Annotated in this window: 215 protein-coding genes, 3 tRNA genes and 3 pseudogenes (2 of these 221 running past the window's edge); 133 read left to right on the top strand and 88 right to left on the bottom strand. The window is 67.3% G+C overall.

Annotation, left to right across the window (positions count from 1 at the left end):
* Positions 1 to 1187: the 3' portion of an EAL domain-containing protein gene (locus PV762_RS00940; protein ID WP_421033157.1), read on the top strand. 1963 nt of this gene lie to the left of the window's left edge; 1187 of the gene's 3150 nt are visible here — the last part of the coding sequence; its start codon lies beyond the left edge, outside the window; its stop codon occupies positions 1185 to 1187.
* Positions 1188 to 1211: 24 nt separating this feature from the next.
* On the opposite strand, the gene PV762_RS00945 is transcribed toward PV762_RS00940, so the two are convergent.
* From PV762_RS00945 to PV762_RS00975, 7 genes are all read right to left on the bottom strand, one after another.
* Positions 1212 to 3311, bottom strand: coding sequence for a M3 family metallopeptidase (locus PV762_RS00945; protein ID WP_421033158.1), 2100 nt, complete (start codon positions 3309 to 3311; stop codon positions 1212 to 1214).
* Positions 3312 to 3450: 139 nt separating this feature from the next.
* Entirely contained in the window at positions 3451 to 5541 is a 2091-nt protein-coding gene (locus PV762_RS00950) for a methyl-accepting chemotaxis protein (RefSeq protein ID WP_421033159.1), read from the bottom strand.
* Between the two features lie 165 nt (positions 5542 to 5706).
* The gene (locus PV762_RS00955) at positions 5707 to 6252 is read right to left on the bottom strand and encodes a chemotaxis protein CheW (protein ID WP_421033160.1); all 546 of its coding nucleotides are present in this window, start codon (positions 6250 to 6252) and stop codon (positions 5707 to 5709) included.
* 21 nt (positions 6253 to 6273) lie between these two features.
* Positions 6274 to 8202: a methyl-accepting chemotaxis protein gene (locus PV762_RS00960; RefSeq protein WP_421033161.1), complete on the bottom strand. Its 1929-nt coding sequence runs from the start codon at positions 8200 to 8202 to the stop codon at positions 6274 to 6276.
* A gap of 71 nt (positions 8203 to 8273) precedes the next feature.
* Positions 8274 to 10415 (bottom strand): chemotaxis protein CheA, encoded by a 2142-nt coding sequence (locus PV762_RS00965; RefSeq protein WP_421033162.1) that lies wholly within the window; start codon positions 10413 to 10415, stop codon positions 8274 to 8276.
* 19 nt (positions 10416 to 10434) lie between these two features.
* Positions 10435 to 10797, bottom strand: coding sequence for a response regulator (locus PV762_RS00970; RefSeq protein ID WP_067068294.1), 363 nt, complete (start codon positions 10795 to 10797; stop codon positions 10435 to 10437).
* 121 nt (positions 10798 to 10918) lie between these two features.
* Positions 10919 to 11377, bottom strand: a complete 459-nt coding sequence (locus PV762_RS00975; RefSeq protein ID WP_421033163.1) for a hypothetical protein — start codon at positions 11375 to 11377, stop codon at positions 10919 to 10921.
* Positions 11378 to 11660: 283 nt separating this feature from the next.
* On the opposite strand from PV762_RS00975, the gene PV762_RS00980 reads away from it, so the two are divergent.
* From PV762_RS00980 to PV762_RS01005, 6 genes are all read left to right on the top strand, one after another.
* Positions 11661 to 12821 (top strand): histidine kinase, encoded by a 1161-nt coding sequence (locus PV762_RS00980; protein ID WP_421033164.1) that lies wholly within the window; start codon positions 11661 to 11663, stop codon positions 12819 to 12821.
* Entirely contained in the window at positions 12818 to 13465 is a 648-nt protein-coding gene (locus tag PV762_RS00985; RefSeq protein ID WP_088403375.1) for a response regulator, read from the top strand. The genes PV762_RS00980 and PV762_RS00985 overlap by 4 nt, the downstream gene beginning before the upstream one ends.
* Before the next feature lie 150 nt (positions 13466 to 13615).
* Entirely contained in the window at positions 13616 to 14833 is a 1218-nt protein-coding gene (locus PV762_RS00990) for an efflux RND transporter periplasmic adaptor subunit (RefSeq protein WP_421033165.1), read from the top strand.
* A 64-nt stretch (positions 14834 to 14897) separates the two neighbouring features.
* Positions 14898 to 15593 (top strand): ABC transporter ATP-binding protein, encoded by a 696-nt coding sequence (locus PV762_RS00995; protein WP_421033166.1) that lies wholly within the window; start codon positions 14898 to 14900, stop codon positions 15591 to 15593.
* 40 nt (positions 15594 to 15633) lie between these two features.
* Positions 15634 to 16803, top strand: coding sequence for an ABC transporter permease (locus PV762_RS01000; protein WP_421033167.1), 1170 nt, complete (start codon positions 15634 to 15636; stop codon positions 16801 to 16803).
* A gap of 2 nt (positions 16804 to 16805) precedes the next feature.
* Positions 16806 to 18122, top strand: coding sequence for an ABC transporter permease (locus PV762_RS01005; RefSeq protein WP_421033168.1), 1317 nt, complete (start codon positions 16806 to 16808; stop codon positions 18120 to 18122).
* 55 nt (positions 18123 to 18177) lie between these two features.
* On the opposite strand, the gene fliR is transcribed toward PV762_RS01005, so the two are convergent.
* Genes fliR through fliF form a run of 12 tightly spaced genes read right to left on the bottom strand, consistent with a single transcriptional unit; the run spans position 18178 to position 29659 of the window.
* Positions 18178 to 18942, bottom strand: a complete 765-nt coding sequence (fliR, locus tag PV762_RS01010; RefSeq protein ID WP_421033169.1) for a flagellar biosynthetic protein FliR — start codon at positions 18940 to 18942, stop codon at positions 18178 to 18180.
* A gap of 22 nt (positions 18943 to 18964) precedes the next feature.
* Positions 18965 to 19234, bottom strand: a complete 270-nt coding sequence (gene fliQ / locus PV762_RS01015) for a flagellar biosynthesis protein FliQ (protein ID WP_088403381.1) — start codon at positions 19232 to 19234, stop codon at positions 18965 to 18967.
* Positions 19235 to 19276: 42 nt separating this feature from the next.
* A complete protein-coding gene (fliP, locus tag PV762_RS01020) occupies positions 19277 to 20089 on the bottom strand; it encodes a flagellar type III secretion system pore protein FliP (protein WP_421033170.1) in 813 nt (270 codons plus the stop codon).
* 13 nt (positions 20090 to 20102) lie between these two features.
* Complete coding sequence (locus PV762_RS01025) at positions 20103 to 20468, bottom strand: FliO/MopB family protein (RefSeq protein ID WP_421033171.1); 366 nt, start codon at positions 20466 to 20468, stop codon at positions 20103 to 20105.
* Positions 20469 to 20528: 60 nt separating this feature from the next.
* Positions 20529 to 20969 (bottom strand): flagellar motor switch protein FliN, encoded by a 441-nt coding sequence (gene fliN / locus PV762_RS01030; RefSeq protein WP_421033172.1) that lies wholly within the window; start codon positions 20967 to 20969, stop codon positions 20529 to 20531.
* Complete coding sequence (gene fliM, locus PV762_RS01035) at positions 20962 to 21963, bottom strand: flagellar motor switch protein FliM (RefSeq protein ID WP_421033173.1); 1002 nt, start codon at positions 21961 to 21963, stop codon at positions 20962 to 20964. Before fliM ends, fliN begins: the two co-directional genes overlap by 8 nt.
* Before the next feature lie 25 nt (positions 21964 to 21988).
* Positions 21989 to 24010, bottom strand: coding sequence for a flagellar basal body-associated FliL family protein (locus PV762_RS01040; RefSeq protein WP_421033174.1), 2022 nt, complete (start codon positions 24008 to 24010; stop codon positions 21989 to 21991).
* A 33-nt stretch (positions 24011 to 24043) separates the two neighbouring features.
* Positions 24044 to 24514: a flagellar export protein FliJ gene (gene fliJ, locus PV762_RS01045; protein ID WP_421033175.1), complete on the bottom strand. Its 471-nt coding sequence runs from the start codon at positions 24512 to 24514 to the stop codon at positions 24044 to 24046.
* A gap of 34 nt (positions 24515 to 24548) precedes the next feature.
* On the bottom strand, positions 24549 to 25973 hold the full coding sequence (fliI, locus tag PV762_RS01050) for a flagellar protein export ATPase FliI (protein WP_421033176.1): 1425 nt from the start codon (positions 25971 to 25973) through the stop codon (positions 24549 to 24551).
* Positions 25970 to 26833: a FliH/SctL family protein gene (locus tag PV762_RS01055; RefSeq protein WP_421033177.1), complete on the bottom strand. Its 864-nt coding sequence runs from the start codon at positions 26831 to 26833 to the stop codon at positions 25970 to 25972. The genes fliI and PV762_RS01055 overlap by 4 nt, the downstream gene beginning before the upstream one ends.
* 39 nt (positions 26834 to 26872) lie before the next feature.
* Positions 26873 to 27868: a flagellar motor switch protein FliG gene (gene fliG / locus PV762_RS01060; RefSeq protein WP_088403390.1), complete on the bottom strand. Its 996-nt coding sequence runs from the start codon at positions 27866 to 27868 to the stop codon at positions 26873 to 26875.
* 57 nt (positions 27869 to 27925) lie between these two features.
* Complete coding sequence (gene fliF, locus PV762_RS01065; protein ID WP_421033178.1) at positions 27926 to 29659, bottom strand: flagellar basal-body MS-ring/collar protein FliF; 1734 nt, start codon at positions 29657 to 29659, stop codon at positions 27926 to 27928.
* Positions 29660 to 29822: 163 nt separating this feature from the next.
* Here fliF and fliE point away from each other — a divergent pair, with 163 nt between their 5' ends.
* Positions 29823 to 30143 (top strand): flagellar hook-basal body complex protein FliE, encoded by a 321-nt coding sequence (gene fliE, locus PV762_RS01070; protein ID WP_231993099.1) that lies wholly within the window; start codon positions 29823 to 29825, stop codon positions 30141 to 30143.
* A gap of 63 nt (positions 30144 to 30206) precedes the next feature.
* Here fliE and PV762_RS01075 read toward each other — a convergent pair whose 3' ends face one another.
* From PV762_RS01075 to PV762_RS01105, 7 genes are all read right to left on the bottom strand, one after another.
* A complete protein-coding gene (locus tag PV762_RS01075; protein ID WP_421033179.1) occupies positions 30207 to 30953 on the bottom strand; it encodes a flagellar brake protein in 747 nt (248 codons plus the stop codon).
* Between the two features lie 169 nt (positions 30954 to 31122).
* Entirely contained in the window at positions 31123 to 31422 is a 300-nt protein-coding gene (locus PV762_RS01080) for a flagellar protein FliT (RefSeq protein ID WP_067282807.1), read from the bottom strand.
* A gap of 108 nt (positions 31423 to 31530) precedes the next feature.
* Positions 31531 to 31965 carry a flagellar export chaperone FliS gene (gene fliS, locus PV762_RS01085; protein ID WP_421033180.1) on the bottom strand — a complete coding sequence of 145 codons (435 nt, stop codon included), beginning with the start codon at positions 31963 to 31965 and terminating at the stop codon, positions 31531 to 31533.
* 212 nt (positions 31966 to 32177) lie between these two features.
* Complete coding sequence (fliD, locus tag PV762_RS01090) at positions 32178 to 33653, bottom strand: flagellar filament capping protein FliD (RefSeq protein WP_421033181.1); 1476 nt, start codon at positions 33651 to 33653, stop codon at positions 32178 to 32180.
* A 164-nt stretch (positions 33654 to 33817) separates the two neighbouring features.
* The gene (locus PV762_RS01095) at positions 33818 to 34687 is read right to left on the bottom strand and encodes a flagellin (RefSeq protein ID WP_421033182.1); all 870 of its coding nucleotides are present in this window, start codon (positions 34685 to 34687) and stop codon (positions 33818 to 33820) included.
* Between the two features lie 325 nt (positions 34688 to 35012).
* Positions 35013 to 35855: a flagellin gene (locus PV762_RS01100; RefSeq protein ID WP_421033183.1), complete on the bottom strand. Its 843-nt coding sequence runs from the start codon at positions 35853 to 35855 to the stop codon at positions 35013 to 35015.
* Between the two features lie 511 nt (positions 35856 to 36366).
* The gene (locus PV762_RS01105; protein ID WP_421033184.1) at positions 36367 to 37206 is read right to left on the bottom strand and encodes a flagellin; all 840 of its coding nucleotides are present in this window, start codon (positions 37204 to 37206) and stop codon (positions 36367 to 36369) included.
* Between the two features lie 655 nt (positions 37207 to 37861).
* Here PV762_RS01105 and PV762_RS01110 point away from each other — a divergent pair.
* The 22 genes from PV762_RS01110 to PV762_RS01215 all read left to right on the top strand — a co-directional run bounded on the left by PV762_RS01110 (position 37862) and on the right by PV762_RS01215 (position 58657).
* Positions 37862 to 38353, top strand: coding sequence for a tetratricopeptide repeat protein (locus PV762_RS01110; RefSeq protein ID WP_421033185.1), 492 nt, complete (start codon positions 37862 to 37864; stop codon positions 38351 to 38353).
* A 249-nt stretch (positions 38354 to 38602) separates the two neighbouring features.
* Positions 38603 to 38929 carry a flagellar transcriptional regulator FlhD gene (flhD, locus tag PV762_RS01115; RefSeq protein ID WP_421033186.1) on the top strand — a complete coding sequence of 109 codons (327 nt, stop codon included), beginning with the start codon at positions 38603 to 38605 and terminating at the stop codon, positions 38927 to 38929.
* Positions 38930 to 39004: 75 nt separating this feature from the next.
* A complete protein-coding gene (gene flhC / locus PV762_RS01120) occupies positions 39005 to 39541 on the top strand; it encodes a flagellar transcriptional regulator FlhC (protein WP_088403400.1) in 537 nt (178 codons plus the stop codon).
* A 28-nt stretch (positions 39542 to 39569) separates the two neighbouring features.
* Positions 39570 to 40613, top strand: a complete 1044-nt coding sequence (locus tag PV762_RS01125; RefSeq protein ID WP_421033187.1) for a glycosyltransferase — start codon at positions 39570 to 39572, stop codon at positions 40611 to 40613.
* 189 nt (positions 40614 to 40802) lie between these two features.
* Positions 40803 to 41126, top strand: a complete 324-nt coding sequence (flhD, locus tag PV762_RS01130; protein WP_421033188.1) for a flagellar transcriptional regulator FlhD — start codon at positions 40803 to 40805, stop codon at positions 41124 to 41126.
* Positions 41127 to 41193: 67 nt separating this feature from the next.
* Positions 41194 to 41730 (top strand): flagellar transcriptional regulator FlhC, encoded by a 537-nt coding sequence (gene flhC, locus PV762_RS01135; protein WP_067276156.1) that lies wholly within the window; start codon positions 41194 to 41196, stop codon positions 41728 to 41730.
* Between the two features lie 10 nt (positions 41731 to 41740).
* Positions 41741 to 42499, top strand: a complete 759-nt coding sequence (locus tag PV762_RS01140; RefSeq protein ID WP_421033189.1) for a class I SAM-dependent methyltransferase — start codon at positions 41741 to 41743, stop codon at positions 42497 to 42499.
* A gap of 12 nt (positions 42500 to 42511) precedes the next feature.
* The gene (gene motA, locus PV762_RS01145; protein WP_088403404.1) at positions 42512 to 43369 is read left to right on the top strand and encodes a flagellar motor stator protein MotA; all 858 of its coding nucleotides are present in this window, start codon (positions 42512 to 42514) and stop codon (positions 43367 to 43369) included.
* Between the two features lie 15 nt (positions 43370 to 43384).
* Positions 43385 to 44332, top strand: coding sequence for a flagellar motor protein MotB (gene motB, locus PV762_RS01150; protein ID WP_421033190.1), 948 nt, complete (start codon positions 43385 to 43387; stop codon positions 44330 to 44332).
* 45 nt (positions 44333 to 44377) lie between these two features.
* The gene (gene cheY / locus PV762_RS01155; protein ID WP_067276146.1) at positions 44378 to 44770 is read left to right on the top strand and encodes a chemotaxis response regulator CheY; all 393 of its coding nucleotides are present in this window, start codon (positions 44378 to 44380) and stop codon (positions 44768 to 44770) included.
* 16 nt (positions 44771 to 44786) lie between these two features.
* Positions 44787 to 45425, top strand: coding sequence for a protein phosphatase CheZ (locus tag PV762_RS01160; protein ID WP_421033191.1), 639 nt, complete (start codon positions 44787 to 44789; stop codon positions 45423 to 45425).
* A gap of 929 nt (positions 45426 to 46354) precedes the next feature.
* On the top strand, positions 46355 to 47551 hold the full coding sequence (locus PV762_RS01165) for an EscU/YscU/HrcU family type III secretion system export apparatus switch protein (RefSeq protein WP_421033192.1): 1197 nt from the start codon (positions 46355 to 46357) through the stop codon (positions 47549 to 47551).
* A gap of 152 nt (positions 47552 to 47703) precedes the next feature.
* Positions 47704 to 49803: a flagellar biosynthesis protein FlhA gene (gene flhA / locus PV762_RS01170; RefSeq protein ID WP_421033193.1), complete on the top strand. Its 2100-nt coding sequence runs from the start codon at positions 47704 to 47706 to the stop codon at positions 49801 to 49803.
* The gene (gene flhF / locus PV762_RS01175) at positions 49800 to 51497 is read left to right on the top strand and encodes a flagellar biosynthesis protein FlhF (RefSeq protein WP_421033194.1); all 1698 of its coding nucleotides are present in this window, start codon (positions 49800 to 49802) and stop codon (positions 51495 to 51497) included. The genes flhA and flhF overlap by 4 nt, the downstream gene beginning before the upstream one ends.
* Before the next feature lie 330 nt (positions 51498 to 51827).
* Positions 51828 to 52649: a MinD/ParA family ATP-binding protein gene (locus PV762_RS01180; RefSeq protein WP_088403409.1), complete on the top strand. Its 822-nt coding sequence runs from the start codon at positions 51828 to 51830 to the stop codon at positions 52647 to 52649.
* A 21-nt stretch (positions 52650 to 52670) separates the two neighbouring features.
* A complete protein-coding gene (locus PV762_RS01185) occupies positions 52671 to 53384 on the top strand; it encodes an RNA polymerase sigma factor FliA (protein WP_421033195.1) in 714 nt (237 codons plus the stop codon).
* 273 nt (positions 53385 to 53657) lie between these two features.
* Entirely contained in the window at positions 53658 to 54818 is a 1161-nt protein-coding gene (locus PV762_RS01190; RefSeq protein WP_421033196.1) for a methyl-accepting chemotaxis protein, read from the top strand.
* 34 nt (positions 54819 to 54852) lie between these two features.
* A complete protein-coding gene (locus tag PV762_RS01195) occupies positions 54853 to 55986 on the top strand; it encodes an HPP family protein (RefSeq protein ID WP_421033197.1) in 1134 nt (377 codons plus the stop codon).
* Positions 55987 to 56287: 301 nt separating this feature from the next.
* Positions 56288 to 56773 carry a hypothetical protein gene (locus PV762_RS01200; RefSeq protein ID WP_421033198.1) on the top strand — a complete coding sequence of 162 codons (486 nt, stop codon included), beginning with the start codon at positions 56288 to 56290 and terminating at the stop codon, positions 56771 to 56773.
* Positions 56774 to 56915: 142 nt separating this feature from the next.
* The gene (locus PV762_RS01205) at positions 56916 to 57182 is read left to right on the top strand and encodes a hypothetical protein (protein WP_421033199.1); all 267 of its coding nucleotides are present in this window, start codon (positions 56916 to 56918) and stop codon (positions 57180 to 57182) included.
* A 20-nt stretch (positions 57183 to 57202) separates the two neighbouring features.
* Positions 57203 to 57427 (top strand): hypothetical protein, encoded by a 225-nt coding sequence (locus tag PV762_RS01210; protein ID WP_421033200.1) that lies wholly within the window; start codon positions 57203 to 57205, stop codon positions 57425 to 57427.
* A gap of 162 nt (positions 57428 to 57589) precedes the next feature.
* Positions 57590 to 58657 (top strand): hypothetical protein, encoded by a 1068-nt coding sequence (locus PV762_RS01215; RefSeq protein WP_421033201.1) that lies wholly within the window; start codon positions 57590 to 57592, stop codon positions 58655 to 58657.
* A 10-nt stretch (positions 58658 to 58667) separates the two neighbouring features.
* Here the strand turns inward: PV762_RS01215 and PV762_RS01220 are convergent, their stop codons facing one another.
* Positions 58668 to 59042, bottom strand: a complete 375-nt coding sequence (locus PV762_RS01220; protein WP_421033202.1) for a hypothetical protein — start codon at positions 59040 to 59042, stop codon at positions 58668 to 58670.
* 308 nt (positions 59043 to 59350) lie between these two features.
* Here PV762_RS01220 and PV762_RS01225 point away from each other — a divergent pair, with 308 nt between their 5' ends.
* Positions 59351 to 59557, top strand: coding sequence for a hypothetical protein (locus PV762_RS01225; protein WP_421033203.1), 207 nt, complete (start codon positions 59351 to 59353; stop codon positions 59555 to 59557).
* A 79-nt stretch (positions 59558 to 59636) separates the two neighbouring features.
* Positions 59637 to 60164, top strand: a complete 528-nt coding sequence (locus PV762_RS01230) for a GNAT family N-acetyltransferase (protein ID WP_421033204.1) — start codon at positions 59637 to 59639, stop codon at positions 60162 to 60164.
* A gap of 120 nt (positions 60165 to 60284) precedes the next feature.
* Here PV762_RS01230 and PV762_RS01235 read toward each other — a convergent pair whose 3' ends face one another.
* The 3 genes from PV762_RS01235 to PV762_RS01245 all read right to left on the bottom strand — a co-directional run bounded on the left by PV762_RS01235 (position 60285) and on the right by PV762_RS01245 (position 61300).
* Complete coding sequence (locus tag PV762_RS01235; RefSeq protein WP_421033205.1) at positions 60285 to 60548, bottom strand: hypothetical protein; 264 nt, start codon at positions 60546 to 60548, stop codon at positions 60285 to 60287.
* 34 nt (positions 60549 to 60582) lie between these two features.
* Positions 60583 to 61014: a type II toxin-antitoxin system VapC family toxin gene (locus tag PV762_RS01240; RefSeq protein WP_421033206.1), complete on the bottom strand. Its 432-nt coding sequence runs from the start codon at positions 61012 to 61014 to the stop codon at positions 60583 to 60585.
* Positions 61015 to 61084: 70 nt separating this feature from the next.
* On the bottom strand, positions 61085 to 61300 hold the full coding sequence (locus PV762_RS01245) for a hypothetical protein (protein ID WP_421033207.1): 216 nt from the start codon (positions 61298 to 61300) through the stop codon (positions 61085 to 61087).
* A gap of 246 nt (positions 61301 to 61546) precedes the next feature.
* On the opposite strand from PV762_RS01245, the gene PV762_RS01250 reads away from it, so the two are divergent.
* The 3 genes from PV762_RS01250 to PV762_RS01260 all read left to right on the top strand — a co-directional run bounded on the left by PV762_RS01250 (position 61547) and on the right by PV762_RS01260 (position 63146).
* On the top strand, positions 61547 to 62287 hold the full coding sequence (locus PV762_RS01250) for an NIPSNAP family protein (RefSeq protein WP_421033208.1): 741 nt from the start codon (positions 61547 to 61549) through the stop codon (positions 62285 to 62287).
* A 75-nt stretch (positions 62288 to 62362) separates the two neighbouring features.
* Positions 62363 to 62587 (top strand): hypothetical protein, encoded by a 225-nt coding sequence (locus PV762_RS01255; RefSeq protein ID WP_421033209.1) that lies wholly within the window; start codon positions 62363 to 62365, stop codon positions 62585 to 62587.
* Between the two features lie 7 nt (positions 62588 to 62594).
* Positions 62595 to 63146, top strand: a complete 552-nt coding sequence (locus tag PV762_RS01260; protein ID WP_421033210.1) for a 2'-5' RNA ligase family protein — start codon at positions 62595 to 62597, stop codon at positions 63144 to 63146.
* Between the two features lie 62 nt (positions 63147 to 63208).
* On the opposite strand, the gene PV762_RS01265 is transcribed toward PV762_RS01260, so the two are convergent.
* On the bottom strand, positions 63209 to 64351 hold the full coding sequence (locus tag PV762_RS01265) for a DUF72 domain-containing protein (RefSeq protein ID WP_421033211.1): 1143 nt from the start codon (positions 64349 to 64351) through the stop codon (positions 63209 to 63211).
* 49 nt (positions 64352 to 64400) lie between these two features.
* On the opposite strand from PV762_RS01265, the pseudogene tadA reads away from it, so the two are divergent.
* The 13 genes and pseudogenes from tadA to PV762_RS01330 form a co-directional block, all read left to right on the top strand.
* Positions 64401 to 64934: pseudogene (tadA, locus tag PV762_RS01270) on the top strand (tRNA adenosine(34) deaminase TadA); the annotation flags it as partial.
* A 182-nt stretch (positions 64935 to 65116) separates the two neighbouring features.
* Positions 65117 to 66127 (top strand): LD-carboxypeptidase, encoded by a 1011-nt coding sequence (locus tag PV762_RS01275; RefSeq protein ID WP_421033212.1) that lies wholly within the window; start codon positions 65117 to 65119, stop codon positions 66125 to 66127.
* Positions 66128 to 66381: 254 nt separating this feature from the next.
* Positions 66382 to 68658, top strand: coding sequence for an ABC transporter substrate-binding protein (locus tag PV762_RS01280; RefSeq protein ID WP_421033406.1), 2277 nt, complete (start codon positions 66382 to 66384; stop codon positions 68656 to 68658).
* Complete coding sequence (locus tag PV762_RS01285; protein ID WP_421033213.1) at positions 68658 to 69641, top strand: ABC transporter permease; 984 nt, start codon at positions 68658 to 68660, stop codon at positions 69639 to 69641. Before PV762_RS01280 ends, PV762_RS01285 begins: the two co-directional genes overlap by 1 nt.
* 45 nt (positions 69642 to 69686) lie before the next feature.
* Positions 69687 to 71129, top strand: coding sequence for an ABC transporter permease (locus PV762_RS01290; protein ID WP_421033214.1), 1443 nt, complete (start codon positions 69687 to 69689; stop codon positions 71127 to 71129).
* A 13-nt stretch (positions 71130 to 71142) separates the two neighbouring features.
* Complete coding sequence (locus PV762_RS01295; protein ID WP_421033215.1) at positions 71143 to 73068, top strand: ABC transporter ATP-binding protein; 1926 nt, start codon at positions 71143 to 71145, stop codon at positions 73066 to 73068.
* Positions 73069 to 73648: 580 nt separating this feature from the next.
* Complete coding sequence (locus tag PV762_RS01300) at positions 73649 to 76366, top strand: TonB-dependent receptor (RefSeq protein WP_421033216.1); 2718 nt, start codon at positions 73649 to 73651, stop codon at positions 76364 to 76366.
* 111 nt (positions 76367 to 76477) lie between these two features.
* Entirely contained in the window at positions 76478 to 77200 is a 723-nt protein-coding gene (locus tag PV762_RS01305) for a 2OG-Fe(II) oxygenase (protein WP_421033217.1), read from the top strand.
* Between the two features lie 578 nt (positions 77201 to 77778).
* Positions 77779 to 78417 carry a hypothetical protein gene (locus tag PV762_RS01310; RefSeq protein ID WP_421033218.1) on the top strand — a complete coding sequence of 213 codons (639 nt, stop codon included), beginning with the start codon at positions 77779 to 77781 and terminating at the stop codon, positions 78415 to 78417.
* A 101-nt stretch (positions 78418 to 78518) separates the two neighbouring features.
* Positions 78519 to 79370: a MotA/TolQ/ExbB proton channel family protein gene (locus tag PV762_RS01315; protein WP_421033219.1), complete on the top strand. Its 852-nt coding sequence runs from the start codon at positions 78519 to 78521 to the stop codon at positions 79368 to 79370.
* A gap of 28 nt (positions 79371 to 79398) precedes the next feature.
* The gene (locus PV762_RS01320) at positions 79399 to 79827 is read left to right on the top strand and encodes an ExbD/TolR family protein (RefSeq protein WP_421033220.1); all 429 of its coding nucleotides are present in this window, start codon (positions 79399 to 79401) and stop codon (positions 79825 to 79827) included.
* Positions 79828 to 79839: 12 nt separating this feature from the next.
* Positions 79840 to 80271, top strand: a complete 432-nt coding sequence (locus PV762_RS01325; RefSeq protein ID WP_421033221.1) for an ExbD/TolR family protein — start codon at positions 79840 to 79842, stop codon at positions 80269 to 80271.
* A gap of 84 nt (positions 80272 to 80355) precedes the next feature.
* Positions 80356 to 81606: a hypothetical protein gene (locus tag PV762_RS01330; protein WP_421033222.1), complete on the top strand. Its 1251-nt coding sequence runs from the start codon at positions 80356 to 80358 to the stop codon at positions 81604 to 81606.
* An 88-nt stretch (positions 81607 to 81694) separates the two neighbouring features.
* On the opposite strand, the gene PV762_RS01335 is transcribed toward PV762_RS01330, so the two are convergent.
* The 7 genes from PV762_RS01335 to PV762_RS01365 form a co-directional block, all read right to left on the bottom strand.
* Positions 81695 to 82453: a 3-hydroxyacyl-CoA dehydrogenase gene (locus tag PV762_RS01335; protein ID WP_088405199.1), complete on the bottom strand. Its 759-nt coding sequence runs from the start codon at positions 82451 to 82453 to the stop codon at positions 81695 to 81697.
* A gap of 104 nt (positions 82454 to 82557) precedes the next feature.
* Complete coding sequence (gene adk / locus PV762_RS01340) at positions 82558 to 83211, bottom strand: adenylate kinase (RefSeq protein WP_421033223.1); 654 nt, start codon at positions 83209 to 83211, stop codon at positions 82558 to 82560.
* A gap of 146 nt (positions 83212 to 83357) precedes the next feature.
* On the bottom strand, positions 83358 to 84116 hold the full coding sequence (gene kdsB, locus PV762_RS01345; protein ID WP_421033224.1) for a 3-deoxy-manno-octulosonate cytidylyltransferase: 759 nt from the start codon (positions 84114 to 84116) through the stop codon (positions 83358 to 83360).
* Entirely contained in the window at positions 84113 to 84316 is a 204-nt protein-coding gene (locus tag PV762_RS01350) for a Trm112 family protein (RefSeq protein ID WP_421033225.1), read from the bottom strand. Before PV762_RS01350 ends, kdsB begins: the two co-directional genes overlap by 4 nt.
* Positions 84297 to 85355, bottom strand: coding sequence for a tetraacyldisaccharide 4'-kinase (gene lpxK / locus PV762_RS01355; protein ID WP_421033226.1), 1059 nt, complete (start codon positions 85353 to 85355; stop codon positions 84297 to 84299). Before lpxK ends, PV762_RS01350 begins: the two co-directional genes overlap by 20 nt.
* Before the next feature lie 61 nt (positions 85356 to 85416).
* Positions 85417 to 85830 carry an ExbD/TolR family protein gene (locus PV762_RS01360; protein ID WP_421033227.1) on the bottom strand — a complete coding sequence of 138 codons (414 nt, stop codon included), beginning with the start codon at positions 85828 to 85830 and terminating at the stop codon, positions 85417 to 85419.
* Positions 85827 to 86510: a MotA/TolQ/ExbB proton channel family protein gene (locus PV762_RS01365; RefSeq protein ID WP_421033228.1), complete on the bottom strand. Its 684-nt coding sequence runs from the start codon at positions 86508 to 86510 to the stop codon at positions 85827 to 85829. The genes PV762_RS01360 and PV762_RS01365 overlap by 4 nt, the downstream gene beginning before the upstream one ends.
* A 328-nt stretch (positions 86511 to 86838) precedes the next feature.
* Between PV762_RS01365 and xseA the strand changes: the two genes are divergently transcribed.
* The gene (gene xseA / locus PV762_RS01370; RefSeq protein ID WP_421033229.1) at positions 86839 to 88203 is read left to right on the top strand and encodes an exodeoxyribonuclease VII large subunit; all 1365 of its coding nucleotides are present in this window, start codon (positions 86839 to 86841) and stop codon (positions 88201 to 88203) included.
* A gap of 116 nt (positions 88204 to 88319) precedes the next feature.
* Entirely contained in the window at positions 88320 to 88904 is a 585-nt protein-coding gene (locus tag PV762_RS01375) for a superoxide dismutase (RefSeq protein WP_088405207.1), read from the top strand.
* 96 nt (positions 88905 to 89000) lie between these two features.
* Here PV762_RS01375 and PV762_RS01380 read toward each other — a convergent pair whose 3' ends face one another.
* Positions 89001 to 89477: a DUF192 domain-containing protein gene (locus tag PV762_RS01380; RefSeq protein ID WP_421033230.1), complete on the bottom strand. Its 477-nt coding sequence runs from the start codon at positions 89475 to 89477 to the stop codon at positions 89001 to 89003.
* A gap of 35 nt (positions 89478 to 89512) precedes the next feature.
* Between PV762_RS01380 and PV762_RS01385 the strand changes: the two genes are divergently transcribed.
* The 8 genes from PV762_RS01385 to PV762_RS01420 all read left to right on the top strand — a co-directional run bounded on the left by PV762_RS01385 (position 89513) and on the right by PV762_RS01420 (position 97129).
* Positions 89513 to 91768, top strand: coding sequence for a heavy metal translocating P-type ATPase (locus PV762_RS01385; RefSeq protein ID WP_421033231.1), 2256 nt, complete (start codon positions 89513 to 89515; stop codon positions 91766 to 91768).
* 32 nt (positions 91769 to 91800) lie between these two features.
* On the top strand, positions 91801 to 91947 hold the full coding sequence (gene ccoS / locus PV762_RS01390; RefSeq protein ID WP_067269376.1) for a cbb3-type cytochrome oxidase assembly protein CcoS: 147 nt from the start codon (positions 91801 to 91803) through the stop codon (positions 91945 to 91947).
* 76 nt (positions 91948 to 92023) lie between these two features.
* Positions 92024 to 93568 carry a cytochrome-c oxidase, cbb3-type subunit I gene (gene ccoN / locus PV762_RS01395; protein ID WP_421033232.1) on the top strand — a complete coding sequence of 515 codons (1545 nt, stop codon included), beginning with the start codon at positions 92024 to 92026 and terminating at the stop codon, positions 93566 to 93568.
* Between the two features lie 21 nt (positions 93569 to 93589).
* Positions 93590 to 94216, top strand: a complete 627-nt coding sequence (gene ccoO / locus PV762_RS01400) for a cytochrome-c oxidase, cbb3-type subunit II (RefSeq protein WP_421033233.1) — start codon at positions 93590 to 93592, stop codon at positions 94214 to 94216.
* A 36-nt stretch (positions 94217 to 94252) separates the two neighbouring features.
* Positions 94253 to 94426, top strand: coding sequence for a cbb3-type cytochrome oxidase subunit 3 (locus PV762_RS01405; RefSeq protein ID WP_421033234.1), 174 nt, complete (start codon positions 94253 to 94255; stop codon positions 94424 to 94426).
* Positions 94419 to 95321: a cytochrome-c oxidase, cbb3-type subunit III gene (gene ccoP / locus PV762_RS01410; protein ID WP_421033236.1), complete on the top strand. Its 903-nt coding sequence runs from the start codon at positions 94419 to 94421 to the stop codon at positions 95319 to 95321. Before PV762_RS01405 ends, ccoP begins: the two co-directional genes overlap by 8 nt.
* On the top strand, positions 95308 to 96780 hold the full coding sequence (ccoG, locus tag PV762_RS01415; RefSeq protein WP_421033237.1) for a cytochrome c oxidase accessory protein CcoG: 1473 nt from the start codon (positions 95308 to 95310) through the stop codon (positions 96778 to 96780). Before ccoP ends, ccoG begins: the two co-directional genes overlap by 14 nt.
* A gap of 49 nt (positions 96781 to 96829) precedes the next feature.
* Entirely contained in the window at positions 96830 to 97129 is a 300-nt protein-coding gene (locus PV762_RS01420) for a hypothetical protein (protein WP_421033238.1), read from the top strand.
* A 26-nt stretch (positions 97130 to 97155) separates the two neighbouring features.
* Here PV762_RS01420 and PV762_RS01425 read toward each other — a convergent pair whose 3' ends face one another.
* A complete protein-coding gene (locus tag PV762_RS01425; protein WP_421033239.1) occupies positions 97156 to 97881 on the bottom strand; it encodes a cyclic nucleotide-binding domain-containing protein in 726 nt (241 codons plus the stop codon).
* Positions 97882 to 98114: 233 nt separating this feature from the next.
* Between PV762_RS01425 and hemN the strand changes: the two genes are divergently transcribed.
* From hemN to PV762_RS01445, 4 genes and pseudogenes are all read left to right on the top strand, one after another.
* On the top strand, positions 98115 to 99554 hold the full coding sequence (hemN, locus tag PV762_RS01430; RefSeq protein WP_421033240.1) for an oxygen-independent coproporphyrinogen III oxidase: 1440 nt from the start codon (positions 98115 to 98117) through the stop codon (positions 99552 to 99554).
* A 13-nt stretch (positions 99555 to 99567) separates the two neighbouring features.
* Positions 99568 to 100293 carry a sulfite exporter TauE/SafE family protein gene (locus PV762_RS01435; RefSeq protein WP_421033241.1) on the top strand — a complete coding sequence of 242 codons (726 nt, stop codon included), beginning with the start codon at positions 99568 to 99570 and terminating at the stop codon, positions 100291 to 100293.
* Positions 100294 to 100423: 130 nt separating this feature from the next.
* On the top strand, positions 100424 to 101677 hold the full coding sequence (gene icd / locus PV762_RS01440) for an NADP-dependent isocitrate dehydrogenase (protein WP_421033242.1): 1254 nt from the start codon (positions 100424 to 100426) through the stop codon (positions 101675 to 101677).
* Positions 101678 to 101825: 148 nt separating this feature from the next.
* A pseudogene (locus PV762_RS01445) lies at positions 101826 to 102269 on the top strand (capsid portal protein); the annotation flags it as partial.
* Between the two features lie 71 nt (positions 102270 to 102340).
* Here PV762_RS01445 and PV762_RS01450 read toward each other — a convergent pair.
* Together PV762_RS01450 and PV762_RS01455 are read right to left on the bottom strand one after the other, a co-directional pair.
* Positions 102341 to 103213: a hypothetical protein gene (locus tag PV762_RS01450; RefSeq protein WP_421033243.1), complete on the bottom strand. Its 873-nt coding sequence runs from the start codon at positions 103211 to 103213 to the stop codon at positions 102341 to 102343.
* A gap of 27 nt (positions 103214 to 103240) precedes the next feature.
* On the bottom strand, positions 103241 to 103846 hold the full coding sequence (locus PV762_RS01455) for a hypothetical protein (protein ID WP_421033244.1): 606 nt from the start codon (positions 103844 to 103846) through the stop codon (positions 103241 to 103243).
* 754 nt (positions 103847 to 104600) lie between these two features.
* Here PV762_RS01455 and PV762_RS01460 point away from each other — a divergent pair.
* Both PV762_RS01460 and PV762_RS01465 read left to right on the top strand, forming a co-directional pair.
* The gene (locus tag PV762_RS01460; RefSeq protein ID WP_421033245.1) at positions 104601 to 104996 is read left to right on the top strand and encodes an SOS response-associated peptidase family protein; all 396 of its coding nucleotides are present in this window, start codon (positions 104601 to 104603) and stop codon (positions 104994 to 104996) included.
* A gap of 18 nt (positions 104997 to 105014) precedes the next feature.
* Positions 105015 to 105404, top strand: a complete 390-nt coding sequence (locus tag PV762_RS01465; protein ID WP_421033246.1) for a hypothetical protein — start codon at positions 105015 to 105017, stop codon at positions 105402 to 105404.
* Between the two features lie 75 nt (positions 105405 to 105479).
* On the opposite strand, the gene PV762_RS01470 is transcribed toward PV762_RS01465, so the two are convergent.
* Positions 105480 to 106211: a PEP-CTERM sorting domain-containing protein gene (locus PV762_RS01470; protein ID WP_421033247.1), complete on the bottom strand. Its 732-nt coding sequence runs from the start codon at positions 106209 to 106211 to the stop codon at positions 105480 to 105482.
* A gap of 484 nt (positions 106212 to 106695) precedes the next feature.
* Between PV762_RS01470 and PV762_RS01475 the strand changes: the two genes are divergently transcribed.
* Positions 106696 to 107322 (top strand): HEAT repeat domain-containing protein, encoded by a 627-nt coding sequence (locus PV762_RS01475; protein WP_421033248.1) that lies wholly within the window; start codon positions 106696 to 106698, stop codon positions 107320 to 107322.
* Between the two features lie 366 nt (positions 107323 to 107688).
* Here PV762_RS01475 and PV762_RS01480 read toward each other — a convergent pair whose 3' ends face one another.
* A complete protein-coding gene (locus PV762_RS01480; RefSeq protein ID WP_421033249.1) occupies positions 107689 to 108621 on the bottom strand; it encodes a hypothetical protein in 933 nt (310 codons plus the stop codon).
* Positions 108622 to 108873: 252 nt separating this feature from the next.
* Between PV762_RS01480 and PV762_RS01485 the strand changes: the two genes are divergently transcribed.
* From PV762_RS01485 to PV762_RS01495, 3 genes are all read left to right on the top strand, one after another.
* Positions 108874 to 109860, top strand: coding sequence for a hypothetical protein (locus PV762_RS01485; protein WP_421033250.1), 987 nt, complete (start codon positions 108874 to 108876; stop codon positions 109858 to 109860).
* Positions 109861 to 110055: 195 nt separating this feature from the next.
* Positions 110056 to 110454 carry a hypothetical protein gene (locus tag PV762_RS01490; RefSeq protein ID WP_421033251.1) on the top strand — a complete coding sequence of 133 codons (399 nt, stop codon included), beginning with the start codon at positions 110056 to 110058 and terminating at the stop codon, positions 110452 to 110454.
* Positions 110455 to 110485: 31 nt separating this feature from the next.
* Positions 110486 to 111355 carry an OmpA family protein gene (locus PV762_RS01495; RefSeq protein ID WP_421033252.1) on the top strand — a complete coding sequence of 290 codons (870 nt, stop codon included), beginning with the start codon at positions 110486 to 110488 and terminating at the stop codon, positions 111353 to 111355.
* A 176-nt stretch (positions 111356 to 111531) separates the two neighbouring features.
* Here the strand turns inward: PV762_RS01495 and PV762_RS01500 are convergent, their stop codons facing one another.
* Positions 111532 to 111840, bottom strand: coding sequence for a cold-shock protein (locus tag PV762_RS01500; RefSeq protein WP_421033253.1), 309 nt, complete (start codon positions 111838 to 111840; stop codon positions 111532 to 111534).
* 165 nt (positions 111841 to 112005) lie between these two features.
* On the opposite strand from PV762_RS01500, the gene clpS reads away from it, so the two are divergent.
* The 3 genes from clpS to PV762_RS01515 all read left to right on the top strand — a co-directional run bounded on the left by clpS (position 112006) and on the right by PV762_RS01515 (position 115925).
* The gene (gene clpS, locus PV762_RS01505) at positions 112006 to 112374 is read left to right on the top strand and encodes an ATP-dependent Clp protease adapter ClpS (protein WP_088405224.1); all 369 of its coding nucleotides are present in this window, start codon (positions 112006 to 112008) and stop codon (positions 112372 to 112374) included.
* The gene (clpA, locus tag PV762_RS01510; RefSeq protein WP_421033254.1) at positions 112371 to 114695 is read left to right on the top strand and encodes an ATP-dependent Clp protease ATP-binding subunit ClpA; all 2325 of its coding nucleotides are present in this window, start codon (positions 112371 to 112373) and stop codon (positions 114693 to 114695) included. The genes clpS and clpA overlap by 4 nt, the downstream gene beginning before the upstream one ends.
* 198 nt (positions 114696 to 114893) lie before the next feature.
* Positions 114894 to 115925 carry a hypothetical protein gene (locus tag PV762_RS01515; RefSeq protein ID WP_421033255.1) on the top strand — a complete coding sequence of 344 codons (1032 nt, stop codon included), beginning with the start codon at positions 114894 to 114896 and terminating at the stop codon, positions 115923 to 115925.
* Between the two features lie 334 nt (positions 115926 to 116259).
* Here PV762_RS01515 and PV762_RS01520 read toward each other — a convergent pair whose 3' ends face one another.
* From PV762_RS01520 to PV762_RS01540, 5 genes are all read right to left on the bottom strand, one after another.
* Positions 116260 to 117054 carry a zinc-dependent peptidase gene (locus tag PV762_RS01520; protein WP_421033256.1) on the bottom strand — a complete coding sequence of 265 codons (795 nt, stop codon included), beginning with the start codon at positions 117052 to 117054 and terminating at the stop codon, positions 116260 to 116262.
* A complete protein-coding gene (locus PV762_RS01525) occupies positions 117051 to 117839 on the bottom strand; it encodes a UDP-2,3-diacylglucosamine diphosphatase (RefSeq protein WP_421033257.1) in 789 nt (262 codons plus the stop codon). Before PV762_RS01525 ends, PV762_RS01520 begins: the two co-directional genes overlap by 4 nt.
* A 38-nt stretch (positions 117840 to 117877) precedes the next feature.
* Complete coding sequence (locus tag PV762_RS01530) at positions 117878 to 118372, bottom strand: peptidylprolyl isomerase (protein WP_421033407.1); 495 nt, start codon at positions 118370 to 118372, stop codon at positions 117878 to 117880.
* A 21-nt stretch (positions 118373 to 118393) separates the two neighbouring features.
* Positions 118394 to 118969, bottom strand: coding sequence for a peptidylprolyl isomerase (locus PV762_RS01535; RefSeq protein WP_421033258.1), 576 nt, complete (start codon positions 118967 to 118969; stop codon positions 118394 to 118396).
* Between the two features lie 92 nt (positions 118970 to 119061).
* On the bottom strand, positions 119062 to 119595 hold the full coding sequence (locus tag PV762_RS01540; protein ID WP_421033259.1) for a tetratricopeptide repeat protein: 534 nt from the start codon (positions 119593 to 119595) through the stop codon (positions 119062 to 119064).
* Between the two features lie 155 nt (positions 119596 to 119750).
* On the opposite strand from PV762_RS01540, the gene cysS reads away from it, so the two are divergent.
* The 9 genes from cysS (at position 119751) to PV762_RS01585 (ending at position 127229) form a co-directional block, all read left to right on the top strand.
* Positions 119751 to 121148, top strand: coding sequence for a cysteine--tRNA ligase (gene cysS / locus PV762_RS01545; protein ID WP_421033260.1), 1398 nt, complete (start codon positions 119751 to 119753; stop codon positions 121146 to 121148).
* Complete coding sequence (locus tag PV762_RS01550; protein ID WP_421033261.1) at positions 121148 to 121801, top strand: DNA-3-methyladenine glycosylase family protein; 654 nt, start codon at positions 121148 to 121150, stop codon at positions 121799 to 121801. Before cysS ends, PV762_RS01550 begins: the two co-directional genes overlap by 1 nt.
* Positions 121802 to 121803: 2 nt before the next feature.
* Entirely contained in the window at positions 121804 to 122775 is a 972-nt protein-coding gene (locus PV762_RS01555) for an acetyl-CoA carboxylase carboxyltransferase subunit alpha (RefSeq protein WP_421033262.1), read from the top strand.
* Between the two features lie 64 nt (positions 122776 to 122839).
* Positions 122840 to 124243: a tRNA lysidine(34) synthetase TilS gene (gene tilS / locus PV762_RS01560; RefSeq protein WP_421033263.1), complete on the top strand. Its 1404-nt coding sequence runs from the start codon at positions 122840 to 122842 to the stop codon at positions 124241 to 124243.
* Between the two features lie 38 nt (positions 124244 to 124281).
* Complete coding sequence (locus tag PV762_RS01565) at positions 124282 to 125553, top strand: aspartate kinase (protein ID WP_067269429.1); 1272 nt, start codon at positions 124282 to 124284, stop codon at positions 125551 to 125553.
* Between the two features lie 121 nt (positions 125554 to 125674).
* Positions 125675 to 125767, top strand: a tRNA-Ser gene (locus tag PV762_RS01570).
* A gap of 133 nt (positions 125768 to 125900) precedes the next feature.
* Positions 125901 to 126542 (top strand): FMN-binding negative transcriptional regulator, encoded by a 642-nt coding sequence (locus tag PV762_RS01575; protein WP_421033264.1) that lies wholly within the window; start codon positions 125901 to 125903, stop codon positions 126540 to 126542.
* Positions 126543 to 126694: 152 nt separating this feature from the next.
* Positions 126695 to 126961: a hypothetical protein gene (locus tag PV762_RS01580; protein WP_421033265.1), complete on the top strand. Its 267-nt coding sequence runs from the start codon at positions 126695 to 126697 to the stop codon at positions 126959 to 126961.
* The gene (locus tag PV762_RS01585) at positions 126954 to 127229 is read left to right on the top strand and encodes a hypothetical protein (protein WP_421033266.1); all 276 of its coding nucleotides are present in this window, start codon (positions 126954 to 126956) and stop codon (positions 127227 to 127229) included. The genes PV762_RS01580 and PV762_RS01585 overlap by 8 nt, the downstream gene beginning before the upstream one ends.
* A 107-nt stretch (positions 127230 to 127336) precedes the next feature.
* Here the strand turns inward: PV762_RS01585 and PV762_RS01590 are convergent, their stop codons facing one another.
* Positions 127337 to 129019, bottom strand: a complete 1683-nt coding sequence (locus PV762_RS01590) for a 4Fe-4S dicluster domain-containing protein (protein ID WP_421033408.1) — start codon at positions 129017 to 129019, stop codon at positions 127337 to 127339.
* 276 nt (positions 129020 to 129295) lie between these two features.
* Here PV762_RS01590 and PV762_RS01595 point away from each other — a divergent pair, with 276 nt between their 5' ends.
* The 3 genes from PV762_RS01595 (at position 129296) to PV762_RS01605 (ending at position 131294) form a co-directional block, all read left to right on the top strand.
* Positions 129296 to 129697: an OsmC family protein gene (locus tag PV762_RS01595; RefSeq protein ID WP_421033267.1), complete on the top strand. Its 402-nt coding sequence runs from the start codon at positions 129296 to 129298 to the stop codon at positions 129695 to 129697.
* A gap of 144 nt (positions 129698 to 129841) precedes the next feature.
* Positions 129842 to 130624, top strand: coding sequence for an SDR family oxidoreductase (locus PV762_RS01600; RefSeq protein WP_421033268.1), 783 nt, complete (start codon positions 129842 to 129844; stop codon positions 130622 to 130624).
* A 16-nt stretch (positions 130625 to 130640) separates the two neighbouring features.
* A complete protein-coding gene (locus tag PV762_RS01605) occupies positions 130641 to 131294 on the top strand; it encodes a YceH family protein (RefSeq protein WP_421033269.1) in 654 nt (217 codons plus the stop codon).
* A gap of 143 nt (positions 131295 to 131437) precedes the next feature.
* Here the strand turns inward: PV762_RS01605 and PV762_RS01610 are convergent, their stop codons facing one another.
* From PV762_RS01610 to PV762_RS01645, 8 genes are all read right to left on the bottom strand, one after another.
* On the bottom strand, positions 131438 to 132262 hold the full coding sequence (locus PV762_RS01610) for an enoyl-CoA hydratase/isomerase family protein (protein WP_421033270.1): 825 nt from the start codon (positions 132260 to 132262) through the stop codon (positions 131438 to 131440).
* Complete coding sequence (locus tag PV762_RS01615) at positions 132259 to 133515, bottom strand: CaiB/BaiF CoA transferase family protein (RefSeq protein ID WP_421033271.1); 1257 nt, start codon at positions 133513 to 133515, stop codon at positions 132259 to 132261. Before PV762_RS01615 ends, PV762_RS01610 begins: the two co-directional genes overlap by 4 nt.
* 11 nt (positions 133516 to 133526) lie before the next feature.
* Entirely contained in the window at positions 133527 to 134507 is a 981-nt protein-coding gene (locus PV762_RS01620) for a Bug family tripartite tricarboxylate transporter substrate binding protein (protein ID WP_421033272.1), read from the bottom strand.
* A 62-nt stretch (positions 134508 to 134569) separates the two neighbouring features.
* Positions 134570 to 135550: a LysR family transcriptional regulator gene (locus tag PV762_RS01625; protein ID WP_421033273.1), complete on the bottom strand. Its 981-nt coding sequence runs from the start codon at positions 135548 to 135550 to the stop codon at positions 134570 to 134572.
* 7 nt (positions 135551 to 135557) lie between these two features.
* Positions 135558 to 137870 carry a xanthine dehydrogenase family protein molybdopterin-binding subunit gene (locus PV762_RS01630; protein ID WP_421033274.1) on the bottom strand — a complete coding sequence of 771 codons (2313 nt, stop codon included), beginning with the start codon at positions 137868 to 137870 and terminating at the stop codon, positions 135558 to 135560.
* Positions 137867 to 138853 (bottom strand): FAD binding domain-containing protein, encoded by a 987-nt coding sequence (locus PV762_RS01635; RefSeq protein ID WP_421033275.1) that lies wholly within the window; start codon positions 138851 to 138853, stop codon positions 137867 to 137869. The genes PV762_RS01630 and PV762_RS01635 overlap by 4 nt, the downstream gene beginning before the upstream one ends.
* Positions 138850 to 139404, bottom strand: a complete 555-nt coding sequence (locus PV762_RS01640; protein WP_421033276.1) for a 2Fe-2S iron-sulfur cluster-binding protein — start codon at positions 139402 to 139404, stop codon at positions 138850 to 138852. Before PV762_RS01640 ends, PV762_RS01635 begins: the two co-directional genes overlap by 4 nt.
* Positions 139405 to 139507: 103 nt before the next feature.
* Entirely contained in the window at positions 139508 to 140923 is a 1416-nt protein-coding gene (locus PV762_RS01645) for a M20/M25/M40 family metallo-hydrolase (protein ID WP_421033277.1), read from the bottom strand.
* Positions 140924 to 141140: 217 nt separating this feature from the next.
* Between PV762_RS01645 and PV762_RS01650 the strand changes: the two genes are divergently transcribed.
* From PV762_RS01650 to PV762_RS01670, 5 genes are all read left to right on the top strand, one after another.
* The gene (locus tag PV762_RS01650; RefSeq protein WP_421033278.1) at positions 141141 to 142799 is read left to right on the top strand and encodes a cellulase family glycosylhydrolase; all 1659 of its coding nucleotides are present in this window, start codon (positions 141141 to 141143) and stop codon (positions 142797 to 142799) included.
* 242 nt (positions 142800 to 143041) lie between these two features.
* Entirely contained in the window at positions 143042 to 143884 is an 843-nt protein-coding gene (locus PV762_RS01655) for a hypothetical protein (protein ID WP_421033279.1), read from the top strand.
* Positions 143885 to 143989: 105 nt separating this feature from the next.
* The gene (locus PV762_RS01660) at positions 143990 to 144943 is read left to right on the top strand and encodes a hypothetical protein (RefSeq protein WP_421033280.1); all 954 of its coding nucleotides are present in this window, start codon (positions 143990 to 143992) and stop codon (positions 144941 to 144943) included.
* Between the two features lie 56 nt (positions 144944 to 144999).
* Positions 145000 to 146169: an epoxide hydrolase family protein gene (locus PV762_RS01665; RefSeq protein WP_421033281.1), complete on the top strand. Its 1170-nt coding sequence runs from the start codon at positions 145000 to 145002 to the stop codon at positions 146167 to 146169.
* Positions 146170 to 146174: 5 nt separating this feature from the next.
* On the top strand, positions 146175 to 146588 hold the full coding sequence (locus PV762_RS01670) for an acyl-CoA thioesterase (RefSeq protein WP_421033282.1): 414 nt from the start codon (positions 146175 to 146177) through the stop codon (positions 146586 to 146588).
* Here the strand turns inward: PV762_RS01670 and PV762_RS01675 are convergent.
* On the bottom strand, positions 146563 to 147993 hold the full coding sequence (locus PV762_RS01675) for a hypothetical protein (RefSeq protein ID WP_421033283.1): 1431 nt from the start codon (positions 147991 to 147993) through the stop codon (positions 146563 to 146565). The genes PV762_RS01670 and PV762_RS01675 overlap by 26 nt on opposite strands.
* Positions 147994 to 148108: 115 nt before the next feature.
* Here PV762_RS01675 and PV762_RS01680 point away from each other — a divergent pair, with 115 nt between their 5' ends.
* Complete coding sequence (locus PV762_RS01680; RefSeq protein ID WP_421033284.1) at positions 148109 to 148645, top strand: pyridoxamine 5'-phosphate oxidase family protein; 537 nt, start codon at positions 148109 to 148111, stop codon at positions 148643 to 148645.
* On the opposite strand, the gene xth is transcribed toward PV762_RS01680, so the two are convergent.
* From xth to PV762_RS01695, 3 genes are all read right to left on the bottom strand, one after another.
* Positions 148642 to 149418 carry an exodeoxyribonuclease III gene (xth, locus tag PV762_RS01685; protein ID WP_421033285.1) on the bottom strand — a complete coding sequence of 259 codons (777 nt, stop codon included), beginning with the start codon at positions 149416 to 149418 and terminating at the stop codon, positions 148642 to 148644. The genes PV762_RS01680 and xth overlap by 4 nt on opposite strands.
* 49 nt (positions 149419 to 149467) lie before the next feature.
* A complete protein-coding gene (locus PV762_RS01690; RefSeq protein WP_421033287.1) occupies positions 149468 to 150094 on the bottom strand; it encodes a Dps family protein in 627 nt (208 codons plus the stop codon).
* Positions 150095 to 150175: 81 nt separating this feature from the next.
* Positions 150176 to 150835: a TetR/AcrR family transcriptional regulator gene (locus PV762_RS01695; protein WP_421033288.1), complete on the bottom strand. Its 660-nt coding sequence runs from the start codon at positions 150833 to 150835 to the stop codon at positions 150176 to 150178.
* 341 nt (positions 150836 to 151176) lie between these two features.
* Between PV762_RS01695 and PV762_RS01700 the strand changes: the two genes are divergently transcribed.
* The 3 genes and pseudogenes from PV762_RS01700 to PV762_RS01710 all read left to right on the top strand — a co-directional run.
* Entirely contained in the window at positions 151177 to 154518 is a 3342-nt protein-coding gene (locus PV762_RS01700; RefSeq protein WP_421033289.1) for a di-heme oxidoredictase family protein, read from the top strand.
* Between the two features lie 48 nt (positions 154519 to 154566).
* Positions 154567 to 155211: a hypothetical protein gene (locus tag PV762_RS01705; RefSeq protein WP_421033290.1), complete on the top strand. Its 645-nt coding sequence runs from the start codon at positions 154567 to 154569 to the stop codon at positions 155209 to 155211.
* A 317-nt stretch (positions 155212 to 155528) separates the two neighbouring features.
* A pseudogene (locus PV762_RS01710) lies at positions 155529 to 155639 on the top strand (IS5/IS1182 family transposase); the annotation flags it as partial.
* Positions 155640 to 155925: 286 nt separating this feature from the next.
* On the opposite strand, the gene PV762_RS01715 reads toward PV762_RS01710, so the two are convergent.
* Positions 155926 to 157077: a diguanylate cyclase domain-containing protein gene (locus PV762_RS01715; RefSeq protein ID WP_421033291.1), complete on the bottom strand. Its 1152-nt coding sequence runs from the start codon at positions 157075 to 157077 to the stop codon at positions 155926 to 155928.
* Positions 157078 to 157274: 197 nt separating this feature from the next.
* Between PV762_RS01715 and PV762_RS01720 the strand changes: the two genes are divergently transcribed.
* The 9 genes from PV762_RS01720 (at position 157275) to PV762_RS01760 (ending at position 165027) form a co-directional block, all read left to right on the top strand.
* On the top strand, positions 157275 to 157592 hold the full coding sequence (locus PV762_RS01720; protein WP_421033292.1) for a c-type cytochrome: 318 nt from the start codon (positions 157275 to 157277) through the stop codon (positions 157590 to 157592).
* Positions 157589 to 158062, top strand: a complete 474-nt coding sequence (locus PV762_RS01725; protein WP_421033293.1) for a (2Fe-2S)-binding protein — start codon at positions 157589 to 157591, stop codon at positions 158060 to 158062. The genes PV762_RS01720 and PV762_RS01725 overlap by 4 nt, the downstream gene beginning before the upstream one ends.
* Positions 158059 to 160293, top strand: coding sequence for a molybdopterin cofactor-binding domain-containing protein (locus PV762_RS01730; protein ID WP_421033294.1), 2235 nt, complete (start codon positions 158059 to 158061; stop codon positions 160291 to 160293). The genes PV762_RS01725 and PV762_RS01730 overlap by 4 nt, the downstream gene beginning before the upstream one ends.
* A 103-nt stretch (positions 160294 to 160396) precedes the next feature.
* A complete protein-coding gene (locus PV762_RS01735; RefSeq protein WP_421033295.1) occupies positions 160397 to 160981 on the top strand; it encodes a TetR/AcrR family transcriptional regulator in 585 nt (194 codons plus the stop codon).
* 93 nt (positions 160982 to 161074) lie between these two features.
* Positions 161075 to 161824, top strand: coding sequence for an SDR family NAD(P)-dependent oxidoreductase (locus tag PV762_RS01740; protein WP_421033296.1), 750 nt, complete (start codon positions 161075 to 161077; stop codon positions 161822 to 161824).
* A gap of 92 nt (positions 161825 to 161916) precedes the next feature.
* Complete coding sequence (locus PV762_RS01745) at positions 161917 to 162057, top strand: hypothetical protein (protein WP_421033297.1); 141 nt, start codon at positions 161917 to 161919, stop codon at positions 162055 to 162057.
* Positions 162058 to 162139: 82 nt separating this feature from the next.
* Positions 162140 to 163237 (top strand): threonine aldolase family protein, encoded by a 1098-nt coding sequence (locus PV762_RS01750; protein ID WP_421033298.1) that lies wholly within the window; start codon positions 162140 to 162142, stop codon positions 163235 to 163237.
* A 61-nt stretch (positions 163238 to 163298) separates the two neighbouring features.
* Positions 163299 to 163541, top strand: coding sequence for a hypothetical protein (locus PV762_RS01755; RefSeq protein WP_421033299.1), 243 nt, complete (start codon positions 163299 to 163301; stop codon positions 163539 to 163541).
* A 178-nt stretch (positions 163542 to 163719) separates the two neighbouring features.
* On the top strand, positions 163720 to 165027 hold the full coding sequence (locus PV762_RS01760; protein ID WP_421033300.1) for a cyanophycinase: 1308 nt from the start codon (positions 163720 to 163722) through the stop codon (positions 165025 to 165027).
* A 127-nt stretch (positions 165028 to 165154) separates the two neighbouring features.
* On the opposite strand, the gene PV762_RS01765 is transcribed toward PV762_RS01760, so the two are convergent.
* The 4 genes from PV762_RS01765 to PV762_RS01780 form a co-directional block, all read right to left on the bottom strand.
* On the bottom strand, positions 165155 to 167131 hold the full coding sequence (locus PV762_RS01765) for a B12-binding domain-containing radical SAM protein (protein ID WP_421033301.1): 1977 nt from the start codon (positions 167129 to 167131) through the stop codon (positions 165155 to 165157).
* 115 nt (positions 167132 to 167246) lie between these two features.
* On the bottom strand, positions 167247 to 167612 hold the full coding sequence (locus tag PV762_RS01770) for an HU family DNA-binding protein (RefSeq protein ID WP_421033302.1): 366 nt from the start codon (positions 167610 to 167612) through the stop codon (positions 167247 to 167249).
* Between the two features lie 190 nt (positions 167613 to 167802).
* Positions 167803 to 168357 carry a LuxR C-terminal-related transcriptional regulator gene (locus PV762_RS01775; protein ID WP_421033303.1) on the bottom strand — a complete coding sequence of 185 codons (555 nt, stop codon included), beginning with the start codon at positions 168355 to 168357 and terminating at the stop codon, positions 167803 to 167805.
* A 23-nt stretch (positions 168358 to 168380) separates the two neighbouring features.
* Entirely contained in the window at positions 168381 to 168818 is a 438-nt protein-coding gene (locus PV762_RS01780; RefSeq protein ID WP_421033304.1) for a PaaI family thioesterase, read from the bottom strand.
* Positions 168819 to 168941: 123 nt separating this feature from the next.
* On the opposite strand from PV762_RS01780, the gene PV762_RS01785 reads away from it, so the two are divergent.
* The 7 genes from PV762_RS01785 (at position 168942) to PV762_RS01815 (ending at position 178173) form a co-directional block, all read left to right on the top strand.
* Positions 168942 to 169643 (top strand): CoA transferase subunit A, encoded by a 702-nt coding sequence (locus PV762_RS01785; protein WP_421033305.1) that lies wholly within the window; start codon positions 168942 to 168944, stop codon positions 169641 to 169643.
* A 10-nt stretch (positions 169644 to 169653) separates the two neighbouring features.
* Entirely contained in the window at positions 169654 to 170292 is a 639-nt protein-coding gene (locus PV762_RS01790; protein ID WP_421033306.1) for a CoA transferase subunit B, read from the top strand.
* Positions 170293 to 170649: 357 nt separating this feature from the next.
* Positions 170650 to 172380, top strand: a complete 1731-nt coding sequence (locus tag PV762_RS01795; RefSeq protein ID WP_421033307.1) for a DUF1800 domain-containing protein — start codon at positions 170650 to 170652, stop codon at positions 172378 to 172380.
* 20 nt (positions 172381 to 172400) lie between these two features.
* The gene (locus PV762_RS01800; protein WP_421033308.1) at positions 172401 to 173795 is read left to right on the top strand and encodes a DUF1501 domain-containing protein; all 1395 of its coding nucleotides are present in this window, start codon (positions 172401 to 172403) and stop codon (positions 173793 to 173795) included.
* A gap of 241 nt (positions 173796 to 174036) precedes the next feature.
* On the top strand, positions 174037 to 175824 hold the full coding sequence (locus tag PV762_RS01805) for a DUF1800 domain-containing protein (RefSeq protein ID WP_421033309.1): 1788 nt from the start codon (positions 174037 to 174039) through the stop codon (positions 175822 to 175824).
* Between the two features lie 43 nt (positions 175825 to 175867).
* Positions 175868 to 177256: a DUF1501 domain-containing protein gene (locus PV762_RS01810; RefSeq protein ID WP_421033310.1), complete on the top strand. Its 1389-nt coding sequence runs from the start codon at positions 175868 to 175870 to the stop codon at positions 177254 to 177256.
* A gap of 293 nt (positions 177257 to 177549) precedes the next feature.
* Positions 177550 to 178173, top strand: coding sequence for a helix-turn-helix transcriptional regulator (locus tag PV762_RS01815; RefSeq protein ID WP_421033311.1), 624 nt, complete (start codon positions 177550 to 177552; stop codon positions 178171 to 178173).
* Positions 178174 to 178177: 4 nt separating this feature from the next.
* On the opposite strand, the gene PV762_RS01820 is transcribed toward PV762_RS01815, so the two are convergent.
* Positions 178178 to 179767 (bottom strand): alkaline phosphatase D family protein, encoded by a 1590-nt coding sequence (locus PV762_RS01820; RefSeq protein WP_421033312.1) that lies wholly within the window; start codon positions 179765 to 179767, stop codon positions 178178 to 178180.
* A 186-nt stretch (positions 179768 to 179953) separates the two neighbouring features.
* Here PV762_RS01820 and PV762_RS01825 point away from each other — a divergent pair, with 186 nt between their 5' ends.
* The gene (locus tag PV762_RS01825; RefSeq protein WP_421033313.1) at positions 179954 to 180202 is read left to right on the top strand and encodes a helix-turn-helix domain-containing protein; all 249 of its coding nucleotides are present in this window, start codon (positions 179954 to 179956) and stop codon (positions 180200 to 180202) included.
* 233 nt (positions 180203 to 180435) lie between these two features.
* On the opposite strand, the gene PV762_RS01830 is transcribed toward PV762_RS01825, so the two are convergent.
* The 3 genes from PV762_RS01830 to PV762_RS01840 are packed head-to-tail and all read right to left on the bottom strand — an operon-like array spanning position 180436 to position 181839.
* Positions 180436 to 180825 carry a VOC family protein gene (locus PV762_RS01830; RefSeq protein ID WP_421033314.1) on the bottom strand — a complete coding sequence of 130 codons (390 nt, stop codon included), beginning with the start codon at positions 180823 to 180825 and terminating at the stop codon, positions 180436 to 180438.
* 49 nt (positions 180826 to 180874) lie between these two features.
* Positions 180875 to 181372 (bottom strand): disulfide bond formation protein B, encoded by a 498-nt coding sequence (locus tag PV762_RS01835; protein WP_421033315.1) that lies wholly within the window; start codon positions 181370 to 181372, stop codon positions 180875 to 180877.
* Positions 181372 to 181839, bottom strand: coding sequence for a RidA family protein (locus tag PV762_RS01840; RefSeq protein ID WP_421033316.1), 468 nt, complete (start codon positions 181837 to 181839; stop codon positions 181372 to 181374). The genes PV762_RS01835 and PV762_RS01840 overlap by 1 nt, the downstream gene beginning before the upstream one ends.
* Positions 181840 to 181920: 81 nt before the next feature.
* On the opposite strand from PV762_RS01840, the gene PV762_RS01845 reads away from it, so the two are divergent.
* Together PV762_RS01845 and PV762_RS01850 are read left to right on the top strand one after the other, a co-directional pair.
* A complete protein-coding gene (locus tag PV762_RS01845) occupies positions 181921 to 184338 on the top strand; it encodes a DNA internalization-related competence protein ComEC/Rec2 (protein ID WP_421033409.1) in 2418 nt (805 codons plus the stop codon).
* 107 nt (positions 184339 to 184445) lie between these two features.
* Positions 184446 to 185990, top strand: coding sequence for a methyl-accepting chemotaxis protein (locus PV762_RS01850; protein ID WP_421033317.1), 1545 nt, complete (start codon positions 184446 to 184448; stop codon positions 185988 to 185990).
* 20 nt (positions 185991 to 186010) lie between these two features.
* Here PV762_RS01850 and PV762_RS01855 read toward each other — a convergent pair whose 3' ends face one another.
* From PV762_RS01855 to PV762_RS01865, 3 genes are all read right to left on the bottom strand, one after another.
* Positions 186011 to 186892 carry a hypothetical protein gene (locus tag PV762_RS01855; RefSeq protein ID WP_421033318.1) on the bottom strand — a complete coding sequence of 294 codons (882 nt, stop codon included), beginning with the start codon at positions 186890 to 186892 and terminating at the stop codon, positions 186011 to 186013.
* Positions 186889 to 187581, bottom strand: coding sequence for a DNA adenine methylase (locus tag PV762_RS01860; protein WP_421033319.1), 693 nt, complete (start codon positions 187579 to 187581; stop codon positions 186889 to 186891). Before PV762_RS01860 ends, PV762_RS01855 begins: the two co-directional genes overlap by 4 nt.
* A gap of 187 nt (positions 187582 to 187768) precedes the next feature.
* Positions 187769 to 188032, bottom strand: coding sequence for a hypothetical protein (locus PV762_RS01865; protein ID WP_421033320.1), 264 nt, complete (start codon positions 188030 to 188032; stop codon positions 187769 to 187771).
* Between the two features lie 204 nt (positions 188033 to 188236).
* Between PV762_RS01865 and PV762_RS01870 the strand changes: the two genes are divergently transcribed.
* Positions 188237 to 190396, top strand: coding sequence for a S46 family peptidase (locus tag PV762_RS01870; protein WP_421033321.1), 2160 nt, complete (start codon positions 188237 to 188239; stop codon positions 190394 to 190396).
* A 164-nt stretch (positions 190397 to 190560) separates the two neighbouring features.
* On the opposite strand, the gene PV762_RS01875 is transcribed toward PV762_RS01870, so the two are convergent.
* Together PV762_RS01875 and PV762_RS01880 are read right to left on the bottom strand one after the other, a co-directional pair.
* A complete protein-coding gene (locus tag PV762_RS01875) occupies positions 190561 to 191712 on the bottom strand; it encodes an alpha-hydroxy acid oxidase (protein WP_421033322.1) in 1152 nt (383 codons plus the stop codon).
* Positions 191713 to 191842: 130 nt separating this feature from the next.
* The gene (locus tag PV762_RS01880) at positions 191843 to 192751 is read right to left on the bottom strand and encodes a LysR family transcriptional regulator (protein ID WP_421033323.1); all 909 of its coding nucleotides are present in this window, start codon (positions 192749 to 192751) and stop codon (positions 191843 to 191845) included.
* Positions 192752 to 192852: 101 nt separating this feature from the next.
* Here PV762_RS01880 and PV762_RS01885 point away from each other — a divergent pair, with 101 nt between their 5' ends.
* Positions 192853 to 193299, top strand: coding sequence for a YbaN family protein (locus tag PV762_RS01885; protein ID WP_421033324.1), 447 nt, complete (start codon positions 192853 to 192855; stop codon positions 193297 to 193299).
* Positions 193300 to 193646: 347 nt separating this feature from the next.
* Here the strand turns inward: PV762_RS01885 and dinB are convergent, their stop codons facing one another.
* From dinB to argH, 3 genes are read right to left on the bottom strand one after another with little or no spacing between them, the layout of a single operon-like run.
* Positions 193647 to 194894, bottom strand: coding sequence for a DNA polymerase IV (gene dinB, locus PV762_RS01890; RefSeq protein ID WP_421033325.1), 1248 nt, complete (start codon positions 194892 to 194894; stop codon positions 193647 to 193649).
* 55 nt (positions 194895 to 194949) lie between these two features.
* A complete protein-coding gene (locus PV762_RS01895; protein WP_421033326.1) occupies positions 194950 to 195462 on the bottom strand; it encodes a hemerythrin domain-containing protein in 513 nt (170 codons plus the stop codon).
* A 2-nt stretch (positions 195463 to 195464) separates the two neighbouring features.
* The gene (gene argH / locus PV762_RS01900) at positions 195465 to 196943 is read right to left on the bottom strand and encodes an argininosuccinate lyase (protein ID WP_421033327.1); all 1479 of its coding nucleotides are present in this window, start codon (positions 196941 to 196943) and stop codon (positions 195465 to 195467) included.
* A gap of 244 nt (positions 196944 to 197187) precedes the next feature.
* Here argH and PV762_RS01905 point away from each other — a divergent pair, with 244 nt between their 5' ends.
* Together PV762_RS01905 and PV762_RS01910 are read left to right on the top strand one after the other, a co-directional pair.
* On the top strand, positions 197188 to 198288 hold the full coding sequence (locus tag PV762_RS01905; RefSeq protein ID WP_421033328.1) for a sensor histidine kinase: 1101 nt from the start codon (positions 197188 to 197190) through the stop codon (positions 198286 to 198288).
* Between the two features lie 25 nt (positions 198289 to 198313).
* Positions 198314 to 199141, top strand: a complete 828-nt coding sequence (locus tag PV762_RS01910) for a LytR/AlgR family response regulator transcription factor (protein ID WP_421033329.1) — start codon at positions 198314 to 198316, stop codon at positions 199139 to 199141.
* Between the two features lie 97 nt (positions 199142 to 199238).
* On the opposite strand, the gene ppc is transcribed toward PV762_RS01910, so the two are convergent.
* Entirely contained in the window at positions 199239 to 201983 is a 2745-nt protein-coding gene (ppc, locus tag PV762_RS01915; protein WP_421033410.1) for a phosphoenolpyruvate carboxylase, read from the bottom strand.
* Positions 201984 to 202348: 365 nt separating this feature from the next.
* Here ppc and hemC point away from each other — a divergent pair, with 365 nt between their 5' ends.
* The 6 genes from hemC (at position 202349) to PV762_RS01945 (ending at position 206939) form a co-directional block, all read left to right on the top strand.
* On the top strand, positions 202349 to 203278 hold the full coding sequence (hemC, locus tag PV762_RS01920) for a hydroxymethylbilane synthase (protein ID WP_421033330.1): 930 nt from the start codon (positions 202349 to 202351) through the stop codon (positions 203276 to 203278).
* Positions 203278 to 204132: a uroporphyrinogen-III synthase gene (locus PV762_RS01925; protein WP_421033331.1), complete on the top strand. Its 855-nt coding sequence runs from the start codon at positions 203278 to 203280 to the stop codon at positions 204130 to 204132. The genes hemC and PV762_RS01925 overlap by 1 nt, the downstream gene beginning before the upstream one ends.
* Positions 204129 to 205343, top strand: coding sequence for a uroporphyrinogen-III C-methyltransferase (locus PV762_RS01930; RefSeq protein ID WP_421033332.1), 1215 nt, complete (start codon positions 204129 to 204131; stop codon positions 205341 to 205343). Before PV762_RS01925 ends, PV762_RS01930 begins: the two co-directional genes overlap by 4 nt.
* A 10-nt stretch (positions 205344 to 205353) precedes the next feature.
* The gene (locus PV762_RS01935; RefSeq protein ID WP_421033333.1) at positions 205354 to 206601 is read left to right on the top strand and encodes a heme biosynthesis HemY N-terminal domain-containing protein; all 1248 of its coding nucleotides are present in this window, start codon (positions 205354 to 205356) and stop codon (positions 206599 to 206601) included.
* A gap of 73 nt (positions 206602 to 206674) precedes the next feature.
* Positions 206675 to 206751: transfer RNA gene (locus PV762_RS01940), tRNA-Arg, on the top strand.
* A 111-nt stretch (positions 206752 to 206862) separates the two neighbouring features.
* A tRNA-Arg gene (locus tag PV762_RS01945) sits at positions 206863 to 206939 on the top strand.
* 146 nt (positions 206940 to 207085) lie between these two features.
* Here PV762_RS01945 and PV762_RS01950 read toward each other — a convergent pair.
* The gene (locus tag PV762_RS01950; RefSeq protein ID WP_421033334.1) at positions 207086 to 208183 is read right to left on the bottom strand and encodes a CaiB/BaiF CoA transferase family protein; all 1098 of its coding nucleotides are present in this window, start codon (positions 208181 to 208183) and stop codon (positions 207086 to 207088) included.
* Between the two features lie 166 nt (positions 208184 to 208349).
* On the opposite strand from PV762_RS01950, the gene PV762_RS01955 reads away from it, so the two are divergent.
* Together PV762_RS01955 and greB are read left to right on the top strand one after the other, a co-directional pair.
* Positions 208350 to 209048: a DUF4114 domain-containing protein gene (locus tag PV762_RS01955; RefSeq protein ID WP_421033335.1), complete on the top strand. Its 699-nt coding sequence runs from the start codon at positions 208350 to 208352 to the stop codon at positions 209046 to 209048.
* Between the two features lie 111 nt (positions 209049 to 209159).
* Positions 209160 to 209729, top strand: a complete 570-nt coding sequence (gene greB, locus PV762_RS01960) for a transcription elongation factor GreB (RefSeq protein ID WP_421033336.1) — start codon at positions 209160 to 209162, stop codon at positions 209727 to 209729.
* On the opposite strand, the gene PV762_RS01965 is transcribed toward greB, so the two are convergent.
* Positions 209730 to 211994, bottom strand: a complete 2265-nt coding sequence (locus PV762_RS01965) for a RelA/SpoT family protein (RefSeq protein WP_421033337.1) — start codon at positions 211992 to 211994, stop codon at positions 209730 to 209732.
* Between the two features lie 245 nt (positions 211995 to 212239).
* Between PV762_RS01965 and PV762_RS01970 the strand changes: the two genes are divergently transcribed.
* The 4 genes from PV762_RS01970 (at position 212240) to PV762_RS01985 (ending at position 215403) form a co-directional block, all read left to right on the top strand.
* Entirely contained in the window at positions 212240 to 212815 is a 576-nt protein-coding gene (locus PV762_RS01970) for a hypothetical protein (RefSeq protein WP_421033338.1), read from the top strand.
* A gap of 141 nt (positions 212816 to 212956) precedes the next feature.
* Positions 212957 to 213211 (top strand): hypothetical protein, encoded by a 255-nt coding sequence (locus PV762_RS01975; protein WP_088405312.1) that lies wholly within the window; start codon positions 212957 to 212959, stop codon positions 213209 to 213211.
* A gap of 265 nt (positions 213212 to 213476) precedes the next feature.
* The gene (locus PV762_RS01980; protein WP_421033339.1) at positions 213477 to 214568 is read left to right on the top strand and encodes a sensor histidine kinase; all 1092 of its coding nucleotides are present in this window, start codon (positions 213477 to 213479) and stop codon (positions 214566 to 214568) included.
* A gap of 1 nt (position 214569) precedes the next feature.
* Positions 214570 to 215403, top strand: a complete 834-nt coding sequence (locus tag PV762_RS01985; RefSeq protein WP_421033340.1) for a LytR/AlgR family response regulator transcription factor — start codon at positions 214570 to 214572, stop codon at positions 215401 to 215403.
* Positions 215404 to 215428: 25 nt separating this feature from the next.
* Here the strand turns inward: PV762_RS01985 and PV762_RS01990 are convergent, their stop codons facing one another.
* The 5 genes from PV762_RS01990 to kynB form a co-directional block, all read right to left on the bottom strand.
* On the bottom strand, positions 215429 to 215713 hold the full coding sequence (locus PV762_RS01990; RefSeq protein WP_421033341.1) for a hypothetical protein: 285 nt from the start codon (positions 215711 to 215713) through the stop codon (positions 215429 to 215431).
* Positions 215714 to 215843: 130 nt separating this feature from the next.
* Positions 215844 to 217661 (bottom strand): aminopeptidase P family protein, encoded by a 1818-nt coding sequence (locus PV762_RS01995; RefSeq protein WP_421033342.1) that lies wholly within the window; start codon positions 217659 to 217661, stop codon positions 215844 to 215846.
* A gap of 86 nt (positions 217662 to 217747) precedes the next feature.
* On the bottom strand, positions 217748 to 218635 hold the full coding sequence (gene kynA / locus PV762_RS02000; protein WP_421033343.1) for a tryptophan 2,3-dioxygenase: 888 nt from the start codon (positions 218633 to 218635) through the stop codon (positions 217748 to 217750).
* An 8-nt stretch (positions 218636 to 218643) separates the two neighbouring features.
* Positions 218644 to 219951, bottom strand: coding sequence for a kynureninase (gene kynU, locus PV762_RS02005; protein WP_421033344.1), 1308 nt, complete (start codon positions 219949 to 219951; stop codon positions 218644 to 218646).
* Between the two features lie 41 nt (positions 219952 to 219992).
* Complete coding sequence (gene kynB, locus PV762_RS02010) at positions 219993 to 220640, bottom strand: arylformamidase (protein ID WP_421033345.1); 648 nt, start codon at positions 220638 to 220640, stop codon at positions 219993 to 219995.
* Between the two features lie 250 nt (positions 220641 to 220890).
* Between kynB and PV762_RS02015 the strand changes: the two genes are divergently transcribed.
* The 6 genes from PV762_RS02015 to PV762_RS02040 all read left to right on the top strand — a co-directional run.
* A complete protein-coding gene (locus PV762_RS02015) occupies positions 220891 to 223239 on the top strand; it encodes a bifunctional salicylyl-CoA 5-hydroxylase/oxidoreductase (protein ID WP_421033346.1) in 2349 nt (782 codons plus the stop codon).
* A gap of 42 nt (positions 223240 to 223281) precedes the next feature.
* Positions 223282 to 224070 carry an SDR family NAD(P)-dependent oxidoreductase gene (locus tag PV762_RS02020; protein ID WP_421033347.1) on the top strand — a complete coding sequence of 263 codons (789 nt, stop codon included), beginning with the start codon at positions 223282 to 223284 and terminating at the stop codon, positions 224068 to 224070.
* 83 nt (positions 224071 to 224153) lie between these two features.
* Entirely contained in the window at positions 224154 to 224612 is a 459-nt protein-coding gene (locus PV762_RS02025; RefSeq protein ID WP_331615586.1) for a MarR family transcriptional regulator, read from the top strand.
* A gap of 22 nt (positions 224613 to 224634) precedes the next feature.
* The gene (locus tag PV762_RS02030) at positions 224635 to 225474 is read left to right on the top strand and encodes an enoyl-CoA hydratase family protein (protein ID WP_421033348.1); all 840 of its coding nucleotides are present in this window, start codon (positions 224635 to 224637) and stop codon (positions 225472 to 225474) included.
* A gap of 7 nt (positions 225475 to 225481) precedes the next feature.
* Entirely contained in the window at positions 225482 to 226654 is a 1173-nt protein-coding gene (locus PV762_RS02035) for an acyl-CoA dehydrogenase family protein (protein WP_421033349.1), read from the top strand.
* A 21-nt stretch (positions 226655 to 226675) separates the two neighbouring features.
* Positions 226676 to 227295 carry the 5' end (the start) of an AMP-binding protein gene (locus PV762_RS02040; RefSeq protein WP_421033350.1) on the top strand. The gene runs 1090 nt beyond the window's last position, so the window shows 620 of its 1710 coding nt (coding positions 1-620); the start codon lies at positions 226676 to 226678; its stop codon lies off the right edge, out of view.

The following is a 227295-nucleotide window of genomic DNA, read 5'->3' on the forward strand; positions in this document are numbered from 1 at the left end:
GCCTGCTGGCCGGCGACGCCGTGCTGGTCGAGAGCGCGCGGCGCCTGGCCGGCGGCACGGGCCGCACGGCGCGCGCCGGACGCGTCGTCGCGCGCCTGGGCGCGGATCAGTTCGGCGTGCTCTTCGAGGCGCGCATCGAGGCCGGCGCGCTCGTCGACCGGGTGCCGGAATGGGCGCTGGCGCGCATCGAGGAACCGTTCCTGTTCGACACCGTCGATGCCGGTCAGGGCACCGGCGCGCATCGACTCACCGCCTGCGCCGGCTGGGCGTACACGGGGCAGGGCAACTTCAGCCCGGACGACCTGATGGCCGCCGCGGAAAGCGCGCTGGCCCGCGCCAGGGCCGCCGGCACCGGTCATGCCCGCCTGTTCGATCCGGCGCAGCAACTGGTCGAGCAATCGCGGCGCTGGGTGAAGGAAAACATCGCGCGCGGACTGGAGGCGGGGGAATTCCAGCTCCACTACCAGCCCTTGGTGAAGCTGTCGGACCGGGCGCTGCTCGGCTTCGAGGCGCTGATCCGCTGGCAACATCCGACGCGCGGCACGGTGATGCCCGGCGACTTCATTCCGGCGGCGGAGGAGAGCGGACAGATCGTCGAGATCGGCCGCTGGACGCTGATCGAGGCCGCGCTGCAGCTGCGCCGCTGGCGCGAGATCGGCTTCCACGGCGAGATCGCCGTCAACGTGTCGGGCGTGCAGCTGGAGCGCGACGACCAGCTCCTCAACGACGCCCGCGAGTCGCTCAAGGCGCTGGGCGACGTGCCGCCGTCGCAGCTCAGGCTCGAGGTCACGGAGAGCATGGCGATGGCCAATCCGCAGCGCAGCGCCGCGATCCTGCAGGAGCTCGCGCGCATGGGCTTCAAGCTGTCGATCGACGACTTCGGGACCGGGTATTCGTCGCTCGCCTACCTGCACCGCTTCCCGTTCGACACGCTGAAGATCGACCGCAGTTTCGTGACGCGGCTGGGGGCCGGTCGAGAATCGCGGGAGATCGTGCGCACCATCGTCGGCCTGGCCGACGCCCTCGGCAAGCAGACCTTGGCCGAGGGCGTGGAGGAGGCGACGCAGGCGAGCTTGCTGGAGGATCTCGGCGTTCAGGCGGCGCAGGGCTGGCTGTTCGCCAAGGCGCTGCCAGCCGAGGAGGCGAAGCGGCTCATCCAGACAGTGCCGTGGAAGAAGCCGCTTTGAGGCTACGGGTTGGGGCCGTGGACCTCAGGCCATGCCCTGGTGTCTCAACAGCGCGTCGATCTGCGGCTCGCGGCCGCGGAATGCCTTGAAGTTGTCCATCGCGTCGCGCACGCTGCCCATCGACAGGATCTCCTCGAGGTAGCGCCGGCCCGTCGCCGGGTTGAACACGCCTTCTTCCTCGAACGCGCTCCAGCAGTCGGCCGACAGCACCTCCGCCCACTTGTAGCTGTAGTAGCCCGCCGCATACCCGCCGGCGAAGATGTGCGAGAAGCTGTGCTGGAAACGGTTGAACGCCGGTGGCGGCAGCACGGCGACTTCAGCGCGCACCTCGTCCAGCAACTCCTGCACGCGCGTCTCGGAGCCCGGCTCCGCATGCAGCCGCATGTCGAAGAGCGAGAACTCGATCTGGCGCAGCGTCTGCAGGCCCGCCTGGAAATTCTTCGCCGCCAGCATCTTGTCGAACAGCGCGCGCGGCAGCGGTTCGCCGGTGTCCACATGCGCCGAGAGCTGCTGGATGACTTCCCACTCCCAGCAGAAGTTCTCCATGAACTGGCTGGGCAGTTCGACCGCGTCCCACTCGACCCCGGAGATACCCGACACGCCCAGTTCCGCCACCCGTGTCAGCAGGTGGTGCAGGCCGTGACCGCATTCGTGGAACAGCGTCGTCACGTCGTCGTGCGTCAGCAGCGCGGGCTTGCCTTCCGCGCCTTGCGGGAAGTTGCACACCAGGTGGGCGACGGGGATCTGCTCGGTGCCCGTCCCCGCGAGGTCCGGCCGCGCCCAGCGGCTGCGGACCTCGTCCATCCAGGCGCCCGGCCGCTTGCCGTTGCGCGCGTAGAGGTCGAGGTACACCTGCCCGATCAGGCGTCCATCGCGACGCAGTTCGCAGAACTGCACCGAGTCGTGCCACACCGAGGCCTCCGCCGGCACCAGTTGCACGCCGAACAGCCGGTCGACGATGCGGAACAGACCGTCCAGCACGCGCGGCAGGGTCAGGTATTGCCGCACTTCCTGATCGGAGAACGCGTAGCGCGCCTCCTTCAGCTTCTCGGAAACGAAGGGGAGGTCCCAGGCCTGCAGGTCGTCCATGCGCAGGCCCGCCGTGGCGAAGTCGCGCAGCTCGTCGAGGTCGCGCTGCGCATAGGGCCGGGCACGGCCCGCGAGGTCGCGCAGGAACGCCAGCACCTGGGCGGGCGATGTGGCCATCTTGGGCACCAGCGAGGCTTCGGCGAAGCTGGCGAAGCCCAGCAGCCGCGCTTCTTCCTGGCGCAGCATCAGCAATTCCTGCATCAGCGGGCCGTTGTCGTGGTCCGGCTTGTCACCCAGCTCGCTGGCGCGCGTCACGTAGGCGCGATAGAGCCGTTCGCGCAGCGCGCGGTCCTCGGCGTACTGCATCACCGGCATGTAGACGGGGAAGTGCAGGGTGAGCTTGTGGGTGTCGGGATCGGTGTTGCCGTCCTTCTCCGCCGCGGCGCGCGCGTTGGCGATCACGTCCGGCGGTACGCCCTTCAGCTCGGACGACTTCGCCAGGTAGCTCCAACCGTCCGTCGCGTCCATCACGTGTTCGGAGAAGGCCTGGCCGAGTTCGGCGCTGCGCTCCTGGATCTTCGCGAATCGTTCCTTGGCCTCGCCCTGCAGCTCGGCGCCGGACAGCACGAAGTCGCGGATCGCGTGCTTCAGCAATTGAGCGCGTTCCGGCGCCAGCCCGGGCTGGTCGGCGATCGCCTTGTACTTGGCGTAGAGCGCCTCGTTGGCGCCGAGCGCGGTGTAGAACTCGGTGACCGCGGGGAGCATCGCGTTGTAGGCCTCGCGCAGCGCCGGCGTGTTGGCGACCGCGTTCAGATGGCCCACGGCGCCCCAGGCGGTGCCCAGGCGCTCCGAGGCGACGTTGAGCGTGCGGGACAGGAAGTCGTAGTCGGCGGGCGCGTCGGACGCGGTCACCTGATCCAGTGCTCTCTGGGCCTCGGCCAGGAGTTCGGCGACGGCGGGCTGGATGTGCGACGGGTCGATCGCGGCGAAGTCCGGCAGCGACGCGGTGGAAAGCAGCGGGTTCGCGGTGGGAGACGCGGCGCCCGGCGTGGTGCCCGGCGTGGTGCCGGATGCGGCGGCGGTGGAATCGGTCATGCAGGCCTCGTGAGTCTGACGAAATGCCGGAACAGTGTCTCAGCCTTTCGCGCGCGTTTGCGCGGGAGGTTTCTATCGTGGGGGCGATGCCCGGGCTATCAAGCCGGGACTGTCCCGCGCGACACCTGCATTCTCTGCCTCAGAAGGTCTCCCAGTCGCCGTCGTCGGCCGCCGGCGCGGGGCGGGGCGGCGGCGGGGCGGACGGCGGCGAAGCCTTCGCGACAGGAACGGGCGCCGCTGACGGAGCCTTGGGAGAGGGCGGCGCGGGCGGCGCGGGCGGCGACTTGCGCGCGGCGGTTGACGCGTGTGTCGACCCGGCGGAGGACTGCGGGGTCTTGGCCCGGCTCGGCGTCGCGGTGGACGCCGCTGCCGTCGGTCGGGCCGACGACGCAGGCTTCGCGCTGCGGGCGACCGTCGGCATCCCTTCCGCGCCAAGGCGGAAGACCGACACGATCTCGGTCAGGCGGTGCGCCTGGTCCTTGAGGCTCTCCGCCGCGGCGGCGGATTCCTCGACCAGCGCCGCGTTCTGCTGCGTCATCCGGTCCAGTTGCACGACGGCGTCGTTGACCTGCGCGATGCCGCTGCTCTGTTCCGTCGACGCCGCGGTGATCTCGCCGATGATGTCGGTCACCCGCTGCACGCTGCCGACGATGTCGTTCATCGACTCGCCCGCCGCCTGCACCAGCCGCGATCCGGCCTCGACGCTCGTCACGCTCGCGCCGATCAGCGTCTTGATCTCCTTGGCCGCCTCGGCGCTGCGCTGCGCCAGCGAGCGGACCTCGCTCGCGACCACCGCAAAGCCCCGGCCCTGCTCGCCGGCCCGTGCGGCTTCGACCGCGGCGTTCAGGGCGAGGATGTTGGTCTGGAACGCGATGCCGTCGATCGTGCCGATGATGTCGTTGATCTTGCGGGAACTGGCGCTGATCTCGTCCATCGTCGACACCACCTGACCGACGACCTGACCGCCGCGCGCCGCCGCGCTGGAGGCGCTCGAGGCGAGCTGGTTGGCCGTCTGCGCCGCGTCGGCGGTCTGGCGCACCGTCGCGGTCAGCTCCTCCATCGACGACGCGGCCTGCTGCAGGTTGGACGCCGTCTCCTCGGTGCGCTGCGACAGGTCCTGAGAGCCGATCGCGATCTCGCTGGAGGCGGTCGTGATGGAGTTGCTCGCCGACCGCACGTCCAGCAGGATGCGCTGGATCTTCTCGGCGAACAGGTTGAACGAGGAGGCGATGCGGCCGACCTCGTCGCGGCCGCCGGCGGGCAGGCGCTGCGTCAGGTCGCCGTCGCCGGCGCTGATGTCGTCGAGCGCGGCGCGCACGCGGTCCACGCCGCGCAGCATCGCGCTGATCGTGCCCGTCATCGCGAGCGCCGCGACCGCCATCATGATCAGCGCCGTGATCACCGCCGTGCGCAGCAGCGCGCTGAGCGAGGCCAGCGCCTCGTCCCTCTTCGCGGCGACGAAGAGCTGCCAGTCGGTGTCGGCGATCGGCGTGCCGCTGACCAGGAAGATGTCGCCGCCGACGTTCGCCTCCACCCAGCCGGCAGCCGGATCGAGCGCCGTGGCCAGCGCCTGCGGCGTCAACTGGTCGGAGACGGCCGTGGCGTCCTTCAGCGCCAGCTTGGGGTCGGGGTGCGCGACGATCTTGCCGTCCCTGGACATCAGGAACGCGAAGCCGCCCGGCGTGGGCTTGATCGACTGGACGGTCGCGACGACGTCGTCCAGGAACACGTCCGTGGCGATCACGGCCTTGGTGGCGCCGCCGGTCTTGTCCGCCGCCGCGAAGGTGACCACCAGCCGACCCTTGGAGGCGTCCATGTAGGGCGCGGTCAGCACGGTGCCGGAGGCGGACGCCGCGCCGGTGTACCAGGGGCGTCCGGTGGGGTCGTAGTCGGCCGGCAGGTTCTGCGGCGTGTTGAAGACGATCTTCTTGTCGGCGAAGCCGACGTAGGCGGCTTCCAGCCGCCCGGATTTCGCCGCCTGCTGCAGCAGCGGCACCGGATCGGCCGACGCGACGGCCGGCTGCAGGGACGCGACGATGTCGCGCTGCGAGCGGACCCACTGGCGGATCGCGTCGGCCCTGGCCGCGGCCAGTTCGTCGAGGGATTGGGAGACCTGCTGGCGGGTATGGCCCCGCACGGTCACGTAGTTGGCGACGGTGATCGCCAGCAGCGTCAGGGTGACGATGCCGACGCCCAACGCAATCAGGCGGGTCTTGATCGAGTCGAACATGAACGGGCTCCTTGGCTGATGCCGTCTGCCTGTCTGCCGACGCCGGGCATTCCGCTCTCTGGCGCCGCCTCCACGATCCGCTCTCTCTGTTTCTCATTCGCGCGCCGCCACGGCGCGCACCGACCGGAAAAAACGCCCGGACTGGCCGGGCGTTCTGTCGTTCGGTCAGGCGACCGTCATCGCATCCATCAGTCCCATGTCCGCGCTGGACATGAGGCCTTCGATGTCGATCAGGATCAGCATGCGCTCGGCGACGGCGCCGATGCCCATGATGAAGCTGGTGTTCACGGTGCTGGCGCTGAGTTCCGGCGCCGGACGGATCACGTCGCGGTTCAGTTCCAGCACGTCGGACACCGAGTCCACCACCGCGCCGACGACGCGGTTCTTGACGTTCAGCACGATCACGACGGTGAAGCTGTTGTATTCAGCCGTGGCGCAGCCCAGCTTCAGGCGCAGGTCGACGATCGGCACGATCACGCCGCGCAGGTTCACGACGCCCTTGATGAAGTCGGGCGCGTTGGCGATGCGGGTCGGCTGCTCGTAGGAACGGATCTCCTGGACCTTCAGGATGTCGATGCCGTATTCCTCCTGACCCAGGCGGAAGGTCAGGTACTCGCCGCTGGCGGGCGCGGCATTCGCGGCGCCGTGCGGGACCAGCGCGCCGGAGTTCGCTTGCACGACTTGCGTGCCGGTTTGTTGGACGATTTCCATGTGTTGACCTCGTGCGGCTGATTAGAAGGTTTCCCAGTCGCCGTCGTCGGCGGTGGTCGCCGGTGCTGCCGGCTTGGGAGTGAGCGGTGCGGGCGCGGCCTTGGGCGAGGCCGCGGGCTTGACGACGGCCGGCTTGGCCGCCGTCGTGGTGGTGGTGGTGGACTTGGCGGCCGTCGTGGCCGCTGGCTTCGCCGGCGTGGCCTTGAACGCTGCCTTGGCGGCGGCGGGCTTGACCGGCGCGGCCTTGCTCTCGAACTTGGCGGCAGGCTTCACCGGCGCCATCGTCGTCGTGGTGCTGTGCGCCGCCGACGTCGACGAAGCCGCGGGCTTCGTCACGCCGTCGGACTTGGCCGTGAATGCGGTCGCAGACAGTGCCGGCGCATGGCCCGACACGCGGAAGCGGTCGACCACGCCGCCCAGGCGCTCGGCCTGGTCCTTCAGGCTTTCGGCGGCGGCGGCGGATTGCTCCACCAGCGCGGCGTTCTGCTGCGTCATCTGGTCCAGGTTGCTGACGCCCTGGTTGACCTGGCTGATGCCGTCGCTCTGCTCGCTGGACGCGGCGGTGATCTCGCCGATGATGTCCGTCACGCGCTGCACGCTGGAGACGATGTCGCTCATCGTGCTGCCGGCTTCCTGCACGAGGCGCGAGCCGGTCTCGACGCGTTCGACGCTGGCGCCGATCAGGGTCTTGATCTCGCGGGCGGCTTCGGCGCTGCGCTGCGCCAGCGAGCGGACCTCGCCGGCCACGACCGCGAAACCGCGGCCCTGTTCGCCGGCGCGCGCCGCTTCCACGGCGGCATTCAGCGCCAGGATGTTGGTCTGGAAGGCGATGCCGTCGATGGTGCCGATGATGTCGCTGATGCGCTTGGAGCTGGCGTTGATCTCATCCATCGTCGAGACGACCTGGCTCACCACTTCGCCGCCCTTGGCCGCCGCGCCTGAGGCGGAGGAGGCCAGTTGGTTGGCGGTGCGCGCCGAGTCGGCGGTCTGCTTGACGGTGCCGGTCAGCTGGACCAGGGAGGACGCGGCTTCCTGCAGGTTGGAGGCGGTCTGTTCGGTGCGGCTGGACAGGTCCTGGTTGCCGGTGGCGATCTCGACCGAGGCGGTGCGGATCGAATCGGCGGCCGTGCGCAGCTGGCCGACCATGGACTGCAGCGCTTCCTGCATGTGGTGCAGCGAGCGCATCAGCTTGGACGCCTCGTCGATGCCTTCGACCGGTTTCATCGTGCGCGACAGGTCGCCTTCGGCGATCGCGGCGGCCAGGGCCTCGGCGTCGGCCAGCGGCGCGCAGATGGTCTGCATGTTCAGCAGCGTCAGCGGCACCACGACGATCGCGGCGAACACCAGCACCAGTCCGAAGGTCCACAACACGCCGCCCTGGGTGCTTTCCATGCCCTGGCGCATCGCTTCGGACTGCGCTTCAAGGCGGGTCGCCAGTTCATCGAGCTGCTTCTCCGCCTCGACCACCTGGTCCTTGGCCGGCTGCAGCAGGCGGTCGGCGACCGCGGCATGGTCGTACGCGCCGGCTTCCAGCTGCGTCACCACGTTCGAGGACTTTGCGGCGTAGGCTTCCAGCGCGGTCTGCAGCTTCTTGATCGCATCCTGGTCGTCGGCGCCGCTGAGCTTGGCGAGTTCCGTCAACTGCTCCGAAGCCTTCTTGCGGGCGGCATCCCACTTCGCGTGGCGGTCCTTGACCACCTCGGGCTTTTCGTAGTTGATGATCATGTCCTTCTCATGGACACGGAGCTTGCCCATCGTGCCCGTGAGATCGCCGAGCAGATTGCCGCGCGCGGTCGATTTCTCCAGGAACTCCTGCGTCAGGCCGCGCATCGACTGCATGCCGAACAGGCCGACGCTGCCGACCACCATCAGCAGCGCCAGGACGATGCCGATCGCGCCGATCATGCGGGTCCGGATGCTGAATTGACGCATCAACGCGCTGAAATTCATGTCTACCTCTTATGCGTTGGGCGCCGGCCTGCCGGCCGACGTCCGCCCTGATTCAAAAACGTCCGGAGATCTCAATGACGCGAGCGGCGCACCAGGCTGCCCACGTCCAGGATCAGCGCCACGCGGCCATCGCCCATGATGGTCGCGCCCGAGACGTCCGTCACCTTGCGGTAGTTCGCCTCCAGGTTCTTGACCACGACCTGCTGCTGGCCGAGCAATTCGTCCACCAGCATCGCGACGCGGCCGCCTTCGGCCTCGACGACGACCATGATCGAGCTGACATGCTCGAAATCGAAGCGGGGCACGTTGAAGACCTGCTCCAGCTCGACCACCGGCATGTATTCGTCGCGCACCTCGACCACTCGGCCGGAGCCGCCGACGGTCTTGATGGTGTCGGACTGGACCTGGAAGGACTCGACCACCGACGACAGCGGGAGGATGTACACCTCTTCGCCGACGCCCACGCTCATGCCGTCCATGATGGCCAGCGTCAGCGGCAGGCGGACCGAGACCTTCATCCCGTAGCCTTCGGCGGAATCGATCTCCACCGTGCCGCCCAGCGAGGTGATGTTCTTCTTCACCACGTCCATGCCGACACCGCGGCCGGAGACGTCGGTCACCTGATCCGCGGTCGAGAAGCCCGGCGCGAAGATCAGGCCCCAGACTTCCTGGTCGGTCATCGTGTCCGGCGCGTCGATGCCCTTTTCGCGGGCCTTCTTGATCAGCTTGTCGCGGTTCAGGCCGCGGCCGTCGTCGCGCACCTCGATGACGATGGAGCCGCCCTGGTGGGACGCGACCAGCGTGATCGTGCCCTGCTCGGGCTTGCCTTTGGCGACGCGGTCGGCGGGGGACTCGATGCCGTGGTCGCAGCTGTTGCGCACCAGATGGGTCAGCGGGTCGGTGATCTTCTCGACCAGGCCCTTGTCCAGTTCGGTGGCCTCACCCTGGGTGACCAGCTCGACCTTCTTGCCGAGCTTGGCCGCCAGGTCACGCAGCATGCGCGGGAAGCGGTTGAACACGACCGACATCGGAATCATGCGGATCGACATGACCGATTCCTGCAGGTCGCGCGTGTTGCGTTCCAGGTCGGCCAGACCGGAGGCCAGTTGCTGGTACAGGCCCGGGTCCAGGTTGCGGCTGTTCTGCGCCAGCATGGCCTGCGTGATGACGAGCTCGCCGACCAGGTTGATCAGCTGGTCGACCTTCTCGACGGACACGCGCAGCGTGGACTGGTCCGGGCTCGCGCCGCCGGCGCGCGGGGCGACCTCGGTGCGCGCGGGCGCGGCCGGCTTGGCGGCGGGCACCGGCACGCTGACCTTGGGTGCCTCGGCCTTGACTTCGGCGGCGGTCGCCTCGGGAATGCCGGGGGCGTCGTCGAAGAATCCGTAGCCAGGATCCTCGTCCTTCTTGGTTTCGGCCGGGGCGCCGGGGGCGCCCTCGTGGAAGCCGAAACCTTCGCTCAGCGGCAGCAGCTTGACCTGCTCGCGGGAGACGTGGAAGGTGAACAGGTCCAGCAGATCGTTGTCGGTGCTGCTCGTCAGCACCTTGAAGCGGCGCATGCCGTCGGCGGAGATGCCGCCGTCCAGCGGCTCGATCGTGCCGAGGTCGGTGATCTCCTTGAACAGCTCGACGAGGTTGTCGGCTTGCGCGGCGTCGCTCAGCGGACCGACCAGCAGTTCGAGCTGACGCACGGTCGACTTGAGCGGGGCGGCGGCGGGAGCGGCCGCCTTCGGCGCCGGTGCCGGCGTCGGGGCGGCGGCCGGTGCCGGGGCGCGGACGCCGTCCAGCGTGCCGCCGTCCACCAGCGTGCGGATGCTGCTCAGCAGCGCGGAGGTGTCCACCGCATCGGCGCCCGAGCCCTGATGTCGGGCCAGTTGCGCCTTCAGCGCGTCGCCGGACTGCAGCAGCACGTCCACCATCGGCGAGGTCGGCGCCAGTTCATGGCGACGCAGCTTGTCCAGCAGCGTCTCCATCTGGTGCGTCAGTTCCGCCACGTCGTTGAAGCCGAACGTCGCCGCGCCGCCCTTGATCGAGTGGGCGCAACGGAAGATGGCGTTCATCTGCTCGTCGTCCGGATTCTCGATGTCCAGGTTCAGCAGCAGCTGTTCCATGTTGTCGAGGTTCTCGCCGGCTTCCTCGAAGAAGACCTGGTAGAACTGGCTCAGGTCGATGCCTGCGCCCAGGTTGGCGCCTTCGGAGGTCATATCTCCCATGAATCTCTCCAGCTAGCCTTCAGCGGATCACCTTGCCGATCACTTCGATCAGCTTGGCGGGGTCGAACGGCTTCACCAGCCATCCGGTGGCGCCTGCCGCGCGGCCCGCCTGCTTCATCTGATCGCTGGACTCGGTGGTCAGGATCAGGATCGGCGTCGTCTTGAACTTGGGGTTGTCGCGCAGCTTCTTCGTCAGGCTGATCCCGTCCATCCGGGGCATGTTCTGGTCGGTCAGCACCAGATCGAAATCGCGTTGCGACGACTTCTCCCAGGCGTCTTGTCCGTCCACCGCCTCCACGACGTTGAAACCCGCATTCTTGAGGGTGAACGAGACCATCTGGCGCATGGAGGCCGAATCGTCTACGGCGAGGATCGAGGGCATTTTGAGTTCTCCGGATGACAAGCGGTTTTCGGGTGGACCTGAAGATTCTTGAGGACCTTGAGGGCGGTCTGGTGACGGTGCCCAGTGATTTCGTGACCTAACGGACGGATCGGATGAACATTCAGAAGAGTTCGACCGAACCGGCGTCCATCTCGTCCTGCGTGACGGGATTGGGACGCAACGGGGCCGTTTCGACGACGGCCAGGCCGTCCTCGTCGTCCCCGAAGGTGTCCCGGGCAAGCTGGTCCGAGCAGTTGCGCAGGCGCTGGCTGGTATGCGCGATCAACTGCGTGGACATGTCCTGGAACTGCAGCGCGGTGATCGCGCCGGCGAGATGCAGCATCAACTGCTGCAGCGCGTCCTGGTCCTTGGCTTCCGGCAGGCGTTCGCGCATCTGGTCCACCAGACTGGATGCGCCGAAGAAATGCGTCGACAACGCCTCGCACGCGTCGTCGAGCAGGCGCTGCAGGCGCTCGAGATCGTTGTTGACCGTCATCAGATGGTCCTGCAGCTCGGCAGCGGCGAGCAGCGGCATCAGTCCTGCGCCTTCCGGCTCGACCGACGTCTCATCGATTTGCATCTTGGCTCCACTTAGGGGTGTCCTGGTGCGTCTTCATGTCTGCCCAACTCAAACATGCGCCCGGACTTGTCGGCTGGCAAGAATCTTCGGCGTTTGCCACGGATCTGTCGACGGGACTAACCGTGCAAAGTCATCCCAATAGCTCAGATCGGTTGGTCATCGACGTGACCGTGACAAATCTCGATAAGGGTAAACCCAAGACTCTACGGTTTCCAGATGAATAAAACGTGGGGGTTCCCTGCATAGATGAGGGATGCGCGACAAACTTGGCATACTCCCGGCCATGCCGACTCTCCCCCTGGCCGAGCGCTCTCTGCGCCTGCTTCATATCGAGGATTCCGACCTGGATCACCAACTGATCCTGGCCCAATTGCAACGGGCCGGATTGCGATTCGAGATCACGCGGCTGGACACGCTGCCCGATATCGAGGCAGCCCTCGACCGGGCCTGGGACGCGGTGATTTCCGATTACAACCTGCCGGGGTTTTCGGGCCTGGTCGTGCTGGACATGATCAAGCAGCGGCAACTGGCGCTGCCGTTCGTGCTGGTATCGGGTGAGATCGGCGAGGACACGGCGGTGGCTGCCATGCGAACCGGCGCCTCGGACTACCTGCTGAAGAACAACCTGACGCGGCTCGCGCCGGCGCTGCTGCATGCGATCGAGTCCTGCGAGTCGCAACTCGCGCGGCAGGAGGCCGACCGCGAACTGCTCAAGTCCAAGCAGCAGCTGCACGAGCTGGCGGGACATCTGCAGACCAGCGTCGAGATGGAGCGGGCGGCCATCGCCCGCGAGATCCATGACGACGTGGGCGGCTCGCTGACCGCGCTGAAGTTCGACCTCGCCTGGATCGCGCGTCACAGCAAGGATGAGGACGTGCAGCAGCGCGTGCAGTCGGCGCTGGAGACGGTGACCAGCGCCATCGAATCGAGCCAGCGCATCATGCACAACCTGCGTCCGGCGATCCTGGAACAGGGATTGCTCGCAGCGGTGCAATGGCTGGCCGCGCGTTTCGAACGCCGTACCGGCATCGCGACCGCGGTGCGGCACGTCGGCGAACAGTTCCAGCTGCCGGCGGGTGTCCCGCTGGTGGCCTACCGCTGCGCGCAGGAGGCGCTGACCAATGTGTCCAAACATGCCGGGGCGACCAAGGTCGACGTGGAGTTGAGCATGGAGGGCGGCGTGCTGACGCTGGAGATCAAGGACAACGGCCACGGCGTCGCGCCGGGCGACCTGAGCAAGGCGCGCAGCTTCGGCATCCGCGGCCTGCGCGAGCGCGCGGCCACGGTGGGCGGCTGGGTCGACCTGAGCAGCGGCCTGCAGGGCACGGCACTGATCCTGTCGGTGCCGCTGCGCGGCGTCATCGGCGACTTCGAGTTCGACGACGACGGGGAGCCGATCCCGGCCGGCGGCGGACATGATCCCTCCTCGTGGGGCGCCCTATGATCAAAGTCATCCTCTGCGACGACCACGCGCTGATCCGTCGCGGGATCCGTGACACGCTCTCCGACGCGCCCGACATCGAGGTCGTCGGCGAGGCGGGCGACTACGGCGAGCTGCGCAGCCTGATGCGCACGCTGCCGGTCGACAAGCAGTGCGACGTGCTGGTGCTGGACATCAACATGCCGGGCCGCAGCGGCCTGGACGTACTGCATGTCCTCAAGGACGAGGGCACCACGACGCGGGTGCTGATCGTGTCGATGTATCCGGAGGACCAGTACGCGATCCGCGCGCTGCGCGCCGGGGCCTTCGGTTACGTGAACAAGGGCGGAGATCCGCAACTGCTGGTGCAGGCGGTGCGCACGGTGGCGCAGGGGCGCAAGTACGTGACGCCCGAGATCGCCCAGATGCTGGTCGAGAGCCTGACCGCGCCGGCGCCGGAGCAGGCGCACCAGAAGCTGTCCGACCGGGAATTGCAGACCTTGGTGATGATCGCGTCGGGCAAGCGCCTGTCGGACATCGCCGAGGAATTGATGCTCAGCCCGAAGACGGTGAGCGTCTACCGCGCGCGGGTGCTGGAGAAGCTGGCGTTGTCCAACAACTCTGAACTGACCGTTTACGCCATCCGCAACGGACTGGTCGAGAGCTGAGTCGAAATCCTCCGTTCCCGTTCGTCGTCGTCCGGGGACGTTCACGCCAGCCAGCCGCCATTCATCGCAAGTCTTGATTGACGAGCAGGGCGCGCCTCGGAGAATGCGCCCCGTACTGACACACAGGGGGCTGTCATCGATACCGCACTGTTGAAAGAGCTGCGCATCCAGGGGAACGAGCGCGAGGACCATGGCGGCGGACCGCCGCGGTGGGTCTGGGGATTGCTGGCGGCGCTGGTGGTGCTGGCGCTGCTGGCGGCGGGCGGATGGTGGTGGTGGCGCCAGTCGCAGGTGCCCGAGGTCGAGACCGCCTCGGCGCAGGCGCGCGGCGGCGCGGGCGGCAATGCCGTGCTGCAGGCCACCGGCTACGTGACGGCGCGTCGCGCCGCGACGGTGTCCACACAGATCACCGGCACGCTGACCGAGGTGCTGTTCGAGGAAGGCGACAAGATCCGGAAGGGCCAGGTGCTGGCCCGGCTCGAGGACCACGCCCTGCGCGCGGCGCTGGACATGGCCCGGGCGAACGTCAAGAGCGCGCAGGCCAACATCGAGGCGACGCGCGCGCAGTGGTTGCAGGCGCAGTCCGACCTCAAGCGGCAGGACGAACTGTCGCTCAGCGGCATGACGACCAAGCAATCCGCCGAGCAGGCCCGCACCGCGGTCAGCGCCTACGCGGCGCAACTGGAAGCGCGCCGACGCGAAGCCGATGCCGCGACCGCACAGGCGACGCAGGCGCAGGTCAATTTCGATTACACGGTCGTCAAGGCGCCGTTCGCGGGCGTGATCACCGCCAAGGCGGCGCAGGTCGGCGAGATCGTGTCCCCCTTGTCCGCCGGCGGCGGTTTCACGCGGACCGGCGTCGGCACCATCGTCGACATGGACTCGCTGGAAGTGGACGTCGACGTCAACGAGGCCTATATCGGGCAGGTCAAGGCCGACATGCCGGCCCAGGCGGTGCTGGATGCCTATCCCGACTGGCGCATCCCGGCGCATGTGATCGCGGTCGTCCCCTCGGCCGACCGCGGCAAGGCGACCGTGAAAGTGCGGGTCGCGCTCGAACAGAAGGATCAACGCGTCGTGCCCGACATGGGCGTGCGCGTGTCCTTCCTCGCCGCGAAAGACAGCGCGCAGACCGCGCCGCCGCCGGGCGTGCTGGTGCCGAAGTCGGCCGTCGTGCCGCGCGACGGCGCCGAGGTCGTGTTCGTCGTGAACGGCCAGACGGTGGCCCAGCGCAAGGTGCGCCAGGGCACGCCCGTCGGCGAACAGGCGGTGGTGCTCGACGGCGTGAAAGCCGGCGACACCGTCGTCCTCAATCCGCCCGACGCCCTGCGCGACGGCGGCGAGATCAAGCCGGCGGCTGGCAAGTGAAGCCGCTGGCGCGGGGACGGTCTGTCCCCGCTGGAAGTCCAGGAAACCGAATCGAGGAGTCACCGTGAGCAATCTGATCGAGATCCGTGACCTGTCCAAGGTCTACACCCGCGGCAAGCAGAAGGTGGAGGTGCTGCATCACATCGACCTCGACGTGCGCGAGGGCGAATTCCTGGCGCTGATGGGGCCGTCGGGCTCCGGCAAGACGACGCTGCTGAACCTGATCGGCGGACTGGACCAGCCCAGCGGCGGCAGCATCGCCATCGGCGGCGAGCGCATCGACCAACTCAGCTCCGCGGCGCTGGCGAAGTGGCGCGCGGCCCGGGTCGGCTTCGTGTTCCAGTTCTACAACCTGATGCCGACGCTCTCGGCGCAGCGCAACGTGGAACTGCCGCTGCTGCTGACCAAGCTGTCCTCGGCGGAGCGCCGCAAGCGTGCCGCGATCGCGCTGCAGCTGGTGGGGCTGTCGGACCGCGCCAGCCACAAGCCGACGGAACTCTCCGGCGGCCAGCAGCAGCGCGTGTCGATCGCGCGGGCGATCGTCTCCGACCCGACGCTGCTGGTTTGCGACGAACCCACCGGCGACCTGGACCGTCAATCGGCCGAGGACGTGCTGGCGCTGCTGCAGGCGCTCAATCGCGACCATGGCAAGACCATCGTGATGGTCACGCACGATCCGAAGGCCGCCGAGCGCGCCCGCCAGACGCTGCACCTGGACAAGGGCACGCTGGTCGAGCAGACCGTCTCCGCGACCGCCTGACGCCGCGGCGTCCGGGTCAAGTCCCAAGAAAGGGCTCGCCATGAAATACCTTCACCTCGTCTGGGCGGCGCTGTTCCGGCGCAAGCTCCGGACGGTGCTGACGCTGGTGTCCATCATCACCGCGTTCCTGCTGTTCGGGCTGCTGGACGCGGTCCGCACCTCCTTCGACCAGGCCGGCCAGTCGGCGAACGGCGCGTCGCGGCTGCAGACCGGCTCGCGGCTGTCGTTCATCCAGACGCTCCCGATGGCGCTGACGCAGCGCATCCAGGCCGTGGACGGCGCCAAGACCGTGACCTACGCGAACTGGTTCGGCGGCGCTTACCAGGATCCGCACAACCAGGTCGTGAGCTTCGCGGTCGCGCCCAACTACCTGGACGCCTATCCCGAAATGGTCGTGAGCGCGCAGGCGCGCCAGGCCTTCGCCTCGACGCGCATCGGCGTGCTGGTCGGCGAGCGCCTGGCCAAGCGCTTCAACTGGAAGGTCGGGGACAAGATCCCGCTGCAGTCGACCATCTTCCCCGATCGCAACGGCAGCAAGAACTGGCAGTTCGAGATCGTGGGCCTGATCGGGTCTGCGGACAAGAAGGCCGGCGGCTGGTACGACCAGCTGTTCCTGCTGAACTGGAAGTACTTCGACGACACGACGCCCTACAACCAGGGCCAGGTCGGTTGGTATGTGACGCGCGTGGCCGACGCCAACCAGGCGGACCGCGTGGCCAAGGCGATCGACGCGATCTCCGCCAACTCCGACCATGAAACCCGCACGCAGACCGAGCAGGCGGCGATGGCCTCCTGGATGAAGCAGATCGCGGACATCGGGCTGATCGTCAGCTCGATCATGGGCGCGGTGTTCTTCACGCTGCTCCTGCTGTCGGGCAACACCATGATGCAGGCGGTGCGCGAGCGCACCAGCGAGATCGCCGTGCTGAAGACGATCGGGTTCTCCGGGCACAGCGTGCTGGCGATGGTGCTGGCGGAATCGGTGCTGCTGCTGCTGATCGGGGGCGTGATCGGCCTCGGTCTGGCGAGCGTGATCGGCCCTGTCGTCAGCGCGGGCAGCGGCGGCGCGCTGAACCTGCCGGCGGCCGGGCTGCGCAGCTGGACGATGGGCGTCGGTTTCATGGTGCTGTTCGGCGTGATCGTCGGCGCGCTGCCGGCGCTGAACGCGATGCGGCTCAACATCACCGATGCGCTGGCGGGGAGGGCGTGATCATGAAGTTCCTGAAGAACCTGGGATTGATCGTGCTGCTGGCGCTCGTGCTGGCGGGCTGGGTGTTGCTGCCGTGGTTCGGCGCGGTCGGGGTGGCCGTCCTGCTGGCGCTGTGGATGCTGTTGACGCGGCGCGGCGCGCAGGCGCGTTCCGTGACCAGCGTCGGCGTGAGCACGTTGTCGCAGCGGATCGGCTCGTCGGCCGTGATCGTCGTGGGCATCGCGGGCGTCGTCGGCGTGCTGGTGGCGTTGCTCGCGATGGCCGAGGGCTACGCCGAGACGCTGCGCAAGTCTGGCAGCGAGGACACGGCCATCGTCCTGCGCGGTGGCTCGGCCGCGGAAGTGGCCTCCGTGATGACCCGCGACGACATCGTGCAGATCGCGCAGGCGCCCGGCGTGGCGAAGAGCGCCAAGGGCGAACCGCTGGCCTCGGCGGAGACGGTGGTCGCGGCCAATCTCCCCGTGAAGGGCACCAAGAGCGATGAAGAGGGCAGCGTCCAGGTCCGCGGCGTCGGCGACGAGGCCTTCGCGGTACGGCCGCAGGTCAAGATCGTCGCGGGCCGGAAGTTCCAGCCGGGACTGAAGGAAATGATCGTGGGCCAAGGCGCCGCCCGTCAGTTCGAAGGCCTGGAGCCCGGCAAGCAGATCCGCCTGGGCAGCCAGATGTGGACCGTGACAGGGGTGTTCGCGTCCGGCGATTCGATGGACTCGGAGCTGTGGGCTGATGCGCCCGTCGTCGCCGAGACCTACCGCCGTGGTGCGAGCCGCAATTCGGTGACGGTGAAGCTGACCGATGCGAACGCTTTCAAGGAGTTCAAGGCGGCCCTCGACGGCAATCCGCAGCTGAAGGTGGACACCTCGACGACGCTGGCATTCTTCTCGAAGCAGTCGGAGCAGATGACGAAGATCCTGCGCATCATCGGCATCGTGGTCGGCACCATCATGGCGATCGGCGCCATCTTCGGCGCGCTCAACACCATGTTCGCGGCGGTGGCGACGCGGGCGCGCGAGATCGCGACCTTGCGGGCGATCGGTTTTCCGGGACTGCCGGTGGTGGTGGCGGTGATGCTGGAAACGATGCTGCTGGCCGCGCTCGGGGGCGTCATCGGCGGCGCGGTCGCCTATCTGCTGTTCAACGGCCACGCGGCATCGACGATGAGCGCGGGCGCCGTGGGCAAGCTGAGCTTCGAGTTGCGCGTCTCGGGACAACTGCTGTGGGAGGGCCTGAAGTGGGCCTTGGCCATCGGCTTCATCGGGGGCCTGTTCCCCGCGGTGCGAGCGGCCAGCCTGCCGGTCACGACCGCGCTGCGCGAGCTCTGACAAGGAAACGCCGGCCCCGCGCTGGGAAGCGTCGGCCGGCGTGAAGCCGCCGATCTCAGTTGAATGCCGCCAGCATCCGCTCCAGCGCGATCATGAACGGCTGATGCATCAACGGCAGCGTCGCGACCAGGCCGACCAGCCCGATGCTGACGGTCAGCGGGAAACCGACCGAGAACACGTTCAGCTGCGGCGCCACGCGCGAGATGATGCCGAGCACGAGGTTGACGAACATCAGCATCGTGATCAGCGGCAGCGCAATCCACAGCCCCATGCGGAAGATCTCCGCGCCCCAGACCTGCGGCTGCGCGATGCGCAGGAAACGGAAGGGCTCCTCGCCCACCGGGAAGGCCTGGAAGCTCTCGACCAGCGAGTTGATCAGCATCAGGTGCCCGTTGATCGCGACAAACAGGAACGCCACCATCGAGCCCAGGAAGCGCGAGGTCGACGTGCCTTGGGAGCCGGTCGACGGATCGAAGAAGCCGGCGAAGTTCAGGCCCATCTGCAGGCCGATCAACTCGCCGGCGAATTCGAGCGCGGCGAACACGACCCGGACCGCGAAGCCCATGGCCAGCCCGATCAGCAACTGCTGTCCCGTCACGGCCAGCAGTTGCGGCAGCGAGTCGAGCGGGATCACCGGCATGGCCGGCAGCGAGGGCTGGGCCGCGACCGCGATGAACAGCGCCAGTCCGATGCGCACGCGCGCCGGCACCTGTCGCTGGCTGAAGACCGGCATCCCGGCGAACAACGCCAGCGTGCGGATGAACGGCCACAGGATCGGGCTGATCCAGGCGAGCAACTGCGCTTCGCTGAAGGAGATCATCGGGAATGAGGTGGCACCTGCCTCAGCCCAGCGCCTGCGGAATGCTCTGCAGCGTGCGCTGGATGTATTCGACCAGCGTGGTGATCATCCAGGGGCCGGCAACCGCGAGCACCAGCACCGCGGCGACGATCTTGGGCACGAACGACAGCGTCGATTCGTTGATCTGCGTCGCCGCCTGGAACACCGACACCAGCACGCCGACCGCCAGCACCGTCAGCAGGATGGGGGCCGCGACCATCAGCAGTACATACAGGCCTTGCTGGCCGACCGAGAAGACTTGTTGTGCGTCCATGGCTTGTCCTTGCTATCGCCTTGCAGGTTGCGTCGAGCGCCGCTACTGCGCGAACGACGCCGCCAGCGAGCCCAGCAGCAGGTTCCAGCCGTCCGCCAGCACGAACAGCATCAGCTTGAACGGGAGCGACACCAGCACCGGCGACAGCATCATCATGCCCAGGCTCATCAGCACGCTGGACACGATCATGTCGATGACCAGGAACGGGATGAAGATGAGGAACGCGATCTGGAACGCGGACTTCAACTCGCTCGTCACGAAGGCCGGCACCAGCACGCGGAAGGGCACGTTTTCCGGCGCGACGTTGGGTTCCAGCTTGGCCAGTCTGGCGAACAGCGCGACGTCCGATTGACGCGTCTGCTTCAGCATGAAGGCGCGCATCGGCACCTGTGCGCGGTCGAGTGCGACCTCGAAACCGATCTGCCCGGCCTGGTAGGGCTGGTAGGCCTCGGCGTAGACGCGGTCGAGCGTCGGGCTCATCACGAAGAAGGTCAGGAACAGCGACAGGCCGACGATCACCTGGTTCGGCGGTGCCGCCTGCGTGCCCAGCGCCTGGCGCAGCAGCGACAGCACGATCACGATCCGGGTGAAGCCGGTCATCATCAGCAGCACGGCCGGCAGGAAGCCCAGCGCGGTGAAGAACAGCAGCGTCTGGATCGGCACCGAATAGCTGTTGCCGCCCGCGCCCTGGCCGATGATCAGCGGCACGCTGGCGGGCGCGCCGCCTTGCTGCGCCCAGGCCGCTGCACCGAAGCCGCCGAGCGCGAGGACGCCGGCGATGCCGAGCGTTCGCCGCGACAGCCGCCGACGGAGCGGTTCGGGCGAGGCTGACGCGTGGGAGGTCGAAGCGGTCATGCGCCGTTCCCGATCAGGCCGAGGTACTGGAACCGGGGCCATCGGCGTGCCTGCCGCCCAGGCTGCGCTTGAGCAGCGAGGAGAACGACGGTTGCGCCGCCTGCAGCGCCGCGCCGGCGTCGGCCTGCGGCGGCATGACATGCAGCGTGCGGATCTGCTGGCCGGTGATGCCGAGCACCAGCCATTGGCGGTCCTCGTCCTGACCGACTTCGACGATCACGATGCGCTGGCTGGGCGCGATCACCAGCTGCGCGACGGTGCGCAGCTGTCCACCCATCGCGCTCCCGCCCAGCGGCGTGCGCTTGAGGAGCCACAACACGACCGGGATCAAGGCCAGGATGGCCAGGAACCAGAGGAGGGGGACGAGGCTGTTGTTCATGGCGACGAATTATGCGTCCCTGAAACGCATCAGCCCCACCGGAGTGGGGCTGAGGAGGGGTCAGGCCTTGCTGAGACGCCGCATCCGTTCGGACGGGGTCACGATGTCGGTGAGGCGGATGCCGAACTTGTCGTTCACGACCACGACCTCGCCCTGGGCGATCAGGTAGCCGTTGACCAGCACGTCCATCGGCTCGCCGGCCAGCGCGTCGAGCTCGACGACCGAGCCCTGCGCCAGCTGCAGGATGTTCTTGATCGGAATGCGGGTGCGGCCGAGTTCAACCGTGAGCTGGACGGGGATGTCCAGGATCATGTTGATGTCGCTGCCGGGCAGGTTGCCCGGCGTCGGCGAGAAGTTGGTGAAGGCCGCCGGCGCGACCTGTTCCGCCACCTGCTGCACTTCGGCCGCGACCTCGCTGCCGCCGCCGCCGGCTTCCGCCAGCGCCGCCGCCCATTCGGCGGCCATCGCGTCCTGTTCGTCCATCGGGGTGTTGTCAGCCATTGCGGGCTCCCAGCCAGCCGGCATCCGGGCCGGTCAGCATCTTGTCAATCTTGATCGAATACTTGCCGTTCGAGGTGCCGTAATGGCAGTCGAACACCGGCACGCCGTCCACCTTGGCCTGGATGATCTGCTCCAGGTCCAGCTCGATGAAGTCGCCCGGCTTGAAGGCCAGCAGCTGTTCCACCGTCGCGGGAGCCTTGGCCAGTTCCGCCACCAGTTCGACTTCAGCCGACTGGATCTGGTGCTTGAGCAGGTTGACCCAGCGACGGTCGGGTTCGCTCGAGTCGCCCTGCGTGGTGCTGTACAGCACGTCGCGGATGGGCTCCAGCGTCGAATACGGAATGCAGAAGTACACCGTGCCGCTGGTCTCGCCGATTTCCAGCGTGAACGACGTGGACACGATGATCTCGCTCGGCGTGGCGATGTTGGCGAACTGGGGTTGCATCTCCGAACGCTGGTATTCCAGCTCCAGCGGATAGATGCCCTTCCACGCCTTGGTGTATTCCTGGATGATCACTTCGACCAGGCGCAGGATCACGCGCTGCTCGGTGGCGGAGAAGTCCCGGCCTTCGATCCGCGTGTGGAACTTGCCGATGCCGCCGAACAGCGAGTCGATCACCGCGAACACCAGCGTCGGGTCGCAGACGATCAGTCCGCTGCCGCGCAGCGGCTTCACCGACACGATGTTGAAGTTGGTCGGCACCACGATCTCGCGCAGGAAGGCGCTGTACTTCTGCACCTTGATGCCGCCGATGGCGACTTCCGGGCTCTTGCGGATGAAGTTGAACAGCCCGATGCGGATGTTGCGCGCGAAGCGTTCGTTGATGATTTCCATCGTGGGCATGCGCCCACGGACGATCCGTTCCTGGCTGGCGAGGTTGTACTCGCGGATGCCGCCGGTCTGGACCTCTTCGGCCTCAAGCTTCTGGCTCTCGCCGGTGATGCCCTGCAGCAGGGCATCGACTTCGTCTTGCGACAGGATCTGCTGATTCATCGCGCGCTCCTTGCTGTGCGGCTCGTCACTGCACGATGAAGGTGGAGAACAGGACCTGGGTCACCGGGCTCTCGACCGCGCGCTTCTTCTTCTTTTTCTTCTTGGGCGCGGCCTCTTCGTCCTCGTCCTCGTCGTCGAGCTCGATGCCCATCGGGCGCACGGCCTCGCGACGGATTTCCTTCGCCAGCTTTTCCTTGCCTTCAGGGCTCAGGAGCTCCGCCGACGTCTTGTGCGACAGCACCAGCAGCACGTTGTTGCGGATCGCCGGCATGTAGGCCTTGAGCTGATCGGCGAACTTCGGGTCGTTCACTTCCAGCGTGAGGCCGATCTGCGCGAAGCGGTCGACCTCCTTGTCGGCCAGGTTCACGGTGAACGGGTCCAGCGGGACGAACGTGGGCGGCGTGCCGGGCTTGGCGTGGGCGGCGGCGGCGGGCTTTTCCTCGACGGCGCCTTCCTCGTCCTCGGCATGCGACTTCTTCTTCATCATCAGCAACGCGGCGACGCCCACCAGCACCACCACCAGGACGATGGCGACGATGATGATCAGCTTCTTCTTGCCGCCGCCCTTGACGGCGGCGTCGTTGCCTGCGGCGGCTGTGGCCATGGGCGCGGCGCGACGCTCCGACCGGCCGGCGGCGATCGCCCCGTCGTCGTCCGAGCCCTGACCGCGGGCACCCCGACGGCCGTTGCCGTTGGACGTGCCGTCGGCGGAACCGTCGCCACGATTCTGGCCGCTGGACTGCGACTGGGCGAACACCCCGCCGCCGCTCAGGGTCAAGCCCTGCGCCTGCAGCGCGGCCGCCAGATCCGGCAGGCTGCGCTCCAGCACCTCGCGGGTCGCGGCGTGCTGGGCGTGGAAGTTCACCTGCGCCTGCTGGCCGTCAAGCTGGATGTTGATCGCCACCGGCCCCATCTCGGTCGGATTGAGCTGGAGCTGCGCCTCGTGGATGCCGTCCTGGATCAGCAGGCTGACGCTGGCGGACAGTTCCGGCGCGAAGTCGGCGCTGTCCAGCGGCTGGCTGAGCGGGACGCTCGGGGCCTGGGTCGCGCTCGTGGCGTCGGCGCCGGAGGCCGCGGCAGTCGATCCGGTCTGCTGCGCCGCGGCGAGCAGCGCTTCGAAACTCGGCTGCGGGCCCTTGGCGGCGTCGCCCATGGAGATCTCGTGCGCGCCGCTGGAGGCGGCCTGCAGCGCGTCGGTCTGGGTGGCCTTGTCGGCGCCTTCGACCGCGCCGGCGGTGCCGGAGGCGGCCTGGCTCAGTTCACGCTGGAGCTGCTGGCGCTCCCGCAGGACGTCGCCAGCGGTCGCCTGCTTGCCGTGGGCATGGGCGCCGCCGGGCAGGGCGTCGGTCCCTGCCACGTCGCCCTCCGCCGTGCCGCCGTGCGGTTGAGTTTTGGTCTCGGCGGGCGCGTCGCCGCGCAACATCGCCAGGATCTGCTCGGCAGCGGTCGCACCGCTGTCTTTCGCTTCCTTGGCGGTCTTCTTGTCTTTGCCTTCGTCGTCCTTGGCCACGACGCGCTCGGCGTCCTTGCTGCTGGCGGCGTCGGCCCGGGCAGTGTCCGACGGATCGGTGGCATCGGCGGCATCAGCCACGTCCTTGGCGTCGCCGGCAGAGGCCGGTTCCGACCTGGTGGCGCGGGTCGGGGTCTTGGCGTCCTCGGCCTTGTTCGCGCTGTTGCGCGCGGCGGCATTGCGCGCGGCGAGCTTGTTCTCGTCCTTCGCGGCGCTGTTTTCAGGCGCGCGCGCGGGCGGCGACGCGGGCTTCGGCGGCTGCGCCGATTCCTGGCGCTGCGCCTGCTGCTGGGCTTCCAACTGCCGGGACTGCTGCTGCGACTGCATCTGCTGGTTCGCCAGCTGCTGCGATTGCAGTTTCGCCATGGCCGTCTTGGCCGATTGCGCCGACTGGTCCTGCAGCTGCTGATTGCTCTGGCTCAGCAGTCGGGAAAAGTCCGTGGCCGCGCCATCCTTGCGGCCGGCGTAGGCGGGGTTGTTCGCGCCGAGCCCGCCGAGGGCGCCCGGCATCGGGGTCGTGTTCTGGATCTGCGTCATGGCGAGGGAGGTTCCGGGTGGACCGGGCCGCGATCAGGCGACCAGCCGGGACATCGGGTTGCCGCCGCGCGAGGCGGCGCGGGCGGCCTGTTCATCGGTGGCGCGCTGTTCCTGGCGCATCTGGCTGCGCAACGTTTCGGCGCGGCGGCGTTCGATCAGCTTGCGCACCGAGGCGACGCGCAGTTCGCGTTCGCGCACCAGGTCGCGGGCGGCGGACAGGCGCTGGTCGGCGTAGTCGGCGATGCCGCCTTGCTGACCGATCGCCTGATCCAGGCGCTGGCCGAAGTTCTGATAGCAGCCCAGCAGCTGCACGGTCGTCCGTTGGGCGAATTCCTGCGACCAGCGGGTGCGGTAGTCCGTGCGGTACTGCGACAACTGGTCATGCTGATTGCGCGCCGCGTTCGCACGCGACTGCGCGTCCTGCAGATGACGCAGCGCTTCATCGCGCTCGGCCTCCGCGCGTTCGAGAAGAACGTTCAGGGCCTGCAGATTGGAACTACTCATGTCGATGACCTCGCTTTACGGATGTCGGCAGCTATCACGCAAAGTTAAGTGTGGCGGTCAACTGATGAAGGCAATCGTTCAAAGAAGCGGGGGAATGCATGTCTTGTTGGAGCAACCGGTCCATGTCGCCGTGCAGGCGTACCGCCATGTCCAACTCGGGATCGTGGCCGGGCTGATAGGCGCCCAGCTGGATCAGGTCGCGCGCCTTGTTGTACTTCGCGAGCAGCTGACGGAAGCGGCGCGCCAGTTCGACGTGGCGCTTGTCGGCGACGCTCGTCATGACGCGCGAGATGGACCGTTCGACGTCGATGGCAGGGTAGTGCCCACTCTCCGCCAGTTCGCGGCTGAGCACGATGTGGCCGTCCAGGATGCCTCGGGCGGCATCCGCGATCGGATCTTGCTGGTCGTCGCCTTCGGACAGCACGGTATAGAAGGCGGTGATCGAGCCCTCGCCGGCCAGACCGTTGCCGCTGCGCTCCACCAGTTGCGGAAGCTTCGCGAAACAGGAAGGCGGATAGCCTTTGGTCGCCGGCGGTTCGCCGATTGCGAGGGCGATCTCGCGCTGCGCCATCGCGTAGCGGGTGAGCGAATCCATCAGCAGCAGCACGTGCTGGCCGCGGTCGCGGAAATGCTCGGCGATCGCGGTGGCGTAGGTGGCGCCCTGCATGCGCAGCAGCGGCGGCGCGTCGGCCGGCGCGGCGACGACGACGCTGCGGCGCAGGCCTTCCTCGCCGAGGATGTCCTCGATGAATTCCTTCACTTCGCGGCCGCGTTCGCCGATCAGGCCGACGACGATGACGTCCGCCTGGGTGTAGCGGGCCATCATGCCCAGCAGCACCGACTTGCCGACGCCAGTGCCGGCGAACAGGCCCAGGCGTTGGCCGCGGCCGACGGTCAGCAGCGAATTGATGGCGCGAACGCCGGTGTCCAGCGGGCGGCGGACCGGGTCGCGGTCCATGGCGTTGATCGGGCGGCGGACCATGGGTTCGTCGCGGATGTCGGCCAGCGGTCCGCGGCGATCGATCGGATGGCCTTGCGGATCGACCACGCGACCCAGCAGGCCGTCGCCCATCGGCAGATGCAGGCCGCGGTCTTCGTCGCGGCGCCAGGGGTGGCGCTCCTCGCCCAGCGCGGGGCCGTGCAGCGCGGCGGGGCGCGGCAGCACCATCGCGCCGCTGGCCAGGCCCTGGATCTCATCGGTCGGCATCAGGTAGGCGCGGTCGCCGGAGAAACCGACGACCTCCGCCGTGACCGGCCGCTGCCCGCGACGGGGCGACGCGGCAGTGGAGGGCATGTGGATCTCGCAGACCGACCCGACCGGCACCTTCACGCCGGTGGCTTCCAGCACCAGGCCGGCGACGCGCACCAGCTTGCCCTGAGGCTCGATCGGCGGCGCGTTGCCGGCGAAGGCCTGCAGGTCGTCGAAGTACTGGCGCCAGCGGTCGGTGCGCGCGCTCATGAGTCGCGGTCCTCAGGATGACCCTGATTGGCGCCGTGCGGCAGGCCGCCGTACTGGCTGGGCGTGGGGTCGGTGCGGAAGTCCAGGCGCGAATCCCGCGCCACATCGGACGCGCTGCGCCGGTCCTCCCAGACGGAACTCTGTCCGAGCGCGCCGACGGCCGATTGCCAGCGAGCCGGCAGCGAGGCGTCGACGCTGCAGATGTCGGCGTCGACCTTGACGCCGCCGCGGGCGATCGAGGGATCCGGAATGACCTGGGCCTCGCGGGCGCGCAGTTCCTGGCCGGCGCCGTCCAGCACCAGCGGGAGGTCGTCGGGGTGCACGCGTACGCGCACGTGACGGGCGTTGATCAGCAGCGCCTCGACGGCGTCGTGCGCCACCCTGGAGACGAGTTCGGGCGCAGTCTCCAGCTCATTGCGGACGACCTGGCGGGCCAGTTCGACGGCGGTGCGGGCCAGCGCCTCGGCCATGTCCTGCTCCATCGCGGAGAGATCCTGATCGAAGCTCGCGACCAACTGGCCCACCTGGGCGCTGATCTGCTTGGCAAAGCTCTGCTTGAAGGCATCCAGCGCGGCCATGCCGTCGCGGTAGCCGTCCTGGTAGCCGGCCTGCCGGGCCTGGTGCACCAGTTCTTCGATGCTGGGGCCGGGCGGGGGCGGCGGGGGCGGCGGTTCGACCGGGGCAGGCGCGGTGACGGCAGGGCGGCGCGGCGCGGCGCCGCCGTCGAGCGCGCCAGGATTCCACGCGGCGAAGCCTGACAGCTCCTCGCGCGGAATGATGCGGCCATAGGTGCTGCCGCGCTGCTGATCGCCGTCGGCGCGCGGCGGGGGCGGAACTTGGCGGGGAGGGCGGGTGACCATCGTTGCGGGTGTCCGTCGGCGGAAAGGTCGACCAGCGTATTACAGGAACTGGTCGTCGCCGCCGCCGGCGAGCACGATCTGGCCTTCGTCGACGAGGCGACGGACGACCTTGAGGATTTCCTTCTGCTCGGCCTCGACCTCGGACAGGCGGACCGGGCCGCGCGAATCCAGGTCCTCGCGCAGCGTCTCGGCCGCGCGGGAGGACATGTTGCGGAAGATTTTCTCGCGCAGCTCCGGACCCGCCCCCTTGAGCGCGACGATGAGCGATTCCGACTGCACTTCCTTGAGGATGGCCTGGATGCCGCGGTCGTCGATCTTGTCCACGTCGTCGAACGTGAACATGTTGTCCATGATCTTCTGTGCCAGGTCGGAGTCGGCCTCACGGATGTAGTCCAGCACCGACGCCTCGACGCTGGTACCCATCATGTTGATGATCTCGGCCGCCGTCTTGACGCCGCCGAGGTTGGATTTCTTCATGCGCTCGCCGCCGGCCAGGATCTGGCCCATGACCTCGTTGAGGTCCTTCAGTGCCATCGGCTGGATGCCGTCCAGCGTGGCGATGCGGATCAGCACCTCATTGCGCTGGCGCTCGGTGAAGACGCGCAGCACCGAACTGCTCTGGTCGAAGTCCAGGTGCGACAGGATGGCGGCGACGATCTGCGGGTGTTCGTTGCGCAGCAGTTCCGCGACCGAGCCCGGGTCCATCCACTTCAGCGATTCGATCGAGGACACGTCCGAGCCCTGCAGGATCCGGTCCAGCAGCAGATTGGCCTTGTCCTCGCCCAGCGCCTTGCGCAGCACCGAGCGGACGTACTCGTCGGTGTCGCTGACCAGGGTGCTCTGGGTCTCGGCGACCAGGTCGAACTTGTCCAGCACGCGCTCGACGCGCTCGCGCGGCACGACCTTCATCTTGGCGATGGTCTCGCCGAGCTTCTGCACTTCCTTGGGCGCGAGGTGCTTGAACACCTCGGAGGCTTCCTCCTCGCCCAGCGACATCAGCAGGATGGCTGCGTCTTCTACGCCTTTGTCGTCCATGGTGGTGTCTCGCGTGTCTCGCTATCGGTCCGGGTGCTCGTGCCTGATCGGCGGGGCTCAGCGGCGGCCGCCGGCGGGAGCGGCCGTTTCCAGCTCCTCGCCGTTGACCCAGGCGCGCATGATGTTGGCCACGGCGATCGGGTTCTCCTTGGCCAGCAGGCGGGCGCGTTCCAGCTTGTCGTTGGAGATCGGCGCTTCCAGGGCCGGCAGGCCGCCGGGACCGCGCGGGCCGCCGAGCGCCAGCTGTTCGTCCTCGACCACGCTGAGGGCATTGCTGCTGGCAGTGTCGTCCTTCTGTTCGGCCGGCGGCGGGAAAGCCGCCTTGAGAGCAGGGCGAACCAGCCCGAACACGGCGATCAGCGCGACCAGCACCAGGGCGGCGGGCACGGCGAAGTCGCGGGCGACGTCGCGCAGCCACGGTTGCTGCCACAGCGGCACGTCGGCGTTCTCGATCTTGTCCGACACGAACGGGGTGCTGATGACCTTGATCGAATCGCCGCGTTCCTGCGAGAAGCCCAGCGCTTCCTTGACCAGCGAGTCCAGCTTCTGGAGCTCGTTCTCGGACAGCGGCTGGCTGGAGGTCTTGCCGTTCTTGTCGGTGACGGTCTTCTGGTTGACCACGACGGCGGCGTTCAGGCGACGGATCTGGCCGATCGCGTTGCGCGTGACGCGCACGGTGCGGTCGAGTTCGAACTGTGTGTCGTTGTTGCGGCGCAGGTTCTGCGTGCCGCCGGATTGGCCGGCCGGCTGCAGCTGCTGGGCCTGGCCGTTGATCGGCGCGGCAGCCTGCGGCGGGACCTGGTTGGTGGTTGCGCCGGGAACGCCGGTGGGCACGCCGGCGCTGCCGCCGGATTGCTCCTCGGAGGTGAGGCGGCGCACGCTGCTCTGCGTGTTCGGGCCCTGGTTGGGCTTGTATTCCTCGGCGGTGGATTCGACCTGGTTGAAGTCGACGTCGGCAGTGACCGTCGAGCGCAGGTTGTCGCGGCCGACCACCGGCTCCAGCAGTTCCGCCACCCGCTTGTTCAGATTGGCTTCGATCTGCTGCTTGTACTGCAGCTGCTGACTGTCCAGACCGATGGCGTTGCCGTCCGGGTTCTGGGAGAGCAGGGCGCCGGTGCTGTCAAGCACGCTGACGGCCTTGGGGTTCAGTTCCGGCACCGACGAGGACACCAGATGCACGATGCCGGCGATCTGCGCGCGGTCCAGCGTGCGACCGCCGCGCAGCGTCAGCATGACGGAGGCGCTGGGCTTCTGCTGTTCGCGGAAGAAGCCGTTCTGCTGCGGCATGGCCAGGTGGACGCGCGCGTCGGCGACGTCAGCCATGGCAGTGATGGTGCGGGTGAGCTCGCCTTCGAGCGCGCGCTGGAAGTTCAGCCGCTCGTTGAAGGCGGTCTGGCCGATGGACTGCTTGTCCATCAGCTCGAAACCGACGACGCCGCCCTTGGGCAGGCCGGCCGACGCCAGCTTCATGCGCAGGTCGTAGACCTGGTTGGCGGGCACCATGATGACGCCGCCCGGGTCGTTGCGGTAGGGGACGTTCATCTGCGACAGCTGCGCGATGACGGCGCCGCCGTCCTTGTCGGACAGGCCGGAGAACAGCGGGCGGTAGTCCGGCTTGGCGGTCATCATAGACATCGCCACGATGACCGCCAGCAGCGCGGCCACGCCGCCGCCCAGCATCATCTTGCTCTTCGCAGGCATGGCCGCGAGGCGTGCGGGCAGGCCGGCCGGTTTGGCGGTCTGTTGCACCTCGGGGAGTCCGGCGGCGGGGCTGCTCAGGGCGTTGTCCATGGGATGTGCGTGTACGGCTGGTGTCGAACGGAGTGCCCAGGCGGACGCCTCGACACAGGACTGGATTATTTCGACGCACGCCCTCAAGAATGGTGGGAACAGGCCGAAGAAGGCCCCCCAGTTCGGAGCTATGGGCACCACGGGGATCCGTACGATGCGTTCCGTGGACCTGAAACTCAAACCCTTCGACTTCGCCAACGCGGTGGCACGCGCCGGGCTGACCCCCCAAGGTCAGCCGGTGGCCAAGGCCGCGTCAGGCGGTGCGAGCTTCGCGGATGCGATGAGCTCGGCGTTGAAGTCCGTGAGCACGCAGCAGAACGAAGCCTCTCGTTTGCAGCGGGAGGTTCAGCTGGACAACCCCACCGTCAGCCTCGAAGAAACCATGGTCGCCATGCAAAAGGCGCAGATCGGTTTCCAGGCGACGCTGCAGGTGCGCAACCGGCTCGTCTCCGCCTATTCGGAAATCATGAACATGCAGGTGTGAGATCGAATCACAGACGAAAAAGCCGCCTCTCGGGCGGCTTTGTTCATTCTGCGATACGTGGTCTCAGAGGCTTCGCCGCATCAACCGTTCCCGCTTCTGCGCCTGGTCGATGAAGATCTGCAGCGCGCGGGCCGCCGTGGGCGCCAGCGAGACGAACGCGCAGCCGGCATGGTGCGGCGCGCCTTGATCGCTGCCCGACATGTGCTGGATCCTCAGCAGCGTGGTGAAGCTGACTTCGCGTTCCAGTTCCAGCGTGCCGCTGATCTCCGCACCCGCTTGCGGGACCGGGACCACGTTCGCCGGCCATTGCAGCGCGACGCCGCCGGCGCTCACGTTCATGACGCGCAGACGCGGCAGGTCCGGATCGGACAGCTTCAGCGCCGGGTAGAGCTGCCCGGCCGACGCCACCCGGTAGGCCTGACGGCGCTGGAAGCGGTACAGGCGCAGCGGGACCGGCGAGCGCAGCACCTCCGCGCCGTCGCCGCGGATGGCCACGAGGCCGGACACGTCGAACTGCAGCTTGATCTTGTCCAGGAAGGCGGTCGCCACGAGTTCGTCGCTGGCCAGCACCGGCGCGAGCGTGTCGCCGAGCTGCGGAGCTTCCATCGTCAGCATCCCATGCGGCGTGTCCAGGGCGCGCAGCACCGTGTGGATCGCTTCGCCGTCCGGCGTCGAGAGCTGGATGCGCGCCTGCGACTGCAGCAGTTCGCGCAGCCAGTTCATGATCTCGCCGGGCGCGTCCATCCGGAAATCGGTGTCCGCGGCGTCGGGGGGACTCGGGGATAGCTTCAGGTCGCGCAAGGCCAGCATCCGGCAGCATTCGTTGGGAAAATTCTCTCGCATCCCCAAGGCAAACGCCGCGCCAACCCCATCCGTTCAAGGGGCCGGTCGCGGCGCTGTCGTGAACCCGGAAGCGGGTCGCGTGACCGATGTCGCGAATCCGCGGGGCGGTCGGACGAGGGATGGATCAGTGCGCTGATCAGTGGACCGTCTTTGACTTGCCCTTCATCAGCTGGTCCAGGTCTTCCAGCCACGGCTCGGCCAGGTGGCGGATCTCCGCGTCGTTGACCAGGATGCGCTGCATGATGCGCGTTTTCAGCTGCGCTTCGTCAGGGCCGAGGTTCTGGCTGGAAGCCGCATGCTTGAGCTGCGAGATCAGCAGCACGCAGGCGCCTTCGAGCTTCACCACTTCGTCCCAGTTGCCCGAACGGGCGGCGCTCAGCATGTCGGCGCTGGCTTGTTCGATGGCTTCGTAGTAGCTCAACAGTTGGGTGCTCATGAGGCGATCCGGGGTCGGGGCGGCGTGGGCGGCGGAGGTCTGGGGCTTGGCGGTGTACTTGGACATGGAACTTCTCAAGTCGTCAGGCTGAAGGGTGGCGTCCGGGGCTCAGGCCGCGGCGCGTTGGTCGGCGGTGGCCGGGGCGATGCTGGCCCAGGCTTCCTTGATCGGCTGCAGCAGCTTCACGCATTCCTCGATCGCCGCGTCGTCGCTGCGCAGGTTGGCGTAGGTCAGCCGGGTGCAGATGTAGGCATACAGGTCGCGCAGGTCCAGGGCCAGCTCGCCCGATTCCAGGTTGAGGGCCGCCTTCAGGCCTTCGTCCAGGATACGGACCGCGCGGCTCAGGGTGCGGTTCTTCACTTCGACATTGGCGGCGCGGATCGCGCCGATGGCTTGCGTCATCGAATCGAACGCGCCGTCCAGCAGCAGGCTCACCAGACGATGCGGCGAGGCCGTCATCACGTCCGTTTCCACGCCCACACGGTTGTACATGCTGCTGGCGCGTTGACCGTGGGAGGCGAAGGGAGAGGAGTTGCCGTACATGATGTGTTGCTGCGGAGTGCTGAAGTGCTTGAATCAGTTTTCGGCCCCCGCTGGCTCAACTTGAGCCTCCCCCGTGTCGAATTTGTCTCGAAATTCTGCTCGTGTGAAGAAAAAGGAAAGCCTCCGTGAGGAGGCTTGTCGGTGCTCTTTTCGAAGCGCCGGAGAAGGGCGGTGGCGACGATCTTGTTCCGATCGCGACCGCGGTCGCGGCGTCAACTGCTGCTGCTGATCATGCTGGTGATCTTGCTGACGTAACTCTGCAGGTCGTTGAGCTTGGCCATCTGCGTGTCCAGCGCCGTGTACTGCGCGCGCAGGCGCTTCTCGTAGGCGGCGGAACGGTCGTTGAGCTCGTCGGTGCGTTTGCCGTTGGCGGTCACGCGCGATTGCAGGCCGGTGGTCCGGGTCGTGATCGAGCCGTCGAAACCGGTGACCTGGTCGGCAAAGCCACGCCAGCGTGTGGCGAGGCCGTTGTTGTTCGCATCGTTCGTGTCGACGCCCATGAACAGGTTCTTCAAGTCGCTCATGTTGCCGAGTGCGCTGGTCAACTTGGTGTCGGTGACCTTCATCGTGCCGTCGGCGGCGACGTCGATGCCGATGTCCGATAGCCGTCCGAACTGGCCGCCCAGCGTGCTGCCGGACGCCGTGATGTTGCGCAGCTGGCTTTGCAGGCCCACGGCGGTGCTGTCGCCCTGGAGCGCGCCGGCGGTTTTGTTGGCTTCGTCGTACTTGGTGTCGTTGCGCATCAAGGTCATGAGGCTGTTGTACGACGTGACGAAGTCGTTGATGACCTTCTTGACGCTGTCCTTGTCCTGGCCGACGGTGATGGTCGACTGGATGGGAGTGTTCTTCGTGGGGTCGTCGGGATTCGCGGGATCCTTGGTGCCACCCTTGAGCAGGTTGATGGTCAGGCCGTCGACGGCGCCTTCAATGTTGTTGGAGGCGGAACTGATCGCCAGGCCGTTGACCGTGAGGTTGGCGTTCATGGCCGCCGTGTTCTGGGTCATCGACCTGATCGAGGACGTCGGGTCGTAGGCGAGCGCGGACAGGCCGCTCGCATCTGACCCATTGCCGTCGTCATCGGCGGTGGTGATGCGAAAGCCGTTGGCCTCGCCAGTGTCCTTGGAGCGGATCACCAGGCGCTGCCCGTTGGCGTCGGTCACGACCGAGGCGAGCACGCCCGCGCCGGAGCCGTTGATCTTGTCGCGGATGCTGGACAGCGTGTCGGTGGCCGAGATGGAGACGCTCACCGGCGTCGCGCCGTTCTTGCCGGTGAAAGTCGAGTTGTTCGAGCTCCACTGGCCCAGTTCGATGGTCATCGAGCCCGAACCGACGGTCGCGTTGGTCGCGAAGGCGTTGCTCGACAGCGATTGCGGCGAGGCCAGATTGGTCACGCTGAGCGCGTACGAGCCCGCGCCCGAACCGGCGCCCGCGATCACCGTGGCCATCGAGGTGTCGGACGACATGGCGGTGAGCGCCGCCCAGGTCGACGGGTTGGCCAGTTTGGCGGCTGCGTCGCGCATTGCGCTGAAGGCGCTCTTGATCTTCCCGTACTCGGAGATCTGCGTCTTGATCGTGTCGGTGCGCTTCTGGAGATCGACGATCGGCTGCTGCTCGAGCGAGACCAGCTTCGTGACGATGCTCTCGACGTCCAGGCCGCTGCCCAGACCGGCGGAAGTGATGGATGCCATCGTTCTTGCTCCCTGTGACCCTGATCACTGTGGCCCGGCTCCCCTCGCGGAAGTCCCAAGCGCAACAGGGCCCCGCGTGTGTCGCGTGAGGCCCTGTCCTGCTTATCGGCGCCCTTGGCACCGACTTTAGGACGGTGACCCGGGGGATTGATTGCGTTTTTCTATCAGCCCTTGAGCAGCGACAGCACCTGCTGCGGCAGTTGGTTCGCCTGGGCGACCATCGCGTTGCCGGCCTGCTGCAGGATCTGCGCGCGGCTCAGGTTGGACGTTTCGACCGCGAAGTCGGCGTCCATGATCCGGCTGCGGGCGGCGGTCTGGTTCTCGTACGCCACCTGCAGGTTGGAGATCACGGCGTCGAAGCGGTTCTGCGTGGCGCCGAGCGTCGCGCGGTTGCTGTTGACCGTATCCAGCGCGGCGTCGATGTTGGCAACGACGGTCGCAATCGCGCCGGCGTCTGCCGTGCGGTCGATGACCGCGCGATCTGTGCCGTTGGCATCGGTACCGGCCACGCTCGTGATGGACGGGTCGCGACTCATATTCGGCGTGGTCACCGAAATTTCATCGTTGGACGTCGTGTTCGGCCCGACTTGGAAGACCTGGGGCAGGTCGGCATCGGCACCGAGAATGTACTTGCCGTTGAAGGTCGTTCCCGCGGTGACGCGCTGGATTTCCTTGGCGAGTTCACCGAATTCCTTGTCCAGCGAATCCTTGTCGCTGTCCGCGTTGGTCGCGTTACGCGCCTGGATGGCGAGTTCGCGCATCCGCTGCAGCGAATCGGCGACCTTGCCCAGCGCGCCTTCGGCGGTCTGCGACAGCGAAATGCCGTCGTTGGCATTGCGCATCGCCACCGTCATGCCGCGCGCTTGCGAGTTCATGCGTTCGGCGATCGCGAGGCCGGCGGCGTCGTCCTTCGCGGAGTTCACCCGCAGGCCCGACGACAGGCGCTGCATCGAAGTCGCCAGCGACGACTGCGACGAGTTCAGATTGCGTTGCGCGTTCAGCGAGGCAATATTGGTGTTGATGGTCTGTGGCATTGATGCACTCCTGCGGAGATCCTGTCCTGGCTGCGATCCCGGTTAGGTGGGTCGGTTCCCGACCGCACCTGCGGATCCTCGCTGCGCCATCGCAGTCATTGTTTGGATCTGCCGGTTGGACCGGTGGTCGAGCGGTACTGCCTGCTCGATGGTTCCCATTGTGCGAAACGTGCTCCAACGCCGATTGGCTGATTAACGGGCGGAAAACCGGCCTTTAAACACCAATAAAAGAAGGCCCCGCATCGGTCCCCTGGGGGGCGATGCGGAGCCTTTGGAGGCCCGGCGCGAAGGCCGGTGCTTGAGGAGTCAACCGTTGGAAGAGGGATCAGCTGCGCAACAGCGAGAGCACCTGCTGCGGGAGTTGGTTGGCCTGCGCCACCATCGTGTTGCCGGCCTGCTGCAGGATCTGCGCGCGGCTCAGGTTGGCGGTTTCCGCGGCGAAATCGGCATCCATGATGCGGCTGCGGGCGGCGGTCTGGTTCTCCACCGAGACCGACAGGTTGGAGATGATCGCGTCGAAGCGGTTCTGCGAAGCGCCCAGGATGGCGCGCTGGCCGCTGACCGTGGTGATGGCCGCGTCGATGTTGTCGATGACGGTCTTGAGCGAGTCGGGCGTCGAGGCGTTGTCGATCGTGCCACCGGTGACGGCGGTGATCGTCGCGTCGTTGGTCATGTTGTTGGTGATCACGTCGACCGAGTCGTTGGCGCTGGTGTTGGCGCCGATCTGGAAGGTCTGCGTGCCGGCGTCGTCGCCCAGGATGGACTTGCCGTTGAAGGTGGTGCCGCCGATGACGCGACCGATTTCCTGGCCCAGCTGCGCGTATTCCTTGCCGATCGAGTCGAGGTCGGACGTCGTGTTCGTCGCGTTGCGGGCCTGGACCGCCAGTTCACGCATGCGTTGCAGCGAATCACCCACCTTGGACAACGCGCCTTCAGCCGTCTGCGCCAGGGAGATGCCGTCGTTGGCGTTGCGCATCGCGACGTTCATGCCGCGGACTTGGGCATTCATGCGCTCGGCGATCGCCAGGCCGGCGGCATCATCCTTGGCCGAGTTGACGCGCAGTCCGGAGGACAGGCGCTGCATCGACACCGACAGCGATGACTGCGAGGACGAGAGGTTGCGCTGAGCGTTGAGCGATTGCAGGTTGGTGTTGATGATCTGAGCCATGATTCATTCCTTCAAGTTTCAAAGACCTTTTGGCGGTCTCGGCGGACGGTTGAATAATCGTCCGACTGAGCCGGACCACGTGGTCCTTGCTGTTGAATTGCGGACCCGTTGATGCAGTTATCGGGCCGCGCAGGAATGGACTTGAGGCCTTCTTGGAAAGAAAGCTTGTAACGCCCCATGGCGGGCGTGAAGTAGTGGCGGGGAGCCACTTTGGGCGAGCACTTGCTGCGCCCCTGCGGAGGCCTTACCAGCCCTTTTCGCGCTGCTTCTGTAGGCGGCTTGGAGGCAATGAAAGACGCAAGCCTTCGTCAGGCCAAGCGCGGGCTCTCCACGGGGCATGGGGCCTCGCGTCCGCGAACCCCAAGCCCCATTCCGACCCCACCCTCGCTCGTTGACTTCTCTTTCACCACCACTCGGGCGTGATGGGGAAAGAGAAGGGGACCACGTCCCCTTCGAGGATCCTGGCAACCGCGGACGTCGGGACGTCGACGGTTGCCTCTTCCTTCTTCTATTAGCGCAGCAGGGCCAGCACTTGCTGGGGAGCCTGGTTGGCCTGGGCGATCATCGCGTTGCCGGCCTGTTGCAGGATCTGCGCACGGCTCAGGTTGGCAGTTTCCGAGGCGAAGTCGGCGTCCATGATCCGGCTGCGGGCAGCGGTCTGGTTCTCGACGGAGATCTGCAGGTTCGACACGATGGCGTCGAAGCGGTTCTGCGAGGCACCCAGCTTGGAACGCTCGGTCGACACCGAGGTGATCGCCTTGTCGATGTTGTCGATGATGGTCTTCAGGTCGTCGGTCGACGAGCCGTTGGTGATCGCACCACCCGTGACGTCAGTGATCGCGGCTTGGCCGGTCATGTCGGTCGTGACCACGTCGACGGAGTCGTTGGTCGTGGTGTTGGCACCGATCTGGAAGGTCTGCGTGCCTGCGTCGCCGGCCAGGATGGCGCGGCCGTTGAAGGTCGTGCCGCCGAGGACGCGGGTGATTTCCGAGCCCAGCTGGCTGTATTCCTGACCGATCGAGTCCAGGTCGGACGTCGTGTTGGTCGCGTTGCGGGCCTGCACCGCCAGTTCACGCATACGCTGCAGCGAGTCGCCCACCTTGGACAGCGCGCCTTCAGCCGTCTGCGACAGCGAGATGCCGTCGTTGGCATTGCGCTGAGCAACGTTCATGCCTCGGACTTGCGAGTTCATGCGGTCGGCGATGGCCAGGCCGGCGGCGTCGTCCTTGGCGGAGTTCACGCGCAGACCCGAGGACAGGCGCTGCATCGAGATCGCCAGCGACGATTGGCTGGTGGAGGTGTTGCGCTGAGCGTTTTGCGACAGCAGGTTGGTGTTGATGATCTGGGCCATGATTGCTCCTAACAGCTATACGTAAATACCGGCAAAAGCGCCGAACCACACATGAGCGCCTGAGTCCTCCGATCCTCCAGCCCGCCGTGAGGCGAACCGGCCGAGGATCTCGGATGCTCCTGCTGAACCGCCCGGGCCATTTCCCGGTTCGGTCCCAGTCCGACGCTAGTCAACCGTTGCCGTCCCACCCCTCATCGGAAGCCAAGAACGTCAGGCCTTCTAACCGGACCACGTGCCGCCTGTCTGCTTCGACCTGCTAGCAAGACTGCTTGTCTTTGCTGGCTTGTCGCTGCGTTCAGCAGCCCCGTTGAGTTGGTTATCGGGACCCTCGACATAGAACTTGAGGGCAATTTGTCAAGACTTGTGATCTGTCGATAAGCGGGTCTTGCAACGCGTTGTTTGTCGTTTGACTTCGACCCGGACCGGTGCCCAGGTGTCGGTCTGGCGACGGACATGGGGGTATCTACGGCCTGAACGCGGCGGGATTGAGGGGGAATGCCGGCGCTTTTCGTGTGCTCGATCACGGGGGGCTCACCCTAAAGTGCTTCCTGGCGATGCTGACACGCGGGATCGCCTCATCCGCCACCTTCGCCGGGACCGGTCTCGGCCTGAGACCGGACTCGATCGACGAGTCCCAACGACCATGGAGAGGTCTATGCCACTGCAAGCGCAAACCGAGGCACGGTCCGCCGTGTCGATGATCGATGCGTCGATCGAGCAACAAATTCACGGCACGATCCGTCCGGGATCCAGCGAGGCCCGCCTCCTGCTGGCCCAGGCGCGCAACGCCGCCTATGCGCAGGCCGCGCAGGGTCGCATCGGCGACGGCGTTGCGCTGCTCTACAACGCGCTGGAAATGGCGCCGATGAGCGTCGACCTGCTGTCCGATGTCGGCGCGCTGCTGCTGGCCGCGGGCCAACTGAGCGATGCGGCGCTGTATGCGCACCGCGCGGTCGAGCTGTCGCCGCAACACGCGCCGTCCCTCTACACCCTGGGCTTCGCGCTGTCGGGTCTGGGCGAGGTGAAGGCCGCGATCGAAGTGTTGACCACCCTCAATCAAGGCCAGGCTCTTGAGATGCTGCGTCGCGATTCGCCGGAATTGATGGCGATCGTTGACTCCGAATTGCTACGCCTGCAAGCTGCCTGATCGACCGGCGATCCGCCGGCCGCGAGACAGCCTGACAGGCTGTCTCCCTGAAAAACCGCCGCCGAGCCCGCAACCACGGGCCTCGATCGGCGGTTTTCTCATTGGAGCCTGTCAGCGTGTAGGAATCAGGCTGACAAGGCGGTCGTCCCGCTCCCTAGCCTGTATCTGGTGTCCACCTGATGTTGCGTGAACGAGTGTTTCTTCAGAATTCATTCCATCGCAGCAACGCAACCCACCAGGAGCCACCAGATGAACAGCGACCAGATCCTTGCCGAGATCCGCGAAGCCAACCTGTCGTACGTGATGCTGGCTCAAAGCCTGATCCGTGCCGACCGCGAACAAGCGCTGTATCGCCTGGGCATCTCGGAAGAGACCGCGACGCTGCTGAATACGCTGAGCCCGGCTCAGATGATGAAGATGGCTTCCGGCAACACGCTGCTGTGCCGCTTCCGCATGGACGACGACCTGGTGTGGGGCCTGCTGACTTCGCACGGCAAGCCGGCTGCGAATGACAGCGTGTCGCGCCTGCATGCTTCCATCCTGATGGCCGGCCGCCACCAGGAAGCCGCGGCCTGATCCAGCAGATCCAGGCAACTGCCCCAGGCAGAGAAATTGCCGCCCGAGAACATCCGAAAACAACCGGAGCACCCCATGCGCACCAAGTCCATCCTGACCGAAGCCAAGCAGATCGATCGCGCGGTGACGCTGATCAAGCTGGGCGCGCGCCTGCAAGTGCTGGAATCGGAAACCGACCTGAGCTACGAGCGTTTGCTGCGCCTGTACAAGGAAGTCTCGGGCAAGAGCCCCAGCAAGGGCCAACTGCCGTTCTCGACGGACTGGTTCATGACCTGGCAGCCCAACATCCATGCCAGCCTGTTCCTCAATATCCACGAGTACCTGAACAAGGTCGCCGAGATGGACGAGATCGACGTCGTCATCAAGGCTTACCAGCTGTACCAGGAACAGACGGCGGCCCAGAACCTGGAGCAACTGCTGTCGGTGACCCGCGCGTGGCGCCTGGTGAAGTTCGTGGACAACGGGATGCTGACGATGACCAAGTGCAGCAAGTGCGGCGGCCACTTCGTGACCCACCCGCACGAGGTCGCCAAGCACTACGTCTGCGGCCTGTGCAACCCGCCGGCGCGCGCCGGCAAGGGCAAGGCCGCCGGCGGCATCCAGATGCACTGAGCGCATCGCTCCCGGACACGCCTGTCGAATGCTCACACGCTGGCGCAGCTGTCTGGTCGTCATCGCCCGCAATGAGGCGGCGACGATCACCCGGTTGTTGACCAGCGTTCGTCCTTTCGTGGACGACATGCTGGTGATGGACACCGGTTCTGCCGACGACACCGTCCATCTGTCAGAAGCCGCGGGCGCCCGGATCGCCCACTTTCCCTGGATCGATGATTTCGCCGCCGCGCGCAATGCCGCGCTCGACGCCGCCAGCGCCGACTGGCACGTCGTGCTCGACGCCGACGAATGGCTGATCGGGGAGGGCGGTGGTGGGGCGGCGCTTGCAGCGCTGCGCACCACCTCTCCCGAGTTCGTGGGCACCATCGCGCTCCAAGACCACTTCGACGGCGGCACTGCGCAATCGCGCCTCAGCCGAGTGCTGCCAGGACACGTCCGTTATGCCGGGCGCATTCACGAACAGCCTGTCCACGACCTGCCCCTCCGGGCGCTGGATGTCCAGGTCGGCCACGACGGATACCAGCCGGAGCGGCTTCACGTGAAGCAGGGGCGCAACGAGCGATTGCTGCGGGCCGCCATCGATGACGATCCTGCCAATCCGTATCTATGGTACCAGCTCGGTAAGGATTTCTCGGTCTATGAGCGCTTCGCGGATGCCGAAGCAGCGTTCGCGAATGCCTCCGATCGCTTGACCTCGTTGCCCCTGACGCCCGCATGGTGGAACGACCTCGTCGCGAGACGACTCTTCGGGTTCAAGTCGCTCAAGCGCCATGCCGACGGCATGGTCTTCGCAGAAACGCAATTGCAAAGATGTGCGGAGTCGCCGGACTTCTTCTTTGCGCTGGGCGATCTCCTGTTGGATTGGGCGGCGGATGAGCCGCAGCAAGCGGACGCCTTGATTCCGATGATCGAGGACGCCTGGCGTCGTTGCCTGGAAATCGGCGAGCGACCGGAGCAACCGGGCGCCGTCGAGGGGCGCGGGAGCCATCTGGCCGCCCACAACCTGGCGCTGGTGCTGGGCGCCACCGGGCGTCACGAGGAGGCGAGGGCCCTGCGCGAGGCGCGGTGATCCCTCAAAAAGCAGCGCCGGGATGGCGCTGATCTGGCATCTTGTAGGAATTAGGCTGACAAGCGCGTCGGCGCGCTCCCTAACCTGGAGATGGAAGCGACCTGATGTTGCTTGCGTGTCGGCATCTCTACAGTTCGTCTCACGCTGAAACGAAACGACATCAGCACCCAACACCCCAGGAGCCGAACGATGAACGCCGACCAAATCCTCGCCGAGATCCGCGAAGCCAACCTGTCGTACCTGATGCTGGCCCAGAGCCTGATCCGTGCCGACCGCGAGCAGGCGTTGTATCGTCTGGGCATCTCTGAAGACACCGCGACGCTGCTGACCACGCTGAGCGCCGCCCAGATGCTGAAGATCGCCTCTGGCAACACGCTGCTGTGCCGCTTCCGCATGGACGACGATCTGGTGTGGGGCCTGCTGACCTCGCACGGCAAGCCGGCCGCCAACGACAGCGTGTCGCGCCTGCATGCCTCCATCCTGATGGCCGGCCGCCATCAGGAAGCCGCCTGAGTCTTATCGACGCCACTCGCGTCGACTGAAGCTGAATCGACGCTCAACTGAAGCCGGAGACACCGACATGCGCACCAAGTCCATCCTGACCGAAGCCAAGCAGATCGATCGCGCCGTGACGCTGATCCACCTGGGCGCCCGTCTGCAGGTGCTGGAGTCGGAAACGGACCTGAGCTACGAGCGTCTGCTGCGCCTCTACAAGGAAGTCTCGGGCAAGAGCCCCAGCAAGGGGCAGCTGCCGTTCTCGACGGACTGGTTCATGACCTGGCAGCCCAACATCCATGCCAGCCTGTTCCTCAACATCCACGAGTACCTGAACAAGGTCGCCGAGATGGACGAGATCGATGTCGTCATCAAGGCCTACCAGCTGTACCAGGAACAGACCGCGGCCCAGAACCTGGAGCAACTGCTGTCGGTGACCCGCGCGTGGCGCCTGGTGAAGTTCGTGGACAACGGGATGCTGACGATGACCAAGTGCAGCAAGTGCGGCGGCCACTTCGTGACCCACCCGCACGAGGTCGCCAAGCACTACGTCTGCGGCCTGTGCAACCCTCCGGCCCGCGCCGGCAAGGGCAAGGCAGCCGGCGGCATCCAGATGCATTGAGGGCGCCGTCATGGCCGCCCGACTACCTCATACCGCTTCGGGGGACGCCCCCTCCGCGCTGCGCTGGCCGACCCTGGCACTGCTCAGCTGGGGTGCCTGTTTCGCCGTCTGGCGCCTATTCGGCCCCGACTGGCCCGCAGCGATCGTAGCTTCCGGGCTGGGGTTGATCCTGGCCGGGCTCCACCGCCAGACCTGGCGCCGCATGATCGTGGCCGCCGGATTCCCGATGGCCTTGCTGTTCACCGGCACCGACCTGCCGGCCTGGATCTGGCTGATTCCGCTGGCCGTGCTGGTGCTGGCCTATCCCCGCCGCGGATGGAGCGACGCCCCGCTGTTCCCGACTCCCCACGAGGCGCTGCGCGAGCTCCCCGAGCGCGTGAGGCTGCACGACGGCGCCCGCGTACTCGACGCCGGCTGCGGTCTAGGCGACGGATTGGTGGCCCTTCGCCGCGCTTATCCGGGCGTGCGGTTCGCGGGCATTGAATACAGTGGCTTCCTGTGGCTGCTGGCCCGCCTGCGTTGCCCCTGGGCCGACATCGCCCGCGGCGACCTGTGGGCCCAGTCGTGGCGCGAGACGGACCTGGTCTACCTGTTCCAGCGGCCCGAATCGATGCCGCGCGCGTTGGACAAGGCGCGCAGCGAGATGAGACCGGGCAGCTGGCTGGTCAGTCTGGACTTTCCGCTGCCGGGAGAACCCGTCTTCGCGCAGTTGGACACCGGCACCCGGCATCAGCTGTATGTCTACCGGGTGCGCGAACTCAAGGCCTGAGGAACCCATTTCATGTTTGTCATCATCGGTTGGCTGCTGGCCCTGGCCTGCATCTTCGGCGTGTTCATCGCGCACGGAGGCAACATCAGCGTGGTGCTGCACGCGCTGCCGTTCGAGATGACCACCATCTTCGGCGCGGCGATCGGCGGCATGCTCGCCACGAACCCGCCCAAGGTCATGAAGGCCACCATGAAGGGCCTGGGCGACTGCTTCAAGGGCAGCAAGTACACCAAGGCCCGCTACATGGAGCTGCTGGCGCTGCTGTACGACATCCTGCAGAAGGCCCGCAAGGAAGGCCTGATGTCCATCGAAAAGGACGTCGAGGATCCGCACAGCTCGCCGCTGTTCCAGAAATACCCGACGGTGGGCAACGACCACCATGTCACCGAGTTCATCACCGACTACCTGCGGATGATGGTGTCCGGCAACCTGAACGCGCACGAGATCGAGTCCCTGATGGACGCCGAGATCGACACCCACCACCACGAGGCCTTCCTCGCCGTGATCGCGCTGCAGCGACTGGCGGGCGGCCTGCCGGCCTTCGGCATCGTGGCTGCGGTGCTGGGCGTGGTGAACACCATGGGCTCGGTCGGTCAGCCGCCGGCGGTGCTGGGCGGGATGATCGGCTCGGCGCTGGTCGGCACGTTCCTGGGCATTCTGCTGGCCTACGCTTTCGCCGAGCCGCTGGCCGGCGCGCTCGAAGCCAAGGTCGACGAGGCCGGCAAGGAACTCCAGTGCATCAAGACCACGTTGCTGGCCTCGATGCAGGGCTACGCGCCGCAGGTGGCGATCGAATTCGGACGCAAGGTGCTGTACTCGACGGAACGCCCGACCTTCGCCGAGCTCGAAGGCCACGTGAAGAAGAAGTGAACGGAGTGAATCACCATGGCCGGTGACGCCAAGAAACTCCAGCCCATCATCATCAAGCGCGTCAAGAAGGGCGGCCATGCCGCCCACGGCGGCGCGTGGAAGATCGCGTACGCCGACTTCGTGACGGCGATGATGGCGTTCTTCCTGCTGATGTGGCTGCTCGGCTCGACGACCGAGGGCGACAAGAAGGGCATCGCGGACTATTTCGCCTCGCCGCTGAAGGTGGCGATGTTCGGCGGATCGGGTTCGGGCGACGCGTCGCACATCATCAAGGGCGGCGGTCAGGACCTGACGCGCCAGACCGGCCAGGTCAAGGCCGGCGACGTTCAATCCCCTCGCAAAACCATCAATCTGAAGGCGCTCAAGGAAGAGCAGCGCCGCGCGGAGCGCGTCCGCCTGCAGCAATTGAAGGACAAGGTCGAAAAAATCATTGCGGACAACCCCAAAATTGCCGCATTAGGTGGACAAATCCGACTCGATATGACACGCGAGGGCTTGCGTATCCAAATCGTGGACGAGAATAATCGTCCGATGTTTGATAGCGGCAGCGCGATGGTGAAGCCGTATATGCGCGAGTTGCTGCAGGAACTCGGCAACGTGTTGTCGGAAGTGCCCAACCGGCTGACGCTGGAAGGTCATACGGACGCACAGCCGTTTTCTGCGGGAGAGCGCGGATACAGCAACTGGGAACTGTCGGCGGACCGAGCCAATGCCTCGCGGCGCGAGCTGGTGGCGGGCGGTTTGCCGGATGCCCGGGTCCTTCGCGTGCAGGGGTTGGCGTCGAGCAAACTGCTCGACACGAAAGACCCCAAAGCCCAAGTCAATCGCCGCATCAGCATCATCGTGATGAATCGCGATGCCGAAGATGCGGTGCTGAAGAACCTGCCCGACGAGGACGAGGAAACTTCAGATCCTGCGGCCAGCGCGCCGCAGGTCTCAAGTGCCGCGTCCGCGAGCCGATAACGTTCCGAATCGAACAACGCCTTCCAGTCCCCTCAGAGGAACGCCATGAGCACTGACATGAAATTCTTGATCGTCGACGACTTCTCGACCATGCGCCGGATCGTGCGCGGTCTGTTGAAGGAGATCGGCTACAACAACGCCGAAGAGGCGGAAGACGGCGTCGAGGCATTGAGCATGCTGAAACAGGCGAAATACGATTTCGTCGTCAGCGACATCAACATGCCCAACATGAACGGCTTCGAGCTGCTCAAGGCGATCAAGGAAGACGCCACGCTGAAGCACCTGCCGGTGCTGATGGTGACGGCGGAAGCCCGCAAGGAAGACATCGTCCTGGCCGCGCAAAGCGGTGCGGCGGGCTACATCGTGAAGCCATTCACGAAGGCCACGCTGGAGGAAAAGGTCCTGAAGATCATGCAGAAGCTGGCCGCTGCGGCCTGACGCTGGGAGTCCCACCATGCAGATGGAAGAGCTGGCCAAACTGACCTCGCAATCCAACGAGCCGCTGACGGTCTCGCCCGAGGTGTTCCAACAGATCGGCACGATCACCCGCGTGCTGCACGACACGATGCAGCAACTGGGCGTGATGCCCAAGCTGCAGGTTGCGACCGACGGACTGCCGGACGCGCGCAGCCGCCTGACCTACATCGCCAACAAGACCGCCGATGCCGCCAACAAGGTGCTGAACTCGGTTGACCAGGCCAAGGCCGAGCACGCCAAGATCACCGAGGCCGCCAATGCGATGGCCCAGGCGATCACCGCGGACCCGGTTCGCGCGGTGGCGTCGGGCGCGGTGTTGAACTTCGTCAAGGAGGTCGAGTCTTCGACCACGAAGATCGACACGCACCTGACCGACATCATGCTGTCGCAGGACTTCCATGACCTGACCGGTCAGGTGGTTGCCAAGGTCGTGACGCTGGCCAACGATCTGGAAGATTCGCTGGTGAAGCTGCTTGTTTCGGTGGTCCCGCCGGAACAGCGCGAAAAGGTCGATCCGAGCATCCTGCAAGGTCCGGTCGTGAACCCGGAAGGCCGCGCCGACGTCGTGGCCAACCAGTCCGAAGTGGACGACCTGCTGGCCTCGCTGGGCTTCTGATCTCCCGGAGCCGGCCTAGCCGCATCGAAACCCGCGCCCTGGCGCGGGTTTTTTCATTTGGCGTTGTCTAGCGCCTCCGCCCCTCTTGTTGCAAGCGGCGCAACACGGGTGGGATGTGGGAGGTCTGGCACCGGGCCATCGCGGCCAGCGACGTCGAATCCAGGGTCCTATCCAGAAGGTGCAAACGGCGCGCGTAGGAGGCCCCTGAATCCTGAAGCGTTCTTGGGCAAACGGCCATGAGCGCGCGCAGGGGGACCGCATGGCGCCGCGCCCAGTTGGCTGCACGGCAATGCGTCAGAGGGGACGCGGCAGCTATGGCGGCGATTTCATCCGCTTGCAGATGGGGCTGATGGAGCGCCGCACGACGGAGTAAGGCCAGGACGTGTGGAGGCGTCTTAGTTGATGCGAAAAGTGTTGCTGCGCGCCGCACATCGGGGCGCCGGCCGGAGGAAGCAGCGGGTCGCGGCGCGTCGCACAGGATCTTGCCGCTCTGTGTCATTGCGTCGGCCCAGGCAGGGAGAGGCCCCAATGGATTGCCTCGCAGATCCACGCGGCGCCATGACCGATTGGACGGAAGGGGTGGGATTTCCGTCAGGCCCAAGTGAGAAAGGTTCAATTGATCGCTGTGCGAATTCAGGATGAGTGACACAGCCAAGGCGCGCTGCTCGTACTGGGCTCCCGGCGCGGCGCCCCACGCTTCGAGCTTGCGGCGCGAAGGGTCGTCTTCCGCAGGATCTCCATAGATTGCGCTCTGGGGGCCCCAGGCAGTGGGCACGGCGACCGGATTCATCGGCAGACTCCTCAAGGAAAAGGGTCTCAGTGGCAGGTATGCGACTGGAAGTCGCCGGTTTTCTCCTCCTTATCCGGCCAAGGCGAAACCCTCTCCGGCCGAACAATGGCGGGGCCACGGCATAGGGCCGTGACCCCACATGGCCGATTCAGACGCACAAGACCGCAACTTACCCGCCTCGCAGAAAAAGATCGAAAGGTCTCGCAAGGAAGGGCAAGTACCGCGCTCCCGTGACCTGCCGCATTTCGCGGTGATGGCCACGGGCGGCGCGTTGTTCGCGACGTCTACGCCGTACGCGGTGGACACCCTGCAGCGCATGCTGGAAGGCGCGCTGCGTTTCGATGCCGAACAGCTGCGCACCGCCGGCATGATGACCGAGCGCCTGTCGACGCTGACCTGGCAGGGGTTCATGCTGGGCCTGCCGGCGCTGATCATCCTGGCGATGGCCGCGATCGCAGCGCACATCGCCTCGGGCGGATGGAACTTCACGATGAAGCCGCTGGCGCCGAAGTTCTCCAACCTCAACCCGATCACCGGCATCGGCAAGCTGTTCCAGATGCAGAACCTCACCACGGCGCTGAAGGCCGTGGCGCTGTCGCTGGTACTGGGCATCGTCGGCGCGATGGCGCTGAAGGATCGCATGGCCGGCTTCATCGGGATCATGTCCGTGCCGCTGCCGTCGGCGCTGGCCTTCGCGGGCAAGCAGCTGATGGGCGGGCTGATGATGCTGGGGTTGTGCCTGGCGCTGTTCGCCGCCATCGACGTGCCGCTGCAGCGCTTCCAGTACCTCAAGCGGCTGAAGATGTCCCGCGAGGAAGCCAAGAACGAGATGAAGGAAGCCGAGGGCAACCTCGAGATGAAGCACAAGATGCGCGCCAAGGGCCGGGAGCTGGTCAAGCGTCGCATGCTGCAGGCGGTGCCCAAGGCCGACCTGGTCGTGATGAACCCGACCCACTATGCGGTCGCGATCGTCTACGACGAAACCAAGTTCGGCGCGCCGCGCGTGGTGGCGAAGGGCCTGGACCTGCTGGCGTTCAAGATCCGCGACATCGCCAAGGACAACAAGGTGCCCGTGCTGCAGGCGCCGGCGCTGGCCCGGGCCCTGTACGCCCACGCCGAGCTGGACCGTGAGATCCCCGGCGCGCTGTTCGGCGCCGTGGCGCAGGTGCTGGCGTACGTGTACCAGCTGAAGGCTGCGCTGAAGGGGCAGGGCGCCTCGCCGCAGGCCGTGCCGAACCCGCCGGTGCCGGACGAACTCGACCCGCACAAGAAGCCGGGCTGGAAGCCGCCGGAAGACGAACTGGACGACCAGTTCCCCGAAGGCAACCCCGCCTGATCGCCGGCTGGCCACGGCCCGATTTCGGGGGAGATTCCCCCCTTTATCCAGCTAAAGGAAACGAGACTCCCGCCGAACAATGGCGGGGCTCGACGGCAGTGTCGGGCGAGTGATCTTCCCCTCCGGCATCCAACAGGTTGAAGGCAGCACCGATGAACGAGCTGATGGCCCGTTTGCAGAACCTCCTCGGACCCCGCGCCGCCATCGTGCAGGCGCTCGGGGCGCCGATCGCCATCATGATCATCCTGTCGATGATGGTGCTGCCGCTGCCGGCCTTCGCCCTCGACCTGTTCTTCACCTTCAACATCGCCATGTCCATCATGGTGATGCTGGTGGCCTCGCAGATGGTGCGGCCGCTGGACTTCGCCGCCTTCCCGACCGTCCTGCTGATCACGACGCTGCTGCGCCTGTCGCTGAACGTCGCCTCCACCCGCGTGGTGCTGCTGGAAGGCCACACCGGCGCCGGCGCCGCGGGCAAGGTCATCGAGTCCTTCGGCCACTTCCTGATCGGCGGCAACTTCGCCGTCGGCCTGATCGTGTTCGCGATCCTGGTGGTCATCAACTTCATCGTGGTCACCAAGGGTGCCGAGCGGATCGCCGAAGTCGGCGCGCGTTTCACCCTGGACGCCATGCCCGGCAAGCAGATGGCGATCGACGCCGACCTGTCCGCCGGCCTGATCGACGAGAAGGAAGCCAAGCGCCGCCGTGCCGAACTGGGCGACGAAGCGGACTTCTTCGGCTCCATGGACGGTGCCTCGAAGTTCGTGCGCGGCGACGCGATCGCCGGCATCCTGATCCTTTTCATCAACATCATCGGCGGCTTCGTCATCGGCGTGGTCCAGCACGGGTTGTCCGCCGGCCAGGCCGCCGACAGCTACATCCTGCTGGCCGTCGGCGACGCGCTGGTGGCGCAGATCCCGGCGCTGCTGATCTCCGTCTCCTCCGCCCTGGTCGTGTCGCGCGTCGGCAAGGACAAGGACGTCGGCCAGATGATCGGCTCGCAGGTGTTCGGCTCGACCAAGGCCGTCGCCATCACCGCGGGTGTGGTCTTCATCCTGGGCCTGATCCCGGGCATGCCGCACCTGGTCTTCCTGATCATCGCCGGCGCCCTGGGCTACCTGGCGTACTGGCTGCGCACCAAGGAGCAGGCCAAGCAGGCCGCCGAATCCAAGAAGCCGGCCGCCGCCGTGCCGGGCGCGCCGAATCCGGACGCCGAAGCCTCCTGGGACGACGTCGTCGCCGTGGACACGCTGGGATTGGAAGTCGGCTACCGCCTGATCACGCTGGTCGACAAGTCGCGCGAAGGCGACCTGCTGAGCCGCATCAAGGGCGTACGCCGCAAGTTTGCGCAGGACATCGGTTTCCTGCCCCCGTCGGTGCACATCCGGGACAACCTGGAGCTGCGCCCCAGCCAGTACCGCGTGACGCTGCGCGGCGCGGTGATCGGGGAAGCGGAGGCCTACCCGGGCATGTGGCTCGCCATCAACCCCGGTCACGCCACGCAGAAGCTGATCGGGACGCCCACCACGGACCCTGCCTTCGGACTTCCGGCGGTCTGGGTCGAAGAGCGGCAACGGGATATGGCGCAAATGGCGGGCTTTACCGTCGTTGATTGCGCGACCGTGGTGGCCACTCATCTTTCACACTTGCTGCAAGTTCACGCGGCCCGGTTGTTGGGTCGAGTGGAAACCCAGCAGCTGGTGGATCACCTCACCAAGCAAGCGCCCCAACTCATCGAAGACGTGATTCCCAAGATGGTCAATGTCGCCGCCCTGCAACGAGTCCTCCAGTTCCTGCTGGAAGAGGGCGTGCACATCCGCGACATGCGTTCCATCGTGGAAAGCCTGGCCGAAAACGCCACGCAGACGACCGATCCCGCCGAGCTGGCCCGTCGCATCCGCATCCACATCGCTCCGGCGATCGTGCAGCAGATCTACGGTCCGGCCAAGGAGCTCGACGTCATCGCCCTCGATCCCGAGCTGGAACGTCTGGTCTCGCAGGCCCTGCACTCGCCTCACGGCGCGGCGCTGGATCCCGGTGTGGCCGACACGCTTGCAAGAAGTGCCGCGCAAACGGCGCAATCCCAAGAGGATCGCGGTTTGCCCGCCTGCCTGCTGGTGCCCGACCTGATTCGCGCTCCCCTGGCCCGACTGCTCAAGCGCGCTGCGCCGCGGCTGAAGGTGCTGGGACACAGCGAGATTCCTGAAACGCACACGATCCGCATCGGCTCCATCATCGGAGGCACGGCATGAACGTCAAACGCTTTACCGCCCGCAATTCCCGCGAAGCCATGGCCCTGGTCCGCCAGGCCTTCGGCGACGAAGCGGTCGTGCTCTCGAACAAGCCCTGCCCCGAAGGGGTGGAGGTGCTGGCGATGGCGCCGGAAGGCATGTCGCAGATCGAGCGCGTCGCCGCCTCGACGCCGCGTGCCGCCGGCGCTGCTGCGCCGCGCGCCGCCGCGCCGCGCCAGTCGGCTGCCCAGCCGCAGCGGGAAGAAGTGCAACCGCGTCAGGCGCTCAAGCAGCGTCTGGCCGCGTCGCCGGCCCCGCAGCGCGCCGAACCCGGTTTCGGCGGCTCGGTGGGCGAAGACGTGAACGCGATGGCGATGAGCACGCTGTCCTTCCAGGACTACGTCCGGGAACGCATGCTCAAGCGCCGCTCGGCCGAGATGAACGGCCTGCCCGATCCGATGATGGACGAGCCGGCGCCGGCCTTCTCGCCATCGCAGATGAATGAATCGGTCGCCTCGATGGCCGCGCAGCGCGATCAGCGCGCGCGTTCGGCGATGCAGACCCTGGGCGCCCGTCGTGTCGACGAGCGTGCCTACGAACCCGCGCCGGCGCCCGCGCCGCGCGTCGTGCCGCCGGTGCTGCGCGACGAGATCCGTGTGCAGCAGCAGGCCATGCAGGACCTGGGCGGCATCGGCCACGGCTTCGGCGGGATGGGCAACCATCCGCTGAACGACATGCCGTCGTCCTCGCGTCGCGAGCAGGAGATGATGACCGAGCTGCGCGCGATGAAGGGCATGATCGAAGAGCGCTTCGGCGCGCTGGCCTTCATGGAGAAGCTGCAGCGCCAGCCGGCGCAGGCTCGCCTGACGCAGAAGCTGCTGGATTCCGGTTTCTCGCCGGCCCTGGTGCGCAAGCTGGTCGAAGGCCTGCCGGCGCAGACGACCGAGGAAGCCGATTCGCAGGCGTGGGCCGCGAACGTGCTGTCGCGCAACGTGCAGACCGCCGAGCAGCAGCCGGCCCTGGAAGATCAGGGCGGCGTGTTCGCGATGATCGGCTCGACCGGCGTCGGCAAGACGACGACGACGGCCAAGATCGCCGCGGCCTTCGCGACCAAGTACGGCGCGAGCCAGCTGGGCCTGATCACGCTGGACGCCTACCGGATCGGCGCTCACGAGCAGCTGCGCGCCTACGGCCGCATCCTCGGCGTGCCGGTGCACACGGCGCATGACCGCGCGTCGCTGGAAGACCTGCTGGACCTGCTGTCGTCCAAGAAGATGGTGCTGATCGACACGGCCGGCACGGCCCAGCGCGACAGCCGGACCGCCGAGCTGCTGGACATGCTGGCGCACAAGAGCATCAAGCGCATCCTGGTCGTCAACGCCGCCCAGCAGGGCGAGACGATCGAGGACGTGGTCGGCGCATGGCGCGGCGCGGAAGCGCAGGGCGTCATCCTGTCGAAGCTGGACGAAGCGGTGAAGCTGGCCCCGGCGCTGGACACCGTGATCCGCCACAAGCTGCGCGTGCTGGGCGTCACCAACGGCCAGCGCGTGCCGGAAGACTGGCATCGCCTGTCGTCGCAGGCGCTGGTGCAGCGCGCGCTGCGCAGCCACGGCCAGTCGGCCTGGCGCGTGGACGCCTCCGACGTCAACCTGATCTTCACCGCCGGCACCATGGCGGGCGGCGCGGGCGCCGCATCGCCGATGGGGATGAATTGATCAAGGGCTGACCGCTCGGTCGGAGGGGGCTTCCCGGGGAGGGGAGTTGCCAAAGGCGGGCACAAGTTCTAGAAAGGGGGAAGGGTTCGGGCTCTTCCCCCTTTTTCCATTGGGTTTCCATCGGAGCGGGGGCAGGTCCGACGTCGTTGTGTGAGAGGTCCACGAGGTGAGGGTGACGGGAGAGAAAAGCGGGGTGTTTCCCCCTTTCAATTCCCGGTCAAAGGGTGGCCCCGGGAGGGAAACTTCCGGTAACGGCTCCAGCATTGGCCGGTTCCTCTCGAGAGGGACAGGGCGCTGGGGCGGAACACGCAAGAGACACAGAGCAGCCCAATGCGCGACTTCAGCAATGCTCCCAAGGACCAGGCCGACGGCCTGCGCCGTCTGTTCGCCACGGCGCGCGTGCGCGTGGTGCCGGTGGTGAGCAACCCGCACGTCGTAGGCAGCGGCGCGCTGCTGGAAGGCATGTGCGCGGCTTTCGGGGAACTCGGCCTGCACACGCTGGTCGTGGACGCGGGCGAGCAGGCTTCGGCGGCGTCGGAACTGGCGGCGGTGGACCTCGCGGCCTGTGTGGAACCGCTGTCGGCGAAGGTCTCCTTCCTGGCCGCGCGCGGACTGCCGATGCGCTACGTCAATGCCAACGGCTCGGCCGCCCAATTTTTGGAAGCAGTGACCGACGCCGCGCCGTACGCGGACGTCGTGCTGCTGCACGCCAGCGCCGCGGAACTGAGCCGCGTGCTGGTCTCGCGCGAAGTGCGTCCGGTGCTGCTGGCCGACACCGACGTGCAGAGCGTGACCTACGCCTACGCCGGCATGAAGTGGCTGACGCAGCGCGCTGGCCTGATGGTCTACAGCCTGCTGCTGGCCTGCAACCCGCAGCTGCGCCTGGCGGAGCGGATCGCGCAGCAGCTGTCGAGCTGCGGCGACGGTTTCCTCGGCGCGGTGCTGCGCGAGTGGGCTTGTTTGGATCCCCGCCAGCCGGTGACGGCGCCGCTGACGCACGAGATGCGTCACATGGCGCGCGAACTGCTGCTGGCTTCGGTGCCCGGAGCGGCGCTCGACAGCGCTGCTGACGCCATGCCGCTGCGTCCGCGACCGATGTGGCAGCCCAAGGCTGGCCGCGCCCCGCAAGGCGTGACCCTCGCTGCGCATTGACGCCGGATTGGAGACGAGACGATGTACACCGCCAAGGGTCAACTCGACAACAACTCGCTGATCCGCCAGTACAGCCCGCTGGTGCGCCGACTGGCGCATCAGATGATCGCGAAACTGCCGGCCAACGTCGAACTGGACGACCTGATCCAGGTCGGCCTGATCGGCCTGACGGACGCGCTGTCGCGCTTCGACACGGCGCAGGGCGTGCAGTTCGAGACGTTCGCGACGCAGCGCATCCGCGGCGCGATGCTCGATGAGCTGCGCGGCAACGACTGGATGAGCCGCGGCAACCGCCGCCAGCAGCGCTCGATCGAGAGCGCGGTGCACAAGCTGGAGCAGAAGCTCGGCCGGGCGCCGCAGGAGTCGGAGATTGCCGCCGAGATGGGCATTCCGCTGACGGAGTACCAGGAGATGCTGGGCAAGGTGCGCGGGACGCAACTCGTCTATCTGGAGGACATCTCCGGAGGCGAGGACAACGACGACTACCTGGACCGCCACGTGGGTGACAACTCGGCGGACCCGATGTCGATGCTGGGCGACCACCGCATGCGCGAGGCGCTGGTGGAGGCGATCAAGAACCTGCCGGAGCGCGAGGCGTATGTCATGTCCATGTACTACGAACATGACATGAACCTGAAAGAGATCGCCGCGGTGCTGAAGGTGACCGAATCGCGGGTGTGCCAGCTGCACAGTCAAGCGATTGCCCGATTGCGCGTGAAGCTGCGCGACTGGTAAAAGTAGCCGCATAGCGGCCGCAGTCCTTGTGGTCAAGAACCATGGGGGGAGCGTCCGATGTGGGACTCATTGCGCAGGCGCGCCGGGGAGGCGGCGCCTGACGCGTCGGCTGGCGGAACCGAGGTCGGTTTGCGTGAGCCGGCGATGCACAACAACACGAGCCAGGTCGTCCGGGAGCTCTCGGGCGGCGTCTCGAAGCTGGGCCGCGACGCGGCCGAAGTCCGCGGGTTGCTGGAGGACACGCAGAAGGTCGTGACCTCGCAGGCGCAGGCGATGCAGGCGCTGGGCTCCGAGCTGGAGCAGGTCCGGCATGCGCAGGACGGCATCAACCAATCGACGAACCAGACGCGCGAGGCGGTGGAGCGCGCGCGCACGGCGCTGTCCGGCGTGGGCGAAGAAGTCGGCGGCATCGTGTCGACGCTGCGGCAGGTGTCCGACGCGGCCTCCGAGATCACGAAGATCGCGTTGCAGACGCGGCTGGTGGCGTTCAACGCGTCGGTGGAGGCCAAGCGCGCCGGCGAGGCGGGGCGCGGTTTCGGCGTGGTGGCGGATGCGGTGAAGGACTTGGCGGCGCAGGTGGAAGCGTCGTCGAAGGCCATCATGGGCACGGTGGGGACGCTGGATGCGCGGATCGAGACCTTCAGCCGGGAGCTGAGGGCGGACGGCTCGGGAGGAGCCGGTCAGAGCAAGATCCTGCAGGCGTTCGCGGATGTGGAGGTCGATGTCGACCTCATCGCGAAATCGGCGCAGGAAAGCCAGGCGACGACGCAGCAGTTGGCGGAGCGCTCGGGAGAGCTCGGGGTGGAGATCCAGCAGGCGATGCGCAAGCTGGAATCGGCGTTCGCGTGCAGCGACCGTTTCCTGCGGCTGTCGGAGCAGATGATCGAGCAGATCGCGTCGAGCGGCGTCGAGGTCGAGGACTCGCCGTACATCCAGGCGGTGCAGGGGGCGGCGGCGGAGATTGCCGGCCTGCTCGAACGCGCGGTGAAGGAGAAGCGGATCGATGTGTCGTCGCTCTTCGACGAGCATTACCAGCCGATCGCTGGGACCGACCCGCAGCAGTTCACGACGAGATTCACGCAGATCGCGGATCAGCTGTTCCCGGAGGTCCAGGAGCGGGTGCTGAAGTTCTCGGACAAGGTGGTGTTCTGCATCGCGGTGGACCGCAACGGGTACGTGGCGACGCATAACAAGCGGTACTGCCAGCCCCAGCGCGCGGGGGATGTGGCTTGGAACACAGCCAACAGCCGCTACCGGCGGATCTTCAACGACCGGACAGGGCTGGCGTCAGCCCGGAATCAACGACCGTTCCTCCTGCAAACCTACCGCCGGGATATGGGCGGCGGGAACTTCGTGCTGCTCAAGGAGGCTTCGGCACCCGTCACCGTTGCTGGGAGGCATTGGGGTGGGGTGAGGTTGGCGTTCGGCTTTTGAGGCGCTAGCGATACTAAAAAATTTGGGAGAGTAAATGTTTCTGACTACGACAGAGCGAACTCAGCGAATGGCGGCAATCAAAGAGGGTCTAGATCAGCAGAAGCCGATTGATCCGATTTCCGTCAGAGAGCTGCTTGCATGGTTCAATGCCGAGCGTCGAGGAACTCAAGTTGTGTACTGGGTTCGAGATTTATTGAGAACGCACGAGGTTGAGACTGTTCCCGATTTTGAGTCGGTCCCTCTAGATACTCCAGTAAGTTTCATCCTGTCAAAGTCCGCAAACGACGATGAGGAAGAGATTGAGGAGTTGGAAGAGGAAGAGGAGGAAGAGCAGGACAACATAGCGGAAGGAGAGGTTGTTGCTGAAAGCGCCGTTTCGCGCCGCTTAGTTGTCGGGGCACTAGCGGAACCTGCCTTCAGAATTGGCAGACTCTTGGCGGCGAATACTGTGCCGCTATACGTTGCGCCTGACTGCACTCTGCAAGAGGCGGTGACGTTGATGCTGCGGCATGACTTCTCTCAACTGCCGGTGATGTCGTCTGAGCGCGATGTGAAAGGTGTGGTCAGTTGGAAAAGTATCGGCCCTACGTTGGCATTGAGCGCAGAGGCTCCTGCGGGAACGGTGCGTGAGCATATGAAACCTCACCTCGAGGTGGATGCCGACGCCTCATTATTCTCAGTCATCCCAACCATTATTGAAAATTCTTATGTGTTGGTTCGTGGCTTGGATCGAAAGATCCAGGGGATAGTGACATCGACGGATCTAAGTCTTCAATTCAAACAACTATCCGAACCTTTTCTCCTGCTTGGAGAGATTGAAAATCATATCCGTAAACTCATCGATGGCCGCTTTGATGCAGATGAGTTGGGATCTGTAAAGGATAATGCTGATACGGAACGAATCATCGCAAATGTCGCAGACCTGACCTTTGGTGAGTATGTTGCGCTGCTGGGTAAGGCGGAGTTTTGGGGCAAACTAAGAATATCGATTGATCGCAAAGTATTCGTTAAGGAACTGGATCTTATTCGGTTGATTAGAAATCGCGTCATGCATTTTGATGCGGACGGGATTTCTCCATACGATTATCAGTCGTTGTATAAATTTGTTCAATTTATACATGAGGTGCGACGTCTTCAAATTCGTGCTGATCGGAAGGCTGCGACTTAGTTCGCCCTGAACAAGTCACGTCACTACTGGAGTCGGTAGTGACGATGCTCGAATTCACAGATTTGTGTGATTGAAAGATTTGTGGGTCGGAACCAAAATGTGCCTTCGATGTCCTAAACATCACTCGCTTAGAAATAGAAATTCGAGCCCCTTGGGCTCGTTTCGCTTGATCTTTGGGCGAGATGGGTTGCTCCGCGAGGACGACCACACGCTGAAAATGCGTGTTTAGGCATCTCGCCCACCCTCCGCATTCAACAGGTCAGGTGGTCGTCCCTCAACTGTCATTTAGTTAAGGACTTCCATGCCCTCCAATCGCCTCATCCAATCCGTCGCCAACAGCAACTTCCAGCTCTCGGAATTCCTCGCCCTCGAACACATCGAGTTGGACCCCAATCCCGGCGAGCGCGCGGTCCCGTTCCTCGACCGCCATCCCCTCGCGCTCAACTCCGACCGCACGCTGGAGCAGCTCAGCGTCGCCGCCGGCAACCCCTATCACTACGGGGTCGGCGCAGACGGCGGCTTCTACAAGCATGCGCTCGTGCTCGACCAGGACATCACCGTCCGCGCAGCCATCGCGAATCTGCGCAACCGCCTCGCGCACGCGACCTCGTTCTTCCAGGAAGTCGACTTCTCCGCGAGCACGAGCCGCACGAGCCGCACGAACTGCAACCCCCGCGATATCGCCATCGAGCTCCTCCACGAGGTCTCCTGCTACTTCACGGTCATCGAGATCGCAGCCGTCGAAGAACACGGCCGGCAGATGCAGAACACCCTCCCGACGGGCTGACCGTGTCGAATTTCAGACCGACCCCTAATCCCCAGACCCCAAAAGATAACGAGTGCCCGCGCGAAAGCGTGTGGCACTCGTTTTGTTTTGGGGGGACGACGCCGCGAGCTACGCTGCGTCAACGGCTCACACGAGGCAGGCCATGAAAAGTGTCCGCGTTAAAGCGATCGGCGTTCCGTATCGCCAGGGTTGGATTGAGGTAGCTCAGGTCCATCCGGGCTTCATCAACATCGAGACCTGGGACGTGCACCCCGATGTCGACATCTCTGCCGTTTCCCTCGATGGCATCGCTGATCGGAACGTGACGGCGAACACCGAGATTGAATTGAACGTCGAGGAGGCGAAGAAGCTCGCCGATGCGCTTCTCAAGGCGATTGCAGACGCTTCGGGTCAAGCCAACCAGACTTGAGCGTACCGAAAGGAAGCCGCGTGATCACCATCCCAAACGCTTTTGCGCCCATGCTATTGCAAGCCGTGCGCGACGCAGTCCTGTATCACGAGGGGCTGCTCCGCAGCGAGACTATTCGCCCGCACGACCGAGCCGACTATGAGGAATACCACGTCCACCTCACGCAGTTCCTTGCCTACCTCAAGGAACAATATTTGGATGTCGAGAAGGAAGCAGGCGTGCCGTTGAGCGATCTGCACGTGTAAAGCGTCGCCACGCAATCCGTCAATGAAAACGAGTGCCCACGCGGGAGCGTGTGGCACTCGTCTTGTGTTTGGGTGTTGTGGCCCCGCATCGGACGGGTTCTCGTGACGCAGTGAAACCAGTCGACAACTGCCGGGGGGAAATTGTTGCCCTATGCTCTTCGTATGAAAGCCAAGTTCCTTATGGTGTGTGGTCTTGCCTTGCTCATCTGCGGATGCGCCGGGAATGGACCTAAGGTCAGCCTAGCTGAGGCTCAAGCGCAGCACGATGCAATGTCCAAGGTCTGCTACGAATCCGCAGGTGAGGTGATATCAAGACAGGCCCCAAACGTCAGTGCTCTGTACTTCTCTCCGCGCTCCAGTGTCATGGGCGCGTGGGAATTCGAACTTTTCTATGGCGTCGGTGAGCCAAGGAAGTGGGGGACGATCGACGTGCAGTCCGACCGCTCTCCAAGCAGGGAAGATCGCGTCCCGGGTGCATATCAAGTTCGCTATACACATGTTCCGGTCCATCGGACGATAGGGAAAACGGTACTCACGTTCAATGGGGTGCTGCAAGAGGTGGTGGATCTCTCCAGCAACGAAGTCATTGCGAGCCGTAGAAACTACATTTGGGGAACGGACTTCAATCGAAGTTCCTTCTGCCTGGGAGCCAATTGGTACGATGGAAATTATGGTTTTCTCGAGCGCGTACTGGGGCCGAGATACGTCGAGCGCCCCCGATCTCCCCCTCCCGAACGCTACATCAAGGCGGTGATCCGCTCAGTGAGCGAAGTGGATCAGACACTTCCGTCCCTATCAACGGAGAGAGTCCTTCCGCCTGGGGCTAAGTACGACTACAACAACCGTACCGTCACGCTGCCCGACGGAAAATTCGGCATGCCTTCGTATTGGAATAGTGGGCCGATTGAATACGCGGGCACGTTGGTGAGCCCCGACTATTACGTCTTTGTCATGCTGCCGGAAGGTCGAGCGCAAAATTGGCCACTCCGCAAAGTGCTGCTGTCTTTCCGAAATAAGCAAGGTGCGGCGTTGAAGAATGTATATGTTCAGTTGCCGCTGGGCGTTGATTGGAGTGGCGGGTGGGGAATACTCCCTGGTGAAATATCCATTGAGGGAGATAAAATTGAGTTCGCACTCTACGGAATGAAGGTTCGAGGAAAGGAATACTATGATCGGCAGAATCCGGGGCGATATCGTCGAAAATACATCGTGAGCGCATCAATGGACTGAAAGCATGGCCTCATCCTGAGGCAAGCACGGGAATCCCCGCCATATTGCTGTCTAGCTCCAGCTTCTTTGCCGTGATCGAGATCGCAGCTGTCGGGGACCACATCCGCCACCTGAAGAACTCGATGGGGGCGAGCTGCCAGTGGCGGGCTTCAGAAAGCACCTCATCTCCAGACCACCAAAGGAAAACGAGTGCCCACGCGGGCGTGTGGCACTCGTGCTTTTTTTGGCTGTGCGCGAGATGGTGCGCTGGCAGCCCTTCAAAGTGCGGCGGTTGCTTACGTCGTGTGGCATGCGTTGCAGCAGTAATAGCAGCCATTGATTCGATCGTTTGGCCGCTGCCCTTTTTCCGCGGCAACAGCCCCTGAGCAATAAGTGTGTTCGCCAAGGGCGATCCGGTTATGCGGCAGTGGCATGTGCGTGCAACCGGCTGACAAGTTGTGAACCTCGTAGTCCCCGTTCGGTTGCACGTTCTTGTTGATGATGAATTGAGCCATGTTCATTCCTCCTTGATAGTCGTTTGATCCTTGGTGGCTGGCATCTAGCGTGGCAGCCGCGTAAACGCTATCAATACCTTCGCGTTCCAGCTTCCTCAAGGCGTCCGATGACTGGCAATTCCGTTTCGGCTAACCGGAAGCGCCTAGGCGACCTCTATGCGGAATCATTTCAAAGGCTGCGCACCGTACGATCAACGTCATGTCTCGAAGCATTCATCGCACGACGAAATCCGTCTTCCATCTCAAGTCCAGGGCTGAGGTGGAAGCGCTGTGTGATTCGCGGGCGCCGGATCCGGACGTGGCCGAGCTCTTGAAGAAGTGGGCGTTCAAGCGGGCGTCGATCCGGAACCGGAAAGTCGCTGCCGCTGCTGCCTCAGAGCCGGTGGATCCCGAAGGCAACGCCTGACCCCCGCTCGCTTCGACCTGATCCTGCGCGTCGGCAGCCATGTCGCGACGACGCCCGATTCCCATCTCCACGCGCCCTCATGACGCCTCCCTCGAACACCCTGACCCGCGTCACGCCCGCCGACGCGACCTTGCTGGATAACCTCTGGCAGTTCTACGAGCTCGAATCCTCGTTCTGGTCGGGAGAGGACATCGATGCCAACGGGCGCTTCAGCTCGCTCTCCGGCTTCCTTGGCCGGCTGGGGGATCCCGACGCCTTCGACTGGGCCTACCTCATTCGCCAGCAGGGCGAGGTCGCCGGCCTTCTCCTCGTCGGTCACCAGAATCTGCGCGATGGCACGATCCAGCGAACGATCCTCGAGTTCGGCGATCTCTACGTGCTGCCGAAGTACCGCCATCAGGGCATCGCCACCGAGGTCATCCGGCAGACGATCCTCGCCTCGGACCATCCGTGGCTGGTCTGCGTCTTTCGCGACGACCAGCGCGCCTTGGACTTCTGGCATCGCGCCTTCCAGCGCCTGCCGTTCTCCACAGTCCGCCAGGTCGTACCGCCCGATGTGCCCGAGTTCATCGAGTTCGTGGTCAACGACGTGGCTCAGCCGGTCTAGACCTGACCCCATCCCCTGCGTCCGCGGCGCCCGCCTGCGGACGTCGAATGAACAACGAGGGCCCACGTGGGAGCGCTGAGAGTGGACAGTGACCCGACGGGCCCCTGTCCACTTTTTGGGTTATTCGATGCGCGGATGCGAACCTGACGCTACTCGTGGGTTGCAATGCCGACAGTACTCGGCGATGTCTTGGTCGCCGAATGGGTGCAGACCCGGCGGCAGGCCGAATACCTCGTTGACGGTGATAAGGCGGCGGAGCAGCAAGCCGTGATCGCATTCGACCCAGATGAGCGGCTGACCGCTGTGCCAGCCCAATCGCTCCAGATGTTCGGCAGGGATCTGGATCTGGTTGATGGAAGAGATGGTGGGGATCTGCGCAAACACTGAGTCTCCTTGATTCGACGATGGCCGATGTCGATCACATGAGGCTGGAGGACGAGTGCGCTGCCATCGGCACGCGGCCTCGGATATACCCGGCTCGCGGTTCGCTGACGCTCGCTCTTGGTGGAGTCGTCTTTCGATGGACGACAACATGTGGCAACCCTTCGAAATGAGCGTCGCAGGTCAGCACATCCACACCAAGTTTCCGCGCCGTGGCGTAGATAAGTCGGTCCGCCGTTGGCAGGCGCCTGTCGAGGCGTAGCGCCGCCGCAGCCAAGGTCGTTTCACGCGTGAGCTGCGCGAACCTGCAGTTCTCCGTGAATGCGATGACCCGCTCGCGCTCAGATTGACCTAGTTCTCGATGCGCCCACGCTGCCAGTTCGTACTGCACCAGGGCTGGGACCAAGCAGCAGTCAGGGACCGGGAAGTCGGCATGGAGCGTTTTCCGAGTTCCGTCTTGCTCAACCATTCAATCCAGGCGGAGGTGTCTACTACCCTCAGGTTCTTGTGCATGTAGATCGCTCCCAGGTGGGTATGGCTTAGAGGAATTGAGCCACGTCGGGGTCGAAATCCGTGTTGGCGCCGAAGGCGATGCCATGGGCTTCCTCGACCGGAACGGGCGGACAGATGAAGACGCCGGTCTCGCGGCAGACGACCATGAGGGACTGACCGGGCTTCCAGTCATAGCGCTGACGAAGCTCTTCCGGCAGATGAATGTGGCTCTCGGGGGACATCGTGATGACAGGTGCGGGCATGGCGTTTCCAGTGCGTTCAGCGAAACAACAAGCCGTCGATTCTTCGCCTCAGGTTCTTCAACAGCCACGGCCTCGAACGGTATGCGGCGCGCTGGAAATGCCTGAGATCGGTATGACGTCCACTGACATGTGCGGTTGAAGTTCGACCCATTCGTGGTGTCCGCGACAGACCCTGTCCTGACACGCGATGTCAGCGGCTCTGTCCAGAATCGTCGGACTGCTTCGACACCCTCACGGAGACCTCCGATGGCCGACGACCACCCCGTCTACGAACTGCGCCAGTACAAGATCGTCAAGGGCGAGCGCGACCGCTTCATGCGCTTGTTCGACGCGGCCTTCGTCGATTCGCAGGAGGCCGTCGGCATGCGGCTGTACGGGCAGTTCGCCGATCTCGACGATCCGGACCGTTTCGTCTGGATCCGCGGCTTCGACGACATGGCTGGGCGTGAACGCACGCTCAACGAGTTCTATTTCGGCCCCGTGTGGCAGGCCCACCGCGATGAGGCGAATCCGCTGCTCGTCGACAACGACAACGTGCTGCTGTTGAGGAGCCCGAGCGGGCGCACGCCTCCTGCGCGCATCGACGCGGCGCGCGCGTCGGGCCTCTTCGACCGCGGCGCCGCGCCAGGCCTGGTAGTCCTGCACCTCTGCACGCTGTGGAAGGATCCGGCCGATCCGGAGGACGGCTTCGCCCGCTTCTTCGAGCACAAGGTCGCGCCCGTCATCGAGGCGGCCGGCCTGCCGGTGATCGGCAGCTTCGTGCCGGAGCGCTCGCCCAACAACTTTCCGCGCCTGCCGGTGCGCGAGGGCGAAAAGGTCTTCGTCTGGATGACCCGCGCCGCGGACGCCGATGACTGGGCGATCCGCTGGAGCGCCTGCCGGCATTCGCCCGCCTGGCGCGCGATCGAGCCGCGCTGGCGCGACGCGCAGGAACGCTCGCCGCAGATCCTGCGGCTGCGACCGGGTGTCGCCTCGGTCCCGCGCTGAGACGCCGGACGCGGGCGGCGCGGTCCAGGGTGGCTATGCTTCGCGCCATCCCCGCTTCCTTTCCGGAGTCCTCGCATGCGCAGCGCCCTGTCCATCCTCTTCCTCGTCGTGGTGCTCACCATCGTGATGCTGACCGCGAAGAAGCAGATGCAGGCCATGAAGCCGCCGGCCTCGGCGAAGCCGGGAACGTCCGCATCCTCATCCGCGTCCTCGTCGGGACTGCCTCAGCCGGAAGCCGTCGGCCGCCAGGTCGAAGGGCTCATGAAGCAGGGCGAGCGGAGCGCCTCCGACGCGGAGTGATCGCGCCTTGACCGGCCACGCGCTCTTCTTCTGCCTGCGGCCCGATGCGGCCACGGCGCAAAGGCTGGGCGCGGTCTCCGATGAACTCGTGCACAGGCTCGGCCTGCGCACGAAGGCGTCGCGGGTGGAGCGCCTCCATGTGACGCTGCATCACCTCGGCTGGTACGACGATCAGAACGAGCAGGCCGATGTGATGGCGGAAGTGAGGCAGTTCGCCGAAACCGCCGCCGCAGCGCTGCGGCACGCACCGGTGCGCGTGGACTTCGATCAGCTCCTGAGCTTCACTCGCAAGCGGAAGAACCTGCCGCTGGTGCTGAGCGGCGGCACGTGCCTCGACCCCGTGCGGGCGCTGCGTGCGGCGCTCGGAGAGCGACTGCAGGCGAGCGGGCTGCGGGTCGATCCGCACTTCACCCCGCATCTGACGCTCTTCTACGACGACCTCGCCGTCGAGCCGCAGCCTTTCATCGTTCCGGGATGGACGGCGACGGACCTCGTGCTGATGGACAGCCTGCAGGGACTGTCCACGCACGTCGAACTGGCGCGCTGGCCGCTCGCCTGAACGCGCCAGGCCCTGGTCGCAGTCGCCGTCGCAGTCGTACCGGCAGTTCCGCGTCGTCGCGTTCAGACCTCGCCAGGGGCGACGATTTCCCGCGCCAGCGCGCGCAGCGTCAGCGGCGCCGAGCCCTCCGCATGGTTGGAGATCGTGACGTACGCGGGATGGCCGGCCTCGGCGGTCGCGCGGATCACCTTCGCGAGCACCGCGCGGGTCTCGGGATCGGGGTCCATCATCTCGGCGTACTCGCCGTATTTCTTCTCTGCGTCCTCGTAGCCGAACGGCCCGTGGATGCGGTTCAGGTTCCAGCGGCACACCAACGGCCCCGGCCACATTGCGCGCAGGAGCGGCAGCTGTTCCTGGATGGACGGCAGCTTCGGATGCAGACTCAGGCAGTAGCGCGCGCCGCAATCCTTCAGCACCGCGACGAAGTCCGGCGTCAGCCATTCGGGATCGCGGACCTCCACGGCCACGACCGCTTCCGGCGCCACGTCGCGCAGCGAGGGCAGGGCGGCCAGCATCGCGTGCAGGCGGTCGAGCTGCTCCGGCATGCGGTCCAGCATCGCCAGCGGCAGCGGGCTCAGTTGGAACACCAGCGCGCCGATGCGCCCGCTCAGGCCTTCCATCGCCGGCACCAGGAACTCCTGGACCGCCAGCCGCGGATCGAGGAACGCCGTGTTGGCCTGCCGACCGCGACCGTCCTCGGTGCGCACCTGCGCATCGGTGATCACGCTCGGCGCCTTCACCGTGAAGCGGAAGTCCTCCGGCACCTGCTGCGCGTAGCGCTCGTACTGGCTGGCCGTCAGCGCCTGGTAGAAGCCGCGATCGATGCTCACCGCGCGGTGCAGCGGCTGTTGCGCGTAGGCGGTCAGACCGTTGCGCGACAGGTTGGACCCGCCGTGCCGGCCTTCCCAGACGATGCCTTGCCAGCCTGGGTAGCTCCATGACGAGGTCCCCAGCCGGATCCTCGACGACAACGCGGCCGCGAGCGCAAGCTGGTCTTCGTCCGGCGGCTGCGGCTGGATGCCGGTGCGACGGCGTTTCGGAGCGGCAGCGCCCTCGGGCTGGCTGCCATCATCCTCGCCGCCTTCGCTGTCGTCGTCACCATCGACGTCGTCGCGCGCGGTTGTCCGCTGCGCCGGCGCAGCGGGCGCCGGCGGCAGCAGCTCGCCGAAGAGATCGTCCTGCCGACCGGGGAACTCCTGTTGCATGGGCCGGCAGCATAGCGGGGCGCGGCTACACTGCCGCGCGAGTGCCGCCATGACCACCGAGTCCCCCCAGATCCTCCCCGCCGCCCCTGCCGACCCCGCGGATGAATACGCGATGCGGCTCGCCCTCGACCAGGCGCAGAACGCCTGGCTCGTCGGCGAGGTGCCGGTGGGCGCTGTCATCATGCGCGGCGGCCAGGTGATCGCGACCGGCTATAACCGCCCGATCACGACCCACGATCCGACCGCCCACGCCGAGATCGTCGCGCTGCGTCACGCCGCGCAGCTCCTCGGCAACTACCGGCTGCCGGAATGCGAGCTCTACGTGACGCTCGAACCCTGCGCGATGTGCGCGATGGCGATGATGCATGCGCGGCTCAAGCGCGTCGTCTTCGCCGCGCCGGATCCGAAGACCGGCGTCGCCGGCTCGGTGCTGGACCTGTTCGGTCAGAAGCAGCTCAACCACCACACCGCGCTGCACGGCGGCGTGCTGGCGGACGCGTCGTCGCGGCTGCTGCGCGAGTTCTTCGCCGAGCGGCGCGAGGCCGCGCGCCAGTTGCGCGACGCGCGCCGCAGCGCCGCTGGCGCCGGCACCTCGGTCGGCGCAGCGGGCGAGGGCCTCGACGTCGAAGCCGTCGACACGCTGAGCGCGCTGCCCGAAGTCCAGGAGTTCCCCGAGATCCCCGTGGGCGACGCGCAGTACCTTTCCATGAATTCCGATCCCTCGCAGGACAACATGCAGGACAACATGCAGGACGACACGCAGCGATGAGCTCCCTGACCCTCTACACCCCGTCCGGCGTCCTGGCGCAATCGCAACCGCTCAAGCGCGCGGCGAAACGGCTGACGGCGCTCGGCTTCGAGGTCGAGATCGACGAGGCGGCGCTCGCGAAGCACCAGCGCTTCGCCGGCGACGACGACACCCGCCTGGCCGCGCTGCACCGCGTGGCCGAGGCCGCGCCGTCGGTGGCGCTGGCCACGCGCGGCGGCTACGGCCTGACGCGGCTGCTGGACCGCATCGACTGGCCGGCCATCGCCCGCAGCGTCGAGCGCGGCACGCGCTGGGTCGGCCTGAGCGACGTGACCGCGCTGCAGCTGGGGCTGCTCGCGCACACGAAGCAGACGAGCTGGGCCGGTCCGATCGCCTGCGACGACTTCGGCCGCGCCGACACCGACGGCGGCGTCGACGAGATCACCCGCGACTGCTTCCTCGAAGCGATGGACGGCTCGCTCGAAGCCATCGGCTTCCGCACCGAGACCGGCCTGGACGGCGTCGAAGCCCGCGGCACGCTGTGGGGCGGCAACCTGACGGTGCTGTGCTCGATGCTGGGCACGCCGCACTTCCCGCGCATCAAGGGCGGCATCCTGTTCCTCGAGGACGGCAACGAGCACCCGTACCGCGTCGAACGCATGTTGCTGCAGCTCTGGCAGGCGGGCGTGCTGGACGCGCAGAAGGCGGTGCTGCTGGGCAGCTTCAGCGGCTGGAAGAAGTCGCCGCTGGACCGCGGCTATTCGATGAAGACCTGCGTCGAGGCGCTGCGCGAGCGCGTCAAGGTGCCGCTCCTCACGGGCCTGCCGTTCGGGCACGTGCCGACCAAGGTGTGCCTGCCGGTCGGTGCGAAGGCCGAGATGATGGTCGAGGGCCGCGACGTCATCGTCGCCTGGGGCCATGTGGGCCACGGTCACGACCACCATGATCACCACGGGCACGATCAGGGACACGACCACGACCATGACCACCATGGTCATGACCACGGCCACGGCAAGCACGGTCACTGATCGACCGTTCGAACTGCCGACGTTGTCGACCTGTCGACAAGCTGTCGCGCTGACCGACGACACAGGCGCTCCGCGAACCGGGCCGCTATGATCCGCCCCGGCGTCGGCCGGCCTCCACGAGAGGCGCGGCCTTGGCAACAATCTGGCAATGCCGCATCCACAGGATGCGGCGTTTGCGTTTTGGAAGGATGACGATGTCGTCGGGGCTGTGGAACGTGTCGCTGCACGCGGCTGGAGGCGGGCGCGGGACGGGGATGGCCCGGGTGGCGCCAGTGGCCAGGATCGCGGGCCTGCTCGCCGCGGCGCTGTCCGCCGCCGCGCTGCTGGCCGGCTGCAACAACAGCCCGTATCCGGCCGGCGCGGCCAAGGACAACACGCTCTACCTGTCGTTCGACGAGCGCTCGCCGCGCTACCTGGATCCGACCGCGTCGTACACCGCGCCGGAGTCCGTCTACACCTACCAGATCACCGAGCCGCTCTACGGGTACCACTACCTGAAGCGGCCCTACGAGCTGATCCCGCGCGCCGCGGCCGCCGTCGTCAAGCCGTACTACCTCGACGCGCAGGGCCAGCGTCTGCCCGACGACGCGCCCGCCGACAAGATCGCGCAGAGCGTCTACGACGTGCCCATCCGCGCCGGCGTCCGCTACGCGCCCAGTCCCGCGTTCGCGAAAGACGAGCAGGGCCACTACCGCTATCACCACCTGACGGCCAAGGACCTGGGCGACAAGCGCTCGCCGTGGCAGTTCGAGCACCAGGGCACGCGCGAGGTCGTCGCCGACGACTTCGTCTTCGCGCTCAAGCGCCACGCGACCACGCGCATCGAGGCGCCGATCTACGGCCTGTTCTCCGAGCACGTCCTCGGCCTGAAGGCCTACGGTGCGCTGATCCGCGAGGAGAACGCCAAGCTGCTGAAGGGCCTGCCGGAGAACGCGCCGGACAAGCCCTTCCTGGACTTCCGCAAGTGGCCGCTGGCCGGCGCCGAGGCGGTGAACGACCACCTGCTGCGCGTGCGCATCATGGGCAAGTACCCGCAGTGGTCGTACTGGATGTCGACGACCTTCCTGTCGCCGATCCCGTGGGAGGCCGATCTCTTCTATTCGCAGCCCGGCATGGCCGAGCACGGCCTGTCCTGGAACCAGTGGCCTGTCGGCACCGGGCCGTACATGATGACGGAGTACCAGCAGGACCGGCGCCACGTGATGTCGCGCAACCCGAACTACCGTCAGGACCTCTATCCCTGCGAGGGCATGCCCGACGACGGCCCGGCCGGCCGCCTGGCCGACTGCGGCAAGCCGATGCCCTTCATCGACAAGATCGTCGCGACGCTGATCAAGGAGCGGGTGCCGCGCAAGGAGATGTTCAAGCAGGGCTACCTCGACCTGCCGGACCTGGAGCGCGCCGACTGGGGCGTGGAGTTCTTCGCCGACGCGAGCGACTCCGCCGAGACCGACGCCTTCTTCAAGCAGCGGGGCTTCTCGTTCCCGCGCTCGACCGATCCCAACAATTGGTACCTCGGCTTCAACATGCTGGATCCGGTGATCGGCAAGGGGAAGACGCCGGAGGACGAGGCCCGCCATCGCAAGCTGCGCCAGGCGCTGTCGATCGCGATCGACTGGGAAGAGGGCTACGGCCGCATCTTCAAGAACCGCGGCGGCGTGGCGGCCTACGGCCCCGTGCCGCCGGGCGTGTTCGGCTCGCGCGAGGCGCAGCCGGGGTTCTTCAATCCGGTGACGCACAAGCTCGTCGACGGCAAGGTCCAGCGCCGCTCCATCGAGGACGCGAAGCAGCTGCTCGCCGAAGCCGGTTATCCCGACGGCCGCGACGCGAAGAGCGGCCAGCCGCTGGTGCTGAACTACGACTTCATGCGCACCGTGACGCCCGAGGTGAAGGCCGAGAACGATTGGCTGGTGAAGCAGTTCGCCAAGCTCGGCGTGCAGCTGGACGTGCGCGCCACCGACTACAACCAGTTCCAGGAGAAGCTGCGCCAGGGCAAGCACCAGGTGTTCTGGTGGGGCTGGCTCGCGGACTACCCGGACGCCGAGAACTTCCTGTTCCTGCTCTACGGGCCCAACAGCAAGTCGCTCCATGAGGGCGAGAACTCGGCGAATTACGAGAGCCTCGAATTCGACCGGCTGTTCAAGCAGGCGCAGGTGCTGGACGACGGTCCCGAGAAGCAGCAGGTCATCGACCGCATGGTGCAGATCACGCAGCAGGACGCGCCCTGGGCCTTCGGCTACTGGGCCTGGACGGGGCAGGCGTACCAGCGCTGGGTGCACAACATCAAGCCCAGCATCGTGATCCGCGACGGGGTGCGCTACTACCGCATCGATCCGAAGGAACGCGCGCAGCTGCAAGGTCAGTGGAACCGGCCGGTCTGGTGGCCGCTGCTGGTGCTGGTCATCGGCGGCGGCGCGATCGTCTGGATGACGCGCCGCAGCTTCCAGAAACGCGAGACCGCCACCGCTCGCGGCACGTCCGCGCCGAGCGCCGCTCCCACTGCCACGAGCGCCCCGCGGGGAGCCGACTGATGTTCAAGTACCTCACCCGCCGGCTGGCTTACGGCCTGGCCATCCTGGTCGGCGTCAACCTGCTGACCTTCTTCCTGTTCTTCACCGTCAACACGCCGGACGACATGGCCCGGCTGAACATCGGCGGCAAGCGCGTGTCGCAGGAACAGATCGACAAGTGGAAGGCTGAGCGCGGCTACGACAAGCCGCTCTACTGGGACGCGTCGCGCAGCGGCAGCGAGCAGGTCACCCACACGGTGTTCTGGGAACGCTCGGTGTCGCTGATGCTGCTGGACTTCGGACGCTCCGACGCGCGCCAGGCCGTCGACATCGGCCATGAGATCAAGACCCGCATGGGGGTGAGCCTGCAGCTCGCGGTGCCCATCTTTGTGCTGCAGCTGATCGTGAGCGTCGCCTTCGCGGTGCTGCTGACCTTCTTCCGGAATTCGCGCATCGACTTCTGGGGCGTGGTGATCTGCGTGCTGATGCTGTCGATCTCCAGCCTGTTCTACATCATCGTGGGACAGTTCTTCTTCTCGCGCATCCTGCGGCTGGTGCCGATCAACGGCTACGAGCCGGGCCTGGACGCGATCAAGTTCCTGGCGCTGCCGATCGCGCTGTCGCTGCTGTCGCGCCTGGGCGGCGAGGCGCGGCTGTACCGCGCGATGCTGCTCGAGGAAGTCGGCAAGGACTACGTGCGCACCGCCCGCGCCAAGGGGCTGTCGGAGCCGGTCGTGCTGATGCGCCACGTGCTGCGCAACGCGCTGATCCCCATCATCACCAGCGCCGGCGCCTACCTGCCGTACGTGTTCCTGGGCAGCCTGGTGTTCGAGAGCTTCTTCGGCATCCCCGGCCTGGGCGCCTTCGTCATCGAGGCGATCACCGGACAGGACTTCGCCATCGTGCGCACCATGGTGTTCCTGGGCGCGCTGCTCTACATCGCCAGCAACGCGCTGATCGACCTGGTCTACACCTGGGTCGATCCGCGGGTGCGGCTGACCTGACGCGCGGCGCGCATCAGGGATTCGAGACAGGACACGAGAGCCGACATGGGATTCAAGGTCGTTTTCCTCTGGACCGACGTGGCGCTGTGGGCGATGTTCGCGGCGCTGGTCTTCTACGTCGTGCGGCTGATCCGCCGCCCGCACCTGCGCGCCAACTGGCAGCGCGTGCTGCGCGATCCCGCCGCGCTGAGCGCGGGCGTGGTGCTGGTGCTGTTCCTCGGCGTGACGGCGCTGGACAGCCTGCACTTCCGCCGCGCGCTGGCCGACAGCCCCGCCGGCCAGCAGTTCTACGAGACCCGCACCGAGTCCGTGCTGGACCTGGTGCTGGCGCGCCAGATCGAGATGCGCGAGACGAGCTATTCGGCACCGCTCGCGTACCAGGGCTTCACGCTGGACAGCGTCGCGCACGGCGAGGCGGTGGTGCGCGAGTTCCCGCGCCTGGCCTTCGGCGGCGCGCATCTGCAGGACCCGGAGCGCGACTGGCACGGCGACCTGGCGCGACGCGCGCTGACGGGGCTGGCGCTGGGCGCCGTCGCGTCGGCGCTGATGGCGCTGCTGATGGCGGCGATCCTCGCGCCGCATCACGGCGGCTTCCGCCAGGGGCTGAAGGACCTGCTCGGCGACCGCACGCACTATCCGTGGCGCGCGGCGCTCGCGACGCTGTCGGTGATCGCGCTGCTGGCCGGCCCGGTGATCGCGCTGATGGGCCACTACCACGTGTTCGGCACCGACCAGACCGGCAACGACGTGCTCTACCAGGCGCTCAAGAGCATCCGCACCGCCTTCGTCATCGGCGCGCTGTCGACGCTGGCGACGCTGCCGTTCGCGCTGGTGCTGGGCATCCTGGCCGGCTACCTCAAGGGCTGGGTCGACGAGGTCATCCAGTACTTCTACACGGTGCTGACCTCGGTGCCCAACGTGCTGCTGATCGCGGCCTGCGTGCTGATGGTGCAGGTGTTCCTGGACAAGCATCCGGAGGCCTTCGAGACCGGCGCCGAACGCGCCGATCTGAAGATCTTCCTGCTGTGCGTGATCCTGGGCGTGACCGGCTGGGCGACGTTGTGCCGGCTGGTGCGCGGCGAGACGCTCAAGCTGCGCGAGGCCGACTTCGTCCAGGCCGCGACCGCCTTCGGCGTGCGCGACACGACGATCATGGTCCGCCACATCGTGCCCAACGTGATGCATCTGGTGCTGATCTCGCTGGTGCTCAATTTCTCGGACCTGATCCTGTACGAAGCGGTGCTGACCTACGTCGGCGTGGGCGTCGATCCGGGCATGAACAGCTTCGGCGGGATGATCAACCTGGCGCGCTCGGAGATGAGCCGCGACCCGGTGGTGTGGTGGAGCTTCGTGGCGGCCTTCGGTTTCATGGTGAGCCTGGTGCTGGCGGCGAACCTGTTCGCGGACGGGGTGCGCGACGCCTTCGATCCGCGCGCGCGCAAGCTGCGGCCGATGGTGCTGTCGCTGAAGAAGAACAAGGCTTCGTGAGGGACGCCGCGACATGTTGAAGATCGACGACCTCCACGTCCACCTGGACGCCGACGCCGGCCTGGTGCGCGCCATCGACGGGATGCGCCTGACGCTGGCGCAGGGACAGACTTTTGCGCTGGTCGGTGAATCCGGCTGCGGCAAGAGCATGACGGCGCTGGCGCTGATGCGGCTGCTGCCCGACAACGGGCGCATCGCCGGCGGCCGGCTGGACCTCGACGGCCAGGACCTGTTCGACCTGAGCGAGGCCCGCATGCGCGACGTGCGCGGCGGGCGCATCGGGATGATCTTCCAGGAGCCGGGCACCAGCCTGAATCCGGTGATGAAGGTGGGCGCGCAGATCGTCGAGGCGATCGAGGCGCACACGCCGCTGCGCGGCGAGGCGGCGCGGAAGAAGGCCATCGACTGGCTGCGCCGCGTCGGCATCCCGGAGCCGGAGCGCCGCATCGACGAGTACCCGTTCCGGCTCTCCGGCGGCCAGAAGCAGCGGATCATGATCGCGATGACGCTGGCGGCGGAGCCCGACTTCCTGATCGCGGACGAGCCGACCACCGCGCTGGACGTCACCATCCAGGCGCAGATCCTGGACCTGCTCAAGGACCTGCAACGCGAGCGCGGCCTGGGACTGCTGCTGATCACGCACGACCTGGGCGTCGTGTCGGGCATGGCGCACCAGGTCGCCCTGATGTACGCGGGGCAGATCGTGGAGGTGGCGAGCGCCGCCGAGTTCTTCGCCGCGCCGAAACACCCGTATGCGCGGCTGCTGCTGCAGGCGCTGCCCGACGCGCAACGCCGAGGCGAGCCGCTTGCGGCAATCCCAGGCACCGTGCCACCGCTGTGGCAGACCTTCGAGGGCTGCCGCTTCGCGCCGCGCTGCGATCGGGCGATGGGCCATTGCGGGTCGACACGACCGGCGCTGGCCACGGTGGCGGGCGGGGCGGTCGCGCATGAGGTGCGGTGTCTGCTCTACACGGATCCCAGGGAACCGGTGGCGGCTTCCGAGAGCGCCGGAGGCGCCGGTGCCCCTCTCCGCTCAATCGCCTCCTCATGCTCGGCATTCGCTCCGAGGGGCACCGGCACCTCCGGCGCAGGGCAGTCGCCCACGCTGTTCCTCGAAGTCAGGGGCCTGCACGTCCGGTATCCGATGGCGCGCGGCTTCTTCGGCGGCACGAAGCGATGGTTCGATGCAGTGGGCGGCGTGTCGTTCTCGATCGAGGCCGGCCGTACGCTGGCCCTGGTCGGCGAATCCGGCTGCGGGAAGACGACTTCCGGCAAGGCCATCGTCCAGCTGCTGCGACGCGTCGCGGTCATCGAGGGTCAGGCCTTGCTGCATCCGCCGGCAGGGCAGGGCGGGGCGCCGACCGACCTCTTCCACCTCGACGGCGTGGCCCTGCGAGAGGCCCGACGCCAGGTGCAGATCATCTTCCAGGACCCGTTCGCCTCGCTGAATCCGCGGCTGCGGGTGCAGGAGGTGCTGGAGGAAGGCCTGCTCGCGCTGCGCCCGGAACTCGACGGGCCAGCGCGTCTGGCGCTGCTGCACGACCTGCTCGATCAGGTCGGCCTGCGACGCGACGCGCTGTCGCGCTTCCCGCACGAGTTCTCCGGCGGCCAGCGCCAGCGCATCGCGATCGCCCGCGCGCTCGCCGTGGAGCCTCGCCTGATCGTCTGCGATGAACCGACCTCGGCGCTCGACGTGTCGGTCCAAGCGCAGATCCTGAACCTGCTGCGCGAGCTCCAGCGCAGCCGGGGACTGTCCTTCCTGTTCATCACCCACAACATCGGCGTCGTGGAATACATCGCCGACGAGGTGGCGGTGATGCAGGCCGGCCGCATCGTCGAGTCCGGCACCTGCGATGCCGTCCTCGGCAGCCCGAAGCAGGACTACACCCGCACGCTGCTCGCGGCGGTTCCCCGCGTCGAGCGGGGAAGCTTGGCCTGATCAGGCCGGCCATTCCGCCAACGGGTCGACCCCGGGGGCCTCCCCACCCCACCTTTTGTACCTGCGCGAGGGCCGCTTTTGCGGCCCTTTCCCATGGCGAAATCCGCGGCGCCGCTCGCGTCGTCGCCATCCGCCTGGCTCACGCACTGTTCCGGTGCTGAACGCGGTTTCGCCGAGGTACGTTTCCGCGTACGCCGTGCATTGGCCCACTGAAGTTGGTGGAGGCTTGCACGGATTTCGTGCGTTGGGGCGAATGAAGATCAATGTCAACCGTGCGGTGCGCACAAATGGTGCAATTTGTGGCGTTTTGCAACGGTCAAGGCCATCGTTCGGGCGCTGAGCGCGCGTCGCGCCGCCGCAACGTGTGTCGCAATGCGCACTTTGGTGTTTACCCGCGTTTTCATGCCAGAAACAGGCTAGTCACGCTTTGCATAGGGAGATTACGGGGGATTCCTTTTCCAAGGCGACAAGAAACTGGCCCCGCCCTGACCCGGGAACACCGCTCGGAGGGCGATGGCCGAACCCCGGCCGCCCGTGTTCCCGGGAACAAGTCACAAGTGTTTCTGGATAAGGAGTCCTCATGTTCAAACGAAAGAGCATCAACGCCGCTGCGCTGCTTGCGCTCGGCGCGATTGCGCTCCCTGCCGTCGCGCAGCAGGCGCTCGACCGCGTGGAAATCACCGGCACGTCGATCAAGCGGATCGACGCCGAGACCGCGCTGCCGGTGAGCGTTATCTCCAAGGACAACATCGACAAGACCGGCGCGTCCAACGTGCAGGAACTGATCGACCGCCTGAGCTACAACAACGGCGGCGGCATCGCGCTGGGCCAGTCGATCGGCGACTCGTCGGCGACCGGCCAGACCGGCGCCTCGCTGCGCGGCCTGGGTCGCGCGCGTACCCTGATCCTGCTGAACGGCCGTCGCATGCCGACCTACCCGTTCTCGGGTCAGGGCGTGGACTTGAACTCGATCCCGCTGGCCGCGATCGAACGCATCGAAGTGCTGCGTGACGGCGCCTCGGCGACCTACGGTTCCGACGCCATCGGCGGCGTGATCAACTTCATCACCCGCAAGGACTGGCAGGGCGGCGAACTGAGCGTCGGCCTGGAAACGCCGCACAAGGTCGGCGACGTGTTCTCGTTCTCCGCCGGCGCTGGCGTGGGCGACCTGAGCAAGCAGCGCTTCAACCTGATGGGGACGGTCAACTACCAGAAGTACGACCCGATCCGCGCCATGGACCGCGGCTACGCGTCCACCGGCAACCGGCCCGACCTGGGCATCGTGAAGGACTCGGGCAACACCTTCCCGGCGAACTCGTTCACCTCGGACGGCGTGTACATCCCCGGCGCCTCGAACTACCCGAACTGCGCCCGCCCGGACAGCTTCTCCAAGCCCGGCAGCTCGGTCTGCCGCTACGACTACACCCACTACATCGACCTGGTGCCGGAGCAAGAACGCTACGGCGCGCTGGCCAAGGGCACCTTCGCGGTCGACAACGACAACACGCTGTTCGCCGAAGTCTCCTACAGCCGCAACGAGATCACGCTAGGCTCGTCGCAGACGCCCTCGACCACCACCGGCAAGCCGGACTACTTCTATCCCGCCGGTGGCAAGTGGTACCCGACGGCCGCGGTGGACGCGGTCGCGCCGGGTTATCGCGGCGACCTGTTCATCAACTGGCGCATGGTCGACGGCGGTCAGCGCCGTGACAAGGTCACCAGCCAGACCACCCGCACCGTCGTCGGCGCCGAGGGCACGGTGTTCGGCCTCGACTACAAGGCCGCCTTCGTCTATGCCGAGGGCAAGGCCAAGGACGACTTCGTCAGCGGCATCTACTCCGACGCGGCCCTGGTGAAGGCGCTGGCCACCGGCCTGATCAACCCCTGGGGCCCGAACGACGCCGCCGGTCTGGCCGCGCTGAAGAGCGCCGAACTGTCGGGCAACAACCGCAGCTCCAAGACCAGCAACACCGGCTTCGACTTCACGCTGTCGCGCGAGCTGTTCAACGTCGGCGCCGGGAATGCCGGCATCGCGTTCGGCGGCGAGTTCCGCAAGGAGAAGTACAGCGACGGCTACTCCGACATCGCCGGCTCCGGCGACATCGTGGGCGGCTCGGGCAACGCCGGCAAGGTTCAAGGCGAACGCGACATCAGCGGCCTCTTCGCGGAAATGAACTTCCCGATCCTGAAGACGCTGGAACTGAACGCCGCCGTCCGCCATGACCGCTACAGCGGCACCAAGGGCGAATCGCGCGACGGCTCGTTCTCGTCGCCCAATCTGTCGTCGACCAGCCCGAAGGTCTCGCTGCGCTTCAACCCGATGAGCGGCCTGCTGTTCCGCGCCTCGGCGGGCAAGGGCTTCCGCGCCCCGGCGCTGGACAACATGTACGCACCGTCCGCCGGCACCAACACCGGCGGCAACTGGGACGATCCGTTCTACAAGACGATCAACACCGGCGTCGACCCCAAGGACGGCGTCACCAAGGACGGTTGCACGCTCAAGTTCAACGCCAACTACTGCAACACGCAGCTGACGGCGACGAACAACAGCAACCCGGAACTGAAGCCCGAGAAGTCCAAGACCTTCACCCTGGGTCTGGTGTTCGAGATGATCAAGGACACGACCTTCGGCGTGGACTACTTCGACATCCGCATCACCAACGGCATCCGCGCGCTGACCGGCGACGACATCCTCAAGGACTGGTACAAGAACCAGACGGGCCCGACGACCAGCTCGTCGGCCTACTCCGACCGCCTGATCCGCGATCCGGTGACCGGCTACCTGGTGACCGTGAACGCGTCGCAGGAGAACGTCGGCAAGTCGCACGTGGCCGGCTTCGACCTGAGCGCCCGCACCCGCATCCGCACCGAGTGGGGCAACTTCATCCCGGGCTGGGAAGGCACGATCCTGACCAAGGCTGAGGAAACCAACGTCGTGACCGGCGACATCATCGACAAGCTCGGCAAGTACGACGTGGGTGGCCCGGTGATCCGCTTCAAGCAGACCTTGACGCTGGACTGGGACAAGGGGCCGTGGGGCGTTGGCGTCCGCTACTATCGCCAGAACGGCTACGAGGACTACGAAGCCGCCGGCAAGGTCAAGGCCTATGGCCTGACCGACCTGCAGGCCCAGTACCGCGGCGTCAAGAACATGACCTTCACGGTCGGTCTGCGCAACCTGTTCGACACCAAGCCGCCGGTCACCGTCCAGGAAGACTACTTCCAGGTCGGCTTCGACCCGACCTACGCCGATGTGAAGGGTCGCACCTTCTACCTGCGCGGCGCCTACAAGTTCTGATCGGCTGACGCGATCCGGACCGGCGGGCCCTTCGGGGCCCGCTTTTCATTGTTCATTGATCACCCCGACTTCGCGCCACTGCGATCCACTGCGACCCCACCGCGACCTGCCATGGACTACATCAACCCGACGCTCGACTTCGACGACCTCGGCCGCACGCTGCGGACGCAGGGGCGGGTGCAGATCCGCAACTTCTTCTCCCCGCAGGTGGTCGAAGCCCTCGAACGCGCGCTGCAGGCCATCGACTGGGAACTCGTCTACCGCGACGCGAAGGGCGACCGTCGCCTGACCGGGGAGCAACTGCGCGGGCTGACGCCGCCGCAGCGCATGGACCTGACCGAAGGCATCCACGCGGTGGCGCGGGAGGGCTTCCAGTTCTCGTTCTTCTCCGACTCGCTGGTGCACGCCGTGCACCAGGGACGCTCCGACCTGCTCGCCCGTTTCATGCGCTGGATGGCCGGCGACGAGTTCCTCTCGCCCATGCGCGACATGAGCGGTGACCCTCAAATCAATGGCGTCTACGCGCAGGCGACCATGTACTCGCGCGGTAACTTCCTGACCACCCACGACGACCATGTGGACCGCGAGGACCGCCGGATCGCCTACGTGATCAACCTCACGCGGCGCTGGCGTCCGGATTGGGGCGGGATGCTCCACTTCACCGGCGACGACGGATCGGTACTGGACACCTTTTATCCGCACTTCAATTCACTGTCGCTGTTCACCGTTCCCCAGCGACATTTCGTCTCCTACGTGCCGCCTTTCGCCATGGGCGAGCGCACCGCGATCACCGGATGGCTGATTGCCGCCCCGAAAACAGGGCAGGGGACCTGAGCTGGCACGAGGATTGCCTCGTACGAACTGCAGTTCGTCTGGTAACGGCTTCGCGGGTTAGCCCCTAGGACTCCTGGGGAGGGGTCGAAGGGCATACCAGTAGAATACCAGGGACGACGCACGTGATCGTCGGACGGCGCCCAGGCTGTAACCGCTGGTGCCTCGTGCGATGGGCGATGCGCGCATGCTCGGGCAAACCCCATGGCTTGCGGCTTGTGCATGTCGTTTATGATCAAGGTCGTGAAAGGTAGTCGATTTCTGTAGTTTTATTACGGAATTCCGACCGTTCCTCGAGACGCCCGCGGCCACAAGCTGACGGGCATTTTTGTTGAGTCGGGTTCGTATCGTGCCCTGGGTTTTCGAGTCTTCGTGTGTCCCTCCTGCCTTCGGCGGGGCAGCGGTCCGTGACGCTTCGGCGATGTGGCACCGCTTGTCTCCGTCGCTCGCACAGCCGGCAAGACAGGCGCTGCTGACCCCAGGTTGCGGCGCGAACGCCTGATCCGACCAGACGCTGTGTTGAGTCGAACTCCCCTTGTAGATTCGATGAAAGAAATTCGCAGTTTGATGAAGGAGCGCGCATGAACTTTGCGCAGGATAAAGCCGGGTCCTCGCGGCTGACGGGCATCGGCATCGTCATCGCCATCCACGTGCTGATCGTCTGGGCACTGGCCAGCGGTCTGGCGACCAAGATCAAGGAGGCCGTCAAGGGCCCGATCGACGTCAAGGTCGTCGAGGAAAAGGTGAAGCCGCCTCCTCCTCCCGACAAGGTCGTGCCGCCCCCGCCGGACATCAAGGCCCCGCCGCCGCCGTTCGTGCCGCCGCCGGAGGTCGTCGTGACGGCTCCGCCGCCGGTGACGCAGGCGCCGGTGATGCAGTCGGCCGCCGTGCCGCCGCCGCAGGAGTTCCGTCCGGCCCCGCCGCCCGCCGCACCCGCACCGCCGGCCCCGCCGTCGGACAAGCCGCGTTCGGCGATCGGCAACTGCTCCAAGATGGCCAAGCCCGAGATGCCCGCCCTCAACTGGAGCGGCACCGCGAGCTACAAGGCGACCTTCACCGTCAAGGGCGGCAAGGTGGCCGACGTGACCTTCACCGCCTTGCGCGGCGCCAACGACCGCAAGGCCGAACGCGCGCTCAAGAACGCCATCCAGGCGGCGCTGACGGAATACCAGTGCACGGACGCGATCCTCGAACAGGAATTCGTGTTCAACATGGAATGATCCGCGGGACTGTCCCACCCGCGATCGATCGAACACGGGGCGCCTGACGCGCCCCGACCTCTCAACCTGAGTTCAAGACTTTTCTCGTAGGAGCACCCTCCATGATCTCTCGTCTGTCTGCCTTGTTTGCGGCCGTCGCGTGCGCCGCGACCCTGGCCGTCTCCCCGCTGGCCGCCCAAGCGCAGGACCAGGCTGCCTCGGCCGCCGCCTCCGCCGCTGACACCGCTCCCGCTCCTGCCGACATCGCCCCCGCCGCCGTGTCCGAACCGGCCGCCGCCAAGCCGGTCGACAACCCGTACAGCCTGGGCAACATCGTCGCCCACGGCAACGTGGTCGACCAGGCCGTGCTGGCCATCCTGGCCATCATGTCCATGGGCTCGTGGTACATCCTGTTCACGAAGCTGTGGGACACCTCCAAGATCGCCCGCGAAGCCAAGGACGTCCGCGCGTCCTTCTTCAAGAAGGCGTCGCTGCAGGAAGGCCTGAAGAGCCTGAGCGAAACCGGTGCCTTCCGCTTCATCGCCCAGACCGGCGTGGAAGCCTCGGAGCACCATGAAGGCGCCCTGACCGAGAACATCGACCACAACACGTGGGTCACGATGAACATCGACCGCGCCGTGAGCGAAGTCAACATGCGCCTGCAAGGCGGCCTGGGCTTCCTGGCCACCGTCGGCTCGACCAGCCCCTTCATCGGCCTGTTCGGTACCGTGTGGGGCATCCTGCAGGCGCTGACCCAGATCGGCGTCGCCGGTCAGGCTTCGATCGACAAGGTCGCCGGCCCCGTGGGCGCCGCGCTGATCATGACCGCCATCGGTCTGGCCGTCGCCGTTCCGGCCGTGCTGGGCTACAACTGGCTGGTCAACCGCAACAAGTCGGTGATGGGCCAGGTCCGTGCCTTCGCTGCTGACCTGCACGGCGTCCTGATGGGCAGCCGCAAGGTCGCAGGCCGCTAATCCGCACCGCAGTTTCCGGAGACGCAATATGGGGATGAACGTAGGTTCGTCCGGTGGCGACGACGAAGTGGTCTCGACCATCAACACCACGCCCCTCGTGGACGTGATGCTGGTGCTCCTGATCATCTTCCTGATCACCGTGCCGGTGGTGACGCAGTCGGTGGGGGTGACCCTGCCGAAGGAGACGAACGTCGTCCGCGTCACGAAGCCGGAGAACATCGAAATCGCGGTGACCAAGGATGGCGACATCTATTGGGGCGTGCAGCCTGTTTCCGACATGGAGACGCTGGTGGCGCGCCTGAAGAAGGTGGCGGTTCTGAATCCTCAGCCGGAAGTTCACATCCGCGGCGACGACAAGTCCCGCTATGAGAACGTGGGCAAGGTCATGGTGGCGTGCCAGCGCGCTGGCATCATGTCCATCAAGTTCGTCACCGAGCCGCCGGCTCGTGGTGGCTGAAGGAGCTGAAACATGGGTATGAACGTTGGAAGCTCCAGCGGCAGTGACGAGCCGGAAACGATGCTCGACGTCAACACGACGCCGCTGATCGACGTGATGCTGGTGCTGCTGGTGATGCTGATCATCACCATCCCGATCCAGCTGCACTCGGTCAACCTGGACATGCCGCCGCCGAACAACAATCCGCCGCCCAACGAGCCGGTCGTCCACGAAGTGGCGATCGACTTCGACGGCACGGTGTTCTGGGACGGTGCCGCGGTGCCGAACCACGCGGCGCTGGAGTCCAAGATGTCCGAGATCGCCGCGATGCCGGACCAGCCTGAGGTGCACATCAAGCCGAACAAGCTGGCCGAGTACGGTTACGTTGCCAATGTGATGGCATCGGCGCAGCGCCTGGGCGTCAAGAAAATGGCGATGGTCGGGAACGAACAGTTCCTGAACTGAGCCGGATGACCGCCTGATCGGGGTCTGAACAGAACGCGCCTGCCCGAAAGGGCGGCGCGTTTTTCTTCTTTGGAGAGCAAGCGAATGAAACTCAAACTGCTGGCAACCGCCGCTGTCGGCGCCGCTGCGCTGGTGCTGGGCTCCACGCCCGAAGGCAGCCTGAGCGTCCTGTCCCAAGCCGCCGCGCAGGTGCGCCCGGCCGCGGGCAAGCCCCTGTCGGAAGCCTCGTCCCTGCTGAAGGCGGGCAAGGCGCAGGAAGCCATGGGCAAGATCCGCGAAGCCGAGGCCGTGCCCGGCCGCAACGCGGACGAGAACGCGACGCTGGAAGGCCTGCGCCTGTCCGCCGCCTCGCGCCTGGGCGATGCCGACGGCATGGTCAAGGCCTATGACGCGCTGACGGCCGCCGGCAAGCTGCCGGCCGCCAACAAGCTGCCGACGATGGAAGCCATCGCCGGCACCTATCTGCGCGCGGGCAACGGCGCCAAGGCGCTGGAGTGGGTCAACAAGTACAACGCCGCCGGCGGCAACAGCCCGGCGATGAAGCAGGTCCAGGCCGCGGCCCAGCTGCGCTCGGGCGACGTCACCACCATCCTCAAGGACACGCTGGCCGACATCTCCGCCGAGGAGAAGGCCGGTCGCACGCCGTCGCAGGACAAGCTGAACACGGCGCTGTGGGCGGCCAACAAGAAGGGCGACGGCGCGACGGAGTCGGTGCTGATCCAGAAGCTGCTGAACTACTACCCGACCAAGCAGCTGTGGGCGCAGTCGCTGGGCACGCTGCAGGCCAAGAAGGGCTTCGCCGCGGGTCGTTACCAGGTCGACGTGCTGCGTCTGCGCCTGGCCACCGACAACATGAACGGTGCCAACGACTACATGGAACTGGCCCAGCTCGCCGGTGCCGCCGGCTATCCGGAAGAAGGCAAGAAGGCGCTGGACAAGGGCTTCGCCGCCGGCGTCCTGAAGCCGACCGACGACAACGCCCGTCCGAGGCGCCTGGCCGATCTGCTGGACAAGCGCATCGCCGAAGCCAAGGCCGGTGCGGCCGAGGCCGAGAAGGCTGCCCGCGGCGCCCGTGAAGGCGACGAGCTGGTGAAGGTCGGTTTCGCGCAGGTGCAGCGCGGCCAGGCCGCCGCCGGCATCAAGCTGATGGAAGAAGGCATCGCCAAGGGCAACCTGAAGCGTCCGGACGACGCCAAGCTCTACCTGGGCCTGGCGCAGTTCCTGGGCGGCGACAAGGCCAAGGCGCAAGCCACGTGGCGCACCGTCAAGGGCACCGACGGTTCGGCCGATCTGGCCGGCCTGTGGACCGTGTACTCGCGCAGCGCGAAGCCCTGATCGCCCTGATCGCGATCGACGCGATCGACGCGATCAACGACAAGGCCTCCCGGTTCACGCCGGGAGGCCTTTTTCATGGCTTGAGGACTTACTTCGGCGCCATGCGGATGGCGCCGTCCAGGCGGATCACCTCGCCGTTCAGCATGTCGTTGGTGACAATCTGGTGGACCAGCTTGGCGTAATCCTCCGGGCGACCCAGGCGCGAGGGGAAGGGCACGCTGGCGGCCAGCGCGTCCTGCACCTCCTGCGGCATGCCGAACAGCATCGGGGTGCCGAAGATGCCGGGAGCGATCGTCATGTTGCGGATGCCGTTGCGCGCCAGGTCGCGCGCGATCGGCAGCGTCATGCCGACGACGCCGCCCTTGGAGGCCGCATACGCCGCCTGGCCCATCTGGCCGTCATAGGCCGCTACGGAGGCCGTCGAGATCAGCACGCCGCGCTCGCCGGTGGCTTCCGGCTCGTTCTTGCTCATCGCTTCGGCGGCCAGGCGGATCATGTTGAAGCTGCCGACCAGGTTGACGGTGATCACCTTCGAGAAAGTCGCCAGCGCATGCGCGCCGTCCTTGCCGACGGTCTTGGCGGCCGGCGCGATGCCGGCGCAGTTCACCAGGCCCATCAGCTTGCCCAGCGAGACCGCCTTGGCGACGGCAGCCTGCGCATCGGCTTCCTGGCTGACGTCGCACTTCACGAAGGCGCCGTTCAGCTCCTTGGCGAGTGCCTCGCCACGCTCCACCTGCAGGTCGGCGATGACGACGGTCGCGCCTTCGCGCGCCAGCATGCGGGCCGTGCCTTCGCCGAGGCCCGAAGCGCCGCCGGTGACGATGAAGACCTTGTTCGCGATGTCCATGGAATGTCTCCTTCCGAGTTGTTGGTTGCCGTTGACGTAAACGTCAATTGTCGACGAAAAAATGGCGGCCACCCGGGCCGCCATCATCACGAATGAGGGTGGGTTCAGCTCAGCGCGGCGAGGGCGCGGCCCGTGATCTCGTCGACCGTGCCGATGCCTTCGATGCGGCGGTACTGGGGCGCCTGCGCGTCGCCGCTGGCGGCCCAGCTGGAGTAGTAGTCGACCAGCGGACGCGTCTGCGCCTGATAAACCTCGAGGCGCTTCTTGACAGTCTCTTCCTTGTCGTCGTCGCGCAGGATCAGGTCCTCGCCGGTGACGTCGTCCTTGCCCTCGACCTTGGGCGGATTGAACTTGACGTGGTACGTGCGGCCCGAGCCCGTGTGCACGCGACGACCGCTCATGCGTTCGACGATGGCGCTGTCAGGCACGTCGATCTCGAGCACGAAGTCCAGCTTCACGCCGGCGGCCTTCATCGCGTCGGCCTGCGGGATGGTGCGAGGGAAGCCGTCGAACAGGAAACCCTTGGCGCAATCCGGCTGCGCGATGCGTTCCTTGACCAGGTTGATGATCAGTTCGTCGCTGACCAGGCCGCCCGCGTCCATCACCTTCTTGGCGGCGATGCCGAGTTCGGTGCCGGCCTTGACGGCGGCACGCAGCATGTCTCCGGTGGAGATCTGCGGAATGCCGAACTTGTTGCAGATGAAAGAGGCCTGAGTGCCTTTGCCAGCGCCGGGGGCGCCCAGAAGAATCAGTCGCATGGGTCTCCTCGATATAGGGAGAGGGCGCGTCGCACGGGTCGACGCGCCCTCGAAAACTGCGGGCAGAATATCACGCGCCGGCCTACGGCCCGCTGACGCGGCAGCCGAATGAACTGGGGTGTAACCCTGTCGGGCCGGGCCGCGATTCAGCTTGTCATCAGCCTTCTGACGCGTTCGAGGTCCTCGGGCGTGTCCACGCCGGGCCCGGGTCGCTCGGTGCTGACATGCACCGCGATGCGTTCGCCGTGCCACAGCACGCGCAGCTGTTCGAGCGCCTCGATCTGCTCCAGCGGGGACACCGCCAGCGTCGGGAAACGGCGCAGGAAACCCGCGCGGTAGGCATACAGCCCGACGTGACGCAGCACCGCCTCGGGCTTCACGCGGGCGCCTCCGCCGGGTGCGTCGCGCCACCAAGGGATGGGAGCGCGGGAGAAGTACAGCGCCAGGCCTTGTGCGTCGGTGACCAGCTTGACCACGTTCGGGTTCGCGAACTCGGCGTCGTCATCGATCGCGTGCGCCACGGTCGCCATCGCGCATTGCGGCTTCGCGGCCAGCAGGTCGGCGCAGGCGCGGATCATCTCCGGCGCGATCAGCGGCTCGTCGCCCTGGACGTTCACGACCAGCGCGTCGTCCGGCAGACCGAGCTGCTCCACGGCTTCCGCCAGACGATCGCTGCCGCTGGCGTGGTCGGCGCGCGTCATCAGCGCGCGGATGCCGTGGGCCTCGCAGGCGGCCTTCACCTCGACGGCATCGGTCGCGACGACGACCTGCGCCGCGCCCGCAAGCGCGGCGCGCCGCGCCACCTGCACGATCATCGGCGCGCCGGCGATGTCGGCCAGCGGCTTGTTGGGCAGGCGCGTCGATGCCAGCCGGGCCGGGATGACGATGTGGAAACCGGCGCTCACGCGGTGTCGCCTTCGCCTTCGGTCGAACGGGCCTCGTTGGCCAGCATGACCGGAATGCCGTCGCGGATCGGGAAGGCCAGGCGGTCGGCCGGGCACAGCAGTTCGCGGTCCGGCAGGCCGGAGTCCGGGGCGTTGCGGCGGTCGTCCAGCGGGCCCTTGCAGACGGGGCACACCAGCATCTCAATCAGTCGATGGTCCATGGGGGAGCAGCCGCCGCAGCTCGCGCTGCAGCGCCTCTTCAAAAGCGGGTTCGGGGCGGAAGTCTAGCGCCACCACCCAGATGCGGCAGCCTTGCAGCGCCTCCGGACGCAACTTGACCGCGTCCTTCTCGGTGATGACGACCTCGTCGGTGCGGGCCCACGGGAGCGGATCCAGCGTGGCGTGGTCGGGCAGCGCGAGGGCGCGGAAATTCAGGCCCTGCTCGCCGAGCATGTCGAAGAAGCGCTGCGGCCGAGCCAGGCCGGCAGCGGCCAGCAGGGGCTTGCCGCGAAGCGCGTGCAGGCGCTCCAGTCGGCCGGGTTCGCCGCGCCACCAGTCGGCCAGCGCGACGGCGCCGGCCAGTTGCCGGGTGCCGACGTAGCCGGGCAGGGCGGTGCTGGGCCGGCCGGTGCTGTAGAGCACCAGGGTGTCGGAGGAAGAGCCCGGCGGCGGCGGCAGCGCGCGCGCCTGGCGCAGCGGGCCGGCGGGCAGCAGCCGGCCGTTGCCGAGGCCGCGTTCATCGAACACGAGCACGCTGAGCTGCCGCGGTAGCCGCCAGTGCTGCAGGCCGTCGTCGGAGACCAGCACCTGGATGCCAGGATCGGCGGCGAGCAACGCGCGCGCCGCCGCGATGCGGTCGCGGCCGACGGCCACCGGCACGCCGGCGCGCAGCTTGATCAGCAGGGGTTCGTCGCCGACGTCCTCGGCGCGGTCGCCGTCGGCGATCACGCGGACCTGCGCGTCATCCGCGCGGCCGTAGCCGCGGGAGATCACGCCGGCGCGGATGTCCATGCGTCGCAGGGTGTCCAGCAGCGCGAGCGTCGTGGGCGTCTTGCCGGCGCCGCCGACGACCCAGTTGCCGACGACGATCACCGGCACGGGCAGCTTCCCCGCCTTCTTCAGGCCGAAGCGATACAGCGCCACGCGCAGTCGAAGCACCGCGCCGTGCAGCGCGGCCAGCGGCCGCAGCAGGTGGGCGAGGCGGTCGTCGTCGCGCCAGGCGCGTTGCAGCCGCTCTTCCAGGGGGGCGGACCGGCTCATTGGCGAACCCCTGGCCGGGCCTCTGGCCGGACCCGAGCCACCGCGGTGGGCTCGGCCCCGCTCATTGCGGCTTGTTGGCGGCGAAGGTCAGTCGCGTGAGGTTGGCGCGTCGCGCCGCGTCCATCGCGTTGACCACCGCCTGGTGCGGCGTGGCCGCGTCGGCGGAGATGATCACGACCGGCTCCTGCTTGCCCTGCGCCGACTGCTGCAGCGCGGCGGTCAGCAGGTCCACGCTGCGGCCCTCGACCGCGTTGCGGTCGATCGAGTAGCGCCCGTCCGCCGAGATCGCCACGATGATCTCCGCCGGCCGCGCCTTGAGCTGCTGGGCGTCGGCGGTCGGCAGCGTCAGCTGGAGTTCGGTGAACTTCGAGTACGTCGTCGACAGCATCAGGAAGATGAGCACGACCAGCAGCACGTCGATGAACGGGATCAGGTTGATCTCCGGTTCCTCGCCCTGGCGACGGCGGAACTTCATGCCTTGGCCTTCCCCGAGGCGGGGGTGGCGACCGGCGGCACGCCGGCCGGGGCGGCAGGCATGGCCCGGTTCACCAGGTGGGTCAGCAGCCGTTCGCTGGCCTGTTCCATGTCGACGACGTAGGACTCGATGCGACCGCGGAAGTAGCGGTAGAACATCAGCGACGGGATCGCGACGACCAGGCCGAACGCGGTGTTGTACAGCGCGATCGAGATGCCGTGCGCCAGCAGCGCCGGGTTGTTGCCGCCGGGGCCGGGGCTCTGGCTGCCGAAGATCTCGATCATGCCGACCACGGTGCCCAGCAGGCCCAACAGGGGGGCGGCCGCAGCGATCGTGCCCAGCGTGTTGAGGTAGCGCTCCATCTGGTGGATCGCGTGGCGGCCCGCCAGCTCGAAGGACTGGCGCAGACGAGGTTCACCGGCGCGCGGATCGGCCTGCGAGGTGCGCAGCCCGGCGGCCAGGACCTGACCCAGCAGCGAGTTCTCGGCGAGCTTGCCGACGACTTCGCCGCTCGGGATCTGGAGCTGGGTCACGCCCAGCACTTCCTCGATCAGGCTGGGCGGCGCGACGCGCGCGGCGCGCAGGCTGACGACGCGCTCGATGATCAGCGCGAGGGCGACGACGGAACACAGCAGCAAGGGCCAGATCGGCCAGCCGGCGGCTTGTATGATCGAAAACAAGGCTATCCCTCCGTACGGGCATCTCCGGCCCGGCGGCGCATTATGGCGCCCCGCAGGGCCCCCGCCGACCACGCCGGACCCTCATCACAAGCCCTTACAAACATCCACCGTTCCTGTGGATAACTTTGTGGGCAACTGGTCTTGGAACCGCGCCAGGGCCCGTGGCCAAACGGCAAGGATTAGCCTGCTCCAAAAAAAGGCAGGAAAAAGCTTTTGAAAAACAAGCGCTTATCGATCTGTGACGCGGGCATGACGGCCAATATGGCCCGCGGAGCCAGCATTGACGCGGCTGTGGAGTTCCGGACCCGCGCCAGCATTGGGTTTGCGCATGATTGACGGCGCCAAACCCGCATCGCCACGGATGGTCTGGGGGGTGGCGGCCCTGTTGACGGCCCTTTCCGACGCATTGCAGGCCAGATTCCCCGTCATCACGGTGCAGGGCGAGCTCTCGGGGTTCACGCGCGCGGCCAGCGGCCATTGCTACTTCAGCCTGAAGGACGCCGAGGGCCAGCCGGCGATGCTGCGCTGCGCGATGTTCCGGCGCGCCGCCTCCCTGATCGACTTCGCGCCCAGAGACGGCATGACGGTGGAGCTGCGCGGGCGGCTGGACCTGTACGGACCGCGCGGCGAACTCCAGTTCATCGTCGAGGCGATGCGCCGCTCGGGCGAGGGGGCGCTTTACGAACAGTTCTTGCGCCTGAAGGCGAAGCTGGAGTCGCTCGGCTATTTCGATGCGGATCGCAAGCGCCAGCCGCCGCCCTATGCGCGCCGGATCGGCGTGATCACCTCCACCGGCGCGGCGGCGCTGCAGGACGTGCTGACGGCCCTGCGCCGGAGGGCGCCCCACGCGCGGGTCTTCCTCTATCCGACGCTGGTCCAGGGGAACGAGGCGCCGCCGGCCATCGTGCGCGCGCTGGCCACGGCCAACGAGCGCGCCGACGCGGAGGTGCTGCTGCTCGTGCGCGGCGGCGGCTCGCTGGAGGACCTGTGGGCCTTCAACGACGAACGCGTCGTCCAGGCGGTGGCCGAATCGCCGCTGCCGGTGATCTGCGGCGTGGGGCATGAGACCGACATCACCCTGGCCGATCTCGCCGCCGACCTGCGCGCGCCGACGCCGACCGCGGCGGCGGAGCTGGCGACGGTCTCCCGCCAGCAGTGCCTCGAGACCCTGGAGGCGCTGGAGCGTCAGCTGGTGCGGCGGGTCGAGCAGCGCCTGGATACGTCCGCGCAGCGCCTCGACCGCCTCGCGTTGCGCCTCGCGAGACCGGGCGATGCGCTGGCGAGACAGCAGCGTCGACTGGACCTGCTGTCGCAGCGGCTCGGCCAGGTGGCGCCCAGGACGGTTTCTCTCGAATCGCAACGCCTGCGCCACCTGAAGCAGCGCCTGAACCAGACCGCCCCGCGTGCGGCGGCGATGGAAACCCAGCGCCTGAGACATCTGGCGCAGCGGCTGGACCGTGCGCTGCCGCAGCAGGCGCAGCGCGGCGCGCACCGGCTGGACGCGCTGGCGGCGCGCCTGCAGGCACTCGATCCGCGCCAGGTGCTGGCGCGAGGCTACGCCTGGCTGGACGACGGCCAGGGGCGGGCGCTGAGTTCGGTGGATCAGCTCCATGAGGGTCAGGACTTGCGCGCGGTGCTGGCCGACGGCGAAGCGGACCTGAAGGTCGGGCGCGTCGTTCGCCAGGACGTCTGAAGGCGGTCCGCGCCCTCTGTGGCGGGGTATGCGTGCTCCCGTCAGGGGCATGATTTCGCTGCCTACAATCGCCCGCGACACCCGTCCCACCATCAACCACCGATTAGGAGTCCCTCATGGAACACGTCCTGCCCGAGCTGCCGTACGACAAGAAGGCGCTGGAGCCGCACATCAGCGCCGAGACGCTGGAGTACCACCACGGCAAGCACCACAAGGCCTACGTGGACAACCTGAACAACCTGCAGAAGGGCACCGAGTTCGAGAACAAGACGCTGGAAGAGATCGTCAAGACCTCCAGCGGCGGCATCTACAACAACGCCGCGCAGATCTGGAACCACACCTTCTTCTGGTCCTGCATGAAGCCCAACGGCGGCGGCGCGCCGACCGGCAAGCTGGCCGACGCGATCAACGCCAAGTGGGGCAGCGTCGACGCCTTCAAGGAAGCCTTCCAGAAGAGCGCCGTGGGCAACTTCGGTTCCGGCTGGACCTGGCTGGTGAAGAAGGCCGACGGTTCGGTCGACATCGTCAACATGGGCGCCGCCGGCACCCCGCTGACGACCGGCGACACCGCGCTGCTGACCATCGACGTGTGGGAACACGCCTACTACATCGACTACCGCAACGCGCGTCCGAAGTTCGTCGAGACCTTCCTGAAGAGTCTCCTGAACTGGGACTTCGCCCAAGCCAACTTCGGCAACTGACCCACCGGCGCCCGTCCAGGCGGGCGCCGATGAAGCAACGGCCCGGGCATCGCTGCCCGGGCCGTTGTCATTCCAGCGGTCGGATCCCGGATGCGATCACTTGGGCCAGGGGCCGCCGCGCAGCTTGGCGCCGGCCTTCAGGCCGCGCTTGTCGAACCAGCCCTTGTTCATCTCGAGCACGTAACGCACCGGCTTGGTCGAACAGTGCGAGACGTCGGACAGCGGCTGCATCTCGACGATGTTCACGATGGTGCCGTCGTCGCCGACGAAGGCGGCCGACAGCGGGATCAGCGTGTTGCGCATCCAGAAGCACTGCTGCGACGGCTGCTCGAAGACGAAGATCATCCCGGCGTTCTGGGCCATTTCCTTGCGGGCCATCAGGCCGATGGCGCGCTGCTCGTCGGTGCGGGCGACCTCGGCGTGGATCAGGTGCATGCCGGCGCCGAGCTCGACGACCGGCAGGCCGGTCTGCGGAATCTGCTGGGCCGCCGCCGGACCGGCCGCCGCCAGCGCGGCGATCGAGAGGACGGTCGAAAGAACGACGGACGATGCCGCGAGTTTGATATTGAGCATGTTGTCACCTCAAGGTTTGGCGGATTATCAGGGCCATGTTGCCCGCTTCAGCCGTCACGGTGTCCGCCGGCGCCCCGGGCACCGACGCCCGACGCGCCAATCGCCCCGCTCCCGACGCAGCGCTGACGCGCGGTCGTTTCCGCTTGTCGGGCATGCACTGCGCGACCTGCGCGGGACTGGTCGAGTCCCTGCTGCACGCGCAACGCGGCGTGCGTCGGGCCGAGGTCCATCCGTCGACCCAGACGCTGGTGCTGGACTGGAATCCGGACCTCGTGACGCTCGACCAATTGCGGCAGGTGCTCGCGCCGGCGGGCTACGACGTCGTACCTGATGTCGCGGGCCCGGCCCGCGACCTGCGCCGGCGCGAGCATCGCCAGGCGCTCTGGCGCCTGTTCGTCGCGGGCTTCCTGATGATGCAGGTGATGATGCTGGCGTGGCCGTCCTACGTGGCCGCGCCCGGCGAACTGGCGCCCGACCAGGCCGCGCTGCTGCGCTGGGGCCAGTGGGTGCTGACGCTGCCGGTGATGCTGCTTTCCGCGGGACCGTTCTTCCGGGCGGCGCTGGGTCAGCTGCGCGGACGGCGCCTGGGCATGGACGTGCCGGTGGCGCTCGGACTGGGCGTGGCCTTCGTGGCCGGCAGCGGCGCGACGCTGGACCCGGGCGGCCCGTTCGGACACGACGTCTTCTTCGACTCGATCACGATGTTCGTGACCTTCCTGCTGGGCGCGCGGTATCTGGAACTGCGCTCGCGGCATCGCGCGGCGGCGGCGGTTGAACAGGCCGCGGAGGCGTTGCCCGACGACGTCGAACGGTTGGCAGAGGATGGCACCGTGGCGCGCGTCGCGATCGATGCGCTGGCGGTCGGCGACCGGGTGCGCGTCGCCGCCGGGCAGCGCATGCCCGCTGATGCGATCGTCGAGGCCGGCACCGGCGCCGCGGACGAATCCCTGCTGACCGGGGAATCGCGCCCGGTGTCGAAGGGGCCGGGAGATGCCGTGCTCGCCGGCAGCCTCAATCTCGCCGGCGTGCTCACCCTGCGCGTGCGGCACGTCGGCGAACAGACACGGCTCGCGGGCATCCGCCACCTGATGGCCCAGGCGTTCCAGGACCGGCCGACGACGCTTCGCACGGCGGATCGCGTGGCGGGCTGGTTCCTCGCGGCGGTCCTTTGCCTGGCCTTCGCGGCAGCGCTCGTCTGGCAGCGCGTCGACCCCTCGCGGGCGGTGGCCGTGGCGGTGTCGGTGCTGATCGTGACCTGCCCCTGCGCGTTGTCGCTGGCGGCGCCCGCGGCCTGGTTGGCCGCGGCTGGCGCGCTCGCGCGGCGCGGCTTGCTGCTGTCGCGGCTCGACGCGATCGAATCGCTCGCCGATGTCGACTGGATCGTCATGGACAAGACGGGCACGCTGACCGATCCCGCGCCGCGACTGCGTGGCGCAACCGCCCAGGGTCCGGATGCAGAGGCCCTGGCGTCGGCGGCGGCACTGGCCGCGAGCTCGCTTCATCCGTTGTCCAGGGCGCTCGCGGCGGCGCTGCCCGCCCCGTCCGGCGCGAAGGACGTGTGGACGATCGAGGAATTCAGCGGCCGCGGCCTCGAAGGCCGCGACGCGGGCGGGCGTCGATGGCGTCTCGGCGCGCCGCGATGGGCGGTCGACACCCGGTGTCCGCCGCGAGTGCATGCGAGCGGGGCGTCCGACCTCCCCGACGCACAGATCGTCCTGACCTGCGAAGGCCTTGTGCGCGGCGCATGGCAGGTCGACGAGCGGCTGCGCGAGGGCGCGCCAGCCGCGATCGCCGAATGGCAGGCGAGGGGGCTGGCGGTCGAGGTGCTGTCGGGCGACGAACCCGCGCGGGTCGAAACCGCCGCGGGCGAAGCGGGCATCGCGCGCTGGCGCGGCGGCGCCCGCCCGGAGGACAAGCTCCAGCACGTCACCGCGTTACAGGCACAAGGGCATCGTGTGCTGATGATCGGTGACGGCCTCAACGACGCGCCGGTGCTGGCGCGGGCGCAGGTATCGATCGCGATGGGGCAGGGCGCCGACCTCGCGAAAGCGCGTGCGGACGCGGTGTTGACGTCGGACGGTCTTGACGCCATCACGGCCGCGCTGCGCCTGGCGAGACGAACGCGCCGCGTCGTGCGTCAGAACCTGGCCTGGTCGGCGCTCTACAACGCCGTGTGCGTGCCGATGGCGCTGGTCGGCTGGTTGCCGCCGTGGGCTGCCGGGCTGGGCATGGCGATGAGTTCATTGCTCGTCGTCGCGAACGCCACGCGCCTGTCAAAACCCGGCACCTGACCTGGCACCCGCCTGGCACCTGAAGGATCCCTGTGGACATCCTCTATCTGCTGATCCCCCTGTCCGTCGTCCTCGTGCTGCTGGTCCTGGCCGTCTTCGGCTGGGCCGTGCAGGACGGTCAACTGGAGTCGCTGGACCGGGAAGGTCAACGAATTCTCGAGGACGACGCGCAAGCTTGATGTGCGTCAACACGCGCTTCGAGAGGGCGCCGAACAATGGCTGGCATCGGCGCAACAAGCGCCACGAGGAGCCAGCATGGCAAGCCAATCAGAGTCGGAGGGAGGACGCGCATTCACGCCCCGTGATGCGCGCAGGGATGGGCCCGGTGAAGCGGCCGATGAAGCGGCCGATGAAGCGGCCAGTGAATCGCCCGGTGCAGCGCCCAGTTATGCGGACGGCGTCGTGCGCGCGTTCTCGCTGGCCGCGGTGCTGTGGGGCGTGGTGGGGATGCTGGTCGGCGTGATCATCGCCGCGCAGCTCGCCTGGCCGGAGCTCAACTTCGGCATTCCCTGGCTGAGCTACGGCCGACTGCGGCCGCTGCACACCAACGCGGTGATCTTCGCCTTCGGCGGCTGCGTGCTGATGGCCACGGCCTTCCACGTCGTGCAGCGCACCAGTCATGTGCGGCTCTTTGCGCCGGGCCTTGCCTGGTTCACCTTCTGGGGCTGGCAACTGGTGATCGTGCTGGCCGCGATCACGCTGCCGATGGGGCTGACGACCGGCAAGGAATACGCCGAGCTCGAATGGCCGATCGACATCCTCATCGCCGTCGTCTGGGTGTCCTATGCGATCGTCTTCTTCGGCACGATCGGCGTGCGGCGCGTGCGCCACATCTACGTGGCCAACTGGTTCTTCGGCGCCTTCATCATCGCCGTCGCGCTGCTGCACATCGTCAACAGCGCCGAGGTCCCGGCCTCGCTGACCAAGAGCTACTCCGCCTACGCCGGCGTGCAGGACGCGATGGTGCAGTGGTGGTACGGCCACAACGCGGTCGGCTTCTTCCTGACGGCCGGCTTCCTCGGGCTGATGTACTACTACATCCCCAAGCAGGCCAACCGGCCGGTCTACAGCTACCGGCTCTCCATCGTCCACTTCTGGGCGCTGATCTTCACCTACATGTGGGCGGGTCCCCACCACCTGCACTACACCGCGCTGCCCGACTGGGCGCAGAGCGTGGGCATGCTGTTCTCCCTGGTCCTGCTGGCGCCGAGCTGGGGCGGGATGATCAACGGCGTGATGACGCTCAGCGGCGCGTGGCACAAGCTGCGCGACGACCCGATCCTGAAGTTCCTGATCGTCGCGCTGTCCTTCTACGGCATGTCGACCTTCGAGGGGCCGATGATGTCGATCAAGACCGTCAACGCGCTCTCGCACTACACCGACTGGACCGTCGGTCACGTGCACAGCGGCGCGCTGGGCTGGGTGGGCTTCATCTCGATGGGCGCGCTGTACCACCTGATCCCGCGCATGTACGGCCGCGTCGAGATGTACTCGAAGCGCGCCATCGAGCTGCACTTCTGGATCGCCACGCTGGGCATCGTGCTCTACATCGCCGCGATGTGGATCGCCGGCGTGATGCAGGGCCTCATGTGGCGCGCGGTGAACCCGGACGGCACCCTGACCTGGACCTTCGCCGAGGGCGTCAAGGCGACCTATCCGTTCTACGTGGTGCGCCTGCTCGGCGGCCTGCTGTACCTGGGCGGCATGTGCCTGATGGCCTGGAACGTCGTGATGACGGTCCGCGCCGGCCGGCCTGTCCGCCATCCGATCCCCGGCGCCGCGCTCGCGGCCGCCGCCTGAACCTGCGCCAAGGAGCACGCCATGGCCAACCTCCATGCCAAAGCCAGCGGCCACGAACGCATCGAGACCAGCAACTTCCTGATGATCGTGCTGGTGCTGCTGACGGTGATCGTCGGCGGCGTCGTCGAGATCGTCCCGCTGTTCTTCCAGCGCTCGACCACGCAGCCGGTCGAACACCTCAAGCCCTATACCCCGCTGCAGCTCGCCGGCCGCGACGTCTACATCCGCGAGGGTTGCTACAACTGCCACTCGCAGATGATCCGGCCGCTGCGCGCGGAGACGCTGCGCTACGGGCCCTACTCGGTGGCCGGCGAGTTCGTCTACGACCACCCCTTCCAGTGGGGCAGCAAGCGCACCGGTCCTGACCTGGCACGCGTCGGCGGCAAGTACAGCGACGAGTGGCACCGCCTGCACCTGAACAACCCGCGCGACCTCGTGCCCGAATCCAACATGCCCGCCTATGCCTGGCTGGCGGGCGCGGCCGTCGATCCGAAGGAGATGGCGCCCCGGATGCGCGCGCTGCGGACCGTCGGCGTGCCCTACACCGACGAGCAGATCGCCCAGGCGGGCGACGAGATCAAGGGCCGCACCGAGATGGATGCGGTGGTCGCCTACCTGCAGGTGCTGGGCACCGCGCTGAAGCGTTGAAGCGCTGAAGCGCTGAAGCGACGAGAGGAGCTCCCCATGCCCGACATGGATCTGAATGCGCTGCGCTCCGCGGTGACCGTGGTGTCGCTGCTGGTGTTCGTCGGCATCGTCGTCTGGGCCTATGCCCGGCACAACCGTGAACGTTTCGAAGACCTGGGCGCCCTTGTCCTGACGGACGACGACGCGCCCCGAGGAGGTCGTCATGAGTGATTTCGTTTCGAACGGCTGGTCGCTGTTCGTGGCCGCGTCGACGGTGCTCGGCCTGGCGCTGTGCCTGGCGCTGCTGATCATCGCCAGCCGCCGCAAGGTGATGGCCGAGGACAACTCCACCGGCCACGTCTGGGACGAGGACATCCGCGAGCTCAACAACCCGCTGCCGCGCTGGTGGATGGTGCTGTTCGTGCTGACGGTGGTGGCCTCGGGGCTGTACCTGGCGCTGTACCCCGGACTGGGCGCGTATGCCGGGTCGCTGGGCTGGTCCAGCACGGGCCAGTACGAGGCCGAGCAGGCGCTGGCGCGGGCGGAGATGCACACGATCTACGCGCGCTTCGACGGCAAGCCGGTGGAATCGCTGGCGGCGGACCCGCAGGCCAGGGCCATCGGCGAGCGGCTCTTCGCCAACAACTGCGCGACCTGCCACGGCTCGGACGCCAGAGGGTCGAAGGGCTTTCCCAACCTGACCGACAACGACTGGCTCTACGGCGGCAGCGGCGACACCATCGTCCAGACCATCACGCAGGGGCGCGAGGGCACCATGCCGCCGATGGCCGCGGCGGTCGGCAGCGGCGAGGACGTGCGCAACCTCGCGCACTACGTGCTGAGCCTGTCGGGCAGTCCGCACAACTCGGTGGCGGCGGCGCTCGGCAAATCGACGTTCAGCGCCTGCGCGGCCTGCCACGGCATGGACGGCAAGGGCAACCAGGCGCTGGGCGCGCCCAACCTCACCGACAAGGTCTGGCTGCACGGCTGGGGCGAGTCCGCCATCGTCGCCATGGTCAACAGCGGCAAGCACAGCCACATGCCGGAACACGGCTCGCGCCTGAGCCCGGAGCAGATCCGCGTGCTGGCGGGCTACGTGTGGGGACTCTCGCATGAGCAGCCCTGAACCCCAGACGATCTCGCTCTACGCCGCCGAAGCCAAGATCTATCCCCGCGCCGTGCACGGCTGGTTCGCCGTGTGGCGCTGGGCGCTGGTGTGGGCCACGCAGCTGCTGTTCTACGGGCTGCCGTGGCTGCAGTGGAACGGGCGCCAGGCGGTGCTGTTCGATCTGGAGGCGCGCCGCTTCCTGATCTTCGACCTGATCCTGTATCCGCAGGACTTCATCTACCTGACGGCGCTGCTGGTGGTGTCGGCCTTCGGGCTGTTCTTCTTCACGGCGGTGGCGGGACGCCTGTGGTGCGGCTATGCCTGCCCGCAGACGGTCTACACGGAGATCTTCCTCTGGATCGAGCGCCATATCGAGGGCGACCGCGCCGCGCGCATCCGGCTCGACCGCGCCGGCTGGAATGCGGAGAAGCTGCTGCGCAAGGGCGGCAAGCATGCGGCGTGGCTGGCGGTGTCGTTGTGGACGGGATTCACCTTCGTGGGCTACTTCGAGCCGGTGCGCGCGCTGGGCGCCGACGCGGCCGCGTTCGCGCTGGGCGGGTGGGCGCTTTTCTGGATCCTGTTCTACAGCCTGGCGACCTACGGCAACGCCGGCTACCTGCGCGAGCAGGTCTGCAAGTACATGTGCCCCTACGCGCGCTTCCAGAGCGCGATGATCGACCGCGACACGCTGATCATCAGCTACGACGCCGCGCGGGGCGATCCGCGCGGTGCGCGTTCGAAAAAGGCCGACCTGTCGACGCTCGGCCTCGGCGCCTGCGTCGACTGCCATCAATGCGTCCACGTCTGCCCGACCGGCATCGACATCCGCAAAGGGCTGCAATACGAGTGCATCGGCTGCGCCGCCTGCATCGACGTCTGCAACGACGTGATGGACAAGTTCGGCTACGAGCGCGGCCTGATCCGCTACGCGACGCAGAACGGCATGAAGCATCGATGGACAGCGGCGCGGCAGTGGCGCCGCGTGCTCAGACCGCGCGTGCTGGTGTACGGCGCGATCCTCGGGCTGGTCTCCGGCGGACTGGTCTGGAGTCTGGCCGTCCGGATGCCGTTCAAGGTCGACGTCGTGCGCGACCGCGCGACCCTGGCACGCGAGGTGGAGGACGGCGTCATCGAGAACCTCTACCGGCTCCAATTGATGAACGCCGCGGAATCGACGCAGCGCTTCGTCCTCGATGTGCAGGGCATCGAGGGCTTGCGGGTCGCGTCCCCTTCGGCCGAACTGACGCTCGGCCCCGCCGAGGCGCGATGGATCACCGTCGCGCTGCGACTGCCTCCAGCGCGCGCGCGGGCGCTGGGTGCTGGCGCGCATCCGATGCATTTCGCCATCCGACGCGTGGTGACCGCCGCGGAGCCCTCCGGATCTCCCGCACCCGCCGTGCCCGCCGTGCCCGCCGTGCCCGCCGTGCGCCCCGAGCGTGCGCTCCTGGAGAAGTCCACTTTCGTCGTGCCGCGATGAGCGCGGCCGGATCCATCCTTCCACCTTTCCCTCCCCACAAGGAGCGGTCATGACGACGACACGAACGACGACGCGAATGACGACGACGCGCTTGAGCGATGCGGACCTGCCGACCAGCGGTCCCTGGTGGCGGCATCCGATCATGTGGCTGGTGATCGGCGGGCCGACCGTCGTGGTGGTGGCCTCGATGGCCACGTTGACACTGGCGATCGCGTATCCCGATCCGGTGGTGCACTCGACGCATGCGGTCGATCGCAGCGGCGTCGCCGCTGACGAGGTCGACGACCTCGCGAAGACGCCCGCGATGAAGGCGCGCAACCATGCGGCCACTGGCGGTCAGGCGCGCTGACCGCGTCGCTGCCGGAGCGGGTGTCTTCAGGCGGTGCGGCGGACCAGTTGCAGCAAGCGACGCGGCTTGAGCACGCGCACCTCGCGCGCACGGACTTCGAGCAGGCCCTCCTCCTGCATCCGCGAGAAGGTGCGGCTCACCGTCTCCAGGCTCAGGCCGAGGTAGCTGCCGATCTCGTCGCGGGTCATGCGCAGCACGACGCTCGACGACGAGAAACCGCGCGCCCGCAGCCGCCGCATCAGGTGGATCAGGAAGGTCGCGACACGCTGTTCCGCGCGCACCGAACCGAGCAGCGTCATCACGCCCTGTCCGCGGACGATCTCGCGGCTCATCAGGCGATGGAACTGACGGCGCAGGCGGTCGACGTCCCGGGTCACGTCATCGATCCGTCCGTAGGGCACGACGCAGATCTGGGAGTCCTCCAGCGCCACCGCCTGACTCGCGTATGCGCCGCTGAAGACGCCGTCCAGGCCGAGCATCTCGCCGGCCATGTGGAAACCGGTGATCTGCTCGCGACCGTCCTCCGCCAGGGCCGAAACCTTGAAGAAGCCCGTGCGAACGATGTAGACGGCCTCGAACGGATCACCGGGCTTGAACAGCACGGTGTTGCGCGCGACCTGCCGCCGGTCCGAGATCATGCGTTCCAGCTGATGGACGTCGGCCGTGGGCAGTCCCGTCGGCAGGCAGACCTGTCTCAGCGTGCAAGTGGCGCAGGTGATCCGGGTGGTCTCGATCGCGGCGGCGGACGTCACCGGCGGGGCCGACGGCGGGGGCGACGGCGAGGGCAACGGCGAGGGTAACGGCGAGGGTAACGGCGAGGGCGACTGCGAAGGGGAGAGAGGGGGGGCGGGTGGGGCGGACAGCGTGGCGCTCGGCATGGATTCGTCGGGCATGCGAGGAAGCGGCGGATTTTTTGCCGGGCCATCGACGCCGGCAATGACATCAATCAATGACGTTGTGCCAACAAAGGGTGAGGATCTCGCCCATGAGCCCTGACCCGACCCCGTGGGACTGCAGCCTCCCCGACGCCGATCTGCTGCGCCGCTTCGACATCGCGGGACCGCGGTACACCTCGTACCCGACCGCGGACCGGTTCCATGCGGGCCTGGATGCCGAACGCCACGGCGAGCTGCTGGCGCTGCGGGCCTTCGGTCCCGCGGCCCGGCAGCCGATGTCGCTCTACGTGCACATCCCGTTCTGCGAATCGGTCTGCTACTACTGCGCCTGCAACAAGGTCGTCACACGGCACCACGAACGTGCGGCGGCCTATGTCGACGCGCTCGAGGTCGAGATGGGCCTGGTGCACCGCCGGCTCGGCGACCGGGCGCTGGTGTCCCAGCTGCACTTCGGCGGCGGGACGCCGACCTTCCTCGCCGACCGCGAACTGTCGATGCTGATGGCGCTGCTGCACCGGCACTTCCGGCTGGCCGCGGACGCCGAGATCTCGATCGAGGTCGACCCGCGCACCATCGACGTCGCGCGCCTGCGCCACCTGCGCACGCTGGGCTTCAACCGCCTGAGCTTCGGTGTGCAGGACTTCGATCCCGACGTACAGCGCGCCGTGCACCGCGAGCAGAGCCTGGAGAGCGTGGCGGCGCTCATCGGCGCCTCGCGGGACCTCGGTTTCCGATCGATCAACGTGGACCTGATCTACGGCCTGCCGCTGCAGACGCCGACCTCGTTCGCGCGGACCGTCGAGCAGGTGGCGACGCTGCGCCCGGACCGCATCGCGCTCTACGGTTATGCGCACCTGCCGCAGCGCTTCAAGCCTCAGCGGCGCATCGAGCCGGCCGCGCTGCCGCCGCCCGGCGACAAGCTGCGCATGCTGTCCGGCGCGATCGCCGGCTTCATCGCGCGCGGCTACAGCTACATCGGCATGGACCACTTCGCGCTCGCGGACGATCCGCTGGCGGTCGCGAAGCGGGAAGGGCGGCTGCATCGCAACTTCCAGGGTTACAGCACGCAGCCGGACTGCGATCTCGTGGCGCTGGGGGTGTCGGCGATCTCGAAGCTCGGAGCCTCGTTCGCGCAGAACGTGAAGACGCTGCCCGAGTACTACGCCGCCTTGCGCGAGGGACGCCTGCCCGTCGAGCGCGGTCTGGCGCTCGACCAGGACGATCTGGTGCGGCGCGACGCGATCATGGCGCTGATGTGCCAGGGCCGGCTCGACTTCGAGCCGATCGAACGCTCGCACGGCATCGTCGCCGCGGAGTACTTCGCGACGGAACTCGTGCGTCTGGGCCAGATGGCGGCGGACGGGCTCGTCACCATCGAGCCGCGCGCGGTGCAGGTCACGACGATGGGCTGGTTCTTCGTTCGGGCGGTGGCGATGGTGTTCGACCGGTACCTGAGGCCGGGCGGCGTGGCCGGCGCACCGGCGGGCGCGCCGGCGGAGGCGCCGGTGCGCTTCTCGCGCATCCTCTGACTCGGACGCAAGGATGGTGATACTCCCGCTCGCGCTCGCAGGCACCGCGTTCGTCATGGGGGCCGCCGGCAGCCTGCACTGCGCGGCGATGTGCGTCGCGCCCTGCGCGGCGGTGACGGCCGGGCGGCGAAGCGGCATCGCGGTGTTCCAGGCCGGCCGGCTGCTGGGCTACGCGGCGGGCGGCGCGGTGGTCGCGGCCAGCGTCGGCGGTCTGCTGCGCTGGGAGTCGACGTCCGGGGCATTGCGGCCGCTGTGGCTGATGGTGCATCTCGCGGCGCTGACGATGGGGACTTTCCTCCTCTGGCGCGCGGCGCCGCCGCGATGGGTCCTGCGCCTGTGGACGACGCGCGCGCCGGCGGCGGTCGGGATCCCCGTGGCGTCGCTCGACGGCGGCGCCGGCGCGGTCGCCCTGTCGCCCGCGCGCACGGTGGGTGCCGGTCTTGCGGGATTGGCCTGGCTCGCCTGGCCCTGCGGGCTGCTGCAGTCCGCGTTGACCGTCGCCGCGCTTGCCGATGGCCCGTGGCAGGGCGCTGGCGTGATGGCGGCTTTCGCGCTGGGCTCGTCGCCGGGCCTGCTGGCCGGGCCCTGGTTGCTGGCCTGCCTGGGCAGACCGGGCGGCCTCGCGGGCGGCTCGGGTGTGCGAATCGCAACCCGTCTGTCCGGTGCGATGCTGGCGGCGGGATCGTTCTGGGCGCTCGGTCACGGCCTGTGGGCGCAGGTCAGGGCGTACTGCGGATGACGTGTCGGGGCGCGGCGCGGCGCTTCCCAGGGACATGCTTGAGGCATCCGCCGATTGAAAGTTTCGCTGTCATAGAATCAACGCTTCCGGTTTACCCCAAACCACCCACGCGACTCGCGGAGACGACTCCATGTACCAGCACATCAAGGTGCCCGAGGGCGGCCAGAAGATCACGGTCAACACCGACTTCTCGCTCAACGTTCCGAACAACCCGATCATTCCCTACATCGAGGGTGACGGTACCGGCCTGGACATCACCCCGGTGATGATCAAGGTCGTGGACGCGGCCGTGGCGAAGGCTTACGGCGGCGCCAAGAAGATCCACTGGATGGAGATCTACGCCGGCGAGAAGTCGACGAAGGTCTACGGCCCCGACGTGTGGCTGCCCGAAGAGACGCTGACGGTCCTCAAGGACTACGTGGTCTCGATCAAGGGTCCGCTGACGACGCCGGTCGGCGGCGGCATCCGCTCGCTGAACGTCGCGCTGCGCCAGGAACTGGACCTGTACGTCTGCCTGCGCCCGGTGCGCTGGTTTGAAGGCGTGCCGTCGCCGGTCAAGGAACCGCACAAGACGGACATGGTCATCTTCCGTGAGAACTCGGAAGACATCTACGCCGGCATCGAGTTCGAAGCCCAGAGCGACAAGGCCAAGAAGCTGATCAAGTTCCTGCAAGAGGAATTCGGCGTCAAGAAGATCCGTTTCCCCGAGACCTCGGGCATCGGCGTGAAGCCGGTGTCGAAGGAAGGCACGGAGCGCCTGGTCCGCAAGGCGATCCAGTACGCGATCGACAACGACAAGCCGAGCGTGACGATCGTCCACAAGGGCAACATCATGAAGTTCACCGAAGGTGGCTTCCGTGACTGGGCCTACGCCCTGGCCCAGAAGGAATTCGGCGCCGAGCTGATCGACGGCGGCCCGTGGTGCAAGTTCAAGAACCCGAAGACCGGCAAGGACATCGTGGTCAAGGACAGCATCGCCGACGCGTTCCTGCAGCAGATCCTGCTGCGTCCGGCCGAGTACTCGGTCGTGGCGACGCTGAACCTGAACGGCGACTACATCTCCGACGCGCTGGCGGCGCAGGTCGGCGGCATCGGCATCGCCCCGGGCGCGAACCTGAGCGACTCCGTTGCCATGTTCGAAGCCACCCACGGCACGGCGCCGAAGTACGCGGGCAAGGACTACGTGAACCCCGGTTCCGAGATCCTGTCGGCTGAAATGATGCTGCGTCACATGGGCTGGACCGAAGCGGCCGACCTGATCATCTCGTCGATCGAGAAGTCGATCCTGTCGAAGAAGGTCACGTACGACTTCGCCCGCCTGCTGGACGGCGCGACGCAAGTGTCGTGCTCGGGCTTCGGTCAGGTGATGATCGAGAACATGTGATGACCTGCCTGGGCATGTCCCAGGTTGTCTTATGAACCCCAGTTCGTTGATTCGGCTGGGGTTTTTCGTTTCTGATGCTGAATTGTGATGAACGACAGTGCCCACAAAATGGGGCCATGATCGGGGCCAGCGACAGGAGCCATGGCCCGCCGGCTTCATCATGTACATCAGCGACCCGGCACAGCAGCAGGACGACATCGACGCGATCCGCCAGGCGCTGAAGGACAGCAAGGGTCCGGGCAACTTCCGCAATCTGTTCCTGTACTCGCCCAACGGCAAGAAGGATGGCGTGCAGCTCATCCCGGTCAGCGAGGTGGCCGCGAAGGACGAGTTCGTCAACATCAAGAACGTGAGCCGGGATGACGTCCTCGCGGCTCATCGCATCCCGCCGCAGTTGCTCGGCATCGTGCCGGGCAACACGGGCGGCTTCGGCGCCGTGCTGCCGGCGGCAAAGGTGTTCGCGCGCAATGAGATCGACCCGTTGCAGGCGCGCTTCCGCGCATTGAACGACTGGATGGGCGAGGAGGTGGTCCGGTTCGATTCCTACACCATTGACGCCGGCGACGGCGCGGGCTCCCCAGAGGGAAGTTAGCTGCCTAAGCCATACAACTGCTTATGAGCCGTGTATACAAGAAGTGCTGGTAACGCGCCTTCGCCGTAAGGTCAGTTCTTTGGCGACGATTTCGCCCGCCTTTTCTCCGCATTTAGCTCAATCTCAGCGGCAAGTGTCTGAATTTGCTTTCGCTCGTCTTCCGTTAAATTTGTCTGAGGGACAGGCCATCCTGCGGCAATCGACGCGTAAGCCTTATCTGAAGATGAACCAAAGCTGGACTCCGCAATGCTGATTAAGGCAACTCGATAAGCAGCCGCCGCGACTGGATCTGCCGTGATTTGGGTCGCCCTGTTCGCCGCAGCGAACAGGGCTGCCGTATCGCCTTGTTTGGCATCCTGCTGTACCCCGTCGTGAAGCCACTTTTCTCCGCGACGAGATGGCACGGTTTCCCAATATTCGGATGCTGCACCTTCGACGCCGCCTTGAGCGGCAGTTTCCAGTAGCTTGTCTCGCTGCGAGAGTTGTTCCGACGACAGGGTCTGACAGTCACGTTGTTGAGCTTGCGTCAGCTGCACAAGCGTTGTAAGCGCGCGATGCTGTTCGGAATTATTTACGGCGCGCGTTAGCGCTGACATCCAAGCCTCAAGATTGCTGTCCACGGACGCACAAGCATCGATCTGCTTCGCAGCTTGGTAAGACGAAAGTGGATCCCTGGAGGAGCGCGCTGCCTCGACCTTTGCCGCCGCAGACTCGCGAGTGAAAGACTTCGACAGGGCTACAGCGGCAGTGGCGCTGGCAGGCTCGGCCATTTGCGTCAGAACGGGTGGTGAGGAAACCGGTGCGCTTGACGCGGTGGAACCTGGATCCTCTGCCGGACGAATCGAATGGGACGTCGGCGACGACGTACTTCCATCCCGAACGTAGGTCACGATGCCTACGCCGCCCACGATCACAAATATCGTCAGAAGAATAGTCTTTTTCATTACGGTTGCCGAGCCTGCCGACTGAAGTTATTCCTGCGCCATGCAAGTCGCCATCTTAAGTGGGCAGACGTTATCTCGTGTATTGCGGAATACCGCTTCATTCCCGGTAATACATGCTGTCTTAGCCGCTATATGCTGCGAGCCGAGCTGGAACCAGCCTCGTTCGATCCCCTGACAGACGCCAGTATTTAAATTGTTCATTAGACGCATTGCGTCTCCAACGCAAATATCAACTATCGCTTTGCATTTTTCCATCTTGGTGGCTCCCTCTGGAAGAGTAATGCCGCCACCACCTACGCCTCCACCCTCCTTTCCAATCTCGTTGCTGTTGTAGAAGGGTTCAAAGCTATCGTACCAAACCTGCTGATTGTACAAATTTTTGCCGTTGATCTCAACCAGCCCCAATTCGAAAGAAATCTGATACTGATTTCCGCCGTCTTCGATTTGGGGCTTGGCAATGGGTCTGGTGGGCAAAATTGGGGAAATGGTGGCGCACGACGAAGTTAAGGTCTTCACCCGCGTACCGTCGGCCCGAACTTCAGTTTTTTGCTTCGTCTCGGATTCACATTGAGCATGAACTGGCCCAATTGCCAAACATGCCGTCAAAGCCAAAGCGGCTTGGAGAATGCGCATTACTTATACTCCCATTTAGTCGACGTATGAGCACGTCGGAAGAGAATTTGCCATCGCGGAGTGAGGCAAGCTACCCCCCAGAGGTTGAGGCTCGTTAAGGTGACGTGAAGGCCCGAAGCAATCGGTATAAAGCCGAAATTAGCTTTTGCTTCGACAGCGATTGCATTTTCGATCCACCGTCCATCGCCCAGCGCCAGCGGCCAAAGATCGGGAGGCCGAGCCGATGTCGCCAGTCCGCTGTGCCAGTGGCGCACCTTTAGAAGCGTCCAAAGTGTCGGATGACGAGATGCAGCAGCTTCCCGGATGGGGGCTCGCTCGCTCGGATATCGCATTGGTCGTGTGTCCACTCGCAACCTTTCGGCAACCAGCTGGCAACCGCTGTGCATCCAACCCGCAACCGGTTAGCAACCCGTCTGCGGTCGCGACCAAGCTGGGTGGAATGCCGAACAACTAATCAACCCAGCCTCGCATTGGTCGGCAAAGTGAGGAAGCGTGGGGCGCAGCACGTGGTTGCGTGGCACTCAGTTAAGCCCGCGTTTGTTCGTGGCTCGCCGAACGATGCCGAACGCTTGGCGAGGAGGCGCAGAGGCGTACCTAGGGACCGAATGCCGTTGCCGCCGACCAAATCCTCTAGCGCGCCCTCGGGACCCCGCCCCGCCCGCGCGCTAAATGGGGCGCTTTCGACGGCGAGCCGAACTGGGAGACGGGCAAGAACGTCTGGTGGCAGCTGCGGCGCGCCGATGGGGCGCCCTGGATGCTTGCCGGCATCTGGAACCACTGGACCGACGCGGAGACCGGCGAGATCGTGCCGTCGTACACCATGCTGACCTGCAACTGCGACGGGCATCCGCTGCTTGGGCGATTGCACAAGCCCGATTCGAAGCTCCCGCCAGATCAGCAGGACAAGCGCGCGGTGGTCCACCTCGAGCCGTCGGACTGGTCGACCTGGTTGTCCGGATCTGTCGACCAGGCGCGAGATCTGATCCGTCCCGCGCCCGCCGAGTTTTTCGACCAGGCCGACGCGATCGCGACGGACGAGCTGCTCGCCGCGGCGCAACAGATCTCGTCGCTGACGTGCTCGAACTCACACCGGCGACCAGCTCCTCCAGGCAGGGCGTGCCGCGCTGCGCATCCACTGGATATACTGTGATTACGTACAGTATTTACCATGTTGGCCCATGCCCTTTGTCTTCGATCGCGCGGCGTCAAGTTGACGTCGGCGGAGCTGCGGGCGCAGACGCCGATGGCTGGGCGACTCAGCTTCAACCAGAGCGCCTATCAGGGGCGGGATGAGAGGGGCTTGTGGGTATGCACGCTGATGCCGACGCGTGGCGAATACGGATGGTCCGTAGAGCTGTTCGATGCCCGCGTGCTGCGAATAGAGCCACGTGGCATCCTTGTCGGAGGGGTCGAGGACATCTGGCTTAGGAAAAAGCGAACCAGCTATACGCAGGTGCTCTGGGCGTGGCCGGTGGGCGGTGAGGGCGTCCGCACACCGCCGCCCGGCTCGACGCTTGAATCGATGAAGTTCATCGAGCAACTCGCTGAGCTGGTGTAGCTCTTCAGGCTTGTGTTGCAGAATGGATGTGCCAGTTGACCGTTCGACGGTTCCCTGGTGCTCCATCTGCCCGGCTCAGCGCCAATGCTGCTGCTTGCGCCCATTTCGGCGCTGTCGCACCAGAAGCCCAAGTCCGGTCAACATGAGAACCGCAGTTGTCGGCTCCGGCACCGCGCGAGCCAATTCGATCGAGTCAAGAATCAGCGCACTGCGATTGTCCGGCGCAATGGTGGGGTGATCCCACAACCGGATCTCGTCAAAGCCGCCACCGGAGAAGCCAACGTAATGTGCGTTCGGGTGGTGGTCAAGGACACCTGAGGCAACGCTTAGTCCGTCTTTGAACAGCGCATAGTGCAGAGTCAGGAGTGATGCGACCTCGTCACAGTTCGGATTGCAGTAACCGCCGTATCCTGTACCGAGCAAAAAGCCGACGGAGTCGAAATCAGCACCAGAGCTCAGGGTGAGTCGCTCATAGGTGGGTGGTCCGCTCTGGCTCAGTTCCAGCTGCGTGGGGTACCAGGCGCGCTGCCCTTCAAAGCCCCGCCGGCTCGAGTCCGTGGGTGTCCAGATCTCCACTGGCGAGCCAACATGATCGACCCTGATTCCGCCTTCTGTGTAAGTCGCGGTCCGCACCACGTCCGCACTCATCCCCTCAAACCCGTTGAAGCCTGCGCGGCTGTCATTCGAGATGAAGTCTGATGTGTGCACCACGATAGCCGCAGTGGCGGGCACAGTCATCGCAAGGAACGCGCTTGCGGCAAGGCACTTGAACATGGCCTGTGAGACGCCGGCAATTTTTCGGATCATTTCCCCTCCCTGGGATGAAGTCGTCTTGTGACTGGCAGCCACGCTGGTGGGCAATCAAGCGGGGTCAACGCATTGTTGCCAAGAATTTAACGCCGGGCGGAGGATAAGGTCGTGGCTAGGCCGTCGCTGCCACTCGCGCCCCGCATATGCGGGGGGCGATCGATGAAGTCGCGACCCAGCGCATCAGGCGGCATGCAACCACGTGGCCGACTGCCGGGTGCGAAGCGAGTCATTGCGGAACTTCTGGCGCCAGAATCGCACCGATTTCGCACCGTTCGATCCCGCACCAGCAGGATCGGGGTGGGACGCGGGTTCAATTCCCGCGGCCTCGGAGGCCGCTTCCAGCCTGACGCAGACGGCTCCTCGGTCGCGGAAGCGGCCGTTCGCCTTGCTCACACCGGAGATCAGCTCTCGGCCAAGAACCGAATTTCACCAGCGGCCGCTCTCGGGTAACCTACTCTCCTCGCATTCGTTACGCTGCACCATGGACGCTGCATTGCTCCTCCAGATTGAGGTCGCCCGCTTTAAGCAGTGGGCTGCGGGAATTCCCGTGGATACCAGGTCGGGCGAGTGGGAGTGTGACTACCCGGAATGGAGGCGCCTCTGGGCTGCCGCCAAATGCCTAGTTGAAACCGTACCGGTGGCAGCTTGGACTGAGGCTACGACGGAAGATTTCGTCTACGCGCTGGCGCGCGACAACGAAGTTGAAGTCATTGCAGACGACCTTGCTGGCAGAAGCGACACCCTGTTGATCCTTGCCGCTCGGGCTATCCATTCGGTTGAGACGGACGCCAAGTGGCAAATCGCAGCGAAGTTGGGAGATATGAACGAGCACAAATTGAAAGCAGAGGCATTGCTGGTGCAGTTTGTGCAAGACGCCGACGAATACGTAAGCCGGCGTTCTCTCTTGGCGCTGGCAACGCTCAAGTCAGGCAAGGCTGAATCGTTCGCAGAGCGCGCATGGAAGACCGGTCACGAATACCAGCGCATCGCCGCACTCTGGGCGTTGAAAGATGTGGGATCGTCGAAATTGAACGATTACCTGCTGCGGGCAGAGGAAGACGGCCGTGAATATGTGGTTCGTAATGCTACGGAGATCCGCGCAGCGTGACTTCGCTGCGAACGTTCGCTTTCTGGAGCTCAGATCGACTTGCGCGAGGTCCGCAACGGGTCGAGACGGGTCGGCCAAATGCGGCGGGTCGAAGGACCGCTTCCAGCCCAGAGCGGAAGTTGGGGCCATGGATGGGGCCATGAGGCGGGTCTATTGAGGACTTTGTCGATGCCTAGGCGTTCCTACCGGCGCTTCAAGGTGATGATCGAGAACATGTGATCAAAGCAGGCCCGGTCTCGCACCGGGCTGCGATCGACATGAGAAACCCCAGCGCGGTCGCCCGCCTGGGGTTTTCTGTTTCTGGGCGATGCCGTGCCGGATCGTCGACCCCGGGCGCCGCGGGGTCGGCGGCGCCCCGGGGTCAGGTCATTCGACGCCGTCGGGCACTTCGAATCCTGCCTCTCGGACTTCCGTGCCGATGGCGGGTTTCAGCAGACGCGCCGCCCGCAGGTCGCGCTCGGCCGCTTGCGCGTCCCCCGCCTTCAACGCGGTGAGGCCTCGGCCGTACAGCGACCACACGTGGTCCGCCTTCATGCCGAGGGACGCGTCGAAAGCCGCCTTGGCGGCGACCAGGTCGCCGATCCGCAGCTGCGTCCAGCCGAGCGAATCGAACGGGGCGGGCGTGCTGCCCGGCAGCGCCGCCGCGCGTTGGCAATCGTGCAGCGCCAGCGGCAGCTCCATGCCGCGGCGGGCGCGCAGCCAGCATCGCTCGTTCAGCCCGATGCGCTGATCGGCGTCGCCGGGACGATGGCTCAGCCACAGTTCCCATTGGCGCACGGCCTCGGACGGCTGGTCGTAATAGTCGTAATAGCGCGCGAGCTCGACGCGCAGTTCCGCCTCGGGCGGGATCAGCGGCACGGCGCGCGCGATGTCGTCCGCGGCGCCGCTGTGATCGCCCAGAACGCTGCGCAGGCGTGCGCGGAACACGCGGGCTTCGGGGAGGTCCGGTCGCAGGCGCAGCGCTTCGGTCGTGTCCTGCAGCGCTGGCAGGGGATTGCCCTGTTCGTGCTCGATGAACGCGCGAAGCATGAAGAGGGCCGGCTCGTCGGTCTTCAAGTCCAGGGCCCGGTTCGCGTCGGTGAGCGCCTCCGCGTACCGTTTCGCGGCGAAGTGGGCTGCGCTGTTTCGCGCCATCTCCATCGCCTGGGCGTCCTGGGTCGGTGGGGTGGTGGTCGCCGCGGTGGCGTTCAGGGTCGTGGCGGCCAGCAGTGCGGCGCAGGCGGCATTCAACCCGAGGCGCATCCTGCGCGGGAAGGCGGGCACAAGCGATCGATGGCGGTCGCGCGCGGTGGTGGTCATGGGTGGTCCTCCCTCGATGGTCATGGCCGAGCGGCTCGATGCGGCCGCTGCAGGGTGCGGACTTTAAACGGGCGCGGGTTCGAAGTCGTCCCATCGTCCGTGATTCGAGGTGTCCGGTCGCTGCCGCTACGCTGCTCGCCCGCTTGCCGGGCTTTGGCTTCGCAAGCCGTTCGCCCCTTTCGCGTCGACCGCAAATGGCCGGCAACGGGTTCACAGAATGGTCTCCTTTGAAGTCATCGAGGAAGTACCGTCATGCGTGTCGACAAGATGCTGACCGCGACGCTGGGCGCCGCGGCCGTGTTGCCTCAGGGCGTCTCCGCCAACAACGTGGGCCCAGCGAGCCAGGTGTCGCAAGGCGGATCGCAGAGCGGGCTGCCGAGCAACTCGCGCGTCGCGCTGTCCGGCGGTGGCCAGCCTGGACGCGTGAGTCTTTCGTCTCTCGGTCAACTCGGCCTGTCGGCCCATCGACCGGTCCAGCCCAACGCGCCTGCAGCGGTTGACTGCAACACCGCTATCGGCGGTCAGGCCGCCGCGGCGTTCCAGCGCGACTTCGCGCCTCGACTGCAAGGTGCCCCGCTGGGCAGTGTCCTCGCGTCTCGTCAGGAGCTCGGCCTGCAGGCGCATGACTTCGCGATGGTCGACATTGGCGGCGAGGGTCAGAAGACGGCACCGGACGGCATGAAGAGCGGCAACCTGCACGCCATCAACGTCAACGCGCAGTCGACGATTTCGTCGGGACCGATGAAGCTCCAGACCGCCGTGGGGGAGCCTGGTCTTGGGAAGGACGTCAATGGCGGCCCCATCCCCAACCTCGTCAAGATCAACGAATGGCCTTCGCGCAGCGAGACTTCTGCCGTGGGCTTCGTCCCGCTGGCGAAAGGCTTCTCCAATCTCACGACGATGGAAGGCGCTCCCGTGTACGCCTATCACGTCGCGGAACTCGACCGGGTGACGTCGAGCAAGGGCTGGATCGCACTGACCGTCGACAAGGACTTCAAGCCGCAGATCGATCAGCTGGCGCAGGCCCGCAACGGCGGGGAGGCCTGGCATTTCCCTGGGAAATCGGAGACCGACAACGATCGATTCATCGTTGCGCCCGCGGGGCTGTCGGCCGAGGAGACCAAGGCGTTCAAGGCCAAGTTCGAAGCGGCCAGCCCGCACGAGATCCATGACGTGGCGAAGGCTATCTCGCAGGAGCTCGCGCGCAAGCCTGGAGGCGCGCCGCGCGACGAGCTCTGAGCGCGCCTTCGATCGCCGGATCACCGCGCCCCAGGGCGACGCCGAACGCGGTTGCGTGCTGGTCGGCAAGCACCTGAAAGCTCGACGCACGACGCCGCTGCCAGGGCCCTCTGCTGGCCTTGAACCTCTCGCCGGAACCATGCAGGTACCGCGCTTGCCATCGCATGACCATCCATCCATTGAGAAGGAGTGTTCATGCGACACCAACTCTTCCCCCGAAGTGCCCTGTTCGCGGCAGGCGTCCTCGCCGTGGCCGCAATGACGGGCTGCTCGACCAACAAGGTCGAGACCGCCTCCCAGCTTGGCGAAAGCCGAGGCGCGCTCGAAGCCGCCCAGACCAGCATCGGCACCGGCGATTCACCGGATCTGGTCGTGGCCCGCGCCCGTCTGGCTGAAGCCCAGGAAGCGCAGAAGAAGGGCGATCACGCGCTCGCACGCCGCAAGGCGGACGAGGCCGAGGCCGCCGCCGCATTGGCCAGGTCCAAGGCCGCGCGCGACCGCTCGGAGAAAGCCTCCATGGAGCTGGACCGCAGCCTCTCGACGCTGCGCGAGGAGCTCAACCGAGGTCCGGCTCCGGCCGCGCCCGCCCGTTGATCCGTCAGCGACTGCCACTCTAGGAGACACCATGAATCGATACTGGAACATCGCAGGCGGACTCACGGCCCTGGCGCTGGCCGCCTGCTCGTCGGTCCCTCTGCCCAATGCCGGCCTGGACGCCGCCAAGCGTGACTACGCGCAGGCCACCAGCGATCCGAATACGAGCCGCTACGCCTCCGCTGAACTCTCGAAGGCCAAGGAATCGTTGGACCGCGCCGACTTCGCCTGGCGGGAACGCAAGGACCCGTCCGAAGTGGACAGCGCCGCCACGGTCGCCTCGCAGCGCGCCCAGACGGCGATCAACCTGGGCGCGGCGCGCGCCGCCGACGCGAAGGTCGAGCAGGCCGGCCTCGAGCGCGAGCGTCTGCGCGCGGAAGTCCGTACCCGTCAGGCCCAGGTTGCGCAGGGCCAGGCGCAGGTCGCTCAAGGGCAGGCCGCGGCCGCCGAAGCCGCGGCGATCGCCGCCTCCGAGCGCGCCAACCGTCTGCAGCGCGAGCTCGCGGAAATCCAGGCCAAGCCGACCCCGCAGGGCCTCGTCGTCATGCTGCAGGACGTGCTGTTCGACACCAGCAAGGCCACCCTGAAGGAGGGCGCCTTCAGCCGCCTGGACACCTTGTCCTCGGCGCTGCGCAACCATCCGGAACGCCGCATCCTCATCGAGGGCTTCACCGACAGTACCGGCAACGCGCAGAGCAACGTCGCCCTGTCGCGAGCCCGCGCGGAGTCGGTGCGCGATGCGCTGGTGAAGCGAGGCGTCGACGCCGGGCGGATCGACGTCCGTGGCAACGGCGAGGCGCGTCCCGTGGCCTCCAACGACAACGCCGCTGGCCGTCAGCAGAACCGTCGCGTGGAGATCGTTTTCTCGGACGAGCGCGGCGCGTTTGCCGGGGGACGTTGATATCGGTAGGTCGACAAGGGGAATCGGGCACTCCCGCGTCCGATTCCCCGGCGGATTCCTTGCCCGATCCCGGGTCGATGTTTCCTTCTGACCACAGGGCGCCCGTTGCCTACCGGAATGCAGAAAGCCCGCTTGCGCGGGCTTTCCTGCGTGCGGGTCGGATCAGCCGACCGGATTCAGGCCGCGGCCGCCTGCTGCCCGACGTGGGCTTCCGCCAACATCGGCATGCCGATGGGCGCGTCCAGCGGCGCGTCCGAGGCGTCGCCGCCCTCCAGCGGACGGATGTTCTGCGCCAGTTGCCCCTTGGGGCCCTGCACCAGCTCGTAGCTCACCTTGCCGCCCTGCTTGAGCGTCCGGAAGCCGTCCATCTGAATGGCTGAGAAGTGCGCGAAAACGTCGCCCCCGCCCTGTTCGGGTTCAATAAAGCCAAACCCTTTGGCATCGTTGAACCACTTGACCGTGCCTGTTGCCATGTTCTTCTCCATCCCGGTGTCTTTCTCGCACCGGGGCGGATTCTCAAATCCGTGTCAAGCCAGTGTCAATTGAGGAACTCCCCGGGGTCAGGAGGCGCGAAGGTGACAAACTCGGGGCATTGACAGGCTGAAGCCTGTCCCCATGTAGGGTGCTCCCGCTGTTTATAGAATCGGTTCATGCCATTGTTTGCCCAACAGCCCCCACCCGCGGGACCCCCGCCCGGCCCTCAGCCGCCGGGTCCGGAGGACGGTGGGAATTCCACCACGCTGGAGCGTGTCGCTCAGAAGACGGAGCCGCCGCGCCTTTACCAGGTGCTGATGCTCAACGATGACTTCACACCGATGGAGTTTGTGGTGATGGTCTTGCAGGAGTACTTCCGCCATGACCTGGATACGGCCACCCAGATCATGTTGAAGATCCATCACGACGGTCGCGGGGTCTGCGGTGTTTTCACCAAGGACGTCGCGGCCACCAAGGTCGAAATGGTGCTGGCGGCCGCACGGCGCGCCGGTCACCCCCTGCAGTGCATTATGGAGGCCGCATGATTGCGCAAGAGCTTGAAGTCAGCCTGCACATGGCGTTTGTCGAAGCGCGCCAGCAGCGCCACGAGTTCATCACCGTGGAACACCTGCTGATGGCGCTGCTGGACAACCCGTCCGCGGCGGAGGTGCTGCGCGCATGCGCGGCGAACATTGAGGACCTGCGCAAGTCGCTTGCGCAGTTCATCAAGGAGAACACGCCGACCGTGGGGGGCACCGACGAGGTGGACACCCAACCCACGCTCGGTTTCCAGCGCGTGATCCAGCGCGCGATCATGCACGTCCAGTCGACCGGCAACGGCAAGAAGGAAGTGACCGGCGCCAACGTGCTGGTCGCGATCTTCGGCGAGAAGGACTCCCACGCCGTCTACTACCTGCACCAGCAGGGCGTGACGCGTCTGGACGTCGTCAACTTCATCGCCCACGGCATCAAGAAGAGCGAGCCGCCCGAGCCTCCCAAGGGCCCGGAAGGCAACGGTGCCGAATCCGAGCGCGAAGAGGGCGAGGGCGGTCAGGGCCAGGGCGGCGGCAAGGGCAGCCCGCTGGAGCAGTTCACCCAGAACCTCAACCAGCTCGCCCGCGACGGCAAGATCGATCCGCTGATCGGTCGCGAGCTCGAGGTCGAGCGCGTGGTGCAGATCCTGTGCCGCCGCCGCAAGAACAACCCGCTGCTGGTCGGCGAGGCCGGCGTGGGCAAGACGGCGATCGCCGAGGGCCTGGCCTGGCGCATCACCGAGGGCCAGGTGCCCGACGTGCTGGCCGAAGCGGTGGTGTATTCGCTGGACATGGGCGCGCTGCTGGCGGGCACCAAGTACCGCGGCGACTTCGAGCAGCGCCTCAAGGCGGTGATCAAGCAGCTGAAGGACCAGCCCGGCGCGATCCTCTTCATCGACGAGATCCACACCCTGATCGGCGCCGGCGCGGCGTCGGGCGGCACGCTGGACGCGAGCAACCTGCTCAAGCCGGCGCTGTCCTCGGGTCAGTTGAAGTGCATCGGCGCGACGACCTTCAGCGAGTACCGCGGCATCTTCGAGAAGGACGCGGCGCTGTCGCGGCGCTTCCAGAAGGTCGACGTGGTCGAGCCCACCATCGACCAGACTGTCGAGATCCTCAAGGGATTGAAGTCCCGCTTCGAGGAGCACCACAGCGTCAAGTACGCGCTGACCGCGCTGCAGGCGGCGGCGGAGCTCTCGGCCAAGTACATCAATGACCGTCACCTGCCCGACAAGGCGATCGACGTCATCGACGAGGCCGGCGCGGCTCAACGCGTGCTGCCCAAGAGCAAGCAGAAGAAGACGATCACCCGCGCGGAGGTCGAGGACATCGTCGCCAAGATCGCGCGCATTCCGCCGGCCTCGGTGTCGACGGACGATCGCGGCAAGCTCAAGAGCCTGGACCGCGACCTGAAGAGCGTGGTCTTCGGCCAGGATCCGTCCATCGACGCGCTGGCCGCGGCCATCAAGATGGCGCGTTCGGGCCTGGGCAAGCCGGACAAGCCGATCGGCTCCTTCCTGTTCAGCGGCCCGACGGGCGTGGGCAAGACGGAAGTCGCCAAGCAGCTGGCCTACATCCTGGGCATCGAGCTGATCCGCTTCGACATGTCCGAGTACATGGAGCGGCACGCCGTCAGCCGCCTGATCGGTGCGCCTCCGGGCTACGTCGGTTTCGACCAGGGCGGTCTGCTGACCGAGGCGATCACCAAGAAGCCGCACGCGGTGCTGCTGCTCGACGAGATCGAGAAGGCGCATCCGGACGTCTTCAACGTGCTGCTGCAGGTCATGGATCACGGCACCTTGACCGACAACAACGGACGCAAGGCCGACTTCCGCAACGTGATCATCATCATGACCACGAACGCGGGTGCGGAGGCGATGAACAAGTCGACGATCGGTTTCACGACCAAGCGCGAGCAGGGCGACGAGATGGCCGACATCAAGCGCCTGTTCACGCCGGAGTTCCGCAACCGCCTGGACGCGATCGTCAACTTCGGTGCGCTGAACGAGGACATCATCCTGCGGGTGGTGGACAAGTTCCTGCTGCAGCTCGAAAGCCAGCTGGCCGAGAAGAAGGTCGAGGTTACCTTCAGCGACGCGCTGCGCAAGCACCTCGCCGCCAAGGGCTTCGATCCGTTGATGGGTGCGCGTCCGATGCAGCGCCTGATCCAGGACACCATCCGTCGCGCCCTGGCGGACGAACTCCTGTTCGGTCGCCTGGTCGACGGTGGTCGCCTCAGCGTGGATGTCGACGACAAGGGCGAAGTCCAGTTGGACATCACGCCCAACAAGAAGGACAACAAGCCCAAGTCCGAGCCGGCCACCGCCGATTGACCTTCAGCAACGCCTGACCCCAAAGCCCGCTCACGCGGGCTTTTTCGTTGTGAACTCTGTGCCTGACTAAAGCTGGCCAAGGTCGTCTCCCGACCTGGTAGGTCAATCTCCTGCGGCTGGTTGGTCCGTAGCCCCCCGCACATCCGCAGTTACAGCGCTCAGGCACCTGCGCTAAGCTGACGGTTTCAGGGAGAGCCGATGAGCACACAAAAGAGATTGCCAGAGCTTGTAGTGCGCAACGAAGCAGAGGCGTATGCGCTGTTGGAGAAGGCGCTGAACGGGAAGGTCGAACCGTGGTCGGCCTTGCGACTTGAAGGTTGGCCGCATCTCACCATATATCTGAAAGGCGAGAAGTTCGAGCAGACCATCACGCCCACGGTGATGAAGTCGCTTCTCGAGTACCAGCGGCTCGTCTACCGCGCGTATGCCTCGGCTAAGTACGACAACGAATCTAAGCGCCTAACAGACGCGGAGAAAGAAGCGTTGGAGATACGCGTGAAGGTGGAAGGCGGATCCACGAAGCTGGATCTGGACGTCAACGCCCTAGCGATCGAATTTGTAAAGCAGATGGGAGCGAAGATGGACTCGACCCACATCCTCATCGTCCTGCTGACCTTCCTGGCTCTGTATTTCGGAACGTCTTCGCTCAAGACTTTCCTGGACAACCGCAGGGAGGTCCGCCTTAAGGAGCTGACAGACGACACTCAGCGTCAAACTCTTGAGGTCTTGAAGTTCAGCTCGGCGCAAGAGACTAAGCGTACAGAGCTGCTCACGCAGGCTATCTCGGAACTGCCTTCCAAACTGAAGGCCGTTGAGGAGCTGTCGCAAGACGCAAAAGTAGAACTGGTTAAGGCTGTCAGCGAGGCTGACACGGCCAAAATCGGATCGGTGCCCATGGATGGGCGCACTGCAATGACGCTCGTCCAGAACGCCCGTCGAACCTCTGACGAAGTGCGGCTCGACGGAAGGTATCGACTCCTTAAGCTGGATTGGTCCGATGCGTCGCGGTTCCGCGTGAAGGTTTACAACATCGTGACTGGTGTCGAGTTGGATGCCGAAGTGCAGGATGACACGCTGACCGGTAACTATCGCAAGCTGCTTCAAGACGCCGAGTGGAGCCGTAGCCCAGTGCTCTTGCAGATCAATGCACGTCAGGTGGGCCAAGAATTCCGGGGCGCCGTTATTCTGAAAGTGGAACCGGATTCATCACCTACCTCGCGCAGGAACTGAATCGCCCAGCTTGTTATTGGTTTCACGGAGGGTACGTAAGCCCCTCCCCGCACTCCTATAGCAGCAAGATCAGGATGGTGGTGATTGCCGCGACCGAGAAGGTCACATTGATCTTCAACTTCCCGTACTGCAATGTCAGCGTGGAGATGGTGTGAGCCCTGTTTACGCTGGTAGCGCTGCCAACTTGTCGAAGGTTGGCGGTCTTGTATTCGCGCCTCGTGCCGGGTGCTGGTCTCCGGCATAGCTAGTGGACTCGGGCGATTCAATTCGACTCCCAGCTGGCAGGCGAAGGAGGGAGACGGAGGAGACGGGGCCCGGGCTCGCCCGATGGTGCTCAGTCGTCGCGTGCCGGGTCTTGCCTGAAGAACCCGGCGAGGAGCCGGTACAACCGCGGTTGCTCGGCGAGGAGCTCGCGCGGCGCGACGAAGAAGGCTTCGACGGCGACCGCAAAGAACTCCTCGGGGGCTTCCGCGCCGTAGGGATCGATCAGCGTCGCGACGCCTGCGTCGACCTGGTCGCAGAACCAGTGCCACTCGGCTTCCATCGTGGCGCCCCATTGCAGGCGCAGTGCGGGATCGTCGATCGTCGGCGCGCCATCGGGTTCGCCGTCGCGCATGTCCAGCACGTGGGCGAATTCGTGGATCACGACGTTGTAGACCGAGTCGTGGCCTTCGACGCGGTCGACGGCTTCGGGCGTGATCTCGCTCCAGGCGAGCATCAGCGGTCCGCCTTCCATCGCTTCGCCGGCGAGCGTCTCGTCGTATTGGTGGACGACCCCGTCCTCGTCCATCGTCTCGCGCGCGGCGACGACCTCGCCCTCGTGCATGACGATGCCGACGAACCCGTCGTACCAGTCGAGCCCCAGGCGCAGCACCGGCAGGCAGGCCTGCGCGGCGACGGCTACCGCGACTTCGTCGGTGACCTTGAAGCCGTTGACGCCGTGGAACTCCTTCGCCGACAGGAACAGTGAACACAGTCTGCGCAGCTCGGCGCGATCGGCCTCGCTGCGGCGGGCGATGAAGGGGTACTGCGTGAGCGTGAGCTCCCACAGCGGATCGGGGATCGCGAACTGGTCGAGCAGTTTGCGCTCGCGATGCGCGCGCCAGCGTTGCAGCAGGTCGCCGATCATGTGCCGAGGGCGACCTCGGTCGCCGAGGTCATCGGGGCGATGCGCCGCAGGCCGTCGAGATCGAGCACCAGCACGTCGCCGCGGCCCGGGCCGTGGTCGTAGTCCCAGTCGGACAGCACGGCGCGCGTGAGCCCGTTGCCGAGGTCGTGCACCGCCGGCCGGTGCGTGTGGCCGTGGATCAGCGTGTCGCAGCCTGACGCGCCCAGCCATGAGCGCGCCGCGTCGTCGTCGACGTCTGCCCACGTGGACGGATCGGTCTGATGCATGCGGCTCTTCGCGCGCAGGTGCCGGGCGAGTGCACGTCGCGCGAACAGCGGCATCGCCCGCAATGCCGCGAGCACCTCAGGCCGGCGAACGATCGCGCGCGCCTTCAGGTAGCCCACATCGCCGAGACAGAGCTGATCGCCATGGCTCAGCAGCCACGAACGTCCGAAGGCATCGAGCCGTGTCGGATCGTCGAGCAGCCGCATGCCGGCGTCCGACGCCATCGCCTCGCCGAGCGCGAAGTCGCGGTTGCCGTGCATGAAGAAGAGGGTCTTGCGCGAAGCGGTCTCGCGCAGCACGTCGAGCGCGAACTGCTCGAAGGTGCCGGCCTGCCAGCGCGCGTCGTCGCCGATCCAGGCCTCGAAGATGTCGCCGAGCAGGAAGACCGCGTCGGCCGGCGTTGCCGCCAGGTGGGCGCGGAATCGCGCCAGCGTCGCCGGCATGTCCGGCGACAGGTGCAGGTCGGAGAGCAGGTCGATCCGCCGCCAGCCTGCCGCCGCCCGCAGCGGTGCCAGGGGCACCACCGCACGGGGCAGGGGGAAGGCAGCGGATCCGGGACTCACTCGACCGCGACAGCGCGCTCGATGATCACCGGATCGACCGGCACGTCGTCATGGAAGCCCGAGCGGCTGGTCTTGACCTTCTCGATCTTGTCCACGACGTCCTGGCCGCCGACGACCTTGCCGAACACCGCATAGCCCCAGCCCGACGGGCTTTCGCTCTTGAAGTTCAGGAAGTCGTTGTCGACCGTGTTGATGAAGAACTGCGCGCTGGCCGAATGGGGCGCGTTCGTGCGCGCCATCGCCAGCGTGTACTTGTCGTTCTTCAGGCCGTTGTTGGCCTCGTTCTGGATCGGCGCGTCGGCCGGCTTCTGCTTCATGCCTTCCTCGAAACCACCGCCCTGGGCCATGAAGCCCTTGATGACGCGGTGGAAGATGGTGCCGTCGTAGTGGCCCTTGGCGACGTAGGCCAGAAAGTTCTCGACGCTCTTGGGGGCCTTCGCGTCGTCCAGCTCCACAGTGATCAGGCCGTGGTTGGTGTGCAGTTCAACAATCTTGGTCATGGCTTCAACTCCTTATTTCTCGACGGTGGCCTTGTTGATCAAGACCGGGGTGTTGGGCAGGTTCTGGAAAGCGGGGTTCTTCGGCGACGGCGCGTTGGGCACCGCGCGGATCTTGTCGACCACCTCCATGCCCTCGCTGACGTAGCCGAACACGGCATAACCGCGTCCGTCGGACGCGTAGCCCGGATCGAGCGCCGGGTTGTCCACGGTGTTGATGAAGAACTGCGAGGTCGCCGAGTTCGGATCGTTGGTCCGTGCCATGGCGATCGAACCGCGGATGTTCATCAGGCCGTTGCCGGCTTCCAGCGGGATCGGCGGGCGCGTCGGGCGCTGCTTCAGGTCGGCGGTGTAGCCGCCCGTCTGGATCATGAAGTCGCCGATGACGCGATGGAAGATCACGCCGTTGTAGTGGCCGGCCTTCACGTAGGTCAGGAAGTTGGCGACCGTCTTGGGCGCCTTCTCGGCGTCCAGCTTGATCACGATGTCGCCGGCGGTGGTGTTCAGCCGGACCGTCTGGGCCTGGACGAACGAGGCCGCGAGGCCCAGCACGGCGGCGCCGGCGGCGAGCAGGAGTTTGGAGGTCCGCATGGTCGGAGGTGTCTGTGTGGGGAGCGTTGAGGGAAGGGCGGGGTGCGTTGACGGCCTGGCACGACGGCGCACCGTCGGTGCGCCGTCCGCGATCATCGCGCCTGCACGCCCTTGGCGTTGTTGAACGCTGTGACGCGTTGCAACTTGACCTTCAGCGCGGTGTCGTCGCCGAGCGCCTGCTTCAACGCGCGTTCGTAGGACTGCTGGGCCAGGCGCATCAGCACGTCGCCCATGTTCTCCTGGGCCTGCGCGTGGTCGGGCTGCAGGTCCAGGGCGCGGGTCAGCGACTGGCGCGCGGCTTCGTACTCGCCGCGCGCGGCGTGGATGACGGCCAGGTTGTTGTACGGATCGGCCAGGTCGGGGAAATCCTCGGTCAGGCCGGTGAAGAGGGTGCGGGCGCGCTCGAGCTGCTGCTGTTCGAGCAGCATCGTGCCCAGCGAGAACCGCAGGCGCGGATCGTCCGGGGTGGCCTTGAGGCCGGTCTCGGCGACCTGGATCGCCTGGTCGCGCTTGCCGGCGGCCCACAACGCCTGCGCGTCGTCGAGCGGCGCGGCGTGCGCCAGGGTCGCGCCGGTCATCGCGAGGGCGACGCAGCAGAGGCGGATCAGGAGGGGGAGTCTTGGCATGGGGTCGGACCGCTATACTGCCGGGCATTCTAGAGCGAGCTTTCGTCTCACGCTCGCCTCCCCCTTGCCTCACGGCCGGCTCTCCGGCCCACCCGCACCGCACCTTCGAATGCGCCGAACCCCGCGACCCGTCGCCGGTGCGGCGCGTCCCCCGTATGTCCTCCTTGCGCATCTACAACACGCTGGACCGCCAGCTCCAGGATTTCCAACCGATCGAGCCGGGCAAGGTCCGCATGTACGTCTGCGGCATCACGGTCTACGACCTGTGCCACATGGGCCATGCGCGCATGAACATCGCGTTCGACGTCGTCTACCGCTGGCTGAGGGCCAGCGGCTTCGACGTCACGTATGTCCGCAACATCACCGACATCGACGACAAGATCATCCGTCGCGCGCGCGAGCGCGGCATCACGATCGGCCAGCTCACCAGCGACACCATCGCCGCGATGCATCGCGACTTCGACGCGCTGGGCATCGCCAAGCCGACGCATGAGCCGCGCGCCACCGAGTACGTCCCGCAGATGCTGGACATCATCGGCAAGCTGGAGACCAAGGGCCTGGCGTATCAGGCCGACGGCGGCGGCGACGTGAACTACGCGGTGCGCAGGTTCGACGGCTACGGCAAGCTCAGCGGCAAGTCGCCGGACCAGCTGCGGGCTGGCGAACGCGTGGCGGTCGACGACGGCAAGCGCGATCCGCTGGACTTCGTGCTCTGGAAGTCGGCCAAGGCCGAGGAGCCGGTCGAGGCCAAGTGGGCCAGCCCCTGGGGCGAAGGCCGCCCGGGCTGGCACATCGAGTGCTCGGCCATGAGCTGCGCGCTGCTGGGCGAACGCTTCGACATTCACGGCGGCGGCATGGACCTCCAGTTCCCGCACCATGAGAACGAGATCGCGCAGAGCGAAGGCGCCTTCGGCCACTTCGTCAACTACTGGCTGCACAACGGCTTCCTGAACATCGACGGCGAGAAGATGTCCAAGAGCCTGGGCAACTTCTTCACCATCCAGGAAGTGCTGGAGAAGTTCGACGGCGAATCGATCCGCTTCTTCATGTTGCGCACGCAGTACCGCAGCCCGTTCAACTTCAGCGACGTCAGCCTGGACGATGCGCGCACGGCGCTGCGCCGGCTGTACACCGCGCTGGACGCGGTGGCGCCGGCGGACGTGACGATCGACTGGACGTCGGGCCCCGCCGCGGCGTTCAAGGCCGCGATGGACGACGACTTCAACACGCCGGGCGCGCTGGCTGTGCTGTTCGAACTCGCGAACCAGGTCAACCGCGACCGGTCCGCGCAGGACGCCGGCCTGCTGAAGGCCCTGGGCGGCGTGCTGGGCGTGCTGCAGCAGGCGCCCAAGACCTTCCTGCAGGCGGGCGCGGGCCTGGACCAGGCCGCGATCGAAGCCCAGATCGCCGCGCGCGCCGCGGCGAAGGCCGGTCGCGATTTCGCCGAGGCCGACCGCATCCGCAAGTCGCTTGCCGAACAGGGCATCGAATTGAAGGATTCGCCGACCGGCACGACCTGGGTCCGCGCGGCCAAGCCGGGAGAGCAGGCCTGATGGCGCGTGTGGCGACTGCCGGGGTGACCCCGGACTATTGGGACGAAGCCTGCAGACACCTGGTCAAGCGCGACCGGGTGATGAAGAAGCTGATCCCGCAATTCGGCGAAGCGCGGCTGCAGAGCCGCGGCGACGCGTTCACGACGCTGGCGCGTTCGATCGTCGGACAGCAGATCTCGGTGAAGGCGGCACAGGGCGTGTGGGACAAGTTCGCCGAGCTGATTTCGGGGCCGTCCAACCGCATCAAGCCGACCGAGGTGCTCGCGCTGGACAAGGCGGTCCTGCGCGGCGTCGGCCTGTCGCTGCGCAAGGTGGAGTACCTCAGCGACCTCGCGCAGCATTTCGAAACGGGCCAGGTCCATGTGCGTCAATGGGCGCAGATGGAAGACGAAGCCATCATCGACGAGCTGGTCGCCATCCGCGGTATCGGCCGCTGGACGGCCGAGATGTTCCTGATCTTCCATCTGATGCGGCCGAACGTGCTGCCGCTGGATGACGTAGGATTGTTGAAGGGCATCGGCCAGCACTACTTCAGCGACGAGCCCGTCTCCCGCGCTGAAGCCCGCGAACTGGGCGAAGGCTGGGCGCCGTACCGCTCCGTCGCCACTTGGTATATTTGGCGCAGCCTGGATCCGCTACCCGTGGATTACTGAGAATGAGCAAGAAACACTTCCTCGAATTCGAGCAGCCGATCGCCGAGCTCGAAAGCAAGATCGACGAGCTCCGCTACGTGCAGAGCGAGTCCGCGGTGGACATCTCGGAAGAGATCGACCGCCTCGGCAAGAAGAGCCTGCAGCTCACGAAGGACATCTATTCGAATGTCCTGCCGTGGCAGGTCTATCAGGTCGCGCGCCATCCGCAACGCCCGCAGACGCTGGACTACTGCAGCGAAGTCTTCACCGAGTTCGAAGAACTGCATGGCGACCGCCACTTCGCGGACGACGCCGCGATCGTCGGCGGCCTCGCGCGCTTCAACGGCCAGGCCTGCATGGTCATCGGCCACCAGCGCGGCTCGGACGCGAAGGAGCGCACGCTGCGCAACTTCGGCATGCCGCGCCCCGAGGGTTACCGCAAGGCGCTGCGCTTGCTGAAGCTGGCCGAGAAGTTCGGCCTGCCGGTGTTCACCTTCATCGACACGATGGGCGCGTACCCCGGCATCGGCGCCGAGGAACGCAGCCAGTCGGAAGCCATCGGCCGCAACATCTTCGAGATGGCGCAGCTGGAAGTGCCCATCATCGCGACGGTCATCGGCGAAGGCGGCTCCGGCGGCGCGCTGGCGATCGGCGTGGCCGACCAGGTGCTGATGCTGCAGTTCTCGGCCTATTCGGTGATCTCGCCGGAAGGCTGCGCGTCCATCCTGTGGAAGACCGCGGCGCGTGCGCCTGAAGCCGCCGAGGCGCTGGGCATCACCGCGCACCGCCTGAAGGCGCTGGGCCTGATCGACAAGATCGTCAGCGAGCCGGTCGGCGGCGCGCACCGCGATCCGAAGCAGATGGCGTCCAGCCTGAAGCGTGCGCTCGGCGATGCGCTCCGCCAGGTCTCCGACCTGAAGACCAAGGAACTGCTGGACCGCCGCTACGAGCGCCTCCAGGCCTATGGTCGATTCAGCGACACCAAGAGCCGCTGACCTGCGCTCCGGCGCCGGCGCCGAAGCCGGTGCTCCTGCCGGCTCTGACGACAGCCTCCGCCGCGTGATTGCGGTCGCCGCCAGCGGCGGTCGCGATTCGACGGCGCTCCTCCACGCCACCGCTGTTGCTGCCCGTCCGCTCGGGCTGCACGTGGTGGCGTTGCACATCCATCATGGACTGAGCGAGCACGCCGACGCGTGGCTGGCGCATCTTCAGGCGCAGGTCGACGGTTGGGCTGCGGAAGGTCTGCCGGTGTCGCTCGTGCATGAGCGGCTGGCCGGCGCGCCCGGACCCGGCGACAGCATCGAGGCCTGGGCCCGCGCCGGACGACATCGGGCATTGCAACGCCTGACCCTCGCGGCCGGCGCCGACCTGCTGCTGCTGGCGCACCATCGGCGCGACCAGGCCGAAACCTTCCTGCTGCAGGCCCTGCGCGGCGCCGGCGTGGCGGGCCTGTCCGCGATGCCGCGCACGCAGTGGCGCGACGGCGTCTGCTGGGCCCGCCCGTGGCTGGACCGTCGCCGCGAATCCATCGAGGCCTACGTCGCCGAACACGGCCTGCGCTTCATCGAGGACGACAGCAACGGCGACGCGCGATTCGCCCGCAATCGACTCCGTCTGGAGGCTTGGCCCGCGCTCACCGCGGAGGCTCCCGGTGCGGAGGCGGCACTGGCGCAGGCCGCCGCGTGGGCGCAGGAAGCGGCCGAACTCCAGCGTGAGATCGCCGAGGAAGACCTGGCCCGTTGGTCCGATCACGAGGCGGGTGCCGACGGTTTGTCTCAAGCCCTGTTGGTCGAACTCAGCGCCGCGCGCGCATCGAATGCGTTGCGCGCGTGGTTGCATCGTGCGACCGGCCGGACCGCGCCCGCGACGCTGATCCGACGCGTGATGACGGAAGGGGCGGCAGCGACCGTCGCGCGCTGGCCGCTGGGCGACACCGAACTGCACCTCTACCGCGGCCGGTTCTTCGTGCAGGCGACGCCGCAGGTGAGACGTCCCGCGCGCGCCGAGGCGCTGCCCGCGTCGTTGCTCGGCCTCGGCGCCGCGGCCGCCCTGGCCAACGCGGCGGCATCGACGATGCGCATGGATCTCAGCCGTCCCGGACGCCATCCGGTGACCTCATGGGGCGGTGCGTTCCATGTCGAACCCGTGACCACGGGGGGCGTTGCGCTTTCTGCGCTCAGCAATGTCGAGTTGCGCCCGCGCGAAGGCGGCGAGCAGTTCCAGGCCCACGCCAGAGGCATGGCGCGGGCGCTCCGCAAATGCTGGCAGACCGCCGGAATCCCCGCTGTCCAGAGGGAAGGGCCGCTGATCCATGTCGACGGACGGCTGCTATTCGCGCCCGGTCTGGGCATCGACGCGCGGTGGGTGGCGCCAGCGGGTGAAGCACAAATGGCGCTGCGATGGGTGCCGGAGGCATGCGGATCCCGCATGGGGAGCGACGTTGCGGGCAAGGGCGCGTCTTAGAATCGCCGATCCACCCGCAGCAGGCCTTTGACACTCCCATGGCATTGATCGTTCACAAGTACGGCGGCACCTCGATGGGGTCGACCGACCGCATCCGCAACGTGGCCAAGCGCGTCGCCAAATGGGCGCGGGCAGGTCACCAGATGGTGGTAGTCCCCTCGGCGATGAGCGGCGAGACCAACCGCCTGCTCGGCCTGGCCAAGGAGCTGTCGCCCGGCAGTTCGTCCCCGTCGCTGATGCGCGAGCTCGACATGATCGCCTCGACCGGCGAGCAGGTCTCCGTCGGCCTGCTGGCGATCGCGCTGCAGGCCGAGGGCATGGACGCCGTCAGCTACACCGGCTGGCAGGTCGGCGTGTCGACTGACAACTCGTACACCAAGGCCCGCATCGAGAGCATCGACGACGCGAAGGTCAAGGCCGACCTCGACGCCGGCCGCGTGGTCGTGATCACCGGCTTCCAGGGGGTGGACGAGGACCGCAACATCACGACGCTGGGACGCGGCGGTTCGGACACCTCGGCGGTGGCGATCGCCGCGGCGATCAAGGCCGACGAATGCCTGATCTACACCGACGTCGACGGCGTCTACACGACCGATCCGCGCGTCGTCCCGGAAGCGCGCCGCATGAGCACCATCAGCTTCGAGGAGATGCTGGAGATGGCGTCGCTCGGCTCCAAGGTGCTGCAGATCCGCTCGGTGGAATTCGCGGGCAAGTACCGCGTGCCGATGCGCGTGCTGAGCAGCTTCACGCCCTGGGACATCGACATCGACGAAGAAGCCAAGTCCGGCACCCTGATCACTTTTGAAGAGGACGAACAAATGGAACAAGCCGTCGTCTCCGGCATTGCATTCAACCGCGACGAGGCCAAGGTGACGCTGCTGGGCGTGCCGGACAAGCCCGGCATCGCGTTCCAGATCCTGGGCCCGGTGGCCGACGCGAACATCGACGTCGACGTCATCATCCAGAACGTGTCGCAGGACGGGAAGACCGACTTCTCGTTCACGGTGCACCGCAACGACTACCAGCGCGCGATGGAGCTGCTGGAGAAGGTCGTGGGACCGGCGGTGCAGGCCGCCAAGGTGACCGGCGACCAGCGCATCTGCAAGGTGTCCATCGTGGGCATCGGCATGCGCTCGCACGTGGGCGTGGCGTCGAAGATGTTCCGCTCGCTGTCGGAAGAGGGGATCAACATCCAGATGATCACGACCAGCGAGATCAAGACCTCCGTCGTCATCGACGAGAAGTACATGGAGCTGGCGGTGCGCGCGCTGCATCGCGCGTTCGACCTGGACCAGGACATCGAGGCCTGAGGTCGGGTCTGAGTTCTGAAGAGAAATCCGGAGCGCGACTGTCGCGCGGCGAGAGGATGAATCGACTGGAGTTTTGGTCGAGGGGTCAAAAAGCCATGCTATAGTCGCTGCTTCTCCGGTTGGAGACGTGACCGAGTGGCCGAAGGTGCTCCCCTGCTAAGGGAGTATGTGGGCAAAACCTGCATCGAGGGTTCGAATCCCTCCGTCTCCGCCAACCAGATGCAAACCCCCGCAGCGCAAGTTGCGGGGGTTTTTGCATTCCGGGGTGAGTGAAGGCATGCCAGACGACTGGCGTGGGTCAGGAAAACTTTCAGCGGTCGTCGGGCGATGTGTCCTAAAGTCATCGCATGTACACGCCCAAGCATTTCGATCTGCCGGACCTGTCGCATGCCCGGCTGATGATCCAGGAGCATCCGCTGGCCACGTTGATGCTGATCGATCCGACGCATGGCCTGTCGGCGACGCCGGTCCCGATGATCTGGGGTGCGCCGACCGATGCGGCGGACGGCTCGGGCTGGTGGCTCGAAGGCCACCTGGCGCGCGCGAACCCGCACATCGCCGCATTGAAGTCGGAGGAACTAGGCGAGGTGCTCGTGCAGTTCAACGGCCCAGGCGCCTACATCTCGCCGAGCCACTACGACACGCCGCTGTCGGTGCCGACGTGGAATTACCTGACCCTCCAGGTCCATGGCCGCGTTCAGATCATCGACGAAGAGCACGCGAAGGACGCGCTGCTCAAGCGCCTGATCGCAACGCAGGAGCCCGACTACGCCGCGACGTGGCGTGGCTTGCCGGAGGACTTCCAACGCAAGATGCTGGGCGCGATCGTCGGCTTCCGCGTGCCGGTCGACCGCTGGACCATGAAGGCCAAGATCAGCCAGAACCGCAGCGCCGCCGAGCGCGAGCGCATCCTCGCGCACCAGGAGCATCACGGCTCGCTGGAGGAGCAGATCCTCGCGAGATGGGTGCGCGAACTCGCGCCGCGCTGAGCGAGGGATCGCTCACGGGGTCAGGTCTTGCCTGATCGCGCCTGATCTGCCATCTAGGACTTCCCCGAACACGCCCAGCAAGTTTGGGTCAGTGATCTTCGAGACGCGTCCTCCTAACGTTGCGCTCTGCAACAACGCAAGGAGATGGCGACGTGACAGAGGAAGAAAACAAGGGTTGGGCGCGGCGAGAAGTGTGGAAATTTCTTCTGCGCTGCGCCTTCGGATTCTTCGTCGCGTTCATCGTGAAACTGGCAGGGTTCGGCGAAAGGATTCCGAACTTTGTCCTCAAGATGGGCTCGATGCTTTGCATCTTCTATCTCCTGGATTTGTTGTATCGAACATGGCGGCATCGCAGTCATGGAGCCCATCGGCCGCTTGGCGCTAAGGGCGATCAACCAATTGGAGAAGAAGATGTTTGAAGAACTCAGTGAAGAAGAGATCGACTGTGTGTCCGGTGGCATGGGCAATGGCGGTGGCGGCCCGATGAAGGTCTCTCAGCTGGACAAGGGATCCGGTCACAGTTCATGTACCGACGGCGTTTTCAGCGGAATGGTGGGAGGCTTGGTTGCCGGTCTTTCGATGGCAAACCCGCTCATTTTTGCGGGGACATTCGGGGGGCTCACGCTGGCTGGGGCGGTGGGAGGTGGCTGCTTCCGCAACCCTCCACCAAAGACCATGCAGGAGTGATCCACCGCTCCTGATCTGACGTCAATCGACGTCGACCAAAAGCACGAAGGCCCGCTGCAAGCGGGCCTTCTCTTTGTCGGGAGGGGCGGCCTTGGGGCCGCTGCCGATCACATGCTCACGTAGTTCGGCCCGCCGCCGCCTTCCGGCGTGACCCAGACGATGTTCTGGGTCGGGTCCTTGATGTCGCAGGTCTTGCAGTGCACGCAGTTCTGCGCGTTGATCTGCAGCCGCTGCGATCCCGCATCGCCGACGAACTCGTAGACGCCGGCCGGGCAGTAGCGGGCCTCGGGCCCGGCGTATTTCGCCAGGTTGACCTGCACCGGCACGCCGTCGTTCTTCAGCGTCAGATGGGCCGGCTGATTCTCTTCATGGTTCGTGTTGGACACGAACACCGACGAGAGCCGGTCGAAGGTCAGCTTGCCGTCGGGCTTCGGATACTCGATCTTCGGCATCTCCGACGCGGGGCGCAGGAAGACGTGATCGGGCTTGTCGCGGTGCAGCGTCCACGGCGGCGTCTTGATGCCCAGCTTGGGCAGCAGCCACTGCTCGATGCCCGTCATCAGCGAACCGACGATCGTGCCCTTCTTGAACCAGGCCTTGAAGTTGCGCGATTGATCCAGCTCCTCGCGCAGCCAGCTCTTCTCGAAGGCCGCCGGGTAGGCGTTCAGCTCGTCGAGCGAGCGACCCGCGGCCAGCGCCTCGGCGATCGCGTCGGCGCACATCATCCCGGACTTGATCGCGGCATGGCTGCCCTTGATGCGCGCGGCGTTCAGGTAGCCCGCGTCGTCGCCGACCAGCGCGCCGCCCGGGAAGACCTGCTTGGGCAGGCTCAGCAGCCCGCCGGCGGTGATCGCGCGCGCGCCGTAGCCCAGGCGCTTGCCGCCCTCGATGTGCTTGCGGATCGAGGGATGCGTCTTCCAGCGCTGCATCTCCTCGAACGGCGACATCCACGGGTTCTGATAGTCGAGGCCTACCACGAAGCCCAGCGTCACCTTGTTGCCTTCCAGGTGGTACAGGAAGCCGCCGCCGTAGGTCGCGTTGTCCAGCGGCCAGCCGGCGGTGTGCACGACCAGGCCGGGCTTGGCCTTGTCGGCCGGCACTTCCCACAACTCCTTGATGCCGATGCCGTAGGTCTGCGGATCCTTCCCGGCGTCGAGCTGGAACTTCGCGATCAGCTGCTTGCCCAGATGGCCGCGCGCGCCTTCCGCGAAGATCGTGTACTTGCCGTGCAGCGCCATGCCGAGCTGGAAGCCCTCGTGCGGCTCGCCGTCCTTGCCCACGCCCACGTTGCCCGTGGCGACGCCTTTCACGCGGCCCTGCTCGTCGTAGACGATCTCGGCGGCGGCGAAGCCGGCGAATATCTCCACGCCCAGCGCCTCGGCCTGCTGCGCCAGCCACTTCGTGACGTTGCCCAGCGAGATCACGTAGTTGCCGTGGTTGTGGAAGCAGCGCGGGATCAGCGCCTGCGGCGTGTCGGTCTGCCCGGACTCGCTCAGGAACAGCACCTGGTCGCCGGTGACCGGCTGGCCCAGCGGCGCGCCGAGTTCCTTCCAGTTGGGGAACAGCTCGGTGATCGCGCGCGGATCCATGACCGCGCCGGACAGGATGTGCGCGCCGGCCTCGGAGCCCTTCTCGAGCACCACCACCGAGATCTCCTGACCCTTCTCCGCGGCGATCTGCTTCAGGCGGATCGCGGTCGAGAGGCCGGCGGGACCGCCGCCGACGACGACCACGTCGTAGTCCATGCTGTCGCGCGGACCGTACTGGGCGATGAGTTCTTCGGAGGTCATGGTCATCCTTGCTCGTTCTAGTCGGAGTCCTGGCCGGCACCGGCGGGCGGCGGGGCCGGCTCGCTGTCTGGCTGGGGCGGTTTGCGGCGCATTCTAGCCGCGTGAACGGAAAAAAGAACGGTCGTGCTATTTATGAAGTAGAGAGGCGGGTCGACTGGGCGGTGCCGCCCACGCCAGCGACGCGCGATGTCCGCTCGGCGTGACCCGAACGGGAGTGCCCCGTCCTCGGCACGCGCCGTACCATGGGCCGCCATTCAATCCCGCCACGGAGCCTCCATGAGCATTCACGTTCAACGCGACAAGACCGGGCCGATGCGCCAGACGGTGAGCATCCGCCAGCATGTGATGACCGCCGACCAGTCGGTCGAGGGCGGCGGCGAGGACGCCGGTCCCGACGCGCACGAGCTCTACGACGCCGCGCTGGCGTCGTGCAAGGCGCTGACGGTGCTCTGGTACGCGCGGCGCAAGGGCATGGCACTGGAGGACGTCCTGGTGGACGTGGAGAGCGATCGCTCGCAGGAGCGTCAGGGGCTCTACAAGCTGAAGGCGTCGCTGACCTTCGTCGGCACGCTGAGCGACGAGGAACGCCAGCAGCTGCTGGCAGTGGCGGACAAGTGCCCGGTGCACAAGCTGATGACGCAGGTGAAGACCGAGATCGAGACGGTGATGGCGGGCTGATGTCCGACTGATGGCCGGCCGATGCTCGACTGATGGTTCGCCGATGGTCGGGTGACGCCGGCGGGTCATCGCGGGGCGGGTCTTGCGTGCTATCGTGATCGGCACCTGTCCGGTCACACGAGAAGTTTTGCGAGAGACCTTGCCATGAGCTACAGCATCGATCTGGAGGGCCGTGTGGCCCTCGTCACGGGCGCGTCCAGCGGATTGGGCGCGCAGTTCGCCAGGACCCTGGCGAAGTCGGGCGCCTGCGTGGTGCTGGCGGCCAGACGCGTGGACCGCCTGAAGGACCTGCGCGCGGAGATCGAGGCCGGCGGCGGCGACGCGCACGTGGTGCAGATGGACGTCACCGACCTGGAGAGCATCGCCGCGGCGGTGGCACGGGCGGAGACCGAGGTCGGCACGCTGGACATCCTGATCAACAACTCCGGCGTCAGCACGACGCAGCGACTGGTCGACGTGTCCCCGGAGGACTTCGACTACGTCATGGACACGAACGTGCGCGGCGCTTTCTTCGTCGCGCAGGAAGTGGGCAAGCGCATGCTGGCGCGGGCGCGCGGCGCGGCGCCGGGCACCTACACGGGCGGCCGCATCGTCAACATCGCCTCGATGGCGGGGTTGCGGGTGCTGTCGCAGATCGGCGTCTATGCGATGAGCAAGGCGGCGGTCGTGCACATGACCAAGGCGATGGCGCTGGAGTGGGGCAAGTTCGACATCAATGTCAACGCGATCTGCCCCGGCTACATCGACACGGAGATCAACCACCACCACTGGCAGACGGACCAGGGGCGGAAATTGGTGGAGCTGCTGCCGCGCAAGCGCGTGGGCACGCCGCAGGACCTGGACACGACCTTGCTGATGTTGTGCGCGAAGGAAAGCCACTTCATCAACGGCGCGATCATCCAGGCGGACGACGGATTCGGCGTTTGAGGAAAGAAGCGAGGCGATGGCTGTGAGAGAACTGAGCGCGCTGGAAGCGCGCGTGCTGGCGGTGCTGGTGGAGAAGGAGTCCACGGTGCCGGACAGCTACCCGATGTCGCTGAACAGCCTGACCCTGGGCGTGAACCAGAAGACCGCGCGCGATCCGGTGATGAACGCGAGCGAGTCGGATGTGGCCGCGGTGCTCGACGAGCTGAAGGCGATGAGCCTGGTCAACAGCGTGAGCGGCAGCCGCGTGGCGCGCTTCGAGCACAACATGAAGCGGGTACTGGGCGTGCCGGGGCAGGCGGAAGCGCTGCTGGCGGTGCTGATCCTGCGCGGCCCGCAGACCTCGGCGGAGCTTCGTCTGAACTGCGAGCGCCTCCACCGCTTCGCGGACGTGTCGTCGGTGGAGGGATTCCTCGACGAACTCGCGGCGCGCGAACCCGCGCTGGCGGTGAAGCTGGCGAAGGCGCCCGGCGCGCGCGAGGCGCGATGGGCGCACCTGCTGAGCGGTGAGCCGGCGGTGCCGGTGTACGTGGCGTCGGCGGCGTCGTCGTCGAGCGCCAGCTCGTCATCCAACAGCGCGCGCGATGAAGAGATCGCGGCGCTGCGCGCCGAACTCGATCAACTGAAGGCGGTGGTGGCGAAGATCCAGGCGGAGCTCGGCATTTCCGACTGACTGCCCAGGCTGCTGGCCCTCACCCCCGCCCTCTGCCGCAAGCGGGAGAGGGAGTGAGAATGCACCGAGCTGACCTCCCGATGGCGCCACCTTTCTTACTCCCTCTCCCGCTTGCGGGAGAGGGCAGGGGTGAGGGTCGGGGTCTATGCACCGCGCCACACCGGCTTCCTCCGCTCCGTGAACGCGCTAACGCCTTCGCGGAAGTCCGCGCTGCCGTAGCACTGGCGGATGAGGTCGTCGACGTCGGGCAGGTTGCTCGACGTGAGCCGGCGCAGGATCTCCTTGCTGACCGCTTGCGTCACCGGTGCGAGCGGGCTCAAGCGCTCGCAGAGCGCGTCCCGCGTGGCATCCAGCTCCTCGGCGGTGCAGACCGCATGCAGATAGCCGCACGCGAGCGCCTCATCCGCGAGCATTGACTCCGCCAGCAGCAGCATGCGTCGCACGCGTTGCGTTCCCCACGCGGCCTGCAGCCGCGCGATGTTGGCCGCCGACAAGGTGTTGCCCAGCGTGCGCGCGATGGGCACGGCAAACTTCGCATCCATCGTCGCGATGCGGAAGTCGCAGGCCGTCGCGATCGCCAGACCGCCGCCGACCGCCCAGCCTTCGATCACCGCAACGGTGGGCATCGGCAACTGCTCGATGAGCTGGATGCCGCTGTCGATGCGCTGCTCGTAGGCGACGCCGTCGTCGCCGCCGAGTTCGCCGTCCCGGAAGTCGAGGAACTGCGCGATGTCGGTGCCGGCGACGAACGCCTGTCCGCCCGCGCCACGGAACACCACGACGCGGATCTCCCGATCGCGCGCGAGCGCTTCGCAGTGCTCAGCGAGCTGCCCGTACATATCCCAGGTCATCGCATTGCGCGCCTCGGGCCGATCGAAGGTGATCATGGCGATCGCGCCCTTGCGGCTCAGGCGGGTGGCGCCTTGGCCCGTGCGCTCGCCAGGCGCTTGATTCGCGCTCCCGCTCATGCGCCCGCCTTCGCGCGCTTCTCGCCGAACGCGCCGGCCTCCGCCAGCGCGCGCAGCTCCGCCGCGCCGATGCCGTATTCCGCCATCACCTCGTCGATATGCTGCCCCAGCAGCGGCGGCGGATGCCGCACCTCCTGCGGCGTGCCCAGCAGTTTCACCGCGAAGCCAATGTTGGGCACGGTGCCTTCGTTCGGGTGTTCGATCTCGATGCGCATCTTGCGGTGCTTGCCGTGCTCGCTGTTGAACGCCTGCGGATACGTCAGGATGGGCCCCGCCGGAATGCCCGCGGCCAGCATCCGTTCGATCCAGTGCTCGGTGGTGTCTTGCGTGAAGCTGCGCTCCAGCGACTCGATCAACGCCTCACGATTCGCGAGTCGCAAGGCCACGGAGCCGAAGCGCTCCTCAGCGAGCAGGTCGGTCCGCTCCAGCAGATGGCAGAGCTTCGTCCACAGCTTCTGATTCGTCGCGCCCATGACGAAGTAGCCGTCCGACGCCTTCACCGCCTGGTACGGCGCGCTCATGCGGTTGGAGGTGCCCAGCGGCGTCGGCTCGCGGCCGGTGCCCCAGTACTCGCAGGTGTCCCAGACCGAGAAGGCCAGCGCCGAGTCGAACAGCGACGCATCCACGTACTGCCCGCGCCCGGTGGCCTTCGCGCCGATGTACGCGGACAGCGCGCCATAGACCGCGAACAGCGCGCAGCCGATGTCGGCCACCGGCACGCCGGCCTTCACCGGCGGCCCGTCGGCATACCCGGTCACGCTCATCACGCCCGACATCGCCTGCGCCATCAGGTCGAAGCCCGGCCGCTCCGACCACGGGCCCGACTGGCCGAAGCCCGAGATGCTCACGTACACCAGCGCGGGGTTGATCGCGCTGAGCGTCTCGTAGTCCATGCCCAGCCGCTTCATCGCGCCGGGGCGGTAGTTCTCCAGCAGGATGTCGGCGTCCTTGACCATGCGGCGCAGCACGTCCTTGCCCGCCTCGGCCTTCAGGTCGAGCGTCACGCTGCGCTTGTTGCGGTTCATGTTCAGGAAGCCCATGCTGTCGGGCCCCTTCATCTTGAAACCCATCGCGCCGCGGGTCTGGTCGCCTTCGGGCGGTTCGATCTTCACGACGTCGGCGCCGAGGTCGGCCAGCAGCATGCAGGCATACGGGCCGGCCATGACCTGGGTGATGTCGAGGACGCGCACGCCCTTGAGCGGCAACGGCCGCGAGGTTCCAGTCGATCCAGTCGATTCAGTCGATGCGGTCATCGGTACTTCCTTCAGGCTTCGACGCGGACGTTCGCGTCCTTCACGACCTTCGCCCACTTCGTGCATTCGGCCTGGATGTAGGCGCCGAACTTCTCGCTGCTGCCGCCGGCATCTTCCGCGCCGAATTCATCGAGCTTCGCGGCGATCTCGGGCAGGGCGAGCACCTTGTTCACGTCCTGGTTCATGCGCAGGACCATCTCGGCGGGCATGCCCTTGGGACCGACCAGCCCGTACCACGACGCGGCGTCCAGGCCGGGACAGCCGGACTCCGCCAGCGTCGGCACGTTGGGATAGCTCTTGGCGCGCTTGACCCGCGTCTGCGCGATCGCCGTGACCTTGCCCTGCTTGATGAAGGGCGTGGCCGCGGTCATGGTGTCGAAGGCGAAATCGATCTGGCCGCCCATCAGGTCGACGAGCAGCGCGGACGAGCCCTTGTAGGGCACATGCGTGGCCTTGACCTTGGTGGCGAGCATGAACATCTCAAGGGCCAGGTGTTGCGCAGAGCCGATGCCCGACGAGCCGAACGAGACCTGACCCGGCTTGCCGCGGCACAGTTCGACGATCTCCGGCACGGTGCGTACCTTCTGCGTGTCCACGCAGGTGAGCACGTTGGGCGTGACGCCGACCATGACGATGGGGGAGAAGTCGCGGCGCGGGTCGTACTTGACGTTGGGCATCAGCGCCGGCGCGATGGCGTTGCTGTTGACGTGGGCCATCAGCAGGGTGGTGCCGTCGGCGGGCTGCTTGGCGACGTAGTCGGCCGCGATGACGCCGGTGGCGCCGGGCTTGTTCTCGACCAGCACCTGCGTGCCCCACATGACGCTGAGCTTCTGCGCGAGCACGCGGGCCAGCACGTCGGTGCCGCCGCCGGCGGCGAAGCCGACGATGATCCGCACGGGGGCGGTGGGCAGCGGCGCTGCGCGCGCCAGGAAGGGCAGGGCGAGGGCGCCCAGGCCGGCGAGTCCGGCGCTGGTGAAGCTTCTGCGGCGCATCGTTGTCTCCAGTCGTTGTTGTGGGGACGACTATTGAGCAACGAGGGGCCGGGCGGCCATCGCTAATTCAGCGGAGCAGGTTTCGCGGAATTCGTACGCGCGGCTTCCGTGTGCGCGAAATTGGTCCGGGCGAAAGTCGTCCGCGCGAAGACTTCGGCGACGCTCATGGCGGCCGGCGAGAGACTGTCGGCGGGCCGGCAGCACAGGACGAACCGGCGTTGCGCCCAGGGCTCGGGGATCTCCACGCGCAGGAAGCGGGCGCCGCCCGCGACGGTCTTCGCCACCGCCTTGGGCATCACGCCGACGCCGAGGCCCTGCGCGATCAGCGCCGCGATGCTGTCGAATCCGCCGACCCGCATGCGCATGCGCAGCAGGCGGCCGGACTCGTGGGCCAGCTTCTCGAGCAGGGCGGAGATGGCGGACCCCTCGCCCAGGCCGATGACGTCGCAGGCGAGGATGTTGTCGAGCGTGGCCGGCGCGTGCGCGAACAGCGCGTGACCCCGCGGCGCGACGAGCATCAGTTCATCGCCGTGATACGGCATCGTCGGCAGGTCCACCGCGCCGAGCGAGGCCTCGAAGATGCCGACGTCGGCGGTGCCGCGCGTGAGCGCCTGCTGGACGTTGAGGCTGTTCATCTCCTGCAAGTCGATGCTCACGCCGGGGCAGGCGGCGGCGCAGCGCTCGATGTCGGCGGGGACGAACTGCAGCACGGCCGACTTCGGCGCGGCCAGGCGGACGACGCCCTGCGCGCCGCCGACGAAGGAGGCCGCGTCGTCCTGCATGCGCAGGACGGTGTGGGTGATGTTGCGGGCGTGGGCCAGCATGGCGCGGCCCGCGTCGGTGAGCGTCATGCCGTGCGGGCGGCGCTGGAACAGCGGCAGGCCGAACTGCGCCTCCAGCTCGGCGATGCGCCGCGACGCCGCGGCCGGCGCGATGTGCAGCCGCTCCGCCGCCCGCGTGACGCCGCCGAGCTCGGCGGTGGCGATGAACAGGTGGACCGTGGTGAGGTCGAAGTGCGGGCGGGCGGGGAGCTTCAGCGTCATCCGCCGATTACATCAGGTCGTCCAGTCGTATCGGCAGGTCCCGCACCCGCCGCCCGCAGGCGTTGAAGACCGCGTTCGCCACCGCCGCGCCGACGCCGGTGATCCCGATCTCGCCGACCCCGTGCGCGCCCATCGGCGTGTGCGGATCGGCGATGTCGGTCCAGATCACGTCGATCTCGGGCACGTCCATGTGAACGGGCACGTGGTACTCGGCCAGACTGGGATTCATGATCCGGCCGTTGCGTTCATCGAATTGCGTCTCCTCGGTCAGGGCCAGGCCCAGGCCCATCACGATGCCGCCACGGAACTGGCTGGACGCCAGCTTCGGATTGATGATGCGGCCGCAGTCGAAGGACCCGAGGAAACGGCTGACGCGCGGTTCGCCGGTGATCGCATTCACACGCACCTCGCAGAACATCGCCCCGAACGAATGCATCGACCAGTGCTGCATCTCCAGCGGCGGCGGGGCGCTGGCCTCGACGGTGAGGTCCTCGCGCTTCGCGGCGGTCAGCAGGTGCGCCAGACGCTGCTGCCGCCCCGGATCCTCCCGGCTGACGAGCGCGCCGTCGCGCGCCTCGACGTCCTCGGCTTTCAGTCCGTGCAGCGGCGACGCCTTGTCGGCCAGCTTCAGCAGGCCCTCGATCAAGGCGTCGCAGGCCAGCATCACCGCCTTGCCGATCGACGCGGTCTGTTGCGACCCGCCCGCCAGCACCAGGCCGGGGAAGGTCGAATCGCCGTAGCTGAAGTCGACGTCCGCCATCGTCAGGCCGAGCCGCTCCGCCGTGATCTGCGTCTGCGCGGTGGCCGTGCCCATGCCCATCTCGTGCGCGGCGATCTGGACCCTGACGCGTCCGTCGGCGGACAGCGTGAGCCTGGCCGCGCCGCCGGGCATGCGGTAGTAGGGGTAGGTCGCCGTCGCGCAGCCGAAACCGACCAGCCACTCGCCCTCCCGCCGCGCGCCGGGCCGGGCGTGGCGGTGCTGCCATCCGAAGCGCTCGGCGCCCGCCCGGTAGGCCTCGGCCAGGTGACGCGACGAGAAGGGCGTGCCGGTCGTCGGATCCTTCTCCGGCTCGTTGCGCAGGCGCAGCGCGATCGGGTCCATGTCCAGCGCGACCGCCAGTTCGTCGATGGCCGACTCCAGGGCGAAGGTCCCGACCGACTCGCCGGGCGCGCGCATGAAGGTATTGGCCAGCATGTCGACCTCGGCGGTCTGCACGTCCAGCTTGAAGCTGCCGGCGCCGTACACGCACTTCGCCGGCAGGATGAAGGGCTCCGGCATGTTGTTGTGCGGGGTCATCGCGACGGTGCCGGTGTGGATCAGCGCGTCGAAGCGGCCGTCGGTCTGCGCGCCGATGGCGACGCGCTGCTCCGTGCAGGTCCGTCCGCCGACGACGCGGTGCACGCCCTCGCGGGACAGCATGATCCTCACCGGCCGTCCCGCCAGCCGCGAGGCCGCGGCGGCGAGCACCTGATGCCGCCACAGCGTCTTGCTGCCGAAGCCGCCGCCGACGAAGGGCGAGGTCACATGCACCTGCTTCTCGTCGATGTCGAAGATCTGGGCCAACGTCCAGGCGGAGTGCGCCACGCCCTGCGACGCGTCGTGCACATGGAGCTCATCCCCTTGCCAGGCCAGCGTCGCCGCGTGGAGTTCGATCGGGTTGTGGTTGTAGCGCGGCGTCGTGTAGGTGGCGTCCACGCGGTGCGGCGCGGCCTGCAGCGCGGCCTCGGCGTCGCCGATCTCCGTGTGCAGCGGCTCACCCTGGAAGACGCCGGTCCTGGTGCCCTTGGCCTTCGCCTCGCCGAACGAGGTCGTGGCGGGCGCGACCGCGTAGGTCACCCGGATCAAGGACGCGGCGTGATCGGCCTGTTCCTGGGAATCGGCCAGCACCAGCGCGATCGGCTGACCGTTCCAGTGCACGGCATCGTCCTGCATCACCGGCAGGTCGTCGCCACCCGCCGCCTTCTCCTTGGTGAGGAACAGCGGGGAAGGCTTCATCTTGGGTGCGTTGCGGTGCGTCATCACCAGCGCGACACCCGGCGCGGACTCGGCGGCGGCCGCGTCCAGCGACGACACACGGCCCTTCGCGATGGTGCTGAAGACGAGCGACGCGTAGACCAGGCCGTCCATGGGGAACTCGGCGGCGAAGCGCGCCTCGCCCTTGACCTTCAACGGACCGTCGACGCGCGACACCGACGCGCCGACGAGGCCCTGGCGGCGCTCGATCAGCGGGTCCGGCCTGCCGCCCGGCATCCAGGCATCGGGGGCGACCTCGATCGCCTTCTTCATCACCGCCTGTGCGGCGTCCTTGATCAGGCTCATGGCTGGGTCTCCGTCAGTTGGTCCAGCACGGCGATGACCGTGCGGCGTGCCAGATCGATCTTGAAGGCGTTGTGACGCAGCGGCCGGGCATCGGCCAGTTCCGCATCGATCGCGGCCAGGAAGGCCGCTTCCGTGGCCGGCTGGCCCTTGAGCAGCGCTTCCGCCTTCAAGGCGCGCCAGGGCCTGTGGGCGACGCCGCCGAGCGCCAGCCGGACGTCCTTCACCAGGCCGTCCTGCAGATCCAGCGCGGCGGCCACCGACACCAGCGCGAAGGCGTAGCTCGACCGGTCGCGCACCTTGCGGTAGGTGGAGCGGGTGGCGAACGCCAGTGCCGGGAGTTCGACGGCGGTGATCAGCTCGCCGGACCGCAACTGCGTGTCGATCTCGGGGCGGTCCTTGGGCAGGCGATGGAGGTCGATCAGCGGCAGCGAGCGGTCGCCGTCCGGATGCCGCAGATGGACCACCGCGTCGAGCGCCGCGAGCGCGACGCACATGTCGGACGGATGCGTCGCCACGCAGGTCGGCGAAGCGCCGAGGATCGCGTGCATGCGGTTGAAGCCGTCCAGCGCGTCGCAGCCCTGACCGGGCTCGCGCTTGTTGCAGCGCGAGCCGTCGCTGTCGTAGAAGTAGGCGCAGCGCGTGCGCTGCAGCAGGTTGCCGCCGACGGTGGCCATGTTGCGGATCTGCGCCGAAGCGCCGGCGACGATCGCGCGCGACAGCAGCGGGAAGCGCTCGCGCACGGCGGGATGGGCGGCCAGCGCGGTGTTGCGGACGCCGGCGCCGATGGTGATGCGGCCGTCGTCATGCGCGGTGATGTCGCTGTCGAGGCCGGTGACGTCGACGAGCGAGTCCGGCCGCTCCAGCGTCTCGCGCAGGAGATCAACGAGATTGGTGCCGCCGCCGAGGTACTTCGCGCCCGGCGCCGCACCCTTGAGCAGCGCCTCGGCCGGATCGGCGGCGCGTGTGTAGATGAAGGGTTTCATCGCGCAACCTCCGCGACGTTCTCGTCGGCGGCGGTCGCGGCAACGACGGCGGTCTCCGTGACGACGCCGGCGGCGATCGCCTCGACGATGCCGTTGTAGGCGCCGCAGCGGCAGAGGTTGCCGCTCATGCGTTCGCGCAGTTCCTCGCGCGTCAGCGGGATCACGCGCGCCTTCAGGTCCTGCGTCACATGGCTGGGAACGCCGCGACGACATTCATCCGCCATGCCCACTGCAGAACAGATCTGACCGGGCGTGCAGTAGCCGCACTGGAAGCCGTCATGCTCGATGAAGGCCTGCTGAAGCGGGTGCAGGCCGTCCGCGCCCGCCAGCCCTTCGATGGTGGTGATCGAGCGTCCCGCGTACTGCACGGCCAACGCCAGGCAGCCGAGCACGCGTTCGCCGTCGGCCAGGACGGTGCAGGCACCGCAGGCGCCCTGGTCGCATCCCTTCTTCGAGCCGTGCAGGTGCAGATGCTCCCGGAGGAAGTCGAGCAGGGAGACCCGCGGGTCTTCGGGCAAGGGGACGGTGGTCCCGTTGATGATGATGGACACGGTACGACCTCCGGTAAGACGATGGGAGGAGGTCGGCAACCCGGATGCCCGATGCCGGGTCGCTGTACCGGGCGCGCTGAATGCGCGCCGGCGTCCCCGGGGATCAGGACGCCAGGCGCTTCGCGAGGCGATACATGAATTCGTGGAAGTCGTTGAGCGATTTCACGCGGATGTGCTCGTTGAGCCCGTGCACGCCGCTGGGCTCGACGCCGGAGAAGGTGCCGACGCCGTAGGTCCAGATGCCCGCGTTGTTGAGGAAACGGCCGTCGGTCGTCGCCACCAGCATGGTCGGGATCACCGGCACGCCGGGCCAGAACTCCGCGGCGGTGCTTTCGACGGCCTGGATCACGAGCGGCGACATCGGCGGCTGCGGCGAGGCCAGCGCCTCGTTGATGGCGCGGACGCTGATGCGCTCGTCGGCCATCACCTTCACCAGCGTCTTCCGTACGTCGTCCGCCGACTGGCCCGGCAGGATGCGGCAGTTCACCGTCGCCCGGGCACGTTGCGGCAGCGCGTTGGTCGCGTGGCCGGCGTCGATCATCGTCGCCACGCAGGTGGTGCGCACGCTCGAGTTGTAGACCGGGGATTTCGCCCACAGGCGTTCCAGCGCCGCGGTGTCGGTCGGCTTCGCCAGGAGCCCGCGCAGATCGGCCGCGATGTCCTGGTTGGCGTCGAGCGTCGCGACCCGCTCGAAGTAGGCGCGGGTCGTGTCGTTGAACTGGATGGGGAAGTCGAACCTGGACAGGCGCGCGAGACCGTCGGCGAGACGGTAGATCGCGTTGTCGCGTACCGGCACGGCGCTGTGGCCGCCGGGGTGCGTCACTTCGAGTTCATAACCGACGAAGACCTTCTCGCCGATCTGCAGGCTGTAGGAGACAGGCCGCTCGTCCTTGTCGAGCGTCCCCCCGCCGCCCTCGTTGAGCGCGAGCTCGGCGTCGATCAGCGCGCGGTGGTGCTTGAGCAGGTAATCGAGCCCGTCCCACGTCGACGGGATGATCTCCTCGTCGCAGGTGAGCGCCATGATGATGTCGCGTTTCGGGACGAGCTTCTCCTCCTTGTAGCGGAGCATGTTGCTCACATGCGTGGCGACCTGCGACTTGTCGTCGGAGGTGCCGCGACCGTAGTAGACGCCGTTCTCCTCGATGAGCTTGAACGGGTCGCGGGTCCAGTCCTCGCGCTTCGCCTCGACGACGTCGAGATGCGCGACCAGCAGCAGCGGACGCTTCTCGCCGCTGCCCTTCAGGCGCAGCACGAGGTTGCCTTTCGTCGGCGCGTCGGGCGGGACGATGAGCTGCATGTCGCCGTCCGCGTAGCCGGCGTGCTTCAGGCGCTTCGCCATCGCCTCGGCGGCGACGGTGCAACTGCCCGATGAGTTGGTCGTGTTGGTCTCGACGAGTTCCTTGAAGATCTCGTGGAAGCGGCGCAGCTCGCGCGGCGGCGTGGCGTCGGCGGCGAGCGCCGCGGCGTTGGGGATGAGGATCGAAAGCGCGACGGCGAGCGTCGACCAGGTTCGGTTCATGGCGGCCTCCCTTGGAACAGGCGTCCGCGCTGGCCGAGCGCGACGCCGGGCCATGCTCCTACGAAGGGGAGGTCGGGGCGCTAGCGGCAAACCCTGAGCCTCCGGCGCGGGACGCGCGTGAATGTGTCCTGGGGTTACCCAATCTCACGAGACGCGCCCGGAAGAGCTTCGACACTGCGCGCAGTCATCCAAGCTTCCATTTCATTCAGGGACCGTCATGCACGCCATTCCTCGTCGACTCGTCCAACGCCTCAGTCTCATTGCGCTCGCCTGCGGCGCGATCGCGCCCGCCCACGCGGCGCTCAGCCTGACGATCGCGCAGGATGTCTGGTCCGGCGGCTTCTGCTCGCGCGCCACCATCCGCAATCCCGGCAGCACGGCCAGCGGCGCGTGGACGCTGCGCTTCGAGATGCCCAAGGGGCAGTTGAACGGTACCTGGAACGGCCAGTTCAAGAATGAATCCGCCACCACGGTGGCCGTCACCGGCATCAGCTGGAACTCGCCGACGGCCCCGGGGCAGAGTTTCGAAGTCGGCTTCTGCGGCACCGGCACGGCGCCCAGCCCGACCTCGTTCCGCATCGCCGAGGCCGGTGCGCCCGCGCCGTCCCCAGCGCCGGCACCTTCGCCCGCGCCCGCACCAGCACCGGCTCCTGCACCTGCACCTGCACCTGCACCTGCACCTGCACCTGCACCCGCACCCGCACCTGCACCTGCACCTGCACCTGCACCTGCTCCTGCACCTGCAGGCGATCTCTCCGTTCCGGCGACGGGCCAGTTCAAGCTGCCGTTCAGCGTCGCGACGGATGGCCGCATCCTCGACAGCCAAGGCGTTGCGGTCTCGATCCGTGGCGTCAACTGGTTCGGATTCGAGACGCAGGACCTGGTGGCGCACGGTCTCTGGCAGCGCAACTACAAGGACATGATCGGCCAGATGAAGGATCTGGGCTTCAACGCCGTGCGGCTGCCTTTCTGCCCGGCGACGCTGCGGTCCACGGGTCGTCCGAGCGGCGCGCTGAACACCAGCGTGAATCCCGACCTGGCCAACAAGACGCCGCTGCAGGTGCTGGACCGCATCGTGGCCGAGTTCGCGACACGCGGCTTCTACGTGCTGCTCGACCATCACCGTCCGGACTGCAACGCGATTTCCACGACGCCGCAGATTCCCGGCTACACGATGGACCAGTGGGTGGCCGATCTGCAGTTCGTCGCCGACCGCTACCGCAACGTTCCGAACGTCTTCGCGATCGACCTGAAGAACGAGCCGCACAGCACCGGCGGTTCCGGCGCCTTCTGGGGCACGGGCGACATCAGCAACGACTGGAAGCTCGCGGCGGAGCGTGCCGGCAGCGCCGTGCTGAGCAGCAACAGCAAGCTGCTGGTGTTCGTCGAAGGCGTGTCCGACAACCAGGGGCGATGCGAGAACCCCGATGCCCACTGGTGGGGCGGCAACATCGAGCCGGTGGCCTGCTATCCGATCGACGAGACCAAGATCCCGAAGCACCGGCTGGTGCTGTCGCCGCACATCTACGGCCCGTCGGTGAGCGGGCAGCCTTACTTCAACGACGGCACGGGTTTCCCGAACAACATGCCGGCCATCTGGCAGAACCACCTCGGCCGCTTCATGGGGAAGAACGCCGTGGTGCTCGGCGAGTTCGGCGGCCGCTTCACCGACAAGGATCGCCAGTGGCAGGTCAAGTTCGTGGACTGGCTGAAGTGCAAGGGCGTGCGCAACTTCTTCTACTGGTCCTGGAATCCGAATTCCGGCGACACCGGCGGCATCCTGCAGGACGACTGGCAGAGCGTGTCGCAGGACAAGTACAACAACCTCAAGCGGCTGTGGGACGGCTCGGCGGTGGACGCGAACGTGTGCAAGTAGGCGGGTAACCGCTGGCGTCGCGCTGAGCGGATGCTCCGGGCGAGCCTCTCTAGCGGCACAAAGAAGCACGGGCCGCAAAGGCGGCCCGTGTTCGGTATAGGGGAAAAGGAGAGTGCAGCGGGTCTTAACCCAGCCTGCACCTCCAGTTCCTGGCTTTTTCGGTGGCGCGGGTCAAAGCTGACCTCGCGGCGTACGGCTATTCTAACCGGAGGGACTCTCCGACTAGCAACGCCCGCCATCGCATGCGAATCGATCAACGCCTGACCCCCGCACTTCTCGGCATCAACGCTCGGCAGCACCTGTTTCTCGGCGCGTGGTTCAACCTGGTCCATGAGCATTCGCTCGATTCCTACCGCGTTCGGGCGATGAATCCATTGAACATTGTCCGCGAACTCCAGCGGATGTTCGAGCCGCCAGCGGACGAGAGCGACTGCAGGGTCGTGGCGGAGGAAGCGTTGGAGATCCTGGACAAGCACCCGGTCATCGTCGATCGCGCTAGCCACTACGTCGCTTTGAACGACGCGGTCTTGCTGATCTCAGAAGCAGTGAAGTCGAAGGAGGGCGGCTTCAGGAAGAACGCTCTCCTGTTGAAGTCTTTCGTCAGGGAACTCGAAGTGTCGTTGGCGCGGCATTTTCTGCAGGACTGCTTCGAATGGATGGAGCAGGAGCTTCTTGAGATTCCCGACGAGGAAACCCTTCAGCAACGCGTCCTCAGTGACGGAAACATCGATCGGGTCTGCCGCGACATCCTCAGTGTTTCGCACGATGAAGGGTTCAGTCTGGAGAGTCTGTTCCACCTCTATCGTGTCTTCGTTCCCAGCGTCGAGCGAGGCGCCGTTCCTGAGGTTGAGCCGGCGCCGCTTCCATTGCCCGGTCCGGTTGAGGATCAGGGGCGCATGCCGTCCGCAGCACCGACGCCGGCACCCTATGACTTCGCCGAGTGCTTTGCCCGAGTGAAACGCGTGATCCTGACAGAACCGCAGGAGCGCCGGCTCATCTTTGTCATCACGGGATGTACAGACGAAGCGGCCGAGGTGTGTTGTGGAAATTTCGGGGCCATCACGATCTCGGAAGTGCCACCGTAGCTGCCGGCGGAGACGCCGAAGACAGCGAAGAATCTGTTCTCTTCCCACCCTCGTCGACTCTTCGCGACTGCCATCGTCAAGAGCAAGGATGGACGTTCCGCGGGGTTGGACGCCTACCGACAGATCGGCCAGATCCTGGACCTGATGCGCTTCGAATACGACACGCCGCAGATTCAGGCCGGCACGCGATTTCTGCTGCATGACGAAGAGGACTTCCGCCTGCTACATCTGCCGCAACTGATTCCGAATCCGGAGGCGGAACCGCCGACCAGGAGCTTGCAGGAGTTCGTGGACCATCTGACCGCCTTGGCCGCACGGGATCCTTCTCAGACGGAGACGAGGGATCGGATCTTCTCCGCCTTCCGGCTGTACCGACTCGGCACAGGTACCAGCATGTTCGACAACAAGCTGGTGAACTGGTGGACAGGAGTCGAGTATCTGACCAGTGGCACCAAGACTTCCGGGGGCATCGGCGACAAGGTGAAAAACGCCTTGGCTCCTACATTGGCATTGACCTACTTGCCGAAACATCTGACGACGTTCCGTGCGGCACTGGCCGGCTTGAACTTGGCGGTGACGAGCGGCACGGAGCTCGTCCCGGTCAAGGACTGCTCCCACGCGTTGCTCTACGCGGCGTTCAAGGACCCGGCGCAACGCCAGACGCTGGAGGCGGGTTGCGCGCATGAACCCTATCTGTGGAAGCATCTGTCGGCGTTCATGGATGGACTGGGATCGCCGGGCAAGACGGCGGCGATGCTTCGCGCGCACGACCGTCGCGTCCGATGGCAGATCGAACGTATCTACCGGGCACGCTGCGACATCGTGCATGCAGCACGGCAGGTTGTCATGGCGAGCCTCCTTTGCGCAAACCTGGAGTACTACCTTCGCACGACGTTGAAGTCGATGCTCAAGGTGTTTGCGGGCGTTCCGACGTTGACAGGACCGGCGGAATTCTTTGAGCGCCAGCGCCACCGGCTAGCGCAAATCCTGCTGGAACTGGATCCGGCGGATCGTCGGTCCACGGGAAGCGATGCGTCGCTTCTGGCCTTGCTGGATTGATGAGGCTACGCGCCACAATCGCAGCCTGTCTTCAGATGCGACTCTCCGGAGATCCCATGCGCGTCGTCCCCTTCAAGATCCATGTGCCCGAAGCGCGGCTGATCGACCTGCGTGAGCGCCTGTCGCGGGGCCGCTGGCCCGCGTCGCTGGACGAGGCCGGCTGGACGGACGGCACCTCGCTCGCGTTCATGCGGCGCCTCGTCGCGCACTGGCGGGATCGCTTCGACTGGCGTGAGCAGGAAGCGCGGCTGAACACGCTCAGCCATTTCATGGCCACCGTCGACGGCGCCGACGTGCACTTCATCCATCAGAAGAGCGCGACGCCGGATGCGTTCCCGCTGGTGCTGACGCACGGCTGGCCGGGCTCCGTCGTCGAGATGACGCACATCGTCGGGCTGCTCACCGATCCGGCCGCGCACGGTGGCGATGCCGCCGACGCGTTCGACGTCGTCGTGCCGTCGCTGCCGGGTTACGGCTTTTCTCCCGCGCCGAAGAGCGCGGGTGTCGACTCGCGCGAGATCGCGGGCCTGTGGCACGGCCTGATGCAGGGTCTCGGCTATCAGCGCTTCGGCGCGCAGGGCGGCGACATCGGCGCAGGCGTGTCGACGTGGCTCGCGCGGCGCTTCCCGGAGGACGTCGTCGGCATTCATCTCAACTACATTCCCGGCGGCTTCCGGCCCCATGTCGACGAGCAGCACGCGCCCGTCACGGACCAGGAACGCGCCTTCCAGACGATGGCCGCCGGCTGGTACGCGGAGGAGGGCGCCTACGCCGCGCTGCAGGGCACCAAGCCGCAGACGCTGGCGTATTCGCTGGCGGACTCGCCGGTGGGGCTGGCGGCGTGGATCGCCGAGAAGTTCCGCTCCTGGAGCGACTGCGGCGGCGACCTCGAAAGCGTCGTGTCGCTGGACGAGCTGCTCACCGACATCTCGCTCTACTGGTTCAACGACAGCATCACCGCGTCGCTGCGGCTCTACAAGGAGAATCGCGCCCGCCCGCATGTCTTCGAGCCCGGCGAGCGCGTGACGCCGCCGATGGGCATGGCGCTGTTCCCCAAGGAGCTGCCGACGCCGCCGCGCTCGTGGGTGGCGCGCGCCTACGACGTCAAGCGATGGGAAGTGATGCCGCGTGGCGGGCACTTCGCGGCGCTGGAGCAACCCGAGCTGCTGGCCCAGGAGATCCGCGCGTTCTTCCGCCCGCTGCGCGCGCAACTGAACCGAGGATGACCGGCATGCGATTCGAACTGCCTGAGGACAAGAAGCTCGTCCACGAGACCCGCATCCCGATCCGCTGGGGCGACATGGATGCGATGGGTCATGTGAACAACACGGTCTACTTCCGCTATCTGGAAATCGTTCGCGTGGAGTGGCTGGACAGCCTCGGCCATCCACCGAGCCCGGATGGACAGGGGCCGGTGATCGTCAACGCGTTCTGCAACTTCCACAGGCCGCTCGCGTATCCGGGCGAGATCCTGGCGAAGCACTACGTGTCGAATCCGGGGCGATCGAGCTTCGACACGTGGATCACGCTGGAGCGGCTCGATGAGCCCGCCGTGATCTACGCGTCCGGCGGCGCGACGACGGTGTGGCAGGACGGGTTGGCCAGCGCATGCCTGAGGGTCAGGCCATGCCACCGTAGCTGTTGATGGTGTCCAGGTACAGCTTCTTCACATCCTCGAAGTTCGAGATATTGATGTAGGGCATGCCTCTGAGCTCGAACACACCCGAAGAGCCCTTGGGCAGCAGGAGGGCGCCCACCGATGCGCCGACGTTCACGGTGGATGCAATGTCGTCGGACGAGATCAGATCCACCTTTCGCGTCTCCTCCTCGCCGTTCTCATGGGTAATGGTCTTGTCCCGCCGATCTCCGGTGGTGTAGACAGAGCGGACAGCTGCGGCGATGGTGATCTTGCTGGTCTTGGAAGCATCCTGGATGCTGTCGGGATAGGCTTCCTTCTGGTCCTTGCCGGCATTGAACTGCTCGATCGCGGTGAGCCAGGATTCCATGATCTTCGCGTACTGGACCTTGTCGATCTCGGGGAGCTCGTCATAGAGCGCGCTCAGAGGAACGCGAGGCATGACTGAATACCGGGCCTTGTAGTACTGCATCGTGTCCTCCTGAGCCTGTTGCTTCGCGGCGAAGAGGAACTGCAGGAAGCTCATGAGCGCGAGCCCGCCCGCACCCGGCGTGGCCGTTGCCACCAAGTCCAGACAGACCTTGCCCTGGTCGGTCGTCCATAGCGGATGGCTGGGCGCGGCGCGCGCTCGCACGTCCCCATTCATGCGGGGCCAGTGGGTAATCGCCGAGAAGCTGTACTTATTGGAGGACTGGCCTGACTCGGCGTGATTCACGACCGTCGTATTGCGTTGCAAGCCCGGCGTATTCATGTTGCTCCCGTGAAGCGCGGAGACGAAGCTGCCCAGCTTCGCGGTTTGAATGGAGAACGTAATCTGTGGCTTGGCGATGTATTGATGATCCGGCGTTTCCCTGATCAGGGCATTGTCCGGCAGCGTCCCCTTGAAGCGGTGATAGTCGTTCGATGCGTCCTCCTTCTCGGAGCTGTCCTCCTCCGCGTTCGTCCAGCGGTGGTAGGCCTCGCCGCATTTCTGCAGGTCCTGCAACAGCTTCACGCCGCTGGCGAGCCCCGAAAATAGGTCGGACTGACTCGCCGTGGGCGCGGTCACGATCTCCGGATTGCAGGAATCGATCTCCAGCCACCAGGAGCCCGCGTCCACGATCTTCTGGTGGGTGCCGAATTCCGCCATATCTTCTTCGGACAGTCCCTCCTTCGGCTCCTCATCTTCTGGAAATCGCTCCACTCGGGCGCCCTTCATCTCCAGCTCGAGTCCAGCGGTCTGGATGTCGCGGCGCGATGAACTCGCCGGCGCGCACCTGGCGACGCCGTCGATGCGATAGACAGCGCCCTGGAAGCTGTCGGAGATATACAGGTGAGCACTCTCAATTGACCAACGAATGACCGATGTTTGATCGAGCCATGCAGATGTGGCGCGATCTGCATTTCCCAGTTCTGGCCGATGACAACCCGCCAACGGAAGAATCCAGGTAGTCCTGGCGACTGATACCGATTGAACAGGCAGGGCGGTTCCGGAATCTGACGGAACGCTCCTTGCCATGCAGGTCCATCCCCACCACCGGACCCTCGTCATGGACTCGATCAATCGCCAGCAGCCTGAAGTCAACCGTGCCGACCTGAGCGGCGACGCCGCCATCGAGCGCGTCCGTGGCGCCGTGAAGAAGAATCAGACCTGCTTCTTCTGCACGGGCGTGAGCACCGGCGGGTCCCAGGCGACCCGTCCCATGGGCGCCTTGCAGGTCGATGACGCGGGCAGGCTCTGGTTCATGAGCGCTTCCGACTCCCACAAGAATGCCGAGATCGGGCAGAACCCGCTGGTCTGGCTCTTCTTCCAGGCTTCGGAGCATTCGGGGTTCGTCACGCTGCACGGACGCGCCACGGTGTCGCGAGACGCAGCCAAGATCGAGGAACTCTGGAGCCCGCTGATGAAGACGTGGTTCACCGGAGGCAAGGACGATCCGCGCATCACGACCATCGCCGTGACGCCGCTGTCGGGTTACTACTGGGACAACAAGCACGGCGACATCGTCGCGGGCGCGAAGATGGCCATCGGCGCGGCGATCGGCAAGACGCTGGACGACTCGATCGAGGGTGACCTCCGGTTTTAAAGGCGCGACGCAGCCAGCTTCGCCCATGCAGGCGCGTGATCGCTCGGGCTTTCCGCCCCACGTTCCTCGCGATCCACGCCGGCGGCCTTCACCTTGAAGGCCGCATTCACCAGGATGTGGTCGATCCTCAACCCGGCGTTCCGTTCCCACCGTTTCCGGCGGTAGTCCCAGAACGTGAACGGCGTGTCCCTCGGATGCGCCGTCTTCAGCGCATCGGTCCAGCCTTGTTCCAGGATGGCCGCGAACGCGGCACGCGCTTCGGGTTGGAGGAGGGCGTTGTCCCGCCAGGTGTCCGGCTTGTAGATGTCGGCGTCGGTGGGGACGACGTTCCAGTCGCCCAGCAGCACCGTGGGATGACCCGCCTGCCAGAGCGCTTCGGCGCGCTCGCGCAGCCGTTCGAACCACGCCAGCTTGTAGTCGAACTTCGGCCCGGGGAACGGGTTGCCGTTGGGCAGGTAGATCGCGGCCACCAGTACGCCGTTGATGGCCGCTTCGACGTAGCGGGCCTGCCGGTCCCGGCGGTCGCCTGGCAGTGCGCGGAGCACCGGCAATGGCGTGTGCCCTCGGGAGAGGAGGGCGACGCCGTTCCACGTCTTCTGACCGACCACGAGGGAATCGTAGCCGGCCTCGCGCAGGGCGTCGAGCGGGAACTCCTCGGGAGGGGTCTTCAGCTCCTGGAGCGCCACGACGTCGGGTCGACGGCGCTCCAGCCAGTCGAGCAACTGCGGGAGTCGCTTCCGGACGTTGTTGACGTTCCAGGTGGCGACGATCACGGCATCACCGCGCTCGCCGCCCCGAGGGGCCCGCGCCGCCCGCGCAGCCTCAGATCGGCGAGGCCGCGACCAGATGCTCGGACAGGAACCACACCTGCAGCTCGTTGGTCCGCACGATGTCGCTGACCAGCAAATCCTCGGTCCCCGAGTCGCCGGCGTCGCTGGCCTTCTCGGCATGCTCGCGTGCGAAGGTGAGGATCATCGTGTGCGCCTCGATGAGGCGGCTCAGCTGCACCGTGGCCGGCTCCCGTCCGCGCGGCGGGCGCGGGATGCGGGTCTCTTCCGCGATGTCCGCGGCCATCGCCAGCGACACGCCGCCCAGCACCTGGATGCGCTCGGCCACCAGGTCGACCAGCTCGACCTGTTCCTCGAAATGCTTGTCGAACAGCAGATGCAGCTGGTTGAAGGTCGGGCCGACCACCTGCCAGTGATGCTTCTTGTACATGTCGCGCAGCGTGATGGTGTCGGCCAGCACCTGGTTCAGCGAGGTGACGCTCTTCTTGACGACCGCCTCGGACAAGCCGTGCGGCATCTTGACGACTTCACCGTAGCGCTGCGTCTCCTGCGACGTGGTCTTGACCGACTTGTCGATGCTCGGCGTCGTGGCGGCGTGCGCGGCGTCGACGCGACCGGCCTTGGTGGGGGACTTCGCGGGGGACTTCTTCTTGGTAGCCATTCGCAACTCCAAAGATGGGGGACAGATCCCGCTCCGAAGGGCAAGCGCCGATCCCGCGCCACCTGCCTCGTGTGCCGTCCCTCAGTCCTGCGCCGCCGCCCGCGTGAACAGCAGCGCATCCATCAGCTTCATGTAACCCTTGGCCGTTTTTGCCTCCGTGACCTGCACGCCGGTCGTGGCGGCGATGTCCGGCCCCATGACCGACAGCCCATTGGCCAGCGACACGATCGCGTAATACAGCAGCACCGGCTCCCCCTTGGGCAGATCTCCGGCCTTCTGGGCCGCCTTGATCAGCGGCCGGGCCAGGTCGAAGTGCGGCCGCAGGAAATGCTGCGCCAGCCACTCCTGCCGGTCCTCGCTGTGCGTGCCTTCGCGCCGCTGCATCATGAAGCGGTGCAGGTGCGGCTCGTCCAGCGTGAACTGGAAATAGGCGATGAACTCCTGACGCAACTGCTCGATCGCGCTCGCCGGCTTCGCCTGCCTGATCATCCCTTCGCGTGCGCGCGCAAGCTCCTCATAGACCAGCGTCGCCACCGCCTGCCACAGTACCTCCTTCGACTGGAAGTGGTAGGTGATCAGCTGATGCGTCAGCCCGCTCTGCTCCGCGATCGCGCGCATGCTCGCCGCCTCGAAGCCGCGCTCGGCGAATTCCTTCAGCGCGGTCTTCAGGATCGCCTGCTTGGTGTCGGCCGACCGCTGCTGCTCGCGCCGGCGGGGCGTGGAGGTATCCGGAGTGCTCATGCCCGACATCATGCCTTCGTCACCGAGTGTTCCTACCTCGCCGGAGGTATCGCATGCCCTGGTATTCCGGCTGCGTATCGCCCATGTTTCCCGAGTTGGTGCGTTGGTATCGATACCGCCGCATCCGGCCCGGAACGGGCATCAATTCGACACACATTAAAACTTGCCGTGTGGCAAAACAAACGCGGACACTCGCGCCGCTTGCCCCTCCCAGGAGGGACAAGCGGTGTTGCGTGTCGATGGGCGGCGCGGGCACCGGACCAAACCAGGTCCATCGAAGCGGTTGCGGGCACCACCCCCCGCGACACCAATCGCACCCACAGGCACGGGAGGGAACCACCATGGAGTTCAAGCAACTCGGCATCTTGATGGGCAGGGCATTTGTCCCTGCCCTGCTGGGTAGTGCGCTGCTCGCCGCATGCGGCGGCGGCAACGGTCAGCAGGACGGCGGCGTCCAGATCGCATCCGACGACAGCGGCGGCAGCGCCGATTCCGCGGCACGCGCCAAGCGCATGGCCGGCGACAGCGGCACGGAGACGGCGCTCACGCCCGTCTCCGCCACCGGCAGCTCGCTGCAGCGCGGCGACCTGAACGGCGCCAAGGCCATCGACAAGGACGACAACAGCCGCTGGGGCTCCGCGTTCACCGACAACGAATGGCTGACGCTGGACTACGGCAGCAGCGTCACCATCACCCGCGTCCGCATCAACTGGGAAAACGCCCACGCGAAGAAGTACCTGCTGCAGACGTCCGAGGACAACAAGACCTGGACCACGATCAAGACGGTCGAGAACAGCCCGGGCGGCGTCGAGGACCTGAAGGACCTCGGCGGCCAGGGCCGCTACCTGCGCGTGCAGGGCGTGACCCGTTCGACGGGCTACGGCTATTCGATCTTCGAGATCCAGGCCTTCACCGGCACGCCGGTCCCGCCGACCACGCCGACGGAACCCACGGATCCGACGACGCCGACCAACCCCACCGATCCGACGACGCCCACCAACCCGACGACGCCGACGGACCCCGTGGGCGACACCAGCAAGCCGGGCGTGGCGATCAAGCCGACGCTGGCGCTCTCGTCGACGCCTGAGAACGACGGCCTGTCCGCGAAGAACACCATCGACGGCAACCTGTCGACGCGCTGGGCGTCCAAGGCCGAAGACGGCGCGTGGATCCAGTACGACTTCGGCACGGCGCAGCCGCTGGGCTACATCAAGCTGGTCTGGGAGAACGCCTACGCCAAGGCCTACGAGATCCAGATCTCCGACGACGGCAAGACCTGGACCCGTCTGCGCAACCAGCCGGCCGGCAAAGGCGGCACCGAGGAGTACTTCAACCTCGGCGTGAAGACGCGTTTCGTCCGTATCCAGGGTGTGACCCGTGCGACGAATTACGGCTATTCGTTGTTCGAGGTCGAGTTCAAGACCGTCGGCAGCGACAACAGCATCCCGACCACGACGACCACCCCCTTCGCCTTCCCGGTGAACGGCGCAGGCGCGGGCCCGCTGTACAACCCGCAGGCGCCGATCGAGCAGATCCAGTTCACGCTGCCGGACGGCACGCTGGTCACGCGTTTCGGCCAGCGCGGCGTCGGCCGCCACGGTCGCGAGCGCGGCGAGGACTGGAACGAGGTCGGGTTCGGACCCAATGAAACCGTGGATGCCAACGGCAACCCGGTGGACAAGGGCCCGGGCAACTACATGAACTTCGTCGCGAACTACTTCAAGAACCGCACCTGGGGCGTCGAGTTCATCGACAACTCCAACGTGGCCGGCGTCACGAAGCCGCGACTGATCGTCAACCAGTACTTCCCGCAGGCGCAGCGCGGCGGCGGCCATTCCTTCTTCCGCCGCATCGACGACCCGAACGTCACCGGCTACGGCTGGATGTCACCGGGCCAGCTGCTGGATCCGACCACCTACACGGACGGCTTCGTCGACAAGACCTCGTGCCCGGTCGTCCCCAAGCCGCCGCAGAATGCCCTGGCCAAGCCTGACTCGGGCTTCAAGGGCATCATCGGCGCGAACGACGGCTGCTCCGTGGTGCTGGACAACATGCCGGGTCACCAGGACCTGTCGGCCAACGCCAACGGCGTGCTGGTGCCCAACGGCGTCAACGTGCCGTCGCGTGCGCTGCGGGTCGGCGAGGCGATCGAGTTCACCGGCTCGTTCTTCTCCAGCCGCGCCGCGATGGATGCCATCGGCGACAAGGGCGACTACCGCTACTACACCAGCGAAGTCATCTACGTCATGGGCACCGGCTTGCGTCCGTGGTACGGCGTCCAGCCGCGCCTGAACAGCGTGCCGCTGCCGGATTCGGTGCTGGCGGGCGGTATCGGTTCCGTCTCGTACAACTACTCGGACGAAGGCTGGCGCATGTTCCAGCAGCCGTTCAACAACATCGGCATGCAGAACCTGCAGCGATTCGTTGAAGGCCGCCGCGCGGTGCACAGCAGCTTCGTGACCGGGCAGCACATCGAGCCGGGCAACGATCCGATGACCTCGATCCAGAACCTGGCGGGGACGCGCTACAACGCCACGGCGTGCGTGGCCTGCCACACCAACAACGGTCGCAGCCCCGCGCCGTTCACGGTGGACCAGCGCATGGACAAGATGGCTTTCCACGTCGCGATGAAGGCGGCTGACGGCTCGATCCGTCCGGACCCGCGCTACGGCTCGACCATCCAGATGAACTCGACGTCCGCGTCGGGTGCACCTCAGGATTGGGGCAACGCGGTGAAGGTCGCGGGCTTCGAGACCACCAGCGTCACGCTGGGCGACGGCACCAAGGTCGAGCTGCGCAAGCCGAAGTTCGCCTTCGACGGTCCCACGCCGCAGCTGTGGTCGGCGCGAGCCGCGCTGCCGCTGCTGGGTGTCGGTCTGCTGGAAGCGGTGCCTGAAGCGGACATCCTGGCCCGTGCGCGCACGACGCCGGACGCGGACGGCGTGGTGGGCAAGGCCAACTTCACCTTCGATCCGGAGACCGGCGCGACGCGGCTGGGCCGTTTCGGCTGGAAGGCGTCCAAGGCCAGCATCCGTCACCAGGTGGCCAACGCACTGCTGAACGACATGTCGGTGACCTCACCGGTGTACCCGAACCGCAGCTGCGCGACCGACCCGCAGGGTTGCCGCACGGCGCCGGCGCAGAAGGGCATCGCGGAAGCGGACCTGACCGCGCTGACGCAGTACATGCAGCTGCTGGCCGTGCCGGCCCAACGGAGCATCCCGAGCGGATTCCCCAAGGGTGTGGCGCCGACGGAAGAGCATCGCGTGGATGCGGTCCTGGTGAGCAACGGCCGCAAGGTGTTCGACGCGCTGAAGTGCGCGGCGTGCCACACGGCGGAGATGAAGACGGGCAAGAACCATCCGTTCGCGGAACTGCGCGACCAGACGATCCGTCCGTTCACCGACCTGCTGCTGCACGACATGGGCCCGGCCCTGGCGGACAACCTGCCGGAAGGCCAGGCGCAAGGTGCGATGTGGCGCACGACGGCGCTGTGGGGCATCGGCTACACGGAGAAGGTCGCCCAGGGTCAACCGGTCGGCTACCTGCATGACGGCCGCGCCCGCAACCTGACCGAAGCCATCCTGTGGCACGGCGGTGAAGCACAGACCTCGCGTCAGCGCTTCGAGCAGCTGTCCAAGGCGGATCGCGACGCGCTGCTGGCGTGGTTGAAGACGCTGTGATGGGTTGAAGAGGAGGGCGCTTCGCGCGCCCGTCCGAAGACAAAGGCCGTGGCGGTATGCCACGGCCTTTTGTCGTTTGGAGGGCGGTCCGGCGGTCCGTGGCAGACTGGGCTGACCATGAAGAAACTCATCATCTCTGGAAGCCTCGCCGCCGCGCTGTTCGCCGCGCCCGCCATCGGTCGGTGCGCGGAAATCGTGCTGGAGCAGTCCGCGGTGCAGTCGCTGCTGGTCGAAGGACTGTTCAAGGAAGAAGGGAAGCTCCATCTGCAGAAGGGCGCTTGCTACGCCTATCTGGAGGATCCCAAGGTGACGCTTCAGAACGGGCGCGTGATCATCCGCGTCCACCTCAACAGTCGGCTGGGGGTGCCCTCGGGGAGGGACTGCCTCGGCGTCACGTTGGCGAGCTGGGCGACCGTGTCAGCCGCTCCTGTCGCGCAGGGTCACGTCGTGCGCCTGAACGAGATTCGCGTGGACGACGTGGAAGATCCCAACACGCGCAGCCTCTTGAACCTGGGCCTCGCGCCGGCGTTGCCCGGTGCCGTCGAATTCGATGTGAAGCAGGCGGTCGAGGAGATGCTCAAGGGCTCAGGAAGCCGCCTGCAAGGGGAAGTGCAGGCGCTCAAGATCGACTCGGTGAAGGCGGGGGACAACAAGCTGTCGATCAACTTTGACTTCAAGCTGGTTGGGAGATGACCGTGCGTCGGTAGACCTCTACGGCTTGAGCGGCTCGCCCACGCACGAGGCGACCTCACGCAGGTCTACGCAGGCAGTCTTGGGTAGCGCTGCGTATTCTCTGCACGTGATCGATCGCGGAGTTGCATCGCCCCCTTGGCATCGGCAGGTTCCTTGTCGCTCAACGCCAATCCCGGGCGGTACTACTGATCCAGGCTTCGAGCTGCGTCCTGTGCGAAGTACGCGTTGGTCAGCGGACAGGCGTCATCCCTTCGCCGAGGCCGGGGCCTTGTTGGCCGCAAGGACGGCTCGCCAGTAAGCGTCACCAGCCATCAGGTACGGTCGTCACGACATCGGGCAACGTCGCCGATATCAACATGGCCGGAGCGCTGCTTCACGGTGATGAAGAGGTCGCGTTCGGCGACGCCGGCATCAAGGGGCCGTATGAAGTGGCCAAAACGGCCGCTTCAGGCGCTGAAAGCAGCGGCCAAGCAGCTCAACCGAACGTGCTCAAGAGCTGACCCCACGCACATCGACGAGTACGAGGCGAACGCCGACTCTTCATGCGCCGCAAATCGTGTTTTGCAGACCATCCCTAGGAAGTCGCGTAGTTGCGGGAGTGGTCGTAGTTGCGGAAGGTCTGGATCGTCATCGGTCGGAGACTGTTGAGGCAGAGCTGCGGAAGAACCGGGTTCCGATGATCCGAACCGATACGTTGCTGAAGGCCGCGACCGCTCAACGCGACAGCGAGACCAGCTCCATCCGATTCCGCCCCTTGCGCTTCGATGCATAAAGCGCTTCGTCCGCCTGCTTGAGCCAGTGCGACAGCTCCTCGTCGGGCTGATCGGACAAGGTCGCGCCGATGCTCAGGGAGACCGGCTGCGGCGTGACGAACATCGCGCGCGCTCGCTCCGCGAATGCCTCGCGCAAGTCCTGGCCCAGCGCCTGCGCGGCGACGTCGGAGGCGCCGCTCAGCAGGATCACAAACTCGTCCCCGCCCAGGCGCGCGGCCAGCGCACCGTCGGGCAGCGCACCGCGGATGAGGTCGCTCAGGGCCATCAGCAGGCGGTCGCCGGCGTCGTGGCCGTGCAGGTCGTTGACCTGCTTGAAGTGGTCGATGTCGATCAGCAGGAGGGCGCTGGGGCGGGCCGGCGAGGACTGCGCCAGCAGATCCGGCGCACGCAGATAGAGGGCGCGGCGGTTGTCCAGGCCGGTGAGCGGGTCGCGTGCGGCGATCTCCGCAATGCGTTCCTCGCGGCGATGGCGCTCGGTGCCGGTCATTGAGATGGCCAGCAGCATGATCGCCATCGCCCCCTCCACCAGCGAGACCAGGATCACCGCGCCGCGGAAGCCGGCCAGATTGACGAAGGCTTCCGGCAGCAGGGTCGACCCAGCCTTGGCGAGGTAGAACAGGCTGTGGGCCAGCAGGACGAAGCGCAACTGCGCCGCCCCCAGGCTCAACACGCCGCCATGCGGGCGCAGCAGCAGACCGGCGCGCAGGGTGATGACGGCGATCAGCAGCGACTGGGTGCCCAGCATGACCTTGGACCACCACGGCCCATCGGGCAGGAACAGCATCGCCAGCCAGACGATGGCCAGCATCCACCAGACACGCGGCAACCGGGTGCGCGTGAATCCTGCGACACCGGCCAGGAACAACCAGTGGGCGACGATCAGCAGGCCGTTGGGAAACCAGATGCCGAGCAGCACATGGCCGCTGGAACGCAGCAGGGCCAGCACGCTGCCGACGGCGATGATGGCGAAACCGGCGCTCCAGAGCAGCAGGGAGCGTTCGCGCACGCTGCGCCATTCCGCGGCCAGGCACAGCGCCGAGGCGGTTGCCATGGCCGCGGTGAGGACGAGCAGGGTGAAGGGATCGAGAACCATGGGCGATCGAAGGTCGGGGCGTCGACGGCGGACGGGCGTCGAGATTCCTGGCTGGCGAAGCAGGGCACGTGCGCCATTGTGCGGGGCGCCCGCCGCCCAAAGCAGGCTTTCGCGCATTGTGGGCGGCCTCTCCCGCGCCTAGAGTGCCTGCAAGGCGCGAACGCCGCCCTCGAAAAGCCACTCCGGAGAAGCCATTCATGAGGAAGCTGTCTGCACTCGCGTGCTGCGCGATGCTGGTCGCCGTGCCGGGTCTTGCCCTGGCCAACCCCGCGCTCGCGCAGAAGAAGAACTGCATGGCCTGCCATGCCGTCGACAAGCGGCTCGTGGGCCCCTCGTTCAAGGACATCGGGGCCAAGTACGCGAAGCAGGACGCCGCCGCGGACCTCGCCACGCGCATCGTCAAGGGCAGCTCGGGCCGCTGGGGACCCGTGCCCATGCCCGCCAATCCGCAGGTGAGCGTCGAGGAGGCCCAGGCGCTCTCCACCTGGATCCTGGAACAGGGAGGCAAGCCATGACCGAGCTGAATGTCAACAACCGCCAGCTGCGCGCGGACGTCGAGGGCGACACGCCGCTGCTGTGGGTGCTGCGCGAGGAGCTGCAGCTCACCGGCACGAAGTACGGGTGCGGCGTCGCCCAATGCGGCGCCTGCACGGTGCACATGGACGGCGCGGCGCTGCGCTCGTGCGTGGTGCCGGTCAGCGCGCTGCCGGCCACCGCGAAGATCGTGACCATCGAAGGGCTGGGGCAGACGCGACTCAAGGTCGTGCAGGAGGCCTGGGCCGAACTGGACGTTGCGCAATGCGGCTACTGTCAGCCCGGGATGATCATGGCCGCCGCCGCCCTGATCACCCAGACGCCCGATCCCAGCGATGAGGACATCCGATCGGGCATCACCAACATCTGTCGCTGCGGGACCTACCCGCGCGTGCTGGCCGCGACCAAGCTGGCCGCCCAACGCCTGCGCGGCGCGGGAGCCCAGCGATGAGCGCCGCAACGACCAATGCCACCGCGACGGCAGCGACGGGCTCGACGCGGCGCCATTTCCTGAAGGCGACCGGCCTCGCGGCAGGTGGCCTCGCCCTCGAATTCACGCTGCCCGTGTCCAGCGCGGTGGCGCAGACGCCGACACCATCACCGGGCGCTGGGTCGACGGGTGCAGCGCCGGCCGGCGAAGTCACCGCGTGGCTGCTGATCCATCCCGATGAATCCGTCGTCATCCGCATCGCGCGGGCGGAGATGGGGCAGGGCACCTTGACCGGGCTCGCGCAACTCGTGGCCGAGGAGCTCGAGTGCGACTGGTCCAAGGTCCGCTTCGAGCTCGTGAAACCCGGCGCGAACCGGGCACGAGCCCGCGTGTGGCGCGACATGGGCACGGGCGGCTCGCGCGGCATCCGCGGCTCGCAGGACTACGTGCGCAAGGCCGGCGCGGCTGCACGCTCGATGCTGGTCAGCGCGGCCGCCCAGCAGTGGGCCGTGCCCGTCACCGAATGCAGCGTCGAAGCCGGCACCATCCGCCATGCGGCCTCCAAGCGCCAGATCACCTTCGGCGCCGTCGCCGCGGCCGCCAACCAGCTGCCCATCCCCGAAGACGTCGTCCTCAAGGATCCGTCGCAATGGCGCATCGCCGGCAAGCCGCTGAAGCGGCTCGACACCGCCGACAAGCTCGACGGCTCGCTGGTCTACGGCATGGACCTGCGCCTGCCCGGGATGATCGTCGCGCTGCCCAAGGCCTGTCCGGTCCACGGCGGCATGCTGGTGAGCTTCGACAAACAGGCCGTGCTCAAGATGCCCGGCGTGCGCGACGTGATCAAGGTCGACGACGCCACCCTCGCCGTGCTCGCGGACCGCTTCTGGCAGGCCAAGCGTGCGCTCGACGCCTTGCCCATCGTCTGGGACAAGGGCCCGAACGCGTCGGTCAGCAGTGCCTCGATCGCCGCGCTGGTCAGCGAGGGTTTGCAGGGCGACACGCCCTTCGTCGGCAACCGGCAGGGCGATGCGAAGGCGCAGCTGCAGGGCGCGGCTCGCGTGATCGAGGCCGACTACGGCACGCCGTTCCAGAACCATGCCCCGATGGAGCCGCTGTCCGCGACGGTGCAATGGACCGCGCAGCGCTGCGACGTGTGGGCGCCGACGCAGGTGGCGGAAGCGGCGCTCGCGACGGTCGCCGATGCCGCGGGGCTGGACATCACCGCCTGCGAGGTCCATCCGATGCGCATCGGCGGGAGCTTCGGTCGGCGCCTGGCCACCGACTATCTGGCGATGGCGGTGCGCATCGCCAAACAGCGTCCCGGCGTGCCGGTGAAGATGATGTGGACGCGCGAGGAGGACATGCTCCAGGGCCGCTTCCACCCGGTCACGCAATGCCGCCTGCGCGCGACCCTCGACGGACAGGGGCGCATCGGGGCGCTGCACATGCGCATCGCCGGCCAGTCGATCACGTCCTTCGTCAATCCGAAGGCGATCACCGCCAACGGCGACGCGACCGTTTTCCAGGGGCTGCTGGCGGAATCGCCCGAAGGGCACTTCGGCTACGAGGTGCCGCACCTGCTGATCGACCACGCGATGCGCAACCCCCATGTGCGGCCGGGCTACTGGCGCGGCGTGAACACCAACCAGAACGCGATCTACAGCGAGTGCTTCATCGACGAGCTCGCGCACGCCGCCGGCAAGGATCCCTTCGAGTTCCGCAAGGAGCACATGGCGAAGCGGCCCAAGCACTTGGCGGTGCTGCAGGCCGTGGCCGATCGCGCCGGCTGGGGCAAGGCGGCGCCCAAGGGCGTGTTCCGCGGCATCGCCCAGTACATGGGCTTCGGCAGCTACACGGCCGCCGTCGCGGAGGTCTCCGTCAAGGACGGGCAGCTGAAGGTGCTCCGCATCGTCGCGGCGACCGACCCCGGTCACGTCGTCAATCCGCAGCAGGTGGAAGCACAGGTGGCGGGCTCGTTCGTGTACGGGCTGGGCGCGGCGCTCTTCGGCGGCAACACCGTCAAGGACGGCGCCATCGCGGAGACCAACTTCGACACCTACGGCGTCATGCGCCTGTACGACATGCCGGCGGTGGAGGTCATCGTCATGCCCTCGGGCGGCTTCTGGGGCGGCGTGGGCGAGCCCACCATCGCGGTGGCGGCGCCCGCCGTGCTCAACGCGGTGTTCGCCGCCACGGGCAAGCGGATCCGGCAACTGCCGCTGAAGGACACCGATCTGTCGAAGGCGTGATCGCATGCGCGCGAGTCCGGAAGACCGGGTGACCGGGTGGAGGAAACCGGATGGAAATTGCGGCTATTGACCGATCGGTCCAATACGCCGTAGCATCCGTCCCATGCCACGCGAACGCCGTTTTTCCGAAGCCGAGGTGCTGGAGCGTCTGACCGACGTCTTCAGCCGGCATGGCTACGCGAGCACCAGCCTCGCGCTGCTGCAGGAAGCGACCGGGCTGGGCAAGCAGAGCCTCTACAACACCTTCGGCGACAAGCAGGCGATGTACCTGCAGGCCATCGACTGCGCGGTGCAGCGCGCGGCCGGCACGGTCGCCGCCGTGCAGTCGGCGAAGACCGGTCGCGCCGCCATCGACGTGTATTTCGCCGCCATGATCGATGCTTGCAGCAGCGCGGTCGATGTGGACAAGCACTGCATCGTCACCAGCGGCCTGCTCGAAGGCATTGGCGACGCGCCTCTGGCGTGGGCGTTGACGAGCCGGTGGCAGGCCACGCACGAGATGCTGCGCGCCGCGGTCGAACGCGGTCAGCGCGACGGATCCGTGCCCAATCCCACACCGTCGGCCGAACTCGCCGAGGTCCTGATCGCGTTGACCAGCGGTCTGCGTGTCGCTGCCCAGGCCGGACGCACCCGGGCGCAGATGGAACGCACCGTGGCCATCGCGCTCGGGATGCTCGACATCGCCTGATCCGCCCCCTGATCCGCCCCTGATTTCCCGTCAGCCGCCTGCGCGGCTTTTCTTTTCCCTCATTTTGACCGATCGGTCTATTTGGAGCCCATGATGAGCAAGTCCCTCGTTGGAAAAATCGCCCTGGTCACCGGCGCGTCGCGCGGCATCGGCGCCGCCATCGCGCAGCGTCTCGCCGCCGACGGCGCGGAAGTCGTGCTGCATTACGGCAGTGGCCGCGACGAGGCGGAAACGCTGGCCGCGTCGCTGCGCGCGGCCGGCGCCACCGCGCACGTGGTGCAGGCGGACCTGTCCGCCGTCGACGGCGGCCAGCAACTGGTGGCGCGCGTGAGCGCGCTGGGCCTGCCGCGCATCGACATCCTGGTCAACAACGCCGGCATCGCCGTCTTCGCCGGCCTGGCCGATACCAGTGTCGAGGACTTCGAGCGCCTGGTCAGCGTCAACATGCGCAGCCTGTTCCACGTCACGAAGGGCGTGGTGCCCGTCATGCCCGACGGCGGCCGCGTCATCAACATCGGCACGGCGGCGACGCGCATCGCTTTCCCGGGCATCACGGCCTACTCGGCGAGCAAGGGCTTCGTGGATGCATTGAGCCTGCAGCTCGCGGCTGAGCTCGGACCGCGCAACATCACGGTCAACGTGGTCGCGCCCGGCGCCATCGAGACCCGCATGAGCGCGTGGATCAACGAGCCGGGCGGCAAGGAGACGCTGGCGCAGGTGCAGGCGCTCCCGGGCGTCGGCAAGCCCGGATACATCGCTGGGGTGGTGGCTTTCCTCGCCGGTCCCGACGGCGCCTGGACCACCGGGCAGATCGTCGACGCGAGCGGCGGCACGAAGCTGTAAGCGACACCGCCTCCTTGCGCCGCGCACATGGCTGCCTTGCGGCGCCAGCGCTTGTCCGGGGAGGGGCAGGTCCTGACACTGCGGATGCGCCGATGTCCCCTGGCATCGGCGCATTCGTCATTACTCGACCTCTCGACCTCTCGACCCATCGACCCATCGACCCTCTCCACCTGCTGAAGGTGGGCGGCCACTGGAAGATCGCCAGCGAGTTCTACGTCGGCTATCCCCAGTGACACTGTCGCGCGACGGGGAGCTCGTGATTCAATCGCCACCCGATCGATCCTGATCGTTCCCCATCGCCACAAGCGACACACGATGACGCCTGCCGAGACTCAAGCCCTGAAGAACCGGTGCACCCGCTGGGTGTCGGGTTTCGCGCCACGATCGTTCGCCGACGAACTGGAGGCCGTCGCGGCCTGGGCGAGATCGAACGGGATCTCCGCCGACGTCTACGGCGAGGGAGGCGCCGTCGAACTGCTGGAGCAGCGCGTCGCCGGTCTCCTCGGGAAACCCGCCGCCGTCTTCATGCCGAGCGGCGTCATGGCGCAACTGATCGCCTTGCGTCTGCACGCGGACGACCAGCGGCTGCCGCGCTTCGGCATGCACGCGACCTGCCATCTGGCGACGGAAGAGGAGCAGGCGTTCTCCCATGTCATGGGTCTGCATGCGACCTACCTCGGACAAGCCCATCGGACGCTGACCCGGCGCGACCTGGAACAGCCCGCTGAAGCCTTGTCGGCCGTGGTGCTTGAACTCCCGGCGCGCGTGATCGGCGGGCAGTCGCCCAGCTGGGAAGAGCTGGCCGCGATCAAGCAATGGGCCGCGGAGAAGGGCACGCGACTGCATCTCGACGGCGCGCGCCTGTGGGAGGCGGCGGCCTGGTATGGCAAGAGCTACGCCGAGATCGCGGCCGGCGCCGACACCGTCTATGTCTCGACCTACAAGGGATTGGGTGGCTTTTCGGGCGCGCTGCTCGCGGGCGACGAGCGCGCCATGGCACAGGCGCGTGTGTGGCGTCGACGCCTAGGTGGGACGATCTTCCAGCTGGCGCCGCTGGCAGCGTCCGCTGCCTACCGCCTGGACGAGCGTCTGGCGCTGATGCCGCGCCTGTTCGAACGCACCGTCGCGGTGGTCGAGGCCTTGAGTCGGGTGAGCGGCATCCGCATCAATCCCGCGGCTCCACACGCCAACATGTTCCACGTGCACATGGATGGCGAGGTGCAGCGCCTCATCGGCGCACGGAACGCGATCGCGGAGAACGACGGCTTCTGGCTCTTCAACGCCGCGCGGGCCACGGGCTCGCCCGGCCGGGCGGTGGCCGAGATCTATGTCGGTGACAACCTGCTCGCGATCGATGACGATGCGGTCGTCGAGGCGTTCTCGCGACTGATCGCACTCGCGAACTCCGAATGAGCCTTCCCGCATGATCTGATCGATCGATCGACACGCAGGAGCGCGTAGCATCCCGGTCTCCATGAAACGCACGCTTTTCGGCCTCGCGCTCTCCGCGCTGGTCACCCTCTTCTTCATCTGGCTCATCACGCTCGGCTTCGGCCAGTTGATGTCGTCCCTGCGCGGATTGACGCAGCCTGGGGGCAAGGGCGGCAGCGCCGTGTCCATGCTGGGCGTCGGCCTGGCGGTCTTCGTGCCGCTGCTGATCTACCGCATTCGCAAGGCGCGGCGGAAGCAGCGCAAGAACAAGACCGACCGCGCCTGATGCGCGCTTGTTGCCGCCGAAGTCGGCTCAGCACCACCGTGAGGTGATTGCCGTGCGCTGTCCGCCCAGATCGGCAGGCGTGCGTTCAGGGGAGATCGGGCCGGATTCCCCATTCGCATCCCCAGGTTGAAGGCAGACCCTGCTTCACTTCCGGCACGCGATATGCAAGATAGGCGGCATGGACGCCTTCCGCCTGATCTCGTTCCGGATCCGCGCGCTGCTCGCCTTGGCGGCGCTGCTCGGTTCCGGCGCCGCCTCGGCCCAGACCGCCATCGTCATCGGCGGCGCCTTGCGCATGGACAACGATCCCGTCTGGGAACGCATCGTCCAGGAAGCCGGCGGGCCGGGCAAGGCGCACTTCGCCGTGCTGGCCACGGCCGCGGCCAATCCTGAACTCTCCGCCAAGCTCATCATCGACGCGCTCAAGAAGCACGGCGCGTTGGCCGAGCACATCCCCGTCGCGCCGCGGCTCGAAGGCGCGGATCTGCAGAAGAACCTCAACGACCCCGAGCTGATCGCGAAGGTCCGGGCGTCGAACGCGGTCTTCTTCTCCGGCGGCGCGCAGGGGTTCATCGTCGATACGCTGCAGCCCGATGGAAAACGCACCGCGATGCTCGATGCCATCTGGGATGTCTATCGTCGCGGAGGCGTCGTCGCGGGCACCAGCGCGGGCGCGGCCATCATGAGCCGCGTGATGTTCCGCGACGCACTCAACGTCATGGAGGTCATGCGCGGGACGCTGCGCGAAGGCCAGGAGGTCGATCGCGGCCTGGGCTTCGTGGGGGACGAGTTGTTCGTCGACCAGCACTTCCTCAAGCGCGGACGCATCGGGCGCATGCTGCCGCTGATGATGGCCAAGGGGTATCGCTTCGGGCTGGGCGTCGAGGAGAACAGCGCCGCCGTGGTGCACGGCGATCGCATCGACGTCATCGGCGGGCGCGGGGCATTGTTCGTCGACCTGAGAGATGCGCGCAGCGATCCGTCGCTGGGCATGTTCAACGTGCGGGGTGCGCGGATCAGCTACCTCGACAACGGCGATCGCCACGACCTGCGATCTGGCGTCACGATGCCGGCGCCGAGGAAGACGGCGGCCGGTGCGGCGGTGCCGGTCCTTGCCTCGACGCAGGGCGGGGCGGGGACTTCGCGCGGGCCGGTGGACAGCTTCCAGCCGGACATCCTCGGCGACAACCGCATTGTTCAGGCGATGACGGAACTGCTGAGCTCACCCGCGGCCGAGGTGCGGGCGATGGCGGCGCGGATCCGGCCCGATGCCAAGGGCGATCGGGACCGCACGGGCTTTGTCTTCAGGCTCTATCGCGGTGCGGACACACAGGGATGGATCGATGCCGACGGCGACGGACAGGACGTGACGCTGCTCGACGTGCGGCTGGACATCCGGCCGGTGAGGTTGCCCGATCCGGGAGCAGGGCCGACGACTAATGCGGTGCCGGCTGCCGGGATGATCGCCCCGGTTGGCATGCGCTGACCCAAACGCACTCCCAAGGCCCGGGGTCAGCGAGTGACGGTGGGGCCGGAATGGGGCTTGGGGTTCCCGGAGGGAGGCCCCATGCCCCGTGGAGAGCCCGCGCTCATCCTCCCGGATGAAAGCGGCCTCAAGCTTCCAGCGCTTCGGCGATGAACAGCTTGGACACCTTCGGCTTGGGGACGCGCACGCTGAACCAGCGTCGCACGTCCTGCTCCACGCCGATGCCGTGCATGAAGTTGTAGAGCGCCTTCTTGAGCGCATCGCCCATGGCATCGTGGTCCGTGCCGGTCGGGTCCACGAAGCCGACGTCGTTCTTGGCGAACGGCGACGGCGGCAGCGGCAGCAGTTCCACGCCGAAGGCGGTCGGGTCCTGCCCCACCGGCGAGTGCACCGTGCAGGCGAAGCGGTGGAAGAACCCGCTCTGGATGCAGCCGTTCTCGAACAGCTGGCGCACGTATTCCAGCGCGTCCACCGTGTCCTGCACCGTCTGCGTCGGGAAGCCGTACATCAGGTAGGCGTGCACCAGGATGCCGCACTCGGTGAACGCACGCGTCACGCGCGCCACCTGCTCGACCGACACGCCTTTCTGCATCAGCTTCAACAGGCGATCCGACGCGACCTCCAGGCCGCCGCTGATCGCGATGCAGCCGCTGTCGGCCAGCAACTGGCAGAGCTCGGGAGTGAAGGTCTTCTCGAAGCGCACGTTGCCCCACCAGCTGATGGAGACGCCGCGATCGATGAGCTCCTGCGCCAGCGCCTTCAGCACCTTGGGCGGCGCCGCCTCGTCGACGAAGTGGAAGCCGGTCTGGCCCGTCTCCGCCACGATCGCCTCGATGCGGTCCACCAGCGTCTTCGCCGACGCCGCCTCGTAGCGCGAGATGTAGTCCAGCGTGATGTCGCAGAAGCTGCACTTCTTCCAGTAGCAGCCGTGCGCGATCGTCAGCTTGTTCCAGCGGCCGTCGCTCCACAGCCGGTTCATCGGGTTCAGCATGTCCAGCAGCGACAGGTAGTCCTGCAGCGGCAGGCCGTCCCAGGTCGGCGTGCCCACGTCCTCGAAGGGCACGTCGGGTTCGACGAAGTTGATGTAGCGGACCTGGCCGCCATGCGCGCCGCCGGCGCGTTCCGTGTCGGCGCCCTCGTCCTCGCGGATGAAGCAGCGCACCAGCCGCTGCCGGCTGCGCTTGCCGGCGATGTGGTCGAGCAGCGCCAGCAGCGGGCGCTCGCCGGCGTCCAGCGTCACGAAGTCCACGTAGTCGAACAGGCGCGGTTCGTTGAGTTCGCGCAGCTCGGTGTTGACGAAGCCGCCGCCGAACAGGATCCGGAGGTGCGGCCGCTCGCGCTTGATCGTCTGGCCGATCCGCAGCGCCGCGTAGACCGCGCCGGGGAAGGGCGCCGACAGCAGCACCACGTCGGGCCGTTCCGCGTCGATCGCAGCGAGCGTCAGCTCGCGCAGCAGCTCGTCGACGAGGTTGGGCGGCGCGTTCAGCGCGTCGTGCAGCGGGTCGAAAGTCGGCTGGCTGGTCGCCAGCTGCTCGGCGTAGCGGACGAACTCGAAACGCGGATCCACCGATTCGCGCAGCACGTCGGCGAGGTCGTTCAGATACAGCGTCGCCAGGTGCCGCGCGCGGTCCTGCAGCCCCAGCGCGCCGAAAGCCCAGGCCAGCGGATCTTCGCCCTCCTCGGCGACGTAGACCTCCAGCGTCTGGAATCGGGCGCCCTCCGGCAGGAAGGTCCGCGTGTTGATGCGGTGCGCCAGCGTCGGATCGCGCCCCTGCAGGAACGCGATCGCCGGCGCGATCGTGGCGAAGTAGCGGTCGAAGGACTCGTCGAAATGGCGCGACGCGATGCCGCGGTCCGGCAGCGGAATCGCCTGCACCGCCGCCCGCACGCGCTTCAGTCCGTCGCGCGAGAACAGCTTGAGCACCAGGCCCAGCGCCAGGTCGCGCTGCGCCGCCTGGAATCCGCGCGAGCGCAGGAACCCCGTCAGGTAGGCCGTGGACGGGTAGGGCGTGTTGAGCTGCGTCATCGGCGGGATGAGCGACAGCACACGCAGGCTGGGCGCGGGAGCGGCTGCGGCTGCGGCGGTGGGCGCGGGGGCGGACATATCGGGACTGTAGGAGCAAAAAAACAAACCCGGCAGGAGCCGGGTTTGTTCGGGATCGCCGCGATCGCCGGAACCGCTGACGCGACCCGGGCGATCGGCGTACGCCAGAAGGGGATTACTTCTTGGCGGCCTTCTTCGCGGGCTTGGCGGCGGCGGCCGGCTTGGCAGCCTTGGCCGGCTTGGCGGCGGCCTTGCGAGCGGCAGCCTTCGGGTCCACGGCGGCCTTGAAGCCGGCGCCCGGGGTGAACTTGGGCAGCTTGGCGGCGGCGATCTTGATCTTGTCGCCGGTGCTGGGGTTCACGCCGGTGCGGGCGGCACGGGCGTGCTGCTTGAAGGCACCGAAGCCAGGGATGGACACGGCGCCACCCTTCTTCACCGTGGACACCACCGCGTCCAGCAGCGTTTCCAGGATGCGGCCAGCTTCGGCCTTGGTCAGTTCGTGCTTGGAAGCCAGGTGTTCGATCAGTTCGGTCTTGTTCATTCGTTTGCTCTGCAGGTTAAGGCCCGACTAACGCCGGACGGCGCGTATTGTGCGTGAGAAATCGCCATCGCGTCCCCGGGTTGCCCCGCAAATCATCGATGAAATCGTGTATCCGGGGTCACGTCTTGCGCGATCCCCCTGTCCATCGGCCTTGTCGCGGTGACCGCGGGAATACATCACGCTACAAAACTCATGACACGAGCAGGCGGTGGACGAGGTCCGGCGTGCTCGCCGCGCCGTATTTCTTCATCAACCGTGCGCGGTACACATCGACCGTGCGCGGACTGACGCCCAGCCTGCGGCCGATCAGCTTGCTGGTGAGTCCTTCGATGAGCAGCGCGGCGATCTCGCGTTCGCGCGGGGTCAGGTCGGCCTTCAGCTGTCGCGTCGCGGACAGGTCCTCGAAGCTCCAGATGCCGCTCGCATGCGGCTGCGACGGGTCCAGCGCGCGCCCCGACACATGGCACCAGAACAGCTCGCCCGCCCGCGCGCCGCCCACGCGCTTCATCACGCGTTCGTCGGCGTAATAGCCGGCGGCATCGAGGCTCGCGACGATGCGCTCGCCGGTGCGCTCGAACTCCACCGGGCTGGGATAGAGCAGCGCGAAGCTGTGACCGATCAACTGCTCGCGTTCCGCGCCGAAGATCTCCAGCACCAGCCGGTTGCAGTCCTTGATCAGGCGATGCTCGGAAATCACCAGCCCGATCGGGGCCTGGTCGAAGGCGATGCGGTAGTCGAGGGTCATGGGAACCGGGTCTGTCCTGGCCGTCACAGCAGCGCGTAGGTCGTTGTCGCCTGCACCGCGAGCCGCCCCTGTTCATCGAACAGATCGATCCGCCCGAACGCCAGGTTCCTGCCGCGACGCAGCAGACGTGCTTCGATCGTGCAACTCGTCCCTGAGACCGGGCGCACGAAGGTCGACTGCAGCTGGACGGTCGTCATCGGGCGGAACTCGCCCAGCTCGCGCAGCATGAGCAGCACCATCGCCGTGTCCGCCGCGGCCATCGATGCCTGTCCGCACATCACGCCGCCGACATGGACCAGCGCCGGCGTGACCGGCAGGGTCAGGCGCAGCAGGCCGGCTTCCGCGTGGACGGGATCTAGGCCGAGTGCGACGATCCAGGGCGCGAAGATCTTCGGGATCTGCGCGCGCAGTTCGTCGACAGACATCGCGTCCGGCGACGGGGCGTCCGGGGGCTGGGTCATCAGGCTTCCTTCGGGCATCGGTGGCTTAATCAATTCTACGTAGCGCTTACGTAATGTCTTACGTAGTAGATTGCTCGACCAGTTCTGGAAACCCGTGATTCAACGGCAAGCAGGAGACATCGGATGAACAAGCTTTTCCCCAGCGCCCAGGCGGCGCTGGATGGCATCGTCAAGGACGGCCAGTTGCTGGCCGTCGGCGGCTTCGGCCTGTGCGGCATTCCGGAGGCGCTGATCGCGGCGCTCCGCGACAGCGGCGCCAAGGGCCTGACCGTCATCAGCAACAACGCGGGCGTGGACGGTTTCGGCCTGGGCCAGCTCCTCGAGACCAGGCAGATCAGGAAGATGATCTCCAGCTACGTCGGCGAGAACAAGGAGTTCGAGCGCCAGTACCTGGCCAATGAGCTCGAACTCGAATTCACGCCGCAGGGCACGCTGGCCGAGAAGCTGCGTGCCGGCGGCGCGGGCATTCCGGCCTTCTTCACGCGCACCGGCGTCGGCACGCTGGTGGCCGAGGGCAAGGAGATCCGCGAGTTCGACGGCCAGCAGTACGTGATGGAGCGCGCGCTCAATCCGGACGTCGCGCTGGTCAAGGCGCACATCGCCGACAAGAGCGGCAACCTGATCTTCCGGCGCACCGCGCGCAACTTCAACCCGGCCTGCGCGATGGCCGGCCAGGTCACGGTGGTGGAGGTGGAGCAGATCGTCGAGGTCGGCGAGCTCGATCCCGACAGCATCCATCTGCCCGGGATCTACGTGCACCGCATCGTGCACAACCCGAATCCCGAGAAGCGCATCGAGAAGCGCACCATCCGCCCCGCCGCCTGAGGAGAGAGACATGCCCTGGACCCAAGACCAGATGGCGGCACGCGCCGCGCAGGAACTCGAAGACGGCTTCTACGTGAACCTCGGCATCGGCATTCCGACGCTGGTGGCGAACTTCGTGCCGTCCGACAAGGAAGTGTGGCTGCAGAGCGAGAACGGCATGCTCGGCATCGGCCCGTTCCCGACGGACGAGGAGGTCGATGCCGACCTGATCAATGCCGGCAAGCAGACGGTGACGACCATTCCCGGCTCGTCCATCTTCGGCAGCCATGACAGCTTCGCGATGATCCGCGGCGGCAAGATCAACCTCTCCATCCTGGGGGCGATGCAGGTCAGCGAAAGAGGTGACCTCGCCAACTGGATGATCCCCGGCAAGATGGTGAAGGGGATGGGCGGCGCGATGGACCTGGTGGCCGGCGTCAAGCGCGTGATCGTGCTGATGGAGCATGTCGCCCGCAAGAAGGATGGCACCGAGGACCTGAAGATCATCCCGTCCTGCACCTTGCCGCTGACGGGTGTCGGTGTCGTCAACCGCATCATCACGGACCTGGCCGTGATGGACGTGACCCCCGAAGGATTGAAGCTCGTCGAGCTCGCCCCCGAAGTCACCCGCGAGTTCGTCCAGAGCAAGACCGGCGTCACGCTGGTCTGAGCAAGACCTGGCCCCGCGCGTGGCAAGACCTGCCACTCGTACTCCCCAGGCCCTGGGGCAGCGAGCGTGGGTGGGGCCGGAATGGTGCTGGGGGTTCCCGGAGGGATGCCCCCTGCACCGTGGAGTGCCCGCGCCTGGCCTCACGCCAGGTGTGCCCCGGGCACCCCACCTGCCAACGCGCGGGCGATTGTTTCCAGATCGTTTCCCGCGCTTATCCGACCCCGACAACTTCCGCGCGTGAATAAGTCACACCGCAACGGCCTGTTGCCGCGCCTTTCACAAGTTGTACGAATGACGGTGTCTTAACGGCCGGTCCTCGTCACCATCCCGCATCCGCTGCTACGAGCCGATGCTGAGATGACTGCTGCCGCCAACACCCACTTTGCACCGCCCGCACCGCCCGCACTGCCCGACGACGATCGAGTCGTCGGTGACGCCACGTCCGTCGGCGCGCCTGCCGCGTTGGCGGCTGCTGCCGCGGCGGCCTTGCTCGCGGCCTGCGGCGGCGGGGGCGGCGACAGCGCTTCCGGCGGCCCTGACAGCGATCCCCAGAACACCGTCCCGCCGACCGAGCCTGAAGCCGCGCGCTTCCTCGGCCAGGCCGGTTTCGCCGCCAGCGCGAGCGATCTTGCCAGCGTCAAGTCGATCGGCTTCTCGCGCTGGCTGGACCAGCAGTTCGATGCCGCGCGCACGCAGAGCCATTACGACTGGCTCGTGGCCAAGGGCAAGGGCGCCGAGGCCAACCGTTACAGCCTGGACGGCACCGACGCCACGCTGTGGCGCAAGCTGATCGGCTCGCCCGACCAGCTGCGCCAGCGCGTGGTGCTCGCCCTGTCGGAGATCTTCGTCGTCTCGATGAACGGCCTCCCGATCGCGTGGCCGCAGTTTGCGACCGCCGGTTACGTCGACATGCTCGAGGAACGTTGCTTCGGCACCTTCCGCGAGCTGATCGAAGGCGTGACGCTGTCCCCCGCGATGGGCGTCTACCTGGCCATGCGCGGCAACCGCAAGGAAGACGCCAAGACCGGCCGCCAGCCTGACGAGAACTACGCCCGCGAGGTGATGCAGCTCTTCACCATCGGGCTGAGCCAGCTCAACGCCGACGGCACGCCCAAGACGGCCGCCGGCAAGACCGTCGACACCTACACGCTGCAGCAGATCACCGATCTCGCGCGCGTCTTCACCGGCTGGGACTTCGACATCGATTCCGCCGACGTCAACGGCCTCGACTTCAGCTACATGAAGCGCCCGATGCGCCAGAACGCCTCGCGCTTCTCCACCGGCGAGAAGAAGGTGCTGGACACGGTCATTCCCGCGACCGCCGACGGCGCCGCCGCGATGAAGGTGGCGCTGGACACCTTGAGCGCGCATCCCAACGTCGGCCCGTTCATCGGCCGCCAGCTGATCCAGCGCCTGGTGGCCTCGAACCCGAGCCCCGCCTACGTGCAACGCGTCGCCGCCGTCTTCGACAACAACGGCAAGGGCGTGCGCGGCGACATGCGCGCGGTGATCAAGGCGATCCTGCTCGACACCGAAGCCCGCCAACGCTCGACCGCCCCCGGCGGCGGCAAGCTGCGCGAACCGCTGCAGCGCATGATCCAGTGGGCGCGCACCGTCGGCCTGAACTCGCCCGGCGACCTCTGGGCCATCGGCGACACCAGCAACCCGTCCTCGCGCCTGGGCCAGAGCCCGCTGCGCAGCGGCTCGGTCTTCAACTTCTTCCGGCCCGGCTACGTGCCGCCGAATTCGCAGCTGGGCACCAACAACGTGACCGCGCCCGAATTCCAGCTCTGCAATGAGAGCACCGTCGCCGGCTACCTGAACTACATGCAGGGCCTGATCGGCAACGGCGTCGGCGACATGAAGCCCGATTACACCGCCGATCTCGCCCTGGCCGCCGACGCGCCGGCCCTGGTCCGCCGCCACGCGCAACTGATGGCCGGCGGCGACCTCTCGGAGGCGACGATCACCACGATCGCCACCGCCGTCGCCACGATCAAGTCCGACACCGACGCCAACAAGCTGAACCGCGTCAAGGCCTCCTGGCTGATGGTGATGGCAGCGCCTGAATACCAGGTCCAGAAATAACCAGCCGAGCGGAGCCGACCATGACCCACATCTCCAAGCTTCCCGCGCTGCGCCGTCGCGAATTCCTCAAGCGCGCCTCGGCGGTGTCCATCGCCGGAACGGCCGCGCCCTGGGCGCTGCAGCTGGCCGCCATCGGCGAGGCCGCCGCGGCCGCCGCGCCGGGCGACTACAAGGCCATCGTCTGCCTCTTCATGTACGGCGGCAACGACTACGGCAACACCGTCATCCCCTACGACACGGCGAACTACCAGGCCTACGCCAACATCCGCCAAGCGCTCGCGATCCCGCGCGACCAGCTCGCCGCCACGGCGCTGACGCCCTCGCTCGCGCTGCCCGACGGCCGGCAGATGGCGCTGGCGCCGACGATGAACCGCCTCAAGCCGGTGTTCGATGCCGGCCGGCTGGGCGTGATGCTCAACATCGGTCCGCTGATGCAGCCGACCACGCTGGCGCAGTACAAGGCCGCCAACGTGCCGCTGCCGCCCAAGCTGTTCTCGCACAACGACCAGTCCAGCCTCTGGCAGTCGTCCCGCCCGGAAGGCGCGACCTCGGGCTGGGGCGGCCGCCTGGCGGACCAGTTCCTGTCGAGCAACGGCAACGCCACCTTCAGCTGCATCAACGTGTCCGGCAACGCCGTGTTCATGTCGGGCGGCCAGGCGGTCCAGTATCAGATGAGCGCCGGCGGGGCGGTCGCCATCAACGGCGCGAACAAGTCGCTGTTCGGTTCCGCGGCCTGCGCCGAAGCGCTGCGCGGCATGATCACCGGCGAGCGGCAGCACTGGATGGAACAGGAACTGAACCGCGTCACCGCGCGTTCCGTCAACGCGCAGGGCACCATCACGACCGCGCTCTCCACGGCGACGCTGCAGACCCCGTTCGAGACCAACGGCAACGGCCTGGCGTCCCAGCTGCAGACGGTGGCGCGCCTGATCGGCGCCCGCGCTTCGCTGGGCGTGCAGCGGCAGGTGTACTTCGTGTCCATCGGCGGCTTCGACCTGCACGACAACCTGATGTCGCAGCAGCCGGTGCTGCTGGGCAATGTCGCCAGCGCGATGGCCAGCTTCGACGCGGCGCTGGTCGAACTCGGCGTGGCGCAGAACGTCACGACCTTCACGGCGTCCGACTTCGGCCGCACATTGAGTTCCAACGGCGACGGCTCCGACCACGGCTGGGGCAGCCATCACCTGGTGATGGGCGGCGCGGTCAAGGGCGGCCGCTTCTACGGCACGGCGCCGACGGTCGCGGTGAGCGGCCCCGACGACGTCGGCCAGGGCCGGCTGCTGCCGACGACCTCCGTCGACCAGTTGGCCGCGACGCTCGCCTTGTGGATGGGCGTGCCCGCCACGGACCTGCCGGGGATCCTTCCCGGGATCGTGAACTTCACCCAGAAAGACCTCGGGCTCTTCACGGGCTGATTTCGAACATTTCGTCGGCGATCAGGGGGATTGGCCGGTTTGTTCCGGCCAATTACATCGTGCGAGGTCGGGCGAGGCCGTCCCCCAGAGAGGGAAGGGGGAAGGCGGGCGACCGTCCAGGTCGAAAGGCACGGTAACCGAATGCGTTTCCGGGTCTTTCCGCTGTTGCGGATTGGATGCTGATTTCAGGGGCGGGACTCTCTAGAGTCGCGGCCGTCAGCAGTACCGACGCACACCCACCATGTTCCGTTTCCCCTGGTCTTCCGCAGCCGTCACGGCTGCCGCCGCCGCCCTCAGCGCCTGCGGCGGCGGGGGAGGCGGCGGCGATTCGCCGGCCGCCCCATCCGGCTCCGCGCCCACGCCCGACGGCTCGCCCAGTCCTGCACCTTCGCCGGCACCGGCCCCCGCGCCTGGTCCGGCGCCGGCGCCCGCGCCAGGTGAAGCCCCCGCGCCGGCCCCGGCCCCCGCCCCGTCGCCCGCGCCCGCCGCAGGCGTCGCGCTGCCCCTGCCCAACGACGCCCAGGCCGCGCGTTTCCTCGCGCAGGCCGGCTTCGCCGCGACCGAAGCCGACATCGCCACGTTGAAGTCCGTCGGCTACAACGCCTGGCTGGACCTGCAGTTCCTCTCGCCGCGCACCGAGTCCCACTGGGACTGGGTGGTCCGCAACGGCTACGCGGCCGATGCCAACAAGTATTCCTTCTACGAGGGTTTCCACAACAGCGTCTGGCGCAAGTTCATCAGCTCGCCCGACCAGTTGCGCCAGCGCATGGTGCTCGCGCTGTCGGAGATCTTCGTCGTCTCGGCGATGGGGTTCACCTTCCCGTGGCGGACCATGACGATGACGGCCTATGCCGACCTGCTGGAGGAGAACGCCTTCGGCAGCTTCCGCGGCCTGCTGGAGGCGGTGACGCTGTCGCCCGCGATGGGCGCCTTCCTGGCGATGCGCGGCAGCAAGAAGGAGGACGGCAAGGGCCGTCAGCCCGACGAGAACTTCGCCCGCGAGGTGATGCAGCTCTTCACCATCGGCCTGGTGCAGCTGAACCTGGACGGCACGCCGCAGACCAGCGGGAGCCGGGCGGTCGAGACCTACGACCAGACGGTGGTCACGCAGATGGCGCGCGCCTTCACCGGCTGGGATTACGACACCGCCGGCAACAGCGGCAGCCCGGAGTACGCCGTGATGCGCCGCCCGATGGTGCACAACGCGAGCAATTTCTCCACCGGTTCGAAGACGGTGCTCGGCGCCTCGATCGCGGCGGGCACCGACGGCCCCACGGCGATGCGTCAGGCGCTGGACACGCTGGCCAACCACCCCAACGTCGGACCGTTCTTCGGCCGGCAGCTGATCCAGCGCTTCGTCTGCTCCAACCCGAGTCCGTCGTACGTGCAGCGCGTCGCGGAGGCCTTCAACAACAACGGACAAGGCGTGCGCGGCGATCTGAAGGCCGTGCTGCGCGCGGTGCTGCTGGATCCCGAGGCGCGGCTGACCGACGCCGGCGTCACCAGCTCCGGCAAGCTGCGCGAGCCGACGCAGCGTTTCGTCCAGGTCGCCCGCAACGTCAACCTGACGTCGGCGGGGCAGTGGACCCTCGGGCAGACGATGGACACGGAGAACAGCCTCGGCCAGAGCCCGTTCTTCAGCCCGTCGGTCTTCAACTTCTTCCGGCCGGGGTACGTGCCGCCCAACTCGTCGATGACGGCGGCGGGCGTGACGGCGCCGGAGTTCCAGCTGCTCAACGAGGTGACCGTCACCGGCTACCTCAACTTCATGCAGAAGGTGCTGACGACCGGCCTGGGCGACGCGAAGGCGGACTTCAGCGCCGACGTGGCGCTGGCCGGCGACGCCCGCGCGATGGTGGCGCGCCAGGCCTTGCTGCTGGGCGGCGGGAACGTGTCGGACGCGACACAGCAGCGCATCGCGACGGCGGTCGGGACGATCGCCGCGGCGACCGACGCGGGCAAGCTCAACCGCGCCCGCGCGGGCTGGATGCTGCTGCTGGCCTGCCCTGAATACCAGATCCAGAAATGACCCGACGCCGCGCGGGTCGCGCGGCCGTCACCGGAGACTTCTCATGGCTCATGTGTCCAAGCTGTCCTCGCTGCATCGCCGCGAGTTCCTCAAGCGCGCTTCGGCCGCGTCGGTGGCCGCGACGGCCGCGCCCTGGGCGCTGCAGCTGGCCGCGATCGGCGACGCCGCGGCCGCCACCGGCGGCGGCGACTACAAGGCGCTGGTGTGCGTGTTCCTGCACGGCGGCAACGACTACGGCAACACGGTGATCCCGTACGACGACGTCAGCCACCAGGCCTACGCGGCGATCCGTCCGACGCTGGCGATCGGGCGCGACGCGCTGGCGGCTACCGCGCTGGCGCCGACGATCGCGCTGCCCGACGGCCGCCAGATGGCGCTGGCGCCGGGGCTGTCGGCGGTCAAGCCGGTCTTCGACGCGGGACGCCTCGCGGTGATGCTGAACATCGGCACGCTGCTGGCGCCGACCACGCTCGCGCAGTTCAAGGCAGGCTCGGCGACGCTGCCGCCCAAGCTGTTCTCGCACAACGACCAGGCCAGCCTCTGGCAATCCTCCAACGTCGAAGGTGCGCGCACCGGCTGGGGCGGTCGCATGGCCGACCTGATGCTGTCGTCCAACGGGCGCTCGGGACTGACCTGCATCAACGTCTCGGGCAACGCGATCTTCCAGGCCGGCGAGAACGCCTTCCAGTACCAGATGGGCGTCGGCGGCAAGCAGGCGATCGCCGGCATCGGCGGCGGGCTGTTCGGGTCGACGGCCTGCGCCAGCCTGATGAAGTCGCTGATCACCGAGGACCGGTCCCACCCGATGGAAAGCGAGCTCAACCGTGTCACGGCGCGTTCGATCGACCTGCAGTCGACGCTGAGCGGTGCGCTGGCGGGCGGCGCGTCGATGGCGACGGCCTTTGCCGCGGACTCGCTCGCGCAGCAGCTGCGCATGGTCGCGCGCATGATCGCGGCGCGCTCGACGCTGGGGATGTCGCGGCAGGTGTTCTTCGTCTCGATGGGCGGCTTCGACCTCCACGACAACCTGCCGTCGCGGCACCCGGCGTTGATGCAGCAGGTGGGCGGCGCGATGGCGAGCTTCGACGCGGCGCTGCAGGAACTGGGCGTCGCGGACAAGGTCACCGCGTTCACCGCCTCGGACTTCGGCCGCACGCTGAGCAGCAACGGCGACGGCACCGACCACGGTTGGGGTTCGCACCATCTGGTGATGGGCGGCGCGGTCCGGGGCGGGCGCTTCTACGGCACGGCGCCGTCGGTGAGCGTCAACGGTCCCGACGACGTCGGGCAGGGCCGGTTGTTGCCGACGACCTCGGTGGACCAGCTCGCGTCGACGCTGGCGCTGTGGATGGGCGTGCCGTCCTCGGAGCTCCGGACGGTGCTTCCCAACATCGGTAATTTCGCCGGTCAGGATCTCGGCTTCATGGGTTGACGCACGATGGTGGACCGCCCGTGATCCCGATGGATACGGGTTTCTCCGCGTTCGATGGGCTCCCGGAATATCCGCGCGGAAACCGACATCGACATTTCCCCCAACCCTAGGGGGCACCGTCCGTCAAGTTCCGCTACGCAAGACCCTGACGTTCTCCTAACATCCTGGTGAGGCCCCAGCACCCACAACGGCGAGAAGACCGTGAGCAAGTCGAGGGCCGCGTTCCACGCACGCCCACCAGGGAGGCTGATATGGATGGAATGCTGGGGAGGACCCCGGAGTTGGGTTGGCTCATGTCCTACCGTGGGCCGGAACGCCGGCGTGGATCGCCGGACCGGTGGTGGCGCCACGCGCTGGAGGAGATCGACCTCGGCGTCTGTCTCGTCGCAGGCGAAGGACAGCTGCTCTACGCCAACAGCACCGCGCGGCGGCAGCTGGATCAGAGTTCCCCGCTGCAGATCGTCGACGGTCAGCTGATCGCGGCGGAGCGCAACGATCAACTGCGATTGGACGGCGCGCTCGCGGACGTGCACCGCGGGCTGCGGCATCTCATCTGCCTGGGACGCGGGCCAGGACGGCTCTCGATGTCGGTGCTGCCGCTGCAGGACGGGCAGGGCCGGCCGTCGCAGGCGATGGTGGTGCTCGGCAAACGCAACCTGTGCGGGGAGCTGCCGATGCTTGCCTTCGCGCGCGAGCACCAGCTGACGGCGGCGGAGCTGCAGGTGCTGCAGTCGCTCTGCTCGGGCTTGCAGCCTCAGGAGATCGCCCAACGCCACGGCGTCGCCATCTCCACCGTGCGCACGCAGATCGCGAGCGTCCGGGCGAAGACGGCGACGGAAAGCATCCGCGACCTCGTGTCCATGGTGGCGCAGCTGCCGCCGATGCAGGGCGTGCTGCGCGCGATGGAGCGGGTCTGAGGGATCAGGCTCGCTGGGGCTCCAGGGTCTTCTTGTAGAGCGTCGAGCCCTCCAGATCCTTCAGCGTGACGGTCATCGCGCGCGTCTTGGCGTCGATGTCCACCTGGCCGAAGAACTGCGTGTCGGGCGCGGGGGCGGCGTTGGCAATGCCCGGCCCCTTCTGATACGCGACCTGCATGCCGAAGGTGCCGTCCGCCTTGTTCGGGCCGAAGCCGCCGGCGTGCAACGGGCCGGAGACGAATTCCCAGAACGGCAGGAAGTCCGTGTACTTCGCCTTGGCGGGATCGAAGAAGTGCGCGGCGGTGTAGTGCACGTCGGCGGTGAGCCAGACGATGTTGTGCAGCCGGTGGCGCTTGATCTCGCTGAGCAGACGCGCGATCTCCAGCTCGCGTCCGCGCGGCGCGCCGTCGTCGCCGTTGGCGATGGCCTCCCACTTGTCGCGGCCCTCGGCGTCCTTGCCGTCGTTGACGTGCAAGCCGATCGGCATGTCGGCGGCGATGACCTTCCACACCGCCTTCGAACGCTTCAGTCCTTCCAGCAGCCACGCGATCTGCGGGCGGCCCATGAAGGCGCTGTCGGCATTCTCCTCGGTCTGGAGGTTGGCGCTGTTGGGGCCGCGGTAGCTGCGCATGTCGACGACGAAGACGTCCAGCAGCGGCCCCTGCGGCAGGTGGCGGTAGATGCGTTCGCTCTCGGCGTCGCCGAAGCGGCGCATGGGCGCGTACTCCTGGAAGGCCTTGGTGGCGCGGGCGACGAGCAGCGGGATGTTCTTCTCCGTGTAGCGGGCGTCACCGGAGAGGTCCTTGCTGTCGGAGTAGTTGTTGGTGACCTCGTGGTCGTCCCACTGCCAGATCTGGGGCACGTCGGCCGACATGCGGCGGACGTTGGCGTCCATCAGGTTGTAGCGGTAGCGGCCGCGGTACTCGTCGAGCGTCTCGGCGACCTTGCTGGTCTGCTCGGTGACGAGGTTGCGCCAGAGCGATCCGTCGGGGAGCTTGATCTCGGCGGGGATGGGGCTGTCGGCGTAGATGGTGTCGCCGCTGTGCAGGAAGAAGTCGGGATTGATGCGGCGGATCTGCTCATAGATCTTCATGCCGCCCCATTGCTCGTTGATGCCCCAGCCCTGGCCGCAGGTGTCGCCGCTCCAGGCGAAGCGGACATCGCGCAGGCCGTTCGCGCCGAAGGTGGCCGGCAGGCGCAGATGCCCGGCGACGGGCTCGGACAGCACGCGCTCGTTGTGCAGGTCCTGCAGGACGACGCGATAGAAGATCTCTTGCCCGGTGGGCAGGCCGCGCAGGTCGATGCGGCCGGTGAAGTCGGAGTCCTCGAGCAGATGCGGTCCGCGCACGCGCTGCAGGTTGGCGAAGCTGGCGGTGGTGGACCACTCGAGCCAGAGGCGGCTCGGGCGGTCGCCGCGGGTCCAGACGATGGCGCCGTCGGCGATCGGATCGCCGGACTGGATGCCGTGCGGCATCTGCGGCCGCATCGCGTCGCGCGTGATGACGGCGGGGGCCTGCGCCCGCGTGCCGCTCGGCGAGAGCAGGGTGGCACCGCTCAGAAGCGTGCTGGCGTGGAGGAAGCGGCGGCGGTCCATGCGGGTCTCCCGGAGAGAGCAAAAGGGCGAAACCCGCGATGCTGCCGGGAGGGTGTGACGGGGCGGTGACGCCCCTCGTAAGGGCGGTCCATCCCCCCGCGGCCACCCTCAGGCATCCCCAATGCGAGTCATTGAAGCGCGCGGCGGCGCGCGCTCCAATGCGGGCTTTCCACGCGGAACCTAACGATGGACAGGAACGAGAAAAAGGGTGAAGTGATCCCGAACGAGGTGGCGCAACTCGTATTCAACGACAAGATGACCGGCGCGAAGGCATGGCGCACGCACCTGGGACTCACGCAGCAAGTGGTTGCGGATCGACTCGGGATCACGCAGAGCGCGTATGCACAGTTGGAGTCGAGCGGACGTCCGCGGCGCTCGTCGCGGGAGCGGATTGCGAGTGCGCTGGGCATCCGGCCTGGGCAATTGAACTTCTGAAAACAGTTTGCAAAACACGATCTGCGACGCCTGAAGAGTTGGCTTTCGCGTCGTACTCGCCGATCTGCGTTGGGGTCAGCTCTTGAGCAGGTTCGCATGAACTGCCTGTGCGCTGTTGTCAGCGTCTGAAGCGGCCGTTGTGGCCACTCCGGACGGACTCATCCCCGCATCTCCAATCGCTGTTGGCGCGCCATCCATAGATTGGCCAACGACCAGATGCTTGTCGTGGTAAGTCACTGCCCCGCCGGCGGCTCCCACAGTTCGACCTTGTTGCCTTCCGGATCGATGACCCAGCCGAACCTGCCGTACTCGGAGTCGTCGGTCTTCTCGAGGACCTTGCAGCCCTCGTCGCGGAGCGCCTTCAGCAGCGCGGCCAGATCCGCCACCCTGTAATTGATCATGAAGGGCGCCTTGTTCGGCCCGAAGCCGTCGCCGCCCTCGGCCGCGCCGATGGACCAGATGGTCGAGCCGCCCGTGGGCTGGCCTGCCTCGTCCGTCCAGCTGAACGCCGCACCGCCCCACGCCTGGACGTCGACGCCGAGGTGCGTCCTGTACCAGTCGCGCAAGGCCGCCGGTTCCTTGGCGTTGAAGAAGATGCCGCCGATGCCCGTGACTCGTTTCATGTGGGAACTCCCGACAAGTTGATCGATCTCAAAGACATCGACGGTGGTCTCACCGACGATGCACCGCTCCGCGCTTGAGCGTCAGCAGGCACAGCAGCGCGATCAGGGTGAACAGGGCGCCGCTCCAGATCTCGTAGGGCAGACCGAGCAGCGAATACGCGGACGCTTCACTGCAGTTGGCCGTGACCATGAAGATGCTCGGGATCCGATCTTCCAGCTTGAACATCGTCAGCACGCGATCCGCGAAGGTCATGTCGCAGCTGGCCAGCTTGGAGGCGACCTCATGCTGGTAACCCGCGGCGAACAGGCCCGCCACGCCCAGCGCCGCCGACAGCAGCAGCGCCAGCACGCGCACGAAGCCGACGCGCTGCAGCACCCAGCCCAGCACGCTGACCGCGGCGATCAGCAGGAAGATCCCCCGCTGCATCACGCACCACGGGCACGGCTTCACGCCGAACTGATACTGCGCCACCAGCGCCGCCGCCACGGCGGCGAGCGAGACCAGCGCGCTGAAGCCCAGCACGCGCGAGGCGGTCAGGGCCCGCATCAGTCGGCGATCTCGGCGATCAGCTCGATCTCGACGCAGGCGCCGAGCGGGATCTGCGCCACGCCGAAGGCGCTGCGCGCATGCGCGCCCACGTCGGCACCGAAGACCTCTCCGATCAGCTCGGAGGCGCCGTTGGTCACCAGGTGCTGCTCGGTGAAGTCGCCGGTGCTGTTGACCAGGCTCATCAGCTTCACGACGCGCTTGACCTTGTTCAGGTCGCCGACCGCCGCGTGCAGCGTACCCAGCAGGTCGATCGCGATCGCGCGCGCCGCCTGCTGCCCCGTCTTGGTGTCGGTGTCCTTGCCCAGCTGGCCCACCCAGGGCTTGCCGTCCTTCTTCGCGATATGACCGGACAGGAACACGAGGTTGCCGGTGCGGACGAACGGCACGTAGGCCGCGGCAGGCGCCGCCACCGGCGGAAGTTCAATGCCGAGTTGGGCCAGGCGGTCGTAGACGGAAGTGGTCATGAGGATCTGCGCGGAAGTGGAAAAAATCGCCGGGAATCCTACACCCCGGCATGGCGCTGGACACTCGTCCCGCTCGCGGCCCTGCTCGGCATGGGGCTGGTCCACCTGCTCCCGGAATTGCCCGGACCCCTCGCGTGCCGGACATGGGCCGCGATCGTCGTGACGCTGATGTGCACGATGGCGGCGTCGACCGCACGTCGGCGCATCCTGGGGCGGTCACGCGCACGGGGACGTCTCGCGCGTCATTGGATGGCCTGGTCGCTGCTCTCGGCCCTGGTCGGTGGCGGCGTCGCGGCCGCCCGCGCCGAGGCGCGCATGGCCGAGCTGCCTCCGGCGGATCGGGAGGGGCAGGTCATGACGCTCTCGGGTCGCGTCGGCAGCCTGCCGCAGCGCACGGCTGGTCTCGGCGGCGGGGAGGGCTGGCGCTTCGTGTTCGATGTCGATCCGGCCGCCGTCGGCGATGGCGCTGGGCCGCGCGTGCTGCTGTCCTGTTATCAGATGCCGCTGCCGCCGCGCGCCGGCGAGCGCTGGCGCCTCGACGTCAAGCTGCGCCGCCCGCACGGACTCATGAACCCGCGCGGCTTCGATCAGGCGCTGTGGATGCTGGACCAGGATCTGCCCGCCGCGGGCAGTTGTCGCAGCAAGGGTCAGCAGCGGCTGGCGGAGGGCGGCTTCAGCGTCGACGCGCTGCGGCAGGCGCTGCGCGACGCGATCGACCGCCAGTTGAGCGAGCGCCGAGACCGCCGTGGCGCCGGCGTGCTCGCCGCGCTGAGCCTGGGCGACCAGGGCGCGGTGAACGCGGCCGACTGGGCGCTGTACCGCGATGCCGGCGTCTCCCACCTGCTCAGCGTCAGCGGCCTTCACGTGACGATGTTCGCCTGGCTCGCAGGCGCCGCCGCCGGCTGGGCATGGCGGCGCAGCGCGCCCCTGTGCCTCTGGCTGCCCGCGCCTCGCGCCGCGATGTGGATCGGTGTGATCGCGGCCGGGCTGTACGCGCTGTTCTCCGGGTGGGGCGTGCCTTCGCAGCGCACGGTCGGACTGCTGGCCATCCTCGCGCTGCTGCGTCAGGCCGACGCGCGCTGGCCGTGGCCGACCAGCCTTTTCGCGGCGGCCGCCGGCGTCTGCGCCGCCGACCCCTGGGCGCTGACGCAAGCCGGCTTCTGGCTGTCCTTCTGCGCGGTCGCCCTGCTGATGGCCGCCGACCATCGCGCCGGCCTCGGCTGGCGCGGCGCATTGCGCAACGCCTGGCACACGCAGTGGGTGGTGACGCTCGGACTCGCGCCGCTGACGCTGCTGCTGTTCCAGCAGCTGTCCATCGTCGGGCTCATCGCGAACGCCTTCGCCATTCCTCTGGTGTCCTACGTGATCACGCCGCTGGCGATGCTGGGCGCGCTCTGTCCGCCGCTCTGGACCTTGGGCGCGTGGTGCGTCGCGCTGATGAACGCGATGCTGGAGGCGCTGCGCGTCCTGCCGCTGGCGGTGTGGCACCTGCCGTGGCCGCCGGTCTGGACGCAGGCGCTGGGGCTGCTCGGCGGCGCCGTCCTGGCGATGCCCTGGCCGTGGCGGCTGCGGATCGGCGGGCTCGCGCTGTGCGTGCCCATGCTCTGGCCGGTGACCTTCCGGCCGGCGCCGGGTCAGCTGGAGCTCTGGCTGCCCGACGTCGGCCAGGGCGGCGCCGCGATCCTGCGCACGCACGGGCACACGATGGCCTTCGACGCCGGTCCGTCCTGGGGGCCGGGCTCCGACGCCGGGCAGCGCGTGCTGCTGCCGCTCCTGCGCGGCCTGGGCGAGCGACGCCTCGACCTGTTGATGGTGAGTCATGCGGACCAGGACCACCTTGGCGGCGCCGCGAGCCTCCTCGCGGCCATGCCCATCGCGCGGCGCCTTGGCGCCGTCCCGGGTGGGGAGGATTGCAGGCGAGGGCAGCAATGGACCTGGGACGGGGTGCGCTTCGCGGTGCTGTCGCCGATCGCCGACGGCGATGCGCCCCGGGGAAGCAAGGCGCTGAAGCGCAATGCCACGTCCTGCGTGCTGCGCGTCGACGCCGCCGGGCGTCGCGTGCTGCTGACCGGCGACATCGAGGCGCCGCAGGAGGCGCGCCTGGTGCGCGAGGACGGCGTGGCGGGCTTGCGGTCCGAGGTCCTCGTCGTGCCACACCACGGCAGCCGGACCTCTTCCACGCCCGCTTTCGTGCGCGCGGTCGCGCCGCAGGTGGCGGCGGTGCAGTCGGGCTACCTGAACCGCTTCGGCCATCCCAAGCCGGACGTCGTGGCCCGCTACGTCACGGCCGGCGCGCTGCTGCTCAACACGGTCGACTGCGGCGCGTGGCTGTGGCGCAGCGATCGCGGGTCCTCGCCGATCGAGGGCTGCGAACGGGCGAAGCGCCGGCGCTACTGGTTGCGATTGCCTCCGGCGATCCGCGCGTCGAACGAGGCGCTCTCCGCGAGCACCCCGGACCTCGATCTGGAGGAGCCGGTTCCGCCCGGCCTTGCGCCTTGAACGCGATCCGCGCTGCCCCCTGTCACCGGGGCTGGGCAGGGCCGCAGACTGGTGCTAGCTTGAGGGGGCGACGCCACGACCGGCGCCGACGGGAGGATCACATGGGAATGCTGTCCGACTTGAAGGTGGGAGTGAGGCTCGGTCTGGGCTTCGCGTTGCTGTTGCTGCTGATGCTGGCGATGGGCGCCTTTTCGGCGAGCCGCGTGGCGCAGGTCGAGGCCAAGGTCGACGACCTGGCCATCAACTGGCTGCCCAGCACACGCCTGCTCGGCGCCATGGGCGAGTCGATGAACCAGATGCGCCGGGCCGAGCTGCAGATGCTGGTCGGCGGCGACGCCAAGGCTGTCGCGGACGAGGCGGCGCGGCTGACCGAGCAGTGGGGCGTGCTGCCCGGGCTGCTGTCGAGCTACGAGAAGCTGGTCGCGAGCGACAAGGAACGCCAGGCCTTCGAGGACCTCGGACGGCAGGTGAAGGCGTACCGCGCGGCGCAGGAGCGCTACGTGGCGGCACTCGGCGCGGGGCAGCGCGACGAGGCTGTGGCCTTGCTGCGGGGAGAGTCCCGCACCGCGTTCCGCGGCGCGACGCAGCGGCAGTCGGACCTCGTGAAGATCAATGCCGAAGGCGCGGACCAGGCGCACCAGCAGGCGCGCGCGGACTATCGCGTCGTGGTGACCGCGATCTGGACGCTGGTCACCGCGGCGATGGCCTTGGGCGCGGTGGTCGGCTGGCTGCTGACGCGCTCGCTGACACAGCCCCTGCGCGCGGCGTCCGAGACGGCCGACCGGATCGCCGACGGCGATCTGCGCGACATCGCCGCGGCCTCCCGCCGGGACGAACTCGGCGACCTGCTGCGCGCGCTGGGCAAGATGCGCGACGCGCTGCACGCGTCGGTGTCGACGGTGCGCTCCAGCGCCGACCAGATCGCCGAATCCAGCCGCGAGGTGGCCGTCGGCAGCAGCGATCTGTCCAGCCGCACCGAGGAGGCGGCCTCCAGCCTGGAGCAGACCTCGGCCGCGATGCACCAGCTGACCGACGCCGCCCGCCAGAGCGCCAGCAGTGCCGACGAGGCCAGCCGCATCGCCCAGGACGCGGCCGGCGTGGCCGGTCGGGGCGGGGAGATGGTCGGTCGCGTCGTGTCGACGATGGCGGGCATCCAGCAGTCGTCGCGGCGCATCGCCGACATCATCGGCGTGATCGACGGCATCGCCTTCCAGACCAACATCCTGGCGCTCAACGCGGCGGTCGAGGCGGCCCGCGCGGGCGAACAGGGCCGCGGTTTCGCCGTGGTGGCGTCCGAGGTGCGCGGCCTGGCGCAGCGCAGCGCGCAGGCGGCGCGCGAGATCAAGACGCTGATCGCGGATTCGGTCGAGCAGGTCGAGACCGGCTCGCGCGCCGTCGGCGACGCCGGCGCGACCATGACGCAGGTCGTCGACGCGGTGAAGCAGGTCAGCCAGCTGATCCGCGAGATCGCCGCGGCCACCGGCGGTCAGACGCAGAGCCTGTCGGAGGTCAACGCGGCGGTGACCCAACTCGACAGCATGACGCAGCAGAACGCCGCGCTGGTCGAGGAATCCGCCGCCGCGGCCGAGGCGCTCAAGGAGCAGGCCGCGCGGCTGAGCCAGGTGGTGGCGAGGTTCCGGCTCGCCAATTAGACCGGGCCTGGCTCCCGGCCTCAGGCCGTGAACACCAGCGCGATCTGCTCCGGCTCGCGCGTCGAGCGGCTCTTCGTCGATGCCGGGGCCGAGGCGGACGGCTTCGCGCCCGGCTCCGTCGCCTTCAGGTGATCGACGAGGAAACGCGCGGTCGCCGGCGATCGGCTCATCTCCGACGCCACGACCGCCTCCAGCTCCGACGGACGCAGCGCCATCGCCGCGCACAGCTTGAGCAGGCGCGCCTCGGCCTCGAGGTAGTGCCGCTCGACGGTCAGCTTGCGCGAGAACAGCCCGATCACCTGTCCCACGCGCAGCAGGTGCACGTCGAGCAGCGCGATCTCCTCCGACGCCGACCAGCCGCGCACGATTGCCGAGGCCGTTTTCGGGCCGACGCCGGGCAGCGCCATCAGCCAGTTGCGCACGTCCTGACCCCCTTCGAAGTCCGGCGCCGACAGCAGCGCCGGCATCACTGCCGCGAGGTGCCGGGCCTTCTGGGCCGCGAATCGGAAGGCCAGCGATTTGCCCTCGACTTCCAGGGGTTCGCCGAGCCAGGCGCCGAGCGTGCGTTCGCAGACGCCGGGCTGCACGAAGGCGCCGCGCTCGCGGATGCGCGCGAACGCGGCCAGGCCCACGGCGGCCGGAATGCCCGGACCGCCGAGCAGCGACGCGCCGACTTCCTCGGCCAGCGTGCGGCCCGACACCGTCGGCCACGCCGCATGCGGGCGATCCGGGCTGTCGAGCCTGTCCAGGCGACGGCGCAGTGCCTGCTGCATCCAGTAGGCGGGGGTGGGGAACTCCTCGAGGGCGCCCCAGCGGACGCCGGTCAGGAGGAGGTGATGGGGATCGGGAAGTTCTCTCTGGAGGGAGGCGTGACGGGAAACGAGGGCAACGATCTGGGTCATGGGAGAAGGGGAACGCCGCCTCTCTGGGCGGCTGGATAGGTGGTGTTCAGCCATTGGGCGAACGCGGCGCGCTCGACCGGATCCATGGCATGGACACGCTCTTGAAGGCGTTCGAGACGCCGCTTGTGGGTTTGGCGCTCGCGGAAGGTGGCTCCGCGGTGCCGGCTGTCGTGAAGCATCTCGGGCGGTTCGAAGTTGAACCACAGCGTCTCCGTGCGCACGTCGGTGTGGGTCTTCGCGCGGAACTCCACGGTGTGCCACCCCCTCAGGAGGGCGTCGTACGTGGGATGTGCATACCCCGACACGATCACCCGGCACGGCAGCGCCGCGAGCTGCGCCAGCAGCGCCTCGTGGTCCGCGGCGCCGTACTCGTGCCGGTAGATGCGCGTCTGGCGGCGCGTCTCGGGGTGATAGGGCGGATCCACGTAGACCAGCTCGTCCCCCTCGAACACATGCCCCGCGAGAAAATCCTCCGCGCGGCCGTGGACGAGCTCGACGCCGGGAAGGGCCAGATCGCGCCAGCGCGCGATCACCCGTTCGTCAGCGTCGACGGCGATCGACCGCGTCGCCGGCAGCTTGTGGCGCAGAACCGCGCCGCCGCCAACATGCGTCTCGATGTACACCCGGTGCGGTGGCATCAGGTTGATGACGTGCTGGTACGTCTTGCCCTTGCCGCCTGGATACTTCATGCGACGGATCATCGTCAGAAGTGACGATGATGTCAAGGCAGGTGGCGTTCGATCCAGCGAGCGCAAGCCGGCGGACCCGGTGCCCCTCTCCGCTCAATCTCCTCCTCGCCGCTCGGAATTCGCTCCGAGGGGCACCGGCTCCGCCGGCTTCGAATCACCGAGGTCCGCGGAGCAAGGCATGCGTCGTTCAGAGCGCCGTCAACCAGTCGCAACGCAGACGTCCCGCGCGATGCAGTCTCCGGCGGCTTCCGGTGTAGGCCATCGGCAGCAGCCAGGCCACCAGGCACAACGGCAGTGCGATCCATGCCCGGATCAATAACGCGCCCGGAACGCCCATGAAGCCCAGCATCCAGATCGTCAGCACCACGTTCCAGACCGCCAGTTCGACCGGATGACGCGCGCTGTGCATCACCATCCAGCGCTTGACCTGGCTGAGTTGCGTGAGTGTCATGGCGGCATCCTGGACGGCGGGGGGAAGGGGTGAAAGTGTAAGTTTGGAGTCAGGGTTCCCCCATCCCACGCTCGTGGAGCCCGAGTGGAACTGCGGGTTATCCCGCCATGCGGCATGGGGGCCGGGTGGCTATCGGCACGGGTCCGGCCCGGCGGGCTCGTGTATGGTTCGCCCCTTCTCAGAAGGTGGACAGGAGTCCCGCGAATGAAACGACTGATGTGGGCCGCGCTGGCGTTGTACGCCGCGGCCAGCGCCCAGGCGCATGAAGGCATGTGGATGCCGCAGCAGCTGCCGTTGGTGGCCAAGGACATGAAGGCCCTGGGCCTGAAGTTCGATCCGCAGCGGCTGTCGCAGCCCCTGGGGTACCCGATGGGCGCGGTGGTGAGCCTGGGTGGCTGCACGGCGTCGTTCGTCTCGCCGCAAGGCCTGGTGGTCACCAACCACCACTGCGCGTTCGGCAGCATCCAGTACAACTCGACGCCGCAGAAGGACCTGCTGAAGAAGGGCTTCCTGGCCGCGTCGCTGGCCGACGAACTGCCGGCCGCGCCCGGCAGCCGCATCCTGGTCACGGTCGCGCAGACCTACGTGACCGACAAGGTGATCGACAGGAAGACCGCGTCGCTGCAGGGCAAGGCCCGTGTCGACGCGATCGAGGCCAATGAGAAGGCGCTGGTCGCCGCGTGCGAGAAGGACGCAGGCCATCGCTGCTCGGTGGCCGCGTACTACGGCGGCGTGATCTACCAGTTGACCAAGCAGCTCGAGATCCGCGACGTCCGCCTGGTCCACGCCCCGGCCGAAGGCGTCGGCGTCTTCGGCGGCGACACCGACAACTGGATGTGGCCGCGCCACACCGGCGACTACAGCTTCTACCGCGCCTACGTCGGCCCGGACGGCAAGCCGGCGGACTTCAGCAAGGACAACAAGCCCTTCCAGCCGCAGCAGTTCCTGAAGATGGCGAGCTCGCCGCTGAGCGAGAACGACTTCGTGGCCGTGGCCGGTTATCCGGGCCGCACGAACCGTCACCGCCTGCCGTCGGAAGTCGACTTCGCGTTCTCGTGGGACTTCCCGCACCGCGTCAAGGCGATGGGCGAGCAGCTCGACCTGATCAAGGAAGCGACCGCCGGTCGCCGTGACGCCGAGATCAAGCTGGCCAACACCGTGGCGGGCGTCAACAACTACTACAAGAACTACCAGGGCCAGATGGCCAGCTACGCGGGCAGCGACATCCTCGCGCGCAAGCAGGCGGCCTTCGACGAGATGAAGGCCTGGGTGAACGCCGACGCCAAGCGCCGCGATGCCTACGGCGCGTCGCTGGTCGAGGTGGAACGCCTGATCGCCGAGCGCCAGGGCATCGTGCGCCGCGAGTTCCTGCTGAGCTACGCGACGCCCGCGCTGGTCAAGAGCGCGAGCGACCTGTATGAGCAGGCGCTGCAGCGCAAGAAGCCGGATGCGGAGCGCAAGGCCGGGTACCAGGACCGCGACCAGCTGCGCCGCAAGCAGGCCGTGGAGACGCTGGACCGCCGCTTCGACGAGGTGACCGAGAAGAAGGTGGTCAGCCACTTCCTGACGCAATACCTGGCCCTGCCGGCCGATCAGCTGAACGCCGCATTCCTGGACGCGCTGGGCGTGCGCGCGGGCATGGACGCCGCGGCCGTGACGGCGCGCGTGGATGCGCTGTACGCGGGTACGAAGCTGACCGACAGGGCCGAGCGCGCCGCCTGGCTGTCGCGCGACGCCGCCGCCTTCGAAGGCAGCACGGACACGCTGGTCAAGGCCGCCGTGGCGCTGCACGCCGACGAGGAAGCGCGCGAGACCCGCGACAAGGAACTGGCCGGCAAGACGCAGGCGGCCTATGCCGCGACGATGCAGGCCGAGATCGACTTCAAGGCCAGCCGCGGGCAGCCGGTCTACCCGGACGCGAACAGCACGCTGCGCGTGGCCTTCGGTCAGGTGAAGGGCCGCACGCCGGGCGTGGACGGCACGACCTGGACCGCGTTCACGACGCTGCGCGGCATCGTGGCCAAGCACACTGGCACGGGCGAGTTCGACGCGCCCGCCGAGCAGCTCGCGGCGATCAAGGCGCGGCAGTTCGACAAGTACGGCGTGAAGGCGCTGGACTCGGTGCCGGTGAACTTCCTCGCGACGCTGGACACGACCGGCGGCAACTCCGGCTCGCCGGTGCTGAACGGCAAGGGCGAACTCGTCGGCCTGCTGTTCGACGGCACGCTGGACGCGGTGATCTCCGACTGGGACTTCAACGATGCCATGAACCGCAGCATCTGCCTGGATGCGCGCTACATGCTGTGGCAGATGAAAGTCGTCGACAAGGCGGACCGCCTGCTGAAGGAAATGAACGCGCTGTGATGGCGCGGTCTTCCCGCTGAGCGGTCCTCGCGATCGCTCCAGTCGACGCCCCGCCTTGCGCGGGGCGTTTCGCTTTCGGGTCTCGCTGCCTGCATCGACCCTCACCCCAGCCTCTCTCCCGCAGTGTGGGAGAGGGGCTAGAGGGGGGCGGTCGTCGGGAAGGATTACTGCGGGAAGGTGCCCGGCAGCAGGATGTCGCGGCCGACGCCGCGCAGCTCGCGGTGGCCGCAGAAGGCCATGGTCAGGTCGAGTTCACGGTGGATGATCTCCAGCGCCCGGGTCACGCCGGGGCCGCCCATCGCGCCCAGACCGTACAGGAACGCGCGACCGATGTAGGTGCCTCGCGCGCCCAGGGCCCAGGCCTTGAGGACGTCCTGACCCGAGCGGATCCCGCCGTCCAGATGCACCTCGATGCGGTCGCCGACGGCCTCGACGATGCGCGGCAGCGCGCGGATGCTCGACTCGGCGCCGTCGAGCTGGCGTCCGCCGTGGTTGCTGACGATCAGCGCGTCGGCGCCGGTGGCGGCAGCCAGCTTCGCGTCCTCCTCGTCGATGATGCCCTTGATGATCAGCTTGCCGCCCCAGCGCTCGCGGATCCACTGCACGTCGTTCCAGCTCAGCTGCGGGTCGAACTGCTTGGCGGTCCATTCGGACAGCGAGCTCATGTCGCCGACGCCTTTCACGTGGCCGACGATGTTCCCGAAGTGCCGTCGCGGCGTGCCGAGCATGCCCAGGCACCAGCGCGGTTTCGTCGCCATGTTGATCAGGTTGGGCAGCGTCAGCTTGGGCGGCGCGGACAGTCCGTTCTTCAGGTCCTTGTGCCGCTGCCCGAGGATCTGCAGGTCCAGCGTCAGCACCAGCGCCTCGCACTTCGCGGCCTTGGCGCGGTCGATCAGGCTGTGGATGAAGCCCTTGTCCTTCATCACGTAGAGCTGGAACCAGAAGGGCGCGGTGGTGTGCGCGGCGATGTCCTCGATCGAGCAGATGCTCATCGTGGACAGCGTGAAGGGCACGCCGAAGGCCTCGGCCGCCTGGGCGCCGAGGATCTCGCCGTCGGCGTGCTGCATGCCGGTCATGCCGGTCGGCGCGATCGCCACGGGCATCGCGACCGGGCGGCCGATCATCGTGGTCGCGGTGCTGCGGCCGTCCATGTTCACGGCGACGCGCTGGCGCAGCTTGATGGCCTGGAAGTCCGATTCGTTGGCGCGGTAGGTGCTCTCGGTCCAGGACCCGGAGTCCGCGTAGTCGTAGAACATCCGCGGGACGCGGCGCTGCGCGAGCACGCGCAGGTCTTCGATGCAGGTGATGACGCTCATGCGCCGGATGCTAGGCGAGCCGCGCCGACCGTGGCCGGAAAGTTTCGCGGGCCGGGCCGGAGGATCCTTCCTGCGGCGTCCGGGAGTTCCCGGAGTTGCTGCGGCCTCAGTCGCTCAGTGGCTCAGTGGCTCAGTGGCTCAGCGTCTGGCAATGCCGGACGAGCCAACGCGCGAAAGCACGGGCGGCGTCGCCGTCGGCGCGCCGCACCAGGCCGTAGGGCATCGCTGCCGGCACCGTGAGGTCGAAGAGGCGCTTGAGCGCGCCGCCGCGCAGGTAGGTGGCGGCCAGGCTGGGCCGACCGAGCACGATGCCCTGGCCGCAGGCGGCGGCCTCGAGCGTCAGGCCCAGGTCGACGAACCGCGTGCCTTGCGCGGGTTCTGGCCAGTCGAGGCCGGCGGCGCGCAGCCACGGCTGCCAGGGTTGCAGCGGCGTGCGCAACAGCGGCGCGGAAGCGAGGTCCGTCGGCGCTTCGATGGCCGGCAATCGCGCGAGCAGCGACGGCGCGGCCATCGGCGTGACGACGTCGTCGAGCAGGACCTCGCCGCCCGCCGGGATGGTGCCGGCGAAGATCTCGACGTCCGCCGGCGGCGCGGGCTGATCCAGGTAGGGCGTCGACAGCAGCAGTTCGAGCTCGACGTCCGGATGCGCTGCTTCGAAGTCGGGCAGGGCGGGCACCAGCACCTGGCGCGCGAATGTCGGCGGGCTGGTGATGCTGAGCCGGACGATGCGCTGCTGCTCGCGCCGGTGCAGCGGCACGGCGGCCAGCAGCGACAGCGCGGTCTGGACCTGCGCGAGGTATTCCTTGCCGGCGGCGGTGAGGCGCAGCGGCTGACGCGTCAGCAGCGGCTGGCCGAGCCGTTCTTCCAGGGTCGCGATGCGCTTGCCGACGGCGCTTGCGCTGACGTGGAGCACCTCGGCGGCGCGTTCCAGGCTGCCGAGCCGCGCCGCGGCCTCGAAGGCGAGCAAGCCGTCGATCGACGGCAGGCGCAAGGTGTCGGCGATGGGATCGCCGGGGGCGTGGCGCGAGGAGTCGCTCATGGGCGCGACTGTAGCGTCCAGCACGCCGCCTTCCCTCAGGCCGGCAGGGCGGCTGACTGGCGAGCGCACGAGGTGTCGCAGAGCGCGGCTACAGTGGCGCGATGTCCGAAGTTCCCGAGAGAGGTCTGACCACCGCTGCCGAAGAGGCTGCAGCGGACGACGCGACGGTACGCGTGCTGGAGCGGGCGTCCCTGTGGCGCCGTCTGCCGTGGATGGTCGGCGGCGCGCTGAGTCTGGTGCTGGGCGTGATCGGGATCTTCCTGCCGCTGCTGCCGACGACCCCGTTCGTCCTGCTGGCCGCGTTCTGCTTCGCGCGCGGGTCCGCGCGCTGCGAGGCGTGGCTGGTCGGCCACCCGCGCTTCGGGCCCATGATCGTCCAGTGGCGCGCCACGCGCGCCGTCCCCCTGCGCGCCAAGCAGGCCGCGTGGATCATGATGACCATCAGCTCGATCATCTCGGCGCTGGTGATGCCGGTGGTGCCTTGGCTGCCGGCGGTGTGCTGCCTGGCGGTGGGGCTCTGGCTGTGGAGGCTCCCCACCGCACGTTGAGGTGGCCAGCCGCGCCCTGGCGGCGCGAAAGGCGATGACCAGCGCGGAGATGCCCGCTGTGGTGACGCCGACCTTCGTGTGCGAATCGAAGCGATTTTGGTCAGACCTCTGAAGCGGTCGACAAGCGCGAATACATGTTGAAGTCGCCCGGACGCCCCCGCACCATGCGGAAGGACCGGAGCAAGCCTTCATGCTGGTAACCGGAACGCAGCAGGCGGCGATTCGATTCTCATGACGATGCCTGTTCGACGATGTCGTCGAGCGCGACATGCCCTTGGGCCGACGAGTGTAGTCAGCCGTCTCCAGCAGATGCTGCCGCTCTCCGTCAGCATTCTCCGACATCTCGCTCAACTGAACAGCTGCAGGTTCTCCGGCTTCGGCATCGCGTTCGACTTCTCGTTCGTGATGGCGGCGCTGCGGGTGCGCTTGACCGGCTCGACGTCTCCCGGCCGGCTCAGCTTCCCGACCCGCACGCCGAGCAGCCGCAGCCGCTGGGTCAGGTCCACGCGCTTGAGGCACAGCCCCGCCGCGTGCCGGATCGACGCGGCGTCTTGCACCGGCGCGTCCAGGGTCAGGTCGCGCGTCACTGTGCGGAAGCCTTCGAAACGCAGCTTGATGCCGATCGTCCGCCCCAGATAGCCCTTGCGCTGCAGGTCCGAGGCGAGCTGTTCGCACAGCGCGGTGAAGATCCGCGACAGCTCCGGCCGGTCCCGCTTGGCATGCAGGTCGCGCTCGAAGGTCGTCTCGCGGCTGATGGACACCGGCTCGCTGTACGTCACCACCGGCCGCTCGTCGAGCCCCCACGCCGCCTGGTGCAGCCAGGCGCTGTAGCCCGCGCCGAAATGCTGGAGCAGCAGCTCCGGCGTCGCCGCGGCGAGCTCACCGATCGTGTGGATTTCCAGGCCTTCGAGCTTGGCCCCGGCCTTCGGTCCGATGCCGTTGATGCGTCGCACCGGCAGCGGCCAGATCTTCGTCGGCAGGTCTTCCATCATGATCAGCGTCAGGCCGTCGGGCTTGTCCAGCTCCGACGCGATCTTGGACAGCAGCTTGTTCGGCGTCACCCCGATCGAGCAGGTCAGCCCCGTCGCGCGCTGCACCGAATTCTTGATCTCCCGCGCGATCGCCCGCACGCCGCCGAGCGGGTCGTGACCGACCGCCTCGCGCGCGCCGGGCACGTCGGTCAGGTCGATGTAGATCTCGTCGATGCCGCGGTCCTCGACCACCGGCGCGATCTCGCGCACCGCGGCCTTGAACAGCCGCGAGAAGTGCCGGTACGAGTCGAAGTCCGCCGGCAGCAGGATCGCCTGCGGCGCGCGCAATGCCGCCTTCATCAGCCCCATCGCGGAGAACACGCCCAGATCGCGCGCCGCGTAGGTCGACGTCGTCACGACGCCGCGCCCGGTGTAGTCGGCCAGCTTGAAGAATTCGCGCGTGCCGTCGGGCCGCTCCTGCGGCGTGTGGGCGCGCCGGCCGCCGACCACCACCGGCAGCCCCTTGAGCTCCGGATAACGCAGCAGCTCCACGGACGCGTAGAACGCGTCCATGTCCAGATGGGCGATCAGGCGATCGGGCAACGCTGGCGTCGGCTCGGCCATGCGAAGGATTGTGAGCGCCGGCGCTGACAGTCGCTGTCAGCAGGGCCGGCGGCGGTCAGTGTCCGCAGCTCGTCGACCCGCAGGCCGAGACGGTCGACGCGGTGTCTGCGGCCTGGGCCTCGGCACTTCCCGCGGCCCGGATCGGATCGCGGCATTCGCCGGTCTTCGGATCGAAGCCGCGCTGTTCCATCGTGTAGACCAGCGCCGCGTCCATCATCTCGGCGTGACCGGGGAACCACTGCGACAGCTCGGTGCGCACGATCGCCAGCGGCTCGCGGTCGCCCAGGTCCTCGGCGTAGCGCACCACCTCGCGCATCACGTTCAGCACCATCGCGTGCTGGCTGCTGTGGCAGTTCTCCGGCTCGAAGCCGGTCGCCGCCATCCAGCGCTCCTCCATCGCGAAATGCTCTTCCGTGTGGGCGAGCAGTTCCTTGAACGCCGGCAGCGCGTCCTCGCCACGATCGAGCATGTCCGCGTAACGGTTCAGCAGTTCGACGAATTCCTCGTGCGTGTGGTCGAGCTCCGGCTGATTCAGTACGAGCTCGTCGGTCCAGGCCAGCGCGCTCATGCTCAGGCCTTCGCGGCGGGGGCCGTGGCACCGTCGGCGCCGCTCGCACCCAGACGGGCGCGATGACGCGCCACCTGCGCGCGGACCTGCGCCGGCGCCGTGCCGCCCAGGATGTTGCGCGCGTTCAGCGAGCCCGTCAGCGACAGCACCTCGTAGACGTCCTCGCCGATGCGCGGGTCGAATTGCCGCAGCGCCTCCAGCGGCAGCGCCGAGAGATCGATGCCCTGCGCCTGCGCCGTCTTCACCGCGTGCGCGACGATCTCGTGCGCGTCGCGGAAGGCCAGGCCCTGCTTGACCAGGTAGTCCGCCAGGTCGGTCGCCGTCGCGTAGCCCTTGAGCGCCGCCCGTTCCATCGCGTCGGCCTTGACCGTCAGGCCGGCCATCATCTCCGCGAAGATCCGCAGCGTGTCGCTCAGCGTGTCGACGGTGTCGAACAGCGGCTCCTTGTCTTCCTGGTTGTCCTTGTTGTAGGCCAGCGGCTGGCCTTTCATCAGCGTGATCAGCCCCATCAGGTGGCCCACCACGCGGCCGCTCTTGCCGCGCGCCAGCTCGGGCACGTCCGGGTTCTTCTTCTGCGGCATGATGCTGGAGCCGGTGCAGAACCGGTCCGGCAGCGCGATGAAACCGAAGGCCTGACTCATCCAGAGGATCAGCTCCTCCGACAGGCGCGAGATGTGGACCATGACCAGCGTCGCCGCGGCGCTGAACTCGATCGCGAAGTCGCGGTCGCTGACGGCGTCCAGGCTGTTCTGCGCGACGCCTTCCATGTCCAGCGTGCGCGCGACGCGCTCGCGGTCCAGCGGGTAGCTCGTGCCGGCCAGGGCGGCGGCGCCCAGCGGCAGGCGGTTCACGCGCCTGCGGGCGTCGACCAGGCGCTCGACGTCGCGGGCGAACATCTCGACGTAGGCCAGCATGTGGTGCCCGAAGGCCACCGGCTGCGCGACCTGCAGATGGGTGAAGCCCGGCAGGATGACGTCGGCGTGGCGTTCGGCCTGGTCGACCAGCACGCGCTGCAGCTCGGTCAGCAGGCCGATCAGCGTGTCGATCTCGCCGCGCAGCCACAGTCGCACGTCGGTGGCGACCTGGTCGTTGCGGCTGCGGCCGGTGTGCAGCCGCTTGCCGGCCAGGCCGACCAGCTCGGTCAGCCGGGCCTCGATGTTGAGGTGCACGTCCTCCAGGTCCAGCTTCCACTCGAAGCGGCCGGAGGCGATCTCCTCGCGGATCTGCGCCATGCCCTGCTGGATGGCGGCCAGGTCCTCGGCGCCGATGATCCCCTGCGCGGCCAGCATGTCCGCGTGCGCCAGCGAGCCCTGGATGTCGGCGGCCCACAGGCGCTTGTCGAAGTCGACGCTGGCGGTGTAGCGCTTGACCAGCTCGCTCACCGGCTCGGAGAACAGGGCGGACCAGGCCTGCGTCTTGTTGGCGAGCTGGTTGTCGGCGACCTGGGGGATGGACGAGGAGTCAATGGGGGAGGAGGACATCGGCTTGCAAGGCGTTACGACTTCGCGGCGCCCCGGGCGTGCCCGCATAGGAAGCGGACGGACGCCTGGGTGAGAATGAGCCGCCGATTCTAAAGGGGCGCCGCCGTGGCGCCCGAAGGGGCGCTCCAGAGGCGGGACAGTGCGGGGACGGGACGATCCGAAGGCCACGAAGGCCGCGAAGGCGACGAATGGGCAGGCGACGGGGAACGCCCCGCGGCGCCCGGCGGAGCCGTCGACGCCACCCATGCGCACGCAGGCCATGAGCACGCTGCCCTCGGACAGCCGCCCGGTGCCGCTGCAGCCTGCCTGGGAGGAAACCCGCCTGGATGCGCGACCGGCCGAACCGCCGCGGCTGATCGACGCGCAGCGGCGTTTCGACGTCTGTCACGTGGGCCTCGTGCTGCGCGCCGTGCTGAGCATGCAGCTGGTGCTGTCGCTGGGCCTGGCGATGACCTCCGAGACGGCGACCCAGTGGGTCTGGGCGATGGGCGGCGCCTCGGTCGCGACGCTGAGCGGCGTGCTGGCCTGGCTGCTGATCGTGTGCGCCTCCAAGCGGATGCTGGCGCGCCTGCCCGAATGGGCGCAATGGACGTTGCCCATCGGACTCGGGGCGCTCTGCGCGCATGGCGGCGCGCAGCTGCTGACGGCGGTGGAGTTCGGCCGCCTCGGAACCTTGCAGCATGCCGCCGCCGTGATGACGGGCGGGCTGGCCGCGGCCGTGCTGCTCGGCTGGCTGAAGCTGCGCGAACGGGCGCAGGCGCCCGCCGACGCGCTGGCGCGGCTGGTGGAACTGCAGTCGAGGATCCGGCCGCACTTCCTGTTCAACACGCTGAACACGGCGATCGCGCTGGTGCGGGTCGATCCGAACCGGGCCGAAGAGGTGCTGGAAGACCTGGCCGAGCTGTTCCGTGTCGCGCTGGCCGACACGGGACCGACGGCGGAGGGCGTGCGGCTCGACCAGGAGGTCGAACTGGCGCGGCGTTATCTGGCCATCGAGCAGTTGCGCTTCGGCGACCGGCTGCGGGTGCGTTGGCAGCTCGATCCGCACGCGGCGGAAGCGCGCGTGCCGCCGCTGCTGCTGCAGCCGCTGGTGGAGAACGCCGTGCGCCACGGCGTCGAGCCCAACGACGGCGGCGGCGACGTCGACATCGTCACGCGGGCGCGCGGCAGCGAGATCGAGATCCGCGTCTCCAACACGGTCGGCCTGCCGTCGCGCGGCGGCGGTCACGGACTGGCGCTGCGCAACGTGCGGCAACGGCTGCGGCTGATGCACGACGTCGCGGCGCGGCTGGAGGCCGGGCCGGGCGAAGGGCGTTTCGTGGTGCGCATCGTGATGCCGCGATGACAACAACAGATCGGGAGGGAAGGACATGCTGACGCATCCGCCGCTGAGAGTCTTGATCGTCGACGACGAGCCGCTGGCGCGGCTGCGTTTGCGCGGTCTGGTCGAGGCCAACGAGGAGCCGCGCGCCGAGGTCGTGGCCGAGGCCGGCAGCGGCGACCAGGCGCTGGCGTGGCTCAAGGACCATGCCTGCGACCTGATCCTGCTGGACGTGCAGATGCCGGGCCTGGACGGGCTGGGGCTGGCGCAGGCGCTGCACGGCCGGCCCTTCGCGCCGGCCATCGTGTTCGTCACCGCGCATGCGCAGCACGCGCTGCTGGCCTTCGAGCTGGAAGCGCTGGACTACCTGACCAAGCCGGTGCGGCGCGAGCGCCTGCAGGCCAGCCTGGCGCGCGCGATGTCGCGCCTGGATGAGCGCGCGGCCGCCAAGGCGCGCGAGGACCGCGAGGTGAACGGCCAGGAATCGTCGCCGGGCGTCGAGGCGCCGGTCATCAACATCACGGAACGGGGACGTCTGCTGCGGGTGCCGCTGGCCGAAGTCCTCTACTTCAAGGCCGAACTCAAGTACCTCACGCTGCGCACCGCGACGCAGAGCCACGTGATGGACGGCTCGCTCAGCGACCTGGAGCAGCGCCTGGGCGAGCGCTTCCTGCGCGTGCACCGCAACGCGCTGGTGGCGCGCTCGGCCGTGCGCGAACTCGAACGCCACGTGCCGACCGACGGCCAGGCCGAGGGCGACGCGGACAACGGCGGCGAACTCGGCTGGGCGGTCCGGATCGCCCATGTCAACGAGTGGCTGGCCGTCTCTCGGCGGCAGGTGGCCGCCGTGCGCGAAGCGCTGGCCGGCCAGCGCTGAAACGGCGCTCCTCGCCGACGCGGTCGGGTGCTCGGCCGCCGAGGCCCAGCGCCTCGGCCCGTGCTTCTTTGGCCCGTACTTCCCCAGCCGCGCGGCCTCAGCCCGTATTGCGCAAGCCCGCCGCGATCCCGTTGATGGACAGGTGGATCCCGCGCTGGACGCGTTCCAGCCGCGGATCCTCCGCGCGCTTCTCCGCCGGGATCGCGCGATAGCGACGCATCAGTTCGACCTGCAGGTGGTTCAGCGGGTCGATGTAGGGGAAGCGGTGTTCGATCGACCGCGCGAGCGCCGGATTGGCCGCGAGCCGTCCGCTCTCGCCGGTGATCAGCGCGATGGCTTCCTCGGTGCGCGCGAACTCGGCCTCGATCGCGCCGAAGATCTTCTTCGCGAGGCGCTTGTCCTCGACCAGCTCCAGGTAGCGGCGCGCGATGTCGAGATCGGCCTTGGCCAGCACCATGTCCAGGTTGGACAACAGCGTCTTGAAGAAGGGCCACTGCTTGTGCATGCGCTTGAGCAGGGCCAGCTTCTCGTCCCTGCCGGCCTTGTCCTTCCCGAGGAAGTCCTGGACACCCGAGCCGAAGCCGCACCAGCCCGGCAGCGTGATGCGCGACTGTCCCCAGCTGAAGCCCCACGGGATGGCGCGCAGGTCCTCGATCGCGCGCGTCGCCTTGCGCGAGGCGGGGCGCGAGCCGATGTTGAGCTCGGCGATCTCGCGGATCGGCGTCGTGGCGAAGAAGAAATCGGCGAAGCCCGGCGTGTCGTAGACCAGCCCGCGGTAGGCCGCGAAGCTGGCATCCGACAGCGCCTGGGCCGCGGTCATGAAGGACTGCGGCGCCGTCTTGGTCGGATGCAGCAGCGTGGCCTCCAGCGTGGCGGCGACCAGGGTTTCCAGGTTGCGCCGGCCGATCTCCGGATTGGCGTACTTGGAGTTGATGACCTCGCCCTGCTCGGTCAGCCGGATCTGGCCGTTCACCGTGCCGGGAGGCTGCGCGAGGATCGCCTGGTAGCTCGGGCCGCCGCCGCGGCCCACCGTGCCGCCGCGGCCGTGGAAGAGGCGCAGCGTCAGCGGCCCCTGCTGGCGCAGCTCATCGAAGAGCTGCACCAGCGCGATCTCGGCGCGGTACAGCTCCCAGCTGCTGGTGAACACGCCGCCGTCCTTGTTGGAGTCGGAGTAGCCCAGCATGATGTCCTGCTCCCCGCCGGAGCGGCGCACCAGCGCGGCCATGCCCGGCAGCTCGTAGAAGCCGCGCATGATGGCGGGCGCGTTGCGCAGGTCGGCGATGGTCTCGAACAGCGGCACCACGATCAGGTCGCTGACCGCGTCGCCGTCGAGGGTGCCGCGCAGCAGGCCGACTTCCTTGAGCAGCAACTGCACTTCCAGCAGGTCGCTCACGTCCTCGGTGTGGGAAATGATGTAGTGGCGCAGCGCCTGGCGGCCGTAGCGCTTCAGCGATTCGCGGGCGGTCTCGAAGATCGCCAGCTCGCCCTGGGCCAGCTCGCTGTAGAGGGCGCCGGGCACCCGCAGCGGGCGGGTCTCGTTGAGCAGGTCCACCAGCAGTGCGCGACGTTCCATCTCATCGAGCGCCGAGTAATCCTCGCAGACGCGCGCCGCATTCAGCAGCTCGACGACGGTCTGCTCGTGCTGGTCGCTGCTCTGGCGCAGGTCCAGGGTGGCCAGATGGAAACCGAAGACCTGCACCGCGCGGATCAGCGGCTTGAGCCGCGGCGCGATCAGCGCGTGCGCATGGTGCTTCTCCAGCGATTCCTGGATCACGCGCAGGTCCGCCAGCAGCTCGTCGGGCGACAGGTAGGGGTCCTGCGGCGCGACCGCGTGGCGCAGCGCCTCGGTGCCGGTCAGCGATTCCAGCGTCGCGGCCAGCCGCGCGTACATGCCGGTCAGCGCGCGCCGGTAGGGCTCGTCCATCCGGTGCTCGTTCCGATCCGGGCTGCGCTCGGCCAGCGCCTGCATCGCCGGCGTGACGCCCGCCAGGCGCAGCGAGATCGACAGCTCCGCGCCCAGTTCGTGCAGCTCGGTCAGGTAGTGGCGCAGCGCCAGTTCGCTCTGGCGGCGCAGCGCGTGGCGCATCGTGTCGGCGGTGACGTTGGGATTGCCGTCGCGGTCGCCGCCGATCCACTGACCCATGCGCAGGAAGGGCGGGACGTCCTCGCCCGGCAGCGCTTCCTCCAGCTCGGTATAGAGCTTCGGGATCTCGCGCAGGAAGGTCGCGTGGTAGTAGCTCAGCGCGTTCTCGATCTCGTCCGCGACGGTGAGCTTCGAGTAGCGCAGCATCCGCGTCTGCCACAGCTGCGTGACGCGGGCGCGGATCAGGTGTTCGTTGGCGGTCAGTTCGCGCTCGGTGTGCAGGCGGTCGCGCGCGCCGACCAGTTCGGCCACGGCGCGCTCGGCGTCCAGGATGCTCTTGCGCTGCACTTCGGTCGGGTGGGCCGTCAGCACCGGCGACACGAAGCCGTGCGCCAGCGTCTTGGCCACTTCCGCTGGCCGCACGCCGGCGTCGAACAGCCGCTCCAGCGCGTAACCCAGCGAACCCGGCTGCAACGAGCCTTCGCGCTCGTGCACTTCGCGCCGGCGGACGTGGTGGCGGTCCTCGGCGATGTTGGCCAGGTGGGAGAAGTAGCTGAACGCGCGGATGACGCTCACCGTCTGCTCGCCCGACAGGCCCTTGAGCAGCTTGTCCATCTGCTTGCCGGCCTGCGCATCCCGCTTCAGGCGGAAGGCGACCGACAGCTGCCGCACGCGCTCCACCAGCTCGTAGGCCTCGCGGCCTTCCTGCTCGCGGATCACCTCGCCCAGGATGCGGCCCAGCAGGCGGATGTCGTCCATCAGCGGCTGGTTCTTGTCCTTGATCGTCTTGATCGAACGAGGTCCGGTCGCCGTCTTGGGGGCAGGTCTTGCGGCCGGCTTGGCCCGGGCCTTGGCGCGGGACGTCGAAGGGGCGACTTTGGAGGCGGCTTTGGGGGCGGCTTTGGTGCTGGCGGGCATGTCGGTGTCAGAGGTTCGTCAGGGACCAGGGGGCGGGGTGATGTAACGAAGTTACCTTCGATTGACTTTAGCAGTTTCCTCGTGCGCGTCTCGCCCGGAATCGCGCAAGCCACGCTTCGCGGCAAACGAGCTTCCCTCGACGGAGGGACTGTGTCGAACCCGGCGAAGCCGGAATACGGGGCGCCGCTCGGCTAGCATGCCGCCCCATGAACCAAGAATTCGTGATCGCCACCCGCGAGAGCCGCCTGGCCCTCTGGCAGGCGGAACATGTGCAGGCCCTGCTGCGCGCGCGCGGCCTGGCGGTGCGGCTGCTCGGGATGACCACGCGCGGCGACCAGATCCTGGACCGCACGCTGTCCAAGGTCGGCGGCAAGGGCCTGTTCGTGAAGGAGCTGGAAACGGCGCTGGAGGACGGCCGCGCACAGCTCGCGGTGCATTCGCTGAAGGATGTGCCGATGGAACTGCCGGAAGGTTTCGTGCTCGCGGCGGTGCTGCAACGCGAGGATCCGCGCGATGCGCTCGTGTCGTCGACCTACGGGAACCTCGCGGCGCTGCCGCAGGGCGCCTGCGTGGGCACGTCCAGCCTGCGTCGCGTGACCCAGCTGAAGAACCTGCGGCCGGACCTGCGCATCGAGCCGCTGCGCGGCAACCTCGACACGCGGCTGCGCAAGCTCGACGAGGGCCAGTACGACGCGATCGTGCTCGCCGCCGCGGGGCTGAAGCGACTGGACCTGGCCGGTCGCATCCGCCAGTACTTCGACGTCGACGAGATGATCCCGTGCGCGGGGCAGGGCGCGCTGGGCATCGAGATCCGTGCCGGTCAGGCGCCGTTGACCCCGCATCTGGAAGCGCTGGCCCACACCTCGACGTGGCTGGCGGTCGCGGCGGAGCGCGCGGTCTCGCGCGAACTCGGCGGCAGTTGCTCGATGCCGCTGGCCGCGCACGCGGTCTGGACGGCCGAGGGGCAACTGACGCTCTCCGTCGCCCTGGGACACCCGATCGAGCCGGAGCGGGCGCTCCTGCGGGCGGGTTCTCAGGCGACGGTGGGGGACCTGGCCGCCGCCGAAGCGCTGGGCATCGCCGCCGCCGCGGCCCTGCGCGAGCTCGGCGCCACCGAGTACCTGAAGGACGTCTGATGGCGGGCGTCGCCGCCCCGGTCCGGTTGCTGCTGACCCGGCCACAGGCCCAGGCCGACGACTGGGCCAGACGCATGGCGACCCTGGGCGTGCCGACCGTCTCGTTCCCGCTGATCGACATCGAACCAGCCGACGATCCGGCGCCCATCGCGGCGGCCTGGTCGGCTTTGCCGGACACGGACCTGGCGATGTTCGTCAGTCCCAATGCCGTCGAGCATTTCTTCGACCGCCGGCCCGACGGCGCTCCGTGGCCGGACCGGACCTGGGCGGCGACGGTCGGTCCGGGCAGTGCGCGGGCGCTGATCGAGCGCGGCGTGCCCGCGGCGCGTCTGGTGCAGCCGCCGGCGGGGTCGGACAGCCTCGACTCGGAACATCTGTGGCCAGAGCTGGTCCGCGTCGCCGGCGCGGACTGGTCCGGCCGTCGCGCGCTGCTGGTGCGCGGGGACGGCGGTCGCGAATGGCTGGGCGACCGGCTGCGCGACGCCGGCGCCGAGGTGGGCGCGGTCGGCGTCTATCGTCGCGCCTGTCCGCAGCTGTCGACGGAGACCGGTGCGCTGCTGCGCGCGGCCCTGGAGGCGCCGGAGCGGCACATCTGGCTGTTCAGCAGTTCGGAGGCGATCGGCCACCTGGAGGCCCTCGAAAAGGGGACGCGGGAGCCCGGTTCCTTCGGGGACCCGGCCCCCCTGGCACCCCCTGCCTGGGGACGCGTGCGGGCGCTGGCGACGCACGAACGCATCGCGGTTCGCGCACAAACCCTCGGGGTGGGGCATGTGGTTTTGGTGCGACCCGAGGCGGAAGCCGTCGCGGCCGGGTTCCGGATGCTGTCAGGGTCCACCCTAGAATCGTCGACGTGAGCGAGACCACCACCCCAGCGGCCGACGTTCCGTCGCCCCACAAGCCCGCCCGGCAATCCGGCGCCACCTTGACCCAGGCCGTCGTGGCCTGCGTCGGTCTGGTGGCCCTGCTGGCCCTCGGTCTGGCCTGGCAGAGCCAGCAGCGGCTCAAGCAGGTCGAGCAGGAACTCGTCCGGCGCCAGGACAGCAGCCAGAGCGAGGCCAACATCGCCCGCGACCAGGCGCGCCAGGCACAGGACCTCAGCCGCGACACCGCGGCCAAGGTCGCCCTGCTGGACGCCCGGCTGGGCGAGGTCGCGGTGCAGCGCGAGCAGCTCGAAGGACTGATGCAGTCGATGAACCGCTCGCGCGACGAGAACGTCGTGGGCGACATCGAGGCCTCGCTGCGCGTGGCCATGCAGCAGAGCACGATCACCGGCAGCGCCGAGCCGCTGGTGGCCGCGCTGCGCCAGGCCGACGAGCGGCTGGGTCGCTACAAGCAGCCGCGCCTGGAAGGCGTTCGCCGCGCCGTGACGCGGGACCTGGAACGCATCAAGGCGGTCAGCGTCGTCGACGTGTCGACGCTGACGATCAAGCTGGACGAGGTCGTGCGCCAGGTGGACGACCTGCCGCTGCTGGCGGTGGCCCAGCCGGGTCAGGACCCGGCCGACGCGTCCCGGGCCGCTGGCGCCGCCGCGCAACACCCGACCCCGTCGACCACCGCATCGACCACCCCGTCCACCGCCACCAAGGCCGCCGCGCCGCGCAAGGCCGCCTCGGGCGGCGCCGGGGCCTCGGGCCTCCCCGCAGGCGCAGCGCACGCTGGCGCCGACGGCGAGCCCGGCTGGTGGAGCCGGCTCTGGGACCAGGCCGGTGACCGGTGGACGACCCTGTCCGGCGACGTCTGGCGCGAAGCCCGCGGCCTGCTGCGCGTGACGCGCATCGACCATCCCGAAGCCGCGCTGATCGCGCCGGAGCAGTCCTTCTTCCTGCGCGAGAACCTGAAGCTGAGGCTGCTCAATGCCCGGCTCGCGCTGCTGAGCCGGCAGTTCGACACCGCGCAGGTCGATCTGCGCGAGGCGCAGGCGATGCTGGACCGCTACTTCGACGGGCGTTCGCGCAAGCTGACCCAGACGACGGAACTGCTGCGCCAGGTGCAGGGCCAGTCCCGGCAGGTGAGCGTGCCGCGCCCCGACGACACGCTGGCCGCGCTCAGCGCGGTCGCGCGTTGAGGAGATCGCCATGCGGATGGTGATCTGGCTGGTGCTGCTGTTCGTCGCGGCCGTGGTCGCGGCGCTGACGCTGGGCAACAACGACGGTCTCGCCAGCTTCTACTGGCGCGGCTGGCGGATGGACCTGTCGCTCAACCTCTTCCTGCTCCTGCTGGTGGCGGGTTGCTTCGCGCTGATGACGCTGATGCAGACGCTGGACGCGCTGCTGACGCTGCCCAAGCGCGCGCGCCTGTGGCGCATGTCCCAGCGCGAGCGCAGCGCCCAGGTCGCCTTGCGCGAAGCGTGGGCGGAGTACTTCGGCGCCCGTTACAGCCGCGCGCAGAAGGCGGCGCAGCGCGCGCTCGTCATCCAGGCTCAGACGCCCGATCTGGCGCAGGACGGCGCCTTCATGGCGCTGGCGCATCTGGTGGCCGCGCAGAGCGCCCACAAGCTGCAGGACCGCCGCAATCGCGACGAGCACCTGCGTCAGGCGCTCCAGGTGGCGGCGACCTCGGCGGGCGCCCGCGTGCAGGAAGAGGGGGCCCGGCTGCTGGCCGCGGAATGGGCGCTCGACGACCGCGATGCGCCGCGCGCGCTCGGCCTGCTGCGTGAACTGACCCCGGGCGTCGCGCGCCGCACGCAGGCGCTGAGACTGAAGCTGCAGGGCAGTCGCCTCGCGCATGAGCCGCTGGAGGCGCTGCGCACCGCCCGCCTGCTGGCCAAGCACCAGGGATTCTCGAAGTCGGCGGCACAGGGCCTGCTGCGGTCGCTCGCCTGCGAAGCACTCGACACCGCGCGCGACATCGACCAGCTGCGTGGCATCTGGCAGCAGCTGGACACCTCGGACCGGCGGGATGTCTTCGTCGCCTCTCGGGCCGCGAACTGCGCGGCCGGGCTGGGCGCGCCGGAAGATGGTCGCGGCTGGCTGCGCCCGTTCTGGGAATCGATCGCCGAGCAGGGCGCCGACGAGCGCCGGGCCCTGGCCGAGGCGCTGGTGCAGTGCATGCCTGGCCTGGGGCCGGAATGGCTGCAGCGGCTGGAGGGCGCGGTGCAGCGATTCCCGCGTGACGGCACGATGGCCCTCGCGCTCGGACATGCCCTGGCGGAACGCCAGCTGTGGGGCAAGGCGCGCCTGATGCTCGAACAGGCGGCCGAGGATCGCGAGCTGACCTTCAATGCCCGCCGTCGCAGCTGGCTGCGCTTGGCCGAGATGGCCGATCAGGACGAAGACGCGGAACGCCGCGCCCGTTGCTACGAGGCTGCCGCGCGCCTGGGTTGAGTTCCGGGAAGAATGATTTTTGTCGAGATACTTGCAGAACCTCAAAAACGCATGCTATAGTCGCAGTCTTTCAGCGGCTGTAGCTCAGTTGGATAGAGTACTTGGCTACGAACCAAGGGGTCGTGGGTTCGAATCCTGCCAGCCGCACCAGAAAAACTGTTGAATGTCCGGGTCACCGGAGATTCGGCAAGCAAAAGAAGAAGTAACAACAAAAACCTGGGATCGCTTCCACGACGGCGGTTCCTGATCAGTAAAAGTCGAGCGGCTGTAGCTCAGTTGGATAGAGTACTTGGCTACGAACCAAGGGGTCGTGGGTTCGAATCCTGCCAGCCGCACCAAATAGAAAGCCAGCGTTGAAAGACGCTGGCTTTTTTCTTTGTCCGAAGGGAATCCCTGGTGATTCCGGATATTCATTCCAAACGGGACTTGGGGGTCCGCTTCAGGCGCCTCGGGTGACGTCCGGGCGAATATCGTCCGAACCGGATTACTCCTCGCGGATATCGTTGGAGCGAGCGGAATCGCCCGGCCTCGCTGGCGTGCGCGAGAGTTTCGGCGCCGGCATCGGCCAAGCCGCGCCGTCCTGCATGAAGAAGTTGCGCCGGGCCTGCTGGTGCGGGTGCAAGGGCGCTTCGGCGGCGGTCAACACGGGCGCGACGCAGGCATCGCTGCCTTCGAACATGGCGACCCAATGCGCGAGCGGCTCCTGTCGGATCCGCGCGGCCACCGCATCGCGCAGGATCGGCCATTGCGCGGAATCGTCCTCCGACCTTGCCGCCGCCGACGCGCCTTGCGCCAGGTCGAGTCGTTCCATGAGGGCCTGCTGGAAGGAGGCCTCGATCGCGCCCAGCGACAGCCAGCGCCCGTCCGCGCACTCGAAGCAGTCGTAGAAGTGGGAACGATGCAGGAAGAGGTTGTGCGACGGATCGTCGTCCCAGCGACCGCCCGCCCGCAGCGCCTGGATGAGTGTGCCCATGTAGCCGACGCCGTCGACGATCGCCGCGTCCACGACCTGACCGCGCCCGGAGCGGCGTGACTCCCACAATGCGCACATCAGCCCGAAGAGCATCGTCAAGGCGCCGCCGCCGATGTCACCGAGCAAGGTGGCCGGCAGCGCTGGCGGCTGCCCTGGGCGGGCCGCAAACGGCATCAGGCCGCTCAACGCGACGTAGTTGATGTCGTGACCTGCGCGCTGCGCCAGCGGGCCGTCCTGGCCCCATCCCGTGAGCCGGGCGTAGACCAGCGTCGGATGCGCCGCGAGCAGCGTGTCCGGACCGAGCCCGAGCCGCTCCATCACCCCGGGCCGGAAGCCTTCGATCAACGCATCGGCGCCAGCGACGAGCTCGCGGACGCGGGCCAGTCCGGCAGGCGATTTCAGGTCCGCCTGCACGACGGTCTTGCCGCGGTTCAGCGCCGCGCCGCCGCCGAGCCGCGTTTCTCCGCCGAGTCGCTCGACGACGGTCACCTCGGCACCGAAGTCGGCCAACGCGAGTCCTGCGAACGGTGCGGGGCCGATGCCGGCGAACTCCACGATCTTCAATCCTGCCAGCGGTCCGGCGGGGTCTTGCGGAGTTCCCTTGTTCATGCGATCGCCCCCTCAAATGCTGCATTCGACGCAGACACCATACCGCGCTTGAACAACGCCATGCGGACTGAGTCGCCCATTCCTCGAACCGAGGCGTGGCGCCGTCTCACTTTCACTGTCGCGCGACAACCGCGCCAGAACATTCCTCAATTTCAAAGGACAAGGTATGACCCTTTCTTCCTGGCATGACCACAATCCCTGGACTCATGGCGGCATCCACGCCCACGCGGCGGGGGGCGGCGGATTCGGTTACTCGCATGGCGGCGGCTTCGGCTACTCGCAGGGTTTCGGCGGGTGGATGTCGCATTCGATGATGGGCCGCTCCGTGGGCGGCTCGCGAGGCATGTGGGGAGGTGAGCGTGGGCTGGATTACTCCCGCGGTCACCCTCATTGGCAGTCCTACGGGCACTCCTACGGACGACAGTCCGGCCCCGACGGCAACCACTACTTCCATGCGCCGGCCCAGGGCGGTTGGAACACCGACAAGGGCGGCTTCGTGGTCGGGCGCGACGGCAAGCTCGATGTGGACTTCAAGGGGGGCTCGGCCGGCTTCAACAACAACGTCCAGTACCGCATCGGGGAGGGCGATTGGCAGACACTGGCCCGCTCCAAGGACGCGGCCGGCACGACGGCCACGATCAACGCCACGCCCGGTGCCAACGTTCAGTTCCGTATTCAGACGCCCGAAGGCAACAACTTCCAGGCGGGCACGACACGCAACAGTGACGGCCTGGACCACGCCCGGATCGGCTCGACCGGGAACGGAGTGGAGATCGGTTTCGAGGACCTGAAGGGCGGCGGCGACAAGGATTTCAATGACGTGCTGATTGACGTCTACGATCCGCGGCGACGCCAGGCTGCCTGACGCTGACCGACGCCAAGGCCTCTTCGAGGCGGCGGCACCGGTGGATGTCGAAGAGCCAGTGTTTCTCCACACTGGCTCTTCCTGTTTCCGCGCTCTTGCCACAATAGGCGCATGAGCAAGGCATTCACGAAGGAATCCGACAGCGACGACGATGACGACGGCCCGTCGCTGCCCGCGTTGCCGCAGGGCTCGCGCAACTACATGACGCCGGCCGGCTACGCGCGGCTGCGCGCGGAGTTCATGCAGCTGCTGGACGTCGAGCGTCCCAAGATCGTCGAGATCGTGTCCTGGGCCGCCAAGAACGGCGACCGCTCGGAGAACGGCGACTACCTCTACGGCAAGAAGCGCCTGCGCGAGATCGACCGCCGCCTGCGCTTCCTGACGAAGCGGTTGGACATCGCCGAGGTTGTCGACCCCAGCGCCCATCACGGCAGCGACCAGGTGTTCTTCGGCGCGACGGTGACCTACGCCAACGCGAAAGGGGAGGAACGCACCATCACCATCAAGGGCATCGACGAGTCGGACAGTCTGGCGGGCGAGGTGAGCTGGGTGTCGCCGATCGCGCGCACGTTGATCAAGGCGCGCGAAGGCGACGAGCTCCAGCTGGTCACGCCGGTCGGCGTGGAGACGATCGAGATCGTCGAGGTCCGATACCCCGACCCGCCGACGCCGGACACCTGATCAGGGTTTCACGCGCCAGGCGCGCATCACCGCGCTGGAGCGCTTGAGCGTGCGCAGCGCATCGGCCAGATGCAGGCGGTCGCGCACCGCCAGCAACAGCGTCATCTCCGCCGTCTCGCGCTGCTGCGAGTCGTCGCTCATGGCGATGTGGGTGATGTCGGCTTCCGCGCTGCTGACCGCGGTGGCGATCTGCGCCAGCACGCCCTTGCCGTTGCGCATCAGCACGCCGACTTCCGCCTCGAAGCTGCGGCTCAGTTCCTCGCCCCAGCCCACGGCGATCCAGTGCTCGCTGTCGCGCTGGAACAGGCGACGTCCCACCGAGCATTCGGCCGTGTGCACCACCAGGCCCTCGCCGCGGCCGAGGTAGCCCTTGATGTCGTCGCCCGGGATCGGTCGGCAGCAGGTGGCCAGCCGGACGGAGGCGCCTTCGCTGCCGTCGATCAGCACCTGGCCCTGCGCCGGCGCGTCGTCGGTGGCGAAACGGCCCATCGTCAGCAGCACGGCGTCGGGTCGCTGGCCCTGGTCGGAGAGCGTGCGCGCCAGCTTCTTCGCGACGATGGTCGCGATCTTGCGTCCGAGCCCGATTTCGACGAGCAGTTCGTCCACATGGCGGTTGCCCGCCCAGCGCGCCAGGTCCTGCCACAACGCGGCGGCGGTCTCGTCCTCGGGCTGGAGGCTGGGCAGCGCCAGGCCTTCCGCGCGCAGCGCCTGCGCCAGCATCTTGTGGCCGAGTTCGCGCGATTCCTCCTGCTCCAGGTTCTTCAGGAAGTGCCGGATCTTGGAGCGCGCCCGCCCGGTGCGCACGAAGCTCAACCAGGCCGGATTCGGTCGCGCGCCGGCAGCGGTGACGACCTCGATCACGTCCCCGCTGCGCAGTTCGGTGCGCAGCGGCACGGGCTCGCCGTTGACCTTCGCGGCGACGCAATGGTCGCCCACGTCCGAGTGGATCGCGTAGGCGAAGTCCACCGGCGTCGCGCCCTTGGGCAGCGCCATGATCTTGGACTTGGGCGTGAACACGTAGACCGCATCGGGGAACAGGTCGATCTTGACGTGCTCCAGGAACTCGGTCGCGTCGCGGGTCTCGTCCTGGATGTCCAGCAGCGACTGCAGCCAGCGCGATCCCAGCTGCTGCGCACCCTTGGCGTCGCCCTTGCTCTTGTACAGCCAGTGGGCCGCCACGCCTTTCTCGGCGACCATGTGCATGGCCTCGGTGCGCATCTGGAATTCCACCGGCGTGCCCAGCGGGCTCACCAGTGTCGTGTGCAGCGACTGGTAGCCGTTGGGCTTGGGAATCGCGACGTAGTCCTTGAAGCGGCCCGGCTGCGGCTTGTAGAGCTGGTGCAGCACGCCCAGCGACCAGTAGCACTGCGGCAGGTCCTGCACGATGACGCGGAAGCCGAAGATGTCGCTCACCTGCGCGAAGCTCAGGTGCTTCTCTCTCATCTTCTTGTAGATGCTGAACAGCGTCTTCTCGCGGCCCTGGATCTCGACGCGCAGGTTGGCCTCGGAGAAGGCCTTCTGCACGTCGCGCTCGATGCGCGACACCAGGTCGCGCCGGTGGCCGCGGGCCTTGGTCACCGCCTTGGCCAGCGCCCCGTGGCGCCAGGGATGGATGTACTGGAACGACAGTTCCTGCAGCTCGCGGTAGATCTCGTTGAGACCGAGCCGGTGAGCGATCGGAGCGTAGATGTCCAGCGTCTCGCGGGCGATGCGCCGACGCTTGTCGAACGCCATGTGCTGCATCGTGCGCATGTTGTGCAGGCGGTCGGCCAGCTTGATCAGGATCACGCGGACGTCCCGCGCCATCGCCAGCAGCATCTTGCGGAAGCTCTCCGCCTGGGATTCCTCGCGGGTCGAGAACTGCAGCTTGTCCAGCTTGGTCAGGCCGTCGACCAGTTCGGCGGTCGGCGCCTCGAAGCGCTCGATCAGCTCGGTCTTGGTGACGCCGCAGTCCTCCATGGCGTCGTGCATCAGCGCGGCCATGATGGCCTGCGCGTCCAGCCGCCAGTCGGCGCACAGGCCGGCGACGGCGATCGGGTGGGTGATGTAAGGTTCCCCGCTGGCCCGGAACTGGCCCAGGTGAGCTTCGTCCGCGAACTTGTACGCCTCGCGGATGCGCTTGACGTCGGCCTTGGGCAGGTAATGCAGGCGGTCCACGAGGGCGTCGAACGAGGACGCCTCGGTGGCCGTGTCCGGCGCGGCCTTGGGGCCGGCCAGGCCGGTCAGGCCAGGAATGTGAGCGGTTGCGAAGGAGCGGAGACCCATCGGTGCAATTTAACCGATGGCGGGAGGGGTTTCCGGCGAGTGGACTTGCCGTCGCGACCCCCCTTCAGGCCCGTATCTAGGGGTTTCTCCCTATCAAGAAAATGCGAAAGGCGCGGATCGAGGCCTAAAGTCCGGAGATCGCCCGCCGATAAACCGATCATGCCCTGGAAGGGCGATGGCCCGGGAGCTTCCCGGTCCCGGCATCCGCTGGCCGAAATGTGCGGACACCTCGCGGGAGGCTCGCCATGATTCCTGTTTCCAACAATACGACGATATCGACCGGGCCCGGTGCCAGCACCGGGCAGTCGGCACGCCTGCGCGAAGCCGACGTCTACACCCCCTCGACCTCGACCCCGGCCTCGAACACTGTTCAGTCCGAGGCTTCCGCCGTGGTGAGCCTGTCGCCGCAGGCTCAGGCACAGCTTGCCCAAGCGCCGGCCCAGGCCCAGGCCCAGGCCCAGACCCAGATCCAGAACCAGGCACCGACGCCGACGTCGACGTCGACGCCGACGTCGACTCCTGCGGCCGCTGCGGCCGCCACGCCGACCACCGTGACGGCGCAGAGCACGTCCTTCCAGCCGTCCAACGCCAGCGCCGCTGTCACCGACACTGAAAAATTCCCCGCCCCCGTCAGCCTGGTGCCCAACCTGGTCTACGCGGAGGCCGACTCGGACTTGAACGGCGTCATCTCGCCGGCCGAGCGACGGGCGTATGACGTCCTGCATCCGACGCTGGGTCAGCGTCCGACGGACGTTCCGCCCAAGCGCGTCGTCGACGCAGAACTGCGCGAATACACCGCGATCGCGAACAAGCAGTTCTGATCCCATCGCCCGATTGGGGGATGCGGGACGGATTCCCCCTTTCGAGGGCCCTCCTCAGTTGGGTAGGCAGCGCGCCATCGAGCGCGCAAAGTGGACTCCATCGCGGCTCCGGACGAGCCGCCTGTGTTGAAGGAGTCAGTCATGCACTTCGCCGAAATCGAGACCGGGGACTACCGCATCTACGCCGGGGCGATCGAGCGCCCCCGCCAGTTCGGCTACGTGGCGGCGGTCGTCGTGGTGCGGACCAGCTTCAACGAGGCGATGAACAAGCGCGAGGCCTTCCGGGACGAGAACCTCGCCGGCGGCTACGGCTGGGCCACACCGGCGGAAGCCTTGCGCTTCGCGATCAACGCCGGAAAGGAAGCCGTGATGTGCAGGATCGGCATGTACGCCTGACTGCGGTAGCGCACTCAGACGGCATGACTGAAGCCGATATGCTGAAAAACGACCTCTCCGCCGACGAGCTGTCCGGCGACGACTTGTTCGAGGATTTCCTCGCCACGCTCCCGCGCGTGGGGGCGATGATCGCCCCGTCCGCCGCTTCGACCGCCTCGCCGATCTCCGCGCCGGTCTCCGTGCTTCAAGCGGCTCATCCCGTGCTTCGTCGCGTGAGCGCCCGCCCACGCTTGGATCGCCGCGGCGCGCCCGTTATCGTGCAGGCATGTCGACCCCGGTCCTCCCTGTCAGCCCGATCGAGCCCCCGCATCCGGCCTGGCACGGTTTCGTCTCCTACCTGACGCCGCAGCGCGTCCTGCTGGCGCTGGCGCTGGCCACCGTCTTCGCGCTGGCGCTGCAACCGATCTTCATCACGCCGTTCCCCGTCCTGCTGGGGCGGACGATGTTCGTGGGCATGCTGGCGCTGTTGGCGTTCTCGGCGGCGGGGCAGTGGCCGCGCCGGCTGCCGCGCTGGTGGGCGCGATGGCTGTTCCAGGTCGTCGTTGTCGCGGCGGCCGTGCCGCTGGCTACGCTGGCGGTCTACATGGTCGCCGTCGGCGGCGACTTCTCCAGCTTCGTCGAGTCCGAATCCCGGATGCTCGGCTTCCTCTGGATCGCCGGCTCCGGCCTGGTCGTCGGGCCCTTGCTGGCCATGGGGGCCCTCTATCGGCAACGCGACGCGGAGGCTCGCAGCCAGGCGCTCGCTTTCGAGCTCGAACGCAGCGAGCTGGAACGCCAGGCCCTGGACGCCCGGCTGCGGCTGCTCCAGGCGCAGGTCGAGCCGCATTTCCTGTTCAACACGCTGGCCAACGTCCGGGCGCTGGTGGAGACCGGCTCGCCCCAGGCCGCGCCGGTGCTGAGCAGCCTGATCGCCTACCTGCGCGCGGCCATGCCGCGGCTGCAGGGCGATGCCACGACCCTGTCGGACGAGGTCGCCCTGGTGCGGGCCTACCTCGAACTGATGCACCTGCGCATGCCGGATCGGCTGGATTACCAGGTCGACCTGCCGCCGGAGCTCGGCAGCCTGCGCTTCCCGCCGATGGCCTTGCTGACGCTGGTGGAGAACGCCGTGCGCCACGGCATCGATCCGGGCGAGGAGGGCGGCCGCATCGAGGTCGGCGGCGCGCTGCACGGCGGGCAGGTGCGGCTGTGGGTCAGCGACACCGGCGTCGGCATGACGCAGAGCATGGGCAGCGGCACCGGTCTGCGCAACCTGCGCGAACGGCTGACGCTGTTCTACGGTCCCGGCGCCCACCTGACGCTGACCGAGAATCTGCCGCACGGCCTGCGCGCCGAGGTGCGCTTCACTCCGCAATGACATGACTGCTCCTGCGCCGACCGCCCTGATCGCCGATGACGAACCGCTGCTGCGCGACAGCCTGCAGCGCAGCCTCGGATTGCTGTGGCCGGAACTGCGCGTCGTCGCGCAGGCGCGCAACGGACGCGAGGCGGTTGAGATGTTCGAGGTCCACCGGCCCGACATCGCCTTCCTGGACGTCCACATGCCGGGCCTGAACGGGATGGAGGCGGCGCGGCAGATCGCGCGCCAGGCGCACGTGGTGTTCGTCACCGCCTTCGAGGACTACGCCTTGCAGGCCTTCGAGCGCGGCGCGATCGATTACCTGGTCAAGCCGGTCGACGACGCGCGGCTGGCCGACACGGTCGGCCGGCTGAAGGAGCGTCTGGCCGAACGGCCGCGGCCTCCGCGCGGCGAGCGCAGTCAGGCGGCGCTGGAGGCGGTCATCGACGAACTCGCCCGCCGCATGGCCCGACCTCCCGGCGCCCCCGCTTCCGCGTCTGCGTCCGGCGGTCTCGCGACCGACACCGGGCCGCTGCAATGGATCCGCGCCTCCGTGGGCTCGACGCTGAAACTGATCCCGGTCGACGAGATCCTCTTCCTGCGTTCGGACGAGAAGTACACGCTGGTCGTCACCGCGGAGGGCGAGGCGCTCATCCGCACGCCGATCCGCGAACTGATCGAGCGGCTCGATGCCCAGCGTTTCGTGCAGGTCCATCGTTCGGTGGTGGTGAACCTGCACGCGATCAGCCACGTCACGCGAGGTCCCAACGAAACGGCGGACCTCCACCTGAAGGCCCGTCCCGAGGTGCTGCCGGTCAGCCGCAGCTATCTGCACCTGTTCCGGCAGATGTGAGGCGGGAGGCAGGCGGACGACCGGCTCAACGCCGCGGCTGCTGCGCCTGTTCCAGCGGTTGCGGTGCGGCGGGCAGCGGCAACTGCTGCGCCTTGCCTTGCACGACGACGGGCTCGAGCTGCCACATCGGCGCGGCGACGTTGACCATCTGCACGACCGCCATCACGGCGACCGCGATGATCGCGGCCATCAGCGCCGTGTGCATCGCGCCGTCGGAGAAACGGTGCATCTCGCGCTCGTCGTTCGCCGACGGCTTGTGCCGGGCCAGTGCGCGCCAGCCGTTCCACGCTTGAGAGAGTCGGGTGTCCATGGTCTCTGCTCCTCGTCGACAACCTGAATCAAGTCTAGGTCGCGCGCACGAGGGCTTCCAGCGAGGCCGGGCGTAAAAAAGCGCGGCTCAGCCGCGCTTTTCCGCCGTTCGTCGCAACGACGATCGGAGCTCAGCGTCTCAGCGCTTCGGTGCGGGTCGTCAGCCAGGCCAGTGCCTCGCCGTCGACCAGCGGCGCCAGGCGGCGGCGGACCTCGGCGTGATACGCGTTCAGCCAGGCGAGTTCCTCCTCGGACAGCAGGTCCACCGCGATGCAGCGCGTGTCGATGGGGCACAGCGTCAGCGTCTCGAACGCCAGCATCTCGCCGAACTGCCCCTTCTCGGGGGTGTCGAGCCCGACGTTCAGCACCAGGTTCTCGATCCGTACCCCCCATTGGCCCGGGCGGTAGAGACCGGGCTCGATCGAGGTGATCATGCCGGGCTCCATGGCCATGTTGGCGTCGGGCACGGCTTTCGAGATGCTCTGCGGGCCTTCATGCACGTTCATGAAGTAACCGACGCCGTGGCCGGTGCCGTGACCGTAGTCCAGGCCGTGGGCCCACAGCGGCGCGCGGGCGATCGCGTCCAGCATCGGGCTCAGCGTGCCGCGCGGGAAGGCGGTGCGCGACAGCGCGATCGTGCCCTTGAGCACCAGCGTGTAGTCGCGCTTGTGGTCGGCGGTGATGGTGCCGATCGGCCAGACGCGGGTGATGTCGGTCGTGCCGCCGAGGTACTGCCCGCCGGAGTCGATCAGCAGCAGGCCGTCGCCCTCGATCTGCGAGAAGGACTCGGGCGTTGCGCGGTAATGCGGCATCGCCCCGTTGGCATTGAATCCGGCGATGGTCGAGAACGACAGGCCGACGAAGCCCGGGCGCTTCGCGCGCTCGGCGGTCAGGCGTTCGTCGACGGTGAGTTCGGAGAGGACCTCGCCGCGCGCCATCGCCGATTCGAACCAGGCGTAGAACGCGCACATCGCGGCGCCGTCCTGTGCCATCGCCTCGCGGATGAACTGCGCTTCGGTCTCGTTCTTGCGGCTCTTCAGCAGCGTGCTGGGGTTGATGGCTTCGACCACCGTCGCCGTCGCGGGCAACGCTTCGCGCAGGCCCAGGGTCACGCGACGCGGGTCGATCAGCACCTTCGCGTCGGCGGGCAGGGCGCTCAGGGAGGCGCGGGCGTCGGCGTAGGGGGCGAGGCGCACGCCGTCGGCGGCCAGGCGCTGCTCGAGCGTCGCGTCGATCTTGCCCGGCTGCACGAACAGCGTCGCGCCGTGCGCGTCGAGCAGCGCATGCGCGAGGAACACCGGGTTGTAGGTCACGTCCGAGCCGCGCAGGTTGAACAGCCAGGCGATGTCGTCGACGCTGGAGATCAGGTGGTGCGAGGCGCCGTGTTTCGCCATGCCTTCGCGCACCTGCCGGAGCTTGTCGCCGCGGCTGACGGTGGCTTGCGGCGAGGCGTGTTCGTAGATGGGCGCGTCCGGCAGGCCGGGGCGGCCCTCCCAGGCCTGGTCGATCAGGTCGACGGCGGTGTCGATCAGCACGCCCTTCGCGCCGAGTGCGGCGCGCAGCTGCTGGGCGACCGCGAGTCCGAGGACCTGGCCGTCGACGACCAGGGTCTGGCCGGTCTGCAGCTTGTCGGCGATCCAGGTGATGTGCTGGCTGGAGGCGCCGTTGGGGATCTTAAAGAGATGGATGCCGCTGTCGGCGAGTTCGCGTTCGGCGGAGGTCCAGTAGCGGCTGTCGGCGAAGAGCTGGGCGTCGTCCAGCGTGACGACGAGGGTGCCCATGGAACCGGTGAAGCCGGAGAAGACCTCGCGGGCCTGCCAGCGGCGCGGCAGGTACTCGGAGAGATGGGGGTCGGCCGAAGGGACCAGGATGGCGTGGGCGCCGGCGTTGCGCAGGGCGTCGCGCAGTCTGGAGATGCGCAGCTTGATCTGGGAAAGGCGGGTATCCATGGCGGGCCTCGGCGGGTTGGCAGGCGGACCGTGGCTGACCGGATAGATCACCCACTTCGAAGTCGCCGATTGTAGGAGCCTCTCTTTCAGAGCTCCGTCCGCAACGCCCACAACTCCGGGAACAGCACGACGTCGAGCATCTTGCGCAGATAGCTGACGCCGCCGGTGCCGCCGGTGCCTCGCTTGAAGCCGATCACGCGTTCCACGGTGGTGACGTGGCGGAATCGCCAAAGCCGGAACGCGTCTTCGAGGTCGACGAGTTCTTCGCCCATCTGATAGAGGTCCCAGTGGGCTTTCGGATCGCGATAGACCTCCAGCCAGGCGGCCTTGACGCCGTCGTCGGCGGAGCGCGGCTGGGTCCAGTCGCGGTCGAGTGCGGCGGCGGGCACGGCGATGCCGCGGCGCTTCATCAGTCGCAGGACTTCGTCGTACAGCGAGGGCGCTTCGTAAGCCGCTTGAACGTCGGCGAGCAGGTCGGCGCGATGCGCGTGCGGCTTGAGCATCGCGGCGTTCTTGTTGCCGAGCATGAACTCGATGCGCCGGTACTGCGCGCTCTGGAAGCCGCTGCTGTTGGAGAGGTAGGGCCGGATGGCCGAGTATTCGGGCGGCGTCATCGTGCTGAGCACGTCCCAGGCGTGGACGAGCTGCTCCATGATGCGCGACACCCGGGCCAGCATCTTGAAGGCTTCGGGCAACTGGTCCGAGGCCACGCGCGTCACCGCGCCGTGCAGCTCGTGCAGCATCAGCTTCATCCACAACTCCGAGGTCTGGTGCTGGATGATGAAGAGCATCTCGTTGTGGTCGGGCGAGAGCGGATGCTGCGCGCTCAGCACCTGGTCCAGGCGCAGGTAATCGCCGTAGCTCATGTCCTTGGAAAAGTCGAGCTGTGCGCCTTCCTCGCGGACGATGGCCTCGCCGCCTTGGCCGCCGCCACTCCCGGCCTTGACGTCCGTCCCGCCGGATCCGTGTCCCATCGGGCAACTCATGTCACTGCCGCCTTCTTGTTGAAGCGCGCCTCGCGCCATTCCTCGGTGGCCAGCACCTGGTGCAGGTGCTCGACTGCGTCCCAGGCGTCGGCGAAGCCGATGTACAGCGGCGTGAAGCCGAAGCGCAGGATGTGCGGCACCTCGTCGAGCCGCGTGGGATCGCCCGCGCGGAAGTCGCCGATCACGCCGCGCTCGATCAGCGCCTGCACGACCGCGTAGCCGGCCGTCTCATGCAGCGGCGCCTTCAGCGCCAGGCAGACCTGGCTGCCGCGCTGAGCGGCGTCGCGCGGCGAGACGACGTAGATGCCTTGCCCGCCGCAGCGCTCTTCGGCGAGTCGCGCGAACAACTCGGTCAAGGCGATCGACTTCTCGCGCAGCGCCGCCATGCCGCCGAACGGTTCGGCCGCGAGCAGCGTGTCGACGCCGCACTCCAGCGCCGCCGTCGAGAGGATCGCCGGCGTGCCGCAGATATAGCGCTTGATGCCTGGCGCGGGGGCGTAGTTGGCGGTGAACTGGAACGGCGACGCATGGCCCAGCCAGCCCGACAGCGGCTGCCAGAAGCGGTCGGCGTGGCGCGGATGCGCCCACACGAAGGCCGGCGCGCCGGGGCCGCCGTTGAGGTACTTGTAGCCGCAGCCGATGGCGAAGTCGGCATCCGCGGCGTTCAGGTCGACCGGGATCGCGCCCGCGGAGTGCGCAAGGTCCCACACGGTTAGCGCGCCGGCCGCGTGCGCCGCGCCGGTGACCGCCTTCATGTCGTGCTTGCGTCCGGTCCGGTAGTTGACCTCCGTCAGCATCAACACGGCGAGCCTGTCGTTCAGCAGGCCGGGGATCTCATCGACGTGATCGACGAGGTGGAGCGTCATGCCGAACTGCTCGGCGAGGCTCTCCGCGATGTAGAGGTCGGTGGGGAAGTTGCTGCGTTCGGAAACGACGACCGTGCGACGGCCGTCAGCGTCGCCGGCCTTGACGATGCGCAGCGCCGCGCTCAGCACCTTGTAGAGGTTGAGCGAGGTCGAGTCCGCGACGATGGTCTCACCCGGCTTCGCGCCGATCAGGCGGCCGATCTTGTCGCCGATGCGCGAGGGCAGGTCGATCCAGCCGGCGGTGTTCCAGCTCTTGATCAGGTCGCGGCCCCATTCCTCCTGGATCACCTGCTGCACGCGCGTCGCAGTCGTCCTGGGCATCGCGCCCAGCGAATTGCCGTCCAGGTAGAGCGTGCCCGCAGGCAGCGAGAACTGGTCCTTCAGCGGCGCCAGCGGATCGGCGGCGTCCAGGGACAGGCAGTCTTGTCGTGTGGTCATCGAGGGTCCAGATGAATTCAGAGATGAAGCTGAAGAGGGGGTCACAGCGAGCGCAGCACCGCGCGCACCGGCGATGCGCACGCGCCGGCGAGCTTGAGCGGCAGCGCGATCAGCTCGTAGTCGCCTTGGGGGACCTCGTCGAGCACGAGGTTCTCCAGCACCCGCAGGTCCAGGCGCAACAGCCGCTGGTGGCTGTCCAGCGTCTTGCTGGTCGCGGGATCGACGCTCGGCGTGTCGAGTCCGATCAGCTTCACGCCGCGCGCGGCCAGCCATTCGACGGTCTCCGGCGCATAGGCGCTGAACTCCGGATTCCAGGCGGTGTCCGCGCGCTCGTTGCAGCGCACCAGCACGCGCGCCGGCAGGTCCTGCGCGGCGTGTTCGAGATGCTCGACGCGGATCAGCGGTCCGCAACCGATCGCATGGATCACGCGGCAGGGACCGAGGTAGGGATCGAGCGCCACTTCCGCCGCGCTCGCGACGCCGTCCGCGTAATGCAGCGGCGCATCGGCATGCGCGCCGACGTGTGGCGACATCGTGATCGCGCTCAGGTTCACCGGGCACTCCGGCGAGAGACGCGCCGTCCACTTCAGCGCGTAGGGCTCGTCGCCGGGAAAGATCGGCGCGTCGGGCGCCACCACCGGCGAGATGTCCCACAGCGATCGTGGGGAGGATGGGCGGGTTGACTTCATGGGCTGCTCCTGCCGGCCCTGCTGCTGGCCGGCTCGACGGCGCGCACCTTATCGTGCGGTACCAGGCCGTGGTGTCGGTTAATTCCAACAAGACCGGGTGGTTTGCGCAAGCCGCCCGGCGTCGCGACGACGACAGGCTCAGGGTTATCTCGGGACAGCAGGCGCAGCCAGATCGTTGACACCTCAACTATCCAGACCTAAAGTGATCCCGTCAAGCAGTCCTCGCCCGACGCTCGCCGGGTGTCCCACCATGCGTATCACCTGCATCGGCGGCGGTCCCGCCGGCCTGTACTTCGCGCTGCTGATGAAGCGGCAGAACCCGGCGCACGAGGTCACGGTGCTGGAGCGCAACCGCGCCGGCGATACCTTCGGCTGGGGCGTGGTGTTCTCGGACCAGACGCTGGCCGCGCTGCGCGAGGCCGATCCGACAACCGCCGAGCAGATCCTGCAGTCCTTCAACCACTGGGACGACATCGCCGTCCACATCGACGGCCGCACGATGGTGTCGGGCGGGCACGGCTTCTGCGGCATCGGCCGGCGCAAGCTGCTGGACATCCTGCGCGAGCGGTGCGAGGAGCTGGGCGTCGTGCTGCGCTACGAGACCGACGTCGCCGACGATGCGGACATCGATGCCGACCTGATCATCGCCGCCGACGGCCTCAACAGCCGGCTGCGCCAGAAGTACGCCGCGACCTACCAGCCCGACATCGACCTGCGGAACTGCCGCTTCGTCTGGCTGGGCACGACGAAGCTTTTCGACGCCTTCACCTTTGATTTCCAGAAGACCGAATGGGGATGGTTCCAGGCGCACGCCTACCGCTATGACGACACGCATTCGACCTTCATCGTCGAGACGCCGGAGCAGGTCTGGAAGGACGCCGGCCTTGAGGACATGAGCAAGGAGGAGGGCATCGCCTTCTGCGAGAAGCTCTTCGCCAAGGTGCTCGACGGCCATCCGCTGATCTCGAACGCGGCGCACCTGCGTGGTTCGGCGCAATGGATCCGCTTCCCGCGCGTGGTCTGCAAGCGCTGGGTGCATCACAACGGCCGCGCGCCGGTCGTGCTGATGGGCGACGCGGCGCACACCGCGCACTTCTCGATCGGCTCGGGCACCAAGCTCGCGCTGGAAGACGCCATCGCGCTGGCGCGCGACATCGAGCGCCACGGCGGCGGCGCGGACAGCCTGTCCGCCGCGCTGGAAGCATACGAAGCCACGCGTTCGATCGACGTGCTGCGCATCCAGAACGCGGCGCGCAACTCGACCGAGTGGTTCGAGAACGTCGAGCGCCACGCGCGCCTGGCACCGGAGCAGTTCGCGTATTCGCTGCTGACGCGTTCGCAGCGCATCTCGCACGAGAACCTGCGGCTGCGCGATGCGCGCTATGTCGGCGAGTACGAATTGTGGCTCTCCCAGCGTGCGGGCCTGGACCGTGCCGCGCCGCCGATGTTCACGCCGTTCACGCTGCGCGGCGTGAGGCTGAAGAACCGCGTCGTGGTGTCGCCGATGGCGCAGTACTCCTGCGCGGACGGCCAGCCCGCCGAGTACCACCTGGCCCACCTCGGCGCGCGCGCGATGGGCGGCGCGGGGCTGGTGTTCGTCGAGATGACCTGCGTGTCGCCGGAGGCTCGCATCACGCCGGGATGCCCGGGCTTGTGGAACGACACGCAACGCGACGGCTGGAAGCGCATCGTCGATCACGTGCACCGCAGCTCGACCGCGAAGATCGCCATGCAGCTCGGCCACGCCGGCGCGAAGGGCTCGACGCGCGTGGCCTGGGACGGCATCGACCAGCCGCTGGACGACGGCAACTGGCCGTTGATCTCGGCGTCGCCGCAGCAGTATCTGGACGGCGTCAGCCAGTGGTCGCGTGAGATGACGCGCGAAGACATGGATCGCGTCAAGGCCGACTTCGTCGCGGCGACGCAGCGCGCCGCCGAGGCCGGCTTCGACTGGCTGGAGCTGCACTGCGCGCACGGCTACCTGTTGTCGAGCTTCCTGTCGCCGCTGACGAACCGGCGCGGGGACGACTACGGCGGACCGTTGGAAAACCGCCTGCGTTATCCGCTCGAAGTCTTTGCCGCGATGCGCGCGGTCTGGCCGCAGGACCGGCCCCTGTCGGTGCGGATCTCCGCCAGCGACTGGGTGTCCGGCGGCACGACGACCGACGACGCCGTCGCCATGGCCGACGCCTTCAAGGCCGCGGGCGCCGACCTGATCGACGTGTCGTCGGGCCAGGTCAGCAAGCAGGAGCGGCCCACCTACGGCCGCATGTGGCAGACGCCGTTCAGCGAAAGCGTGCGCAATCGCGCCGGCATCGCGACGATCGCGGTGGGCGCGATCTCGGAGGCGGACCACGTCAACAGCATCATCGCGGCCGGCCGCGCGGACCTGTGCGCGATCGCGCGGCCGCATCTGGCCAATCCGGCGTGGACGCTGACCGAGGCCGCGAAGATCGGCTACCTGTCCGGACCCGGCCTGGACTGGCCGGTCCAGTACCTATCGGGCAAGAGCCAGATGGAGCGCGAGTTCGAGCGCCAGCGCGCCACGGGCGGCGGCGCGGCCGCGCAGGAACAGGCCAACAAGGCGCTCGGCGTCTGAGGCGGCGGTCATGACGACAAGCGACAGCGTCAAGGGATCTCCATGAGCAACAAGTACCCGCTCGAAGGGCTGCATGCGGTCGTCACCGGTGGCGGCTCCGGCATCGGCGCGGCGATCGCGCAGGCGCTGATCGCCGACGGCGCGCGCGTCACCTTGATGGGCCGGCGCATCGGGACGCTGAAGGAACAGCGCGACAGGCTGAACGTCGGCGGCGGTCCGTCGGTCGAGCTGCAGGTCTGCGACGTCGGCGACGAAGCCAGCGTGCGCGACGCCTTCGCTGCGGCGGTGGCGGCGGCCGGTCCGATCGACCTGCTGGTCAACAACGCCGGGCAGGTCGAGACGGCACCGCTCGCGAAGACCTCGCTGGACACGTGGCAGCGGCTGCTCAACGTGAACCTCACCGGCAGCTTCCTGTGCAGCCGCGAAGTGCTGCCCGCGATGACGGAACGTCGCTTCGGCCGCATCGTCAATGTGGCGAGCACCGCGGCGCTGAAGGGCTACGCCTACGTCGCGGCCTACTGCGCGGCCAAGCACGGCGTGCTCGGCCTCACGCGCGCCCTGGCGCTGGAGACGGCGCGCAAGGGCGTGACCGTCAACGCCGTCTGCCCGGGCTACACCGAGACCGACATCGTCGCCGGCGCGATCGAGACCATCGTCGCCAAGACCGGCCGCACGGCCGAGGAGGCGCGCGCCGAGCTCGCCTCGGTCAATCCGCAAGGGCGGCTGGTCGACCCGGCGGAGGTCGCCGCCACGGTGGCGTGGCTGGCGCGTCGCGACAGCGGCTCGATCACGGGGCAGGCGATCGCCGTCGCCGGCGGGGAGGTGATGTGATGCGAGACGCCGCGAAGGGGACGCTGCAGGACCTCGTCGTCGACGAGCCCGGCGCCGATTTCGGTCCGGACCTGGAATCCCGCATGCACGACGGCGACCACCAGGCCTTGCGCGTCTGGCTGCGCCTGCTGGCCTGCACCACGCGGATCGAGGACCAGATCCGCCAGCGCCTGCGCAACGATTTCGGCACGACGCTGCCGCGTTTCGACCTGCTGGCGCAGCTGGAGCGCAGCCCCGACGGCCTGACGATGCGCGAGCTGTCGCAGCGCTTGATGGTGACCGGCGGCAACGTCACCGGGATCACCGACCAGTTGGAGGCCGAGGGCCACGTCGTGCGCGAGCCGCATCCGTCGGACCGGCGCAGCGTCACCGTGCGCCTGACGCCGGCCGGGCGACGCCAGTTCAAGCGCATGGCGGCGACGCACGAGGGCTGGATCGTCGAGCTGCTGGCCGGCTGGCCGCCCGAGCAGAAGACCCAGGTGTATGAGCTGCTCGCGGGGTTGAAGGGCCACCTTGCGCAGCTCGACGCCGCCCGCAAATGAACGATTGAAGGAGTACCCATCGATGGACAGCCATCTCATCAGCGGCAACACGCGCAGCCTGAAGGGCTTCGAGCCGAAGCATTTCGCCTGGCGCCAGGAGGGCGCGGTCGGCGTCGTCACGCTGAACCGTCCCGAGCGCAAGAACCCGCTGACCTTCGAGTCCTACGCCGAGCTGCGCGATCTGTTCCGCACACTGAGCTGCGTGGAAGAGGTGAACGCGATCGTGGTGCAGGGCGCGGGCGGCAACTTCTGCTCCGGCGGCGACGTCCACGAGATCATCGGCCCGTTGACCAGGATGGCCATGCCGGACCTGCTGGCGTTCACACGCATGACCGGCGATCTCGTCAAGGCGATGCGCGCCTGCCCGCAGCCGGTGGTGGCCGCGATCGACGGCGTCTGCGCCGGCGCTGGCGCCATCATGGCAATGGCCTCGGACCTGCGCGTCGGCACGGCGCGAAGCAAGACGGCCTTCCTGTTCACCCGCGTCGGCCTGGCGGGCTGCGACATGGGCGCCTGCGCGCTGCTGCCGCGCATCGTCGGACAGGGGCGCGCGTCGGATCTGCTCTACACCGGCCGCAGCCTGGGCGGAGAAGAGGCGCTGCAGTGGGGTTTCCTCAATCGCATCGCCGAGCCGGACGCGCTGGAATCGCAAGCCGTGTCCTGGGCCGCGGAGATCGCCGCCGGTCCGAACTTCGCGCATGCGATGACCAAGCGGATGCTGCACCAGGAGTGGACGATGGGCGTCGACGAGGCCATCGAGGCCGAAGCGCAGGCGCAGGCGATCTGCATGATGACGCAGGACTTCCACCGCGCGTATCACGCGTTCGTCGCGAAGCAGCGCCCCGAATTCAAGGGCGATTGAGGACGGCATGAATCATCTGGAGCATCTGGACTGGCCGTTCTTCGAGGACAAGCACCGCGCGCTCGCGAGCGAGCTGGACGGCTGGTGCGCGCGCCACCTGGCGCATGGCGCGGTCGATCACGAGGATGTCGATGCCTCCTGCAAGGCGCTGGTGAAGGCGCTCGGCGCGGGCGGCTGGCTGACGCACGCGGTGGCGGGCGAGGGCCAGGCCATCGACACCCGCGCGATCTGCCTGCTGCGCGAGACGCTTGCTCGGCATGACGGTCTTGCGGACTTCGCGTTCGCCATGCAGGGACTGGGCTCGGGTGCGATCTCGCTGATGGGCACGCCGGCGCAGCGCGAGGCCTATCTGCCACGTGTCTCGCGCGGCGAGGCGTTGGCGGCGTTCGCGCTGTCCGAGCCGGAAGCCGGATCGGACGTGGCAGCGATGCACTGCGCCGCGCGATTGGACGATCGGGGTGGCGGTCAGGGCGGCGACCACTACGTGCTGGACGGCGAGAAGACCTGGATCTCCAACGGCGGGATCGCGGACTTCTACGTCGTCTTTGCGCGCACGGGCGAAGCCCCCGGATCGCGCGGCATCAGCGCGTTCATCGTCGACGCCGGCACGCCTGGCCTCGAGATCGCCGAGCGGATCGACGTCATCGCGCCGCATCCGCTGGCACGGCTGCGCTTCACCGGCTGCCGTGTGCCGAAGACCGCGATGATCGGCGCGCCCGGCGAAGGCTTCAAGGTGGCGATGCGGACGCTGGACGTGTTCCGCACCTCGGTCGCCGCGGCCTCGCTGGGCTTCGCGCGGCGGGCGCTGGAAGAAGGGCTGAACCAGGCCAGGGAGCGCGCCATGTTCGGCGCCACGCTGGCCGACCTGCCGCTGACGCAGGCCAAGCTCGCCGACATGGCCTGCACCGTCGACAGCAGTGCGCTGCTGGTCTACCGAGCAGCGTGGGAACGCGACCAGGGCCGCACGATCACGCGCGAGGCCGCGATGGCCAAGCTGATGGCCACCGAGGGCGCGCAGCGCGTGATCGACGCCGCGGTGCAACTGCACGGCGGTCGCGGCGTCCGGCGCGGCGAGATCGTCGAGTCCCTGTACCGCGAGATCCGCGCGCTGCGCATCTACGAAGGCGCCAGCGAGGTCCAGCAGCTGATCATCGGACGAGACCTGCTGAAGAACGGATGAAGAACGGACAAGGACGCGCCCATGCACCGCACCGCCCATCTCGACACCTTCGCTCGCGACCACCTGCCGCCGCGGGATCAATGGCCGGAGCTGGTCTTCGATCTGCCGGAGCTGCAGTTCCCCGAACGCATGAACTGCTCGCAGGACCTGCTGGATCGATGGGTGGCGGAAGGGCAGGGGGGGCGCACGGCGGTGATCGGTGACGACGGCGGCGACGGCCGCGGTGGCGGCATCCGCTGGACCTATGCCGAGCTGCAGGCGCAGGCGAATCGCATCGCCAACGTGCTGGTGAGCGAGCTCGGCGTGGTGCCCGGCAACCGCGTGCTGCTGCGCGGCGCCAACACGCCGCAGATGGCGGCCTGCTGGTTCGCGGTGATGAAGGTCGGTGCGATCGCCGTCGCGACGATGCCGCTCTTGCGTGCCAAGGAACTCGGCCAGGTCATCGAGAAGGCGCGTGTCTCGCACGCGCTGTGCGACGCGGCGCTGGCCGGAGAACTGGCGACGGCGCGCGCGCAGTTCCCCGTGCTCGAACGGGTCTGCCTGTTCCGCAGCGACGCGGCGGACGGGTTGGAGGCGCTGGCGGAGCGCCAGTCCACGAGCTTTGAGAACGTCGACACCGCGTCCGACGACTGCGCACTGAT

This window comes from Mitsuaria sp. CC2 (assembly GCF_048957715.1).
Classification (GTDB): Bacteria; Pseudomonadota; Gammaproteobacteria; order Burkholderiales; family Burkholderiaceae_C; genus Roseateles.

Coding starts and splice junctions, on each gene's coding strand:
- PV762_RS00945 (WP_421033158.1), bottom strand. CDS start 3,311: ATGACCGATTCCACCGCCGCCGCATCCGGCACCACGCCGGGCACCACG.
- PV762_RS00950 (WP_421033159.1), bottom strand. CDS start 5,541: ATGTTCGACTCGATCAAGACCCGCCTGATTGCGTTGGGCGTCGGCATC.
- PV762_RS00955 (WP_421033160.1), bottom strand. CDS start 6,252: ATGGAAATCGTCCAACAAACCGGCACGCAAGTCGTGCAAGCGAACTCC.
- PV762_RS00960 (WP_421033161.1), bottom strand. CDS start 8,202: ATGAATTTCAGCGCGTTGATGCGTCAATTCAGCATCCGGACCCGCATG.
- PV762_RS00965 (WP_421033162.1), bottom strand. CDS start 10,415: ATGGGAGATATGACCTCCGAAGGCGCCAACCTGGGCGCAGGCATCGAC.
- PV762_RS00970 (WP_067068294.1), bottom strand. CDS start 10,797: ATGCCCTCGATCCTCGCCGTAGACGATTCGGCCTCCATGCGCCAGATG.
- PV762_RS00975 (WP_421033163.1), bottom strand. CDS start 11,377: ATGCAAATCGATGAGACGTCGGTCGAGCCGGAAGGCGCAGGACTGATG.
- PV762_RS00980 (WP_421033164.1), top strand. CDS start 11,661: ATGCCGACTCTCCCCCTGGCCGAGCGCTCTCTGCGCCTGCTTCATATC.
- PV762_RS00985 (WP_088403375.1), top strand. CDS start 12,818: ATGATCAAAGTCATCCTCTGCGACGACCACGCGCTGATCCGTCGCGGG.
- PV762_RS01000 (WP_421033167.1), top strand. CDS start 15,634: ATGAAATACCTTCACCTCGTCTGGGCGGCGCTGTTCCGGCGCAAGCTC.
- PV762_RS01005 (WP_421033168.1), top strand. CDS start 16,806: ATGAAGTTCCTGAAGAACCTGGGATTGATCGTGCTGCTGGCGCTCGTG.
- fliR (WP_421033169.1), bottom strand. CDS start 18,942: ATGATCTCCTTCAGCGAAGCGCAGTTGCTCGCCTGGATCAGCCCGATC.
- fliQ (WP_088403381.1), bottom strand. CDS start 19,234: ATGGACGCACAACAAGTCTTCTCGGTCGGCCAGCAAGGCCTGTATGTA.
- fliP (WP_421033170.1), bottom strand. CDS start 20,089: ATGACCGCTTCGACCTCCCACGCGTCAGCCTCGCCCGAACCGCTCCGT.
- PV762_RS01025 (WP_421033171.1), bottom strand. CDS start 20,468: ATGAACAACAGCCTCGTCCCCCTCCTCTGGTTCCTGGCCATCCTGGCC.
- fliN (WP_421033172.1), bottom strand. CDS start 20,969: ATGGCTGACAACACCCCGATGGACGAACAGGACGCGATGGCCGCCGAA.
- fliM (WP_421033173.1), bottom strand. CDS start 21,963: ATGAATCAGCAGATCCTGTCGCAAGACGAAGTCGATGCCCTGCTGCAG.
- PV762_RS01040 (WP_421033174.1), bottom strand. CDS start 24,010: ATGACGCAGATCCAGAACACGACCCCGATGCCGGGCGCCCTCGGCGGG.
- fliJ (WP_421033175.1), bottom strand. CDS start 24,514: ATGAGTAGTTCCAATCTGCAGGCCCTGAACGTTCTTCTCGAACGCGCG.
- fliI (WP_421033176.1), bottom strand. CDS start 25,973: ATGAGCGCGCGCACCGACCGCTGGCGCCAGTACTTCGACGACCTGCAG.
- PV762_RS01055 (WP_421033177.1), bottom strand. CDS start 26,833: ATGGTCACCCGCCCTCCCCGCCAAGTTCCGCCCCCGCCGCGCGCCGAC.
- fliG (WP_088403390.1), bottom strand. CDS start 27,868: ATGGACGACAAAGGCGTAGAAGACGCAGCCATCCTGCTGATGTCGCTG.
- fliF (WP_421033178.1), bottom strand. CDS start 29,659: ATGGACAACGCCCTGAGCAGCCCCGCCGCCGGACTCCCCGAGGTGCAA.
- PV762_RS01075 (WP_421033179.1), bottom strand. CDS start 30,953: ATGCTGGCCTTGCGCGACCTGAAGCTATCCCCGAGTCCCCCCGACGCC.
- PV762_RS01080 (WP_067282807.1), bottom strand. CDS start 31,422: ATGAGCACCCAACTGTTGAGCTACTACGAAGCCATCGAACAAGCCAGC.
- fliS (WP_421033180.1), bottom strand. CDS start 31,965: ATGTACGGCAACTCCTCTCCCTTCGCCTCCCACGGTCAACGCGCCAGC.
- fliD (WP_421033181.1), bottom strand. CDS start 33,653: ATGGCATCCATCACTTCCGCCGGTCTGGGCAGCGGCCTGGACGTCGAG.
- PV762_RS01095 (WP_421033182.1), bottom strand. CDS start 34,687: ATGCCACAGACCATCAACACCAATATTGCCTCGCTGAACGCGCAACGC.
- PV762_RS01100 (WP_421033183.1), bottom strand. CDS start 35,855: ATGGCTCAGATCATCAACACCAACCTGCAATCGCTCAACGCTCAGCGC.
- PV762_RS01105 (WP_421033184.1), bottom strand. CDS start 37,206: ATGGCCCAGATCATCAACACCAACCTGCTGTCGCAAAACGCTCAGCGC.
- PV762_RS01110 (WP_421033185.1), top strand. CDS start 37,862: ATGCCACTGCAAGCGCAAACCGAGGCACGGTCCGCCGTGTCGATGATC.
- flhD (WP_421033186.1), top strand. CDS start 38,603: ATGAACAGCGACCAGATCCTTGCCGAGATCCGCGAAGCCAACCTGTCG.
- flhC (WP_088403400.1), top strand. CDS start 39,005: ATGCGCACCAAGTCCATCCTGACCGAAGCCAAGCAGATCGATCGCGCG.
- PV762_RS01125 (WP_421033187.1), top strand. CDS start 39,570: ATGCTCACACGCTGGCGCAGCTGTCTGGTCGTCATCGCCCGCAATGAG.
- flhD (WP_421033188.1), top strand. CDS start 40,803: ATGAACGCCGACCAAATCCTCGCCGAGATCCGCGAAGCCAACCTGTCG.
- flhC (WP_067276156.1), top strand. CDS start 41,194: ATGCGCACCAAGTCCATCCTGACCGAAGCCAAGCAGATCGATCGCGCC.
- PV762_RS01140 (WP_421033189.1), top strand. CDS start 41,741: ATGGCCGCCCGACTACCTCATACCGCTTCGGGGGACGCCCCCTCCGCG.
- motA (WP_088403404.1), top strand. CDS start 42,512: ATGTTTGTCATCATCGGTTGGCTGCTGGCCCTGGCCTGCATCTTCGGC.
- motB (WP_421033190.1), top strand. CDS start 43,385: ATGGCCGGTGACGCCAAGAAACTCCAGCCCATCATCATCAAGCGCGTC.
- cheY (WP_067276146.1), top strand. CDS start 44,378: ATGAGCACTGACATGAAATTCTTGATCGTCGACGACTTCTCGACCATG.
- PV762_RS01160 (WP_421033191.1), top strand. CDS start 44,787: ATGCAGATGGAAGAGCTGGCCAAACTGACCTCGCAATCCAACGAGCCG.
- PV762_RS01165 (WP_421033192.1), top strand. CDS start 46,355: ATGGCCGATTCAGACGCACAAGACCGCAACTTACCCGCCTCGCAGAAA.
- flhA (WP_421033193.1), top strand. CDS start 47,704: ATGAACGAGCTGATGGCCCGTTTGCAGAACCTCCTCGGACCCCGCGCC.
- flhF (WP_421033194.1), top strand. CDS start 49,800: ATGAACGTCAAACGCTTTACCGCCCGCAATTCCCGCGAAGCCATGGCC.
- PV762_RS01180 (WP_088403409.1), top strand. CDS start 51,828: ATGCGCGACTTCAGCAATGCTCCCAAGGACCAGGCCGACGGCCTGCGC.
- PV762_RS01185 (WP_421033195.1), top strand. CDS start 52,671: ATGTACACCGCCAAGGGTCAACTCGACAACAACTCGCTGATCCGCCAG.
- PV762_RS01190 (WP_421033196.1), top strand. CDS start 53,658: ATGCAGGCGCTGGGCTCCGAGCTGGAGCAGGTCCGGCATGCGCAGGAC.
- PV762_RS01195 (WP_421033197.1), top strand. CDS start 54,853: ATGTTTCTGACTACGACAGAGCGAACTCAGCGAATGGCGGCAATCAAA.
- PV762_RS01200 (WP_421033198.1), top strand. CDS start 56,288: ATGCCCTCCAATCGCCTCATCCAATCCGTCGCCAACAGCAACTTCCAG.
- PV762_RS01205 (WP_421033199.1), top strand. CDS start 56,916: ATGAAAAGTGTCCGCGTTAAAGCGATCGGCGTTCCGTATCGCCAGGGT.
- PV762_RS01215 (WP_421033201.1), top strand. CDS start 57,590: ATGAAAGCCAAGTTCCTTATGGTGTGTGGTCTTGCCTTGCTCATCTGC.
- PV762_RS01225 (WP_421033203.1), top strand. CDS start 59,351: ATGTCTCGAAGCATTCATCGCACGACGAAATCCGTCTTCCATCTCAAG.
- PV762_RS01230 (WP_421033204.1), top strand. CDS start 59,637: ATGACGCCTCCCTCGAACACCCTGACCCGCGTCACGCCCGCCGACGCG.
- PV762_RS01240 (WP_421033206.1), bottom strand. CDS start 61,014: ATGGTTGAGCAAGACGGAACTCGGAAAACGCTCCATGCCGACTTCCCG.
- PV762_RS01245 (WP_421033207.1), bottom strand. CDS start 61,300: ATGCCCGCACCTGTCATCACGATGTCCCCCGAGAGCCACATTCATCTG.
- PV762_RS01250 (WP_421033208.1), top strand. CDS start 61,547: ATGGCCGACGACCACCCCGTCTACGAACTGCGCCAGTACAAGATCGTC.
- PV762_RS01255 (WP_421033209.1), top strand. CDS start 62,363: ATGCGCAGCGCCCTGTCCATCCTCTTCCTCGTCGTGGTGCTCACCATC.
- PV762_RS01265 (WP_421033211.1), bottom strand. CDS start 64,351: ATGCAACAGGAGTTCCCCGGTCGGCAGGACGATCTCTTCGGCGAGCTG.
- PV762_RS01275 (WP_421033212.1), top strand. CDS start 65,117: ATGAGCTCCCTGACCCTCTACACCCCGTCCGGCGTCCTGGCGCAATCG.
- PV762_RS01280 (WP_421033406.1), top strand. CDS start 66,382: ATGGCCCGGGTGGCGCCAGTGGCCAGGATCGCGGGCCTGCTCGCCGCG.
- PV762_RS01285 (WP_421033213.1), top strand. CDS start 68,658: ATGTTCAAGTACCTCACCCGCCGGCTGGCTTACGGCCTGGCCATCCTG.
- PV762_RS01290 (WP_421033214.1), top strand. CDS start 69,687: ATGGGATTCAAGGTCGTTTTCCTCTGGACCGACGTGGCGCTGTGGGCG.
- PV762_RS01295 (WP_421033215.1), top strand. CDS start 71,143: ATGTTGAAGATCGACGACCTCCACGTCCACCTGGACGCCGACGCCGGC.
- PV762_RS01300 (WP_421033216.1), top strand. CDS start 73,649: ATGTTCAAACGAAAGAGCATCAACGCCGCTGCGCTGCTTGCGCTCGGC.
- PV762_RS01305 (WP_421033217.1), top strand. CDS start 76,478: ATGGACTACATCAACCCGACGCTCGACTTCGACGACCTCGGCCGCACG.
- PV762_RS01310 (WP_421033218.1), top strand. CDS start 77,779: ATGAACTTTGCGCAGGATAAAGCCGGGTCCTCGCGGCTGACGGGCATC.
- PV762_RS01315 (WP_421033219.1), top strand. CDS start 78,519: ATGATCTCTCGTCTGTCTGCCTTGTTTGCGGCCGTCGCGTGCGCCGCG.
- PV762_RS01320 (WP_421033220.1), top strand. CDS start 79,399: ATGGGGATGAACGTAGGTTCGTCCGGTGGCGACGACGAAGTGGTCTCG.
- PV762_RS01325 (WP_421033221.1), top strand. CDS start 79,840: ATGGGTATGAACGTTGGAAGCTCCAGCGGCAGTGACGAGCCGGAAACG.
- PV762_RS01330 (WP_421033222.1), top strand. CDS start 80,356: ATGAAACTCAAACTGCTGGCAACCGCCGCTGTCGGCGCCGCTGCGCTG.
- PV762_RS01335 (WP_088405199.1), bottom strand. CDS start 82,453: ATGGACATCGCGAACAAGGTCTTCATCGTCACCGGCGGCGCTTCGGGC.
- adk (WP_421033223.1), bottom strand. CDS start 83,211: ATGCGACTGATTCTTCTGGGCGCCCCCGGCGCTGGCAAAGGCACTCAG.
- PV762_RS01350 (WP_421033225.1), bottom strand. CDS start 84,316: ATGGACCATCGACTGATTGAGATGCTGGTGTGCCCCGTCTGCAAGGGC.
- lpxK (WP_421033226.1), bottom strand. CDS start 85,355: ATGAGCCGGTCCGCCCCCCTGGAAGAGCGGCTGCAACGCGCCTGGCGC.
- PV762_RS01360 (WP_421033227.1), bottom strand. CDS start 85,830: ATGAAGTTCCGCCGTCGCCAGGGCGAGGAACCGGAGATCAACCTGATC.
- xseA (WP_421033229.1), top strand. CDS start 86,839: ATGATTGACGGCGCCAAACCCGCATCGCCACGGATGGTCTGGGGGGTG.
- PV762_RS01375 (WP_088405207.1), top strand. CDS start 88,320: ATGGAACACGTCCTGCCCGAGCTGCCGTACGACAAGAAGGCGCTGGAG.
- PV762_RS01380 (WP_421033230.1), bottom strand. CDS start 89,477: ATGCTCAATATCAAACTCGCGGCATCGTCCGTCGTTCTTTCGACCGTC.
- PV762_RS01385 (WP_421033231.1), top strand. CDS start 89,513: ATGTTGCCCGCTTCAGCCGTCACGGTGTCCGCCGGCGCCCCGGGCACC.
- ccoN (WP_421033232.1), top strand. CDS start 92,024: ATGGCAAGCCAATCAGAGTCGGAGGGAGGACGCGCATTCACGCCCCGT.
- ccoO (WP_421033233.1), top strand. CDS start 93,590: ATGGCCAACCTCCATGCCAAAGCCAGCGGCCACGAACGCATCGAGACC.
- PV762_RS01405 (WP_421033234.1), top strand. CDS start 94,253: ATGCCCGACATGGATCTGAATGCGCTGCGCTCCGCGGTGACCGTGGTG.
- ccoP (WP_421033236.1), top strand. CDS start 94,419: ATGAGTGATTTCGTTTCGAACGGCTGGTCGCTGTTCGTGGCCGCGTCG.
- ccoG (WP_421033237.1), top strand. CDS start 95,308: ATGAGCAGCCCTGAACCCCAGACGATCTCGCTCTACGCCGCCGAAGCC.
- PV762_RS01420 (WP_421033238.1), top strand. CDS start 96,830: ATGACGACGACACGAACGACGACGCGAATGACGACGACGCGCTTGAGC.
- hemN (WP_421033240.1), top strand. CDS start 98,115: ATGAGCCCTGACCCGACCCCGTGGGACTGCAGCCTCCCCGACGCCGAT.
- PV762_RS01435 (WP_421033241.1), top strand. CDS start 99,568: ATGGTGATACTCCCGCTCGCGCTCGCAGGCACCGCGTTCGTCATGGGG.
- icd (WP_421033242.1), top strand. CDS start 100,424: ATGTACCAGCACATCAAGGTGCCCGAGGGCGGCCAGAAGATCACGGTC.
- PV762_RS01450 (WP_421033243.1), bottom strand. CDS start 103,213: ATGAAAAAGACTATTCTTCTGACGATATTTGTGATCGTGGGCGGCGTA.
- PV762_RS01455 (WP_421033244.1), bottom strand. CDS start 103,846: ATGCGCATTCTCCAAGCCGCTTTGGCTTTGACGGCATGTTTGGCAATT.
- PV762_RS01460 (WP_421033245.1), top strand. CDS start 104,601: ATGCTTGCCGGCATCTGGAACCACTGGACCGACGCGGAGACCGGCGAG.
- PV762_RS01465 (WP_421033246.1), top strand. CDS start 105,015: ATGTTGGCCCATGCCCTTTGTCTTCGATCGCGCGGCGTCAAGTTGACG.
- PV762_RS01470 (WP_421033247.1), bottom strand. CDS start 106,211: ATGATCCGAAAAATTGCCGGCGTCTCACAGGCCATGTTCAAGTGCCTT.
- PV762_RS01475 (WP_421033248.1), top strand. CDS start 106,696: ATGGACGCTGCATTGCTCCTCCAGATTGAGGTCGCCCGCTTTAAGCAG.
- PV762_RS01480 (WP_421033249.1), bottom strand. CDS start 108,621: ATGACCACCACCGCGCGCGACCGCCATCGATCGCTTGTGCCCGCCTTC.
- PV762_RS01485 (WP_421033250.1), top strand. CDS start 108,874: ATGCGTGTCGACAAGATGCTGACCGCGACGCTGGGCGCCGCGGCCGTG.
- PV762_RS01490 (WP_421033251.1), top strand. CDS start 110,056: ATGCGACACCAACTCTTCCCCCGAAGTGCCCTGTTCGCGGCAGGCGTC.
- PV762_RS01495 (WP_421033252.1), top strand. CDS start 110,486: ATGAATCGATACTGGAACATCGCAGGCGGACTCACGGCCCTGGCGCTG.
- PV762_RS01500 (WP_421033253.1), bottom strand. CDS start 111,840: ATGGAGAAGAACATGGCAACAGGCACGGTCAAGTGGTTCAACGATGCC.
- clpS (WP_088405224.1), top strand. CDS start 112,006: ATGCCATTGTTTGCCCAACAGCCCCCACCCGCGGGACCCCCGCCCGGC.
- clpA (WP_421033254.1), top strand. CDS start 112,371: ATGATTGCGCAAGAGCTTGAAGTCAGCCTGCACATGGCGTTTGTCGAA.
- PV762_RS01515 (WP_421033255.1), top strand. CDS start 114,894: ATGAGCACACAAAAGAGATTGCCAGAGCTTGTAGTGCGCAACGAAGCA.
- PV762_RS01520 (WP_421033256.1), bottom strand. CDS start 117,054: ATGATCGGCGACCTGCTGCAACGCTGGCGCGCGCATCGCGAGCGCAAA.
- PV762_RS01535 (WP_421033258.1), bottom strand. CDS start 118,969: ATGCGGACCTCCAAACTCCTGCTCGCCGCCGGCGCCGCCGTGCTGGGC.
- PV762_RS01540 (WP_421033259.1), bottom strand. CDS start 119,595: ATGCCAAGACTCCCCCTCCTGATCCGCCTCTGCTGCGTCGCCCTCGCG.
- cysS (WP_421033260.1), top strand. CDS start 119,751: ATGTCCTCCTTGCGCATCTACAACACGCTGGACCGCCAGCTCCAGGAT.
- PV762_RS01550 (WP_421033261.1), top strand. CDS start 121,148: ATGGCGCGTGTGGCGACTGCCGGGGTGACCCCGGACTATTGGGACGAA.
- PV762_RS01555 (WP_421033262.1), top strand. CDS start 121,804: ATGAGCAAGAAACACTTCCTCGAATTCGAGCAGCCGATCGCCGAGCTC.
- PV762_RS01565 (WP_067269429.1), top strand. CDS start 124,282: ATGGCATTGATCGTTCACAAGTACGGCGGCACCTCGATGGGGTCGACC.
- PV762_RS01575 (WP_421033264.1), top strand. CDS start 125,901: ATGTACACGCCCAAGCATTTCGATCTGCCGGACCTGTCGCATGCCCGG.
- PV762_RS01585 (WP_421033266.1), top strand. CDS start 126,954: ATGTTTGAAGAACTCAGTGAAGAAGAGATCGACTGTGTGTCCGGTGGC.
- PV762_RS01590 (WP_421033408.1), bottom strand. CDS start 129,019: ATGACCTCCGAAGAACTCATCGCCCAGTACGGTCCGCGCGACAGCATG.
- PV762_RS01595 (WP_421033267.1), top strand. CDS start 129,296: ATGAGCATTCACGTTCAACGCGACAAGACCGGGCCGATGCGCCAGACG.
- PV762_RS01600 (WP_421033268.1), top strand. CDS start 129,842: ATGAGCTACAGCATCGATCTGGAGGGCCGTGTGGCCCTCGTCACGGGC.
- PV762_RS01605 (WP_421033269.1), top strand. CDS start 130,641: ATGGCTGTGAGAGAACTGAGCGCGCTGGAAGCGCGCGTGCTGGCGGTG.
- PV762_RS01610 (WP_421033270.1), bottom strand. CDS start 132,262: ATGAGCGGGAGCGCGAATCAAGCGCCTGGCGAGCGCACGGGCCAAGGC.
- PV762_RS01615 (WP_421033271.1), bottom strand. CDS start 133,515: ATGACCGCATCGACTGAATCGACTGGATCGACTGGAACCTCGCGGCCG.
- PV762_RS01620 (WP_421033272.1), bottom strand. CDS start 134,507: ATGCGCCGCAGAAGCTTCACCAGCGCCGGACTCGCCGGCCTGGGCGCC.
- PV762_RS01625 (WP_421033273.1), bottom strand. CDS start 135,550: ATGACGCTGAAGCTCCCCGCCCGCCCGCACTTCGACCTCACCACGGTC.
- PV762_RS01630 (WP_421033274.1), bottom strand. CDS start 137,870: ATGAGCCTGATCAAGGACGCCGCACAGGCGGTGATGAAGAAGGCGATC.
- PV762_RS01635 (WP_421033275.1), bottom strand. CDS start 138,853: ATGAAACCCTTCATCTACACACGCGCCGCCGATCCGGCCGAGGCGCTG.
- PV762_RS01645 (WP_421033277.1), bottom strand. CDS start 140,923: ATGAACCGAACCTGGTCGACGCTCGCCGTCGCGCTTTCGATCCTCATC.
- PV762_RS01650 (WP_421033278.1), top strand. CDS start 141,141: ATGCACGCCATTCCTCGTCGACTCGTCCAACGCCTCAGTCTCATTGCG.
- PV762_RS01655 (WP_421033279.1), top strand. CDS start 143,042: ATGCGAATCGATCAACGCCTGACCCCCGCACTTCTCGGCATCAACGCT.
- PV762_RS01665 (WP_421033281.1), top strand. CDS start 145,000: ATGCGCGTCGTCCCCTTCAAGATCCATGTGCCCGAAGCGCGGCTGATC.
- PV762_RS01670 (WP_421033282.1), top strand. CDS start 146,175: ATGCGATTCGAACTGCCTGAGGACAAGAAGCTCGTCCACGAGACCCGC.
- PV762_RS01680 (WP_421033284.1), top strand. CDS start 148,109: ATGGACTCGATCAATCGCCAGCAGCCTGAAGTCAACCGTGCCGACCTG.
- PV762_RS01690 (WP_421033287.1), bottom strand. CDS start 150,094: ATGGCTACCAAGAAGAAGTCCCCCGCGAAGTCCCCCACCAAGGCCGGT.
- PV762_RS01695 (WP_421033288.1), bottom strand. CDS start 150,835: ATGAGCACTCCGGATACCTCCACGCCCCGCCGGCGCGAGCAGCAGCGG.
- PV762_RS01700 (WP_421033289.1), top strand. CDS start 151,177: ATGGAGTTCAAGCAACTCGGCATCTTGATGGGCAGGGCATTTGTCCCT.
- PV762_RS01715 (WP_421033291.1), bottom strand. CDS start 157,077: ATGGTTCTCGATCCCTTCACCCTGCTCGTCCTCACCGCGGCCATGGCA.
- PV762_RS01720 (WP_421033292.1), top strand. CDS start 157,275: ATGAGGAAGCTGTCTGCACTCGCGTGCTGCGCGATGCTGGTCGCCGTG.
- PV762_RS01725 (WP_421033293.1), top strand. CDS start 157,589: ATGACCGAGCTGAATGTCAACAACCGCCAGCTGCGCGCGGACGTCGAG.
- PV762_RS01730 (WP_421033294.1), top strand. CDS start 158,059: ATGAGCGCCGCAACGACCAATGCCACCGCGACGGCAGCGACGGGCTCG.
- PV762_RS01735 (WP_421033295.1), top strand. CDS start 160,397: ATGCCACGCGAACGCCGTTTTTCCGAAGCCGAGGTGCTGGAGCGTCTG.
- PV762_RS01740 (WP_421033296.1), top strand. CDS start 161,075: ATGAGCAAGTCCCTCGTTGGAAAAATCGCCCTGGTCACCGGCGCGTCG.
- PV762_RS01745 (WP_421033297.1), top strand. CDS start 161,917: ATGTCCCCTGGCATCGGCGCATTCGTCATTACTCGACCTCTCGACCTC.
- PV762_RS01750 (WP_421033298.1), top strand. CDS start 162,140: ATGACGCCTGCCGAGACTCAAGCCCTGAAGAACCGGTGCACCCGCTGG.
- PV762_RS01755 (WP_421033299.1), top strand. CDS start 163,299: ATGAAACGCACGCTTTTCGGCCTCGCGCTCTCCGCGCTGGTCACCCTC.
- PV762_RS01760 (WP_421033300.1), top strand. CDS start 163,720: ATGGACGCCTTCCGCCTGATCTCGTTCCGGATCCGCGCGCTGCTCGCC.
- PV762_RS01765 (WP_421033301.1), bottom strand. CDS start 167,131: ATGTCCGCCCCCGCGCCCACCGCCGCAGCCGCAGCCGCTCCCGCGCCC.
- PV762_RS01770 (WP_421033302.1), bottom strand. CDS start 167,612: ATGAACAAGACCGAACTGATCGAACACCTGGCTTCCAAGCACGAACTG.
- PV762_RS01775 (WP_421033303.1), bottom strand. CDS start 168,357: ATGACCCTCGACTACCGCATCGCCTTCGACCAGGCCCCGATCGGGCTG.
- PV762_RS01780 (WP_421033304.1), bottom strand. CDS start 168,818: ATGACCCAGCCCCCGGACGCCCCGTCGCCGGACGCGATGTCTGTCGAC.
- PV762_RS01785 (WP_421033305.1), top strand. CDS start 168,942: ATGAACAAGCTTTTCCCCAGCGCCCAGGCGGCGCTGGATGGCATCGTC.
- PV762_RS01790 (WP_421033306.1), top strand. CDS start 169,654: ATGCCCTGGACCCAAGACCAGATGGCGGCACGCGCCGCGCAGGAACTC.
- PV762_RS01795 (WP_421033307.1), top strand. CDS start 170,650: ATGACTGCTGCCGCCAACACCCACTTTGCACCGCCCGCACCGCCCGCA.
- PV762_RS01800 (WP_421033308.1), top strand. CDS start 172,401: ATGACCCACATCTCCAAGCTTCCCGCGCTGCGCCGTCGCGAATTCCTC.
- PV762_RS01805 (WP_421033309.1), top strand. CDS start 174,037: ATGTTCCGTTTCCCCTGGTCTTCCGCAGCCGTCACGGCTGCCGCCGCC.
- PV762_RS01810 (WP_421033310.1), top strand. CDS start 175,868: ATGGCTCATGTGTCCAAGCTGTCCTCGCTGCATCGCCGCGAGTTCCTC.
- PV762_RS01815 (WP_421033311.1), top strand. CDS start 177,550: ATGTCCTACCGTGGGCCGGAACGCCGGCGTGGATCGCCGGACCGGTGG.
- PV762_RS01820 (WP_421033312.1), bottom strand. CDS start 179,767: ATGGACCGCCGCCGCTTCCTCCACGCCAGCACGCTTCTGAGCGGTGCC.
- PV762_RS01825 (WP_421033313.1), top strand. CDS start 179,954: ATGGACAGGAACGAGAAAAAGGGTGAAGTGATCCCGAACGAGGTGGCG.
- PV762_RS01830 (WP_421033314.1), bottom strand. CDS start 180,825: ATGAAACGAGTCACGGGCATCGGCGGCATCTTCTTCAACGCCAAGGAA.
- PV762_RS01835 (WP_421033315.1), bottom strand. CDS start 181,372: ATGCGGGCCCTGACCGCCTCGCGCGTGCTGGGCTTCAGCGCGCTGGTC.
- PV762_RS01840 (WP_421033316.1), bottom strand. CDS start 181,839: ATGACCACTTCCGTCTACGACCGCCTGGCCCAACTCGGCATTGAACTT.
- PV762_RS01850 (WP_421033317.1), top strand. CDS start 184,446: ATGCTGTCCGACTTGAAGGTGGGAGTGAGGCTCGGTCTGGGCTTCGCG.
- PV762_RS01855 (WP_421033318.1), bottom strand. CDS start 186,892: ATGACCCAGATCGTTGCCCTCGTTTCCCGTCACGCCTCCCTCCAGAGA.
- PV762_RS01860 (WP_421033319.1), bottom strand. CDS start 187,581: ATGAAGTATCCAGGCGGCAAGGGCAAGACGTACCAGCACGTCATCAAC.
- PV762_RS01865 (WP_421033320.1), bottom strand. CDS start 188,032: ATGACACTCACGCAACTCAGCCAGGTCAAGCGCTGGATGGTGATGCAC.
- PV762_RS01870 (WP_421033321.1), top strand. CDS start 188,237: ATGAAACGACTGATGTGGGCCGCGCTGGCGTTGTACGCCGCGGCCAGC.
- PV762_RS01875 (WP_421033322.1), bottom strand. CDS start 191,712: ATGAGCGTCATCACCTGCATCGAAGACCTGCGCGTGCTCGCGCAGCGC.
- PV762_RS01880 (WP_421033323.1), bottom strand. CDS start 192,751: ATGAGCGACTCCTCGCGCCACGCCCCCGGCGATCCCATCGCCGACACC.
- PV762_RS01885 (WP_421033324.1), top strand. CDS start 192,853: ATGTCCGAAGTTCCCGAGAGAGGTCTGACCACCGCTGCCGAAGAGGCT.
- dinB (WP_421033325.1), bottom strand. CDS start 194,894: ATGGCCGAGCCGACGCCAGCGTTGCCCGATCGCCTGATCGCCCATCTG.
- PV762_RS01895 (WP_421033326.1), bottom strand. CDS start 195,462: ATGAGCGCGCTGGCCTGGACCGACGAGCTCGTACTGAATCAGCCGGAG.
- argH (WP_421033327.1), bottom strand. CDS start 196,943: ATGTCCTCCTCCCCCATTGACTCCTCGTCCATCCCCCAGGTCGCCGAC.
- PV762_RS01905 (WP_421033328.1), top strand. CDS start 197,188: ATGCGCACGCAGGCCATGAGCACGCTGCCCTCGGACAGCCGCCCGGTG.
- PV762_RS01910 (WP_421033329.1), top strand. CDS start 198,314: ATGCTGACGCATCCGCCGCTGAGAGTCTTGATCGTCGACGACGAGCCG.
- ppc (WP_421033410.1), bottom strand. CDS start 201,983: ATGGACGACATCCGCCTGCTGGGCCGCATCCTGGGCGAGGTGATCCGC.
- hemC (WP_421033330.1), top strand. CDS start 202,349: ATGAACCAAGAATTCGTGATCGCCACCCGCGAGAGCCGCCTGGCCCTC.
- PV762_RS01925 (WP_421033331.1), top strand. CDS start 203,278: ATGGCGGGCGTCGCCGCCCCGGTCCGGTTGCTGCTGACCCGGCCACAG.
- PV762_RS01935 (WP_421033333.1), top strand. CDS start 205,354: ATGCGGATGGTGATCTGGCTGGTGCTGCTGTTCGTCGCGGCCGTGGTC.
- PV762_RS01950 (WP_421033334.1), bottom strand. CDS start 208,183: ATGAACAAGGGAACTCCGCAAGACCCCGCCGGACCGCTGGCAGGATTG.
- PV762_RS01955 (WP_421033335.1), top strand. CDS start 208,350: ATGACCCTTTCTTCCTGGCATGACCACAATCCCTGGACTCATGGCGGC.
- greB (WP_421033336.1), top strand. CDS start 209,160: ATGAGCAAGGCATTCACGAAGGAATCCGACAGCGACGACGATGACGAC.
- PV762_RS01965 (WP_421033337.1), bottom strand. CDS start 211,994: ATGGGTCTCCGCTCCTTCGCAACCGCTCACATTCCTGGCCTGACCGGC.
- PV762_RS01970 (WP_421033338.1), top strand. CDS start 212,240: ATGATTCCTGTTTCCAACAATACGACGATATCGACCGGGCCCGGTGCC.
- PV762_RS01975 (WP_088405312.1), top strand. CDS start 212,957: ATGCACTTCGCCGAAATCGAGACCGGGGACTACCGCATCTACGCCGGG.
- PV762_RS01980 (WP_421033339.1), top strand. CDS start 213,477: ATGTCGACCCCGGTCCTCCCTGTCAGCCCGATCGAGCCCCCGCATCCG.
- PV762_RS01985 (WP_421033340.1), top strand. CDS start 214,570: ATGACTGCTCCTGCGCCGACCGCCCTGATCGCCGATGACGAACCGCTG.
- PV762_RS01990 (WP_421033341.1), bottom strand. CDS start 215,713: ATGGACACCCGACTCTCTCAAGCGTGGAACGGCTGGCGCGCACTGGCC.
- PV762_RS01995 (WP_421033342.1), bottom strand. CDS start 217,661: ATGGATACCCGCCTTTCCCAGATCAAGCTGCGCATCTCCAGACTGCGC.
- kynA (WP_421033343.1), bottom strand. CDS start 218,635: ATGGGACACGGATCCGGCGGGACGGACGTCAAGGCCGGGAGTGGCGGC.
- kynU (WP_421033344.1), bottom strand. CDS start 219,951: ATGACCACACGACAAGACTGCCTGTCCCTGGACGCCGCCGATCCGCTG.
- kynB (WP_421033345.1), bottom strand. CDS start 220,640: ATGAAGTCAACCCGCCCATCCTCCCCACGATCGCTGTGGGACATCTCG.
- PV762_RS02015 (WP_421033346.1), top strand. CDS start 220,891: ATGCGTATCACCTGCATCGGCGGCGGTCCCGCCGGCCTGTACTTCGCG.
- PV762_RS02020 (WP_421033347.1), top strand. CDS start 223,282: ATGAGCAACAAGTACCCGCTCGAAGGGCTGCATGCGGTCGTCACCGGT.
- PV762_RS02025 (WP_331615586.1), top strand. CDS start 224,154: ATGCACGACGGCGACCACCAGGCCTTGCGCGTCTGGCTGCGCCTGCTG.
- PV762_RS02030 (WP_421033348.1), top strand. CDS start 224,635: ATGGACAGCCATCTCATCAGCGGCAACACGCGCAGCCTGAAGGGCTTC.
- PV762_RS02035 (WP_421033349.1), top strand. CDS start 225,482: ATGAATCATCTGGAGCATCTGGACTGGCCGTTCTTCGAGGACAAGCAC.